The organism is Halobaculum rarum, assembly GCF_040025155.1.
Classification (GTDB): domain Archaea; phylum Halobacteriota; class Halobacteria; order Halobacteriales; family Haloferacaceae; genus Halobaculum; species Halobaculum rarum.
On sequence record NZ_CP157275.1, the window covers coordinates 613244 to 835684 of the forward strand.

Sequence of the window (222441 nt, forward strand, 5' to 3'; positions counted from 1 at the left end):
CCGACGCGGTCATGCTGTCGGGCGAGACGGCGATCGGTGACCATCCGGTTCGCGTCGTCGAGACGATGGACCGGATCGTCACCCGGATCGAGGCGAGCGACGAGTACGCCGAGACGCGCGAGGACCGGGTCCCGTTGGCGCAGACCGGATCGAGAACGGAGCCGCTGGCGCGCTCGGCGCGATTCCTCGCCCGTGATACCGATGCGGCCGCCATCGTCGCCGCCTCCGAGTCCGGCTACACCGCCCGCAAGACGGCGAAGTTCCGACCGGCGGTGCCCGTCGTCGCGACGACGCCCAGCGACCGCGTTCGCCGTCAGCTCGCGCTCTCGTGGGGCGTCCAACCGATGTACGCCGACTACCACGGCAGCATCGAGGAGGTGATGGACTCGGCCGTGTCCGCCGCCCTCGAGACCGGCGCCGCGGAGTCGGGGGACACGATCGTCGTCCTCTCGGGCATGATGACCGAGTTGGAGGGGACGAACACGACGAACACGCTGAAGCTCCACGTCGCGGCCGAGACGATCGCCACCGGTCGTCACGTGGTCGGCGGGCGTGTCTCCGGGCCCCTCCGCCGGCTCCCCGACGGCGACCTCACCGACGTGCCGGAGGGAACGATCGCCTACCTCCCGGCTTACTTTGACGCCGAGTTCACCGGCGACACCGGGAAGCTGGCGGGCATCATCGACGCCCGTGCGGGGATGACCGGCTATCCCGCGCTCGTCGCCCGCGAGATCGACATCCCGATGATCTCCGGTGCGCCGCTGGCCGACGACGTGACCGATGACACCACGGTGACGGTCGACGCCGAGCGCGGCGTCGTCTACGAGGGCGACGTGATCAGTCACGCACGGCGGCGCTGACCGCTTCCACCCGAGACCCCGACACCTCTTTACCACCGCGCCGGCTAGCCCGGTTCATGTCGGACGACCCCCGCACCGACGCCACCGCCGGATCGGACGTCGACTCGGACGACAACGAGTGGCGCTTCGGCATCGACGAGGTCGGCCCCGAGGCGGAGGCCGCGCGCGAGGCCGCACGCAACCCGCCGATCGAACCGGAGTCGATCGACGCCGAGAACGCGCTGTTCGTCGTCGCGGGCGTCCTCGGGACGCTCCTGTTGGTGTTCTCGGTGACGCTTTAACCCCGCCGGCCCCAAGACCAGTCCATGCTGCTTCAGTCGGGCCTCGTCGCCCCCGAGACCCTCCCGTTGTTGCTGGTCGCCGCCGGGCTCGTGCTCTCGATCGCCGAGGCGGTCGTCCCCGGCGCCCAGTTCATCGTCATCGGGGTGGCGCTCCTGGCGGCCGGGCTTGTGGGACTCGCGCTCGGTCCCCTCGCGGGTCCGTTCGTGCTCGGCCTACTGGTGCTCGTGTTCGGCGCACTGGCGTTCTACGGCTATCACGAGTTCGACCTGTACGGCGGCAAGGGACAGGCACAGACCTCCGACTCCCGGTCGCTTCGGCGGTCGAACGCCCGCGTTACTGAGACCGTCACGCCCACCGGAGGTGAGGTGAAGTTGGACGAGGGCGGATTCAGCCCGTACTACTCCGCGCGGTCGGTAGACGGTGAGATACCCGTCGGCACCGAGGTCATGGTCGTCGATCCCGGCGGCGGCAACGTCCTCACGGTCGAGTCGTTGGAGGGAGGCGTCGACGACATCGACCGAGAGCTGGCGAAGGGGCGGCGCGACGCGACGGCCCCGGACGGGAGCCTCGACGCTGAAGACAGGGAGCCCGGCGATGCGGGCAACGGGGAACGCGACGACGTGGTCGACGAGGAGCGCGCGGACGCCGACGCAGAGCTCGACTCGGAACGGGAGTGAGTCGCCGGCGGCAGCGTGACAGCGGGCGAACGCTTTAAGACTCGACGGCCGAAGCGCTAGCCATGGTCCTCCCACTGCAGATCCTCGGACTCGGCCCGGCGGTGATCGGACTGCTGTTCCTGATCGTCGCGATCGTCGCCGTCTATCAGGCGATCGTGATCGTCGACGCGTACGAGAAGAAGGCCCTCACCGTGTTCGGCGAGTACCGGAAGCTGCTCGAACCGGGTATCAACATCGTCCCGCCGTTCGTCTCCCGGACGTACACCTTCGATATGCGCACGCAGACGCTCGACGTGCCGCGTCAGGAGGCGATCACCCGGGACAACTCGCCGGTGACCGCCGACGCCGTCGTCTACATCAAGGTGATGGACGCGAAGAAGGCGTTCCTCGAGGTCGAGGACTACAAGGTCGCCGTCTCCAACCTCGCGCAGACGACGCTGCGCGCGGTGCTCGGCGACATGGAACTCGACGACACGCTGAACAAGCGACAGGAGATCAACGCGCGGATCCGCAAGGAGCTCGACGAGCCCACCGACGAGTGGGGGATCCGCGTCGAGTCCGTCGAGGTTCGGGAGGTCAACCCCTCGAAGGACGTCCAGCAGGCGATGGAGCAGCAGACCTCCGCCGAGCGCCGTCGCCGCGCCATGATCCTCGAGGCGCAGGGTGAACGGCGCTCCGCCGTCGAGTCCGCCGAGGGTGAAAAGCAGTCGAACATCATCCGCGCACAGGGTGAAAAGCAGAGCCAGATCCTCGAGGCGCAGGGTGACGCCATCTCCACCGTCCTCCGCGCGAAGTCCGCCGAGTCGATGGGCGAGCGCGCCATCATCGACAAGGGAATGGAGACGCTGGAGCGCATCGGCCAGGGCGACTCCACGACGTTCGTGCTCCCGCAGGAACTCACGAGCCTCGTCGGCCGCTACGGCAAGCAGCTGACCGGCTCGGACGTGCAGGACTCCGAGGGGCTCGACTCGCTCGACTTCGACGCGGAGACTCGCGAGATGCTCGGACTCGACGACATCGAGGACATCCTCGGCGAGATCGACGAGGCCGCCCAGATGGATACGGAGGCGCTCGAACAGGAGGCGGCCGCGGTGAAGGAGGGGGACATCGGCGGCTCCATCAAACCCGCCGACGAGGTCGTCGCCGAGGCCGACGACGACGCGGGCTCGGACGGCGAGTCGGCCGCCCCCGAAACCGAGGCGGAACCCGAAACGGAGTAGCCGACGCCGCCGAGGCCGACTCAGCTTCGCCGGCTATCCGCTTGTTGCAGACTTGCTACCGGTCGTTCGCCGCCTTGTCATCGTCTGACACAACGACACCCTTTTGCCCACAACCTCGCTACGGTTCGGTGTGACACGCGAGGTCGACGCGGACAAGCGCGCCACCCTCCGGCGCTTCGCCGCCCTGGGGGCCGCGACGCCGCTGGCTGCCAGCGCTCGCGCGAGCGCGGCCGGCGGCGACGCCGACGAGTCGGCTCCCCGCGACGCGATCCGCGGCTACCTCGCGACGACGCCCGGCGCCCACTTCTCGAAGCTCCGGGACGACCTCTCGCTGGCGACCGGCGAGACCCAACACCACCTCAAGCGGCTGGAGTCGGACGGCACGGTCGTCTCACAGAAGGACGGCGACTACCGCCGGTACTTCCTCGCGGGGCGGTTTTCGGCGTTCGAGCGCCGCGCACTCGGCTATCTCCGACGCGAGACGCCGCGGGGAATGATCCTCGGGTTGCTTCAGGAACCCGAGGCCTCCGGCGCGGACTTAGCGCGCGCGCTCGACGTGTCGCGGCCGACGATCTCGACGTACGCGGGCGAGCTCGCGGACGCCGGGCTGCTTCGGACCGACGACGGCTACCGCGTCGCCCGTCCGGAAGCCGTCATCGCGCTCGTCGTCCGGTATGCCGACTCCTTCGGGGCCGGCGCGGTCGCCTTCGCCGACGACGCCGCGAGCTACATCAGCTACGACGGCTGACCGGCGCTGCGTGTGTCGTCGGGTGCGACGCTCATTTCGCCGCCAACGACAGTTACTCCGTCGCCAGCGACGCCAACACCTCGTCAGTCGTCGAAAGCGTCGCGAACTCCCCCAGATCACACAGCGCCTGTCGATGGTCCTCGTTACTCCCTCGGAGATCACGGTGGAGAGCGGCCGCCCGTCGCGGCGGGCCGACCGACCGGTTCGTGCCCGAGGTCGGGACCGGGCGATACTGGCTCTTTCGCGGTCGGATCGGCACGAGGGTCAGTGACCGCTCGTCCGACTCGCGTCGTGTTCGGCGGGCGAACGTCCATGTTCTGTCGGATACGGTCGCCTGACGACAGGTATTTCCATCACCGCTCCCTTATATACGCATCGGCGGTTTCACCGCCGTGACATCACCATCACACCCCATGGAGGGGACATCACATGGACGATTCAGCCAAATATCTCATCCACGCCAGAATCACGGCCGACGGCGTCGTCGAACGGAGCGACGTCGTCGGTGCCGTGTTCGGACAGACGGAGGGATTGCTCGGCGACGAGCTCGACCTCCGCGATCTCCAACAGTCATCGAAGATCGGCCGAATAGACGTACAGATCGACAGCGAGAACGGCCAGAGCTTCGGCGAGATCACCATCGCGTCGGGGCTCGACAAGGTCGAGACCTCCATCCTCGCGGCCAGCCTCGAGGCGATCACGCGCGTCGGCCCCTGCGAGGCGCGCGTCGAGGTGGCCGAGATCGAGGACATGCGCTCGGCCAAGCGCCGGGAGGTCGTCGAGCGCGCGAAGGAACTGCTCACCTCCTCGTTCGACGAGTCGGTCATGGACTCCACCGAGATCCTCTCGGAGGTCCGCGAGGCCAATCGCGTCGAGCGCATCGACGAGTATCGAGACCTCCCAGCGGGGCCCCGCGTCCACGACTCCGACGCCATCGTCGTCGTCGAGGGGCGCGCGGACGTGCTCACGCTGTTGAAGTACGGCATCAAGAACGGCGTCGCCGTCGAGGGGACGAACGTCCCGGACGCCGTCGCCGACCTCACGGCCGAGCGCACGGTCACCGCGTTCCTCGACGGCGACCGCGGCGGCGAGCTCATCCTGAAGGAGCTCGCGCAGGTGGGCGACGTTGACTACGCCGCGTTTGCTCCGGAGGGACGCTCGGTCGAGGACCTCTCGCGCCACGAGCTGATGGCCGCGCTGCGCGAGAAGGCGCCGTTCGAGTCGCTCGATCTCGACGCGGCCGCGGCCGACCGCGACGACGCAGACGCGACCGGCCCCGGCGTCGCCGCCACCGACGGCAGCGCCACGCCCGCGCCGGACGCCGACCCGTCCGCCGGAAGCGAGTCGCCGGCGACCGCGACGACTCCCGAGACCCCGAGCACTCCCGGCACCCCCGTCGACAGCGATGAACTCGGCGACGAACCCGACGCCGACGCAGCCGGCGACGTTGACGCTACCGCTGGCGATGTCGACAGCGACGACGGCGCTTCGACGGACGTGTCCGGGAACGGCTCCGACACCGTGGAGACGGATGCCACGGAGACGGACGCTGCGGACACGGAGGCCGCGGAGGAGGCCGAATCCGCCGCCGACGGCGACCGAGACCGCCCGCGATCGTTACAAGACCACGTCGTCGCAGTCGTCGCCGAGGGCTCGAACCGTGCGCGCCTGCTGGACGCCGACTGCGGCATCGTCGAGGAGGTGCCCGCGGCGGACGTGTTCGACGCCGTCTCCGGCGCCGACGGGTCGCCGGTCGCGCTCGTGCTCGACGGGGAGTTGACCCAGCGCGTGCTCGACGTGGCCGCCCAGCGCGGGATCGATCAGATCGTCTCGGAATCGGAGGGCGAATACGTGAAGCGACCCGCGAGCGTCCGCGTCGTGACCGCCGACCGACTGCTGTCAGCGTAGGGAACGACGCCCCGACGCGCTCGCTGCTCGCTCGCCGACTACTCGTTGGCGTCGTCCACTTCGACCAGCAGCGACCCGCCCGTCATCGCCTCCGGCTGTTCGACACCCACGAGCGCCAACAGGGTCGGCGCGATGTCGATCAGCGAGCCGCCCTCCCGGACCGTCATCCCTCCGTCGTCGCCGGCGGGTGTGACCGAGACGAACGGTACCGGCGCGAACGTGTGCGCGGTGTGGGGATCCTCAGGGGTCCCCATGTCGTCGGCGTTGCCGTGGTCGGCCGTGACCAGCAGGTGTCCGCCAGCGGTACGGACGGCATCGGCGAGTCGCCCGAGTTCACGGTCGACCGCCTCGACGGCCGCGACGGCCGCGTCGAAGTCGCCGGTATGACCGACCATGTCGGGGTTCGCGTAGTTGAGTACGAGCACGTCCGGATCCTCTCTCCCGATCAGATCGATCGCGGTATCGGTGAGCTCTCCGGCGCTCATTTCGGGCGTCTCGTCGTAGGTGGGCACGTCGGGGCTCGCGACGATCCGGCGCGACTCGCCGGCGAACTCCACCTCGCGGCCGCCGTTGAGGAAGTAGGTGACGTGGGCGTACTTCTCGGACTCGGCCATCCGCAGTTGCGTCAGGCCGGCGTCCGACAACATCTCGCCGAGGGTGTCCTCGGGCTGGACCGGCGGGAACGCGGCCGGGAGGCCGAACTCCCTGTCGTACTCGGTCATCGTCACCAGTTCGATCGCGGGCGGGGTCGTCTCGATACCTTGCGCCTCCCAGTCCGCGGGACCGATGTCGGCGAGCATCCGGGTGAGCTGGCGGGCGCGGTCGGCGCGGAAGTTGAAGAAGACGACGCCGTCGCCGTCCTCGATCCCCGGCTCGCCGTCGATCACGGTCGCGTCGACGAACTCGTCGGTGACGCCGCGCTCGTAGCTTGCCTCGACAGCGTCGACGGCGGAGGCGGCGCTGTAACCGGCTTCCCGGTTCACGATCGCGTCGTACGCTCGCGCCGTGCGCTCCCAGTTGCGGTCGCGGTCCATCGCGTGGTAGCGCCCGCAGACGGTGGCGGCGTCGCCGGTGCCGCGGTCGGCGGCGTGCGCCTCCAACTCCGCGAGGAAGTCGCGGCCGGAGTTCGGCGCGGTGTCGCGGCCGTCGGTAAAGGCGTGGGTCACGGCCTCGATTCCGCGGTCGGCGGCGGCGTCGATCAGCGCGTGGAGGTGCGCCTGATCGCTGTGGACCCCGCCGTCGCTGACGAGCCCGAGGAAGTGGACGCGGCCGTCGGTCGCCTCGGCGTGGTCGAACGCCCGCTCGATGGCGGTGCCCTCGACGAACTCGCCGGCGTGGATCGCGTCGTTGATCCGGGTGTACTCCTGATAGACGGTGCGGCCGGCGCCGATGTTCATGTGGCCGACCTCGGAGTTGCCCATCTGGTCGTCCGGCAGGCCCACGTCGCGGCCCCAGGCGGTGAGCGTCCCGAACGCGCCCGCCTCGCGGAGCCGATCGAAGTTCGGGGTGTCGGCCGATTTCACTGCATCTCGTCTGTCGTGATCGCCGAGACCCCAGCCGTCGAGGATGACGAGCGCCGCTCTCATGGTCGTTGGGCGTAGGTTCTGCGGGCGGCCTGTTGACTGCGTCGGTTCCTGCGATCATCGGAGCGTGGTATCGTCGGAAACTCGGCCGGGATCGACTCGTCCCAGTTCCCGAAAGCCCCCGCGGCTGTGCGCGAAGGCGCGGACCGACAAGCACCGCAGGCGAGTGAACGAAGTGAACGAGCCGAGGAGCGCAGCGGCCGCACCGAGTTCACAGCCGTGGGGGCTTTCGCGGTCGATACCGCGGTCCCCGTGCTTGCAGTGGTCCCCTCAGCAGTGGCACCCGATCAAACGACACCGACCGATCCACACGATCGCCCGAAGGCAGATATACCCGGAGAGATAATCCGCCGCACGGCAATGATCCTCGTCCTCCCCGTCGACCTCGACGACGACCTCGGCCGCAAGACCGGCGTGCGCACGCCGGTCATCGGCCGAGATGCCGTCGAGGAGGCGGCGGTGCAGCTCGCCACCGCGGACCCGGAGGACTCCGACGTGAACGTCCTGTTTCAGGCGATCAACGCCTACGATGACCTCCGATCCGACCCCACCGTCGACGAGGAGGTCGCCGTCGCGGCCGTCACCGGCGTCAACGAGGGCGACGTGAAGGCGAACCGCGCCGTCGGCGAGGAGATCGACACCGTCCTCGCGGCGCTGTCGACCGGCGAGGAGGTCCGCGCCATCGTGATCACCGACGGCGCCCAGGACGAGTCGGTGCTCCCGGTGATCCGCTCGCGCGTCCCGCTGGACGGCGTCCGCCGCGTGGTCGTGCGACAGGCGCAGGACCTCGAGTCGATCTACTACACGATGAAGCAGGTGCTGTCGGACCCGGAGACCAGAGGGACGATCCTCATCCCCCTCGGTGTCCTGCTGCTCGTGTACCCCTTCTCCGTTATCGCCGGGATATTGGAGCTGCCCGGGGCGGTCGTGTTCGGTTCGATCTCCACGCTCTTGGGACTGTACTCGCTGTGGCGGGGACTCGGGCTGGAGGAGGCCGTCGACGGAGTCGCCGAGCGCGTCCGGACCAGCCTGTACGCCGGGCGCGTCACGATCGTTACCTACCTCGTCGCCGCGGCGCTGCTCGTCATCGGCGGGGTGCAGGGCCTCGATGCCTTGGAGGCCGCCGAGCCCGCCGGGGGAGCCGGGGCGGACGGCGTCTCGATCATCCAGCAGTTGGCGGTGTTCGTCCACGCGTCCGTCCAGTGGGCCGCGGCCGCCGGCATCACCTCCTCGTTGGGACAGGTGACCGACGAGTACCTCTCCGAGCAGTTCCGCTGGCGGTATCTGAACGCGCCGTTCTACGTCGTCGCGATCGCGATCGTGTTGTACGGGCTGTCGGGGTACTTCCTCCCGAGTCTCCCGTCCGCCGGGACGGCGCCGCTGTCGCTCACGAGGCTCGCGTTCGCGCTCACCGCCGGGACGCTGATCGGCGTCCTCTCGACGCTGACGTTCGCGGTCGCGGAGTCGTGGTTCCCGCAAGAGCCCGACGGCGACGGCGACCGCGAGGGCGAGACCGGCGCGATCTGACGACGGCGGGACTCGATATCGGCGCTATCCGGGCCGGTCCGGACGGACCGCGGTCGGATACGCGCCTTTTTTGAGGGCCGATTCGGTAGAAGGGGCTATGTCTGCGGCATCGGACTCGTACGATATCGTCGTCGTCGGCGCGGGCACGGCGGGAGCCTTCGCCGCCTCGACGGCCGCCAGCGAGGGGCTCGACGTCGTCATCCTCGAGCGAAAGCCCGAGGAGGAAGCCGGCCATATCGCCTGCGGCGACGCGATCAAGGGGAAGTCGACGTTCCCGGACGTCATCGACCTCGAGTATCTCCGCGAGGAGTCGTTCACCAACCAGAGCATCCAGCGTGCGGTGTTCGAGAACCCCAAGACCGGCGAGGAACTCGACGTCCCCTTCGGACAGGCGGGCGCGGTGATCGACCGCAAGCGCTACGGCGAAGTGATCCTCGAGGAGACCGAGCGCGCCGGCGCCGACATCCACTACGACACCGTCGTCCAGGACGTCCTGCAGGACGACGACGAGCGGGTGACGGGCGTGCGCGCCAAACGAAACGGCGACACCCTCACCTACGAGGCGGAGCTCACCGTGGACGCCGCCGGCGCGCTGTCCATCCTCCAGGACAAGGGCGACTTCGGCGACGCGAGCTTCGACACGAACGTCTCGTACTCGCAGTTCTGCTCGGCGTACCGCGAGGTCGTCGAGGTGCCCGAGCCCGTCGACTACGAGGACGCCATCGTGTTCAAGCCGACCGAGGAACTTGGCTATCTCTGGTACTTCCCGCGGACGGGAACCGAGATCAACGCCGGCCTCGGGTTCCAGATGACCGAGCCGCCGATGAAGCTCGTCGAGGTGCTCAAACGCGACATGAGCCGCCGCCCGGAGTTCGAGGGGGCGACCGTGAAGGACAAGCTCGGCGCCGCGCTTCCGACGCGCCGGCCGTACGACTCGGCGGTCGCGGACGGCTTCGTCGCCGTCGGCGACGCCGCGGGGCACGTCAACCCCACCACCGGCGGCGGCATTCCCGGCGCCGCGAAGTCGGCCCACTGGGCGGTCAAGCGCGCGATCGACGCCGTCGTCGAGGGCGACGTGACCGAGGAGCGGCTGTGGCGCTACAACCACGACGTGATGACCGACTTCGGGAAGCGCTTCGCCGCGATGGACGTGTACAACATCTGGGGGACGGCCCACGACGTCGACGAGCTCACCGACGTCATCACCGCGCTCCCGGCCCAGCAGCTGTTGAACGCGATGACGAAGGGGGAAACGTCGATGAGCTTGCGCCTGAAGCTGAAGACGGTGTTCGACACGTACGGCCACTGGGACACGCTGCGGGAGCTGTACAGGGTCCGCGGCATCGCCGGCGACCTGAAGGACCACTACGGCCGCTACCCGGAGCGACCGGGCGCGTTCGACGCCTGGCAGGAGCGTCGCGACTCGCTCATGGACGACCTGTACGCGGTCTCCGGCGCGGACCCGAAGTACTGACGCCGCGCAGGTTCTCCTCCCGCCGCTGTCCCGCTCTTGTTCCGCCGCTGTCTCGCCGTTATCTGTCGTCGCCGACGACTGTGGCCCGTTCACACGCGCGACAGCTCCGTACCGTATGGGTTTTAAGCGCCGACGCAGAAGCACGTAGCAAGAGGAGATCCCGCTATGGAGATGCCACGCCGGATGAACACGTACTGTCCGCACTGTAACGCCCACCACGAACACGAGGTCGAGAAGGTCCGAACCGGTCGCCAGACCGGCATGAAGTGGACCGACCGCCAGCAGGCCCGCGGCACGTCCGTCATCGGGAACTCCGGCAAGTTCTCGAAGGTGCCCGGCGGCGACAAGCCGACCAAGAAGACCCACCTCAAGTACCGCTGCGGCGACTGCGGCAAGGCCCACATGCGCGAGGGATGGCGCGCCGGTCGCCTCCGGTTCCAGGAGTAACGATGGCGGGAAGCTTCTTCCGCGTCACGTGCCCGGACTGCGAGAACGAGCAGGTCGTCTTCGGCAAGGCCTCCAGCGAGGTCAACTGCGCCGTCTGCGGGACGACGCTCGCGAGCCCCACCGGCGGGGACGCCGAATTCGCCGGCGAGGTCGTCGAGACCGTCGAAGCCCGTTAACGGCGTTCTCACCCCTCGCCGATCTCACCACTCACCGTTCTCACCGCTCCGGAGCGGCTGCTCCGTCGGTCAGGCGTTCGTCCGTCCGCGGGCGTGTCTCGGCCCCGTCGATTGACAAACGGTATTAGGCTCGGTCGGGTACACTCGCGTATGAAATTCACCGGCTGGCCCGAGCAGGGCGAACTCGTCGTGGGCGAGATCGACGAGATCGCGGACTTCGGCGTGTTCGTCGACCTCGACGAGTACGAGGACAAGCGCGGACTGTGTCACGTCTCGGAGGTCGCCTCCGGGTGGATCAAGAACATTCGCGACCACGTGAACGTCGGCGACCGCGTCGTCGCGAAGGTGCTCGACGTGGACACATCGAGCCAGCAGATCGACCTGTCGATCAAGGACGTCAACGACCACCAGCGCTCGGACAAGATCCAGGAGTGGAAAAACGAGCGCAAGGCCGACAACTGGATGGGCATCGCCTTCGGCGAGGACGTCGACGACGACACCTACACCGCCGTCGCCGAGGCGCTGTACGCCGAGTTCGAGTCGATGTACGACGGCTTCGAGGCCGCGGCGATCCACGGCGAGGAGGCGCTTGCGGACACCGACCTCACCGACGAGCAGGTCGCGGCCATCGCCGAGACCGCCCGCGAGAACGTCTCGGTGCCGTACGTGACCGTCACGGGCTACGTCGACCTGGAGTCGCCGGGCCACGACGGCGTCGACGACGTGCGCGGGGCGCTGGAGGCCGCCGAGGGCAACGGCGAGGTCCCCGAGGAGATCGAACTCGACGTGTCGTACGTCGGCTCCCCCGAGTACCGCATCCGCGTTCGCGCGCCCGACTACAAGACCGCCGAGACCGAGTTGGAGACGTCCGCCGAGCGCGCCCGCAAGAAGATCGAGGCGGCGGGCGGCACCGGTCGCTTCCACCGCGAGCGCGAGACCGAGGACGAGTAACCCCACGGCTCACGACACGTGAAATCCGACATCCGGGTGTGTTCGGCGTGGGAGACGGCCCACGACCGACCCGTCTACACCCTCGGCGGCGCCTGCCCCGAGTGCGGCGCCAACGCGGTCAACTCCGCGCCCGCGCCGTTCAACCCCGAGGACCCGTACGGGGAGTACCGACGGCGCGCGCGGGTACGGAGCCGCGACGGCGACGCCGACCGCGACGGCGACAGCAACGACGGATAACGGTACACGATTTTCCGCCGCGATAGCGATCCCAACCAGCCGCGGGCGTGCACACCGTACAGACAGGCACGGTGGCGCCCGTCCGAACCCCGGGTGGGACTGGAAGGGGCGGGGGCTTCCGCGGTCGTATCCACAGTCACCGTCTCCGAATCGACGGACACCTCGAGACCTGCGGATCCAATACCGGCTGATGGAACGGATCGAGCCGACGCGTCTTTACCTCCCCCGCCCGCCACCAACGAGCATGGACGACATCGACATCGAGGTCGTGAGCGATCCCGATCTCACCGACCCCGAGTTCATCGAGGGACTTCCGGGCGTCGGCCACGTGGGCAAGCTCGTCGCCGAACACCTCGTCGAGGAGTTCGACGGCGAGCTCGTCAGGCGCGTGTACACGACCGACTTCCCGCCGCAGGTGACCGTCGACGACGACGGCGTCGCCGAGCTGACGCACGCGGAGTTCCACCACGTCGACGCCGACGGTCAGGACCTCATCGTGCTGACCGGCGACCACCAGGCCGCCAGCAACAAGGGGCACTACACCCTGACGACGGCGTTTCTCGATATCGCCGAGGAGTTCGGCTGCGGGCGCGCGTTCGCGCTCGGCGGCGTTCCCACGGGCGAACTCATCGAGGACGACGAGTACGACGTGCTCGCCGCGCGTACCGACGACACCGACCGCGAGGAGTTGGAGGCCGCGGGCATCGAGTTCCGCGAGAACGAACCCGCCGGCGGCATCGTCGGCGTCTCCGGGCTGGTGCTCGGGCTGGGCGCCCGGCGCGGCCTCCCGGCGGCGTGCCTGATGGGCGAGACCTCCGGCTACCTCGTCGATCCCAAGAGCGCGCAGGCCGTGCTCGAAGTGCTCCAGAACCTCCTCGACATCGAGGTCGACTTCTCGGACCTGGAAGAGCGCGCCGAGGAGATGGAGGAGGTCGTCGGGAAGATCCAGGAGATGCAGGGCGGTGGCGGCGGGATGCCCAGCGAGGACGAACTGCGCTACATCGGCTGACTGCGCACGGGCCGACCGCGAACGAATTGGCCGCACACGAGTCGAACGCCGTCACGACGGCGGCGTGACGCACCCGCATACCGGCAGTCCGCGCGCCTGCCACAACGCCTTTTCGCGCGAGCCGCGTCCGATCGATCGATGACAGACCAGCAGTCGGTCGACCTCGACGACGTTCCGTCCGCAAACGGCATGCCCATGCTCGGACTCGGCACCTGGGAGAACACCGACCCCGAGGCGTGCCGCAACGCGGTCGCGACCGCCCTGGAGATGGGGTATCGCCACGTCGACACCGCACAGATCTACGGCAACGAGGCGGAGGTCGGCGACGGTATCGCTCGCGCCGATGTCGATCGCGAGGAGGTCTTCCTCGCGACCAAGGTGTGGATCGACAACCTCGCGCCCGAGGACGTGCGCCGAACGACCGAGGAGAGCCTCGACCGCCTCGGCGTCGACGCCGTCGACCTCATGTACGTTCACTGGCCGGCGCGCGAGTACGACGCCGAGGAGACGCTGAACGCGTTCAACGAGCTGTACGACGACGGCCTGATCGAGCGTATCGGGATCTCCAACTTCGAGCCCGAACAGGTCGCCGAGGCCGTCGAGATCAGCGACGCGCCGATCTTCGCCAACCAGGTGGAGCTACACCCGCTGCTCCAGCAGCCGGAGCTTCGCGAGGCGTGCGCCGAGCACGACGTGGAGGTCGTCGCGTACTCGCCGCTGGCGCGCGGGAACGTGTTCGACGTACCAGAGCTGACCGAGGTCGCCGAGAAGCACGGCGCCAGCGAGGCACAGGTGAGCCTCGCGTGGCTGCGCGAGAAGGGCGTCACCGCCATCCCCAAGGCGACGAGCGAGGCGCACATTCGCGACAACTGGGAGTCGCTCGGCGTGACGCTCGACGACGAGGACGTGGCAGCGATCGACGCGATCGGCCGCGAGGACCGCCGCGTCGACCCCGGATTCGCGCCCTGGAACTGAGGTCAGCGGCGAGGAACCCGCGGGCGGCTGCGCTCTCGATCGCGGACGGATCGCCCGACTGATACGAGAGGGGCGCGAGCGAAACCTTCAATCGGCGGCCGCCGGATCGCACGCTCGATGGAGCAACGTTCCACGGGGCTGTTGGGTGCCGTCCGGATCGACATCGCCAGGCTCCACGCCACGTGGATGGAGCTGGCGTTCCCCCGCCAGCTCGACCCCGGCAGGGTCGTCGGGAAGTGGACGCCCGAGACGACGCCGCAGACGATCACGTACTACCTCTGGGCGGCGATCGGTGCCCCGCTCGTCGCCATCGGCTATCCGCTGTTGCTGTTCGGCTTCGCCGCGCGCGTGTACGTGACCACGGTCGACTCGGCGGCCACGCGGCTGGGCGTCGTCGGCGTCGTACTCCTCTCGCTTATCGCGTGGGGAGCACTCACCGTCGCCGCCTGGGTTAGGGAGTTCTCGATCGGCGGCCTGCTCGCCGTCGGCGCCGCCGGCGTAGTCGCGACCGTCGCGGCCGCCGTCGCCGTCGGCGCCTCCCGCGTCGGCGGGCGGGGCACGAGCGTCCTGATCGCTTACCCCGCCGCAGTGACCGCGTTCCTGCTCCCGCCGGTCGTCGCGGCGCTGTACTCGCCCGCACTGGCGGACGTGGTCTTCCCGAACACCACGTCGCTTGCGGTGTGGCTTCTCGATGGGCCCCTCGCGGTCGGCGGCCTCAACGAGATCATCCGCGCGCGCTTCGATCTTCGCGGAACCGCCTACGTGCTCATGTGGGTCGGGATCTCCGTGCCGGTCGGCTGGCTGTTCGGGATACTCATCGCGCTCGCGGACGTGGTCCGACCCAAGCGCGATTCCGGAACGAGCGCACGGATCTGAGGCGACCGATCCCCTCGATTGGGGCCCGTCTCGGCAGTAGCTCTTACCGGCGGGTACTCCGTTGAACCCCCGGAAAGTAGCACGAAACAGACTGCTGCGTATAGAGAATCAATGCGGCTCTCGGTTACTGTTAATTTCGCACTGCTACTCGTCGGTTAGCTGTTCGGTAGGTCTACGCTGTTAACTGTTTTCTCTGCTCGGCCACAACGACACGTATGGAATACGATTTCGTGCGCTCGGTGATTCCACTCGCCCTGATCGTCGCCGTCGCAACAGTCGCACTCACGACCGTGATGACGTCCTCGACGGTCTTCATGATGGTCCTGCCCTCGATGATCGTCTTCTCGGTCATCGCGTTCTTCTTCGGGATCAAACACGGCGAGTACCGCGCGACCGGCCGGTAGGTCGGAACACGGCTGTCGGGTACGACGGCCGACAGGCTCCGGTCAGCGGCCGTCGCCGCGGTTCCCGCCGATGCTCGCGTCGCCGGTCGATCCCGACCCGGTCTCGTCGATGACCTCGTCGAGGGTTTCGTCGGAGACGCTGGCGGCGACCCGAACCCCGACGAGCGCGAGCGCGATGCCGCCGACGATGAACACCGCGAGCCGCTCGGTCGGCGACAGCGCGTACCCGAGGAGGACGAGTGGCTCCTTGCCCGCCTCCTGTTCGAGGAAGTAGCCCGCGAAGCCGCGAAACAGCAATCCGACCGCGAGCACGCCGAACGGGAGGTTCAGATACGGCGTCCGGACGCCCTCGTCGCGGATGAGCTCGTCGAGCAGCCGGCCGAACGACGCCGTCAGGGCCGCGAGTGCCAACCACGGCACCGCGGCGTACGTGAACTGGAGGCCGGCCACGAACTCCGCGCCCGCGACGGGCGACGCCGAGAGGAAGCCCAAGAAGACGCCGACGATCGAGAGCCCGAGTGCGGCGACGTACGTCACCACGGACACCTGCCCCGAGTACAGCGCCTCGCGAGCGTATTCGGGGGCCGACTCGATGGCCTCGTCCATCCCCATTCCGTAGTACAACAGCGTCGCACCGAGGAGCGTTGTCACCGCCGCAACCGCGATAGCCGGGGAGAAGTACACGAGCAACGCCGGGAGGATGAGCAGCCCGATCCCGATCGGGACGAGGACGGTCTCGCGGAGCTCCTCGTCGGCCATGAACTGCTTGAGGAGGTAGTACGTCGACTCCAGATCGCGCGCCTGCCGGACGACGACGCGGTCGACCGCGTCGACGGGAAGCCGCGACTCGACCATCGGGACCGCACGCTCGTCGGCGGCGGAGTCGATAACCACGATCGCGGAGTCGAACTCGTTCGTCGCGAGCACGTCGTCGAGTTGGCGCGCGAGCGCGCGGTCGGCGCGGACAGCGGAGTCCCCCGCGCCGGAGACGACCGCGACGACGACCTCCTCGCCCTCGTCGGAGAGGTCACGAGCGACCCGAAGCGACTCGAGTAACGAGTTGACGCCGGCGTCCTCGGGGTCCGCGAGGCCGAGGTCCGTCACGAGCGACCGGACCGCCTCCCAGCCCACGACGGGGGTGTCGACGCCGGCCTTCCGGCCGACGTCGTTCGAACGGTCCACACACAGGACCAGCGTCGTCACGTGCGTGGGGATGTCCCCCCGGGTGAAAAAGGCCACCATGGCGAACGTTCACGATCGGCGGGAGAGGCGCCGTACTGCTGGAACCGGTGTACCGGGTTACCGTCGGAAGCGCACGTCGCGCGCGCCGTTCCCACTCCCGTCCCCGGCGACGGCATCGGTGACACCGGCACCGAGGGCGTACGCCGTCGCGGTGGCGCCGCCGCGGAGGCGACCCATGAGGCCCGTACCGGGCGTGAACTCCTCGACGACGGCCTCGCCTCCGGTCAACTCCTCGATCCGGTCGAGCACGGCCTCGCGGTCGCCGAGGCCGTCGACGAGGTCCCGTTCGTGGGCCTCCGTCCCGAGGAACACCCGCGCTTCCGTCTCGCGGACCGCCTCCTCGTCCATATCGCGGCCCTCCGCGACCTGTTCGACGAACTGGTCGTAGTAGTCGTCGACGATGCCCTGGAGGTAGGCCCGTTCGTCCGGCGAGATCTCCTTCAGCGGGAGCCCGGCGTCCTTGTACTCGCCGGCGGTGAACTGCTCGTAGCTGACGCCGAGGCGGTCGGCCAGCTCGTGGACGTTCGGCCGCGACCCGATGACGCCGATCGATCCGACGATGCTCCCCTCGCGCGCCCACAGCTCGTCACAGCCGATCGCGATCGCGTAGCCGCCGCTGGCGCAGGTGTCGGTCGCGTAGCCGACGGTCGGTCCGTCGAAGCGCTCGGCGGCCAGCCGGATGTCCTCGCTGGGGACGATCTGCCCGCCCGGCGTGTTGAGCTTCACCAACAACGCCTCGGCGTTCGGGTCCTCGTCCGCGCGCTCGATCTGTTCGACGACCTCGTCGGCGCCGGGGGATCCGGGAGACGGCGGGAATCCACTCGCGTCGCCGTCGCGGGTGATCGGTCCCTCGACGGCGACCTCCGCGACGGTGTAGTCCGCGAACCGCGAGGCCAGCGTCGCGCCGGCGATCTTGAGCGCGACCGCGACGGCGAGGATCGTGAGCACGACGCCGATCAGTTCGGCGAGGTCTCCGGGAAGGATCACGAACAGGACGTACCCGACGATCGCCGCGAGTACGCCGGCGGCGACGAGAACCGCCACGCTGGCGACTGACCGCTTCGTGGACGATGTCATAGCTCCGCTTCGACCGGCACGGGAATAAGATCCGGTGACTCGTCGACGGCAGTGGCTACCGAGTATGGAGAAAACCGTAGATGCCTCAAACTGCGATACGGACCGTCGGAGCGTCGAATCCCGCGCTCAGAGAAGTCCAGTCTTCTGGAGCTTCATCAGGTCCTCGGTGTCGAGGGTTTCGCCTTCCTTGAACTTCTGGTAGATCTCCTCGGCCTCCTCGCGCTCCTCTTCCATCTTGGCCTCGCGCTCCTCCTTCTTCTCCTCCTCCTCCTCCTTGTCCAGCTCGCGCAGGCGCTTCTGGACGCGAACGAAGTCCTCGTGGTGCTGGTCGGCCGACTCCTGTGCCTCCACGAACAGCTCGTGCATGGCGTCCGCCTCGTCGCGGATCTCGTCGGCCTCGCGGTAGGCCTCGATCATCTGGTTGTGGTGCTCCTGGGCCTCGTCGGCCAGCTCGGTCACCTTCTGGTGGTGCGTCGACGCCTCCGAGCGGACCTCCTCGGCCTCCTCGATGAGCTCCTCCAGCTCGCCGCTCTGGTCGACCTTACCCTTCTTCTCGGCGAGCTTCTCGCGCTTGTTCTCGATCTTCTCGATGAGTTCGCGCTCCTCGTCGGTGCCGAGGACTTCGGTCTGCTGTTTGAACTCGAGGTCTTCGATCTCCTCTTTGAGCTCCTCGATGGACTTACCCGAGCCGAGTTCGAGGTCCTGTTTCATTTCCTCGACCTCGTCGAACAGCTCGTTCGCCTCGGCGTTGAGTTCGTTGCGCGACTCCTTGTGCTCCTGTACCTGTTCGTTGAGCTCGTCCCGCGATTCGCGGTGTTCCTGCGCCTCGTCGACCTTCTCGCGAGTCTTCGCGTTCAGGTCGTCGCGCTTGGACGCGCGCTCGGACGCCATCTGATTGAGCTCGTTACGTCGGTCACGGAGCTGACCGGCCTTCTTGATCAGTTGACCCTTCGAATCGTTCTCCAACTCCTCCTCGGAGAGGGAGACGTTTCGTGATTCATCTAACTGATCGAGACCGTATTCTTCGAGAACTTCCTCTTTCGTTACCATGGTTCGTTACCTCGACACCATACTGCTTCGGACTGAGCGGACGCTCCGCAGCTTCCTGCGTCCGTCTGGGGGTGAAAACACCGTGTCATTCAGCGATCGATGCCACCACGCCCGAAGGCGTTCTGGTACCTGTACATATACGGTTTCCGTATATAACTCCTTCGCTGTTTTCGTGCCGAAAACGCGTGATACGGACCCTCACACGGCCGGAAACGTGTGATCCGCTCACACAGCGATACTCGTTCGACCGATCCGGCAGTGACTGACCGGGTAGGTGCCGACTCGGCGGTAATCGAACAGGCGGTGACGGATCCGGCACCGAACGAGTGATCCAGTCAGATCTCGCGATACGAACCCAGTCGAGTGCCGTCGAGGAGGTACGCCTCCCCGTCGGCGAGTCCGCCGGGGAGAAACGGCGCGAGAAAGCCCTGCCCCTCGACGTTCACCCACGTGCCGCCGGAGCGGTCGTTGAACGCCGGGAACACCACCAGCTCCGGGTCACGCCACTCGACGCCCGCGGCCGCGAGGTCCACTTCGGCGTCGAACGCCTCCCGCGCGAGCGGCCCACGCAGCCACGCCTTCTCCGCGCGCGCGCCGCCGACAGCGTCCTCCAACCTGACGGCGACGTGCTCGTGCCCCATACAGATTACATCGGCCCCGAGCACCTCGGGCGCCGGCCACGTGTGTCCATGGAGCACGCCCACGTCGCCGAGGCGGGCGCCGCCGGCCGCGGTCACGTCGATGCGGTCGCCGAACGCTGCTTCGATCCCCGTGTCGTGGTTGCCGAGCGCGAGCGTCACGGGGACGCCGACCGCCGACAGCAGCGCCTCCAGCTCCTCGGTTTCGGCGTCGCCGGCCCCGCCGATCCGGTGGCTCAGGTCGCCGAGGACGACGAGTCGGTCGGCGCCGGTGCGCGCGAGCAGATCGAGCAGTCGCTCGCGTCGCTCGTCGCCGGCGCTGTCGAGTTCGACGCCGCGCTCGTAGCGGAGGCTCGCCTCGATGCCGGCGTGGTAGTCCGCGACGAGCAGCCCGGTCTCGTCGCCGAGGTCGGCGACGGCGGCGGGCGCGTCCGGCACCGGCTCGACGAGCGGGTGCGACCGGCGATCCGGTGCCTCGTCGCGGTCCGCGCCGCCGGCCATCAGATGGGCTTGAGCGTTCCGTCGCCCGGCTCGTAGCACTTCCCGCTCATCAGCGCCTCCTGGATGGCGTCCTCGGCGTCGCCCGGGCCGATCCCGTGGCGATCGACCGCGGCCGCGACGACCGACTCGCGGTCCACACCGTCGCCGTCGTCGAGGTCGCTCATGACCGCGACCACGGCGTCCTCGAGGTCGACGTCCGGGTCAGCGGCGTCGTCGGTGCCGTCGGACTCGGCGTCGGCATCGGCGACGCTGTCGGCGTCCCCCGCGTTCGTGTCCGGATCCACGCGTTCGTCCGGCTCCGGACGTTCGCCTGTCTCGGCGGGAGCGGCGTCGGTATCGGCGTCGGGATCCGGAGCCTCGATCTCGGATTCACCCGCGTCGGGGACCTCGCTCCCGGTTGAGAACTCGACGCCGTGTTCCTCCTCGACCTCGCGGCGCTCCTCCTCGGAGAGCGCGTCCTCGAAGTCCTCGGGGTCGACGTCCGTCTCCGCTGCGTCCTCGCCCGCGTCGTCCTCGCCCGCGTCGAACTCGCCGAGGTCGTCCGTCTCGTCGAGCGCGCCCCCGTCGTCGGTCGCGTCCTGCTCGCCGCCGGCGTCGAACTCCCCGAGGCCGTCGTCCGCGTCGTCGAAGTCGCCGAGATCGTCGCCGTCGGCGGATTCCACGGATTCCGGCTCCGCGTCAGCATCGGGATCGGTCTCCGCGACCGCGGCGTCGCCGTCGATGTCGCCGACCGCCTCCGCCGGTTCGGTGGCGCCGCCGTCGTCGGTCGCGTCCGTCAGCGACTCGCTCGATCCGGCCGCCGCAGTGTCGGCCGCGGCCGGGTCGTCGGTACCGTCCTCGTCCTTCTCGGCGGACTCGACGGGTTCGGACTCGGCGCCAGCCCCGGAGTCGGCCTCCGCGATGTCGACGTCGTCGGTGTCGCCCGCGTCCGCCGCCTCGGCCGTTGCCGGCTCGGGCGCGCTCGCACCTTCGAAGTCGTAGGGAACGTCGGGAAGCGGGCCGAGGTCGGCGCCGCCGCGGTCGCCGGGGTCGGCCGCGAGCGGGCGGACCTCCTCGCGCTCGTCGGCGACAACTTCGAGCGCGTCGACCGCGAGCGTCCGGGCAGCCTCCAGGTATCCGGTCCCCGTGTCGTAGTGGTCGATCGCGAGCGGGATCCCGGCGGCCAGCGCCGTCGGGACGCCCGCGTCCTCGAGACGGGCGCGGAGCCGGTCGCCGCGCTCGTCCATCGCGAGCGCCTCCGCGAACACCGCGACCCGACGGAGCGTCGCCTCCGCCGCGGAGACGACCCAGCGGTCGCGGGTGTCGGCGTCGACGGTCGCAAAGCTCTCCGGGCGCACGGAGGTGTACACCAGATCGGAGTCCTCCGGCTGGAACGTCCGGGCCTTCCCGGTGAGCGCGACGAACGCCGGCGGCGTCGTCCGGTCGAGGAACGCCGCCTCGTCGGGCTGATACTGGCCGGCGTAGGTGACGAACGCGCCCGTCGGGTCGACGACACGACCGCGCAGCGTCTGCTCGTTCACGGATTCGACCTCCGTGAGCACACCCACGGCGAACAGGCGGTTGACGCGCAGGCCCGTGGGGGTGACGACGTAGTTGGGCGCGCGCTCCTCGTCGCTCTCGGAGTGGTCGAGGTCGGCGTCGTCGAACTCGGCGGCGAAGACCCGGTGGGCGACCTCGCGGTTCCCCGGTCCCGGGTCGCTCCCGTCGTCCCCGCCGTCGCTGGAGCTCATGCCCCCACCTCCGAGAGGAGGTCGACCGCACGCGCGGCCGGGTCGTCGTCGTTCGGTTCGAACTCCGTCGCGTCGAGGTTCGCGCCGTACTCGTCCACCGAGAGGTGGCCGCGCACGCGGTACTCCCGGCCGACCAGCGTCTCGGCGATGTCGTCGGAGACCACCTCGCGGCTCATCGCGTCGCGGGCGGCCTCCAGCGCCTCCTCGAGGGTACCGCCGTAGATCTCTTCCGTGAGGTCGCGGTCGAGGATGGCGGTGACGGTCGCGGTGCCGTCGTCGAGGATCGCCTTGATCCGGAGGTCGTCCTCGGGGTCCACCTGCCCGTGGCTGCGGCACTGGCCGTTCTGGACGAGCCGGCCGCACTCGGGACAGCGCTCGATGAGCCCGGAGCCGTCGCGGACCTCCAGCACGTTGCCGAGCACCTCCACGTCGTACATCCCGCCGGAGGTGACGGCCTCGCCGATGCTGACGCGGGGAGCCGCGTCGCTCACCTCGACGCTCGCGGGCGACACCTCGGTGAACTCGGTGAGGTTCACCGACGGGACGCCGCGGAACTCCCGGACGTACACGTCCTGCATTCGGAGTTCGGCGCCCTCGGTGACCTCCGGACGGGCCTGCCAGTCGGTGAACGGGAGCCGGGCGGTCTCGTCGCCGATGACCCCGGAGTGGATCGTCGTCTCGCCGTCGCGACCGTCGATGGTGCGCTGTTCGAGTTCGAGCACCTTCGCCTCGACCGTGCGGCCGCGGTCGCCGGCCGAGAGGTCGACGAGGTCGCGGTCGCCGCCCACCTCGTACGGGACGTCGAGCGTCTCCCCTTCCATCGCGACCGACGAGGACTCTCCGAGGTTGAGTTCGGGCTCGCCCTCCCACTCGCGGACGCTCGCGTTGCCGATCGTGACGGTGTCGCCCGGATCGAAGCCGAAGTCCTGCCAGGCGGTGTAGCTGATCGTCCCGGTCTCGTCCGCGAGTTCGCCCTCTCGGATGACCGTGTCGTCGCCCTGGTACCGGATCGAACGTCTCCCGACAGTCAGCACACGCGCGGTGACGGTGACGTTGCCCGATTCGGGGCTCACGTCGGCGATGTCGACCGCCGACGGCGAGGCGTCGCCGCCGCCCCCGCCGCCGTACTTGCGGCGGACCGACTGCTTCGCCTCGTCGATGGGGACGCTGTACTCCAAGAGATTCTCCAAGTCGCGCTTGACCTCCTCTTTGTCTTCGCCGAGAGCGGAGGCGAGCTCCTCGGCGTGTGTGTCGATATCCATGTGTTCCGTCCCAGTGTACCTCCCGACTCCTGTTAAACTCTCCGCGCGCTCGCGTGCTGAATGGGGGTTCCCCTGGGGTACTCCAATCGCGTGTTCAGTACGAACATCGGTGTGTGAGGGCACGGGTCCTGCGTGAACACGGATCGTGCTCGTGGGAACCACAGCGATGATTAAGCTGTCACGGCGCGTCTATGTGGACAGATACCACGCGCTCGGAGGTAGCTCATGACCGATACCACCACACCCACCACAACCACGTCCCGCACTCCCCGAACACGCCGCTTCCTCGGCGGCCTCGTCGTCGCGCTGGGGCTCGTGCTCCTCATCGACACCACCGGTCTCGTCGCAGTCGACGGCTTCGAGGTGTTCCTCGCCGGAGCGCTCGTCGTCTACGGCGTCTACCGGCTGGTCACTGAACGGGCGGCCCACTTGTTCTGGCCGGGCACCTTCGTGCTCGTCGGAAGCGGGTGGCTGCTCGTCGAGTTCGGTGTCCTCACGGGCGCGCAGGCTGAGCAGTTCTGGCCCGTACTGGTCGTCCTGTTGGGCGTGTCGCTGCTGCGCGGACGCCGCCACGGCGGGCTCGTCGGCGCCGACGGTGCGGTGATCGACGCCATAGACGCGAGCGGCGAGGGCGGCGTCCGGGCCGTCTTCTCGGACGCTCGCCTCGACCTGCGCGGCCTCGACGTCCCGTCGCCCACCGCCGTCGAGGCAGTCGCGATCTTCGGCGACGCGGAGGTCGTCGTCCCCGAGGGCCGCGTCGTCACCGTCGAGGCGACGAGCGTCTTCGGGGAGATCCGCGACGTGCGGCGCGACCACCCGGAGGGAAAACCGGATCTGCTGATCGACGGGGTCGCGATATTCGGCGACGTGCGGATCAGCGACTGATCGCGGCCGCCTCGGTGGCGGCGACCCGTCCTCTGTCGGCTTTCTGAGGCCCGTCCTCGACCGGGCTCCTGTGGGCCGCCTTTACCGTCCTCCTCACTCTTCGTCCGCGTCCAATTGTTCTTGCCACTCCTGCACCCTCGCCATCAGTTCGACCGGCGGCGTCTCGTTCACGTTCGTCTCGCGCAGCGCCGCGAGCACGTCCTCGATCGCCGGGTCGATCCCGGCCTCCGTGGGTTCGGCGGCGGCGGCCGGTTCGGTTGCGGGTTCGGCGGCGTCGTCCGGAACCTCCCCGCCCGCCTCCGCCGTCGCGACGGCGGGTCCGTTGCCCGCGGGGGTGTCCGGTCGCTTCCCGTTCGATCCACCGACGTTCGCCGCGAACTCGCCCGCCGAGAGATCGAAAACGGCCTGCTTCGTCTCCGCCCCGTCGACGCTGTCGCCGCCGCCACCGCCTTTCGCCTCGATCGCCTTCTCCTCGCGCAGGCGGTCGAGCACCTCGTCGGCGCGGCTCACGACAGGGTCCGGGACGCCCGCCAAGTCGGCGACGTGGACGCCGTAGCTGCGGTCGGTCGGTCCCTCGCGCACGCGCCGGAGGAAGGTCACGTCGCCGTCGCGCTCCTCGGCCGCGACGTGGACGTTCGCGACCCGCGGGAGGTGCTCGGCGAGCGCGGTCAACTCGTGGTAGTGAGTCGCGAACAGCGTCTTCGCGCGTACCTCGTTGTGGAGGTACTCCGTGGCCGCCCACGCGATGGAGATGCCGTCGTACGTCGCCGTTCCCCGCCCCACCTCGTCGAGGATGACCAGCGAGTCCTCGGTGGCGGAGTGGAGGATGTTCGACAGCTCCTGCATCTCGACCATGAACGTCGAGCGCCCCTGCGCGAGTTCGTCGAGCGCGCCCACACGGGTGTAGACGCCGTCGACGAGCGGAAGCGTCGCGGCGTCGGCGGGGACGAAGCTCCCGGTCTGTGCGAGCAGCGAGATCAACGCGCACTGGCGCATGTACGTCGACTTCCCGCTCATGTTCGGCCCGGTGACGATGAGGAAGCCGCGCTCGCGGTCCATGTGTAGGTCGTTCGGGACGAAGTCGGTCGTCTGTTCGACCACCGGATGCCGCCCGGCCACGATCTGAAGCTCGTCGCCGTCGGTGAACTCCGGGCGCGTCCAGTCGTTCGTCGCGGCGTGATGCCCCAGTGCGGCGAGCACGTCCAACTCCGCGAGCGCGCGGCCCACGTCCTGCAGCAGTTCGGCCTCCGCAGCCACCCGGTCGCGGACTTCCTCGAAGATCCGGCGTTCGAGTTCCTCGCGGCGCTCCTCCATGCGGAGGACGGTGCGCTCGCGCTCCTCCAGCTCCTCGGTGACGAACCGCTTGGAGTTCTTCAGCGTCTTGATCTCGCGGTAGTGGTCGGGTACCTGCCCGGCGACGGACTTGCCGACCTGAATGTAGTAGCCGTCCGTCTTGTTGCGGTCGACCGACACGTGCGAGAGCCCGTGCTGGCGCTTCTCGCGCTCGGCGAGGGTGTCCAGCCACTCGACGGCCTCCTCGTACTCCGCCACTAACTCGTCCAGCTCCTCGTCGTAGCCGCGGGCGATGACGCCGCCGTCGCCGCCGATGCTCCCCGGCGGCTCCTCGGCGATAGCCTCGGCGAGTTCGTCGTGGAGGTCGCGGGCCGCGCCCTGGTCGGGCCGGGCGAGCACGTCCGGCACCGGCGAGTCGGCGAGGGCGGTGCCGTCGATGGCGGCGGCCAGTTCCGGGAGCCGTTCCAGCGCCGAACGGACGGCGACCAGATCGCGCGGCCCCGCGGAGCCGCTCGTCGCACGGGCCGCGAGCCGTTCGAGATCCGCCGTTCCGTCGAGCGTGTCGAGCAGCCGGTCCCTGGCGAGGGCGGCGCTCGCGAACGCCTCGACTGCTTTCCCCCGACGTTCCAGCTCCGCGCGGTCGCGCTGGGGCCGCGTGAGCCACTCCCGGAGCAGACGGGTGCCGGCCGCCGTCTCGGTGTGGTCGAGCGTGTCGAGCAGCGTCCCGGTCGACTCGCCCTGCATCGTCTCGACGAGTTCGAGGTTGCGCTGCGTCGTCGCGTCGAGCGCGACGCGGCCGCCCGCGTCCAGCCCGCCCAGCCTGGTCATCGACGCGAGGACGCCCGCGCCCGTCTCGTCGACGTAGTGGAGGACGGCGCCGGCGGCCGCGACCGCGGGGTCGGCGTCGAGTCCGACCGCCGCCAGCGCCTGCCCCCCGAACTGCTCGCCGAGGCGGTGGCGTGCGCGGCCGGGGGCGAACGCCTCCGCCTCGTGAAGGGTGAGGCGGGCGTCGGTCGACTCCCGGAGGTCGGCGAGCCGGGCGTCGTCCTCGCGAACGCCCGGCCCGGGGAGGAGTTCGACCGGGGCGAACCGGTGGAGTTCCGCGCGCACGTCGTCCAGCTCCGTGAACGCCGCGGCGTGGAACCGCCCCGTGGTCACCTCCGCGAACGCGACGCCCCAAGAGTCGTGGCCGTCGTCGCCGTCGTCGTGTTCGACGGCCGCGAGATAGCGCGCCTCGGCGCCGTCGGGGTCGACGACGGTACCCGGGGAGACGACGCGCTCGATCTCGCGGGCGTGGCCGTCGTCGGTCTCGTACTGCTCGGCGACGGCGACGCGGTAGCCGCGCTCGACGAGCGCCTTCAGGTACGGCGTCAGCTCCGACAGCGGGACGCCCGCCATCGGGTACGAGGAGCCGTGGCTCGACTTCTGGGAGACTTTGAGATCCAGCTCGTCGGCCACGAGCTCGGCGTCGTCCGCAAAGAACTCGTAGAAGTCGCCGCACTGCATCGCGAGCACGTCCGCGTCCGTGGACTCCTTCAGCGAGAGGAACTCGCCCACGATGCCGCCGGCGTCGGTCGTCATTGTCTGGTAGGAGGTGGTGCCGTGTCCGGGTAAAACGCTACGGGTCCGGTCCGACTAGTACGGTCCGGTCCGACCGGAGTACGAAGCCGCCGCGGCCCGGGGCGACGCCCCTACCCGACGCCCGCGGAGAAGCGGCGACGGTCCGTACTGCGTTGCGGCGGGCGCTTCTACGTTTCGCCTCCGGACACGGGTCGTTACCGCCGGCTCCGATCGCTCACACCCCGGGGATACCGAGCGCGGAGAAGCCGCCGAGGCCGATCATCGCCAGCAGCGACAACACGATCGAGGCCGCGAGCCACCCGATCAGCGCGATCCCGGCCGCGGTGATCCAGCCGCCCTTGTAGCGCCACTTGATCACCGCGAGGTACGCCAGATACGTGAGGACGGTTCCGAGCAGCGGCAGCCACCCGAACAGTACCGAGACGACGAGCCACGCCAGCGCGCCGATGACTGCAGTCCAGACGGCGTGCTCGTAGCTCCGGGCGTCTGACAGCAACAGCGCCCCGGCGTAGATACCGATCCCCCCCACCAGCGCACTGACGACGAACACGATGACCGAGTCGATGACTGCGACCATACCTCGCTTCCTTCGGCCACCGTGGAAAGTGTAGTGAAGTTTCCGGGCCGGCAGGCGCTACGGGTTCGACTCCTCGCGGTCGCCCGCGGCGTCGGCCGCGTCCCGTGACTCGGGGTCACTCCAGTCGAGCCGCGTCGTACACCACGGGCAGAAGTCGAGGTCGGCGTCGAGGTCCTTCCCGCAGTTGGGACACGCCGGCGCCTCGGCGGCGTCCGTCGGTTCGCGCCCCGGTGTTCCGGCGCCGCTTCCCCCGACGCCGGCTCGGGACGCGCCGCCCGACTCGGCCGTCCCCTCGACGTCGTCCGCGACGACAGCAGCCTCCGAGGGCCGCGCATCCGTATTCTCACGAGTCGCGCGCGCCAACAGGTACGCGTCGACCGCGCTGGCGGCGACGACGAGCACCGGCGGCAGCGCCTCGACCGGGTTCGCTATCGGAGCACCCGTGTTGAGCGCCTCGATGACGTCCGGCGGGACTAACAGCAGGACCGCCGCGAACGTCGCCGCGAACCACGCGAACCCGCGGAGCCATCGCCGGAGGTACGCGTGGCCCAGCCCGGTGACTGCGAGCGCGAGCAGGACCGCGAGCCACGGCCGCTTGCGACCCGTCGGGCCGCCGAGACGGGGGAGGTTCATACCAGGAATCGGGGGACGCACCCGTGAAAAACCCGCCGGTGGGCGCCCGAACTCACTGTCGGGGGCGACTCCGCCGAGAACCACGACCCTCCGGGAGCGACGAACACAAACCCGTGGCTGGCCTTGGTCGCTCCATGAGCACAGATGACGCCGCGCCGGCCGACGACGCGACCGACCGACGACCGGTCACGGTCTACTCCGATTTCGTCTGTCCGTTCTGCTACCTCGGACGGGCGTCGCTGCGGCAGTACCGCGACGACCGCGCCGAGCGCGACCTTCCCGAGGTCGACGTGGAGTGGCAGTTCTTCGACCTCCGCGGGCACAAACGCGCTCCCGACGGCGAGATCCGCGACGACGTCGACGACGGGAAGGACGAGGACTACTACGACCAAGTGCGCGAGAACGTCGTGCGCCTGCGCGAGGAGTACGACGCCGACGAGATGCTCGAGTTCGACGAGGTCCACGACGCGGACTCGTGGGACGCACAGCAGGCCGCGCTGTACGTGAAGGGATCGTACGACCTCGACACGTTCCGTGCGTTCTACGACGCCGTTCTCGAGGCCCACTGGGAGGACGGCCGCGAGATCGACGACCTCGACACGCTCGCCGAGTTGGCCGAGTCGGTCGGCGTCGACGGCGAGGAGATCCGCGACGCCGTCGACGACGGGACGCTGGCCGAGGAACTGGAGGCGCAGTTCGAGGCGGCCCGCGAGCGTGGCGTCACGGGCGTGCCGACGTTCGTCGCCGACGGCAACGCCGCCCGCGGGGCGGTGCCGCCGGCGCACCTCCGGCGGCTGCTGGAAGGGAACTGACGGCGCGAGCGCAAACGCAGTTGCGGTCGATCGGCTCACGGCCGCGATCTGCGGCGGTGGACCACAACCCTATTTGTGTTCGTCCCCGTCTACCGACCGTGAGCGATGACGGTACGGACGGCGGCGCCGACCTCGGCGTCCTCCGACACAAGCGCGACGCGACGCGGTATCGGATCCTCGTCGAGATCGCCGAGCGCCAGCCCGCGGTGAGCCAGCGCGAGATCGCCGACGCCATCGGGATCACCGCGCAGGCGGTCTCCGAACACCTCGGCGATCTGGCGGACGGCGGCTTCGTCGACCGCGAGGGCCGCGGCCGTTACCGGGTCACTAAGGAGGGCGTCGACTGGCTCATCTCCCGCACCGACGAACTCAGCGAGTACCTCGATCACGTCACCAGCGACGTGCTCGGTGCCGTGGAAGTCGAGACCGCCCTCGCCGACGGCCCCGTCGAGGAGGGCGACCGCGTGGGGCTGTCGATGCGTGACGGCGTCCTCCACGCCCGCAGCGTCGCGGAGGGAGACGGAGACGACGACGCGGGAGACGCCGTCCCCGATTCTGAAGGAACCGACCACACCGACGGCGCCACCGCGGTCGCGGTCACGGCAGCCGACACCGGGCAGGACGTCGGTGTCGCGGAGTTCGACGGCGTCGTCGACTACGAGTTGGGCGCCGTCACGGCCGTCGTCGTCCCGGCGGTCCGCGACGGCGGAAGCCGCACGGTCGACCCGTCTCGCCTGCGCGAGTTCGCGGCCGACGCCGACCTCGTCGTCGCCGCCGGGACGGAAGCGGCTGCCGCCGTCAGACGGCTCGATCGGGAGCCGGACGTGCGCTTCGGCACGGTCGACGCCGTCCGCGAGGCGGCCATGCGCGGGCTCGACGTGCTGCTCGTCGTCGTCGCCGGCCAGCTCTCCGCGCACGCCGACGGCCTTCGCGAGACCGCCGTCTCCTACGAGGTCGTCGACGCGTCCCGCGAGCGGTGAGCGGTTGTTTTCAGTTCTGATTCTCAGAGGCGTACGTTGAAGTAGCGAGTCCGGGAGGTCGATGTATGCGCACCGAGACTGTCGTCCGGGTTCGGCTGGGCCTCGCCACTGCGGCCGTGTTCGCGGTGACGGCGCTGGCCGCGCTCGGGCTGGCCAGCATCGCGCTGTGAGCCACGTGCCCGCCATCGACGTGATCGGCTACTGCTGGGGCAGTTCCTCGCCCTGCGGAACGCCCTGCGCCGCCACCGTCTCGCCGGTCATGTAGCTCGCCGCGTCGCTCGCGAGGAACCGAGCGATATCCGCGATCTCCTCGCTCGTGCCGATCCGGCGATCTACCTCGGCGCGGTCGACTTCGTCGGCGGACACGCCCATCTGTTGTTCGACGCCCGGTGTCGCCACGAACCCCGGAGCGATGCAGTTGATCCGCACGCCGCGCGTTGCCCACTCGAGCGCGAGCGTCTCGGTGAGGTTGATCACGCCCGCCTTCGCGGCGCCGTAGTGGCTCATGTACTGCGCGGCCCGTTGCCCGGCGACGCTCGCGAGGTTGACGACCGCGCCGCCGCCGTCGGCGAGGTGGTCGCCCGCCGCCTGCGTGCAGTGGAAGGTGCCGTGGAGGTTGATGTCGACGATGGTCTCCCAGCCGTTCGCGGAGATGTCCTCGAACGGCGCCATGAAGGAGGCCCCCGCGTTGTTCACGAGCACGTCAAGCCCGCCGAACTCCTCGACGGTCGCCTCGACGAGCGCGTCGACGGCGTCGCGGTCGGTCACGTCACACTCGACGGCGAGACAGCGGCCGTGGTCTGCCTCCGACTCCGCGGCCTCGTTGATCCCCTCGGCGACGGGGTCGACGTTCCCCTGCTCGCGCGAGCAGACGACCACGTCGGCGCCGTCGGCCGCGAACTCCTCGGCGATCGCCCGGCCGATGCCGCTGGAGGCGCCGGTGATCACCGCGGTGGAGTCGGCGAGCGAGAAGCGGTCGGCGAGGTGGGACGCGGCGTCGCTCACGCCGTCCACCCCGTGATCTGCGTCGGATTCGCGGGCGTCCGTGTGGCGTGCGTCGTCGAGCCGTCCCGAAGCTGTGAGTCGATCATCGGCGGTGGCTCGGGTGGCCGCTTACATGAATCCCGGGGGCGGTGGGGACCGCGACCCGGACAGGGTGCTTACAGCACCTGATCGGAGATGATGTTCTTCTGGATCTCGGAGGTGCCCTCGTAGATCTTCGTGATGCGCGCGTCACGGTAGAAGCGCTCGGCCGGATGGTCCGTGACGAAGCCGGCGCCTCCGTGGACCTGGATCCCCTCGTCGGCGACCTCGACGGCGCGCTCGGAGGCGAACAGCTTCGCCATCGACGCGAACTTCGCGGCCAGCTGGTCGTTGCCGCCCTCGTCGACGACCGACGCCGCGCGGTAGGTGAGCGACCGGGCCGCCTCGACGTTCGTCGCCATCTCGGCGATCTTGTGGGAGATCGCCTGGTACTCCTTGATCTTCTGGCCGCCCTGTTCGCGCTCCTCGGCGTACTCGATCGCCGCGTCGAGCGCGCCCTGCGCGGCGCCGACCGCCTGCGCCGCGACCGAGGTTCGCCCGCCCGCGAAGAAGGCCATCAGCTGGTAGAACCCCTGGTCGACCGCGCCGATCACGTTGTCCTCGGGGACGCGCACGTCGTCGAGGCGGATCTCCGCGAGGTCGGACGCGCGGATGCCGAGCTTGTTGTCGATCTTCGTCGGCTCGAACCCCTCGCGGTCGGCCTCCACGAGGAACGCGGTGATGCCCCGGTGGCGCTCGCCGGGCGAGGTCTTCGCCATCACGACCGCCACGTCGGCGATCGTCCCGTTGGTGATCCACATCTTGTCGCCGTTGAGCACCCACTCGCCGGCGTCCTCGTCGAGTTCCGCGCGGGTCTCGATACCCGCCACGTCGGAGCCGTGGGCGGGCTCGGAGATGCACGAACAGGTCGCGGCGTCGCCGGCGGCGACCTTCGGGAGCCACTCCGCTTTCATCCACTCGTCGCCGAACTCCTGGATCATCGTGGTGCCGAAGCCGCGCGAGCCGATGGCCGAGCCGATCCCGGGGTCGGCCCGCCACAGTTCCTCGGTGACGACGACCGAGGTCAGCAGATCCATCCCCGCGCCGCCGTACTCCTCGGGGATCGTCGGCGCCACGAGGTCGTACTGTGCCGCCTCCTCGACGAGGTCGTCCGGATACTCGCGCGTCTCGTCGTGCTCGCGCGCGACGGGCCGGATCTCGTTCTCGCCGAACTCCCGGACCACGTCGCGGATCGCCTCCTGCTCGCTCGAAAGCTGGAACGACATGGCGGGGGGTTCGGTTCCACTGGCAAATAGCCACCGCCGGTTCTCACCGCCGGGCCGTCGCCCCCGAATCAGTTCGTCAAGAACTCCCGCAGGTGGTCGCGATACGCCTCGGTCCGATCGTGGGTGACCCAGTGGAAGGCGTCGTCGAGGCCAACGACCCGCGCGTCGCCGGCGACGGCGTCGGCGAGTCGTTCGGCGTTGTCGATCGGCTGGAGCACGTCGTCACCGCCCCACAGACACAGCGTCTCGGCGGTGATCGCGCCGTAGTCGATGCCGGTCGTGTGGTTGGTGTTCGTCGCGACGGCCGCCCGCGCCAGCGCGGTCCGACCGCCCTCGCGAGCCCACGGCGCCCGCATCCCCGCGACGAACGCCGGGTCGGCCTCGCCGTGGGCGCCCTCGGCGAACAGGAACGACATCTTCTCCTCGAACTCCTCGTCGTCCCAGCCCTCGACGACGCCGGGGACGCCGAGCGAGTTGATGAACTCGACCGGCCACGAGTCGAAGCAGGCGGCGTTCGACACCACCAGCTTCCGCACCTCCTCGGAGCGCGCGGCGGCGTAGCGGAGCGCGACCCCCCCGCCGATGTCGTGGGCGACGAGGTCCACCTCGTCGTAGCCCGCCTCGGCGATCAGCTCGGAGAGCACCCCCGTCTGCGCGCGTATCGATCGGTCGAAGTCGTCGCTTCGCTGGGAGTTGCCGTAGCCGACGAGGTCGGGCGCGATCACGTGTCGGTCCTCCGCGATCGCGGGAGCGATCCCCCGCCACAGGAACGACCACGTCGGGATGCCGTGGAGGAAGATCGTCGGCGGGCCGTCGTTGTCGCGCCCGGCCTCGTAGTACGCCACGTCGAGTTCGCGCCCGTCGACGACCGCCGTCGTCTCCGACTGGGCGGCCGTCCACGCCTCGTGATCCGCGTCGAGTGCTACCATAGCAGTCCCGTCGCCCGCGGGGGACAAAAATCGGGGCGTCGGTCCACAGCCGTCGGCACAGCGGTTCCCGTGCGGCGGCGGGCCGCCGTCGCGTGTCTACTCGTTCGGCTCGCGGTATCGGGTGACGTTCGCCAGCTCCGACTCGTCCACGTCGGCGAAGGCGTCGCGGGCGATGACGCGCCGGTGGACCTCGTCGGCGCCGTCGATGATCCGGAACTGCCGGACCGACTCGTAGAAGTCCCCGATCGGGAGGTCCTTCCCGATCCCGTTGCCCCCACACAGCTGGAGCGCGGTGTCGACGATCTCCTGGACGGTGTTGGCGGCGAACGTCTTGCTCATCGCCACCTGCACGCGCGCCTCCTCGCCGCGGTCGATCCGGTCGGCGGCGTCGCGCACCATCGTCCGCACGGCGTGGAGTTCTGTCTCGGCGTCGGCCACGTCGTGGCGGACGGCCTGCTTGTCGGCGATCGGCCCGCCGAACGCCTCCCGCTCGCTCGTGTACGCCTTCGCCACGTCGAGCGCACGCTCGGCCATCCCGGCGAACCGCATGCAGTGGGTGAGCCGCGCGGGCCCGAGCCGCTGTTGGGCGTGGGCGAACCCCTCGTTGAGAGTTCCGAGCAGGTTCCCCTCGGGGACGCGAACACCGTCGTACTCGATCTCCGCGTGGCCGACGCCGGTCACCTCGCCGCCGACGTGGGGGATGTCGCGGACGACGTTCACGCCCGGCGCGTCGGCGGGGACGAGAAACAGCGACGTGCCCTCGTAGGGGTGTGCGTCGGGGTCGGTGCGGGCCATCACGATGAGCACGTCCGCCTCGGTGCCGCCGGTGGTCCACCACTTGTGGCCGTCGATGACCCACTCGTCGCCCTCCTTCTCCGCGCTCGTGCGGATCATCTTCGGGTCGGAGCCGCCGCCCTGCATCGGCTCGGTCATCGAGAACCCCGAGGAGATCTCGCCGGCGACGAGCGGGCGGAGCCACCGCTCCTGCTGCTCGTCGGTGCCCAGCAGCTCCAGCGTGTGCATGTTGCCCTCGTCGGGCGCGTCGACGCGGCAGGCCGCCGCGCCCAGCAGCGACCGCCCCGCCTGCTCGAACATGGGGAGCACGTCGCGGAAGGCCATTCCCATGCCGCCGAACTCCTCGCCGATCTGCGGGCAGAACACGTCGTACTCGTGAGCCGCCTCCCGGAGGTTCGCGAGCTGCTCGTCGCTCACGGGGCCGTCCCCGAGCACCTCCCGCTCGACCGGGATGACCTCCTCGTCGACGAACTCGCGCGTCCGCTCGGCGAGCGCGTCCGCCGCCTCGCTGTCGTCGTACTCCATACCGAGAAGACCGGCCGCCGGGGCAAAACAGTACCCCCCGAACGGTCGCTCAAACCGCACGGCTGGAACGCAGTCGGTCGGTCGCCGATCCCCGGCGTTTTTCGTTCGGGGTGTGCAACCGACCCGCATGTCAGACGACTCCGAGGCGTACTTCCGGCGCCTCGTCGACCCGCCCGCGCTGCGCGAGCGCCTGTCCGCCGAGTTGGGGCCGGTCGACGAGTTCGACGTGCGCCGCCATCCGGAGGGCCACTCCAACGAGACGCTGTTCGTCACCTACGGCGACCGCGAACTCGTGATTCGGCGGCCGCCGCCGGGTGCGACCGCCGAGACGGCCCACGACGTGCTCCGGGAGTACCGCGTGATGGACGCGCTACAGGACACCGCCGTGCCGCTGCCGGAGACGGTGCTCGCGTGCGACGATCACGACGTCCTCGGGTCGGACTTCTACGTGATGGGGCGGACCGCGGGCGACGTGCTCCGCGACGACGAGCCCGAGCGCTTCGCCGCGCCCGAGCACCGCCGCCGCGTCGGCGAGGAGCTCGTCGACACCCTCGCGGCGATCCACGCCGTCGACCCCGAGGCGGTCGGCCTCGGCGACTTCGGCCGCCCCGCCGGGTTCACCGAGCGCCAAGTGAATCGGTGGGCGAAGCAGTTCCAGTGGGCGTTCGAGGTGACCGCCGAGGACCGCGAGGTGCCCGAGATCGCGGCGGTGACCGAGTGGCTGCGTGACAACTGCCCCGCCGACCACGAGCACGCGCTCGTCCACGGCGACTACAAGCTCGACAACGTCATGTTCGCGCCGGGGACGCCCCCGGAGCTGGTCGCCGTCTTCGACTGGGAGCTGTCGGCGCTGGGCGACCCGCTCACGGATCTGGGCTGGATGCTCTCCTTCTGGCGCGACCCGGGCGACCCCGCGCCGGCGACGCCCGAGCTGACCTCGACGTTCATGGAGCGCGAGGGATACCCGAGCCGGCGCGATCTCGTCGCGCGCTACGAAGACGCGACCGGGATCGAGTACGAGCACGACCGCTTCTACCGGACGCTCGCGGTGTACAAGCTCGCCGCGCTGGGGGAGATGTTCTACCGGCGGTATCTGGAGGGCAACAGCGACGACCCGCTGTACCCGACGATGGAGACGCGGGTGCCGGCGCTCGCCGAGCGCTGTCTGCGGATCATCGACGGCGAGGAGCCGCTATGACATCCTCCCCGGCGTGAACAGTAGATGAGAATTATGCAGCACCCCCGAGCTAAACTGCCGGTATACCGACTAAGACGGGTCTTGCACTACCGACCGCTGTATAAATCTCATCTACTGTGAACGGCGGGACTCTCTCCTTGAATCAGGTAGCCCGACACCGCGACGCCGCCCGCTCCGGCTCGCCCGACGATCCGGCCGTGCCGAGATGGCACGCCGCTGCCACGCGAACTAAGTTCGCTCCCGTCAATTACACACGTATGAGCATCCGATCGAAGCTCGCCTCGACCGCGAAGTACGTCGCGCTCGGCGCGGGAGCCAGCGTCGCAGCGACGCGCGTGCTACGCGCGCAGGCGGGCGAACTCGAACCGCCGCTCGACGGCCGCCAGCGTAGCTACCGCTGGCGCGGGATGGACATCTCCTATACGGAGGCCGGCGACGAGGACGACGAGACGCTCGTCCTCCTCCACGGGATCAACGCCGCCGGCTCCGCGGGCGAGTGGCGCGAAGTGTTCGCCGACCTCTCGGCGGAGTACCACGTCGTCGCCCCCGATCTCCCCGGGTTCGGTCGATCGGATCGGCCGCCGCTGCGCTACTCGGCGGCACTGTACGAGGACTTCGTCCGCGACTTCCTCGCGGAGCGCGACGAGCCGCGCGTCGTCGCGTCGTCGCTGACGGCGGCGTACGTCGTCGGCGTCGCCGATGGCCTCGGTCTCGCCGAGCTCACGCTCGTGTGCCCGACCGCGATCGCCGGCCCCGAGCCGCCGAAGACTGCCGTCCGCGAGCTGATCCGGGCGCCGATCGTCGGCGACGCGGTCTTCGGGCTGCTGGCGTCGAAGCCCTCCATCGCCTACTTCAACGCCGACCACGGCTACTGGGACCCCGAGAAGGCCGGCGAGGAGTGGCAGGCCTACGAGTGGCGCACGACCCATCAGAGGAACGCCCGCTTCGCCCCCGCGTCGTTCGTCTCCGGCTTCCTGAACAGCGACGTGGACCTCGCGAGCGCGCTCGCGGCCCTCGACACCCCGACGACGATCGTGTGGGGCCGCGAGGCCGACCTCCCGCCGCTGTCGGCGGGGCGCGAGTTGGCCGATGCGGCCGGCTGCGAGCTGGTCGTGTTCGACGACGCGATGCTGCTCCCGCACGTGGAGTTCGGCAGCCAGTTCGTCGGGGTGGTCTCCGGCGAGCGTCCCGACGAGACGGTGACCATCGAGCAGGAGGAGTCCGACTGACGGGCTACATCGGTAATCGGACCCGCTGGAGGGTCATCCCCGCAGCCACGTCGGAACGTCGTCGATCTCCTGTGGGGAGTTGTGATACAGCTGTTCGAGACACTCCGTGATGAACTGGACGATGTCCCTGCCCGCCTCCGGCGAGAGCGTGATGATCGTCCCCACGTTCTCCCCCTGTGTGAAGTGAAACAGGATCGCCTCGTCGTATATCGAGACCGTACAGTGGTCGTTGCCCAGATCGAACGGACGATCTGGCTCCTGTTCCCGGCTCTTCTGGCGGTAGTACGCGACGAACTCGTCCATCCCCCCGCCGGTGTAGGCGGCGTCCACGTCGTCGCGAAGATACAGCGTCTCGTAGTCGGTGGCGGTGTAGTGAAGCGCCGTGCGCAAGTACTCGCCCGCCTCCGTGTGAAGGAACTGTACTAGTTCGTTCGGTGTGGCCCCAACCATACCGGACACTCCAGAGGGCGGGAGCTTGATTGTGTTCATCAAGGCTATCCGAGACGGATAATTCATGTCCGATCCCCGTCATAATCCTCGGACGAGAGCGGGACCGAAGCCGGGCCCCGTGGCGGCGTATCCCTTACGTCGGACGGAACACGATCAGGCGGTTCCCGGTGGCGTCGTTGCGCTCCACGTCGGGACGCACGACGGTTCCGATCTCGACCTCCTCGGCCGACAGATCGCGGACGATACCGGTGAGACGGACCGACCCGAACTCGACGACCGCGGTGACGTACGGCGGGTCCTCGCCGAAGCCGGAGGGCGCGACGTGGACCTCCGAGAACGTCGCGACCTCCCCCGTTTCCGGGAGCGGCTCCTCGGCGAGGTCGGTGCTCCCGCACTCGGGACACACGCGCCGCGGCGGGAGGCTGCCGTGCCCGTTCGCACACTCGATGAAGTACCCCCCGTCCGCGAGGGCGTCCGCCCACTCGTCGTATCCCGTGTTCGCGGGCGGATCGGGGTCCGATTCGCTCATTCGGCCACCTCCAGCACGTGGACGACGGCGCTGGCGACCGTCCCGCCGGCGTTGTGGGTGAGCCCGACCGTCGCGTCGGGGACGGCGTCGCTGTTCGGGTGATCGCCCCGGAGCAGGCGCGTCATCTCGGCGATCTGTGAGCCGCCGGTCGCGCCGACCGGGTGGCCCTTCGCCTTCAGGCCCCCCGAGAGGTTCACCGGGAGGTCGCCGTCGCGGGTGGTGTCGCCGCGGCGCGCGGCGCCGATCCCCTCGCCGGGGTCGAAGAAGTCCAGCGCCTCGAGCGCCATCACCTCCGCGATGGTGAAGCAGTCGTGCACCTCCGCGACGTCGACCTCGTCGCTGGCGACGCCGGCGTCGCCGTACGCCTCCGCGGCGGCGTCGGCGGCCGCGGGCGTGCGGGCCATGTCGGTGCGGTCCTGAAGCGCCGCGCGGTCGCCGCCCTGTCCGCTGCCGGTGATCGCGACCGGCGCGTCCAGGTCGTGCTCCTCGGCGTACTCCTCGGAGACGAGCACGAGCGCGCTCGCGCCGTCGGTGATCGGGCAGGCGTCGAACAGGTGGAGGGGGGACGCCACCGGCGGCGAGTCCATCGCCTGTTCGACGGTGATCTCGCGCTGGTACTGCGCGTACTCGTTGTTCACGGCGTTGGCGTGGTTCTTCGCCGCGACGTGGGCCAGATCCTCGCGGCCGCCGCCGTACTCGTCGAAGTAGGCGCGAGCCATCAGCGCGTACGCCCCGGGGAAGGTGACGCCCGCGCGCACCTCGAACAGTTCGTCGGCTGCGACCGCCAGCGACTCGGTCACCTCCGCCGTCGAGAGGTTCGTCATGCGCTCCATCCCGCCGGCGAGCATCACGTCGTTCTCGCCCGAGCGAACCGCGCGGACGGCCTCGCGGACGGCGACGCCCGCCGACGCGCACGCCTCCTCGTAGCGCGTGCCGGCACAGCGCAGGCCCGCGGCCTCGGTCACGATCGGCGCCTGGTGGCCCTGCCGCTCCGCGAGCGCGCCCATGAAGTTGCCGTAGTTGAGATGCTCCACGTCGTCGCCGGCGACGCCGGCGTCGTCGAGCGCCGCGAGCGCCGCCTCCGCGAACAGGTCCCGGCCGGTCCGCCCGGCGTGCTCGCCGAACGGCGTCAGCCCGACCCCCGCGACTCGTACTCCAGTCATGTGCGTGGATGCTCGCCCGCGGGCCAAAGACCTGCCGGAGTTTCGCGTCGCCGCCGTCGCTGTGCGGCAGTTTCACTCGAATCCGCGTTGTCGTTTTCGGCGGGAAGCGAGCGTCGCGGGCGACGTCGCCATGGCCACGGCTCACGGGCGTGAGAACGGTGAGAACGGAACGCCCCGACCGCGGGGTGTCCGCGTTACCGGACGAGCAGGTCCTCGCCCTTCTCCACGACGACGCGGAACGGCGGGGACATCTTGTTGTACGCGCGACGGAACGCCTCCTTCACGGCGTCGGCCTGGTCGACGTCGACGTACGCGGTGAAGACGATCTCGCCGGCGTTCATGCGCGCGGCGGTGCCCACGGGCTTGCCGAAGGCCTGACGCATCCCGTCGGAGACACGGTCCGCACCCGCGCCGGTCGCCTGCTTGTTCTCGCGCAGGATCTGGTGCGGGAACTTGCGCAGAACCATCTTGTAGTTCCCCTCGCCGAGTTCACGGATGAGGTGACGGTTTGCCGACAGACGCGCCGACTCCAGCGAGCCGTGACGGATCTGGACGTCCTCCTCGGTGACCAGCGAGATATGGACAGGGTAGTCCTCGGGGTCCTTGGTCAGGTCGCCCATGTTGTGCTGTGCGATCTTCGAGCCCGGAATACCGGTGACGTAGTCCCGCCGCGTGTACGACGGCTTGTCGATCTTCCGGTACATGGAGGCCGGCTTGTCGGACATGGTTACTTGTCCGAGACGACGGCGGTGGCGTGGTTAAACCCTACGTTTCGCCCGCCCGCCGTGCGGCCGGCCCGCACGGGCGGTCGAACCGGTCCGATGACGGGTCAGTTCGGGATCCGGAGGCAGTCCACGGGCTACGTGTCGTCACCGGCATCGCCGCCGCCGTCGGGAGGATCCGCGGCGACGTGTTCGAGCCCCTCGTCGGCGAGGAGGTCGCGTGCGCGGTCGGTGATCGACGGCGCGAGCAGAACTCCGCGGACCTCGGTTCCGTCGGGCTCCTCGCGTTCGATGGCGTTGACGTACCGCGCGAGTTGGCCCGCGGCGGCGGGACCGACCCGCCGCCGCTTCAGCTCGACGACGACCGGGCGTCCCGCGGCGTCGCGGCCGAACACGTCGATCGGGCCCGCGTCGGACTCGCGCTCGGTCGCCAGCGGCTCGAAGCCCGCCTCGACGAGTTCCGGGTCGGCGATCACGCGCTCCTTGAGGTCTGCCTCGCTACCGACCACCTCGACCGACCGGCCCCCGGTGACGCCGTAGGCGGTGAGCTGATCCACCGCGGAGAACCACACGTCGAGCGTCTCGTCGGGTGACGTGCGCACGCTCCGCACGCGCAGGCGCCCGTCCCGCACCGCCGCTCTGTGTTCGCTCCCCGGCGGCTGCCAGTTCACGGGGGTGCGCCCCTCGTCGGTGTGCACCAGCGCCGAGCCGTCCGGCTTGAGCACGAGCAGCCGCGCACCCGGCCCCAACGAGGAGGCGGCGCGGCCGTCGTACTCGACCGTACAGGTGCCGAACAGCGTGACCAGATCGCCGCGGTCGAACGCCGACTCCAGCTCCCACAGCGCCTCCCGGTGTGCCGGCTCGTGGAGCGTCGTCGCCGTCACGCCAACCACCACCGTCCCGTGTTCACGTCCGGAGATTCGACGCGGGCGAAAATAAACGACGCGCTGGGGTCGCCGGGTTCGCCGCCGGCGTCGTTGGTGTCACTCCCGCCGGCGCCGCCGCTGGCGGACGACCACGGCTCCGTCGCGTTCGGACGGACCGAACGGGACGGCGGTCGCTCGCTGTCGGGTGAAAAACGGTGAAAACTGCGGTACGGTCTCTCGACCGACTCGTCGGAACCTTACAGGCGCTGCAGGTTCTTCGCGCGGGGGCCCTTCTCGGCCTCCTCGATGTCGAACTCGACTTCCTGCCCTTCCTCAAGGTCAGGACCGCCAACGTCCTCCATGTGGAAGAACACGTCCTCGTCCGCGTCCTCAGTCTCGATGAATCCGTAGCCGCCGGTGTCGTTGAAGAAGTCGACCTTCCCAGTTGCCATACACGGTATGAACGGCGGGCAACAGTTAACCCTTCCGAGTCACCGGTGCGCGTGTGAAGGACCCACTCGCGGCGGTAGATTCGTGCTCGTACGGGACCCGAACCGGCCGTTTGTCGTGATCGGAGGGGCGTCGATGCCGCTGTCAGTCGACGATGACGTCTTCCTCGAGGACGACACGCTCGGCGGCGTCCATCTCCGCGAAGGTCTCGGCGTCGGCGGTGACCTCGCGGCCGTGTTCGGAATCGAACGCCGCCGCCATGGTCTCGCCGTCCGGGAAGTACAGCTCCGCGAGCGCGTCGTACGACGCCGACTCCGGATCCGACGGGAACGAGACGGTGTACCGCTCCAACCCCGAGAGATCCGCTGCAAGCGGCGCGTGCTCCTCTCGGTAGTACTCCTGGAACTCCTCGAACGAACGGTCCGCGTTCCGGCTGAGCGTGATCGCGAGCTTCGTCATAGTTCGATTCGGCTTCACCGAGCGGGGGCATAAGATCCGCGGAGAGACGACTGATCCCGCCGACTAGTCCGAGACTATCGGACGCCACGAGGGGAGTTCCTGCCGAGCGGCAGCGGAACCGGGCCGAAGTCGGTTCCGTTGCTGTCGAGCGGCAGCGGAACCGGTCCACGGCGATTAACGTGCCGTATACTAAAGTCGGATCCCCGAGTAGCGCCGACACATTGAGTCCCCGCGTCCGTCGTTCGTCTCCCGACAGCGCCGCACCGTCAGCAAGCGACCCGACCCGATCGAACCGTCGGGAGTCGAACCAGCGGGCCGCTTCCGGACCTGCCACCCTGACGCTGAGCATGGAGATCGAGCTCGGGTGGGGAGTTCACGATCTCCCGGATCACGACCACCTGTCGCCTGACGGCTCCGAGGAGCGGCGCTACCTCAGCAAGCTCCTCGAGAAAGCGGACGACTGTGGTGTTCCCATCTCCTTCAACATCGTCGGTCACCTCCTGCTCGAAGAGTGCGACGGGTCCCACGCCGGTCCGTACGATGACGGGTGGTTTGACGCTGACCCCGGCACCGACGTGGCGACCGACCCGCTGTTCTACGCGCCCGACATGGCCCGCGAGATCAGCGCCGCCGAAGTCGACCACGAGTTGTGCACCCACACCTTCTCGCATGTCCTGTGTGGAACCGAACCGCGCGAACTGGTGGAACACGAACTCGAGACATCGATCGCGCTCCACGAGCGCCTGGGGGAACCGGTTCGGTCTCTCGTCCCGCCGCGGCACTCGCGACCGCCGAACGACCTCCTCCGCGACCACGGGATCCGAGTCGCGCGGTACGCGATCCCGACCGACGACGGGGGTCGGGTGAGTCGCTTCCGAGAACTCACCGTCGGGCCCCACCCACTCTGGGACACCGCCGTGGTCGACGGCGTCGTCGAAACGTACTGTACGACGTACCCGTCGCTGACGGCGTCGTCGTTGCCGTCGGGCCAGACGCCCGCGCCGCGACTGTTTCGCGCGTTCCCGCTGGAGGTCAGAAAGCGCGTCCACCAGTACTATCTCCGACGAAGCACCGAGCGCGCTATCGCCACCGGCGGGTCGCTCCACCTCTGGTGTCACCTCTACGATCTGAGCAACGAACACCAGTGGGCGGTGGTGTCCGAGTATCTCGAGTACCTCGGGTCGCTGCCGAGTGACACCCTCGAGATCCGGCCGATGAACGCGCTCGCGGAACCGGCCGAGACCGCCGCGCGGGTCCCCTGAGGCTCGCGCTCCTCGCTCCGGGAGACACGCCGGTACGCCGGTATTACGTGCTGTCTTCGGAATCAGCCCGCGCGTACCACCACGCCCACGCGATCAGAAGCCCCTGCAGTGGAAGTCGAATCCACAACGCCGCGTCGTAGAGCCGCTCGGCGCGCTCGGGGAGCGGGTTCCCGCCCACGTCGCGGACGGCCATATTGACGTTCGCGGGGAACACGGCGAGCAGTAGCAGGACCAAGCCCTTCGCGGAGTGTCGGCGCGTCCGCGGGAACAGTACCCCGATACCGAGCGCGATCTCCGCCAGACCGGAGAGGTAGACGAGCGCCCGCGGAGCGGGCAGTTCTCGGGGAACGATCCGTTCGAACGGCTTCGGTACGAGGAGGTGCAGTACGCCGGCGGCGACGTAGAGAAGACTCATCAGGTACAGGAGCGGGCGTTTGAAACGAGCGAGTCCGGGTTCGGATGCGTCGGTCATTCGGATCGACGCTCGGGCACCAGTCCAATAGCGTTGGCCCTCGACACCGGCTGAGTTGCTGTGTGGAAGTCGCTACGCTCGCTCACGTCGTCGGCCGGAGGAAATGCCGCCTCCCCGATTTGAACGGGGGACAGCTCGATCTTCAGTCGAGTGCTCTCCCAATCTGAGCTAAGGCGGCGCATCTCAACGAACCCCGGCGGTATGAAAAAGCGTTTCGAATCGCCGCGCGGGCCGGCGGTCACAACACCTGACGGCGCTCCTTGAACGTGATCGTCACGTCGTCGGACTCGACGGTCGTGAGGATCGTGATCCACCCGTCCGCCTGCTGGACCTGATACCCCTCCGAGTACGAGAGCTCCACTCGACTCGTCTCCGTGGTCGAGGCCCCTGCCTCGAGGGTACCCACGTCGCGTTTCTCCTCCCACACCTTGTCGCCGGAGTCGGTGGTGTCGCCGGCAAAGATCCGCGTGTAGACGCTGATCCCCGTCGCCGTCTCGTTTCGGTTGTTATCGAGCCGAACGGTCACGTCCCGGCAGGTCTGCCCGCACTCCTCGATCGCTTCCACGACGAACGTGTACGGCGGCACCGAGTCTCCGCCGTCCGATCCGTCTGCTGTCGTGGCCTCGGTTCCGCCCCCGCTATCGCCGCCGGATGATCCGTCCCCGGACGCTCCCCCGGCGTCGCCGTATACGGTCCCGGTCGACTCCGGCGTTTCGGTCACAGCGTCGGACGAGCCGCCGATGTCCCCGAGCGGACCGATCCCGGCGATGAACGCCGCTACGCCGCCGACGGCGATGGCGAGAACGACGATGCCGACGACCGCAACCGCCTTCAAGTTCATCGTGGCTTCCCCCCGCGAGTGCGTTCGTACATCGACAGAACGTCTCGTCGCGATCAACAAAAGGAGGTGTGTCCATTTGCCCACCTCAACCCGGAGTACCCAGGATTTTGCGGCAGTAGTCCGATCGCGGGTCGAACGAGCGTTCCGAAGGGCGAGAACCGGCTACCCGAGGACGATGGGGGCCGCGAGGACCCCCGCCTTCACGAGCAGCGACTGGATTCCGAGCAGTAGCGTCCCCCCGATGGCGACCGGAATCACGATCCGGATCCACCACAGCCAGACCGTCGAAAAGCCGTTCCCGAACGAGCTTCCGAGGTTCAGCTCCGCGGCCAGCTGGTCGTCAGCAACCCAGCCGACGAACAAGGAAATGAACAGCACCGAAAGCGGCAGCAAGAGGTTGAACACGACGTCGTTGTACCAGCCGAGGACCCCGGTGTCGAGCGCGGTCGGTATGCCGACGAGCGCGACGAGCACGCCGAGGCCCACGGCCGTCGGGACCCGGTCGTATCCGGTTCGATCGGCAACGAACGACGTGGAAACCTCGAGGAGACTGATCGAACTGGAGAGCGCGGCCAGCAAGAGTACGATGAAGAAGCCGAGACCGATGGCCCGGCCACCGGGGATCTGGCTGAACGCCCCGGCGAGAGCGGTGAAGGCGGTGCCCGCACCACCGGACTCGGGGATCGACCCTTCGATGGCGAACAGCACCGGGAAGACGACGAAGCCCGCAAGAAGCGCGACAAGCGTGTTCACCACGACGATCGCCGACCCGTCGGCCGGGAGACTGTCGTCGCGTCCGAGATACGACGAGTAGGCGATCATCGCGCCGAACCCGAGCGAGAGGGTGAAGAACGCCTGGCCGACGGCCGGGGGAACGATCCCCGCGAGGTCGCCCGTGATCACGCCGACGTCCGGCGAAAGGTAGTACGCGTATCCCTCGCCCGCGCCGTCGAGGGTGCTCACCCAAACGGCGAGTCCCCCCATGAGGACGAAGATCGCGGGCACCATCAGCTTCGTCGCGCGCTCGATGCCGTCGGTGACGCCGAGCGCGACGATCGCGACCGTCAGCGCCATGAACACCGCGTGGGCGGCGACCGCGATCGGACCCGCGGAAACGGTACCGAAGTAGGCGCCCGCGTCGCCGAGGTACCCACCGGTGACGCTGCCGACGATGTAGCTCAACACCCATCCCCCGACGACGCTGTAGAACGCCAGCGTCACGAACGACGAGAGGACCCCAAGCCCTCCCACGATCGACCACTCGCCGAAACCGAGGGCCCGGAACGCCTCGACGGCGTTTCGTTCGCTTCGTCGCCCGATGACGAACTCGCCGAGCATCACGGGAAACCCGATCAGAAACACCGCCACCAGGTAGACGACGAGGAACGCGGCCCCACCGTTCGTGGCGGTCTGAAAGGGGAACGACCAGATGTTTCCGAGTCCCACCGCGCTGCCGACGGCGGCGAGAATAAAGCCGACTCGCGATGTCCACGTCTCTCGCTCACTCATGGTTCGTCCGGACGGATTCCGCTGACACAGATGACTCCTTCGGACCGTTGTACATCGTGTCGTAGGCGAGAGGTAACGGAACAGGTCGGCGCTCGTGCGCAACGATCGGGGAGCAATAACGGACGCAAAGAAGATGAGTTATTTGCCTCCGGTGTCGCAGTCGATATAGCACCTACCACAATGTCCGACACGTACGACCTCGTTATCGTCGGCGGAGGTATCAGCGGTGCCTCGCTGTTGTACACGACAGCGAAGTTCACCGATATCGAGTCGATCGCGCTGATCGAGAAGGAACCGGAGGTGGCCGCGATCAACTCCCACCACACGAACAACTCCCAGACCCTGCACTTCGGGGACATCGAGACCAACTACACCCTCGAGAAGGCCGAGGAGGTAAAGGAGGGTGCCGAGTTGCTCGCCGGCTACCTCGAGAACCAGGACGCGGACCGTGAGATGCACGCCAAGCGCAGCAAGATGGTGCTCGGCGTCGGCGACGAGGAAGTCGAGAAGCTGGAGCAGCGGTACCACGAGAACGGGTTCGGGGACCTCTTCCCGAAGCTCCGACCGATCGGCCGCGACGAGATCGGCGAGATCGAGCCGAAGGTCGTCGAGGGGCGCGATCCTGGCACGGAGATGCTCGCGCTGCAGACGCCCGACGGCTACGTCGTCGACTACGGCGAAACGACGAAATCGTTCGTCGAGCAGGCCCGCGAGGAGGCGACTGTTGACATCAAGGCCGGAACCGCGGTCACGTCGGTCGAGCCGACACCCGAGGGCTACACGTTCGAGACGACCGCCGGCGGGGTCGAGTCGCAGGCGGCCGTCGTCGCCGCCGGTTCGCACAGCCTTCAGATGGCGAAGGAACTGGGCTACGGTCAGAACAAGGTTCTGCTGCCGGTCGCTGGCAGCTTCTTCCTCGCCGACGATCTCCTGAACGGCAAGGTGTACACGCTGCAGATGAAGAAGCTCCCCTTCGCGGCCATCCACGGCGACGCGGACGTACACGACCGGAGCGTGACGCGGTTCGGCCCGACGGCGAAGCTCGTTCCCGCACTCGAACGCGGGCGTATCTCGACGGTGTCCGACTTCCTCGACGTGTTCGGCCTCAACGCGGCGTCGTTCCTCAGCTACGCCAACATCCTCGCGGACCGGATCCTCCTGCCGTACGTGCTCCGGAACCTCGTGTATGACCTCCCCGTGGTGGGACCGAAGCAGTTCCTCCCGCACGTCCAGAAGGTCGTCCCGAGCGTCGAACTCGACGACATCGAGCGCGCCAAGGGGTACGGCGGGGTCCGGCCGCAGATCGTCGACACCGAGAAGCGCTCGCTCGACATGGGCGAGGCGAAGATCGTCGGCAAGGACATCGTCTTCAACATCACGCCGTCGCCGGGCGCCTCGACGTGCCTGAAGAACGCGATGCGCGACACCCACACGCTGATGGACTTCTTCGACGGCGAGTACTCCTTCGACGAGGAGGCGTTCCGCGAGGAGACGATCGACAACTTCCCGTACGCGGAGGAGCCCGTTCCCGCGAAGTAACTTCGCGTCCGGTACCTCGTCGGCGACGGTCCTAGACTGAAAAACTGGGCTCGGGCGGTGTTGTACGCGGTCACTGTCGTTCCCTACTCACGAGTTCGCTTCGCTCACTCGTGAACCACGCCGAGACGTGCTCGCGTCCGCTGCGGGCGCCCCGTCTACTTCAACTCCTCACACCCCATTCATGCGGCCACGGCTCCTCGCTTCGCTCGTCGCAGTGTGGCCGCGAGAACTGGGCTCGGGCGGAGTTGAACCACCGATCTCTTCCTTGTAAGGGAAGCGTCATAACCACTAGACTACGAGCCCGTATCCGGTTACACCGGCCGCGCTCGAATAACGCTTACCTTTTGCCCGATACCCTTTCCTGATCTCCGCCCGACAGACCCACTATGGTCGCCTGCCGCCGCGTCGCCCCCGCGCTCCTCGTGCTGCTGGTCGTGCTCGCCGGCTGCACCGGCACCGTCGCGAACGTCGCGAACGACGGCGAGTACGAGCGCACGACCGTCACCGTCGTCGACGGGAGCGGCACCGAACTCGGCAGCGTGGACGCGCGCGTCGCCGACACCTTCGACAAGCGCTACACCGGACTCTCCGACACCGAGTCGCTCGGACCGAACGAGGGGATGCTGTTCGTCCACGACACCGAGGACCGGCACGCGTACGTGATGCGCGACATGGGGTTCCCGATCGACATCGTGTTCATCGCCGCCAACGGCACGATCACCCGGATCCACCACGCCGAACTCCCGCCCGAGGGGACCTCCGGGTCCGACCTCGCGCGCTACCGCGGAACCGGGAAGTACGTGCTCGAAGTGCCGTACGGCTGGACGAACGATCACAACGTGTGCGAGGGCGACACCGTCGAGATCGACGGCGACTACTGAGCGTCGTCGCGGCGGGTCGTGGCGGAGGCGACCGCGCCGACATCGGGGTGTTTCGATTCGAAGCGAACCGTTTAGGGCGTTGGTGTCGCTGTGAGTAGGTAATGAGCCATCCCTCCGACGAGGACGACCCGTTCGAGGACATCCGTGAGAAGACGGATAACCCGATGAAGCGGTTGTTCTCGGAGTACGGGTCCAGAAACCTCCGGTACTTCGGGCTGGGGTTCTTCGGTAGCGTCGCCGCGCGTGTGCTCGATCTGCTCCCGCCGCTTCTCCTCGGGATCGCGATCGACGCGGTGTTCGAACAGAACGTCCCGTTCGACCTCCCGTTGGTGCCCGCGAGCGTCATCCCGACGGGCCCCCGGGACCAACTGCTGTTCACCGTCGGCATCATCGCGTTCGCGTTCTTCGGCGGGTCGGTGTTCCACTGGATCCGCAACTACGGCTGGAACTCCTTCGCCCAGAACATCCAGCACGACATCCGGACGGACACCTACGACAAGATGCAGCGGCTGAACATGGACTTCTTCGCCGAGAAGCAGACCGGCGAGATGATGTCCGTGCTCTCGAACGACGTGAACCGACTGGAGCGGTTCCTCAACGACGGCATGAACTCCGCGTTCCGGCTGTCGGTGATGGTGCTCGGCATCGCGGCGATCATGTTCTGGCTCAACCCCCGGCTTGCGGTCATCTCGCTCCTTCCGGTACCCGTCATCGCCGTCGTGACCTGGAAGTTCATCGACGTGATCCAGCCGAAGTACGCCGACGTTCGCAAGACCGTCGGGCACCTCAACTCCCGGCTGGAGAACAACCTCGGGGGCATCAAGGTGATCAAGACGTTCAACACCGAGGGGTTCGAGTCCGAGCGCGTCGACGACGTCTCGTACGACTACTACGACGCCAACTGGGACGCGATCACCACCCGGATCAAGTTCTTCCCCGCGCTGCGCGTCATCGCCGGTGTCGGGTTCGTGATCACCTTCGCCGTCGGCGGTCTCTGGGTGCTCGGCGAGGCGCCGTTCTGGCTGACCGGCGGCAGCGAGTTGACCGTCGGTGTGTTCACCACGTTCATCCTCTACACCCAGCGGTTCATCTGGCCGATGGCACAGTTCGGCTCCATCATCAACATGTACCAGCGCGCCCGCGCGTCCAGCGCCCGCCTGTTCGGCCTGATGGACACGCCATCGCGCATCGTCGAGGACCCGGCCGCCGAGGACCTCGTCGTCGACGACGGCGAGGTCGTCTACGACGACGTGACGTTCGGCTACGACGAGGAGGAGACGATCGTCGACGACATCTCCTTCGAGGTCGACGGCGGCGACACCCTCGCGCTCGTCGGCCCGACCGGGGCCGGCAAGTCGACCGTCCTCAAGCTCCTCCTCCGGATGTACGACGTGAACGAGGGCTCGATCACGATCGACGGTCAAGACATCCGCGACGTGACGATCCCGAGCCTGCGGCAGTCGCTCGGCTACGTGAGTCAGGACACGTTCATGTTCTACGGGACGGTCCGCGACAACATCGCGTACGGCACCTTCGAGGCCGACGATGAGGCGATAATCGAGGCCGCGAAGGCGGCGGAGGCCCACAAGTTCATCACGAACCTCCCGGAGGGCTATGACACCGAGATCGGCGAGCGCGGCGTGAAGCTCTCGGGCGGACAGCGCCAGCGACTCTCCATCGCCCGTGCGATGTTGAAGGACCCGGAGATCCTCGTGCTCGACGAGGCGACCTCCGACGTGGACACGGAGACGGAGATGCTCATCCAGCGCTCCATCGACAAACTCACCGAGGACCGAACCACCTTCGCCATTGCCCACCGCCTCTCGACGATCAAGGACGCGGACACGATCATCGTGCTGGAGGACGGCCGGATCGCCGAGCGCGGCACCCACGAGGAGCTGTTGAGCGAGGACGGCCTCTACGGGCACCTGTGGGGCGTGCAGGCCGGCGAGATCGACGAACTCCCGCAGGAGTTCATCGACCGCGCGGCGAAGCGCGCCTCGCGGACGGAAGCGGAAGCCAGCGACGACTGAGGCGAGACGCGAACCGAGCGAAGCGAGGTGAGCGTCTCGGAGGAAGGGCGGCGAGGTGTGCACGGCGACGCCGCGCGGCCCGAGCCGCCCACGAACGAGACGAGACGTGAGCATAGAACCGGGCCCGGTCCGGCGGTCGCACGTACCTTCTTCACCGATACCGCACCAGCCACCCTGATGTGCTGACCTCGACGGCGCGCCGGGACGCGGTTGCGTGGCCCGACGGCGCGTTATGACGACGGATCCGGCGCCCACACCGGACCCGTCCTCGCCCCGAGCACGGCCACCTGTTCGCCACCATTTGAGCCACGGCGCTCGCGTCATCCGCGCCTTCTAAGTCGCTCACCGCCGACATCCCGGGTGATGAGTTCCTTCCGCACCCTCGACGAGCTGCCCGCCGAGCAGCGCGTCCTCGTCCGCCTCGATCTCAACTCCCCCGTCGAGGACGGCGTCGTACAGGACAACCGCCGCTTCTCGCGACACGCCGAGACCATCGCGGAACTCGCCGAAGCCGGCCACCGCGTCGCGCTCATGGCGCATCAGGGTCGCCCCGGGAGGGACACCTTCGTCTCGCTGGAGCAACACGCCGACATCCTCGCCGAGCACGCCGGCGTCGACGTGGACTTCGTCGCCGGCACCTTCGGCGACGACGCAGTCGCCGCCGTCCGGGATCTGGACGCCGGCGACGTGCTCCTGCTGGAGAACACCCGGATGACCGACGACGAGTTGCCGGAGAAGGATCCCGAAGAACACGCCGCGAGCGACTTCGTCGAGACACTCGCGCCGGAGTTCGACGCGTACGTGAACGATGCGTACTCGGCGGCGCACCGCAAGCACGCCTCGCTCGTCGGGTTTCCGCTGAAGCTCCCGAGCTACGCGGGTCGCGTCATGGAGACGGAGTACGAGGCCAACACCGCCATCGCCGAGCGCGAGTTCGACGGCGACGTGACGATGGTCGTCGGCGGGACGAAGGCGACCGACGTGATCGGCGTGATGGAGGCGCTCGACGAGAAAGTCGACCGGTTCCTGTTGGGCGGGGTCGCCGGCGAGTTGTTCCTCCGAGCGGCTGACTACCCCGTCGGCGAGGACGTGGACACCGAACTGTTCGACGAGCAGTGGGACGCCAACGAGGAGACGATCCGCTCGGTGCTCGAGGAGCGCAGCGAGCAGGTGGCGCTCGCGTCGGATCTGGCGTACGAGGACGCCGACGGCGAGCGCGCCGAGGTCGCAGTGGACGACGTCGTCGAGAAGACCCAGTCGTTCCTCGACATCGGCAGCGACACCGTCGCCGACTACGAGCCGATCGTCCGCGACTCCGAGGCCGTGTTCGTGAAAGGCGCACTGGGCGTCTTCGAGGACGAGCGCTTCAGCGTCGGCACGGTAGGCGTGCTTGAGGCGATCGCCGAGACCGACTGCTTCTCGGTCGTCGGCGGCGGCGACACCTCCCGGGCCATCACGATGTACGGGATGGACGAGGACGACTTCTCGCACGTGTCCATCGCCGGCGGCGCGTACATCCGCGCGCTGACGGGCGAGCCGCTGCCCGCCGTCGAGCTACTGATCCAGAGCGCGGAGACGGACGCGTAGCCACGCCGAACCCGCACTGCGGTCGCGCCGCTCCGGGCGGATTGTTGATTAGGCGGCGGCGCGATCCGGGGACCATGCTCGTCGGCGTCGTCTCCGACACCCACGACAACGCACGGTACGTCGAAGCAGCGATCGAGACGTTCGAGACCGCCGGCGTCGACACCGTGATCCACTGCGGCGACGTCGTCGCACCGTTCTCGGCGGCGCCGTTCGATCCCGACGCCGTCGACGACCCGGACGCGGACTGGGCGTTCCACGCTGTCCGCGGCAACAACGACGGTGAGTGGGCACTCGCGGGAACGATCGACGCGTTCGGCACCTACCACGGCGAGTTCGCGGAGCTGACGCTTGGGGGCGCCGACTTCGCCGTCTATCACGGCACGAGCGAGGGTATCGTGGACGCGCTGCTCGCGAGCGGCCGCTACGACTACGTCTGTCGCGGACATACCCACGAGCGAGCCCACGAGGAGCGCGACGGGACGACTCACCTCAACCCGGGCGGCGTTCCGATACCCGGCCGCGAGCAGGATCCGGCCGCGGTGATCGTCGACACGGATTCGGGTGAGGTCACCGCTCACGAGTTGGGGTGAGCGCTGTTTTCGGAGGCCTTCGCTCTCTCGACCTCGACTCAGTCGTCGCCGTTACTCTTGGGGACGACCCGCTGACGCTGTCCGTCGAACAGCGATTCGAGCCCGACGCCGAGCGTCTCGTCGGTCGTCGCCATGCTCGTCTCACGGTCCTCCCAGTCAAGCAGCGCCCGGATCGCGTCGATGTTCTCCGGGATCACGTCCGACTCCTGGTGAATGGACTGGAACAGGTACAGGTCGCGGCCCTCCATCGAGACGGAGTGCTCCCAGATGCAGTTCTCCCAGAGGTCGCCGCGGGGGCGACCGGTGTCCATCGCGAACTCCTTCAGCTTCCCCGTGCCGTCGATCCCCGTCTCCTCGGGGACGAGGAACAACCGCGACTCCGCCGAGAGCAGGTCGCGCACCTCATCGGCCGAGGGCGCTTCCTCGAGCGTGACGTTCACCGAGTGGAGGTGCATCAGTGTCGCCGGTACTTTCACGCCGAGCGTGTCGATGTCGACGTCGGGGATGATGGTGTTCACGTCCGGCCCGTGGTGTGACGGGATCGTCACCGGATCCGGGAGGATGTCGTTGATCGGGCCCCGGGACGTCTGGCCCGGGTCGCCGCCGCGGCGGACCAGCGTGACGCGGGACTTCTCGACGCCGTACGACTCGATCAGCGGCGTGAGCAGCCGCGAGAGTCCGGTCGTGTTACAGGAGACGACGCGGGCGGTGTCGACGTCGTCGTCGCGCGCGAGGTCGTAGTTCGACCGAGCGTTGAAGCTCACGTCGGCCACGTCGGCGTCTTCCCCGCCTTGAAAGATGGCGGGCGTGTCGTAGCGCTCGTAGAGTTCGCGGTTGTCGGCGCCGATGCCGGAGGGCGTCGTGTCGACGATCACGTCGGCGGTCATCACCATGTCCTCGACCTCGCCGGCGAGGTCGATGCCGGCCTCGTGGAACAGGTCCGCGCGCTCAGGTATCGCGGCGTACAACGGGTACCCCTTCCGGACTGCCGCCTCCGCCTCGTAGTTCGGGCGCGTCTTCGCGACACCCGTCAGCGCCATGTCGGGCTGTGCGGCCACCGCGTCGGCGACGCGCTTCCCGATCGTGCCGTAGCCGTTGACGCCCACCTGGATCATTATCGGATGGTCCTTCGTGCCCGAGGTTAATCGTTACGGGTCGAGTAACCAGAAAGCAACTACGGACCGAGTAAGCACCCCGAATTCGGCGGAATCGACCCTCCGATCTCGGCGGGCTCGGCGGCCGCGGACGACCGCGGTCGGATCGTCGCCGCCGCTCCGACAGGCCCAAATCGGGTCGGAGCGCAGCGTCGATATGGACGACGAACTCCGTGCCGCGGCCGAAACGGCGATCCATCAGTGTCTGGACCTCGGGAGCGATGAGTCGCTCGCGGTCGTCACCGACGACAAGCGCGAATCGATCGGCGAGGCGCTGTACGCGGTCGCGAGCGAGGTGACCGCCGCCGCGAGTATCGTCCGCTACCCGCCCGCGAGCCAGCACGGCGAGGAGCCCCCTGCACCCGTCGCCGCCGCGATGCGGGAGGCCGACGCCTTTCTCGCGCCGACCACCAAGAGCCTCAGCCACACCCGCGCCCGCGGCGACGCCTGCGACGCCGGCGCCCGCGGCGCGACGCTACCGGGGATCACCCGCGACGTGTTCGTCACCGGCCTCGACGCCGACTACGCGACGATCGCACAACACTGCGCCGACGTGCGCGCGCAGGTCGACGCCGCAGACGAGATCCGCGTCACGACCGAGCCGGGAACGGACATCACCTTCGAGCCCGGCGACCGCGAGTTCCTGTCGGACACTGGCGACGTGAGCGAGCCGGGGTCGTTCTCGAACCTCCCGGCGGGGGAGGTGTTCGTCAGTCCAGAGGACGCGAACGGCACCTACGTCGTCGACGGAACGATGATGCCCTACGGTCTGCTGGAGGGACGAGAACTCCGATTCGAGGTCGAGGACGGCTTCGTCACCGACATCTCCGACGACGAGGTTCGCGAGCAGGTCGAGGCGGCCGCCGAGGAGGTCGGCGAGGACGCGTACAACCTCGCGGAACTGGGTATCGGGACGAACGTCGGCGTCACGGATCTGGTGGGCTCGGTGTTGCTCGACGAGAAAGCTGCCGGCACGGTGCACATCGCCATCGGCGACGACGCGGGGATCGGCGGCGACACGGACGCGCCGCTGCATCTCGACGGGATCGTGACTGAGCCGACCGTGTACGCGGACGGGGAGGTCGTAGACCTCCCATCAGTCGAGCGGTGAAACCGCGAGACGGCACGGAAGTATTCCATCCCGAACCGTAGCGTCCTGAGTCAGCTTTCCGCGGTCGTTCCGACCCGCCACCGCCGTTCCAGCCCCCACACGAACGCCAGCTTCAGCGCCATCGACAGCGCTCCGGCGAGCGCGGCGCGGCCGGGGCGACGACGGTAGGCGGCGTACAGCGCGTACGCGGTGACCGGTCCGGAGACGGCGTTCAGTCGGTCCCACGCACCCGGCGTAACCTCGTCGCGGAGCCACGCGCGCTCGGCGTCGACGACGCGGGTCATCCACGCCGGATCGGCCCCGGGGTCGCGGTCGACCCGGGGGAAGGCGACCGGGTTGACGACGGTCCATCCGAGCGCGACCGTGAGCAGTCGCCGGTCCCGAGAGTAGGCGGCCGCGAGCAGCAGAGGTACCGAGAGGAGCCGCGACCACCCGCTCCTCGGATTGGCGTGGCGCTCCCAGAAGCCGTCGAGGTCGGCGAACCGTCGTCGGAGGTTCATATCCACCCGTACGCGGGGGTGAGAAATCAGCGTATCGCGACCGCCGGCGGGCCCTCTCAGCTGATCCGCCGGGCAGAATCGAACAGTCCCCGTACCGGCGAGACCGTTCGCTCGTCGTACCCCTTCGGATCGAGACAGTCTGTCCGCGGGCAACCGAACACGGGATTGATACCCCTCGCCCCCGAGCGTTGGAGCGATGACCGGGGAGATCCGCGCGCTCGACGACCGCACCGTCCGCGAGATCGCCGCGGGCGAGGTCGTCGAGCGACCCGCCTCCGTCGTGAAGGAACTCGTCGAGAACGCCCTCGACGCCGGCGCGTCCAGGGTCGCCGTCGCCGTCGACAACGGCGGCATCGACGGGATCCGCGTCCGCGACGACGGTGCAGGGATATCCCCCGAGGAGATACCGATGGCCGTGGCGAAACACGCCACCAGCAAACTCGACGGCATGGATGACCTCGATGCGGGCGTCGCCACGCTCGGCTTCCGCGGCGAGGCGCTCTACTCCGTCGGCGCGGTCGCGGAGCTGACCGTGCGCTCCCGTACACCCGACGCCGACACCGGCGCCGAGTTAGTCGTCGACCACGGCGACGAGGGCGAGGTGAAGCCGGCGGGCTGTCCCGTCGGCACGACCGTCGAGGTCCGCGACCTGTTCGGGCGCACGCCCGCCCGCCGGAAGTTCCTCAAGACGCCCGCCACGGAGTTCGACCGCGTCAGCGGCGTCGTCTCGGCGTACGCGCTCGCGAACCCGGACGTGGCCGTGTCGCTGGAGCACGACGGCCGCGAGGTGTTCGCCTCCCCCGGCGACGGGAACCGTCGCTCGGCGGTGCTGGCCGTCTACGGCCGCGAGGTCGCCGAGTCGATGGTCGACGTGGCCTACGAGTCCGACTCGGGCGAGGTCCGGATCTCGGGACTCGTCTCCCACCCCGAGACAACTCGCGCGGGCCGGGAGTACCTCACCACGTACGTGAACGACCGCTGGGTCCGCGACGGCGACCTCCGCGGCGCCGTCGTCGACGCCTACGGCGGCCAACTCGCCACCGATCGCTACCCGTTCGCCGTCCTGTTCGTCGACGTGCCCGCCGCCGCCGTCGACGTGAACGTCCACCCGCGCAAGACGGAGGTGCGCTTCGACGACGACGCGGACGTGGTCGAGACCGTCCGCGAGGCGGTCCGGGCCGCGCTGCTGGAGCACGGCCTCGTGCGCTCGTCGGCGCCGCGCGGCCGATCGGCGCCCGAGGAGGCAGCCGTCGACCCCGAAGTCGTCGGCGGCGCCGGGACCGATCACGAGCGCGCCGCGCGCGAACGACGAGGGACGGACAGCAACGCCGGCGACGACGACCGCGACGCCGCCGACTCCGTCAACAGCCACGACGACGGTGGACCCGCCGACGCGACGAGCGCGGGCGCGGAGACCACCTCCTCCGTGCTCGACGCCTGGGGCGGCTCCGATGCCGCGGACTCTGATGGTCCGGCCGACGCGCCGGCCGACGGCGTGACGCCGCCATCGACTTCAGAGTCGGGACCGGACACCGCCGGGGCCGCCGCGGGGGATCCGGCAGCCGACGACGCGGTCGAGGCGGATATCGACACCGCCGCCGCCGACACTGTCGCTGACACTGCCGCCGACGACGACGCGGCGTGGCAGGTCGACATCGGCGGGAGCCGCGACGCGACCGATCGACCGACGGACCATCCTGAGCGCGGTCGGACGGACGCGACCGCGGGCGGAGCGCCGTCGCCGCGCGCGTGGCAGTCCGGCGGCGACGAGTCGGATGACGGTGACGAGGCGAACGACAGCGAACGATCGGGCGGCGCAGCCGCCGACGCCGCCGACGACTCCGGCCCCTCCGCGGCAGCATCGGCGGACCGTGACCGGACGTGGGGAGCGCCCTCGCAGGCGACGCTCGCGGGCGGCACCACCGACGAGCGGACCGAACACGACCGGCTCCCGTCGATGCGCGTGCTCGGGCAGTACGACGACACCTACGTCGTCTGCGAGACCGACGCCGGCCTCGTCCTGGTCGACCAGCACGCGGCAGACGAGCGCGTCAATTACGAGCGACTCCGGCGCGCCGTCGGCGACGAGGCGCCGGCACAGACGCTCGCGACGCCCGTCGAGTTGGAGCTGACCGCCCGGGAGTCGGAGCTGTTCGAGACGTTCCGGGAGGCGCTGCGCGAGGTCGGGTTCCGCGCGGAGCGCGTGGAGCGGGAGATCGGCGGTCGGAGCGACGGAGACAGCGGCGACGACGGACCACCGAGCCACGCCGTCGCGGTGACGGCGGTCCCCGCGGTGTTCGACGCGACGCTGGACCCGGACCTCCTGCGGGACGTGCTCGCCGCGTTCGCCGACGAGGTCACCGCCGGCGACCGCCCCGTCTCGGAGGTGGCCGACGCGCTGCTTGCGGATCTGGCGTGTTACCCGTCCGTGACCGGCAACACCTCGCTCACCGAGGGCAGCGTGGCCGACCTGCTCGACGCGCTCGACGACTGCGAGAACCCCTACGCGTGCCCGCACGGCCGTCCGGTGATCGTGGAGTTCGGGCGCGAGGAGATAGAGGATCGCTTCGAGCGCGACTACCCCGGTCACGGCGGACGTCGCGCCGAGTAGGTCGGAGTGACGCGGCGGCGACGCCGTCGGCGACGACAGGGAACGGGGACGAACTACGCCGACGCGCTTCCAGACCCTTCTTGGTGGCTCCGGTCGTCGCTTCGCGCATGACCGATCTCGTCACGTTCGGGGAGACGATGCTTCGGCTCTCCCCGCCACAGGGAACCCGGCTGGAGACGACCGAGGAGTTCGACGTGCGCGCCGGCGGCGCCGAGAGCAACGTCGCCGTCGCGGGCGCGTCGCTGGGGCTCGACTCCGTGTGGCTGTCGAAACTGCCGCGCTCCCCGCTGGGGCGCCGCGTCGTCAGCGCGCTGCGGGCCCACGGCGTCCGCACGGGCGTCGCGTGGGACGACGACGCGCGCCTCGGCACGTACTACCTCGAACACGGCGGCGAGCCCCGCGGCACGAACGTCGTCTACGACCGCGCCGACTCGGCTGTGACGACAGTGGCGCCCGAGGAGCTTCCGCTGGGCGTGCTCGACGGCGCGGCCGCGTTCCACACCACCGGGATCACGCCGGCGCTGTCCGAGGCCGCCGCCGAGACGACGCGGGCGGTGCTCGAACGCGCGGTCGCGGCCGGGGCGACGACGAGCCTCGACCTGAACTACCGGAACAAGCTGTGGAGCCACGCGGAGGCCCGGTCGACGCTGACTACTCTCTTCGAGCACGTCGACGCGCTGTTCGTCGCGAAGCGGGACGCAGAGACGGTGCTCGACCGCGACGGCGAGGCCGTCGAGATCGCCCACGGACTGGCGACCGATTTCGGCTTCGAGACGGTCGTCGTCACCCGGGGAGACAGCGGCGCGCTCGCGCTCCACGGCGACCGAGTGTTCGAACAGCCCGTGTACGAGGCCGACACGCTCGACGCCATCGGCACCGGCGACGCGTTCGTCGGCGGCTTCCTCTCGAAGCGCTGCGCCGGCGGCGACATCGACGACGCCCTGGAGTGGGGTGCCGCGACCGCGTCGCTCAAGCGGACGATCGCCGGCGACCTCGCGGTCGTCACTCCCGAGGAAGTCGAGCGAGTGATCGACGAGGGAGACGGCGGTATTTCGCGCTGAATCCGGCAGCCTGACTTCGGAGGGCAGACGACCGGACGGGGACTCCGACGCTCACGGGCGTCGGGAGCCGCGGCCGCGCGTCGACCGACGCCGTGGTACGCGCTCGGTGTCGGTCGCGCCGTCCTCGCTCGCGTGCTCCAGCGCGGTCGCGTACGCCTCGCGGACCGCCGAGAACGCCTCGCGACTCCCGCCCTGATCCGGGTGGGTCTCCTTCACCTTCTCGCGGTAGGCCCGCTCGACGGACTCCTCGTCGGCAGTCGTCGGCAGCTCGAGCGTGTCGAACGCCGAGGCGACCGGGCTCGACGCCGCCGGATCGGGTCCGAGGTGGACATCGGGAACCTCGAACGGGAGGCGCCGGCCGAGATGTCGGCCGGGCATCTCGTGTTCACAGAGGATCACGCGATCGGCGCCGTCCTCGTCGTCCCGGATCGCGAAGTACGCGTGCACGTCGAAGGTGAGCGCCACGTTCCGCTCGGGGAGGTAGAAGGCGACACGGGTTCCGTCGAGGTCGACGTCCTCGACGAACCGCTCGTCGATCCGGCGGAGGTACTCGCGGATCTCGGCCTCGCGCCGGAGCGACCCCTGATCGGGGCCGCCCGAGCGCGCCGGCGGATCGGGGAACAGTCGATTCGCCGCGAGGAAGACGCTCGCGACGCCGGCGGAGGCGACCACGCCGGCGGCGACCCCCCAGACGAGCCACCCCGGCAGCGCCGCGAGCCACTCACCGAACACACCCGCGATTGGCGACGACCGCTATTGAACCCCTCGCCGCCGACGGGATGAACAGCCCGCCGCAACCCCGGATGGAGGGGACCTCGCGGATTCGGCCAGCTCTCGCTCAAGGGCGAACAGCGCGGTCGAGAACGGAGCGATCGGTCTCGGCGACGCGGCCGGCTTCAGATCATCCCGTTGTCCTTCAGCCCCTCGATGACGTCGTCGACGAGGGTCTCGACGTCCTCGTAGGGGAAGTCCTGACTGGAGCCCAGCTTCGCTGCCAGCTCCATCGCGGTGACCGAGAAGTCGCCGGACTCGAACTTCGTTCCCGGGCCCTGCGGCAGCGCGGGCACGAGGTCCATCTGGCTCGACACCGGGAAGTCGGCGTCGGAGAACGCGTCTGTGAACTGCTCTCGGAGGTCGGCCTCGACGTCGTCGGACATACGCCCACAGCGGGGCGATGGCCGCAAAAGCGTTCCGGAACCACGGAGAACTCCGGGAGAGTTTCTACAGCCGGCGGGCCGGGCCGGAACCCCGGCGATTAATCGTGGCCGCGCCGAACCGCCGGCCATGGCGTTCGATTTCGACTTCGACCTGCTTCGCGAGTTGACCGAGACCAGCGGCGTCCCCGGCTACGAGGACCGCGTCCGCGACCGCGTCCGCACGGTGTTCGATGGAGCCGTCGACGAGGTCCGCACCGACGCGATGGGCAACGTGATCGGCACCGTCGAGGGCAGCGGCGACTACGAGGTCGCCGTCGCCGCCCACATGGACGAGATCGGGTTCATGGTGAAACACGTTACCGACGACGGCTTCCTCAAGGTCGACGCGCTCGGCGGCTGGGACCCCCGCGTGCTGCGCGCCCAGCGCGTTCGCGTCCACACCCAGCAGGGCGACCTCACGGGCGTCATCGGCTCGGTTCCGCCGCACACGCTCTCGGAGGAGGAGCGCGAGAAGGACGACGCCGTCGAGGACATCGTCATCGACCTCGGGCGCGAGGCCGAGGTGGTCGAGGAGGTCGTCTCCGTCGGCGACCTCGTGACGATGGAGCAGTCGACGGTGAAGATGGGCGACACGGTCACCGGGAAGGCACTCGACGACCGCGTGTGTCTGTTCGCGATGCTGGAGTCCGCCCGCGAGCTGGAGGATCCGGAGGCGACGGTCCACTTCTGTGCGACGGTGCAGGAGGAGGTCGGTCTTCGCGGCGCCCAAGCGCTCGGCGTCGATGTGGACCCCGACCTCGCGGTCGCGCTCGACGTGACGATCGCCTCGGACACTGCCGGAGTCGCCGAGGACAAGCAGGTGACCCGCCTGGGCGATGGCGCGGCGGTGAAGCTGAAGGACGGCTCGGTGATCACGAATCCGAAGGTGACGCGACGCCTGCGCGACGTGGCCGAGGCCGAGGGGATCGAACACCAACTGGAGGTGCTTCCCTCGGGCGGCACCGACACCGCAGCCTTCCAGAAGGCCAACGGCGCGAAGCCGGTCGGCGCGCTGTCGATCCCGACGCGGTACCTCCACACCGTCACCGAGACGGCCCACGGGGACGACATCCGCGCGACGATCGACCTGCTGACGGCGTTCCTCACGAGCGAGGACGGCAGCCACGACTACTCGCTGTGAGTCGACGGCGAAGCTCCCGGTGAAACGGCTGTCGAAGGTACAGTCTGAGACCCGTCCGACCACAACGCGAGTTCGGAGCGGTCCCCCCTGACGGAACCGCTCCCGGTCGGAGAACCGACCGTCGTGTGCCCCCTCGTCCCCTCTCGCTCCCCGCCTCCGAATTCGGTGTTCCGAAGATGTATCTATCGAAACACCGACACTATATGCCAGATAGTTATTCGGGGGATCCCGGATACCGACACGGTTCGTATCGGACCGTCCGCCGTCTCGCGATGACACGTCGATAGTGTCGGTCCGTCGGCAGCGACGGCGAGACGCCGGTGAGAACACGGGAGAACCGTGGCAGTTGCTAGCAGTTGCTTTCGAGGTGGAGCGGAAAGCAACGGGGACCGAACCAAGCGCGAGCCCGAGGCGTTACTCTTCGGGCGGCTCGTAGTCGCCGCCGTACTTCGTGAAGAGGAACGCGAACCCGAGCGTCGACACCATCGCGATGAACGAGGCGATGCCGAGGCTCTTCGCGGAGTCGGGCACCTCTGGCGGGCCGGCGGCAGTCGGCTCGGGCGTCGGGAGTTCCTCGACGACTTCGATAGTGCCCTCCATGCCGACGGACGCGTGCGGTTCACAGACGTACTCGTACACGCCGACGGTCTCGAAGGTGAACTCCGTCGAGAATCCCTCGTCTTCGATGGGGGAGTGTCCCTCCCACCCGGCGCCTTCGGGCTGACTGTTGACGGCGATGTTGTGGCCGCCGGAGACCCAATCGAACGTCACCGTCGTCCCGGGCGTCACGTAGAACGGTTCGTCGGTTCCGGGCGTGTATTTCAGCCCGTCGCTGCCGGCGCCGACCTCGACGGTTCCCTCGCCGTCGGCGGTCGCCTGTGCGGCTGCGGTTCCGGCGCCGGCTGCGACCGCGCCCGCTGCGGCGGTCGCGCCCGCCGCCCCCCGGATGAAGCTCCGGCGGCTGAGCGTGTCGTCTTCCATGCTCGCGGCTAGGCGTGTCCCGAACCTATATCCGTCGATCGAATCCGTGCCGGCGGACCGCGGGGAGGCGGTGCGGACGCGGTCGCGGGGGTGCGGTCGCTGTCGCTGAAGCGGTGCGGAAGTCACTAGCAGTCGTACCGCGAGCGAGGCCGAAGGCCGAGCGAGCGGCCGTTTGGCATTACGGGAAATCGAAGATTTCCCGTCAGCAGTCGGAACGCTGCGCGTTCCGACAGCATGAACGGGTTTTCGCCGAGCGGTTCCCGCAGCGCTCGCCTCCGGCAAGCGCGAGGAAACCCGAGGCGAAAAGAGGTTCTTTAGAACCAGCCGTGTCCGTCGATCGCGGCCTCGTAGCAGTCCACCCACTCGGAGAGCACCTCGTCGTGGTCGAAGCCGGCGAACCCGTCGTTCGTCTCCCACTCCGGGAGGTCGCCGCAGGCGACGATCTCGTCGGCCAGTTCCTGCGGCGAGGTGACGAGCCGGCCGCGGTCGAGCCCCTCGACGAGTTCGTGCGCCGAGGAGCCCGCCTGGTACTCCACGATGCCGACGCAGCCGCACGCCAGCGCCCACAGCAGTTCGGTCGCGAACGGCTCGTACGTCGCCGTCTGCGCGAACACGTGCGAGCCCTTGAGCACCGGAACGAACTCCTCCGCGTCGAGGTCGCCGAGGAACCGCACGCGGTCGTCGATCCGCAGGTCCGCGGCCATCCGCTCGGCGTCGCCGCGGGCGGGGCCGTCGCCGACGATCGCCGCGCGCCAGTCGCGGTCGCGCAGCTCCGCCAGCGCGAGGAGGAACTCGCCGATGTTCGCGTCGTCATCGAGATCGCGGCCCCACACCATGTCGAAGCGGTCGTCCGCGTCGGCCGAGCGAACCAGATCGATGTCGATGCTCTCGGGGATCACCCGGACGTTCACGTCGTTGGCGCCGTGCTCGCGAACGGCCGTGCGGACCGTCTCGGAGGGCGCGATCACGCGATCGGCCCGCGTCGCCGCCTTTCGGTACCGGCGGCCGGAGCCGCGCTCGCGGTCGCGCTCCCACCAGTCGAGGACGAGCGGGACCCGCAGCATCGCGGCGGTCGTCTTCGCGGTCGTCGCGTGTCCCGGCGGGACGGAGACGGCGTGGACGGCGTCCGGGTCGACGCGGCGGAGGACGAACGGGAGCTTCGACCGGAAGCGTCCCGCCGAGGGGCGCTCGGTGACGGCGTGGTACTCGATCCCGTCCTGTTCGAAGTGGCCGATCTCGCCGCCCCACCACTGCGCGCACAGCCAGTGGACATCGTGGCCGCGGGCGGCGAGGTCGGCGGCGACGCGGCGCGTCCGACGGACCGCGGGGGCCTCCCGCGTTGCTATCGTGTCCATCGAAACCACCGCGACGCGCATGTGCGATCGGCTACCGGTGGGGGAATAAAAAGGGAGGCGATACTCCCCGGGGGTCACGGAACGCCCAGTGTCGGGCACGCCGTCGGCGCGTCGGAACCTGTTCGGCGACCAGAACGTTTTCGATGCGTGCCCGGGACTACTACGTCATGACCGACCCGACGTACGACATCGAGCGGTACCTGAACGTTCGCTCGGCCCACAGCGCGGCGTTCGCCCCGGACGGCACCCTCGCGTTCCTGATGGACACCACCGGCACGCCGCAGGTGTGGAGCCTCGACGAGCCGGGCGCCTGGCCCGAGCAGCACACCTTCGACGAGGAGCGCGTCACGTTCGTGGACTGGTCGCCCGAGCGCCGCGAACTCGCCTTCGGGATGGACGAGGGCGGCAACGAGCGAATGCAGCTGTTCCGGCTCGATCCCGACAGCGGGGTCGTCACCGGGCTGACCGGGATGCCCGAGGCGAAACACCGCTGGGGCGGCTGGTCCCACGACGGCGAACGGTTCGCGTTCGCCTCGAACCGCCGCGACGAGTCCGTCTTCGACGTGTACGTACAGGGACGCGACGAGACCGGCGAGGAGGCCGAGTCGGTGTACGAGGGCGACGGCTGGCTCTCGGTGGCGGGATGGTCGCCCGACGACACGCGGCTGCTCGTCCACGAGGCCCGGGGGAGCTTCGATCACGACCTGCACGTGCTCGACGTCGAGACCGGCGAACTCACCCACCTGACGCCCCACACGTCCGACGCGCGCTTCCAGAGCCCCGAGTGGGCGCCCGACGGCGACAGCGTGTACGTCTGCACGGATCACGCCTCCGACACCCTCCGGCTGGAGCGGATCGCCCTCGGCGGCGAGGGCGGCAGCGGGGGCGATGGCGACGGGGACGGCGCCGACGGTGATGCCGCGCTCGGCGACCTGTTCGTCGTCGAGGACGGCGAGGGCTGGAACGTCGACGGCGTCGTCGTCGACGAGGACACCAACCGCGTCGCCTACTCGCGCAACGTCGACGGCTACACGGAGATCACCGTCGGCGAGTTCACCGCGCCGGACCGGGTCGATCCGTTCGCCGAACCGGCCCTCCCGAAGTGCGTCGCCGGCGGCGTCTCGTTCGGCCCCGACGCCGACCGACTAGCCGTCACCGTCACCGGCAGCACCGTCAACACGAACACGTACGCCGTGGACGTGAAGTCCGGCGAGGCGACGCGATGGACCCACGCCGCGACCGCGGGTATTCCCGAGGAGACGTTCGTCGAACCGGAGTTGGTCCACTACCCCACCTTCGACGGCCGCGAGATCCCCGCGTTCTTCTCGACCCCTGACGACGCGCCCGAAGGTGAAACGCCCGTCATCGTCGACATCCACGGCGGCCCCGAGAGCCAGCGTCGCCCGTCGTTCAACGCCGTCAAGCAGTACTTCCTCAACAACGGCTACGCCGTGTTCGAGCCGAACGTCCGCGGTTCCTCGGGCTACGGGAAGGCGTACGCGCACCTGGACGACGTGGAAAACCGGATGGATTCGGTCGCCGATATCGAGGCGGCCGTCGAGTGGCTCCACGACCACCCCGCGGTCGACCCCGAGAAGATCGTCGCGATGGGCGGCAGCTACGGCGGCTTCATGGTGCTCTCGGCGATGACCGAGTACCCGGACCTGTGGGCTGCCGGGATCGACATCGTCGGCATCGCCAGCTTCGTGACGTTCCTCGAGAACACCGGCGACTGGCGTCGCGAACTGCGCGAGGCCGAGTACGGCAGCCTGGAGGACGACCGGGAGTTCCTCGAATCCGTCTCGCCGATCAACCACGCCCACGAGATCGCCGCGCCGCTGTTCGTCCTCCACGGCGCGAACGACCCGCGCGTCCCCGTCGGCGAGGCCGAGCAGATCGTCGAGGAGGCGAGCGAACACGTCCCCACGCGGAAGCTTATCTTCGAGGACGAGGGACACGGCTTCTCGAAGCTCGAGAACCGGATCGAGGCGTACCGCGCGATCATCGAGTTCCTCCACGAACACGTGTAATCACAAGGCTGCGAGTACGTGGGCGGATCTGAGGGTCGCTCAAAAACGGAGAGTATCTGCCGGATTCGGATCCCTTCGGACTGTCAAACCATAGCAGACATGCAGACGAATGAGTTATCTCTTTGCGATCCATCAGATCGGTTGAACGACCGATGTCCTCCTCCCACGACGCCCGCGTACTCGTCGCGGTGTCAGATCAGACGCCGAGCGACTACGGCGCGGACGTCGTCGAGGCGATCGAGTCGGCGCTGGACGCGACGGTTCTGCACAAACGCGGCGCCGTCGCCACGGAGTTCCTCCGCGAACTCGGACCGACGCTCGATTGCGTCGTCGTCGTGTCCAACCGATCGACGTGCGTGGAGAACCTCGTCTCCGAGGCGGGGCAGGTGCCGTTGATCGTCTACGGCGACGAGGTTCCGTCCGTCCCCGTCGACGAGGTCGTCGCCACCGACGGGGGGACGGACGTGCTCGCGCGCCGCGTCTCCGAGCTCATCGAGCGCGAACGCGAGCGCAACGCGCTCGCGGAGGCGAACGCGAAGCTGTCGGCGCTGAACACGTACACGGAGGAGCTGACCGGGTGTCAGTCCGTCGAGGAGGTGAGCGACACGGTGGTGTCGGCGGTGACGAACGCGCTCGGTCACGGCCGGTGCGCGCTCGTGCTGCGCGACGGCGACGTGTTCTATCCGCACGGTCACACGTACGACGGGGAGTTGAACGTCCGACTGGGCATCGACGAGGGCGTCGTCGGACGAACGTTCCAGACGGGCGAAACACAGATCGTCGAGAACTACCAGTCGGACCCGGATCACGCGCGGGACGTCGAGGGACTCCGGTCCGTGGTGAGCGTCCCGGTCGGCGACATGGGCGTGTTGCAGGTGACGACCGACAGGGAGGCGGCGTTCGACCGCCAGGACGCGGAGTTCCTCGAGATCGTCGGCTCGCACGCCGCCGAGGCGCTCGCGCGGCTCGAACGGGAGGCGGATCTCCGCGTCGAGCGCGACCGGCTGCACTACTTCTTCGACGGGATCCAGTCGCCGGCGGTGTACGTCGAGTCGAAGGACGGGTCAGAGCCGATACTCGCGGAGGTCAACACAGCCTACGAGGCGCTGTTCGGCGCCGACGGCCTCGGCGAACCGATATCGGACGCGTTTCCGACCGAGACCGAACGGGAGCTGTTCGGAGCCGATGGCCCCGATGAATCCGTCCATCGCGACATCACCCGCGAGACGCTGGACGGCTCGGTCGAGCTCGTCGTAGGTGTGGTCCCGATTCCGCTCTCCGGGGTCGAGACCGCTGCGTTCGGGCTGTATGCGCCCGATGTCGAGTTACCGTAGCGGGGTTTGGTCCGAACGCCGGCGAGTTCGCCGAGTCCGGGCGGACCCGGCGAGGCATCATGGACGTCCGTTAAAGTCAACACCGGCGGCGTCCAACCGGGAGCTATGAGTACACAAGAGCGCGAGGAGGGGCGGCAGATCCGCTGTCTCATCGCGAAGGTCGGTCTGGACGGTCACGATCGCGGCGCGCACGTCATCTCGCGGGCGTTTCGCGACGCGGGCTTCGAGGTCATCTACTCGGGACTGCACCGCGCGCCCGACGAGATCGTGCAGGCGGCCGTCCAGGAGGACGTTGACGTCCTCGGCATCTCGATCCTCTCGGGGGCGCACAACACGCTCGTCCCGAAGATCGTCAAGGGCCTGAAGGAGTACGACGCCTTCGAGGACACGCTGATCCTCGTCGGCGGGATCGTCCCCGACGACGACCGCGACGAGATGCTCGAGATGGGCGTCGGCGCCGTCTTCGGCCCGGGCACCCCGATGGAGGAGACGATCGAGTTCGTCCGCGAGAACGTTCACGACCGCGAGTGATGACGGCCACAGGGACGGAGTCGGCGCTGGTCGATGACCTGCTGGATGGGAAACACCGGGCGCTCGCGCGCGTCATCACGAAGATCGAGAACCGCTCGTCGGGGTACCGCGAGATCGTCTCCGCGCTCCACACGCACACCGGGACCGCGGACGTGATCGGGATCACGGGCAGCCCCGGCGCCGGCAAGTCGACGCTGGTCGACAAGCTGGCGAGGACGTACCGCGACCGCGGCGAGACGGTCGGCGTCATCGCGGTCGACCCCTCCTCGCCGTACACCGGCGGGGCAGTGCTGGGCGACCGTATCCGGATGGCCTCCAACGTCGGCGACATGGACGTGTTCTTCCGGTCGATGAGCGCGAGAGGAACGCTCGGCGGGCTCTCGACGGCCACGTCGGACGCGGTGAAGGCGCTCGACGCGTTCGGCAAGGACAAGGTGATCATCGAGACGGTCGGTGCCGGACAAAACGAGGTGGACATCGTGAAGACCGCGGACACGGTGTGCGTGCTCGTCCAGCCGGGCTCGGGCGACGACGTGCAGATGTTGAAGGCGGGAATCTTAGAGATCGGCGACGTGTTCGTCGTCAACAAGGCGGACATGGACGGCGCCGAGCGCACCGTCGCCGAGCTGGAGGAGATGATCCACATGCGCGAGAACCCCGCTGCGGGGCTGAACACCGGCCACCACGGCCCCGTCGACGACGAGGAGATGGAGCAGGTCGCCCTCGACGGCCCCGACGAGGAGGCGTGGGACCCGCGGGTCATCGAGACGATCGCCACCGACGCCACCGGCGTCGACGAGCTGATCGACACGCTCGACGAGCACGCCGCGTGGCTCAGCGAGACGGGGCAGATCGACGACCGGGCGCGCACGCGCTACGCCGAGGAGATCCGACAGTTGATCCGCGCCGACACCGCGCGGCTGCTGGAGGAGGTGATCGACGCTCGCGGCGGGATCGACGCGCTCGCCGACGACGTGCTCGCGAAGGAGACGGACCCGTACAGCGTGGCCGACGAGTTGGTCGGGCCGGTCCGGGAGTGCGTCGACGAGGAGTTGGAGCGGTGAGTGAGGGTCGACGGGGCGCAAAAGCTCCCCAGTTCGATCCCGATCGACGTGCCCCGATCGGCCCACGTAACGGCGCGTTACTCCGGTACCGCGGGCGTTCTTGTGGATGGCTGAGTCGAACAGTAACCACCGACAGTGTCGTGTGAACCGCCAAAAACCTCGGCATACCGCCGAAGTACGCGGTTTGTAGAAATGGAGTATGGGCGCGAACAAGCGGCCGCATGGCGAACCAACCAGACGGTACGGACGGGCGATCGGACGGATCGAACGAGCAGCGCTGGATCCCGGAGTCGTCGCGACGGCGGCTCCTGAAGCTCGGCGGAGTAGGCGCCCTCGCCGCCACGGTCGGCGGCGCGGGGATGGTGGCGGGACAACAGGAGGACGACGGAGGTGACGATGAGGGCGACGAAGCGGACGGAGCCGGAGACGAGTCCGGCGGCAGCGACGCGGTGTTGGACGACCTGGTGGATCCGACGTTCGGGTACCCGCTCGCCGCGGACGAGACCGGCAGCGTGACCCTCGAACACTCCGTCGTCGCGACCATCGAGGAGGGTGAGGGCGCCCACGAGGAGTTCCCCTCCGAACCGGACGAGAGCGCTCCGGGGTCGTTCGTCGAGATCCCGGCCGAGTTCCTCTTCGATCCGGTCGGACTTCAGGTCGAACCGGGTGACCTCGTCCACTTCCGGAACGGGATCGGCCTCCACACAGTCACCGCGTACACTGAGCTGGCCGATCCGAACCTGGAGGTCCCGAGGCGAGTGCCCGAGGGCGTCCAGCCGTTCACCTCGCCGCCGATGACGCCCGACCAGTCGTGGGTGTACGAGTTCTCGGAGAAGGGGGTGTACGACTACCTCTGTCTGCCGCACCTCGGGCTCGGGATGGTCGGTCGAATCGTCGTGTTCGACCCGGAGGAGGACGACATCTCGGACGAGCAGTTCTCCGCTCCGACGAGCGGTCCGCTGTTCCCCAACGACGCCCGTGTGCTCGAAGCCGAGGAACTAGCCCCGGCGAACATCGTGGAGGCGGGCGAGGTCGCCTGGGAGGACCTGTCGCTTGGAACGCCGACCGCGACGCCGAGCGGAACCGGTACACCCGACGGAACCGGTACGCCGGACGGGACCGGTACACCCGACGGGACCGCGACACCGGAGGGAACCGGTACGCCGAACGGAACCGAAGGCGCCGGCGAGTGAGGGACGTGGTCGTCCGGGCGGGGAGCCGAAGAGACGCACCCGCACCGGACGGCACGTGGGGGTAACTGACCGGGCCGCCTACCGGACCCGATCAGACGTATGTGAACCACTCCTCGTGGTCGTCCGTGCGACGCTCCACGAGGTCGAAGAACGCGGTCTGCAGTTCCTCGGTGATCGGCCCGCGCGAGCCGTTACCGATCTCGACGTTGTCGACCTGCCGGATCGGCGTGACCTCCGCCGCCGAGCCGGTGAAGAACAGCTCGTCGGCCGTGTTCAGCTCGCCCCGGGAGATGCTTACGTTGTCGTGGACGGTGTAGCCGCGCTCGCGAGCAAGCTCGATCACCGTGTTGCGGGTGATGCCGTCGAGGATCGACTCCGAGAGCCCGGGCGTGAAGATCTCGCCGTCGCGCACGAGGAAGATGTTCTCGCCGGGGCCCTCCGCGACGTTGCCCTCCTTGTTGAGGACGATCGCCTCCTTGTAGCCGTTGCGGCGGGCCTCCTCGCCCGCGAGCAGGGAGTTGACGTACAGCCCCGTCGTCTTCGCGTTCGTCGGGATCTGCGAGGAGGAGTGCTTGCGCCAGGAGGACACCATCGCCTTGATGCCGTTCTCCAGCGCGTCGTCGCCGAGGTAGGTCCCCCACGGCCACGCCGCGATCGCGACCTCGGTGGGACAGTCGCCCGGCGAGACGCCGAGGCTGTGGTAGCCGTAGTAGGCGATGGGGCGCACGTACGCCGAGTCGAGGTCGTTGCGGCGGATGACCTCCATCGTCGCCTCGGTCAGCTCCTCCCGGGAGTAGGGGATCTCCATGTCGTACGGCTTCGTCGACTCGAAGAAGCGCTCGAGGTGCTCCTCCCAGCGGAACACCGCCGTCCCCTCCCCGGTGTCGTACGCGCGCACGCCCTCGAAGACGCCCGTGCCGTAGTGCAGTCCATGTGTGAGGACGTGCGTCGTCGCGTCCTCCCAGTCGACGTACTCGCCGTCGTGCCAGATGGTGTCGACGTCCATCTCCGCGAAGCCAGCCATACCCGAGCGCAGGATTTGCCGGACAATAAATACCACAGAAACACCGGGCGCGCCTCCCCGTTCGCGACCACTATCGAGACTGGCGACCCCCATTTACGACCATGAATAATAAACTCGTGTGTTTTAATTACTTCAGAGAATTACGTGCCGGTGATGGATACGCAACCGCCACGCGTCGACGGAGCCGACGGCGACGCACGACGGCCGACGCTCGGGGAAGCGCTCGTGCCGCTGGCGGTCGTCGTCGCCTCGTTGGGCGTCGGCTCGGGGCTGCTCGGACTCGCCCCGCACGGACCGCTGCTGTGGAGCATCGCGTTCGCCGGGCTGTTCGCGCGCTACCGGCTCGGCTACGACTGGGACGGCGTGTACGACGCCGCCGAGGGGGGTCTGCGGATGGGGATGCAGGCGATACTGATCCTGTTCGTCATCTACGGGCTGATCGCGACGTGGACCAGCGCGGGAACGATCCCGGGGCTGATGTACTACGGGCTGGGGCTGCTGTCGCCGCAGGTGTTCCTCCCGGTGACCGCCGTCCTCGCGGCCGTCGTCGCCTTCGCGATCGGGTCGTCGTGGACGACCGTCGGGACGCTCGGCGTCGCCTTCATCGGCATCGGGAGCGGGCTGGGCGTGTCGGCGCCGATGACCGCCGGCGCCATCGTCTCCGGCGCGTACGCCGGCGACAAGCAGAGCCCGCTGTCGGACACTACCAACCTCGCGGCGGCGGTGACGAACACCGACCTGTACGACCACATCAACGCCATGCGGCTCGGAACCGCCGTCGCGCTCGGTCTCTCAGTCGTCGGCTACGCCGTCCTCGGCGCCTTCGCCGTGACCGGGTCCGGCGGCGACACCGCCGCCATCACTGAGCCGCTGGCGTCGACGTACGCGCTCGGCCCGCTGGTGTTCCTTCCCCTGCTCGTCACGTTCGGGCTCGCGATCCGAGGGTATCCGGCGCTGCCGGCGCTGGTCGCCGGCGTGTTCGCGGGCGCCGGGACGACCGTGCTCGCACAGGGTCGCTCGTTCACCGCCGCCTGGGACGCCTTCCTGAACGGCACCGCCCCCGAGACCGGGAGCGAACTCGTCAACGGGCTGCTGACGACGGGCGGGCTCGCGGGCTCGGGCTGGACCATCGCCGTCGTCGTCGCGGCGCTCGCGCTGGGCGGCCTACTGGAGGGAACTGACGTGCTTGCGGTCGTCGCCGACCGTCTCGCGGACGTGGTGTGGTCGCGCAACTCCCTCGTCGTCGGTACCGGCGCCGCCGCGCTCCTCACGAACGCGTTCACCGCCCAGCAGTACATGAGCATCGTCGTTCCCGGCGTGAGCCTCCGGGAACTGTACGACGAGTACGGCCTCGACTCGCGGGACCTCTCGCGGGCCGTCGAGGCCGCCGGCACCCCTACCGGGCCGCTGTTCCCGTGGCACGCGGGCGCCGTCTTCATGGCGGCGTCGCTCGGCTTCGAGTCGTCGTGGGCGTTCGTCCCGTACTACTTCTTCGGGCCGCTGTCGGTGCTGGCGCTCGTCGGGATGGCGCTGGCCGGCCGGGCGACGACGCCGACGGAGGCGCCGGCGGGGGCCGCACCCGCGGACGACTGAGACGAGACGCGAGCGAAGCGAGCGTCTCGGAAGAACCGCGGCGAGGTCTTCGGGCCGAGCCGCCCATGAGCGACACGAGGTCGACCGGCGGGAGAGCCCGGTACAGACGTGCGCGCCGACCGGCCGGGACCGTCCCTCGACCGTCACACTGGCGGTTTCGGGCCCGAAGGTTGATTCCCCGACGCCGAGACGGTGGAGTCGAACGATGGGACAGGGCGGACCGCTCCTTCAGATCGGGATCATCGTCGTGACGGTGCTCGGGTTGTGGGTCGGCGCGCGCCTCCTCGTGGACGCGGTGGTCCTGCTCGCCCGGAGATTCGGGCTCTCGGAACTCGCCATCGGCCTCACGGTCGTCGCGATGGGCACGTCGACGCCGGAGCTGTCGGTCTCCCTCGACGCCGCGGCGAACGGGCTCGGCGACCTCGCCGTCGCGAACGTCCTCGGGTCGAACGTCTACAACCTGGCGTTCATCCTCGGGGTGGTCGCGCTGATCCGGGTGATCCCGATCGCCGAGTCGCTGGTCCACAGGGACGGCCTCGCGCTGCTCGCGAGCACCGCGGTCGGCGGACTCGCGCTCGTCGACCTCGTCGTTACCCGCATGGAGGGCGCCGTGCTGGCGGGGCTGTTCGTCGCGTACACAGCCTCTCTACTCCGGGCTGAGCAGGGCTCCGCGCTGGCGAGCGGAGGGGCGGAGCCCGCGGACGGGGAGCGCGGATCCGATCCCGCGTCGCCGGGGGCCGGCGCCGGTCCCGCCACGACCCCCGGCGACGCGGCGACGACCGACATCACGGGGCGGGCGTCGTTCCGCGGCCGCGACGGGCTCCTGCTCCTCGGCGGGCTGGCGCTGGTGCTGGTGAGCGGCGACTACATGGTGGCCGCGGCGTCGACGCTCGCCCGCGGGGCCGGGATCTCCGAGTGGGTGATCGGCGGGACCATCGTCGCCGCCGGCACGTCGACCCCGGAGTTCGCCGTCTCGCTGGTGGCGCTCAGCCGGGGGAGCCTCGGCGTCTCCGTCGGCAACGTCGTGGGCAGCAACGTGTTCAACATCACGGGGATCATGGGTGCGGCGGCGCTCGTCCGGCCGCTGGCCGTGAGCCCTACCGCCCTAGAGACGCTGGCGTGGCTGGCCGGCGTCACGGTCCTGATGGTCGCTGCGCTGTGGACCGGTCGACGGCTCTCGCGGCCGGAGGGTACGCTGTTCGCCGGGTCGGAGGTCGGTCGGTGGGTGCTCGGGCTGATCGGGTGAGTCGTCCCGGTGAGAACGGGGAGCTACCGCAGCGCCTCGACCAGTTCCTCGCCCTCGACGTACGGGAAGCCGTGGCGCTCGGCGTACTCCCGGGCGGCCGCCGGCGACAGCGCCCGGCCGGTCTCGTCGTCGAGCATCTCACAGACGACGACCGCGGGCGGCTGGTTCGTCTCGGCGGCCATCGCGAGTCCCAGCTCCGTGTGCCCCAGACGGTCGGAGAGGCCGTCGGGCGCGCCGCGGAGCACATGGACGTGCCCGGGCGCGCGGAACTCCGCGGCGAACTCCTCGGGGCCGTAGTCGACGCCGGCGTCGACGGCCGAGGCCATCGAGGCCAGCTCCGTGATCGTCAGCGCCCGGTCGTCGTCGGTGATCCCGGTGAACGTGTCGCGGTGGTTCACCGGCAGCGAGAACGACGACCGGTCGTCGTACGCGAGGTCGTGGCTTCCGGCTGCCGGGTGGTCGATCTGGTCCTCGAGGAACGGGAGGCCCGCGGCGTCGGCGACCGGGTCGGAGACGGCGACGCAGATCAGCCCGCCGGCGTCGTTGCGCATGCGCGCCACGTCCGCCGGGGTGACAGCGCCGGCAGGATACACCAGATCGGTCTCTCCCTCCCGATCGTCGAAGTCGTGGACGAGCACCGGATCGCCGGCGCGAAACGCCGCGAGCGCGCGGTCCAGTCGCCCGGCCTGGCTGCTCACGTCGACCCCCCGAACTCCGCGGTCTCGGTCGGCGACGCCGGCTCGTCGGCCCGCTCGGCGTCGGTGACCCGCACGCGAACCTCGTCGCCGTCGTCGAGCCCCAGCTTCTCGCGCAGCTTGGCGGGCGCGATCAGCTCGAGCTGATCCTCGTCGTGGTGGGTGCGCTCGGGGACGATGACGTGGACCGGCTCGAACGTCTCGCCGTCGGCGACCACCTCGGCCGCGTAACACGTCGCCGGACCGAACGTCCGGTCCTCGTCCTCCCAGCCGTCGATGGGGACGCCCTCGACTGCGTCCAGCCCCGCACGGGCGCGGACGGCCGATTCGGACAGCGAGACGTTCAGCGTGCCCGGGAACGGCTCGTAGCCGAGGCGCTCGATGAACTGCTCGTGATAGCCCGACAGCTGGATGTAGTGGCGCCCTTCGCCCATCCCGGAAGTAACCGTCCCCGTGAGGGTGAGTCCCGCATCGCCCTCGAACAGCCGGCGGTAATCCGTGTACTCGGTGCGCAGTCGTCGCTCGCCCGCGTCGGTCACCGTCACCCACTGCCCGTCGCCGACGACGTCGCGATCGAGCAGCCCCGCGGCCTCGAGCCGCTGGAGCCGCCGGGAGGCCGTCTGACTGGAGGCGTCAAGCCGCTCGCCCAGCGTCGAACAGGAGACCTTCACCGGCTCGCGGAGTCCGCCCCGGAGCGCGACCGTCTTCAGCGCCGCCACCTCGTTGTGGCCGACGGTCGTCGTGGAAGCACTCATTACCCACACTTCGGTGGCCGCGACCCAAAAGTATACCGAATACGGTATGCATAACAGAACCGTTACGGTTCGTCACGCAACCGAGAGTCGTACCGGAGTTGTGGACCGGACACACCAAAAGGCGTCGGTGTCGGTGAGCCCGGTTGTCTCGGAGACGATCGCGGACGCCGTCGGCGACACCGTCGACGGTACGGTTCGGAAACCCATTTATCGGCGGCGGGGGAAGCCACGCGCATGTTCAGACAGTTCCGGTCGGCCGTGGCGGCGGCGCTGACGGACGCGCTCGCCGAGCTCGGCTATCCGACCGACGACCTCGGCATCGAGGACCCGCCCGACGGCGTCGACGCGACGCTGGCCTCCAGCGTCGCGTTCCGGCTGGCCAGCGAGGCGGGCGCCCCGCCGCCGCAGGTCGCCGCCGAGGTCGCCGAGGCGGTCGACGTGACGGCCACGGAGTACCTCGCGCGCGTCGACACCAACGGCCCGTACGTGAACTTCTTCGTCGACGAGGCGTACCTCGCTGACACGCTCGACGCCGCCCGCGACGCCGAGTACGGTCGGCTCCCGCCGAGAGACGAGTCGGTCGTCGTGGAACACACCTCCGCGAACCCGACCGGCCCCGTCCACGTCGGGCGCGCGCGCAACCCGATCATCGGCGACGCCGTCGCCAACGCCGTCGACTACGCCGGCTACGACGTGGACCGCCACTACTACGTCAACGACGCCGGCCGCCAGATGGCGATCTTCACGTGGGCCTACGAGACGTTCGACGAGTCGGAGCTGCCCGAACCGGCCCGCGAGAAGGACGACTACGACCTCGTGCGCTACTACCGCAAGGGTAACGAGGTGCTGGAGGAGGGGGAGGCGGCGGAAGTCGAGGCCGCCGAAGACGAGATCCAGTCGATCCTCCAGGGGCTCGAGTCCGGCAACGAGGAGACGTACGAGCGCGTCGGCGAGGTCGTCGACACCGTGCTCGCGGGCATGGAGGAGTCGCTCGCCCGCCTCCCGGCCGCGTTCGACGAGTTCGTCAAGGAGACGCGCTTCATCCGCGACGGCTCCAGTGACGACGTGGCGGAACGCCTGAAGGACCTCGACGAGTCCGTCCTCGAGGAGGGCGCCTGGCAGGTCGACCTCTCGGGGTACGGCTACGAGAAGAAGCTCGTGTTCCTTCGTTCGGACGGCACCTCGCTGTACACCACCCGCGACCTCGCACACCACGAGTGGAAGTTCGAGAACTACGACCGCGCGGTGACGGTGCTCGGCGAGGACCACAAGCTCCAGGCCGGCCAGCTGCAGGCCGCGCTCGAGCTCCTCGGCAACGACACCGACCGCCTGCAGTCGACGTTCTACTCGTACGTTAACCTCCCCGAAGGGAAGATGTCCACGCGCGCGGGCACGGCGGTCAACCTAGACGACCTGCTCGATGAGGCGATCGACCGCGCCCGCGAGGAGGTCGAGCGCCGCATGGACGACCGCATCCGCGACGACGACCTCGCCGACGAGGACGTCGACCGCATCGCCCGGCAGGTCGGCATCGGCGCCGTCCGCTACGACATCGTCAGCAAGCAGCCGACCAAGTCGATCACCTTCGAGTGGGACCGCGCGCTCGACTTCGAGGCGCAGTCGGCGCCGTACGTGCAGTACGTCCACGCGCGGTGTTGCGGGATCGTCGCGGAGGCGGGAGACGAGGGGCTGGCACCGGACGCCGCCGTCGATCCCGAGACGCTGTCGACGCCCGAGGAGCGCGACCTGCTGAAGGTCGTCGCGCACTTCCCCGCCGTCGTCGAGCGGGCGGCCGAGGATCTGGAGCCACACCGCGTCGCCACCTACACCCGCGAGTTCGCCGAGACGTTCAACGCCTTCTACCGGGAGTGCCCCGTGCTCACCGCCGACGACGAGGCGACCCGTGAGGCCCGCCTCGCGCTCGTCGCCGCCGCGCGACACACCGTCGCGAACGCGCTCGACGTGCTCGGAGTCGAGGCGCCCGAGTCGATGTGAGAAGGGAAGAACGCCGCAGCCGCCACTCTCGTTTCCGTTCTCAGATCACGGCTCGGCTACGCTGCCAGCGGCAGCAGCGCGCCCGGCGGCGTGATCAGGCTCCCGCCGACCGAGAGCACCGCGATAGCGCCCAGCCCGAGCGCGAGGACGATGAAGACGAGGATCCACCAGATCGGCACGGAGTCGTTGCCTGCTTCGCTCATACTCGTGAGAGGCGGGGGCGACGAAAAGAAACTCCCGATTCGAGTCCCACGGACCGCTACGACGACCGGAACAGCCGGCCGAAGAAGCCACCGCCGTTTCGGTCGTCGCGGTCGTCGTCCTCGTCGTCCGTGTCGTTTTCCGACTCTTGCTGTTTCGCCTGCTCGGTTCGCTCCTTGCTCTGTTGAGCGAACGGGATCACGTCCTCGCCGATCTCCGCGGACTCGCCCGACTCGGCGTCCTCGACCGTCGGCGTTTCCTCCTGATCGCCCCGCTCGGGACCGTATTCGTCGTCCTCGAGCACCGTACTTCGAGCCGCCGTCGCGGCGTCGTCCTCCGCGTCCTCGTCGCTGTCAGCGTCGTCGTCGTCCAGAATGACCGCGTCGTCGACGTCGGGGTCCGCGTCAGTCTCGACTTCGGTATCCGCGTCGACCTCGGTCTCGGCATCCGCGTCGACCCCGGATTCGGCGTCCGCGTCGGCGGCGTCCGTGTCCGTCTCGGTGTCCGTGCCCACCTCGGCCTCCGTCGCGGCCGCCTCCGCTGTCGCGTTCGCCGTGTCGGGTTCGGCGGTCGGGTCGTCCGGTTCCCCCGACTCGGCATCCGTCTCCTCCTCCCCTATCTCCGCCTCGGCGTCACCCGTTCCCGACTCGGCGACCGCCTCCGACTCGTCGTCCACTTCCGGCAGGTCGAGCGCGGCCTCGGGGTGTTCGTCCGCGGCGACCGCCGCGTCGTACTCGGGATCCTCGGGTGCCGTCTCGGCGTTGTCGGGAGTGACCGCCGGGCGGATCGGCTCGCCGATGAGCGAGGAGGCAAGCGACCGGTACGCCGCCGCGGCGTCGCTGTCGGGCGCGTACGCCGAGAGGGGGCTACCGGCCGCCTGCGCCTCGGCGACCAGCGGGTCGTCCGGGATCGCGCCGAGCACCGGCACGTCGATGTCGCCGGTGTCCTCGTCGCCCTCGGCCTCGTTGAGCGCGAGGCCGACGACCTCGCCGCCGAGCTTCTCGGTGAGGTCCTGCGTCTTGCGGGTGTTGGCGAGCCCGTCGCGCGTCGGCGTCGACACGAGGAGGACGCCGTCGGCGACCGACAGCGGAAGCGCCGTCTGGTGGGTCAAGCCGGCGCCCGTGTCGACGATCACGTAGTCCGCGCCCGTGATCGCTTCGAGCACGTCGACGATCTCCCCCGGCTCGGCCTTCCGGAAGTGTTCGAGGCTGTCGCCCCCCGGGAGCACCGCGAGGCCGTGCGGTCCCTTGCGGGTCGCCTCGGCGGGGTCGGCCTCGCCCGCGAGCACATCGTGAAGCGTCACCGCCCCCGGTTCGACCCCGAGCGACGGGCCGAGGCTGGCCGACCCGAGGTCGGCGTCGACGGCGACCGTCTCGTAGCCGGCGGCCGCGAGCGTGGCCGCGAGGTTGGCGGCCGTGGTCGTCTTGCCGACCCCCCCTTTGACGCTCGCGACGGCGTAGATCTTCGGCATTTACCGTGGCTACGGCGGTCACACGTGATAAATGTGGGTCTCCTCACCCGGGTATTCAACAGGTACTTACCCCGCGGAGGGCCTAGTAGCCCGTAATGAGCAGCGACGCCCAAGAGGGCCAACCGAGCGAGGACCGACGGAAGTACGAGTTCCGGAAGGTCCTCGACGAACTCGACGACTTCGAGGGCTCGGGGACCCAACTCGTCACGATCTACATCCCCGACGACAAGCAGATATCGGACGTCGTCGCCCACGTCACCCAGGAGCACAGCGAGGCGTCCAACATCAAGTCCAAACAGACGCGGACGGCCGTGCAGGACGCGCTCACCAGCATCAAGGACCGCCTCCGCTACTACGACGTGTACCCGCCCGACAACGGGATCGTCATCTTCTCGGGCGCAGTCGACTCCGGCGGCGGCCAGACCGACATGGTGACCAAGGTGCTGGAGTCGCCGCCCGAGCCCATTCAGTCGTTCCGGTACCACTGCGATTCGGACTTCCTCACCCAGCCGCTGGAGGACATGATGACCGACAAGGGCCTGTTCGGGCTCATCGTCCTCGACCGGCGGGAGGCGAACGTCGGCTGGCTCAAGGGCAAGCGCGTCGAGCCCGTCAAGTCGGCCTCCTCGCTGGTTCCCGGCAAGCAGCGGAAGGGTGGCCAGTCCGCACAGCGGTTCGCCCGCCTCCGCCTGGAGGCCATCGACAACTTCTACCAGGAGGTCGCGGGGATGGCGAACGACCTGATGGTGGACAAACGCCACGACATCGAGGGGATCCTCGTGGGCGGCCCGTCGCCGACGAAAGACGAGTTCCTCGACGGCGACTACCTCCACCACGAGCTGCAGGACCACGTGATCGGGAAGTTCGACGTGGCCTACACCGACGAGTCCGGCCTGTACGACCTGGTCGACTCCGCGAGCGAGGTGCTCGCCGACCAGGAGGTGATGAAGGACAAGCGGGAGATGGAGGAGTTCTTCGAGAACCTCCACAGCGGCGACAAGGCCACCTACGGCTTCGAGGAGACCCGCCGCAACCTGATCATGGGCTCGGTCGAGCGCCTGCTCCTGTCGGAGGACCTCCACGACGACGTCGTCACCTACACCTGCCCGAACGGCCACGAGGAGCGCGAGGTCGTCGAACGGCGCCACTCGACGCCCGAGCACGAGTGCGAGGAGTGCGGGGAGACGGTCCCCGCGAGCGACGCCGGCGAGCGCGAGGACGTCGTCGAGCACCTCATCGACATCGCCGAGCAGCGCGGCACCGAGACGAAGTTCATCTCCACCGACTTCGAGAAGGGCGACCAGCTCATGGACGCCTTCGGCGGCGTCGCCGGCATTCTCCGCTACTCGACGGGCGTGTAAGCCGACCCGTCGGTTCGATTTCCCCGCGGTCCCCCTTCCCGTCTCTTCTCCGGTCTCTCTCCTCTTCTCCGGTTTCTCTTTCTGTCTCCTTCCCTTCCCCCGCTCTCTTCCCGGGCCTCACTCGCCGGCGGTCTGGACCAGCACGACGCCGCCGACCACCAGCATGCCGCCCGCGACCATCGGCGGCGTCACCGACTCACCGAGGAACGCGGCGCCCAACGCGACCGCCACCGCCGGCTCCGTCGTCGAGAGCACGCCCGCCCGCCCGGCGCCGACGCGCGCCAGTCCCGCGAAGAACGCGAACATCGCGAACGCGGTCGCGACGACGCCGAGCGCGACGACCGCCCCCCAGCCGGCGGCCGTCGCCGGGAGCGTGATCGCGTCGGTGAGCGCTGCCACGAGCGTCAGTGAGGCGGCGGCCGCCGGGGCGACGTAGGCGGTAAGCACGCGCTCGTCGGTCGTCTCCAGTGTCACCCGCGAGACGACGATGTACGCCGCGTACAGCCCCGCGGCCGCGACCGTCGCGGCCGCGCCGACGGGGTCGAACGCGCTCGTCCCGGTCCCGGAGATGAGGACCACGCCCCCGAGGGTCAGTCCCGCGGCGATGACCGTTCTTCTCCCCACCCGCTCGTCGAGGAAGGCCGCCGCGAGCGCGACGACGAACAGCGGGTACGTGTACAGGAGTACGGCCGCGAGCCCGGCGCTCATTCGCTCCACGCCGACGAAGAAGCCGTAGCTGACGCCCGCGTAGCCGACCGCACCCAACACGATCGCGGTGAGCATCTCGCGGGTCGGCAACCCGAGCGCGGGAGCGGTGCCCCCGGTCGCCACCCGATAGCCGAGCAATCCGGCCCAGAGGACGAGCGACCCGACGGCGAATCGGAGCGCGAGCGTCGACGGCACGGACAGTCCCGCCCGGAACGCCACCTCGCCGAGCACGCCGAGCGTGCCGAAGGCGGCCGCCGACGCGAGTACGAGAAGGCTCCCGGTCGTGTCGCTGTCCATCGGTTCTCGTTCGGGTCGGAGGCCGACCTCCGGGATACGTCTTGCCGTTCAGCTCGCCCGGTCAGTGACCGTCCAACAGGGAGTCGAGCTGGTGAACCCGCCGTTCGAGATCGAAGCCGGGGACGAGTTCCGCCTCGCGAACCGCCTCGATCAACCGGTCGAACGCGAGGGCGGTGTCGACGCCCTCGCGCTCGGCGTGCTCGCGAAGCGCACGCGCGGACGCCTTGTTCAGCGCGATGGACGGCAGCGTGCCGATCAGCAGCGCGAACGCCACGCCGCCGTCGCCGCTAGGGAACGACTCGTGGACGCGATCGAACTCTGGGGCGGCGTCACCGGCGGTCGCCGCGTCCTCGTCGGTGTCAGCGACCCCGCCGCCGTCAACGGCGTCGACGGCGAGACAGTGGGGACAGATGCTCGCCGCTGCGGCTTGCTCGGGCGCGTGTGCACGGAGGGCCTCAAGAACGGGGAACGTGACGACGACGGTGTCGCAGCGGGGACAGGTCATACGCGGCGTCGCGGGCGAACCGATATAAAATCCGGGGCGTCGGCGAACGGTGGGGAGACGAGCGGCGCGACGTCAGTCGTCGCTCTCGGCGACGCCGGCCTCGATCGCCTCCGCCTCGGCCTTTGCGGCCGCCTCCTCGGCAGCTTCCTCGGCCTTCTCTTCTTCTTCCTTCTTCGCTTTGATCTTCTTGAGGCGGAAGATCTCTTCGCGTTCCTGCTCCTCGAGCTTCTGCTCGATGTACTCCTTGTTCTCGTTGAGGTCGGGCAGGAGCTTGAACTCCAGCGCGTTCACGCGGCGCTTGGTGGTCTCGATCTCCTTGAGCATCTTCTTCATCGCCGTCTCGACCTCCGCCGCGAGGATGATCGACTCCAGCAGCTCCTCGTAGGCGTCGGCCGCCTCGTCGATGCGGGCGGAGGAGCCGAGCACGCCGTAGCCGCGCTCGTCGAGGTCCTTCCGCACCTTCGAGGACTCGATCTGCGGGACGACCACGCCCATGATGTTCTTCGACTGGGTCGTGATCTCGGGGTGCTCCTTCAGCGCCGCGGCGGCGCCGCGGACGGCCACGTCGCCCTCCATCGCGCGCGCCTTGTTGATCTTCTCCTGGGCCGTGTCGTAGTCGGTCTCCAGTTTGTCACGGACGTCCTGTGCCTGATCGAGGATGTCCATGAACTCCATGATGAGCCCGTCGCGCTTCTGTTCGAGCGTGTCGTGGCCCCGCTCGGAGAGGTCGATCCGGTCCTCGATCTCCATGAGGTTCTTCCGGGTCGGTTTGACGTCGTTCGCCATAGTCTTACACGAGCGTTGCGCGGCGAGGGTGTTAATCCTTGTTAGTCGCCGTGCACGCGCGAGGGCGCAGGTGGGTCACTCATCCAACCCGCGATCCCGGTCACTGTGTAGCGGCTATCCGTCGCAAGCGGTCGATCGTACGGTCGGAAAAACGAGCGAGCAGCGGTGCGCTCAGTCCGCGGAGACTTCCTCGGCCTCTGCGTCTGTCGCGGCCACGTCCTCGCGGTAGTGCTCCTCGATGAGGTCCTCGTCGACGCGGTTGAGCTCCGTCTTCGGCAGCGTCGACAGCAGGTCCCAGCCGAGTTCGATCGTCTCGTCGATCGTCCGATTGGTGTCGAAGCCCTGCTGGACGAATCGCTCCTCGAAGGCGTCCGCGAAGTCGAGGTACTTGTTGTCGCGCTCGGAGAGCGCCTCGCGGCCGACGATGTTCACGAGGTCACGGAGGTCCTCACCTTCCGCGTACGCCGCGTACATCTGGTCGGACACGTCGGCGTGGTCGGCGCGGGTGAGGCCCTCGCCGATACCGTCGTCCATCAGTCGCGAGAGACTCGGCAGCACGTTCACCGGCGGCTCGATGCCCTGACTGTGCAGCGGGCGGTCCATCATGATCTGCCCCTCGGTGATGTACCCCGTCAGGTCGGGGATCGGGTGCGTGTCGTCGTCGCCCGGCATCGTGAGGATCGGGATCTGGGTAACCGAGCCCTCGCGGTCCTTGAGACGACCCGCGCGCTCGTACAGCTGCGCCAGGTCGGTGTACATGTACCCGGGGTAGCCACGGCGACCGGGCACCTCCTCGCGGGCCGCACCGATCTCTCGCAGCGCCTCACAGTAGTTCGTCATGTCCGTCAGGACGACGAGCACGTGGTACCCCTTGTCGAACGCGAGGTACTCCGCGGTCGTCAGCGCGAGCCGCGGCGTGACCGTCCGCTCGACTGCGGGGTCGTCCGCGAGGTTCATGAAGACGACCGAGCGCTCCAGCGCGCCTGTCCGCTCGAAGTCCTGCATGAACTCGTTGGCCTCCTCCTGCGTGATGCCCATCGCGCCGAAGATCACCGCGAACTCCGACTCGTCGTCGTCGCCCTCGCCCGCTTCCTCCGGAACGGTCGCCTGGCGGGCGATCTGGAGCGCGAGGTCGTTGTGTGGCAGACCCGAGCCCGAGAAGATCGGGAGCTTCTGGCCGCGCACGAGCGTGTTCATCCCGTCGATCGCCGAGACGCCCGTCTGAATGAAGTCCTCGGGGTACTCCCGACTGTACGGGTTGATCGCGGCGCCGACGATGTCGCGTCGTTCGTCCGGCACGATCTCCGGGCCGCCGTCGATCGGGTTGCCGGAGCCGTCCATCACCCGACCGAGGAGGTCCTCGGTGACGGGCATCTTCAGCGTCTCGCCCAGGAACCGGACCGAGGCGTTGCGGTCGATACCGGTCGTTCCCTCGAACACCTGGATCGCGACGATGCCGTCCTCGCTTTCGAGGACCTGGCCGCGCTTCGTCTCGCCGCTCGGCGTCTCGATCTCGACCATCTCGTCGTAGCCGATGGGCTCGTCGACCTCGGCGAACACCAGCGGGCCGCTGACTTCCGTGATTGTCTGATACTCTTTCATTGTTCAGTAGAGCGAACGGATCTGCTCGGTGATCTCCGCTTTCAGTTCCTCGACGAACGCCTCCCAGTCCTCCTGGGTGGCGATCCGGTTGAGCTTCGGCGCCGCGTCGATGGCGGTTATGTCCTCGATGGGGACGCCCGCGTCGAGCGCGTCGAACGCCTCGTCGTTGTACGTCTGGATCGTCGTGAGGATCGCGTACGTCTTCTCGGGCGGACAGTACATGTCCACGTCGATGAAGGCGTTCTGCTGGAGGTAGCCCTCACGCAGGTACCGCGCCACGTCGAGGATGAGCCGCTGGTCCTCCGGCAGGGCGTCCTTCCCGACGAGCTGGACGATCTCCTGGAGTTCGCCCTCCTCGTCGAGCGTGTCGACGGCCCACTGCCGCCGCTCGGCCCAGTCCTCCGCGACGTTCTCCTTGAACCACGGGTCGAGCTGGTCCTGGTACAGCGAGTACGACTCGTTCCAGTTGATCGCCGGGAAGTGCCGGCGCTCGGCGAGGTCGGCGTCCAGCGCCCAGAACGTCTTCACGATGCGCAGCGTGTTCTGGGTGACCGGCTCGGAGAAGTCGCCCCCGGGCGGGCTGACCGCGCCGATCGCGGAGACCGATCCCTCGGTGCCGTTGAGGTTCTCGAAGTAGCCGGCGCGCTCGTAGAACTCCGCCAGGCGGGCGGCGAGGTACGCGGGGTACCCCTCCTCGCCGGGCATCTCCTCCAGCCGGGAGGAGATCTCGCGCATGGCCTCCGCCCACCGCGAGGTGGAGTCGGCCATCAGCGCCACGTCGTACCCCATGTCGCGGTAGTACTCGGCGATGGTGATGCCGGTGTACACGCACGACTCGCGGGCGGCGACGGGCATGTTCGAGGTGTTCGCGATGAGCGAGGTGCGGGCCATCAGGGAGTTCCCGTTCTTCGGGTCCTCCAGTTCGGGGAAGTCCTCGATGACCTCGGTCATCTCGTTGCCGCGCTCGCCGCAGCCGACGTAGACGACGATGTCGGCGTCGGCGAACTTGGCGAGGCTGTGCTGAGTAACCGTCTTCCCGGAGCCGAACGGCCCGGGAATCGCCGCGGTACCGCCCTTGGCGATCGGGAAGAGGCCGTCGAGGATGCGCTGGCCCGACACGAGCGGCTCGCGGGGCGTTCGCTTCTCGACGGTCGGTCGCTTCTCGCGGACCGGCCACTCCTGGTGCATCGTGACCTCCTCGCCGTTCTCGAGCGTGACGATCGGCTCGTCCACGGTGAACTCGCCCTCCTCGACGCTCTCGACGACGCCGCCCTCGTAGCCCGGCGGCACCATGACCTTGTGGTCGATGGTGACCGTCTCGGGCACGACGCCGACGATGTCGCCGGCCTCGACGCTGTCGCCGGCCTCGACCTCGGGAGTGAACTCCCACTTCTTCTCCAGGTCGATGCCGGGCGCGTCGACCCCGCGGTCGAGGAACGCGCTGTCCATCTTCTCTTCCAGCACGTCGAGCGGGCGCTGCACGCCGTCGTAGATGGCGTCCAGCATACCCGGGCCCAGGTCCACGGAGAGCGGTTCGCCCGTGTTCTCGACGGGCTCCCGGGGGGCGACCCCGGAGGTCTCCTCGTACACCTGAATGGTCGTGACGTCGCCCTCGATCTCGATTACCTCGCCCATCAGTCCTTCGTCGCCGACGTAGACGACGTCGTTCATCCGGGCGTCGAGGTCGACAGCTTTCACGACCGGGCCGCTCACGCTCTTGATGCGTCCGGTTCCTTCGGTCGTCTCGGTTTCGCTTGCCTGACTCATGTGTTCACTCGTCCTCGTCCATCAGGTCGATCCCGATGGCTCGCTTGATCTGTTCGCGTAGGCCGCTCCCGGCGCCGCCGCCGAGGGTGACCAACACCGGTTCCACGCTGCCCTCCACGTCCCGACGGACGGTCCGCGAGAGGTGCTCGAGGTCCTCGTCGAGCATCACGACGATCCCGACGCCGTCGTCCGCGAGCGTCTCCTCGACCACCTCGTCGAGGCGGTCGTCCTTCCGGTCGTCGGGGACGTTCTCGCACTTGCGGACCCCGGCGAGCCGGAATCCGGTGGTGAACTCGGGACTGCCGATTACCGCGATCTCCTGACTCATATAATCACCAACTCGGATTCGATCTCCTCGGGGCCGAGGCCGGCCTCCTTGCCCCGCGCGATGGCGCGGATGTTGTCGACCTCGCGCTCCTTCGCGAGCACGTACGACACGACGGGCGTCACCGACAGCGGGTGGATCAGCCCGAGCGAGTCCGCGTACTCGAGCAGTGCCGCCTCCAGCGCGTGCTCGAACGCGATGAGGCTATCGGCCCCCTCGAGTTCGGTGAGCGCGTCGGAGAGCCGGTCGCCGTACCGCGACTCGCGGATGTTAGCGACCAGTTCGTCGGTGTTGGACACCAACTGCTGGAGTTCGGCCGCCGAGAACAGGACGCCGCCCTCGATGAAGTACTCCGACGGGTCGAGGTCGGCCCCCGAGCGCGCCAGCCGCAGCGCGTTGATCGCGTTGCGGAAGTCGATCTCAGCCTCCAGGAACTCGCGATACTCCGACAGGGCCTCGCCGGAGAGGTCGTCGGTTCGCAGCAGGTCGTAGTACGCGCGGTCGACTGCGTTCTCAAGCGGCACCAGTACGCCCTCCGACTCGTAGTCGTCGAGGGCGTCCGCGAGCGCGTCGCCGAACACCGTCGACGACAGCGCCTCGACGGCCTCCTCGATGCTGCCCGCGTCGAGCAGCCGATCGAGCAGCCGGTCGTCGAACTCGCCGGCGCGGATGAGGTCGTCGGCGACGGCCTCGCGCTCGGTGTCCGAGTAGATGCCCCGCAGAACGGTTTTCACGTTCCACACGTCGAACTTCCGGAGGTAGCGGGCGACGTGCCCGTACAGCTCACCCTCACACCAACGGAGGATGTCCTCGAAGTCCTCGGCGAGGCTCGCGTTCAGCGCGTACTCGATGAGGTCGACGCCCGAGAACCGCGACCCGAGCGCGTTGATCTCCTCCTCGTACGCCGGCGATTCCTCCATGAACCGAGCGATCTCCGCCGGGCTCATCCTGACCAGCTTCCGGTAGTCGTCCTCCTCGAACAGCGACGCCCGCCGCGATCGGACGCGGGCGTTCACGTACTCGGGGTTCGACGTGCCGGCGTAACTACTCATCGTCGAACAGTCGGTCGCTCAGCTCCTTGAGGTTGTCCTCCCAGACCGCCTCGAGGACCGAGTCGAACGTGTTGTTCACACGGACGCGCGACTCCTCGCTCTCAACGACGACGCCGCCGAGACAGTCGCGCTCGCCGACGAACGACCAACCGTCGTAGTCGGTGAGGATATCGGCCAGCAGCTCCTCGTCGTCCGCCCGCCCGCGGACCGCGACCGACTCGTCGTCCTCGAACTCGACGGCTGCGGCGTCGAGCAGCGTACGGGTCAGCTCCTCGCGCTCGTCTCCCTCCAGATCGACGATGGCCGCTTCGGTCTGCTCACGCACGTCGGCGAGCACGTCGCGGCGTGCCTCGAGCCGCTCCTGTTTCGCCTCGAGCTTCGCTGCCGAGAGCGTCTGCTCGCGCTCCTGTTCGATCTGCCGCTCGACCTGCTGTTCTCGTTCCTGAACGATTCGTTCGGCCTCCTCCTCGGCCTCCGAGACGATCCCCCCGGCGCGCTCCTCGCCCTCTTCGCGGATGTCCTCCGCACGCGCGCGGGCTTCGTCACGGATGTCTTCGACGACAGTCTCCAAACTCATGATGAAAGGGAGGAAGCGGTTTAGACCAGGAAGATGGTGACCAGTGCGAGAATGACGAGGGTCTCCGGGAGGACCGTGAAGATCAGCCCGGACACGAACAGGTCCTCGTCCTCGGCGACGGCCCCGATCGCGGCCGAACCGATGCCGCGCTCCGCGTAGCCCGCACCGAACGCGGCGAGGCCCACCGCGAGCGCCGCCGCCGCGTTGGCGGTAAGGGCGGGGGAACTGGATCCATCCTGCAGTACAACGTTGCCGACTTCGGGTGCGATTTCGAGCATGGTATTCGGTAGGCGGATTGCCTAACTCCGGACAAGTCGTTGTTGCACCTGTGGAGTGCATAAAGGTTCCCAAAACGAGCGACGAGAGGCCGGAATACGGGGGTGTGACGCGTCGCTGGGCGTGTGAACGACCCACACTATCCCGCGACGGTCGCGGCCGAAAACGAGCCGGAATCGGACCGACGGATCGGTCCGTTTACTCGTCGGCAGTGAACCGACGGACGCGGCCGAACGGCTCGTACTCCGTGCCGCCGCCGTCGAAGAACTTCGAGAAGAACTCGTAGTACTCCAGGCGGACGGCCTGCAGGCCGGCGGAGGTCACGCCCAGCGCGAGCACGAGGACGTGCCCGATCACCAGGATGAGCAGCCCGCCGACGAGCGCCGCCACGCCGCCGTGGGCGAGCCCGGGGAACAGGATCGCCTCGGCGCCGTACTCGGCGGCGTAGTACTCGGGCCCGTGCGAGAGCATGTAGTGGTACTCGCCCTCGGTCTCGTACACGCCGAAGAACAGGAGGTTGACGACGAACGCCATCCCCGCCTTGGCGAGCAGCACCGCGGCGATCCGGGTGTAGCTCAGCACGTTCACGAGCACGTCGAAGATCTCGAGGATCTCCGCCGGCGCGCCCACCACGAGCAGGGCGGCGCCGAGGAGGAACATCGCGAACCCGAGGTACCCGACGACGGCCGGGAAGCCGCTGAAGCCGAGCGCGAACGCCGCGGGGGCGTCCGAGCTGACGCCGTCGAACACCGTGTAGATGAACTCGGGCGCGGTACCGGCCGCGGCCTCGCTGAACACGAGCAGCCAGAGGCCGTTCATGCCCAACATCCACGAGGCCTTCTCAGTGATCGCCGCCTTCGCCCCGTGGAACTCGAGTTCCTCGAGGAAGCCGAAGACGTAGCCGACGTTGAGGTGAACGAGCGCGACGAGCGTCGAGATGACGAGCCACGCCTGCGCCCAGTAGAGGTCCGCCGGCTGGAGTCCCTTGTGCATCGGCGCGCTGTGGAGGCCGACCACGCCCTCCCAGAAGTACGTGGAGATGAGGTGGAGCCCGAAGAACTCGCCGTACAGGATGCCGAACACCGCGGTGAAGATCCCGGCCGCGATGGTGACGCCGCCCATGGACTTGAACGCCTGCGAGTCGAAGTTCGAGTACAGGTAGTAGCCGATGAGCCCGTAGAGGATCCCGTACCCGAGGTCGCCGATCATGAACCCGAAGAACGCCGGGAACGTGAGGAACAGCACGACCGTCGGGTCGAACTCGCGGTAGTTCGGGCGCCCGACCGCCTGCACGAGCACCTCGAACGGCGAGACGAGCCCGGGGTTGTCCTGCACGACCGGCGGCTCGTCGTCACGCATGACGACGTTGCCGCCGCCGTCGGCGACGGCGCGTCGCTGCTCGGCCTCGGCTTCGTCGTTCGCCTCGACGCCCTCGTCGGGGCCCGCCTCCTCCACCGACGGCGGCACGTCCTCGCGGACCTGCACCTCGCCGTCGGCGCCGAAGGAGGCCCGCTCGATCTCCTCGACCTCGACGTGGCTGCCGACAGCCTCCTGCACCGCCGACTTGAACTCCGTGTAACTGTCGGTGGGGATCCATCCCTCGGAGACGAACGCGTTGCGCGTCGTCGCGTACGACAGCGGAGCCTCCGACTTCTGGACCTCGATGGCGAGCTTCTCCTCGGCGGCCAGCAGGAAGCCGGCCGCGTCCGCCCGCATCGAGTCGAGTTCGCCCTCGGCCGACTCGAGGTCCGACTCCAGCGACTGTCGCTCGCGTTCGAGGTCGCCGACGTACGCCTCCGGCGAGACGTTCTCGCCCTCGACGTCGGGCACTTCGAGGGCGGTGAACTCGGCGTTCACCAGCGCGTCGGCGAGCGCGTTCTCGTCGGCGTCGCGCTCGGGGTGTGCGAGGACAGCGAGCACATCGTCACCGAATATCTGGTATTCGGTGAGCGCGGACGCGTCGAGAATGGCGCGCTCGATGCTGTCGCGGTCACCTTCGCCGACTGCGACCTGCATGGAGTCGTACCCCTGCAGCAGGTCGAGGTCGATGCCCAGCTTCGCGAACGGCTCGATCGCCTCGATGCGCTCCTCGACGGAGCGGAGCTGCGAGCGGATCTCGTCGCGCCGGTCGTCGAGGGCGTTGACCTCCTCGCGAAGCTCCTCGAGTTCGGCCGCCAGCTCGTCGTCGTCGAGCACGCGGGTCGGCCCCGCGTCGTCGTCCTCGACGCCGAGCATGGATTTCAGCGAGCGAACGGTGACCAGCTTCTCGGCCGCGCCCTCCGCGCCCGACTGGGGATTACCCTGAACGAACCCCTCCCAGCCGCCGCCGTACTCGGTGACGTGCAGGAGGTTCAACTCGTGAACCGCCTCGACGACCGACTCCATGTACGCCTTGGAGCCGGTCACCGAGACCTTGCTCATCCGCTCAGGCCTGAGCATGTACCGCCTCCTCGAACCGTTCCACCGCGAACTCGACGACCTCGTCTATCCGGTCGCTCGCCTCGTCGACGAGTTCGTTCCGCTCGCGGCGGCCCGCCGCGATAGTCTCCTCTCGCTTCTCCTCGATCTGTTCGCGTGCTTCGTCGAGGCGCTCCTGCTCGATGCGGTCGGCCTCGGCTTCGGCCTCGGCGACGATCTCGTCGGCCTCCGACCGGGCCTCCGAGATCCGCGCCTCGCGGTCGGCCTCAGCCTCGGCGACGATCTCCTCGGCATCGGCTTCGGCCTCCTTCACGCGTTCGAGAACTTCGGGTCTCGGCATGGATACTCGTCGTCTGTGGGTTTGCCCACGTCGATATAAGGTGTTTGCGGAACGCAGGCGTCGGAGGCGTTGTCGAGGGAGCGAGCGACAGAGCCAACGGACCACGACGGCGAGGTCCCTGTGCCGAGCCGTCCAGCACCGAGGTCGTCGAGCGAGTGAGCGGAGCGAACGCAGCGAGACGACGGAGCACGGCGGGGCGGTCTCCGTGCCGCTCCGCCGACTGAGCGTGCCATCGAGGGAGCGAGCGAAGCGAACGCGGCGAGCCGGCGGTCGGGACGGCTCCGGTCGACGGCTATTCAGCGAGCGCGAACGTTTCGGGCCGCCCTGCGCACGCCGCGTCCGATCGCCTCGCGCGCGGCGAAGACCTCACCGAACGCCCAGCCGAGGAGAACGACCAGCCCGGCCACGGCGCCCGCGAACTGCCACGAACCCATCCAGACGGGACGGATCCACGGCGTCACGCCCGACCAGGTGTCCGCGAACGCGACCGCGGGACCGGCGAGGACCGTTCCGGCGAAGGTGTTCTGGACGGCGGCGGCGAACGTGAGCGAATCTCCCGTTCCCTCGATGAGTCCCGCGGACCCGTAGATCTGGTAGCTCCCGGTTACGCCCTGGTCGGCCATCGTCGGGCCGTTCGACTCGTCGCCGGTGCCGATCCGCTCGGCCTCGTACGGACCCCACGTGGCGTAGTACTCCCAGACGATCTCGCCGCGCGGCGTCACTTCGATGACCCGGTGGTTCAGCGAGTCGGTGATGAGCGTGTTCCCGTTCGGCAGCCGATCGGCGTCGCGAGGCCAATCCAGTTGGCCGGTGCCGACCTCCCAGGTCTTGACCCACTCGCCGTCGCGGCGCTCGTACTCGACGACCCGGTCGTTTTCGGAATCGGCGACGAGGACCGTGGGATTACCGTCCTCGCTGACGAGCCAGTCCGGGTTGTGCTGCTCGTGCATCACGTCGTAGTTGTCGTCGCTGCCGAGGCGGTAGTCGATCTCGTTGGTCGAGCGGTTCACCACGATCGCCTGATCGAAGTTACGGGGGGACACGAGGTACTGCCCCTCGGCGACGCGGTCGACGTCGTTGACGTGTGTCCAGTCCTCGTTGAACCCGCCGTCCGTGGAGTTCGGGTAGTGCTCGCGGAACGTCCACTCCCAGACGATCTCCTCGGTCGACCGGTTGTACACGAGGATTCGGTCGTCCGAGCGCTGCTCCTCCTCGTTCCAGTTGCGCATGTTCGCGATGAGGAGGTTTCCGTTCGGCAGCATGTCCACGTCGTGGGTGTCTTTGAAGTCGAAGCGCTCGGTCCACACCGGCTCGCGCGTCTCGCGGTTGATCTCCGCGACGACCGTACCGTCGGGGTTCGTCCCGACGACGAGCAGGTTCCCGTTCGGAAGCGGGTCGACGTCGTAGAACCACCGTGCGTTCTGGTTCGACCCGTTGTACACCCAGTCGGTCGAGCCGTTGGGCGTCACTTGCACGAGGCGGGCGGGCTTCTTCTGATTGCCCTGGCCCTGGAAGTGAAAGCCCTGGATCGCGACGACGGTGGAGCCGTTCGCCTCCGAGGAGATCGTGCCGGCTTCGAGCCCGACAGTGCCTGGCGTCCCGGTGTCGCTCGGCGAGATCGCCTGCACGGCGGCGGGCGCGAACAGCCCCAGCACGACCAGCGCGACGAGCGCCCGGGCGGCCGTCCGCTTAGAGACGGGGAGGGAGGAAGCCATACTCCGGAAGGAGTGGTGCGAGGTGGAAACTCTTGTGCTCTATCACAGCGACGTGGGAAGGTTCGAGCCCGAACGACCGGCTCCGCCGTCGGGCCGAAGCGTCCCGGTCGAGTCAGATCGCGCCGGTGAGGACGCCGCTCGTCCGGACGAAGAAGTACACGACGAACGCGCCCGCGAGCACCCAGTGCCCCGGCCGTGTCTCGTCGACGCGGCCGGCGGCGAGCTTGACGAGCGGGTAGGTGATGATGCCGGCGGCGATACCGTACGCGATCGAGTAGGTGAACGGCATGACGAGCACCGTCATACCGGCGGGGATGGCGGCGGTCAGGTCGTCCCACGCGACCTCGACGACGTTGCGCAGCATCACGACGCCGATGACGACCAGCGCGATGTGGCTGGCGTACAGCGGGATGGCCGCCGCGAGGGGGACGACCGCCAGCGCCGCGAGGAACAACAGCGCGACGACGAGCGCGGTCATCCCGGAGCGACCGCCCTCCTCGACGCCGACCGCGGACTCGATGTACGTCGTCACCGTCGAGGTGCCGAGCATCCCGCCGACGGTGGTGCCGACGGCGTCGGCCATCAGCGGCTTGTCGATGTCGGGCAGGTCTCCCTCCTCGTCCAGGAAGCCGGCGACCTGTGAGACGCCGACGAGCGTGCCGGCGGTGTCGAAGAAGTCGACGAAGAAGAACGTGAACACGATCAGCGAGAAGACGAACGCGTCGACGTCCTGCAGGCCGGTGACGAACGCCCCCGCCAGCGGCGAGATGTCGTACGTCGCCTGCGCCGTGAGGTTGCCGACGAGCGCGTCGGGCGAACCGAAGCCGAACTGCGCCGCGAGGTATCCGAGCACGGTCGTGAACAGGATGCCGACGACGACCGAGCCCGTGACGCCGCGGGCGTACAGCCCGAACGTGAGGAACAGTCCGAGGACCGAGACGATCGCGACGGGGTCGGAGGCGATCGCCCCGAGCGTCACGAGCGTCGCGGGGTCGTCCACGACGATGCGCATCGCGTCCAGTCCGATGATGGCGAGGAACAGGCCGATCCCGGTCCCGACCGCGAGCTTCACCGGCGTCGGGAAGACGTTGATGACGTACTCGCGGGCGCCGACGGCGGTGAGGGCGATGAAGAGGAGCCCCTCGACGACGACGGCCGCCAGCGCCGTCTCCCACGGTACGCCGAGCGCGCCGACGACGGTGAACGCGAAGAAGGCATTGAGCCCGAGCCCGGGCGCCTGCCCGAAGGGGCGTTTCGCGTACAACGCCATGATCAGTGTCGCCACCGCGGCCGCGATGAGCGTCACCACCGCGACCATCTGAATCGTCTGCGCGTACGAGACGCCGTCGACAATGATTCCCGGTTTCTCGCCCTCGATGCCGACGAGAATGCTCGGGTTCACGAAGACGATGTAACTCATCGTCAGGAACGTGGATATCCCGGCCACGACCTCGGTCCGGAGGTCCGTTCCGAGCTCGTCGAACTCGAAGTACTCCGCCAACTGCTGTTGCAGCCCCATGCCGCCACACTTGTGCATACTTTACTTAACCATTCGGCTTTACCTCGCCAATATATACATATATCTGGATACTTTTTTGAGAAGAACGCATCACAATTTCGACGGGTCAGTCGCGACCGCGGCTCGGTTGCGACGGCGGTTCGATCGAGACAGCGGTCCGACCGCGACGCCGATCGGACGCTCGCGGGCGGTCCCCCCTACTCGAACTGCGTCAACGCCCCGACCGGAGCATCGGTGATCTCGGCGGCCCGCTCGGTTCCCTCATCGCCGACGGCGATGAGCGTGAACACGCCCGCCACCTCGGCGTCGGCCTGCAGGGCGATGTCGAGCAGGAGTTCCTGCGTCTCGCCCGACCGGATGAGGTCGTCGACGACGAGCACGGACTCGCCGGCGTCGATGGCGCCCGCGGGGAGGTAGTACGTGAGTTCGATGCCGCTGGCGAGACGCTGACGCGACTCGATGAACTCCTCGACGGCCGTCTCCTTCGACTTCTTCGCGTAGGCGACGCGGGCGTCGAAGTGACTCGCCATGGCGGCACCCAGCGTGATCCCGTCGGTCGCGGCCGTGAGCACCACGTCGGGCGTCTCGAACTCGAACGACTCGGCGGCGACGGGCGCCACCAAGTCGAGGAACGGCTGGTCGAACACGACGCCGGAGTTGTCGACGTAGCCCTCGTCGTCGAAGCGGATGCGCGCCTCCAGTTCAGCCGCGAGCGTTTCACGACCGATGCCGCCGACGACTTCCTGGGCGCGCTCGGCCCCGGGAAGAACGTGCCCGTTGACGTAGCGGTTCAGATCGCCCGCCGGCAGCCCGGTCACCTCCGCAAGCTCGTCGTATGTTCGCGTCTCCTTCAGCGTCCGCAACACGGCGACCGCCTGCAACTGCAGGGCGGCCTTCTCGGCCCTGTTCATAGATCTATGCTCGTTCGTGCAAGTATGAACACTTCGGATTCAATCACGAAGGGATCTACCAGACTTGCGTATGTGTGGCTACCTCATTTCGCGTCCGCGGACGCCCGCGGGCTACCGCGATGAAGAAGCGGAATCCCGCAGAGAAGGTCAGCAGAAACGGCACAGCAGGACCGAATCCGGAGAGACGACGCTCGATGAGCCGCTATCTGTCTTCGAGGAGCCGCGTCGCCGTCAGCAGCGACTCCAGTTCGACGTCGTGGTCGGCGAGCAGTTCCGCGGCCCCCTCCTCACGGTCGACGACGACGAGCACCTTGTTCACGGTTGCACCCGCCTCGCGCAGCGCCTCGACGGCGTCGAGCGCGGACTGCCCGGTCGTGGCGATGTCCTCGAGGACGACGACCTCCTCGCCCTCGTCGAACGTCCCCTCGATGCGGTTTCCGGTCCCGTACTCCTTGGCGGCCTTCCGGACGATGACGTACGGCGAGCCGGTCTCGACGGCGGTCGCGGCCACCAGCGGGACAGCGCCGAGGGCGACGCCCGCGAGCGTCGCGTCGCCGACGCGCTCGGCGTACGCCTCGGCGACGAGTCCCAAGCACGTGGGGTCCGTCTCGAAGCGGTACTTGTCGACGTAGTAGTCGCTCGTCCCGCCGTGGGAGAGCTCGAACTCGCCGAACAGGACGGCCTCCGCGTCCCGAAGCGCGGCGATCAGCTCCGCGTCGGCGACGGCGTCGTCGGTGGAGTCGCTCATACCCGAGGGAGGCGCGCGACGCCGCGAAAGGCTATCGGTCCGCGGCCGACGCGAGTGCCCGCCCCGGTGGGGGACGGACTTCCTCCCCGCGGTGTCGGCGTCGCCGCCGTATTCGGTCAGTTGGCGGCCTCACACCGCTCGACGACGCTCGCGGGGATCGGCGCGTCGACCTCGTAGGCGCCGACGGTGTGGTCGGCCGCGCGCCCCTCGAAAACGACGCGATACGTCGCCCCCTGTGTCGGACACGCGAGCGCGCTGCGCCCGGTGATCCGCGCCTCGCCCTCGTCGGTCCGGAGGTCCGTCCACGGCACCTTCGTTCCGGCCTCGTCGACGACGACGACGCGCTCCTCGGAGGGCACGACGCCGTCACGATGGGAGACCACGATGGCCGTGTCGTCGCCGTCGGCGTCGACCCTGAACGAGAACCCCTCGGGTCGGTCGATCGGTTCGCCGCCGAGCCCGGTCGCGACGACGCCGCCGATCCCGGCGACGCTGGCGGCCGCGAGCAGCATGAACGCCATCGCGATACTCGGAAACATGACCCGGACGTGCTCGCGTGGCGACAGCTCGTCCTCCTCTTCGACACCCTCGGGAGGATCGCTCAACTCAGCCGCGTCCGGTTCGCTCACGTCCGGACCGCCGCGGGGATCCCTCAAAACCGCACCGCCCCGATTCTCACGCGTGAGTTCGGGGTGGGCGTCGCGTGTCGTCGCTCACCGCATCGTCACCACGGCTCGTTCTTCACGCCGATCACGTAGGCGATGACGTTCGTGACGACGTGCAACAGCGGCGTCGCGACGAGCACGACCGCGAGGCGTTCCAGCGTAAACGTCGCGAGCGTCCACGCGGGGGCGAGCGCGAGCGCGAGCGCGAGCGCGCCGACGACGAAGTCGAGTTGGTCGAGCCCGGGGAAGGAAGCTCCCCGCTCGCGACCCGACCGGCGCTTGAGGAACGAGGCGCCGATGTCGCCGAGCATCGCGCCCAGCGCGAGCCCGAGCGCCGCCAGCGGCGGGAACGTCGGCAGGTCGACCCCGGCGGCGGCGCCGACGGGGCCGGCGACCGCGTTGAGCGCGAGCGCGAGCGCGACGCCCACGACCGTGCCGACGGCGGTGCCGCGCCACGTCTTTCCGTCGCCGAGCACGCGTCGGCCGTCCCACGTCCGTCCGCCGTCGATCGGCGCGCCCCCGCCCGCGAGTACGGCGGCGTTGTTCGGGACGTACGCCGGCAACATCGCCCACAGCGCGCCCGCGACGAGTCCGACCAGTGCGGTCATCGGATGCGGCTGGTTCGCGTTCGATGTTAAGTGGGCGGGGTTCCGGGACGCCGGCGTGGGGCGAACGACGGCGGTCCCTCCGCGCCGTCAACCCGCCAGCGGCCCGGTTCGGGAGCCGCGCCGGATCCGCGAAACTCAAGACACGCGACCGGCAAGCGTTGCCATCGACATGATCCCGCCCATCGCCAGCCGCTTCGTCGCGGGCGAAACGCCGGCGGCGGCGTTCGACCACGTCCGCCGCGCCAACGAGGACGGCGTGCAGGTGATCCTCAACCTCCTCGGCGAGCACTACCACGACCGCGCGAACGCCGACGGCGACGTCGAGGCGTACGCCTCCGTGATCCGAGATATCGGCGGAACGAACCTGGACGCCTGTGTCTCGGTGAAGCCCTCCCAGCTCGGCATCGACATTGGCGACGGGGTGTTCCGCGAGAACTTCCGACGGGTCGTCGAGGTCGCCGACGAACACGACGTGTTCGTCTGGTGTGACATGGAGGACGCCGACACGACCGACGCGACGCTCGACGGGTTCGAGACGCTGGCCCGCGAGTTCGACGGCGGCGTCGGGCAGTGCGTGCAGGCGAACCTCCGTCGCACTCGGTCGGATCTCGACCGGCTGGCGGACGTGCCCGGGAAGATCCGGCTCGTGAAGGGTGCGTACGACGAGCCCGAATCGATCGCGTACACCGACAAGGCCGACGTGAACGAGGCGTACCGGGAAGATCTCGAGTTCCTGTTCAAGGAGCGCGACGACGGCATCGCCGTCGGCAGCCACGACCCGGCGATGATCGCGCTCGCGGCGGAACTGTCGGCCGAGCACGGCGCCGACTACGAGGTTCAGATGCTCATGGGGGTCCGCGAGGACGAACAGCGGCGGCTCGCGAGCGAGGGGGTCGAGACGTGGCAGTACGCACCCTACGGGGACAAGTGGCTCTCGTACTTCTATCGTCGCGTGCGCGAACGCAAGGGGAACGCCCTGTTCGCCCTCCGGGCAGTCCTCGGCGTGTGAGCGGCCGCGGTCGACGCTGCAGCAGCGACCTCCGGGCACAACGACCCCCAGCACGCGCGTCGAAGCCGTGTAGAAGGGCTGATATGCCCCCGTCCCCGAACGACGAACGAACTCCGAATGTCCACGTGGAAGCGCGATTTCGCGAGCGGGCTGGTCGTGGTCACGCCGCTTCTCGTCATCCTCTTCGTCGCGAACTGGTTGTACACCCTCCTGTCGGCGCTCCCGTTCGTCCCGACGATCACACCGGAGAACCCGGACCCCCAGTACCTCGCCGTGTACGAGTTCGCCGAGGTGCTCACCGCACTCGTGGTGTTCATCCTGTTGGTGTTCTCCGCGGGGTACCTCATGCGGACGACCGCCGGGCGGTTCGCCGAGGGGATCCTCGACGACACGATCAACCGCGTTCCGGGGCTGCGCGTCATCTACAACGCCTCGAAGCTGGCCGTCGAAACGGCGCTCACGGGAACCGAGGACCTCCAGACGCCCGTGAAGCTGGAGCCGTGGAACGGGATGCGGATGACGGCGTTCAAGACCGGGAAGACGACGAACGACGGCCGCGAGGTCGTGTTCCTGCCGACGGCGCCGAACATCACCACCGGCTACGTGATCGAGGTCGCTCCCGACGACATCCAGGAGACCGACGAGAAGGTCGAGGAGGCGCTCACCCGCATCCTCTCGGCCGGCTTCGGCGAGGGCGGCAACGAGAACGGGAACGCGCCGCCCGCCGAGACCAGGGTGGGCGATATCGACGGCGCCGCCGGCGAGGACTGAGCGCCCGCGGACGATCGAGCCGCCGGAGACCGAATCGGGGCGGACCGAACCGAACCGTGAAGTACGCCGCCGGCAGTGCTCCGGATATGCACGAGGGCCCGACCGACGGATCCGACCCGATCGACGCCGACCACGTCGACCTGCTGCAGGCGTTCATCGAGAGCCACGGCTTCCTCTCGTGGCTCGATCTGACCGTCGAGGAGCTCGACCGCGGTCGGATCGTCATGTCCGTTCCGTACGACGAGAAGCTGGTCAACCCCGGATCGCCGGTTAGCTCGATCCACGGCGGTATCGCGGCGACGCTGGTGGACACCGCCTCCGGGTTCGCCCTGCGGTCGACGTTCGACGACCCGACGACCGGGTCCCTGGCGACGACCGACCTCAACGTCACGTACCTCCGGCCCGCCACCAACGACCTCCGCGTCGAGGCGGAGGTGTTGCGCACCGGCGGTTCGATGGGGTTCACCGACACGCTGGTTTCCAGCGTCGCTCCCGACGGCGATCAGAAGGACGTCGCCGTCGGCCGCACCTCCTACCGACTGTTCCGGGACGCCGACCGGGAGTAGTCGCCCGAGCAATCCTTTTCCGCCGGCCCGTCGAACCGCCACACGATCGGATGCACCGAGACGAGCCCGTCAAGTACGAGCCGGTGAGCGTGAAGGCCGTATTGGCCGAGATGAAAGACACCGCGGAGCTGCTCATCGACCTGTCGTACTCGGCGGTGCTCCACGGGAGTCCCGACCTCGCCGCGGAGGTGTTGACGCTCGAATCGCGGATGGACGTGCTCCAGTTGCAGGCGCGCATGAGCGTGATGATGGCCGCGCGCTCGCCGGAGGACGTCGAGGACCTGGCGCCCGTGTTGGGCGTCATCGGCGCCGCGGAGAAGATCAGCGACGCCGCGGGCGACATCGCGAAGGTCGTGCTCGAGGAGGTGGGCCTACCCGACGCGATGCGCGCCGCGCTGCCGGAGGCCGTCGAGACGCTCGTGCGCGTCCCTGTGGCCGACGACTCATCGTACGTCGGGCGGACGCTCGTCCGCATCAACATGGAGACCGAGACGGGCGTCCGCGTCATCGCCGTCCGCCGCGAGCAGGCGACCGGCAAGGCCCGCTGGATCACCAATCCCGACCGAGACACGGACCTCCGGGCGGGCGATACGCTGATCCTCCGGGGGTTCGAAGAGGGGCTTCGGGAGGTGTACGAGGCGGCCTCCGGGGAGGCGTACGAGCCGCTCGAGGCGCCGGATCCCGCAGTCGAGGACCTCGAACGCGCCGTCGACTCCATCGTCCTGATGAAGAACATGAGCGAGCTCGCGGTCGATCTGGCCTACGGCGCCGTGCTGTTCGACAGCCGCGGCGTCGCCGAGGAGGTCGCCGAGTTGGAGGCGGAGGTGGACGCCCTGCAGTCCCGCTTCGAGGCGTGGACGCTCCAGGCGGCCGCCCGCGTCGACGACCCGGTGTCGCTGCGGGGACTGGTGCACCTCGCGTCGGCGACCGAGGTGATCAGCGACGCCGCCCTCGATATCAGCGAGGGCGTCCTTCGCGGGCTGAAAGCGCACCCGGTCGTCGCGGAGGCCGTCGAGGAGTCCGACGAGGTCATCGTTCGCACGGTCGTCGTCGCGGGCTCGGAGCTCGCGGGCGCGACGCTCGGCGACCGGGAAGTGAAGACCGAGACGGGTATGCGCGTTATCGCCGTCCGTCGCGGTCACGGGAACGGGGGCGACGGCGACGACGTGGACGGAGACGACGGCGACGGCGAATCAGCCGACGACGAGGACGGCGAGTGGATCGTCTCGCCGGGCGCGGGGACGCAGCTGCGCGCCGGCGACGTGCTCATCGCGAAAGGCACCCGCGCGGGCGCCGAGCGGTTCACGGCAATGGCCGGCTCCCCCCAGAAGTTCGAGGCGGACTAACCTCGGGTCACGAGTCGCGGGGGCCGCCGTCTACGACGGAGTTATCGGCGGCCTCGTCGAGCGACGCTCCGCACGTCGGACACGCCCCCGGGCGAGGCGAGCGGAGCGTCGCGCAGGCGGAACACAGCACGAGTCTAGGGGTCCGGCGTGGGTCGTCCCAGTCGCGCTCGTCCGCCGTAGGTGCGCGCGTCGGCGAGCCGCTCGCTCGCGATCGGCCGGCGTCGACCGTGGCGGCCGGGTCCATCCGCAGCACTGCGTCCTCCGCGGTCGCGCCCTCCTCCGCGGCCATCCGCATCGTGTGCTCGATGAGCACGTCGTTTCGGAGCCGGTCGAGGAGGCGAAGCAACCCGAGAAACGCGAGCGTCGGGACGAGACACAGCACCCCCGTGAGGAGGAGCCGGACGACCGGCTCGGCCGCGATCCCAGCCATGCGGATCGATCACGTTCCGCACGGCCTTGGCGGTTCCGCCGCCGAACCGGCGCGCCGCTCAGGAGGAGTCGGCAGCGCGGAGCGTGCGAACCGCGGAGACGACGGTCAGCACGGAGGCGACGAACAGCGTCGTCGCCGACGCGAGCACGAACGCGAGCAGCAGGAAGTAGCCGTCCGGACCGAGCACGGGGTACTCGCGGGTGCCGCCCGCCGGGCCGAGCAGTTCGAGCGCCCGCACCGCGTACACGGCGACGGCGAGCGCGACGCCGACGACCGCCCCGACCGCCGCGTTGCGTTTCACCGACAGCGTCTCGATCAGCCCGGCTATCGGGGGACGATCCGGACGCGACTCGGCGGGTTCGGATCGGTCACCGGCCTCGCGTGACTCCTCGCTCACGGTCAGCGTTGGAGCCCCCACCTCAAATCCCCATCGCCCCGCGCCGCGAGTAGCGAGCGCCGTGCCCTGAATGCGAGCACCGAGTGCCGAGCGCAGGGGGCCTCACGCGCTCGCGTACGCCGCGAACTCCCGGCCGCGCAGGAGGAAGAACGCGACGCCGACGAGGCCGACGACCGTCGCGAGCGCGAACGCCACCTCCGGGGAGCGGCCGTAGATCCAGCCGCCGAAGAGGGCGCTCGGGATGGTGACCACGTTGCGGACGAGGTAGTACGTCCCCGTGACGCGTCCGCCGGCGTCGGCCTCGGCGGGGCCGACGATGAGCGCCTTGTGCGCGGGAAGCCCCGCGAACCGGAGCCCGGAGAACGCGAACAGCACCGCCAGCACCGTCGCGTCAGGCGGCGCGAAGATCAGCATCGCGGGGAACACGGCGTAGACCGCGAACCCGATCGTGACCACCGGCTTGAGGCCGACCGACCGCGCGAGGCGCGCGACGGGCACCATCGTCAGGAGAGCGACGGCCATTTCCACGCCCAACAGGACGCCGAAGTACGCCTCCGGGGAGAGGTCGCCGACGACCGGGAGCGTCGCGCCGACCGCGAGCACGTCGACGACGACGCGCACGAAGAACACGTACACCATCCCGTTGGCGAAGCGAACCAGGGTGTCGCCGACGAGCAACGGGCGCAGCGTGTCGGGGAGCGACCGGAGGTCCTCGACGACCATGCCGACACCCTCGAACGATGTTCCGATGGAGTCGTTAGCGGCATCATACAGCACGAACTGCGCGACCGTGGCGAGTCCCCCGACGACTGCCGCCCCCAGCAACACGAGCCGGAAGCCCTCGGTGAACGCGTACACCGAAAGGACGGCGGCGACGAGCAGCGGACCGAGCAGGAACGCCGTCCGCCGGAACGTCTCGGTGGCGGCGAATCCGGACGCGAGCCGGTCCGGCGGCACCGACTGCTTCACGATCGCGAAGGTCGCGCCGAGACCGAACGACTTCCACGCCTGCGAGAGAAACAGCCCCAGAAACACCATGACGACCGCGAGGTTCGTCGGCCCGAGCGCCACAGTCCGGAACGGGTCCGCCGCCCACCACACGAGGAAGCCGAGCGTCGAGGCGAAGCCGAACAGCGTGAGCGACGTGCGCGAGCCGAGGCGGTCCGAGAGCGCGCCGCCGGGGTACGGGAACACCGCCGAGACGAGGTTGCCGACGGAGCCGTACGCCCCGAGCGCGAGGCTGGAGGCGCCCAGCACAGCGAGATACTGCGGGAGGTACCGACCGGTCGCCTGAAAGCCGAGGCTGAACGCGAACATCGCCAGCGACAACACGAGCACGTCGCCGGGGAGCGCCCGGAGCTGCCGGAACGCGTCGAACGGGTCGGGGCCGGCGTCGTCGCCGGGGCTATCGGACTTCCCGTCGGCGCGACCGGTGTCAGCTCCCTCGCGGCCGTCGTCCGGCATCCACGGTGCGTGCGAGCGGCGCCGGCAAAACGATACCGACGGGCGCACGCCACCCCCGACCGCCTGTCGCGCCGCCCGATCGGCAGCCGTCGCTGCCGTCGCGGACAGTCACCATCGACCGACAGAACCTGAATTACTTTACCCGCCCCCGAGGAAGGGGTGTCCATGGGACTATTCGATCGGCTCCGCGGGGACGACGACCCCCGAGTCGCGTTCATCGGTATCGACGGGGTGCCGCACTCGCTGCTTGCGGACCACCCCGACCGGTTCCCGAACTTCGCCACGCTCGCCGACGAGGGGACAGCCGCCGCCATCGACTCGATCGTTCCGCCGGAGTCGTCGGCCTGCTGGCCGGCCCTCACGACGGGCGTGAATCCGGGGGAGACGGGAGTGTACGGCTTCCAGGACCGGGAGATCGGGAGCTACGACACGTACGTTCCGATGGGCCGTGACGTACAGGCGACCCGTCTCTGGGACCGGATCGCCGAAGACGGTCGCGACGCGACCGTGTTGAACGTCCCGGTGACGTTCCCGCCCCAGCGCAACGTCCAGCGGATGGTCTCCGGGTTCCTCTCGCCCGGCGTCGACAAGGCCGCCTACCCCGACGACCTGCGCGACTACCTGGACTCGATCGACTACCGCATCGACACGAACGCGAAGCTCGGGCACAAGGACGACAAATCGGAGTTCCTCGACGTCTCCCACGAGACCCTCGATAAGCGGTTCGAGGCGTTCTCCCACTACCTCAAGCAGGACGACTGGGACCTGTTCTTCGGCGTCTTCATGACGACCGACCGGGTGAACCACTTCCTGTTCGAGGACTACGCCCGCGACGGCGAGAACTACGAGGAGTTCATGGAGTTCTACGAGAAGGTCGACGACTACGTCGGCCGGATCCGCGACATGCTCCCGGATGACGTCACCCTGGTCGTCGCCTCCGACCACGGCTTCACCGTCCAGGACTACGAGGTCGAGATCAACCAGTGGCTCCAGGACGAGGGGTGGCTCTCCTTCGAGGACGACGACCACGAGGAGCTGGGCGATATCGACGACGACGCGCGCGCGTACTCGCTCATCCCCGGCCGTCTCTACCTCAACCTCGAGGGACGCGAGCCCCGCGGCTCGGTGCCGAAGAAGGACTACGACGCCGTCCGCGACGAACTGAAAGCCGAGATCGAAGCGCTCGAAGGTCCCGACGGCACGCCGGTCGCCAAGCGCGTCGTCGAGAAGGAGGAGGCGTTCCGCGGCGACCACGACGACATCGCGCCGGACCTGACGATCATCCCGAACCACGGGTTCGACCTGAAGGCGAAGTTCAAGCCGCACGACGACGGCGTCTTCTCGACGGGCCCGCGCAACGGCATGCACAGCTTCGAGAACGCGACCCTGTTCGTCGACGACCCCGATGCGACCATCGCCGACGCCGACCTGTTCGACATCGCCCCCACGATCCTCGACCTGATGGACGTGAAGCACGCCCGCGCCGACTTCGACGGCGCCAGCCTCGTCTGACTCGCCCGCACAAGCGCCTACCCGAAGTTCTCGACTTTCGCGTCGCCCGCGTACCCCGCCGCCTCCAGCGCCGCGGACGCCTCGTCGACGAAGTCGGCGAAGCCGTAGACGAACGCCTGCTCGCCGTCGCGGCCCGTCACCGCCGTCGCGACCGCGCTGTCGATGGCGCCGCCGGTGACAACGACGGTCGCGCCCCGCTCGCGCAGTTCGTCGAGGCGTTCCCCGTGAGCCGGCTCGTCGTCGCGGTAGACGACGGCGGCCTCGTTTCCCGCCGCAAGCGCGGCCTCCGCGATGGCGACCGCGGGACCCACGCCGGGACCGCCCGCGAGGACGAGCGCCCGCGCCTCGCCCTCGTAGTAGTCGTCGCCGAACGGGCCGGCCATCTCGATCTCGTCGCCCTCGGACAGCGCCGCGAGGTGCGCGGAGAAGTCGCCGCCGTCGAGGCCGACGGTCGTCTCGAACGAGCCCTCGGTGTCCGGCGAGGAGATCGTGTAAAACCGCGACTCCTCCTCGTCGCCGACGACGGCGGTGAGCTTCACGAACTGCCCGGGCTTGCCGTCGAACCCCGCGGGCGAGTCGAGCGTCACCGCGACCGTGTCGGGACCGACTTCCGTGACCGACCGCACCGCGACTGTGGCGTCCATAGGGGAACTTCCCGCGCCGGGTACCCGAAGTTGTCGCTTCGCGACGCCGATAATCGTCGCCCGTCGAACCCAGATCGTACGCCTGTCGTGCCGGATCCGCGCGGCGACGGCGGTCGGTGCAATTCCTGCCGTGAGGGGAAGAGAATCGATCGATCGTCGGCCGAGTAGCCGAGAGACGGTCGTTCGAATCGACGTCCGTGGTATGATACGTCGGTTTACCAATCGAATAGTCGTAAATTCGTACTCACCCCATTCAGAAGGCTTTTCCACCGACCGTGGGAAGGTGTGACCAGTATGCCAGCGGACTTCAACTGGGCCATCGGCGGGGAAGCCGGCGATGGCATCGACTCCACCGGGAAAGTCTTCGCGCAGGCGCTCTCCCGGGCGGGTCGGCACGTCTTCACGTCGAAGGACTTCGCCTCTCGGATCCGGGGCGGCTACACCGCGTACAAGGTTCGTACGTCCACGGACAAGGTCCGGTCGGTCGTGGATCGACTGGACGTCCTCGTCGCGCTCACGCCCCGAACGATCGAGGAGAACCTCGACGAGCTCCACGAGGGCTCGGTCATCATCTACGACGGCGAGCGGACCACGATGGCCGACGTCGAGATCCCCGAGGGGATGATCGGACTCGACGTCCCACTCAAGCGCCTCGCCGAGGACGCCGGCGGCGCGGTCATGCGCAACGTCGTCGCGCTGGGCGCCGCCTGCGAGGCGACGAGCTTCGACATCGAGCACCTCGACTCCTCGCTGAAGAAGCACTTCGGCGACAAGGGACAGTCCATCGTCGACAACAACAAGCAGGCGGCCCGACTCGGTCAGGAGTACGTCCGGGACAACTACCCCGACGCCGACCTCGACTACGATCTGGAGACGACCGACAACGACTACGTCCTGCTCAACGGCGACGAGGCGATCGGCATGGGCGCCATCGCCGCCGGCTGTAAGTACTACGCCGGCTACCCGATCACGCCCGCGACGGACGTGATGACGTACCTGAAGGGGCGCATCGAGCACTTCGGCGGCCACGTCGTCCAGGCGGAGGACGAGCTCGCCGCGATCAACCTCGCGCTCGGCGCCGCGCGCGCCGGCGCGCGCTCGATGACCGCGACCTCCGGCCCCGGAATCGACCTGATGGCCGAGACGTTCGGGCTGGTGGCGACCTCCGAGACCCCGCTGGTCGTCGTCGACGTGATGCGCTCGGGCCCCTCGACGGGGATGCCGACCAAACAGGAGCAGGGCGACCTCAACATGATGTTGTACGGCGGACACGGCGAGATCCCGCGGTTCGTCCTCGCGCCCACCACCGTCAACGAGTGCTTCTGGAAGACCGTCGAGGCGTTCAACCTCGCCGAGAAGTACCAGACGCCGGTCTATCTCGCGGCCGACCTCGCGATGGCGGTCACCGAGCAGACGTTCGAACCGGACGCGTTCGACATGGACGCCGTCGAGATCGACCGCGGAAAGGTCGTCGACGAGGAGACCATCGAGGATCACCAGACGGAGACGGGCGGGTTCAAGCCCCACGAGATCACCGAGGACGGGATCTCGCCGCGTGCGTTCCCCGGAACCGAGGGCGGCGCGCACATGTCCACCGGGCTGGAGCACGACGAACAGGGCCGCCGGACGGAGGACACCGAGATGCGCGTCAAGCAAGTCGACAAGCGCAATCGCAAGGTCGAGACCGCCCGCGAGCGGGAGGACCTCTCCCCACGCGAGTTCGGCGACCCCGACTCCGACAACCTCGTCGTCACGTGGGGCTCCAACGAGGGGACGCTCGTGGAGGCGCTGGAGTTCCTCGAGGAGGAGAACGTCGACGTGCGCATCCTCTCGGTGCCGTACCTCTTCCCGCGTCCCGACCTCACGGAGGAGTTCGAGGCGGCCGACGAGGTCGTCGTCGTCGAGTGTAACGCGACGGGGCAGTTCGCGGACGTCGTCGAGCACGACACGCTCCAGCGCGTGAAGCGGGTCAACAAGTACAACGGCGTGCAGTTCAAGGCGGACGAGCTCGCCGAGGACATCAAAGCGACTCTGGCGGAGAGCCAGGAGGTAGAAGCATGAGTTCCCAGGTCAGGTTCACCGACTTCAAATCCGACAAGCAGCCCACGTGGTGTCCCGGGTGCGGCGACTTCGGGACGATGAACGGCATGATGAAGGCGCTCGCGGAGACGGGCAACGACCCCGACAACACCTTCGTGGTCGCCGGCATCGGCTGTTCGGGCAAGATCGGCACGTACATGCACAGCTACGCGATCCACGGCGTCCACGGCCGCGCGCTCCCGGTCGGCGCGGGCGTGAAGATGGCCAATCCCGACCTGGAAGTGATGGTCGCGGGCGGCGACGGCGACGGCTACTCCATCGGCGCGGGCCACTTCGTCCACGCCGTCCGCCGCAACGTCGACATGAGCTACATCGTGATGGACAACCGCATCTACGGGCTGACGAAGGGGCAGGCCTCCCCGACCTCGCGTGAGGACTTCGAGACCTCCACGACGCCGGAGGGCCCTCAGCAGCCCCCCGTCAACCCGCTCGCGCTCGCGCTCGCCTCGGGCGCGACGTTCATCGCGCAGTCGTTCTCCAGCGACGCCCTGCGTCACCAGGAGATCGTCCAGAAGGCGATCGAACACGACGGCTTCGGCTTCGTGAACGTGTTCTCGCCGTGCGTGACGTTCAACGACGTGGACACCTACGACTACTTCCGCGACTCGCTGGTCGACCTCGCCGAGACGGACTACGACCCGACCGACCGCGACGCGGCCAAGGAGAAGGTCCTCGACGCCGACAAGGAGTACATGGGCGTGCTCTATCAGGACGAGGACAGCCGGTCGTACGAGCAGACCCACGGCCTCGACTCCAACATGAGCGAGATCGACCACGAGGGCGCGCCCGAGGACGCGACGGACCTCGTCAGGGAATTCTACTGAACCTCGTTTAACGGGGTCCTCCTCGCTCGCGGTACGACACGTTGTGCGACCGCTTTCGCCCCCGGTCGCGGCTCCCGCATCCGGTACCCTCTTTTCCGCCCGGGCCCGAACACGCGTCAATGGAGTATCTGGAGCGTCGGGTCGCGATGGCGAACGAGCGCCTCGCCGAGGTGACGGGGGCGGTCGACCCGCCGCAGCTTTCCGACGAGATCGAACACGTCGTGCTGGCGGGCGGCAAGCGGGTCCGTCCCACCGTGACGCTCCTGGCGTGTGAGGCCGCCGGCGGCGCCCCCGAGGACGCCGTCGACTTCGCGGTCGGCGTCGAACTCGTCCACAACGCCTCGCTGGTCATCGACGATATCATCGACCGCTCGGACGTGCGCCGCGGCACCCCCTCCGCGTGGGCGGAGTTCGGCTACGGTCCGGCGATCGTCGGCTCGGACGGCATGCTCGGCGAGGCGTTCGCGCTGTTTTCCGCCGATGAGCAGGCGATGCAGATCGTCGCCGAGGCGATGGTCGAGTTGGGCGAGGGCGAGGCAACCGAGTTGGTCGCGAAGCCGACCAACGAGGAGGAGTACATGATGCTCGCTCGACGCAAGACGGGCGCGCTGTTTCGCGCCGCTGCCGAACTCGGCGCCGTCGCTGCCGGTGCCGACGGCTTCACGATCGAGGCGTTCGGCGACTATGCCGAGCGCGTCGGCGTCGCCTTCCAGATCCGCGACGACGTGCTCGACGCGACCGCCGACGCCGACGAACTCGGCAAGCCGACCGGCGTCGACGAGGCCGTCGACCGCCCGTCGCTCCTGCAGGTGACCGACCTCACACCGGAGGAGGCCGACCAGCGCGCCCGTGACCAGGCCGACGCCGCGCTGGAGGCCCTCGAAACCGCCGGGATCGGCGAGTCAGACGCCCGCGGCTACCTCCGCGATCTGGCGGAGTTCGTGGTCGTGCGGGAGCGGTAGTCGGAGCGGAGGCGCGACGACAGGTGGACTTCTCTCAGGTGTTGGAGAACGGTACTCGAATCTGCAGTACGGAGAATCACCTAGGGACAACTACAGGTTGTCGAACTCGTGAAATACCTCGACGGCGAAAAGTGAGCTACACTCCTATGCAGCGGTTTATACGGGCGATTCCGGTCGCTCACCGAGGGTGACGGTCACCTGCTGGCGCTCTCCGTCTCTAATAATCGTCAGTGTCACCTCATCGCCCGGTCGGGTTTCTGTGAGTAGGTAGGATGAGAGGTCTTCACCGGAGCTGACGGACCGACCGTCGATGCTCACGATAACGTCCCCGCCGACGGGAATCCGACTCCCGTTCCGGGCGACGGTATCGGTCGTCCCCTGGAGGACGTCGCTCGCGGGGCCGCCCTCGACGGCCTTGTGGACGTAGAGGCCGCTGGTGACGGTGAGGTCGTTCGCCGCGATCAGTCCGGGGGTGAGCGGGGCGCTACTGACCCCTAAGAACGAGTGGTTGTACTCGCCGCTGTCGATCAGCTCTGGCACGACCCGATTGACGAGGTTCGGGGAGATAGCGAAGCCGATGTTATCCGCACGTTCCGCGGCGATGCCAGCGCTATTTACACCGACGACGGTCCCGTCACACCCGACGAGCGGGCCACCGCTGTTGCCGGGGTTGATCGGTGCATCGGTCTGAACCACGTTCGGGATCGAAAACCCGTTCTTCGTCGGCATGGAGCGGTTGAGCCCGCTCACGATCCCGTGCGTGATGGTCTCCTCTAATCCGAAGGGGTTGCCGATCGCGGCCACTTTGCTACCCTGTTCGGGCGGCGTGTCCGCCACGGAGAGCGCTTCGACGTAGCCGGGGGTTTCGTTCACCCGAACGACCGCCAGATCGGTGGAGCGATCTCGCCCGATGACTGTCCCGAGTTTTGATTCGTCCCGGGCGAACCCAACGATGACCGACTCGGCCGACCCGACGACGTGTGCGTTGGTGACGATATAACTCGCCGAGTTGGTTTCACCGGTCTGATAAACGAATCCCGACCCCTGGCCGGTGTCCGTCCTGATGGCGACGACGGAATCGATCGTCTGGTCGTACAGGCTACTGTAGTTACACGCAGCAGCCCCGTCCGTCTGTTGCGACTGAGCGATCCCTGTGCCGTCTGCCGTCGACGCGAGTACGCCTCCGGTCGCCGGGGCGACGACCATGATGAGTACGATGGCGCCGAGAACCCAGTATCTTGTTGACATCATCTGCAGTTCCGCCGCGACGTCTATAGTCTATCTTCCCGGATACTGGCCGGTTCACCGACATAGTATATCTTGGGAACTTGTGTCATAGACAGGTGATGAATGTGCTTTGTATCAGTACCTGCTGAACGAATAATCGACAGAGGATCTTCGTCGGTCAACAAGCAGACGGACGGAGCAGACCGTCCAGTCTCCTATGAACCGAGGAATTCGATATTCGTTATCTCGAACCGGGCGCCGCCCTCTGTGCTGTCGGTGACGTGTATCTCCCAGCCGTGGGCTGTCACGATCTCATAGACGATTTTGAGCCCGAACCCCGTGCCCTCGGCTGTCGTTGAGTAGCCAGCCTGGAACACGTCCTCGCGTTCGGCGTCGGGGATGCCGTCGCCGTCATCCGCCACAAAGAACCCCGACCCATCAGCGAGGTCACCCACCGTAATAGTCACGTCCGGGCCCCCATGTTCGATCGCGTTGCGGAACAGGTTCTCGAACACCTGTTGTAACCGACTCTCGTCGGCCAACACCGTTCCGCCGGTCGTCACGGTAAGACTCGCATCACCCGTCGAGACGGTGGCCCAGCAGTCCTCAACCAGAGACGGGAGATGGATCGCATCACGGCTGCCGACGACCTCGCCCTGACGGGCGAGCGCGAGCAGGTCTTCGATGAGCTGCTCCATCCGGGTCAGTGCCCGGGCAGCGATATCGAGGTGATCCCACTCGCCATCCTCTCGGGCAAGTTCGAGACGACCACTCGCGACGTTGAGCGGGTTCCTGAGATCGTGGGAGACCAAACTCGCGAACTCCTCCAGCCGGTCGCGCTCCCGGAGTAACTCCTGTTCCCGCTCGCTGAGTTGTGCTTCACGGTCAAGCCGGGCGAGCACCTGCGTGACGGTACCGGCCCAGATCTCGGCCAGCGTGACGTCCGTCTCGTCGAACGCGTTGGGTTCGGTCGCCGCGATGTTGAGCACGCCATACTCGCCCAGCGGGAGGACGAGTTCGCTTCGGAGCGACGTCTCAGGATTGTACCGCTCCGGGAGTGCCGTCAGGTCATCGATCACGCGAGATTCCTTCGTGGTGAACACCTCCCACGAGAGACTGTCCTCCCCCTGATAGGTGGGGATCGTATCGAGGATGTCCTCACTCTGCTCGGAGACCGCCGCGGGCGCCAGGACATTGCGGACGTCATCGTAGAGCCAGAGCCCGACGATGGGAAAGTCGAGGATGCGGTCGAGATACAGGACAGCACGGTCAGCGGCCTCGTCCTGTGTGTCGGTTTGTAGCAGGTCTTGGACAGCCCTGTGGAGTCCCTCGAGGTACGTGTTCTGCTCGTGAACTTCGAGTTCGGCGAGTTTACGGGTCGTGATATTGAGATGGCCCATCACGGCGAAGCGGGAATCCTGATGCTCGAATCCCTGCACCATCATCAGGAACCACCGCCGTTCAGCGGGGGAGTGACACGGGTACTCCAGGGTGAACTGGGCCTGCTCGCCTGCGAGCACCGCGTCCACCCCCTCGGCAGCCCTTTGGGCAGCCGCATCGTCCGCAGCGGTCGTCACCGCGAGATAGTTTTCACCGATCGTGGCGGCGTCCGTACCGACGAGGCCGTTCTCCAGGCCGAACGCACGCCACTGGTCGTTCGTGTAGAGAATCGTCCCATCGGCAGCCAAGACGGCAGCCTCTGCCGGGAACACGTCCAATGCGGCGGTCAGGAGATCGGCACTTGGAGAAGCGACCATCCCAGTACTACACAGTGGAAGTATAAGGCCACTCAGTTAACTGAACCTCAAAGATTCGAGTCAGGGCAGCCCGCAATAGTGCACATACTGTGCCTGTCGTCAAGGGTTCAGTATTCAACGCCCCGGGTGGACCGACCGCCGTGTTTTCCGGTCCCGCCTTCCGAAGGGCGTCCTGAACTGGCGAAGGTACGTACTAACCTGTGAGATACTGGTAATAACGGGTTTCCTATTGACAGCCCACGCCCTGTGCATGGATGATACACACGCGTTCTTCTACGAGCCGGACGAGGACGAAATGCTCAGCACAGAAGTCGTAACAGCGATCGCAGAGGCTCACGACGAGGACGTGATCGAGCAAAAATGGATCATCAGTGATGACATCAACACGGACGCACTCGACGGGCTCTTCGATAAAGGGAATCTCAAGACGACTCTCCAGTTTGAGGCGGATACGACGACGGTTACTATCACTGCCGACGAGAAGGGACACCCGATCATCAGAATCGAATCACACCGCTAACTTCGCACATGAGCCCGTCGAATACGCCGGTTTCCGGGTCGACGACTGCGCCGTCGGTTTGACCCTCACCGAACGCCGGCAGCGGTCCATCGAGCGAAGCTTCGACCGCTCCAACCAAAGCGACTTGCCGACGATACGGTTGTATCACAACTTACACGGCCGCTCGAGTGCTCCCTCCGTATTCTCAGTAGCTCTGGCTCCGTGTGACAACTGCTAGTGAGGTCACATATTGTATCCGAATTGAACATTCTCGTCCGTATCGAATATATTAATGGGATATCTGAATAGGTATTACTCGGGATTACGAAATGGGATCGACTGACGAAGAGATCCGTGTTCTTCATATCGATGACGAGCCGGGACTGGCGGACCTCGCCGCAACGTTTCTGGAACGGGAGGATGAGCGGTTTGTTGTCAAGTCTGTAACCGACCCGGGTACGGGGTTGGATCGACTCGTCGAGGGGGAGTTCGACTGCGTCATTTCGGATTACGATATGCCTGGCCGGAACGGGATCGAGTTTCTCAAAGCGGTCCGCGAGCGGTATCCGGATCTGCCGTTTATTCTCTATACCGGCAAAGGAAGTGAAGAGGTCGCCAGCGAGGCGATTTCCGCCGGTGTTACGGACTACTTGCAAAAGGAGTCCGGAACGGACCATTACAAACTGCTCGCCAACCGAGTGATGAATGCGGTTGTCCAAAGCCGAGCTCAACAGCAGGCAATGGTGGTTGAACAGCAGTTACAAGACTTGAGCGAGGTCAGTAACGATGTCCTTTGGATGTTCACTCACGATTGGAAGGAGCTTCTCTACATTAACCCGACATACGAAGATATCTGGGGTCGCTCTACGGAAACACTCGCAGAAGACCCTCTGGATCTCCTGAACGGCGTTCATCCGGATGACCGAGACGCTGTCCGGACAGCGATGGAACAACTTTCGAACGGGACGTCTATCGATATCGAATCCCGGGTGAACGCCGATGAGGAGTATCAGCGGTGGGTCTGGGTTCAGGGCTTCCCACTTACTGACGAGACGGGGACCGTTACCCGTATCGCTGGGTTCGTTCGTGACATTACTGATCGGAAACAACGCACTCAGGAACTCGAACTGAAAACGCGGGCGATGGACGAGGCACCAGTCGGGATTACCATCAGCGACCCCTCCCAAGAGGACAACCCGATAATCTACGCGAACGAGGGGTTCACGCAGGTCACCGGATATCCGACGCCAGAACTCATCGGTCGAAACTGTCGGTTCCTACAGGGTGGAGAGACAGATCCGGAGCGCGTTGCGGAAATGCGTCGGACGATCAACGCTGAGGAGCCGGTTACAGTCGAACTCCAAAACTACCGAAAGGGCGGGGAGAAGTTCTGGAACCGCATAACGATCGCTCCTGTGAAAGACGAAGCTGGGGAACTGAAGAACTTCGTCGGCTTCCAAGAAGATGTCACCGACCGGAAAGAGCAGCAACAAGAACGTGAGACGTTAGTCGAATCGCTGCAGGGACTCTACGATATCGCCACCAATACCGAAGTAGAACCCGACGACAAGATCACGCAACTATTGGGTCTGGGCCCGAGGAAACTTGATCTCCCGTACAGCTTTCTCACTCGGATAGAGACCGGAGAGTTGGATCAGGGGCAGGGGGTACAACGAGTCGTCGAAGCGAGTGGAAACCACGATCTCCTACAGCCGAGAAGTTCATGCCCGCTCTCGGAGTCGTACTGTCGAAAGACTATCCAGGCAGGCGGGATCTTAGAGATTCAAGACGCCGTAGAAGCGGGCTGGGAAGACGATCCAGCGTATGAACGATTCGATCTCGGGAGTTATATCGGCACGTCTGTCACGGTCGGGGATGACATCTACGGGACAGTCTTTTTCGCATCGACTCACCCTCGTGAGGAGCCGTTCAGCGAGGCCGAGCGAACCTTTGTACAACTCGCGAGTCAGTTGGTGAGTTACGAACTCGAACGGAAGGTGGTGACTAGTGAACTAACGCATCGGAATCGGCGACTCGAGGAGTTTACTAGGATTGTGAGCCACGACTTGGAGGGTCCACTAACTGCCGCTCAGCGTACTATTGAACTGGCCGCTGAAGAGTGTGACAGTAGCTATCTCGAGACGGCTGGAGACGCAGTCGAACGCAGTCAGGCCCAGATCGATGAGTTGGTGGCGTTAGCACGGGAAGGCGATCAGGCAAACGACAGCGAAGCTGTCGATCTCGAAACGATACTTGAACACTGCTGGCAGAACGTCCACACTGGAACTGCAACACTCGTAACAGCGACCGATAGCTCAATTCGAGCGAACCCGAATCGACTCGAGCAACTGGTCGAGAACCTCCTCGGCAACGCGGTTGCGCATGGAGGTGAGGACGTTACGATTACGGTGGGTGATCTCGCCGGCGGATTCTATATCGAGGACGACGGTCACGGAATTCCAGAAGAGGACCGAAGTGGGATCTTCGAAGTCGGATATTCTACAGCACCGGACGGGACTGGATTCGGGTTGAGTGTCGTCACGCAGATCGTTGACGATCACGGCTGGGAGATCGAGGTAACAGAGAGCTCGACTGGCGGCGCACGGTTCGAGATCACGGACGTCGAATTCGTTGAGGCGTAGCGTTAGACTCCGATAAATACGCAGACCTACCGCGCGGTTGTTTCGCTCGGGGTCCTCGAAATCGGGGGTCACCCATACTCCTGTGCATGAATCGAGCGACCCCCTGCAGTTGTGGTTCGCACTCGGGGGTGTACCACGAGCGAGCGGCCTTTTGACCATCAGCAGATCGCGGAGCGATTCTGATTAGCAGTCGGATTCGAAGAATCCGACCGCATGAACGGGGTTTGTTTGGCGGGGGTCGACGAGCGAGCGCGGCGAAGCCGCGCGAGCGAGGAGGACCCCGTTAAAGAGGTTCAGTCGAACTGTTCGATCAGCGCCGGCACCACGTCGAACAGATCGCCGACGATCCCGTAGTCGGCGATGTCAAAGATCGGGGCGTTCGGGTCGGTGTTGATCGCGATGATCGTCTCGGCGCCCTTCATCCCCGCGACGTGTTGGACGGCCCCCGAGATACCGATCGCGAGGTACACGTCCGGCGTGACCTGCTTGCCCGACTGGCCGACCTGTCGGTTCTTCGGCAGCCAGCCGCTGTCGACGATGGGTCGCGAGGACGACATCGTCGCGCCGGTGACCTCGGCGAGCTCCTCGATGAGTTCGAGGTTCTCCTCCTCCTCGATGCCGCGACCGATCGAGACGAGGAACTCCGCGTCGGCGATGTCCACGTCGCCGGCGCCGACCTCCTGGAAGCCCTGAACGCGGGCCCCGGACGCCGACTCGTCGAAGTCGTACTCGAACGCCTCCACGGGCACGTCGACCCGGTCCTCGACGGCCTCCCACTCGCCGGCGCGAACGGTGACGGCGAACGGCTCCTCGCTCAACTCGAGGGTCGTCTCGACCTTCGAGCCGTACATCTCGCGGGTCGCCACCAGCCCGTCGTCGTACGCGAGGTCGACCGCGTCCGTGACCAGCGGTACGTCGAGGCGGTTCGCCACCGCCGGCGCGTAGTCGAGCCCGTTGACGGAGTTGGGCATGAGGACGGCCGTCGGTGCGAGTTGCTCGAACAGCGCGGCGGTCGCGCCGGCGTACAGGTCATGGTTGAACTCCTCGCCGGCTTCGACCGTGTGGATCGTGTCGACTCCCTCGAGCGACAGGTCGGCGGCGAACCCCTCGACATCGCCGGCGATCACCGCGAGGTGGAGGTCGCCGCCGAGGTCGTCGGCCAGTTCGTGCCCGGCACGGACCATCTCGAAGCTCACGTCGCGCACGGTGCCGCGACGGTGGTCGGCGACCGCGAGCACGTCGCTCATTCCGAGACCACCCCCTTCTCGCGGAGCACGTCAGCCAACTCCGCGGCCTGCTCGTCGGCCGCGCCGTCGAAGTACGTCGCGTCCGACTCCGTCTCCGGTTCGTACATCCCGGTGCGCGAGATGGGCGAGGCGACCGCGTCGGCGTCGAGCCCTAACTCGGCGAGCCCGAACTCGGCGATCTCCTTGCTCTGTGCCTGGCGGATACCGCGGAGGCTGGCGTACCGCGGCTCGTTCAGCCCCGTCTGGATAGTGAGCACCGCGGGCAAGTCCACGTCGGTCAGCTCCTCGATGCCGCCCTCCAGTTCGCGGTGGACGTGGGCCATCGAGAGGTCGTCCTCGGTCTCCAGGTGGTTGACGACCGCCGCCCAGTCGAAGCCGATCTCGTCGGCCAGCGAGACGCCGGTGGCGCCGAACCCGTCGTCGGCCGCCTGCACGCCTGTGAGTACGAGGTCCGGCTCCTCCTCGTCGACGACGGCCGCGAACAGCCGCGTCTTGGCCGCCACGTCGAGGTCCGCGGCCGCGACGTCGTCGTCCCACACGCGGATCGCGCGGTCGACGCCCTTCGCGAGCGCCATTCGGATCGTCTCCTCCGCGCGCTCGGGACCGATCGTCGCGGAGACGACCTCCACGTCGTCGTACGTCTCTGAGAGCTGGACGGCCGCCTCGACGGCGTAGTCGTCCCACTCGTTGAGGTCGTATTCGAGGAACTGTTCCCCGATGTCTGTCCCCTCGATCTCGAAGTCGTCGGCCGCTTCCGCGACCTCCTTGACCGTGACGAGGATCTTCATCGCGCAATCGTTGCCACGGTCGGAGGTAAACAGTTTCGGAACCGCTGGCAACGGGCGACGCGTCGGTCCGGGTCGAGCGGTCCCCGAAGCTACGACTGGCCGTCGGAGCCGGTATCGGTGTTGGCACCGTTGCCGTCGGCCTCATCGCCGGTAGCTTCGTCTCCATCGGCCAGCGAAATGAGGTTCTCGCGGCCGAGCCGTAACTTCTCGACGCGCCCGTCGTCGGCCATCGCCGACAGCAACTGGGACACCTTCGCGTCCGACCAGCCGGTCTTCTCCACGATCGTTCCCTGACGCATCCGGCCGCCATGCTCATCGAGGAGTCGCTCGACGCGTTCCTCGTCCGAGAGCAGTTCCAGGTCCTCCTGTGGTTTGGAAGCGCTGTCGTCGGCGTCAACGCCGGGCTCATCGGTCCCATCGACCGTCGTCCCATCGTTCCCGGCGACCGTGCCGGCAGCGTCGTCTACCGACCCTTCGCCGTCTTCCGGTCGGCCGGACGCAGCGACGGCGGATCCGCCATCGCCGTTGTATCCGCCGTTATCGGCGGGTGCAGTGTCTGTTTCGGCCGTCGAACGGCTGGATTTGCCGGATATCGATTCTACACTGGAATCGGCGTCCCCGGTTCCCGCGTTGGCGACGTTCCCGCGCCGGTACGCCAACACCGCGACGGCGAACAGCAGCACGACGCCGGCGCCCGCGAGCAGTTCGAGCAGATACGACGAGTTGGGGGGCGGCGAGTCACCGGGCTCGTATCGGACCGCGATGTCGCCGGCCTCGAACTGCTGGGGGCCCTGGGCGACGATCCGGCGGTCGCTGATCGAGTAGCTGAACCCCTGGGATACGTCGCTCACCTCGTAGTCGGCCGGCGGCTCGATGACGAGTCGCTGGTCGGCCGACAGCGAGCCGAACCAGGTCCCGTTGTTCGGGGTCCGGAACGCGTCGCCGAGCGCGAGGACGCCGTCGTTGCCCGGTTCGAGGAATCCCGTCCAGGTGAACCGAAGCCGGAGAGCGCCCGAGCCATTCGCCAGCGTCGCCGTGCGGTTCACCCGGTCGATCGACATCTCTCGTCCGGTGGCCTCGGAGGCGGCGACCGCGGCGTTTCTGAAGGGTTCGACCGTCGGTCCGCCCTCCGCGTCACCTGTTTCGTACGAGCGGGCGTACTCGCGGAAGGCGTCGCGGGCGGCCTCGTCTTCAAGCGAGACCCGCGTTTCGACGGTCCACCGGGCGGAGCCGTCCTCGCGGAGGGAGACGGTGAAGTTCGTTCGTGGCGTGCCGACCGACGACGCGACCTGCGGGGACGCACTGCCGGTCGGGGGGGCGATCGCCTGTGGAACGGCGTCGACCGAGCCGCTCATCCGGTCCGCAGTAGGGAGTTGGTCGGCCGGCTGGACGGCCGCCGCGGCCGTCGCGCCCGTGGCGACCGGGACGAGAACGACGAGCACGGCGAGGAGGGCGACGTACCGCATGCTGTGTATGCGACTCTTGGCGTTTTGGCAAAACCCTTTCCATCGGGGGTCGCGATCGCGGCGCCAGCACCCAGTTCCGGACCAGTTGCCGGCGCGTCCGTGGCCGATTCCTCGGACCGGTCGGGGCCAGTATGAACTCGGTCACGTTCCGTCCATCGGTCCATCGGGCTCGGTTCGTCGGTGGCGGGCTCCGACAGTCTGTGTGCCCCTGCTGTACACCTCTCCGTGTGGACCGGTTTTTTATCGGATGACTCGGTACTCACCTCCCATGCGAGCTATCCCCGTCCTCGTTGCGGTCCTCCTCGTGTCCGTCGCCGTCGGCGGTGCGCTCTCGGTTCCCGATGGGGGCGAACCGCGGGTCACGGCAGCCGGCGGACCCTCCACGCCGGCACCGATCGGTCCGGCCGCTGCCCACGGTTCGACCTCCGCGACCACCGTGGCCGCGATCAACGGCTCGGCGCCGATCCGTGTCCTTTCGCTGGAGGGCAACGGCAGCGTCGCCTCCGGCATCGACGTGGTGAGCGTCGACGCGGGCACGGCGACCTCCTTCGGCGCGAACGCGTCCGCCGCCCGCATTGAGACCATCGCGCTCCGCGAGCGCATCACGAACGCGAGCACCAGCGACGAACGCCAGATCCGTATCCTCGACGGGTTGAACGAGGTCGACAAGGACGTCATCACGCTCCACAGCCGGCACCGCGAGGCGATCGCCGCCTACCACGCAGGGGAGATCTCCGCGAAGGAGTTCCTCGTCGAACTGGCGCAGATGCGCGCGAGCGCGGCGGTACTCGAGGAGCGAGTCCTCATGCTCGAGCGGCTCGCCGAGGAGACGGAGGACTTCACGCTGGACGACAGCCGTGTGTACCCCGTAGTGTACGACCTTCGCACGTTCGATGGGCCGGTCAGATCGCGGGCCGCCGCCGCACTCGACGGCGAGCCCGGGGCGTCGACGCGGGTGTACGTCGCGACGACGGAGTCGGGGATCGTCCTCTCGACGGTCGCGGACGGCCAGTTCGTCCGGGAGGCGTTCCGCGGCGACCTTCGCGAGCGCGACGGCACGGGGATCGACGAGGAGACCGCCCAGAACGTCACGGCGCGGAGCTACCCCGAGGTGTGGGCCGCCACCGGCGGCTCGGTCGCGGGACAGGGCTCGGGCGGAACGTTCCTGTTCGATCTCGCGTACCCGAACGGGACGCTGACCGCGTTCGTCGGCGGCGGGACCGAGCGCGTGTTCATGGAGCACCAGCGCGTCGACCTCGACGCCGTCTCCGCGGGCGAGGCCACCACGAGGACGCTCGATCTCACCCTGACGGTGAACCGAACGTTCCCGGGCGGCCCGCTTCGTGTCGCCGTCACCGACCCGCGGACGGGCGACCCCGTCGACGCGGTCGTGAAGATCGGCCGCGAGGGCGGCGAGAGCGTGGACGTCGGGACGACGGGCGACGACGGCACCCTCTGGACCGTCTCTCCGCGCGGCGGGTTCGTCGTCACCGTCGTCGAGGTCGGCTCGACGGAGGTCTCCACGGTCAGCGTCACGCCGACCGACCCGGTGACGGTCGAGGAGGCGCTCGGCGCGGCGGGCGAGCGCGACTCGTCGAACGCCAGCGGGTGACAGTCCACATCCGATAGTTCGCTTCGAGGTCTCCGCGGCGAGTGTTTATCACTGATGACGGGACCACCTCCCGTCGTCGATGGATCGAGACACGTCGGGGGACCCGATCGTACACCGTCCGGCGACGGGGCGTGAGCAACGAGCCGTCGCCGCTCCCGTCGGCGTCGCCCTGTTGGTGCTCGCGACGGTCGCGCTCTCGGCGACGGTCGGAGCGGCGACGCTGTCGGCGACAGGCGTGACGCACTCGGAGAGCGAAGCGCAGGGATCGGTCGCATCGGCGCCGGGTTCGGGACCGACCACAGCCGTGGTCGGTCTCGCGGTCACGGACGGGACGCTCACTCTCACGCACCGCGGCGGCGACACGCTCGACGTTCGCCGGGTGCGCATCGTGATCCGCGTCGATGGAGACCGCCTCCGCCATCAGCCGCCGGTCCCGTTCTTCGCCGCGCGGGGGTTCGAGAGCGGACCGACCGGGCCGTTCAACCTCGCGAGCGATCACGCGTGGTCGGCCGGCGAGTCCACGACCGTGACGCCCGCCGGGACGAACCGCCCGCAGATCCGACCGGGGGCCAGTGTCGAGGTGTCGGTGTTCGTCGGCTCGCAGCGACTGGCCGCGCCGACCACGGTCGCCGGATGACGGCGGACGGACGCTCCGTCGCGTCAGTCGCCGCCCGCGTCGCCGTCCCCGTCGTCAGCTGTGTCCTCGGCTTCGGGCACGGTCGCAACGGTCGTGATCGCTCGCGGCGATCCGCGGTGGCGCTGCTGGATGAAGTGGCGCGTCTCCTCGAAGCCGGCCTCGCGGAACATCTCCTCGGCCTCCTCGGCGTCGTAGAACAGCATGATCGCGTCCGCGAGTTTCTGGAACACGCGGAGCTTCGGATAGTCGGGACCGACGACGAGCACGGTGCCGCCGGGCTTGACGACGCGCCGGAACTCCCGGAGCGCGGCGACGGGATCGGGCCAGTACTCGATGGAGCCCGACGACCAGAGCTTGTCGAAGCTGTCGTCCTTGAACGGGAGGCGCTCGGCGTCGCCCCTGTGGAAGTGGACCTTCCCGTGCTTGCCGAACTTGCGGAACGCCTGCTCGAACTGGCCGCGCGACTGGTCGAGCGCGTACACCTCGTCGACGTGATTGAGCAGCCCCTCGGTGGCGAATCCGGTGCCGGCGCCGACGTCGAGCACGCGGTCGTCGCGGTCGGCGTCGAACCACTCCAGCGCCTGGTTTCGCATCCGGTCGTCCCAGATATAGGGGTTGATCGTATCGTAAACGCGCGAGAAGTACCGATAGAACAGCCGCGCGTTGTCCTTGTCCTCGAGGATACCCATTGTGCTCGCGTTGGGCCGCGCCGGTCATAACCCCCACGGAACCGAGGAGGCCGGCCTCCTCGCCGGCGACTCCGCGGCGTCGGCATAGCCGACTACAAGTCCACCCGGAACGGATCGACCCGCATGAACCTCTCGGAGGCGACGTGGACGGAGGTCCGCGACGCCGACGTCGACGCCGCGGTGCTCCCCGTCGGGAGCACCGAACAGCACGGCCCGCACGCCCCGCTGGGGACCGACGCGATGACGGCCGAGGCCGTCGCCGAGGCGGCCGCCGATCGGTGGACGGACGCCGACGCGAGCGACACGAACGACTCCGTCGCCGCTGGCGACCTCCTCGTGGCGCCGCCGGTCCACGTCGGCGTCGCCGAGGAGCACCGCGCGTTCGACGGCACGCTGTGGGTGTCGCCGGATACGTTCCGCGCGTACGTCCGCGAGACCGTCGAGAGTCTCGCACACCACGGTATCGACCGCGTCGTCCTCGTCAACGGGCACGGCGGCAACGTGGAGGCGATCGCGGAGGTCGCCCGACGCGTCTCGCGCGACGACGCGACCGACGCCTACGCGGTCTCGTTCACGTGGTTCGAGGCGGTCGGCGAGCACGCGAGCAGGATGGGCCACGGCGGCCCGCTGGAGACCGCGATGCTGCGCCACGTCGCGCCCGGACTCGTTCGCGATGACCGCATCGAGGAGGGGAGAGACGGCGGGAGCCCGCGCTGGGGGGAATGGGTTCGCGGGGTGAACCTCGCACACGACAGCGACGAGTTCACCGAGAACGGGGTCGTCGGCGATCCCACGAAGGGGACCGCCGAACTCGGGGAAGCGCTGCTCGACCGGGCGAGCGAGGCGCTGTGTGACGTGGCTCGCGCGGTCGTCGAACGCGAGCGGTGAGGCCGCCGAAAACGAACGGGCCGGGATGGACCGTCAGGGACGGGCGGCCGGAGCCGGGCGACCGGGGGAGCGGCCGACTACGCCTCCGCTTCCTCGGCGTCGTCCGCGTCGGCATCGACGCCCTCCGCGTGGGCGTCCTCGAGGTCGCTTTTGATCTGGGGGAGGACGCTCGTGAGATCGCCGACTTGATCGTGGGTCTCCTCCAGCGTCTCGACCAGTTCCTGAAGCTCCTCGATCTCCGCGGCGAGGTCCTCGTCCTCCTCGAACGCGCCGGCGCGCTCGCCCAGCACGTACTGTTTCTTCGCCTGCCGTAGCTCCTCGACCGCGTCGCCGGTGTCCAGCGCCGAGCGGAGGCCGTTGAGCGCGCCGAGAACGTTGTCGGCGTCCGTCTCCCAGACCGCGTCCGCATCCGGAAGCGTCGCCTTCGCCGCGCGGAGGTGCGCCTCCACGTCGGTGCGCATCTCGTCGGCCGCTTCCCCGAACAGGTCGTCGTCGTCGAAGGTAGACTGGGCCATGGTCGCGCGTTCGCCGGGGACCTTCTTAAGCGGTCGCCCGAAAGTGAAAGTGAAATCGGCGGCGGCGGGAACCGAACCGCTCGAATCCGGTCGTCGCCGTCGGCACCGAGACTGAGAACCGAGGGAGCGGATCACTCGTCCCGATCGACGACCCCCACGAGCTTCATCAGCGGGTAGCCGTCCTCCATCTCCATGCGCGTGCGGACGGTGACCGCCTCGTACGCGACGCGCATGTCCACCTCCATCAGGTGTCCCGACAGCTCGGTGTAGCCGTTCTCGTGGTCGATATCGGCGGCGACCGCCTCGTCGTCGATGTCGACGGTCACCGACTCGCAGTACGGCTGGTTCTCGATCGACTCGGCGATCGCCGTCTCCAGCGAGCGCGTGCTCCGCGGGGAGACGGGCGTTCCCGCGAACTGATGGTACAGCGAGCCGAACTTGATGCCGGCCTCGAAACACGCCTGCTGGGCGTCGGTGGTCATGGTCGCCCGTCGGCGCGGTCGGGCAAAGACGTACCGAGTGCCGACGTTCGGACGTGCGGGAGCACCGCCCGAACGACCTGTCAACGGCGGTGAGAACGCCGATCGAACCGCACCTTACTTACCCGCGCTCACCGGACACACGACCGAATGGACGAACCGGTACTGCTCACTGGAGCGGGCGGGCGCGTCGGCCGCGCCATCCTGACCGGCATCGACGAGGCGTACGACTGGCGCCTCCTCGACCGCGAACCGGTCGCCGCCGACGCGCTACCCGACGGCGTCAGCGACCACGACGTGGTCGTCGCCGACGTGACCGACGACGCGGCGGTCCGCGAGGCCGTCGAGGGCGTCGGCGCGGTCGTCCACCTCGCCGGCGACCCGCGCCCGAACGCACCGTGGGACTCCGTCCTCTCGAACAACATCGACGGCACGCAGACGATGCTCGAGGCCGCCGTCGACGCCGGCGTCGACCGGTTCGTCTTCGCCTCCTCCAACCACGCGGTCGGGGCGTACGAGACCGACGACCGGACCCCCCACATGTACCGCAAGGACGACGAGTTCCGCCTGAACGGCTCGGAACTCCCGCGCCCGTCGAATCTCTACGGCGTCTCGAAGGCCGCCGGCGAGACGCTCGGGCGCTACTACCACGACCACCACGACCTCTCGGTCGCGTGCGTCCGCATCGGTAACCTCACGAAGGATCACCCGCCCAAGGAGTACGAGCGCGGGCAGGCGATGTGGCTCTCCCATCGCGACTGCGCGCACCTGTTCGACCGCTGTCTCGCCGCCGACTACGACTACGAGATCGTCTACGGCATCTCGGACAACGACCGGAAGTACTACTCTATCGAGCGCGCCCGTGAGGTACTCGGCTACGAGCCCGAGGACAACTCCGCTGAGTACACCTTCAGCGGGGAACCGAAGGAGCAAGTCGAGCCGGACTCGGCCTAGGACCTCGTCCGGGTCCCGGTTCCGCCCGCCGCATCTCTCGCGTTCGCGTTCAGAACAGTCCCTCTACGTCCGCTTCCTTTCGCCGCTCCTGCTCGACCAATCCCGATAGCCGGTCGTACACCAGTCGCCGCTCCTGCGGCGTATCAACACGGATGAGGTCGAACAGCAGCGCCGCGAACTGCGAGCGCCCAGCCCGCTCCTCCTCGCGCGCGAACCGCGCCGCGTCCGCGACCGCGTCGGCGTCGAGGCCGTGCTCCTCCGCGAGCGCCTCGGCCGCGAGCCCGGCGGCCGCCAGCGACAGCGACTCGGGCGCGATGCGGCCGCCCTCGTATCGCAGCGGCGGGGCCGGCCCGCGCTCGACGCCCTCGGGGTCCGCCCGGAGTCGAACGAGCGCGTCGCGTGCGCCCGCAACGTCGACGCCGCGGTGGTCGTCCGGCACCTCGGCGAGATACTCCCGGCCGCTCTCCGCGAGGCCGACCGCGCCCGACCAGTTGCGGTCGCGGGCGTGGTGCTGTGCGGCGGTGAACTGGATCAGCCCGTGGAACAGTGCCTCGTCGCGGACGGCGGTGTCGGCGGCGTCGCCGGCGGCGACCGCGTCCTTCAGATCGAGCCAGACGGCTTCCCAAGGGTCGTGGGCGGCGTGGAACTCGCCGGCCGTGTAGAGGGCCATGCCGGCGCGAAGCGCCGCGACGCGTGCGGACTCGTCCGGGGCGTCGCTGGTGGTCACAGCTGAACTCGGGCGGGCGAGCGTTTCAGTCTGTCCGTGGCGGCGGCTCGTTCATCGCTCAAATCTCCGTGTGTAGACTCGAAGTCGGCGCGGACGACTCGCTTCGCTCACGGCTCACTCCGTTCGCCGTTCGCGTCGAGGCGTTCGCTCCGCTCACGCCTCGCACCGCTCGTCGTCGTTGCGCCTTGAAAACGTCCGGACGGAGTTCACGTGAGCGGAGCGAACGTGAACCGGCCGGTCGTGACTGAGTGAAACGAAGGAACGTCCGGACGGAGATTTGAACTCCGGTCCCTGGCTCCGCAAGCCAAGAGGATAGTCCACTACCCTACCCGGACTCAATTCAACCGACGCCGGGACCACGTAAAGGAATTCCGATCCGATCGACCCATGCGACCGACCACCGTGACACAAACGTCGCCTTGTGCCTACATCGACCTTTTGGACTCTGCCGGCGTCGCGTGAACCATGGACAGACGAACCGTCCTCTCGCTCGCGGCCGGCGTCGGCTCGGCCGCGCTGGCGGGTTGTACCGGCGGCGCCGGCGGCGGATCGGGTGGCGGCGGCGAGCCGAACGAGTCGCCGGACCCGACCGAGACACCGAACGAGCAGGACGAGTTTCCGCGGATCACGGACCGTTCGTTCACCCGCACCGGCGACGCCGACGATCAGGGGGAGTCCGCGAGCGTCGCGTTCGACACTGACCTCGTGACCGTCACGGGGGTCATCCAGGGGAAGAACGGCTGCATGCGGGCGTCGCTTGCGGCCGCCGAGTACGACCCCGACACCGACGAACTCCGCGTCCGCGTGGAGACCGTCCGGGAGGGCGGCGACAGTTGCACCCAACAGATCGTCTACCGCGGCTACGAGGCCGCAGTCGAGTTCGCCGGCGGCTTCCCCGCGTCCGTCGTCGTCGTCGAGCACGAGTCGATGGGCGAGGTGCGGATCGCGACCGACGTGACGCGGTGAGCGGATTCCGGCGAAGCCTCAAATACGATCCCGACACAGCCCGCGTGTGACGGGTGACACGCCGGCAATCGAGGACGTGACGGACGAGGCGACAGGCGAAGCGACTCGGGGACGATCCGGCGAGGAGCCGGGCGATGGGGGCGGAGGACGACCGGCGGGATCCGGACGAACGAGAACCCTTATGCGCGGGAGTTGCCTGAGTCCGGATACGACTATGGGCGCTATCGAGGACGTCTACGACGACCTGGACGCCGACGTCCCCTTCGAGGAGTTCGAGGCCGCCGTCGAGCAGAAGGTCGAGGACATGGGCGGGCTGGCCGACGAGGAGACCGCGGCGATGCTCATCGCCCACGAACTGCGCGACGAGGAGGTCAACAGCGTCGCCGACATCGAGCCCGGGATGGACGACGTGAAGTTCCTCGCGAAGGTGATGACCGTCGGCGAAGTGCGCACCTTCGAGCGCGACGGCGAGGACGAGGACGGCCACGTCCTCAACGTCGAGGTCGCCGACGAGTCCGGCCGCGTCACGATCTCGCTGTGGGATGGGGTCGCCGTCGACGCGAAGGAAAACGTCCAGACGGGCGACGTGCTTCGGATCATGGGCCGCCCGAAGGAGGGATACAGCGGCCTGGAGGTCGCCGTCGACAAGGTGGAGCCCGACCCGGACGCCGAGGTCGACGTGGACGCCGTCGAGGAGTACCGCGTCGAGGACCTCACCATGGGCGCCTCCGACGTGGATCTGCTCGGTGTGATTCTCGACACGGACACCGTCCGCACGTTCGACCGCGACGACGGCTCCGAGGGGAAGGTGTCGAACCTGACCGTCGGCGACGAGACCGGCCGCGTGCGCGTCACCATGTGGGACGACACGGCCGATCGCGTCGAGGAACTGGAGGCGGGCGAGACCGTCGAGGTCGTCGACGGGTACGTCCGCGAGCGCGACGGCGACCTCGAACTTCACATCGGGTCGCGCGGCGCCATCGAGACGGTCGACGCCGACGTGGAGTACGTCCCCGAAACGACTGACATCGCGGACCTGGAGCTCGACGACGTGGTCGACATCGCCGGCGGCGTCATCGAGACGAGCGAGAAGCGGACGTTCGACCGCGACGACGGCTCGCAGGGGCAGGTCCGGAACGTCCGCATCAAGGACGACACCGGCGAGATCCGCGTGGCGCTGTGGGGCGACAAGGCCGACCGCGACATCGACCTCGCCGACCGGGTCGCGTTCACCGACGTGGAGATACAGGACGGCTGGCAGGACGACCTCGAAGCCTCCGCCGGCTGGCGATCCTCCGTCTCCGTGCTCGAGCGGGCGAACGGGAGCGGGGGCGGCGGTCGCTCCGCCGGGTCGGCCGATCGCGACGTCGGCCAGGGCGGCCTCGACTCCTTCGACTCGGGTGGCTCGTCCTCCGACGGCTCGGCCGGAGCGGCCGCCGCGGCAACCGCCGAGGTCGACGGCGACGAGGCGGCCGACGCCGACGCGAACGCCGATAGCGACGCCGACGGCGGCGTCGTGGAGTTCACCGGAACCGTCGTGCAGGCGGGCGACCCGGTGGTCCTCGACGACGGCACGCAGACGCGGTCGGTCGAGACCTCGGCGAATCTCCGCCTCGGCGAGGAAGTCACCGTCCGCGGCATCGAGCAGGACGGCAGCATCGACGCCGAGGACGTGTTCTAACGGAGGTCCGTCCCTCACCGCGCGGTCCGCGAACTGCGTGGGACCGCGAACCACGCCAACGGAAAGCGTTATACACGACACACACCGGCGTATGTGTATGACTGTCGAGTTGCCGTTCGCACCCGTCGACGACGTCATCCGACGGAACGCGGGCGACCTCCGGGTCAGCGCCGGCGCGGCCGAGGAGTTGGCCGGGCGCGTGCAACGGCACGGCGCGTCGCTGGCTGCTGACGCGGCCGAGCGGGCGGCCGCGGACGGGCGAAAGACGCTGATGCCGGCCGATTTCGGGGTCGAGCAGGTGGTCGAGCGCTCGACGCTGATGCTCCCCATCGCGCCCGTCGACCGGATCGCGCGCCTCGACATCGACGACGCCTACCGCGTTTCGATGGATGCCCGCGTCGCGCTCGCGGACATCCTCGAAGATTACGCCGATAACGTCGCGCGTGCTGCCGCCCTCCTCGCGCGCCACGCCGACCGCCGAACTGTCCAGGCCGACGATATCGAGACGTACTTCGCGCTCTTCGAGGGATAGCGATGCGGTTCGGCTACAGCGAGGCGTGTCTCGACCACGATACCGGCGACCGACATCCCGAGAATCCGGACCGCCTCCGCGCGATCAAGGAGGGACTCAAGCGCAAACACGGCGTCGAGTACATCGAGGCCGACCCCGCATCGCGCGCCGCCATCGATGCGGTCCACGACTCCGACTACGTCGACGAGATCGTCGACTTCTGTGCGTCCGGCGGCGGCAACTGGGACCCCGACACCGTGGCGTCCGACGGCACCTGGGACGCCGCGCGCGCGGCAGCCGGTCAGGCGCAGTGGGCCGCCGAGGAGGCGCTCGCGGGCACCCCCGGCCGCGACACGCCGTTCGCACTCGGTCGACCCCCGGGCCACCACGCCGTCTACGACGACGCCATGGGCTTTTGCTTCGTCAACAACGTCGCGGTCGCCGCCCAGTCGGTCCTCGACGACGGCGACGCCGACCGCGTCGTGATCTTCGACTGGGACGTCCACCACGGAAACGGGACGCAGGACATCTTCTCCGACCGCGGCGACGTACTCTACGCGTCGATCCACGAGGACGGCCTCTACCCCGGCACCGGCGACGAGACCGAGACCGGCGAGGGCGACGGGGAAGGGGCGACGCTGAACGTTCCGCTGCCGGCGGGCGCGGGCGACGCGGACTTCCTGCTCGCCATCGACGACCTGCTCGCCCCCGTGGTCGACCGCTTCGATCCCGATCTCCTGCTCATCTCCGCGGGCTTCGATGCCCACCGCCACGACCCCATCTCACGGATGCGGGTCTCCTCGGAGGGGTACGCGCTGATGGCCGACCGCGTTCGTACACTCGCCGAGGACATCGACGCCGGCCTCGGCTTCGTGCTGGAGGGCGGATACGGGCTCGACACGCTCTCGGAGGGCGTCGCGATGGTCCACGAGACGTTCGACGGTCGGCCGCCGATCGAACCCGACAAAGACCCCGAGGAGAAGAGCGTCCCGCTGGTCGAGGAACTCCGCGAGCGGTTCGACCTGGACTGAGGGCCGGCCGCCACTCTCGCTGGAGGATTCTACACCGGGAACTACACCGAGGGCTCGAAGTACTCGCGAAGGTCAGCGCCGAACTCGTCTACCAGCGTCGCGATCGCCTCGCCGGCGAGCACGTCGTAGCCCCGTTCGAGCGCGGACTCGACGCGCGCACCGAGCGCCGCATCGAAGATCCGGTCGGATTCGAGGACGGCGACAGCGTCGCGTTCGGCGGGCTCGCGTTCGCGCTCGACGACGTAGCGACCGCCGGCGACGAACGGTCCGTACGCGTCGGGATCGTCGGCGTACTTCCCGTAGAAGCCGGCCGCGTGATCGCGGACGTGGACCGGCGGTCCCTCGTGGCGCTCGACAGCCGGGAGTTCGCGGTCGGCGAGTTCGACCAGTAACACCGCGCGCCGGTCGCTCCCCTCGTCGTCTCGCTCGGCCGCGAACGTCGTGGTGCGGAGCGCGTCGAATCCCATCCCGTCGAGTTCGCGTTCGACGCCGGCCAGCGAGCGGCGCAGCTGCGGGTACAGTTGGTCGTCGACGATGTCGGGCGCGTCGAAGACGACCGCGAGCGGGTCGGTCCCGCGGCGGTCGACGTGCTCGCGGACGCCCGAGGCGTCGAGCGGCGTCGGGTCCGCCGGGAAGAACGGGTCCGTCCGCGGGTCCGCGAGCAGGTCGCGCGTGTGATGCTGGAGCCGCGCGAGGTTATCGCCCGAGAGCACGGCCGCGACGTTGCGTTCGGGGTCGGTCGGATCGATGACGACGAGCGGGTCGTCGAACTCCGCGGTCCCGTGGTCCTCGGGGTCGAACCGGACCGGCGGGTGCCAGTCGGCGACCGCCGCCAGCGTCTCGCGCGCGCCGCCGTGTTCGAGCACGAGCAGCTCGGTGAGATATCCCGAGAACCCCTCCGTGCGGAGGTTGCTGCCGTAGACGCCGACGCCCTTCAGGAACGCCTTGAGGACGCGAACGTCGCCCGCGAGGTCGTCGGTCAGCCGGTCGAGGAGGTACTCGTTGTGAAACGGCGTGCGGTCGACGGCCGAGCGGATCTCGGTCGCGGCGTCGACGCCGTAGCAGGGAACCAGATCCACGTCGAAGCCGTCGACCGTGCCGACGACGTACGGGTGTTCGGCGTATTCCTCCTCGCCGTCGGGGAGCACGGCGTGGCCGACGCGCAGCCCGAACCGCTCCAGCTCCTCACGGGACAGGTCCGTCGGGAATCGGACGAAGAGGTCGATGTCGCGGTCGCCCGCGAGCCACGTGCCGCGGGCCGTCGATCCGACGGTGAGCACGTCGGCCCCGTCGGCTGGCGACGGAAGGTCCGCGACGGCGTCGCGGGCGCGGTCGGCGAGGTCGGCGGCGGCCGCATCCAGTCGCTCGTGTTCGTCAGGGTCGGGAGTTACCCGCTCGCGGACCGCCGAAAGCACCGCGTCGAGGTCGTCGCCGGCGACGGTCGCGCGGTCGGACTCGCCGGCGTTCGCGTCACCGTCGGTGTCGGCGTCCGGGTCGGTCATACGACGGGGTTCCGCCGGGCGGGTAACGAGCGTGTCGGTCCCGAACGAGGACGACGACGGCGGGCGGATCCTGGAGACGGTCGGTGTGTGCGAACCACCCGCTTGCGCCGGGTCGAAACGAAAGCACTTTCAAATCCACTCCAGTACATGCAGGTGCGAGCCGAAGTAGCTCAGCTGGTAGAGCGCCTCGCTGTTACGGGATTCAGGTCCCCTGTCTCCCGCAGAGACGAGGTGGTCCCAGGTTCGAGTCCTGGCTTCGGCGCTTCTTCGACTCCGTTTCGCCCCGTAGCTTCGACTCCCTTCGGCACCCGCACGTCACCGGAAAGGAAACTACTTGACTGCGGCCCGACAACGACGGCGACGAGGGCCCATAGCTTAGTCTGGTATAGCACCCGGCTCATACTCCGGCCGGTTTCGGCCGCCGGATGGGACACCGGGCGGTCGAGGGTTCGAATCCCTCTGGGCCCAGTTCTCACGCGGTCGGTGCTGCGTCGGCGCAGCCAGCGACGTTCACAGATACGTGTCGCGAACAGTTCGCGCGAGCAGGCCGTCCTTCTCGAAGGCGATGTAGACGACGACGAACGCGCCGTCCGGCGGGCGGAGGACGAACACCTCGCGTGGGGCGTCGTCCAGGTCGTCGTTGACGCGCTCGACCAGTGGCTCCAGCGGCGTCGTCCCCGATCGGAACTCCCCGAACAGGTCGCGCGCGCCGGCCTCGCTGAACACGTACAGCGCGCCGTTCGGCTCGCCGTCGGTGTCGCGCGTGACGCGCGAGCCCATGCCGTCGCCGGCGGCGCTGGCGTCGCGCCACGCGTCGCGGGCGGCCTCGAACATCGGCTCGGCGTCGTCGATGAAGCGGTAGCGGCTCTCGCGCTCGACCGTCAGCGACTCGACGCGCGCGAGCGGGGTGTCGCCGTCGCCGCCCCCATCGCCCCCGGCTGCCGTGTCGGGCCACCGCAGCGTCGCGGTGACGACGTATCCAGGCTCCAGCGCCGCGGCCGCGTCGGCGACGCCGTCGTCGGAGTCATCGGCCGCGACCCGGACCGGCTCGAACCCCTCGTCGGGTTCCGGTCCGGGACCGGGCTCGGGGGTGTCGAGGTCGACGAACACCAGCGTCCCCTCGGTCCGGTCGAGCACGCGGTACCGACGGGACCCCAGCCCGTCCACGCCGGTCGAATCGGTCGATCCGGCAGCGGTGTCAGTCGGGTTTCCGTCGTCCGCGTCCCCGGCGGGCCCCGTCTCGTCACCCTCGGAGACGGATGCCCCGGAGTCCGGTGTCGAACCGGCTGCCGTCGCGTCGCTCGCGGCCTCGACCCAGTCGTCGTCGCCGTCGCCGTCGTCGGCCCACGGGTCGACGGCGTCCCCCTCGTCACGCTCGTCCATGTCCGACCCAGCGCCCCGAGCGGGAAGCGCGTGTCGCTTCGGCCAGCGAACCCGTTCGTCAGCGCCGCCCGCGGACGGGGAGACACCAACGCTAACCGCCCGCGTTCCGTACGGTCGGCCGTGTTGAACGTCGAGTTCCGCGACCGCGGCGCGTACATCCGAGATGCGGACGCGCTCGTCGTCGCGGACCTCCACGTCGGCCGCGCGGCGGCCTCCGACGTGGCGTACCCGCTCGGCGAGGCGTCGGACCTGTCCGAGCGCCTCCGGGTGCTGCTCGATCGGTTCGATCCGAGCGAAGTCGTGATCGCCGGCGACGCGGTTCACCGGTTCGACCGCGTCTCGACCGCCGACGAGCGGGCGCTCTCCGATCTGGTCGAGGCATGCCGAGACGCCGGCGCCCGCCCCGTGTTCGTCCGCGGTAACCATGACACGGCCCTCGACAATACAGCCCTCGGCGATACGGCCCTCGGCGATACGGCCCTCGGCGATACGGCCTTCGACGGCACAGCTCTCGACGATACCCGCCTCGGCGACACGGTGCCGTCGAACGCGTGGGACGGCCGCATCCACGAGGCGTACGAACTCGACGCGAGCGTTCGGGACGCGCCGGTCGTCGTCCGGCACGGCCACGACGCGCCGCCGGCCGAGGAGCCGGCCGGGCTGTACGTCGTCGGCCACGATCACCCGACGATCGAGATCGAGGGCAAGCGCAAACCCTGCTGGCTCTACGCCGAGCGCGGGTTCCGCGGCGCCGACGTGCTCATGCTGCCGGCGTTCACTCGGCTCGCCGGCGGCGTCGAGGTGAACGACATGTCCGCCCGGGAGTTCCAGTCGCCGTTCGTCACCGACGCCGACGCGCTCCGCCCGGTCGTCGCCCGTGCGGACGGCGACGCCGTGGAGTTCCCGCCGCTCGGCGAGTTTCGTCGACTGCTGTGAGTGTCCGATCCGGACCGTCGCGGGCCACATCTCTCGGGGGCCGGATCGTCACCGTTCCTGTCGGACGAGCATGACTTTTGGTCACGTGCCGCGATACCACAGGTGATGCGCGCAGCCAGACTCCACGAGTACACCGACGACATGGAGAACGCCCTCAGCATCGACGAGGTCGATCGTCCGACCGCCGAGGCGTCCGACGACGTGATCGTCGAGGTCGAAGGCGCCGGCTGGTGCCAGACGGACAACCACGTGATCGAGGGCATGTGGCAGGAGCACGTCCCGCAGGAACTCCCGCTCACGCTCGGCCACGAGAACGCCGGGACCGTCGTCGAGGTCGGCTCGGAGGTGAACACGGTCGAGGTGGGCGACAGCGTCATCTGTCACCCGGTGATGACCTGCGGGACGTGCCGCCCGTGCCGACAGGGCGAGGACATGTACTGCGAGAACGTCCGCTTCCCGGGGCTCACCCACGACGGCGGGTTCGCGGAGTTCCTCCACACCAACGAGCGCGCGGTCATCCAGCTGCCGGGCGACGTGGACACGACCGACATCGCCCCCCATGCCGACGCGGGGATCACGGCGTACCACGCGACCAAGAAGGCGGTCCGGGAGCTGAACCCCGGCGACACCGCGGTCGTCATCGGCGTCGGGGGGCTCGGCCACATCGGCCTCCAGTGTCTCGACGCGATGAGCGCGGCCGACATCGTCGCGCTCGATCTGAAGGAGTCGGCACGCGACATGGCAGCGGATCTGGGCGCACGCCACACCGTCGACCCCGCGAGCGAGGACGTGGCGAGCGTGATCGCCGACCTCACCGACGACGTGGGCGCCCGGCAGGTGCTCGACTTCGTCGGCGCCGACCAGACCACGGCACTGGCGCCCGTCATCGTCGCCGCCGGCGGCGACCACCACGTGATCGGCTACGGCGGCCACATTCACGAACCGGCACAGTCGCTGGTCGACGGCGAGTTCAGCTACAAGGGGACCCTTGTCGGCCGCTACACCGAACTGCAGGAGCTGGTCGCGCTCGTCGACCGCGGCGAGGTCGACCTGCACACGAGTCGCTACCCGCTGTCGGAGATAAACACCGTCGCCGAACGACTCGAGCACGGCGAGATCGACGGACGGGCAGTCATCACTCCCTGAGACGGACGGGTCCGCCCCGACCGGCGTCGCTGCCGCTGCCGAAACGGCTACCCTGTTGCACCCAGACACGCCCGTATGAGCGACGCCGACGCCGGACCCGATGCGGGCGAGACGACGGACGCCGACGCGCCGGCGGACCCGATGGGCGACGTGTATCGCGTGCTCGGCCCGAACGGCGAGGTCGTCGGGACGGTCCCGGACCTCCCCGACGAGACGCTGGTCGACATCTACCGCGACATGGTGACCGCCCGGCGCTTCGACGAGCGGGCGATCAGCCTCCAGCGGCAGGGGCGGATCGGCACCTACGCCGCCATCGAGGGGCAGGAGGCGAGTTCCGTCGCCGCCACACACGCCCTCGGCGACGACGACCCGATCTTCTACCAGTACCGCGAGCACGGCGCGGTGATCGCCCGGGGATTCCCCGCCGAGTACCTCGCCTACTGGATGGGTCACGAGTCGGGCACCGCCGGCCTCGCGGACATCGACGTGTTCCCGCTCAACATCGGCATCGGGGCGCACCTCCCGCACGCCGTCGGCGCGGCGATGGCGTTTGACTACCGTGGCGACGACCGCGTTGCGTGCGCCCACTTCGGCGACGGCGCCACCTCGGAGGGCGACTTCCACGAGGCGATGAACTTCGCGGGCGTGTTCGACGCGCCCGGCGTGTTCGTCTGTCACAACAACCAGTGGGCTATCTCGATCCCCCGGGAAGACCAGACCGCGAGCCCGACATTAGCGGAGAAGGCCGAGGCGTACGGCTTCGAGGGCGTCCGCGTCGACGGGATGGATCCCCTCGCCGTGTACGCGGTCGTCGCGGAGGCGGCCCGGAAGGCGCGAGCCGCCGGCGACGGTGTTGGTGACGCGGACGCCGAGGACGCGGACAACGATCCGGGCTACGACCACCGTCCCACGCTGATCGAGACCCTCGAGTACCGGTTCGGTGCCCACACCACCGCCGACGACCCGAGCGTCTACCGCGACGACGAGGAGGGTGACGCCTGGCGCGCGTGGGACCCACTCCCCCGAATGGAGGGGTTCCTCCGGCGGGAGGGCATCGCCGACGACGACCTGATCGAGTCGGTGCGCGAGGAGGCCGACGACCGGGTCGCCGAGGTCATCGACGCGGCCGAGCGCTTCGAGGCGGACCCGGCGAGCATGTTCGACGACGTGTACGCCGAGACGACGCCCGAGTTGGAACGCCAGAAGGAGGGGTTGCTGGCGGCGATCGAGCGCCACGGCGAGGACGCGTTCCTGCGCGAGGAGTAGATCGCGGGCATCGGCCCGGGCCCGGCCTCAGCGTCGACCGAGGATCCGTTCCCTGAGGGTCCGTGAGGACGGTCGCTCGGTCAACAACACCGGCACGTCGAGGGCCGCGATCGAGTCGAACGTCAGGGAGCCGCGGACGATACGCGACAGGAGCCCCCGCTCGGTCGCCCCGACGATCACCATGCTGTACTCGGGGGCGACCCGTCCGATCACGGTCTCGACGTCGCCGGGTTCGACGAGGAGTTCGGCGTCCTCCAGCTGATGGCCCCCTGCCCAGTCGGACAGGAACTCCCGGCCGTCCGCCTCCCCGCCCGGGTCCACCACGTGCAGGAGCGAGACGTCCACGTCGACGGTCTCGCGGAGCGCGCGCGCGACCTCCGCGGAGAGGTCAGAGGACGGTCCTCCGGCGGTCGGAACGAGCACGTCGGAGAGGGTCATCTCCTGCCCGTCGAGGACGAGGAAGTCGCAGGGGAGGTCGTGGGTGAGCTCGTCCAGCGTCCCCTCGACGCGTCCCCCGGCGAACCTGGCCCCGCCGTACCCCATCACGACGGTGTCGGCGTCGTTCGTCCGCGCGGCGTCGAACACCTCCTCGATCCCGCGGTGTGAGAGGATCGTCCTCGTCTCGATGGGCACGTCGAACGCCTCCGCGTCCACCTTCGCGGCATCGAGCAGCTCCTCCGATGAGGCGTCGATCCGTTCGCGGTTCTCGGCCGCGGTCGCGAGCGAGGTCTGATCGGGAACGGTCACGATGTGCGTCGCGAGGACTCGTCCGCCCTCGTGCTCGGCGAGCGCGCCCGCGAGCGTGATCAGCGCGCTCTCGGTGCGCGGGTTCGCCAACGCGACCATGATCGTCGGTCCGTCGCCCCCGTTGGGTGCGACCGCGTCGGCCGCATCGACGACTCGATCAGGGAACTCCCCCTCCCGGCGCCGGACGTACCGCGACAGGACGCCCTGCTGGGTGGTCTTGTTCCGGGCGTACACGAAGTACCACACCACGGCGGCGAGGACGAATCCGCCGGACAGCGCGATCTCGACCGCGTCCATGAACGCGACGAGGCCCAGCGACAGCAGCGCGCCGAGGATCGGTGTGATCGGGTACAGCGGCACCGTGAAGTCCGGATCGTACTCCGGAACGTCGGCCTCACGGAAGACGATCAGTCCCACGTTCATCAGCGCGTACACGATGAGGTGGAGCACGCTGGCCGCCTTCGCGAGCACCTCGATGTCACGGCCCAGCAGTCCGATGAACACGACGATGAGCGCGCCCGTGACGAGGATCGAGCGGTACGGCGTCGCGTAGTTGGGATGGATCTCGTTGAGCCAGTTGGTGACGATCTTGTCGCGCCCCATCGCGAAGTTGATCCGCGCCGAGGCGAGGATCGACGCGTTCGCCGACGACGCCGTCGCCAGCAGCGCGCCGAGCGTCATCACGGCCGCGGCGGCGGCGGCGACGCCGCCGATCGGGCCGATCGAGGACGGGAACGAGACCTGCGCCGCCTGCGCGACCGGCGCGTCCTGGCTGAGTTCGGGCCACGGAACGACGCCGAGCATCGTCGTCACGAGGACCGCGTAGATGACGGTGACGATGGCGACGCTCCCGATGATCGCGATCGGGAGGTTTCGGCCGGGGTTCTTCAGCTCCTCGGCGACGGTCGCGATCTTCGCGTAGCCGAGGAACGAGACGAACACGAGCGCGGTCGCGGGGAGGATCGCGCCGGTGCCGAACGGCGCGAGGCCGCCCTCGCCCGCGAGCGTCGCGTAGTCGAACGAGAGGAAGCCCGCGATCGCGAACGCGGTGAGGATCGCAAGGAGGACGAACACGATGACGGTCTGGACGCCGCCGGTCTCCTTCGCGCCGATGTAGTTGACGCCGACGAAGACGGCTCCCGCCAGCAGCGCGCCCACCTGGATCGGGTTGAGGAACGCGATCGTTGGTAACCCGACGAACACCGCGAGGTACTGGCCGAACCCGATACAGTAGAACGCGGAGGCGAACGCCAGCCCCATCCAGTCGCCCATCCCCGCGATCGACCCGAACATGGGTCCGAGCGACTTGTTGATGTAGTAGTACCCGCCGCCGGCCTTGGGCATCGCCGTCCCGAGTTCCGAGACGGACAGGGCGTTCACCATCGCGATCACGCCCCCGACGACGAACGAGACGACGACGATCGGCCCGGCCGCGTTCGCGGCGACCCCCGGCAGCACGAAGATCCCGGCGCCGATCATCGTCCCGATCCCGATCGTCATCGCCGAGACGAGTCCGAGGTCCTTCGCCAGTTCCTCGTCGCTCATGCGACGATCCCCCGGGCGGCGCGCGTGGTCGGCTCCTGGTTCATTCGGATCTCTCCGTCGGTTCCGGCAGCGAGACGACCGGGAGGACCGGATCGGTCACGAGCTTGTTCGCGGTGTCGCCGGCGAGGAACTGGACGATCCGACTGCCCCCTCGAGGACGGAACGCGACCGCGGTCGCGTCGACGGCCCTCGCCTCCTCGAAGATCGTCTCGACGACATCAGTGCCGAACGCGATCCGCGTGTCGACGGCGACATCGTCGCGAAGCGACGACTCGACGATGCCGAGGAACTCCTCGGCGTCGCTCCGGCGTTTCGCCAGCGGCGCCTTGTCGACGGCCCCGCCGCCCTTCTCGATGACGTGGACGGCAGTGACGCGGTCGACACTCCCCAGATACGGTCGCAGCGCCGCACACGTCTTCTCTGCGTCGTCGTCGCTCGCGACCGGGAGAACCGTATGCCGCAGGAGAGACATCGGTCTACGCACCCCCGGTGGTCGTCGACCCGACAGTCGCGGCGGCTCGGAATCGCGTTCTGCGGCGTTCTGTGGCGGGGGCGGGACGGACCGGTTCGAAGCTCGGTCCGGCGCGGCCTCCCTGTTCTCGGTCGTTCATAGGGACGTGCAATCCGGAGAGCGCATAATAATACCGATCGAATTCAGCTTCCATCATTTTCAGGGCGTGTTTTTTGCTGGAGCAGTAATCTCGCGTGGGTCGGCGGGAGCGCGCGAATGCCGGGGCGTATAATATTCAGGCGGGCGAGCGGGCGGTATGGGCTATCGGCTCGATCAGATCGACCGGCGCATCATCTACGAGCTGATGCGCGACGCACGAAACACGTCCGCGCCGGCGATCGCCGACCACGTGAACGTCTCCCCCGGGACGATCCGGAACCGGATCAAGCAGCTCGAGGAGCACGGTATCATCCGCAACTACACCGTCGGAGTCGACTTCGAGCGGGCCGACGGATACCTGACGAACCTCTACATCTGTACCGCACCCGTGTCCGAGCGCAAGCCGCTCGCCCGGGATGCCGGAGCCGTCCCCGGCGTGATCAACGTCCGCGAACTGATGACCGGGCGGCGGAACCTCCACGTGATGGCCGTCGGCGAGGACACCGAGGCGCTCCGACGCATCACCCGGGCGTTGTCGAAACTGGGTCTCGAAGTCGAGGACGAGACGCTCGTCGAGGCCGAGACCACCGGCCCGTTCGGGCCGTTCGGCCCCGACGACGGCGTCGCCGTCGACGACGCGACGGACTTCATCAGCCTCGCTGGCGACGCCAACGTCGTCGACGTGACCGCACAGGAGGGTGCCCCCATCGTCGGGCTCACGCTGGCCGAGGCGGTCCGCGGCGGGGTCCTCGATGACGACTCACTCGTCGTGGCTATCGAACGCGACGACCGGATCTTGACTCCGCACGGGACGACCGAGATCCGGCCGGACGACATCGTCACGGTGTTGTCGCGAAGCGGCGACACGAACGGGATCATCGAGGCGTTCGTGGCGGGAGCCGAGCCGGAGAACTGACCCACGCGTCGAAGTCGGACCGCGCGTTGGGACGGGAGCCGTCGCGATCGGTCGAGCCGACCCGAAACGACCATCTGTCATCCGTCGTTCGATACAGTCATTCGATGGTTCGTCTGCCGACCACCCACGTCAACTACCGGGTAAGCGTCGCGTACGTCGGGACGGTCCTCAAGTACATCGGCGTCACGCCGCTGTTCCCGCTCGTGCTCGCCCTCTATTACGGGGAAGACCCGCTGCCGTTCGTGGCGACGACCGTGGTCATGGTCGGGGCGGGGATCGTCATGGAACGGGTGCGTGATGACGGCGAACTCGGGAACCGGGAGGGCTTTCTTCTGGTCAGCCTCGCGTGGCTGCTCGTGCCGGTAGCGGGGACGGTGCCGTACCTGGTCGCCGGAACGGGGACCGTCGCGACCCCGGTCAACGCCCTCTTCGAGAGCATGAGCGGGTTCACGACGACGGGCGCGACCGTCCTCGGGGCGATATCGGTCGAGCGCCACGGGCGTGCGATGCTCATGTGGCGCCAGCTCACTCAGTGGCTCGGCGGGATGGGGATCCTCGTGTTGATGGTCGCTATCCTCCCGCAGCTGTCGGTCGGCGGGGCGCAGGTCATGCGTCAGGAGGCGCCGGGGCCGTCGCTGGAGAAATTGACGCCGCGGATCCAAGAGACGGCGCGCGCGCTGTGGGGCATCTACGCCGGCTTCACGCTCCTTGCGGCGCTCGTCTACTACGTCCTGCACCTGACCGGAGTAGCGCCGAACATGGACCTGTACAACGCGGTCGCCCACGCGCTCACGACGCTTCCCACCGGCGGCTTCTCGCCTGAGGCCCGCAGCGCCGAGGCGTTCGTGCCGGCGATCCAGTGGGCGATGATGCCGTTCATGGTCGTCGCGGGGACGAACTTCGCGCTGTTCTGGTACGTGCTGCGAGGGGAGCCCCGCCGGCTGATCGACAACGCCGAGTTCCGCGGATACCTGTTGGCGATGACCGCGGTCGGGGCGGTCGTCTCGGCGGTGCTGTTCCTCGGCGTCGGTCTCGCCGAGACGCCCGTGAACGTCGACCTCATCCCCGGAAACCTCGAGAACGCGCTCCGACAGGGGCTGTTTCAGGTGATCGCGATCGTCACGACGACCGGATACGCGAGCATGGACTTCAACACATGGGACGCCTCCGCACAGACGATCCTGCTGTTCGCGTATTTCTTCGGGGGCTCGGCGGGGTCGGCAGCCGGCTCGATCAAGATCGTCCGCTGGGTACTCATTCGGAAAGACATCGGGCGAACGCTGTTCACCTCCGTTCACCCCGAGGCCGTCAGACCGATCCGACTCGGCGAGGAGGTCGTCGACGACGACACGATCCGTGACGTGTTCGTGTTCGTCGTGCTGTTCCTGGCGCTGTTCGCGGTCTCGACGGTGCTGCTGTTCCTCGACAGTCTCCGGACCCCGGATGTCTCGCTGACCGGGTTGGAGGCGATGAGCGTCGCCATCGCGACGCTGGGAAACGTCGGGCCCGGCTTCGGTCCCGTCGGCCCGATGAACAGCTTCCTGCCGTTCTCGATCCCGGCAAAGCTCTACATGGTGTTCCTGATGTGGATCGGCCGGCTGGAGGTGCTCTCGGTTTTGGTCGTGTTCACGCCGGCGTTCTGGAGTCGGTGAGTGTCGGCGCTCGCGGCTCCACCGGCGACACGTCCGCGGTCGGCGGCCGGACCTCCGTCTCCCCCGGAGGTTCAGCAGAAACTGATTCGTAGGAGGCCCCGTAAGCCCTGGACAGTCCTTATGCCCTGGACCCCGTGGTCGTCGCGACTCGACGGCCTCTCGCGTCGGAATCGGCTCATCATCTACTACCTGGTCGGACTAACCGCGCTCGTGTTGACGTACGCAGTCATCTACAACACGGGGATGCGGGTGTTGGAGGGACGCGAACAGTCGATCTTCCGGTCGTTCCAGACGGTCACCGAGACGATGACGACCACCGGCTACGGCGCCGACTCGCCGTGGGAGTCCCCGTGGATGAACCTCTTCATGGTGTTCATGCAGTTGAGCGGCATCGGCGTCGGCTTCTTCACCCTCCGAGTGATCGTCATCCCGCTGTTCACCGGCGCGGAGGTCGACCTCGACAGCCGGCTGTCCCGGAAGAACGACCACGTCGTCATCTGCGAGTACGACCGCGACTCTGCCGTCCTGCTCGAGGAGCTCGAACACCTCGGGATCGACTACGTCCTCATCTCCTCGGACGAGGAGGAGGCGATCGACCTCTCCGACGAGGGGTACTCGTCGATCCACGGCTCCCCGCAGGAGACGAGCGCGTTCGAGCGCGCGAGCATTGGGAACGCCCGGGCGGTCATCACCGACGCGGGGGAAGCGAACGTGGACACCATCCTCACGGTCCGGTCCGTCCGCCCCGACGTCGAGGTCATCGCCCTGACCGACGACAGCTCCCTGAGGGACGTGCTGCTGGCGACCGGCGCCGACAGCGTCCTCTCCCCGCGTGCCGTCCTCGGTGGGCGCCTCGCGCGGAAGGCCATGTCGCTGTACACCTCGGAGCTCCACGACACGGTCGGCCTCGCCGAGGGGCTGGAGGTGACGGAGATCTCCGTCAGCCACGGCAGTCCGCTGGAGGGCGTCAGCATCCGGAACTCTCGCATCCGCGAGCGGACGGGCGCCAACGTCGTGGGCGCCTGGATCGACGGCGATCTCCAGCTCCCGCCGGATCCCGACGCGGTCATCGGCGCGAACACGGTGTTGCTGGTGTCCGGCGACCACGACGCGCTGGAGGAACTCGGCGAGACCGCCCGGCCGGTGCGTCAGCGCGGCCGCGAGGAGGGGGTCGTCGTCGCGGGGCTCGGCGAGGTCGGAGGGGCGGCGCTGTCGGTCGTCGAGGAGGAGGACGCGAACGTACCGATAACGACCGTCGACGTGACCGACGCCCCGGGCGTCGACGTCGTCGGCGACGTGAGCTCCCGCGACACGCTCCGGGAGGCGGGCGTCGAGGACGCCGGGGCTATCCTGGTGTGTGTTCCCGACGACTCGACGGCGCTGTTGACGACGGTCCTCGCGCGGTCGTTGAACCCCGACATCGAGATACTCGTTCGGATGAGCGACGCGAAGGCGACGACGAAGGCGCTCCGCGCCGGCGCCGACTACGTGCTCTCGGTCCCCCGGATCAGCGCCCGGATGGTCGCCCGGGAGCTCCGTGGCGAGGAGGTGTTGGGCGCCGGCAGCCAGATCCGGATAGACCGGGTGCCCGCGGAGCCGTTCGCGGGGAAGACGCTCGCCGAGAGCGGGATCTACGAGCGAACCGGCTGTCGCGTCATCGCGCTCGAACACGAGGGCGAACTCACCGTGTCGCTCGATCCGGACCGGACGATCGCGGCCGAGGACCGGCTGGTGATCGTCGGGACCGACGAGTCGGTCCAGCGCTTCCTCACGACGTTCGACGTCTCCCCGAGGCCGATCGAGGAGTAACACCCTTCGACCGCGGGTCCTCGCTCACCGCAGATCGTCGGAGACGGCGTCGGCGGCGACTCGGCCGCTCTTCATCGCCCCCTGAATCGACGACCACTCGGTGTAGTCGCCGGCGAGATACACCGGACCCTCGGGGTCGCCAACGTCCGGCAACTCCTCGTGGACGCCCGGGGGTTGCGAGAACTGTGCGAACTCGATGCGGTCGGTGTGGATCGCCTCCAGCCCGCCGAAGCTGCGCTCGGGGTACCACGCCGACAGCGCCGGGCGCGTGTCCGCAGCCAGGTCGTCGGCGTCACGGAAGCGCGCGTCGTCGCCGAGGAACGTGGCACAGAGCAGTTGCTCGCCGTCGGGGGCGTACTCGGGTGCCACGTCGGTGAGCGGGACGACGACGTTCGGCGACGGGTCGTCGCTGTTGAGGAGGATCTTCTTCCCCGTCGAGACCGGCGTCGCGTCCGACAGCCGGTAGTACTGGGTCGTCGACGGGACGCCCTCCGTCGGCACGGCCTCGATATCGGACAGGTCGCGCGCCGTCTTCGGATCGGTGGCGACGACGACCGCGTCGGCGTCGACGGCGCGGTCGATCGTCTCGACGGTGACGCCGTCGCTTGTGCCGCCGGCGCCGTTGTCCGTGCGGGTCGCCCCGTCGCGGTCGATCCCCTCGACACCCTCGCCGGTGACGACGGTCGCGCCGGCCGCCTCCGCGGACGTTCGGAGTTGCTCCGCGATCGCACCCATCCCTGCCGCGGGGACCCCGATCCGGCCGTCCGAGAGCGCGCGGAAGGTGTACGCGAACACGTGCTTCGAGGTCGACAGCGAGCGATCGAGCGTGATACCGCCGTAGAAGGGCGCCACGAAGTTCTCGACGTACTTCTCGGAGAAGCCCCAGTCGCGGAGGTACTCGCGGATGCTCGCGTCCGGCCCGGCGAAGAACCACGACTCCGCGCGCTTCGAGAGGTCCTGCCGGAGCGCGAGCGTCCGGAGCTTGTCGGTCGTCGTGACCCGGCGGTTGAACGCCGACTCGACCAGCGATCGGGGGTCACGAAGCGGGTCCGAGAGCACGCTTCGGGTGCCCTCGTCGGTCGAGCAGATGACGGCACCGGGGCGGAACGCCCGGAGATCGAGCGCGTCCACGTCGAGTTCGCGTCGTACCGCGGGGTAGCCGGTGAACAGCACCTGAAACCCGCGATCGAGGGTGAACCCGTCCTCGTGGCGCGTGCGAACGCGGCCGCCGACCTCGGGGCGACGCTCGTAGACGGTGACGTCCGCGCCCGCGTCGGCGAGGTGCCGCGCGGCGACCAGCCCCGCGAGCCCCGCGCCCGCGACGACGACGTTCGGGGAATCCGACATACCCGCGCTTGGACCGCGCGGCACAAAGGCGTACCCGGTTGTGTCGCCGGATCGCCCGCAGTCGCGTCGACACCGCATCACCGATCGCGCCGAACCCGGCCCCGAACCAGCACATCCATGCGGCGGCGGCTCCAATCGCGGGTGAATGCAGACGACGGACGCGTTCGACGGCCTGTCGTGCACCGACTGCGGGGAGTCGTTCGGCGTCGACGAGCACGGCCGCTGTCCCGACTGCGGGGCGCCGCTGTCGCCGACGTACGACCTCGACGCGGTCGACGCCGGGACCTTCGGCAACCCGGACGACCATGCACCGGGACAGTACCGCTTCGGCGACCTCCTTCCGTTCCCGGTGGAGACCGCGATCACCGCCGGCGAGGGCGAGACGCCGCTCGTGCGGACGGACCGCCTCGCCGATGAGCTCGGCGTCGCCGCCGCGTACGTGAAAGACGAGGGTCGCAATCCCACCGGAACCTTCGTCGACCGCGGAATGAGCCCCGCCATGACTGCGGCCGCCGAGCGGGGGCTGGAACCGCTCGCGCTCGCGGCCGCCGGCAACGCCGGCCAGTCGGCCGCCGCCTACGCCGGCCGTACCGACCTGCGCTCGTACGCGTTCGTCCCCTCCAGAACCGCGTTCTCGAACAAGGCGATGGTGAACGTCCACGGCGGCGAGATGCGCGTCGTCGGCGGGCGCTACGGCGACGCCGCCGCCGCGGTCGACGAGCAGTTGGCCGCCGAATACCACTCGCTGCAGGAGTTCACGACGCCGTACCGCCACGACGGGGCGAAGACGATCGCCTACGAGTTGCTCGACGCTGTCGCCGGCGAGGACGCGACCGCTTCCCTCCCCGACGCGGTCGTCCTCCCCGCGAGCACCGGCGAACTCGTCGTCGGGATCGTACGGGGATTCGAGAACCTCGTCGACCTCGGGCTCGCCGAGGAGGTCCCGGACGTGTACGCCGTGCAATCCGCCGGCTGCGCGCCGATCGCGACCGCGTTCGAGTCCGGCGCCGACGCGGTCGAGGCGTGGGCCGTTCCCGACACCATCGTCGGCGAGGGAGAGATCGAAGACCCCGCCGGCGGCGACCTCGCGCTCGCGGCGCTGCGCGACGTGGACGGCGACGCGCTCATCGTCGAGGACGACGACGCGCTGGAGAGCGCCGTCACCGTCGCGCAAACGGAGGTCATCGAGGTCGGCGGCGCCGGCGGCGTCGCCCTCGCGGGGGCGTGGCGCCTCGCCGAATCCGGCTCCCTCGGGGGCGACGACGAGGTCGTGATCGTGAACCCGGACGCGGGCGTGAAGACGCCCGACGTGCTCCGGAGCCACCTGATGGGCAAGGGGATCTGAGCGGGGCGTCGGGCACCCGACCGACGCCGCTCTCGTAGTGTTCGAGCCGGGAAGTATATCCGTTAGACTCGTCTAATTCTCCCCAACCGATGCTGAGCGACGTGATGGAGGACTACCTGAAGGCCATCTACGTGCTCCAAACGGAGAACGGGCCGCCGGTGTCGACCTCGGCTATCGCCGAGCGCGTCGGGAAGACGCCGCCGACGGTGACGAGCATGCTGGAGACGCTCGAAGAACACGGATTCGTCGAGCGCGAGAAGTACAAGGGAACGGAGCTGACCGATGAGGGACGAACCGTCGCACTGGAGGTGATCCGGCACCACCGCCTGCTGGAGGCGTACCTCGCCGAGCACCTCGACTACTCGTGGAGCGAGGTCCACGACGAGGCGGACGCGCTCGAACACCACATCAGCGAGGAGTTCGAGCGCCGCGTGGCCGCGGCGCTGGGTGACCCCGCCGTCGATCCGCACGGCGACCCGATTCCGGGGGAGGATCTCGAACCGCCGGCCGACGACGACGACGCCCGCCCGCTCACCGACGTCGCCGTCGGCGACCGGGTCGTCATCGCGCGCGTCAGCGACCGCGACGACGAGGAACTGGAGTATCTCGACCGCGCGGGCATCATGCCCGGAACGGCTATCGAAGTGCTGGACGTCGCGCCGTTCGGGATGGTGACCGTCCAGATAGGGCCGGATGCCGAGGGATCCGACGCTGACGCCACCGAGGACGCTGACACCGACGACGCCGACTCCGGCCGCCAACAGAGCCTTCCGGAGGCGATCGCCGCATCCGTCCGGGTCCGACCGGCCGACGGCGCGGCCGACGCCGTCGCGACTGACGCCGGGGTGGGAGGTGCGTGAGCTTCTGGGAGATCGTCGTCGTCGCGGCGGTCGCACAGTTGGCGGTGCTTCCCGGCGAGAAGGTCCAGTTCATCATCGCCGGGCTGTCGACGCGGTACCGGCCGACGGTCGTCGTCGCCGCCGCGGGAACGGCGTTCGCCGGGTGGACGGCGCTGGAGATCTGGTTCGGCGCCGCGCTTCAGTCGGTGCTGTCGCCGACGCTCCTGGACGCGTTCACCGCCGTGATGTTCCTCGCGTTCGCCGTGCTGCTCCTCCGGTCGGCGCCCGATGGCGGCGACGTGGTGGCCCCGGCGGAGCCGGACGGGGGGCAGGTGCTCCCCGGGATCGACGGGACGGTGAACGTCTTCGGCCACGAGATCTCCGGTCGGCTCGGGAGCTTCCTCTCCATCTTCTCGCTGATGGCCGCCGGCGAGTTCGGCGACAAGACTCAGCTAGTGACGATCAGCCTCGCCGCGCAGTACGGGGCGACCTCGGCCATCTGGCTCGGCGAGATGGCGGTCATCCTCCCGGTGAGCCTCGCGAACGCCTATCTATTCCACCGGTTCAGCCACCGCTTCGATGTCCGAAAGGCGCACCTCGCCGGCGCAGTGCTGTTCGCGTTCTTCGGACTCGACACGGTGCTGGCGCTGGCGACCGGGTTCTCGATCTGGGAGACGGTCGTCGGCGCCGTGTCGGCGGCCGTGCTGGCGCTGGTGTGACGGCGGCGGCGACAGTGCGGGACGGGCCGAACGCGAACCGCGGCGTTATTCACGGCAGCGCCCCTCGGTACCGCACGTGTCAGTCGCCGCCTCGCTGGTCGCCGGAGTCGTGTTCGGCCTCGCGCTGGCCGCGCCGCCGGGACCGATGAACGCCGTCATCGCCGAAGAGAGTGTCCTCCGCGGGTGGACCGCCGGCGTCCGCGCCGGCCTCGGCGCGGCGACCGCCGACGCGATCTTCTTCGTCCTCTCGCTCGTGGGCGTCGTCGGATTCCTGAACGACGCGCCGCTCGTCAAGGGTCTCATGGTCGGCGTCGGCGGCGTACTCATGCTGTACTACGCGTACGGCGCGGCCCGAGAGATCCGCGGCTCCTTCCTCGCGGTCGACGCTGATCTGGTCGACGAGGAGTCGGCGGGGTTCCGGAAGGCGCTGGCGCTGGCGCTGGCGAACCCCTATCAGGTGCTGTTCTGGCTCACCGTCGGCGTCGGACTGCTCGAACCGGGGGAGATCGACGTGTTCGGCGCGGCCGACGTGACGGAGCTCGCGGGAACGCTCGTCGTCGAGACCGGGAGCCCGGCGCTGGTGATCGGCTTCTTCGGCGGTATCGGCCTGTGGGTGACCGGCTTCCCGGGCGCGCTCGTCGCCGCCAAGCGGCGAGTCGAGGCGCTCGCGCCGGTCGTCGCCGCGCTGTCGGCGCTGTTGCTCGGCGGCTTCGGCGTCGCCTTCCTGTTCGATGCGGCGCGAACCCTCGGTCCGTTGGTGTGAGCCGTCGAGATCGGTTCCATCACCGGAGCCGACACCGGCGCCGTCGCTGGACGGTGTTCGGGGCGAACAGGCGACCGGTTCCGTCCCGACGCGTGTGGTCGCACACCCGCTGACGCGCCGGGTTCGTTGTCACCGCATCGGCGACGATGGGCCCGTCACCCTATATGAACGCTCGCCTCGGTAATCGTTCGCGCCGGCCGTTCGTGCTGGCCGTTCACGCAGTCGGTCCGAGCGGTTCGGCGACACGGCAACCCCTTTACATCCCCACGCGGAACCAGCGGCTATGTTCGCGAAGTCGACTTGGATCAAGCTCCCGCGGAACGTCCTCGTCGGGCACGGCGTGCTCGACGACGTGGGGACGGCCGTCTCGGAGCTGTCGCTCGCCGGCACGCCCCTGCTCGTCACCTCGCCGACGCCGAACGACCTCGCCGGCGACCGCCTGCGCGCGCAGTTCGACGGCGTCGAGACCGTCACGGTCGACTCGGCGAGCTTCGGCGCCGTCGCGGAGATCGTCGAGGCGGCCGAGGCCGCCGGCGCGACGTTCCTCGTCGCGCTCGGCGGCGGCAAGCCGATCGACCTCGCGAAGATGGCCGCCGACGAGCTCGGGGTCGGGTTCGTCTCGGTGCCGACGGCCGCCAGCCACGACGGCATCGTCTCCGGCCGGTCGTCGATCCCCGAGGGCGACACGCGCCACTCCGTCGCGGCCGACCCGCCGCTCGCGGTCATCGCCGACACGGAGATCATGGCGAACGCGCCGTGGGAGCTCACCACCGCCGGCTGCGCCGACATCATCTCGAACTACACCGCGGTCAAGGACTGGCGGCTCGCGCGCCGGCTGAAGAACGTCGAGTACAGCGAGTACGCGGGCGCGCTCTCGGAGATGACCGCCGAGATGCTCGTCGACAGCGCCGACTCGATCAAACAGGGGCTCGAGGAGTCCTCGTGGATCGTCTCGAAGGCGCTCGTCTCCTCGGGCGTCGCCATGTCGATCGCCGGCTCCTCGAGGCCGGCCTCCGGCGCCGAACATCTGTTCTCCCACCAGCTCGACCGGATCGCCGAGTCACCGGGGCTCCACGGCCACCAAGTCGGCGTCGGGTCCATTCTCACGGAGTACCTCCACACGGGCGAGAACGGCCAGTGGCGCGCCATCCGTGACGCCCTCAAGGCGATCGGCGCCCCCACGACCGCGACCGAACTCGGCATCGACGACGAGACCGCGATCGAGGCGCTCACGACCGCACACACCATCCGCGACCGCTACACCATCCTCGGCGACGGTGTCAACGAGGACGCGGCGGTCGAAGTCGCCACGTTCACCGGCGTCATCTGAGGTCGGCGGTCGATCGCCGGGGACTGCGGTTCTCGAACCTCAATCGTCTCCGCGAGCCGTGCGCGTCGACGGCCCATCGGATACTCGAGCGTCCCTCGCACCGTCCGGTCGCTCGTCGAGGCGCCGCAGCCGCTCTCCGAGCGGCGGGTGCATCGACAGCGACGCGAGCAGTCGACGGAGGCGACCGCCCGCGGGGGTCGTCCGGCCGAGGTGACCCCCGGCCGCGAGTCGGGCGAGCGCGTCGCGAAAGTCGTCGCCCGCGCCGCCGGCGGCGACCGCGTCGGCGTCGTACTCGGTCCAACGTGCGACCCGCACCGAGAGGTACGCCAGCGGGATCACGAGCACCGCGCCGACGACGAGCCCCGCGCGCCCGAACAGCGTCGCGTCGACGGCCCACGCGACGGCGTACGCGCAGGGGATGCCGACCCGGAGGGGAACGTGCCCTCTGGCGAGGTGGGCGTGCTCGTGCCGTACGACCGCCGCGACGCCCTCAGGGTCGAGTTCGCGCAACAGCCCGGTCGAGACGAACACTCGACCGTGGCCGGCCGTCAGCCCCGCGGCGTACGCGACCACCCGTCCGTCACGTCGGAGAACGCCGACGCGGTCGGCGGGGACGCCGGCGCGCTCGACCGCGCGAGCGACCCCCTCGGGAAGCGCAGTCGGGCGCTCCGCTCGGGAGACGAGCGCCGGGGCGAGGCGAACCCCGAGGAAGCCGGCCGCGATGAGCGCCCACAGCTCCCACCAGTCGCCCGCCCACGACAGCGCGGTCGACAGCGAGGAGGGGAACGCCGGCGACGACACCGGAGGGTAGGGGGACACAGCAGTCGAGTCCGCGTCCGCGCGTGTAGGCTTTTCCCCGGAGTCGAGTCGACGCCGGAGCCCGAACCCGAAGACGCAAGTCGCTCCCGCCCCAATCGCGTGCAATGGCAACAGCGGACGCGAGCGGCCCGCTCGGCACCGTGAAAGAGTACCCGCGCGCCACGGTCGCCGTGGTGTCGGTCGTCGGCTACGCGCTCGTCATCGGGACGTTCGCGGGCGTCGTCCCCGACTCGGTGTTCCCGTCGCTCACGCAAGGCGAGGTGAATCTCCTGAGCCACGCCATCGCCGCGGTCAACACCGTGACGACCGTGCTGCTCGTGCTCGGGTGGCGCTGGATCCGCGCGGGCGAGGTGCGCAAGCACGCCGCCGCCATGAGCGCCTCGTTCGGCCTGATCATGGTGTTCCTCGTCATGTACCTCACCAGGGTCGGCGGCGGCCCGGGCGAGAAACACATCGTCATCCGGGAGACCGCGTTTCTCGGCGCGTACGCGGGCGCCGTCGAGATCGGCTACTTCGCGATGCTCGCGATCCACATCGTGCTGTCGGTGGTGACGGTGCCGGTCGTGCTGTACGCGATCGTTCTCGGGTGGACGCACACGCCGGAGGAGTTGCGGACGGAGACGCCCCACAAGCGCGTCGGCCGGATCGCCGCCGGCACGTGGATCGTCTCGCTCACCCTGGGCGTCGTCACCTACCTACTGCTCAACTGGGTGTACGCCTACGAGTTCGTCCGCGTCGCCCGATAGCACGGGCGGCGACACCGCCACGCGCCGCCGACACCGCCACGCGGCGCTGACGGTCCCACCGAACGCCGCCGGGATGCTGACGCACACCGCCGTCGAACGCCGCCGTCGACTTCCGGCCCCGGCGGCCGGCTCCCGAACCTCTTTGTTCGAACCCGCGTACCGGGCGAGCGTGACAGATATCTCCGAGCGAACCGACTGGATCGGCGACGTGTTCACGAGCGACGTCGGGTGGACCCTCCTGGAGGACCTCGTGGACGTCGGCACCCGCATGGCGGGCCAGCCCGGCGAGCGCGAGGGGCTCGAACTCGTCCGCGACGCCCTCGCCGAGGCGGGCTGTCGCGACGCCCGGATCGACGAGTTCGACCTACAGGGGTGGGTGCGGGGCGAGGCCGCTATCGACGCCGACGGCCGACCCGAACACTGCATCGCGCTGCCGCGCTCGCCCGCCGGCGAGGTGTCGGGCGAGTTCGTCGACTTGGGGTACGGCGTCCCCGCTGATTTCGAGGAGGGCGACATCGAGGGCAACGTGGTGATGGTGTCCTCCGACACGCCCGACGACGTCGACCGCTTCATCCACCGCACGGAGAAGTACTACTACGCCGTCGACCACGGCGCAGCGGCGTTCGTCTTCCGCAACCACGTCGAGGGACAGCTCCCGCCGACGGGCTCGGTCGGCACCGACGACGACCCCATCGGCGACATCCCCGCCGTCGGCGTGAGCGCGGAGGTCGGCGCCCGGCTCGCCCGCCGCTCGACTGGTGAGGAGGTGACCGTCGACGTCGACTGTGAGACACCGGAGACGACGAGCGGCAACGCGATGGCCGAGCTCGGTCCCGAGACGGACGAGGAGGTCCTCGTCTCCTCGCACGTCGACGCCCACGACATCGCGGAGGGCGCGATGGATAACGGCGCCGGCACCGCCACGATCGTCGAGGTCGCGAACGCGCTCGCCGGAATGGAGGACGAACTCGACACTCGCGTCCGCTTCGTCGCCTACGGCGCCGAGGAGGTCGGCCTCGTCGGCTCCGGCGTCGAGGCCGATCGCGCCGACCGCGACGCGATCGACGCGATCGTCAACGTCGACTCCAACGTCTTCGGCCGGACCCTGTCGCTGTCGACGCACGGGTTCGACGACCTGACCGCGGCGGCCGATCGCCTCGCGGACCGCTTCGATCACCCCGTGTCGACCAGCGAGGAGCAGGTCCCCCACAGCGACCACTGGCCGTTCGTGATCCACGGCGTTCCCGGCTACATGGTCTCCGGCGAGACCGAGGGGCGCGGTCGCGGCTGGGGACACACCGAGGCCGACACGCTGGAGAAGTTGGAGTCGCGCAACCTCCGCGAGCAGGCGGTCCTCCTGACCGCGCTCGTCACGGACCTGGCCGACGCCGACACCGACGTGGCCCGCCGCGAGCCGAGCGAGATCGCCGCCGCGCTGGAGGCGGAGGACAAGGCGACCGGCATGAAGGTGATCGACGACTGGCCGTACGACGACGACGGAACCGTCCTCGAGTAGGGACACGCGACCGCGGAGACCGGTAGCCGGGGGCACCGTTCCCGCGGGCGATACCCCGTTGGTTAAGTCGGGGCCCGGTCAACCTCCGGCACCATGACCGAGTTCCGCGCGGCGCTGGCGGGCGACGACGGCATCCTCCGCGAGGCGGTCGAGGCCGCCGGCGGGGCGATCGTCGCCGCCGACGCCGACCCGGACGCGGTCGTCACCCTCGGCGAGCGCGCGCTCGTCGAGACCGTCCTCGGGGACCCGTCCGCGCCGGTCCTCCCGGTCAACGCCGGCGACGGACGACACGCCGTTCGGCGAGTCGACGCGGAGGCCGCACTGGCCGCGCTCGCGGGCGGGCACGGGCGGACGGAGTCGCGGGCGACGCTCTCGGTGGCCGTCGACGGCGACCGTCGGGCGCGGGCTGCGTTGGACGCGACCCTGATGACGGTCGAGCCGGCGCGCATCTCGGAGTACACTGTCAGCGAAAGCGACGACGACGAGCCGATCGCTCGGGTCCGATCGGACGGCGTCGTCGTCGCGACGCCCGCCGGGTCGAGCGGATACGCGCGCGCCGCCGGCGGCTCCGTGCTCGCGCCGGGGACCGGCCTGTCCGTGGTCCCCGTCTCGCCGTTCGCGACGACCGCCGACACGTGGGTGCTCGCCGACGAGGCGGTGGTGCGCGTCGAGCGCGACGACTGCGACGTGCAGTTGATCGTCGACGGCGAGACCGCCGGCGTCGTCCCGCCGAAGGCCGACATCCAGATCGAAGTCGACGGCCACGTTCCGTTCGTTCGGGTGCCGCTGCCGGCCGGGTCAGCGTCGCGACGCTGACCCGGCCGGCAGTCCCCGATGTTCCGGCCGGTTCTCGGGTCGACCCCTCCCCCATCTCGTTCCCTTCACCTCGGTTCGTCCCGCCTCACCCCCGCACGGGATTGGAAAGCTTCTAATGAGTCGTGGACCGATTTCCCCCTATGTTACCGTCACCGCTGGAATTCCTCGTCCCCCTCGGGGCGCTGGAGTCCGTGGCGGGGGTGTTGCCGTACGTCATCCTCGTGGTCGTGCTCGTGAACGTGGTCACTCGGCTGCTCGCACAGCGGAGCTTCGAGCGCGCGGCCGACGAGGGAGACGACGACGATGCCCTGAGCCGGTATCTCCCCCACGAGATCGTGAACGTCCTGCTCATCGTGCTGTCGTTCGCGTTCATGGTCGTCGAACCGCACGGCGGGATGGTGCTGTCCGTGCTCGTCGTCGGGATGGTCATCTCGGACTTCTTCGAGTACGAGTCCCGCCGCGTCGAGGCCCGAAACAACATGGAGATCGAGCGGCCCAACAGCGCCCTCGTCGCCTCGGTCCTCGTGATCGCGTACGCCGGCTACCAGGCGCTGTTCTTCCTCATCGAGCCGATCTGGAGCTCGATCATCTGAGCTCTCGACCGGCCGCGCGGGACGCCCTCGCGGCTGATACCGAGTACTGACCCCGCTCGCTCGCCCTCGAACCGCCGGGAGGCGAACGGCTTTCACCCTTCTCCCGAACGCGATCGCATGCCCAGCTACGACACCGCGCTGTTCGTCGGCGGCACTCGCTTCATCGGCCGACACACCGTCGAGGCGTTCCTCGACGCGGGATACGACGTCACGACCGTCACACGTGGCGAACACGCCGACCCCTTCGCGGATCGAGCGGGCGTGACCAACCGGACCGGCGACCGGACCGTCCGCGAGCACCTAGAGGCCGCCCGCGACGCGGTCGATCCGGACGTCGTCGTCGACTTCGTCGGGCTCCATCCCGGCGAGGTGCGCGAGGCGACCGACGTGTTCGCCGACGCGCGGTACGTGTACGTCTCCTCCGGCTCCGCCTACCTCTCGGGGGACGTGCCGATGCGCGAGGACGAGACGGAACTGCACCCCTGTGAGCCCGAGCAGGAGGACGTCGACGACGCCGAGAGCTACGGTCCGCGCAAGGCCGAGTGCGACCGCGCCGTCTTCGCCGCCGCCGAGGCGGGCGTCGACGCGATGGCCGTCCGACCGATGCTCGTCCAGGGCCCCCACGACTACACCGAGCGCTTCGGCTACTGGGTCGACCGTGTCGCCGAACACGACGAGGTGCTCGTCCCCGGTGACGGGGGCTCGCTGCTCCACCGCGTGTACGTGGAAGACCTCGCCCGGGCGCTCCTGCTCGTCGCCGAGGAGGGCGAGCCCGGCGAGGCGTACAACGCCGCCGACCGGTCGGCGTACTCCCTCGACCGCTCGCTGGAACTGATCGCGGACGGCCTCGACACGGACGTGACGCCGGTGCACGCGAGCGAACGGGAGCTCGCCGCCCACGACGTGGAGCCGAGCGCGTTCCCGTTGTACATGCCCGAGCCGATGCTCGTGTCGACCGGGAAGCTCGCGGCGCTCGGATGGGAGTCGACGCCGCCGGCGGAGTCCGTCGCCGAGACGGCGCGGGCGCACGTCGAGGCGGGCGTCACCGGCCCCGAGGAGTCGCTGGAGCGGGAGACGGAGGAAGCGGTGATCGCGGCCCTGCGCGACGAGGACGACGAATAGCGTCGTTCGTTCACCCGCACCCACGCGACCACGACGAGCCGGCGAGGCCGCCGGGGACCGCGAGGTTTTCGGCCGCCGCCCGCGAGGCCCCGCGTATGGCAGACACCGCGCTCGTCATCGGCGGCACCCGGTTCATCGGGCAACACGTCGTCGAGGACCTGCTCGACAACGGCTACGAGGTCACGATCGTCAACCGCGGGAACCACGAGAACCCCTTCTCGGACGTCGACGGCGTCGACCACGTCGAGGGCGACCGCCGGAACGACACCGACCTGAAGGCGGCAGCCCTCTCCGTGAAACCCGACGTCGTGATCGACTGCGTCGCCTACTACCCCGAGGACGTCCGCGTCGCCACCGACGTGTTCGCCGACGTGGACGGCTACGTGTACATCTCCTCGGGGTCGGCCTACGGCGTCGAGGAGATCCCCAAACGCGAGGGCGAGACCGAGCTGTGTGCGTGCACCGACGAGCAGGCGACCGACGACTCCCACGAGTCGTACGGCCCGCGCAAGGCCGAGGGCGACCGCGCGATCGTCGCGGCCGCCGAGGACGACGTCAACGCGATGAGCGTCCGCCCGTGCATCGTCTACGGCCCTCACGACTACACCGAGCGGCTCGACTACTGGGTCGACCGCGTGCTGAATCACGACCGCGTGGTCGTCCCCGGCGACGGCCAGAACCTCTGGCACCGCGCGTACGCCGAGGACGTGGCGAGCGCCCTGCGGACCGTCGCCGAGGAGGGAGAGCCCGGCGAGGCGTACAACGTCGGCGACCGCACGCTGGTCACGATGGAGGAGATGGTCGACCTGATCGCCGACGCGGCCGACACCGACGTGGAGGTCGTCCACGCGGGCGAGCGCGAACTCGCGGCCGCCGATCTCGCGGCGGACGACTTCATCCTCTACCGCGACTACCCGCACGTCCTCGACACGAACAAGCTGGCCGCGCTCGGGTGGGAGTCGACGCCGCTCGCGGAGGCGATGGAGCGCACCGTTTCCGAGCACCGCGAGAGCGACCGCGACGGGAGCGAACACGATCCCGGCCGAGAGGCCGAAGAGCGCGTGATCGGCGTGCTCGACACGCTGTAAGTCGGCGTCGGCGACGCCGCCCGTGACCGGGACGCGACCGCTGCTCGCCGCGGACGCGGCGGCGACGCGGGTGCCCGGGCGTCCCTCCCGGCGTCAGATCTCGTCGAACTCGCGGTCGTGGCTCATCTCGCGTACCTCGTCCTCCAGCCACTCGCGGAACCACTTCACGCGCTTGATGCGCTCGTGGGCGATGGACTCGGCGGCGTCGCTCTCGACGCGCGAGGCGTGCTCGCGGCCGCGCTCCAACACGCGCTGGACCATCTCGGCGGTGTCCATGTGGGTTCGCGCCTCGTAGCCCATTCGGAGGATCATGAGCGTGGTGCCGTTGGCGCCGACCTTGTCGAGCAGGTCCGCCTCGATGAGACACTGCGTCTCCAGCGAGAGATCCGTCACCGGCCCCTGGAAGGAGTGGTCCTCGATGGCCGAGCACACCTCGGCGACGAACGACTCGGGGTAGTCGCCGTGCGTTTCGAGGTACTGCCGGGCGACGCGGGCGCCCTCCTCGGCGTGGACGTCCTGTTCGGCCTCCAGCTTCGACACGTCGTGAAACAGCGCGGACACCCGCACCACGTCGGTGTCGGCGCCCTCCTTGGCGGCGATCGTCTCGGCGATCTCGACGACGTTCAGGATGTGGTTGAAGCGGTACTCCGCGGAGTGCCACGGGTACCACCGCATCCGGCCGCCGTCGTCCTCGCTTTCGACGGACGCGGCGAGGTACTCGCGGACGAAATGCTCCATGTCCGCGAACTCCTCGGCGGAGACGCGCGAGCCCTTTATTTCGACGCCCACTGCGGCCACCCCCTGTACAGATCGAGTTGGGAAGAAACGAATGTCGTTCTCATTACGGAACGATACGGCCTGTTCCGTCCTTAGTCGTTACGACAGGTCGGACCCGACGAACCGGGGGGATCGCCCCGGACCGCGGAGATCAGCGGTCCGCCAGTCCGGCCCGCCGCGTCGCGAACCGCTAAGTGCGCCCGGCGCTCACGTCCGGGCGTGACCGATCAGCTGTATCTCGCGGACAGCACCGTCGGCGAGTTCGAGGCGACCGTGGAGCGGTCGCTCGACGAGCGCGTCGTCCTCGACCGGACCCACTTCTACCCGACCGGCGGCGGCCAACCAAACGACACGGGAACGCTCCGGGTCGTCGACGCCGGCGGCGGTGCTGTCGGCGCGGACGGGGACGGCGACACCGGCGGCGACGCGGACGGTGACGACGCGGTCGGCGCCGCGTTCGCCGTCACCGACGTGGAGAAGACGGACACGGTGTACCACCACCTCGACGGCGCGGCGCCGCCCGAGGGCGCGCGCGTCCGCGGCGTCCTCGACTGGGACCGCCGACACGCCCACATGCGCTATCACACCGCCCAACACCTCCTCTCGGCGGTCCTGCTCGACGACTTCGACGCCCGAACGGTCGGGAACCAACTGTACGCCGACCGCGCGCGCCTCGACGCCGAGCATCCGAAGTTCTCCGAAGCCGACCTGGCCGACATCGAGGCACGCATGAACGCCCTCGTCGACGACGCGCTCCCCGTGCGCCACTACACGATGGACCGCGAGGTCGCCGAGGCGGAACTGGACACCGAGCGCACGCGGATCGACCTGCTCCCGAGTTCGATCACGGAGCTTCGGATCGTGGAGATCGACGGGGCAGAGACTGACGGAGAGCCGTTCGACCGCACCGCCTGTGCGGGCACCCACGTCGGGAACACCGACGCGATCGGCGAGGTGACCGTCGAGGGGCGGACGACGCAGGGCGGCGAGAAGGAGCGCGTCGAGTTCACGCTCGCGGGCACCTAAGGACCGGCCGAAGTGCCGACTGCGGCCGCTTCCCGTTCGTCCGGTTTCAGCCGTGATATTCGGGAGCGTACATATTTAGGCCGTTTCCGGATAGGGGAGAGTAGCGGCACAGGGAGTGCGGACGAACCAGGACATGCTCAGACCGAGCGATTACGACCCCAAGGAGTTGCGAGCGTTGACGGGAGCGGCGGCGCCGACGCACGCCGACGAGGAACCCGCCCGGTGGACACAGCCGGACGACTTCCTCGGTCGAGCGGACGCGCGCGTGCGGGCGGCGCAGGTGGAAGACGCCTTCCTCCTTCAGGCGGCGGCCGGCGGCGCGAGCAGGCCCTACCTGCCGAGTCTTCCGGACTCGGTGCTCGGGACCCGGCTCGTGCTCGACTGGTTACGCTACCTCGTCGGCGTCGGCGGGCGCGAACGTGCCCGCGAGGCGCTCGCCTTCTACCGGGACGTGGAGTGGCTCGACGAGTCCGTCGAGGACGCCCTCGCGGCGTACCTCGAGGCCTTCGACGACACCGAGGGCTCGCGGCTCTCCGTCGGCCACCACCGCACGAGCCTGCTGTTCGTCGCCCGCCTCGCCGCGCTCCGATAACCATGGCAGCAGAATCCGAATCCGCAGACGACGACAGTTTCGAGTCCAGTAACCCGACCCCCATCGGCGTGAAGCTCGGCTCCACGCGAACCGTGCTTCGGTACCCGGAGGACGCCGACAGCGACGAGCTCACGACGGTGCGAACGCTCACCTGCCTCGCGCTGTACGAGGACGCGATCACGGGGGAGGAGAAGGCCCTGTTCGGGGAGCAGGCCGCCGCCGAGTACCCCGACCGCGTTCAGTACATGCTCCGATCCGGGCTCCCGGAGGACGACGAGCGCGCGGAGCTGGCGAGCCGGTTCTTCCGAGAGCTGCTCGCGGCCAACGGCGTCCCCGCCGATTCGGCGGTCGTGTACGCCATCCCGACGATGGACAACGACGCCGGGCTGGAGAACCTCACCGAGGTCATCGAGTCCTCGGACATCGGCGCACACACGATGCGCGCGTACCCCGAGTCGCTGTGCGGCGCCATCCCCGCGATGGGCGCCGGTGTCGAGGCCGTCGACGACGTGTTCATCTCCGTGAACATGGGGTCGACCAACCTCGAGGCGTGCGCGTACCGCCGCGGCGACCAGCTCGTCCCGTTCTCGACGGGCTCGGTGACGGGCAACGACGTGGACCGCCGGATCGTCGCCAACGTCGAGGAGGAGACACAGGGGCGCGTCCACGTCGACCTGACGACCGCCCGCGAGTACAAGGAGGAGCACGGCAACGTCGGGAACTTCGATCCGTTCTCCGACGTGATCCAGCAGCCCGGCGGCGGCTCCCACGAGTTCACCATCGAGGACAGCGTCGTCGACGCGCTCGACTGGTACCTCGACGCCGCCGTCGACGAGGTCGCCAACGAGTTCCTCCCCGAGCTCGCCAACGACTACATGAAGGTGTACCAGCTCTCGCTGAACAACGACATCGCCGTCACCGGCGGCATGGCGTGCATCCCCGGGCTCGCCGAGGAGTTCGAGCGCCGACTCTGCGAGGAGCTCGACCGCGACGTGAACGTGGTCGTTCCCGACGAGCCAGACCTCGCGGCCGCCGAGGGCGCCCGGCGCATCGCCGAGAAGCTCGCCGGGCAGTAGGGAGCCGATGGGCGGCTTCGATCTCGGACGCGACGCGGACGACCGCGACAGCGACCGACCGGACGGCGGCGTTCAGTTCGGCGTCGATGACGCCGACGGCGCCGACACGGTCGTCTCGCCCGCCGATCCGTCGCCGCTCGACGATCCCGGTTGTCTCGGGTCGACACGTGACTCCGCCAGCGGCGGCGACGGGGGCGACGGCCGCCCCGACGACGGTACCGGCGCCGGCGCGGACGCGGGCACCGCGGCGGCCAACGGCGCAGTCGCCGGTACGGCGGCGGACGAGGGTGTAGACGCGACCACGGGCACGGCCCGGATCGAGTCACACCTCTACGCCGGCGAGGAGGTCGGTGCGAGCCTTCCCGTCGCAGACGGTCATCTCGTCGTGACTACCCACCGCGTGATCGCGCACACTCCCGCGACCGACGAGCGCGCGACCCTCCGCGCGGTCCACCGCGTCAACGTGACCGACGTGTCGCCCGCCTCGACCGCGACCGACTGGCTCGTCCGTCCCATCGCGTACACCGTCATCGGCGGCCTCGCGATGGTGCTCGGCGGGTCGATGGTGTCGCTCGACTCGATGGGCGCGTCGATGCCCGACTCCGCCGGTGCGACCGGCGTCGGCGGGCTCCTCTCGATGATCGGCGGCGTGCTCTCGGTGCTCTCGCTCGTCGACGACGCTCTCCGCGTCGCCGGCGCGCTCTCGCTGTTGCTCGGGGCGGCGCTTTTGGGCGTCTATGCGGCCACCCGCGGCCGGGAAGTCGTGGTCGAGACCGAGGGCGAAGCCGACACGCTCCGCCTCGACGCCGGCGGCGTCGACGACGACGCGATCGCGCGGTTCCGTGCGGAAGTCGGGGTCGACGACGAGCGAGCGAGTGGGACGCTGGCGGGGCTGTTCGGTCGGTAGCACGCGAGCGCACGGGCTGTCGGAGAACCGAGAGTACGAGAACACGAGACGGCGGCGATCACGCCGCCGTGCGTTCGCCGTGCTGGTTCAGCGTGTCGGGAGCGCTCCCGGCTTACAGCTCGCCGAGCTTCCGGAGGAGCTGGCCGCGGTAGCGCTCGTCGGCGGTGACGCCTTTCACTTCGAGGACGTTGCGCTCCAGTTTGTCGAGCGCGACGTGGAAGGCGTGCTCGGCGCCGTACCCCTCGCCCGAGCCGGCGACCTGGCCGTGCGTGGTACGAAGGCGGATCTGCGCCTGGATGAGCGGCGTGCCGCGGAGCTTCTCTTTGTGCTCGTGGAAGCGGACGTGCGCGTGGAGGACGCGCATCTCCTGGTACTTGTCCGCGACCTTCCCGATCGAGTTGCGGATGTCCTCACGCGAGAGCGTATCGAGCAGGGCGACGTTCGTCACCTGCACGTCCATCGCGTCCTCCTCGGTGAAGGTGAGCGCGCGGAGCACGTCGGTCTTCGTGAGCACGCCCGCGACCAGGTCGTCGCGCTCCTCGGGCGTGATAACGAGGCCGCTGATGTCGTTGTCCATCATCAGCTCGACCGCCTCGCGAACCGACTTGCCGGCGGTGACGGTGAGCACCGGCGAGGACATCATGTCGTACACCGGCAGATCGAGCATCCGGTCGATATCGCCGCTGCGGTCGCCGCGCGTCTGCCGGTCGTCGTCGCGGACGACGAAGTCCACGATGTCGTGGGTCGTGAGGATACCCCCCAGGCGGCCGTTATCGTTGACGACCGGGAGCCGCGAGATGCCGTTCTCGCGCAGGCGGTTGATCGCCTGACCGACGTGGGCGTCCTCGGGGACGGTGACGACGTCGGCGGTGTAGATGTCCTCGACCGTCAGCGCGTCGAGGTTGTCGAGGACCGCAGCGAGGATGGCGTCGACGGTGACGATGCCGTACAGCTGCTCACCCTCGTAGACGGGCGCGATCTTGACGTTGCCCTCCACAAGCACGCGCGCGACCTCGCGTACGTCCTCGGTGCGGGCCACCTCCGGGGCCGACGTCATCAGCGCCGCCGCTCTCGTGTCGTCGTCGACGCGCGAGTTGATCAACTCGCGCTCGCCGATGACGCCCGCGTACTCGCCGTCCTCCATCACGATGATACCCTTCGGGTTCTCGCGGTCGAAGATGGAGCGGATCTTTCCGAGTCGTTTGCCCGCGTCCACCTCTACGAACTCCGGCACGGCGATGTTTGAGATATCCATAACTCCATTACGTGGGTACGATCCCCCATGTATTGAAGCTTGGTTCGGATCCCAGCGACTGGTGGTATGTGGGTAGGTATCAATACACTCGGTACGATCGGCCGACGGCGGCCTGTTCATGACAGGATACCATACAAGAAGCGTTCACCAGTAAGCCAGCATCGCGTCCGGGTCCACTCTGCGATGATCGCCGAGCCGCGCCGCCGCCGGCAACAGTTGTTCACTTGGTCCGCAATCGTCCGCCGCGCTGTCGGCCCGCTCGATCAAACGATTCCCTCGGCGTCGCCGATGGGCGTGACCGAGTAGTCGACCGTCTTGGTGTCGGTCGTCGCACGTATCTTCCCGACGAACGTCGAGATCTGCTCCAAGTTCCCCTCGAGGATGAACAGCTCCATGCAGTTGTGGTCGCCGACGTGACTGTGAAAGTTCGAGGCGACGATGTTCTCGTGCTCGTGGCGCAGTTGCATCATGCGCTCTTCCACGTTGGTCCCCTCGTAGTCGAACACGACGGTGACGATACCCATCAGTTCGCGGTCCTCGAGCTTACGGTCCTCGAACTCCCCGAGGAGATCCCTGGCGGCCTCCCTGAGGAATTCGCTGCGGCCGGTGTAGCCGTGTTCCTCGGTGAACTCGTCGATCCGGTCGACGAGGCTGTCCGGCATCGAGACGCTGACGACGCCCATGTAATAACACAGGCCGGTTGAGTTACTAAGCTTTCCGTATCAGCGGTCGGATTCGTCCGTGAGTCGGCCGACGGAGTCGCTGACGCGGTCGAGGCGGACGTGCTGGGCGTCGGCGGCCCGGTCGAAACTACTGTGACCCCGGTTGCCGAGCCTCGCCTTCGACACGTCGAGGGAGCGTGAACGCCCCGATTATCACGCCCGGATCCGTCGGGTGAACGCTTATTTGGGGGACAACGGAGTGTCCGTCATGGCGAGACGGATCCTCATCGTGGACGACTCCGGGTTCCAGCGCACGCTCATCCGGGGGATCCTCGAGGACGACTTCGAGGTCGTGGGCGAGGCCGAGAACGGCTCGGAGGCGGTCGACCTGTTCGAGGAGACCCGACCGGATCTGGTTACGATGGACATCATGATGCCGGACGTGAACGGCATCGAGGCGACCAGCGACATCAAGGAGCGCGACCCCGGAACCTGCGTCGTGATGTGCACCAGCGTCGAACAGCGCGATCAGATGCGGCAGGCGGTGAAGGCCGGCGCCGACGGCTACGTCACGAAGCCGGTCGAGGAGGACACGTTGCGGTCGGAAGTCGAGAGCGCGCTCGCGTCATAACCTCGCGGGTGGTTCGTTCGCGCCTCGCACCGCTCGTTGGAAGGACACCGCGAAGGAGTGGGTTGGGGCGGATTCGAACCGCGGTCGTTCCGCTCGCGTTCGCTCACTTCATTCTCTGATTCGAATCCGCCGGACACCATCCGGCGGCACGGCTCGTCGCTTCGCTCCTCACGAGGTGCCGCCTCAGAACTGGGTTGGGGCGGATTCGAACCGCCGACCTGCTCCGTGTGAAGGAGCCGTCATAACCGGACTAGACCACCAACCCGCACGGGAACGTACCCCGGTCGCACGCTTAAGGCTTACCGTCCGTCGCGGGACCGCCGGGACCGACCCGAGGATTAATCCCGCCCGACAACCGACCAGCGGGCGTGACGAAGATCGAAGTCGACCTGCCCGACCGAATCGACAGCGAGATATCTCGCCTCGCCGAGCAGGGGGAGTTCCTCAACCGCAAGGAAGCCATCGAGGACTTCCTCACCCGCGGCCTGCAGGCGTACGACGTAGAGAGCGACGAGGCAACCGAAGGGGAGGCCGACGGCGACCTCTTCACCGACGCCGTCGACGAACAACAGGATCCCGCCGCCCTCGACGACGACATGGGCGACGAACCGACGTTCTGATCCGGGCGCCGCCGCCGAGGCGAGCGGTTCAGTTCGACGCTTCGGCGCACGCTCGATCCCTCACGCTCTGTGCGTGTTCCTCCCGCCGAGCAGCCGCGTTACCCCTCGCTACGTCCGGACCGGTACTCGTCGAGGCGCTCGCGCGCCTGCTGGACAGCCTCCTTCGCTTCCCCCTCCGCCTTCTTCGACAGCTCCGTCAGGTCGGCCTCCAGGCGGTCGAGCCGCGAGGGCTCCGGTTCCTTCTCGCGACCCACGATCTCGCGGACCCGCTCTTCGACCGGTTCGAGCTCCTCTTTGACCCCCTCCTTCGCGTGGTCCGCCGCACGACCGAGGTAGTATCGTGCGTCCTCGAAGTGCTTGGACATATCTGTTCGTTGCCGGACGACGAATAAATCGTTTGTGGGGAGATCGACGTCGAAGAGAACTAGGGATCCCGGGGAACCGAGGTCCTCGTGCTCGGTGTAGCCCACGTGACTGGGACGCCCGGCGACTGCTCAACTCCGGTCCGTTGTCGGAGATCGTCGTGTCACGGGCGTTCTCACCTACAAGTAGAACAGACGGAGCGGCGCAGGCGGACGAGAATTGCGAACCTTCGAAGTGATCGAGTGGATCCGGCGTTCGATCGTTGCCGGCCCAGTTGTTCCGGGAGGACGAACCGTTCGTCGGCGGCGGACACAACCCCGGTATAGACGACCAAACAGTCGATGTCGTCAGCCGATCCGTATATACGGCTTTCGTATTCAAGGATCGAATCTAACATCACCGGCACGTTTCAACACACATATGCCAACCAGATTGGACAAGATTCTGTCATTCGTCGATGAGGACACCCGACGGTCATTCATGCGGAAGAGCGCCGGCGCACTGGCCGCGGGAGGCGGCGTGGCCGGACTCTCCGAAACGGCCGCCGCGACGCCCCACGAGAGCGGCGAGGGTAGTGGACGGAGAGACTCGTTCTACTTCCCGGATATCACCCTGCGGGTCCAGCAGACGCCGAACCGGAGCGTCCACTGGATCCGGCCAGGGACGCGTCGGCTCAGCGAGTACACGTTCGGGACGCCGAACAACCCCTACATGTTGCCCGATCACTGGATCGATATCGCCGACGGAGATATCGCGGACCTGCTCGAGGAGAACCAGGAAGAACTCCCCGTCGCGGGTGTCCCCCTGGAAAGCCGTGACGAGGACGGAGACGAGTTCGTCGAGACGGACTTCGACACGCCGTTCAGCGACGATGCAGAGGAGGTCGACGGCCGACTCCGGGTCGTGTATCAGGACCGCCAGCCGTACGACCTGGATCAGGATCCGGGTGATTCGGACGACGAGTCCGATATCGCCGTCGAGTTCGAGGACCCGGACGGCACCGAGTACGAGATCGACTTCAAGTCGGTCTATGAGCCACCGTACCCCAACTACGAGACCGGAAGCGGCGTCCTGCTCGGTAACTACATCAACGGGATAACCGGAACGGGGACGCCCCTCGAGCCGCGCCAGCTCGCCCTCGGCGCGGTTTGGGGGATCTGTGACCTACTGATCGAGGGCGACGTGGAAGACGAGGACCGGCTGGTCCGAATCAAGACCAGTCAGAGCGTGCGCAACGAAGACTACGAACTCGCGATCACGCCCGACCTCCCACTGTCGGAAGACGACGCGTACCTCGGACGTGACCACCAAACCGACCTGCTCTTGCCGCCCGTGAAGCTCGACGATGACGGCAACCCGACCTTCGATCCGGTTTCGACCGAGTACAGCGATCAGAACTTCATCCACGTCGTGTTCGACGAGGACAGGATCACTTCGGTCACCGGGAAGAGGGGACGGCCGGACGACGTGCCGGGGGACGACTGACTCCCCTCGCCCGGGCGCCCGCTACTCGTAGCCGGGGGCGTCCTCGGGGACGCCGTCGCGGGCGTTGACGGCGCGCGCGAAGGTGAACAGCGCATCCGACAGGCGATTGAGATACGCCACCGCCTCGGCGTTCACCGGCTCGTCGTCCGCGAGGTCGACCGCGCGGCGCTCCGCCCGGCGCACGACCGTCCGCGCGTGGTGGAGTTTCGCTCCGGCCTCGCTTCCGGAGGGGAGCACGAAGCTCCTGAGCGGCTCCAGCTCCTCGTCCAGTTCGTCGATCCAGTCTTCGAGCCGCTCAGTGTGGTCCTCACGGACGACGGGGTCGCCCTCGTCGGGGTCGGGGTTGGCGAAATCCGCCTGAAGGACGTGGAGGTGGTCCTGTACGGTCCGCAGCATCTCGTCGATATCGTCGTATCCCGTCGGACGGATCGTCCCGATGAGCGCGTTCGCCTCGTCGACGGTGCCGTACGCCTCGATGCGGGGGGAGGTCTTCGACACCCGCGACATGTCGCGGAGGTCGGTCTTCCCCTCGTCGCCGCGGCCGGTGTAGATGGGCATCGGATCGGGGCTCAGGCGAGCGTTCGCTCGACGTACTCGAGGATGTTCGCGGACTCGTTCATCGTCACGCCGCGCTCGTCGTCGACGAGCACGGGAACGCCTCGTTGCCCGCTGACGCGGGCGACCTCGTCGCGCTTCGAGTGGAGCGCTTCCGTCCAGACGGTCTCGTACTCGACGTCGGCCTCCCCGAGCGCGTCGTGGACCTTCTCGCACCACGGACAGCCGTCCAGCGCGTACAGCGTTACGGACATGCTCCGACAGAGGGTCGCCGGCGGCAAGTAGCTTGCCACGGCGGCGGCCACGCTTCCCGGCGCGGTCGTCGAAGCGGACGACTGCCACCGAACCCGCTGGTTCCCGAACGGTCAAGTGCCCGTCACCACACCGGCGCGTATGCAGCACGGAGTCGATATCGAGTCGTACTACGACCTGCGACTGCTCGCGGAGGTGTCGGTGTCCCCCGACGGCGAGCGCGTCGCGTTCACCGCCCAGGAGTCCGACCCCGCAGCCGACGAACACCGGACGGGCCTGTACGTCGCGCCGACTGACGGGAGCCGCGAGCCGCACCGCCTCACCCGCGCGTCCACGGCGTCGTCGCCGACGTGGGGACCCGACGGCGACACGCTCACGTTTCTCGCCGCCCGCGACACCGACCTCGACCGCACGCGCGGCCGCGTCGACGAGGAAGACGACGAGACGGACGGGCCAGAAGCCGACGGAGACGACGAGAAGGAGGAGGACGACAGCAACGGCGAGAACGGCGACGGGAAGCCGACCCAGCAGGTGTGGGCGTTCGACCTCGCGCGCGGCGGCGACGCCCGCCAGCTGACCGCCTTCGAGCGCGGCGTCACGGAGTTCGACCTCGCGCCCGACGGCGACCGCCTCGTCGTCGCCGCCCGCGACCCGACCGACGAGGAGGAGGACTACCTCGATCAGCGCGAGGACGACGGCCCCATCGAGGTGACGCGGCTCCAACACAAGCGCGACGGCGCCGGCTGGCTCGACGACGTGACCACGTATCTGTTCGTCGGCGACGTGGACGCCGAGGACGCGGACGCCGGGGCGTTCGACCGCCTCGACGACGCCTACGGCGCCGGCTCGGCCGAGCCGCTCGCCGGCCTCCAGCCCGCGTGGGGGCCGACCGGCCGCATCGCCTTTACCACCTGCGTCGACGACGACCCCGACGACTCCGGCGCCTACGACGTGTGCACGATCGCGCCCGACGGCTCGGACTGCCGGGTCGTCACCGACGGGAGTCTTCGATGCGCCTCGCCGACGTGGTCGCCGGAGGGCGACCGCCTCGCGTTCGACGGCAGCAACTACGACAACTGGTACGAGCCCAACGAGGCGTACGTCGCGCGCGACGAGGCCGACGCCGCGTTCGAGTCCGTCTCCGCGGAGTTGGACCGCACGCTCGCGCGCGAGGGCGCGCCCCGCTGGCTGGACGGCGAAACGGTCGTCGTCCCGATCGCCGACGAGGCGTGGACCCGCCTCGCGGTGTGTCCGGTCGACGGCGAGCCGCGGCGGGCGTTCACCCGACAGGGCCGCGACCGGACGATCGCGGCGTTCGATCTCGCGGGCGACACGGTCGCGCTCGGCCTCACGGGCGCCGACCAGCCGCCGGACGTGTACGCGGTTCCCGGCGCCGAGCTTCGCGAGGACGACGCCGGCGGCCCGACGAAGCGCCTCTCGACGCTCAACGACGAGTGGCTCGACGAGCGCGTCGACGCGCTGCCGGACTGCGAGGTCGTCGCCTACGAGAACGCGGACGGGGAGGAGGTCGAGGCGGTCGTCTACTACCCGAGCGACTTCGACGCCGACGCGGACGGCCCGGCGCCAGCGATCTGCTCGATCCACGGCGGGCCGATGAGCTACGACGCGCCCGCCTACCGCTTCACGCTGAACTACTGGACGAGCAGGGGATACGTCGTCGCGAAGCCGAACTACCGCGGATCGACGTCCTACGGCCGCGCGTTCTCGGAGTCGCTGAAGGGGAGCCGCGGGGAGTTGGAGTCCGACGACGTGATCGCGGCGATGGAGCACCTCGTCGACGAGGGCGTCGCCGACGCCGACCGGCTGTTCTGCACGGGCTTCAGCTACGGCGGGATCACGACCGCGCACGTCGTCACCCGGACGGACATGTTCGCCGCCGCCGCGCCCGAGCACGGCATCTATGACTTCTACAGCAACTTCGGGACCGACGACAACCACAACTGGCATCAGTGGGAGTTCGGGATGCCGTGGGAGAACCAGGCGTTGTACCGCGACATCTCGTCGATCACTCGCGTCGGCGAGATCGACACGCCGCTGCTCATCACCGCGGGCGAGGAGGACTGGCGGTGTCCGCCGACACAGGCCGAGCAGCTGTACGTCAGCGTCCGCAAGCGGGGCGTCGACGCGAAGCTCGTGATCTACCCGAACGAGCACCACAACATCGGGAGCCCCGAGCGGGCGACCCATCGCATCGAGGAGTTGACGGAGTGGTTCGAGACGCACGATCCGGGCGTGGACGAAGGAACGAGCGAAGCGAGCGGCTGAGTCCATGAAGAGCGCTGCCTCACTCACTAACACTGTTCGTTCGCGTCGGCAACGGTCACAGCGGGGCGGTCTCCGTGCCACCCACATCCAGTGACGGATCGCGGGAACGGGGCACAGCCGTACGGCTCGTCGGTGTGAAAGAATTGAAAAGCGCACCCGAGGGTGCGGTGGTTCGCTGTAAGTGCCTTACAGGCGGGTGACGTTCGTCGCGCGCGGGCCCTTCTCGGCCGTCTCGATGTCGAACTCGAGCTCCTCGCCCTCCTCCAGATCGCCGCCCTCGATGTCGTCCATGTGGACGAAGACGTCGTCGTCGGAGTCGTCAGTCGCGATGAAACCGTAGCCGCCAGTGTCGTTGAAGAAATCGACCTTCCCTTTCGCCATACCCGTTCGAGACGAGGATCACCCATAACCCTTCCGTCATGCAGGGGGCCGCGACAACGGCTCTCGCGCGTGAATTAGTCACACGATCACAGGTCGAGCCCGAGCGCCCGGTTCGCGCCCAGCAGCGCGAGACACGTCGCCAGCAGCGCGACGACGAGGCCGTAGGCCGCGGGCCACCCGGCCGCGCTCGCGACGGCGCCGGTGACGACCGACCCCGATGCAGCGAGAAACATGTACACGGTGCGAAGCAGGCCGAAGGCGTATCCGCGCTCGGCGTCCGTCAGCCGGTCCATGAACCGCGCCTGGATCGGTCCGGGCCAGGAGATCCCGGCGCCCAGCACCGCGACACCGGCGACGGTGCCGACGACTCCGGGCGCGAGCACCAGCGTCGCGACGCCGGCGCCCGCGAGCGTGACGCTGATCGCGACGGCAGCGTCGCGGGAGAACGCGTCCGACACCCGGCCGTTCACCGGCTGGGCGACCGCGCTGATCGCGAACACCGCGCCGAAGGCGGTCGCCGCCGTCGACGGCGCGAGGCCGCGGTGGGCGACGAGAAACGTCGCCAGAAACGACGACACCGCCTGAAACGTGAACCCGCACAGCACGGCGATCGCGGTCGTGTACGTCAGCGGCGGACGGGACAGCACGTCGACGATGCGTCCCGGGTCGACGGCCGCCCGGAGGTCGCGCTCGGGGTTGGCCGGCGCGAGCGACGGTACGAACAGCAGCGTCGCGACGGCTGCGGGGACCGCGACGCCGGCGCCCGCGCCGACGGCGACCTCCCAGCCGTAGCGGTCGGCGAGCACACCCCCGACCGCGGGGAACGCCGCGCCGGCGACGGCGCCCGCGCCCGTGAGCACGCTCAAGGCGCCGCCGCGCTCGTCGTACAGTCGCGTCAGCAGCGAGGTCCCGGGCGAGAAGAACAGCCCGGCGCCCGCGCCAAGCACCAGTGTCGCCGCCCCGAACGCGAGCATCGACGACGACAGCGCCACCAACGCGGTCCCGACGCCGGCCCCGACGATCCCGGCGAGGACGACCGGCCGTTCGCCGAGGCGGTCGGCGAGCACGCCGCTGGGGAACTGCAACAGCGCGTACGTCGCCCACATTCCGGTGAGCGCCAGCCCGACCGTCGCCTCGGTCGTCCCGAAATCGACGAGGACGAACGGAACGACCGCGCCGAGAAGCACCCGCGCACCCAGTTGACTGAAGTTTCCTGCGCTCACTGCCGCGAGCGCGAGGCGGCGGCGACCGCCGCTCATTCGGCCGCGTGCCGTTCGGCGGCCGCGCGGACAGCGTCCGGCAGGGGCTCGGGGCCGTCCTCGCCGATCGCGACCTGAACGGTTTCACCCTCGGCGACGAGATGTCCGTCGTAGTGCAGTTCGTAGCCGAAGGTGAGGCTGGTCGTCCCGATGTCGGCTACGTCGAGCACCGCGCGAACGGCGCCGGTTCCCTCGATCGACGCCCGGAACTCGATCGACAGCGACGCCAGCGCCGCCCGCGAGTCGGCCAGATCCACGCCGACCTCGTCACGGAAGAAGGCGGTGCGCACCTCCTCCAAGTAGGTGGCGTAGACAGCGTTGTTCACGTGGCCCATCGGGTCGAGGTCGCGGTAGCGGACCGGAACCGTCGTTTCGAAGGTCATACGCGGTGGTCGACCGCCGGGGGTTTCGGGCTATCGTTTATCGCTCCGCGCGTTCGGCGTCCGCCTCCGTCAGGGGCGCACGCGAGGCCAGATCGGTCGCCCGCGACGCGAGCCACAGCGTGACCACGCCGACGACGATGACCGCGGCGTCCGCCACCGAGGGGAGCAGCCCCAACGAGACGATGAGCGTCGTCGCGCACGCCGGGGCGTGACGCGTCTCGGTCAGCGCCATCCCGAAGGTGGTGAGGCCGACCGAGACGACGCCGCTGACCGCGAGACGCGCACCGGCAAGTTCTCCGGCCGTCAGCGCGCCGGTGATAGCCGCGCCGTCGGCGAGGCCGTGATACGCCGCCAGCCCGGCGAGGACCCCGACAGCGTGCCCGCCGAGCAGCGCCCGCCCGCTCGGCCGATCGGAGCCGGCGGCGATCAGGTACGCCGACGGGCCGAGGCTCGGGAACACGAGCGGGCGACCTGTCGCCCACGCGAGCGCGCCGGCGACTGCGAGGAGGCCCGCGGCGTGCAGCGCGTCCACGACGGCGTCGGGGAGCGGTCGCACGGCAACAACTGGGCGACGCGACGCGCATGAACGCGGCGGTTCGGGGCGAGTCAGCGACCGCCTGCGAGCAGCCGTGAGCGTCGGCGACCGACGGCGACCGGTGTCTTGAAAGTCTCCGCCCACACAACGGGAGGTATGAGCCTCGAAATGGAGTTCTCCTGCCCCCGCTGCGGCGAGGACCGGGACTTCTGGCGCGTCGCCGCGATGACGATCCATCTGGGCGAGAAGACGAAGTGGCGCTGCAACGAGTGCGACTACGGCCTCACGCGCATCAACGGCGGCCGCGCCGACCCGATCCAAGCGTAATCGGGCGACAACGGGCGCTCCGGCTCGGATCCGAGGTAGGTTCGGTCGCGGCCGCGGTCGGTCCCGGAAACCGCGATCCGTGCGCGCGACTATCCCGGCAACAGATCCCCGAGCGCCGCCCCGACCGCCATCGGGAGGGCTGCCACGACCGTACTCCCGAGCGCGACCGCCGGGTCGGCCCAGTCGATCTGCCCCCACGCGGTCAGCCCGACGACGGAGGTGAACGCGGCGACACCGAGCACGCCGACAAGCCGTCTGGGGACGACGCCGAGGATCGGCCGGTAGACGCGCACGTCCTGAAAGTCGGCGACGTAGATGATCCCGACGACCAGCAGGACCGTCACCAGCGCGGTCCCGACGAGGAACGCGGGGTTGCCGCCCAAGTACGCCCCGATCTCCGTCGTGCCACCCTCGACGAGCATCGGGACGCCGAACAGCACGCTCCCGAGGAACGCCTCCGCGATGTCGCCGCGATCGAAGCCGCGGACGACCTTCCCGAACACCGATGGCTTCGGGGTCGCCAGGTCGCGGGCGGTCCGCATCGCCTCGCGCACCTTCCGGCGCTCGTCCGTGTCGTCGACCACGCCCTCCAACGTCTCCAGCTCCTCGATCAGGTCCTCGACGGTCGGTTCCGTCGATCCCGTCGGGTCGGCCTGGTCCGGGACGGCTCTCTCGCGGTCCCGGCGGTCCCGGCGGTCCGGTGCGTCGCTGTCGGTCATCGGTCGGGTCTGACCGCGGGCTCACGTAGTTCCGGCGGTGCGGGCGATACTCGGAGTGTGGACGGAACCGGCGGAAAAAACGGTGACGGAGAGACGGCGCGCCGCGATCAGTCGTCGTCGTTCGAGGTGATCGGCTCCGAGCGGTCCTCGGCGAAGCCCTCGGAGTCCTCGATGCGTTCCTCGGCCTCGGGATCGAACTGCGTCTCGATCTCCTGGTAGCGGTCGACGAACGACAGCGCGTGGTGGCTCTCGGTCTCGTGGCCGATGTAGCGCTCCTCGAGGTCGAACTGCGCCTCCTCGTCGTTCTCGGCGATGTTCTTCATGTCCTCGTAGACGGCGTGCGCGCCCGAGTGCAGCGCATAGAGGGTGATGAACTGGTACTTGTAGCCCAGGTCGCCCAGCTCCTCGAACGTGAGCGGGTCCTCCTCGGCGCCCCACTCGAACGAGGACGAGTAGTTGAACGCCAGATCCAGGTCGGGGTGCGTCTCGTGGATCGTCTCGGCGTATTCGACGGCGTCCTCGCGGCTCGGGTCGGGCATCTCCGGCCAGACGAGGTCGACGCCGGCGTCGGCGTAGATGCGGCCACGCTCGAGATGCTCCTCCCAGTCGCCGTTGGCCGAACCGTACGCGTCGGTGCGGGCGATGACGACCGTGTCCTCGCTTTGCTTGGCGTCGACGGCGGCCTCGAAGCGCGAGCGGGCCTGATCGCGGGAGACGATCTTCTTGCCCGCGATGTGGCCGCAGCGCTTGGGCGTCGTCTGGTCCTCGATGTGGACGGCGGCGACGCCGGCCTTCTCGTACTCGCGGACGGCGCGCCGGACGTTGTGGGTGCCGCCGTAGCCGGTGTCACAGTCGGCGATGACGGGGAGGTTCGTCGCCTCGACCATCCGCTTGGCGTTCTCGACCATCTCGGTCATCGTCACCATCTCCAGGTCCGGGAAGCCGAACTGCCCGAGGACCGTCGAGTAGCCTGACATGTACGCGGCGTCGAGGTCGGCCATCTCCGCGAGGCGGGCGTCGAGCGCGTGGTACACTCCGGGAGCGAAGACGTAGTCCTGCTCGTCGAGCATCTCGCGCAGCTTCGCGCCCTGCGGGTTGTCGATATCCTTCGTGAAGACGTCCTGGTCGAGTTCTGAGGGGTGCATTATTCGGAGTCCTCCATGAGCGCGATCTCGAACGGGTCGCGGCGACGGCGGCGCTCGGCGCGGTCGCGTCGGGTGTCTGCGGCTTGGGGGGTGTCGGTCGTCGTGACGGTGCGGCCCGTTCGCGTCCCCAGATCCGGGACCAGCGGCGCGTCCGTCTCCGCGGACGGTCGGGTGCCGGCGGTGGGGCGGGTAGCGCGACGGCTCATCGGTCGTCGCCCTCCGTGGAGAACAGGCTCAGTTCGCGGTCGTCGATCTCGTCGAGGTCGGTCGTGGGGTTCGGGTTGAACGTCATGGTGTGGGTCGTTCGGGTGGTGTGGGTGGCGTCGGCGGGTCGCGGTCGGTCGGCGTAGCCTGTGCATGTCCTGCGGCGGATTTGCGGTCGTGTACACCCATGCTGTGTCGCCTCACCTGTGTCCACCCGGGAGGACACAATAAATGTAACGAACTATAATGATAATATTCTATAACGGGTTTCTACCCATGGGGATCCCTTAATTGGTATTAGTTGACACGGGCGTCGCGCGGCGATCGACAGTCGGATACGACCCACGCGAGAGGCCTCGCGTATGTCGGGGGATTCTCGGGCGCTCGCCGTGACGGTCGCGCTCGTCGCCGTCGGCGGTGCCGTCGGCGCGTCGGCGCGTCACGCGGTCGGGACGGCGCTTCCCGGGCTGTGGGGGACGCTCGCGGCGAACGTCTCGGGCAGCCTGCTGCTCGGGTTCCTGCTGTACGAGGCGCTTCGTACCGACCGGCTGGGCGATCGCACGCGGACGTTGCTCGCGACAGGGGTGCTCTCCTCGTACACCACCTACAGCACCTTCGTCGTCGAAACGGCTCGGGCGGAGCCGCTCGTCGCCGTCGCGTACCTCCTCGCCAGCTATGGGCTCGGCTTCGCGGCCGCGCTCGGCGGCCGCGCGGGCGCCGCGTGGATCGATCCCCGACCGGATCGGGAGGTCGAGGTGTGATGGGGGCGTTCGCGGTCGCGGCGGTGTTCAGGTCCGCGCTCGGCGTGGTCGTGGCGGTCGCCGGTCCCGCGCTCGCCGCGGTCCCGGATCCCGCGCTCGTCGCCGGCGGCGGCGCCGTCGGGGCCGTCGCGCGCCACCTGCTCGGGTCGGCGGTCGACCGCGAGCGGTTCCCGCTGGGGACGCTGACGGTGAACGTCCTCGGGAGTTTCCTGCTCGGGCTGCTCGTCTTCTGGCCCGTCGGCGGCGACGCGCTGCTGCTGGCGGGAACCGGCGCCTGCGGCGCGTTTACCACCTTCTCGTCGTTCTCGGTGTCGACGGTGCGGCTGTGGGAACGGGGCGACCGCGGTCGGGCCGCGCTGTTCGTCGCCGGCAACACCCTGCTCGCGGGCGGCGGAGTCGGGCTCGCCGCCGCCGTGGCCGCCGTCGCCGGCGCGGCGTGACCGATCGGCACGGGGAGTCCCGGGCCGGCGAGCCCCCTGGGACCGAAACGCCCGAGTCCCCGCGCCGTGTGGTCGCGACCGTGTCACGACGCGTACTCGTTCCGCTCGACCAGTCGGAGCAGTCCACGAAGGCCCTCGATCACGCCCTGGAGGTTCACGAGGGGGCGACCCTCGTCCTCGTCAACGTCGTCGACCCCACTCGGTGGGTGTCCGCCGGCGACGGCGAGGGGATGGACCCGTACTACTCGAAGGAGTTGGAGGAGTCGGCGAAGGAAGCGAGCGACGAACTGCTGGAGTCGGCTGCCGAGCGCGCCCGCGAGCGCGGCGTCGACGTGGAGACGGTCCGACTCGTCGGCGGACCCGCGAAGTCCATCCTCGAGTACCTCGAGGACGAGGGCGACGATATCGACCAAGTGGTGATGGGAAGCCACGGCCGGAGGGGGATCTCCCGCATGCTCATGGGCAGCGTCGCCGAGAAGGTGACGCGGCGGTCGCCGGTTCCGGTAACGGTCGTCCGGTTCCGGTGACGGTCATCCGGTGAGGCGACGGCCTAACGGAGTGATCGGATCGAACCGAACCCCCGTGGTATCACGACCCTCGGAAGGGTTATCCCGCGGACGGCCATACGTTTGTTTGCAATGGCAAACGGAAAGGTTGATTTCTTCAACGACACTGGCGGCTACGGTTTCATTTCTACCGAGGACGAGGACGACGACGTGTTCTTCCACATGGAGGACGTTGGCGGTCCGGATCTGACGGAGGGTGAGGAGATAGAGTTCGACATCGAACAGGCCCCGAAGGGCCCGCGCGCGACGAACGTCGTCCGCAACTAAGCCGGTTTCTCTCGTCGCCCTCGGGCGACGGTGAACGGTTACTTCGATTTTAGGTACTACTGGCCGACGAGCGGTGCGACCGTCCGGCGACACGGTGACGGTTTCGGACTTCGACCGATGTCGACGGAGGGGACCCGAACGACCCGACAGAAACAGCCAGCGGTGCGACCAGTACTATTCGTCCGTGCCCAACGCGTGCCACGACAGCCGCGGGTTCCGCGCCGCGGAGGTCTGGTCGACCCGTCGCGACGCGGTCTTGGTCGGCGCCGCGTGCAGTTCCTCGTCGCTGTCGGCGAACGCCTCGTTGAAGGCGTTCGCCAGGTCCTCCAGCGAGCGCTTGTTCTCGACCTCCGTCGGCTCGGTCAGCATCGCCTCGGGCACCATCTCGGGCCACTTCGTCGTCGGTGGGTGAACGCCGTAATCGAGCATCCCCTTCGCCACGTCGGCGGCGTCGCGGTCGCCCGCGGTCGCGGCGAACTCGTGGTGGAACGGACCGTACGGCACCTCCAGATCGAGCAGACTGGCGAGGTAGTTCGCGTTCAGCGTCGCCTTCGCGGAGGCGTCGAGCAATCCCTCGTCGCCCAGCCGGCGGATGTACGCGTACGCCCGGATCAACACGAGCCAGTTGCCCGAGAAGCCGTGGACCTTGCCGATCGAGTGCTCGGGGTCGAACAGTTCGTACTCGTCGTCCGCCGCCGCGTCGTCCGCGTGGCCGTGATCGTGGCCCGCCAGCGCGCCGCCGTCGGCGGCGGTTGCGGCGTCGCCGGCGGGTCCCGTCTCGCCGACTGTCCGGACCCGCGGCCGCGGCAGGAACGGTGCCAGCTCCTCGACGACGCCGACCGGCCCCGCGCCGGGACCGCCGCCACCGTGGGGCGTGGCGAACGTCTTGTGCACGTTGTAGTGCATGATGTCGAACCCCATGTCGCCGGGGCGGGCGCGGCCGAGCAGGGCGTTGAGGTTCGCGCCGTCGTAGTACAGCAGGCCGCCGGCGTCGTGGACGAGCTCGGCGATCTCGGTGATGTCGCGCTCGAACAGTCCCACCGTGTTGGGATTAGTGAGCATCAGCGCGGCGGTGTCCTCGGAGACGGCCGCCTCCAGCGCCTCCACGTCGACGCGACCGTCCTCGCCCGAGGGGAGTTCGACCACGTCGTAGCCGGCCATCGCCGCGGTGGCGAAGTTGGTTCCGTGCGCGGAGGCCGGGATGATCACCTCGCTGCGGTCGTTGCCGTTGCGCTCGTGGTACGCCTTCGCGACGGCGATACCGGTGAACTCGCCGGCGGCGCCGGCGGGCGGCTGGAGCGTCACCGCGTCCATCCCGCCGATGGTCGCGAGGTACTCCTGGAGGCCGTGGAGGAGTTCGAGGTTCCCCTGCACGGTCTCGGGGTCGCGATCGGGGTGGACCGCCGCGTTGGGGTCGGCGGCGACGGCGTCCGCGAACGAGGGGTTGTACTTCATCGTGCACGACCCCAGCGGGTACGGCCCCGCCTCGACGCTCCAGTTCATCTGCGACAGGCGGGTGTAGTGGCGCGCCAGCTCCGGCTCCGACAGCCCCGGCAGCCCCAGCGAGTCCCGTGTCAGGTCGTCCGGGAGCGCCGAGTCCTCTCCGGGGTCGATCTCCGTGAAGTCCTTCTCCGAGAGGAGCGATTCGTTGTGCGTCTCGTCGCCGTAGCGGGCCTGATCGTGATTCATCGTACCACCTCCGCGAACGCGGCGACCAGATCGTCGGCCGCGTCGACGTTCAGGTCGGTCACGCACACCTGCAGCGTCTCGTCGTCGAGGACGTGAACCGCGAAGCCGCGCTCCTCCAGCCCGCCGGCGACGCCGGGCGCGTCGTCGACACCGACGGTGAACTCGCGGAAGTGATGCCGGTCGTCGAGGGGAGCCTCGACGCCGTCGAGCGCGTCAAGGGAGGCGGCCTCCGACGCCGCGTCGCGGACGCAGTCCTCGGCGAGGTCGACGAGCCCCTCGGGGCCGAGGTACGCCGCGTGCATCGCCGCCCGCAGCGCCACCCACGCCTGGTTCGTGCAGATGTTCGAGGTGGCGCGCTCCTTGCGGATGTGCTGCTCGCGCGTCTGCAGCGTCAGCGTGAACGCCCGGCGGTCCTCGGCGTCCTCGCTCTTGCCGACGAGGCGACCGGGAACCTGCCGGAGGAACTCCTCCGAGCAGGCGAACAGCCCGAGCCCCATCCCGTAGCTCGCGGGGAGCCCGAGGGCGCCGGCCTCGCCGACGACCACGTCGGCGCCGACCGCCGCCGGCTCCTCCAGCAGGGAGAGGGCCACCGGATCCGAGCCGACACAGAACAGCGCGTCGTGCTCGTCGGCGAGGTCGCCGATCGCCGCCAACTCGGGCTCGATGGCGCCCGTCACGGTCGGCGTCTCCGCGTATACGAACGCGGTGTCCTCGTCGACCGAGTCCGCGAGCGCGTCGAGGTCCGCCGTGTTGTCGGCGTAGGGGTACGTCTCGACGGTCAGCTCCGAGCCGTCGACGTAGTTGTCGAGCGTCCCGCGCTTCCCGTCGCGCAGGTCCTCGGGGACGAGCACGGTCGACCCGGAGGTCGAACGAACGCGGTCGGCCAGCAGCGCCGCCTCCGCGAGCGCGGTCGCGGCGTCGTACATCGAGCAGTTGGCGATCGGCAGCCCCGTCAACTCGACGAGGATCGACTGGTACTCGAACAGCGCCTGCAGGAACCCCTGCGTGATCTCCGGCTGGTACTGCGTGTAGCTGGTGAGAAACTCCGAGCGCGACGAGAGATCGTCGACGACCGCCGGGACGTAATGCGAGTAGTGCCCGCGGCCGAGGAACTCGACGAGGTCGTCGTTGCGCGCGAACGTCTCCCGGAGGTCGGCCCTGACAGTGCGCTCGTCACGCTGTGGAATGCCGAACTCCCCGTCGAAGGCGACCGCCTCGGGGATGTCGAACAGCTCGGCCTCGTCGTCGACGCCGAGCTTCTCGAGCATCCCCGCCGTCTCGTCTGCAGTGTGGGGCGCGAACGGGGAGCCGCTCGTTCCCGCGGATCGTCCGCTCATCGGGGGACCACCCTGACACGTCCGTGTGGGTTGACCGCCGCCGCGTGTCCACGTCTGTCCATAGATGTGCCTACGGCGCACCCACCAAGAGTCGTTCGTTCCCGGGCGGTGCAGCCGGCTGTCGGCGCGGGCGTGAGACGTATCCGTCGGCGGTGCCGAGCGACGGCGTGACCGATCCGGTCGACCCGCCGAAGGCCGATCCGCTCGACGTCGACGACGAGGCGACGGTCTCACCGCGGCCGTACGCGGACCTCGTCACGGGCGTGATGGAGGCGCGCGACTGTGCGAAGCCCGTCGCCGAGGACTGGGTGGACGAGCACGGTCGCGACGTCGCAGAGCGGTTCCTGCTCGCGCGGTGGAGCTAACGCTTCGTCGGCGTCTCGGTGAACACGGACTCGTCCACGTCCAGCCGGGTCCAGTAGGTCGTTCCCTCGTAGGCGACGACGTACTCGCCGCTCGCCTCCCACTCCTCGTACGACTCCTCCTGCCAGTCGTGGACGACGACCCGGCGGTGGGCGCGGAACCGCTCCACCAGCGACCGGAACCCGTCGCTCGGCTCCTCGTCGTGGGCGACGTGGTAGTCCGTGCCCGCGCGAGGATGGGGGCCACCATCGGGCTCGGCTGTGCCCGTCGTGGTGGCCGTGTCGACGATCTCGCGTTCCCCGGCGGGGAGCCCGTCGAGCTCGAAGCCGAACCGCTCGCGCACGTCGGCGCCGAACGCGGTCGCCGAGGAGACGCGCTCGGCCGTCAGCTCGTAGGTGTATACCGTGTACGTGTTGTCGCTGTCAACCTCGAAGCGCGCCGGACCGTCCGGCCACACGATCACGGGGTACTCCGGCTCGGGAACCAGCACCGAGTCGGGAACGGTCTCGGGGCGGTACGACAGGCTCGTCCCGATCCCGACGGGGCGACCGTCGTCGTAACCGCGGCCCGCCAGCACCCCCCGGTCGACCTCGGGGAGGTCGCCGTATCGGATCCGCTCGCTCGGTCCGGGCGTCTCCTCGCCCTCCGCGACCCGGATCGGGTTGATCGTCACGCCGAACGAGCGCAGCTCGCGGGAGTCGACCCGTTCGGCGTCGAACCGGTAGACGCCGTCGCCGACGACGACCGGCTCGTCGGTCGGGAGGGGTTCGTGGGTGTCCTCGACGGTCGCCGCGCCGGTCTCGACGACCTCGCGGGCGAGCGCGTCCGGGTTCTCGGGGTCGTCGTCGGCACCGTCGCCCGCGCCGAACGTGTGGAGTGCGGCGCGCGCGATCCCACTGTCGTCGGCTGCGGCCATGCGGAGCGAGGCGGTCGGGGAGGGCGCACAGCCGGTACAGCCGCCGGTGGCGGTCACGGCCAGCGTCGCCGTCGTCGCGAGGAACGACCGGCGGTCGAGTGGCATGGTCCCCGGTACACGAGGGCCGGGCAAGAAGTGTCCGGAGGCGAAAACGACCGTTTCAGGGACGGGTATCGCGTCGCTACGCGATCTGGTCGCGGTACTCGTCGGCCGAGAGGAGGTCGTCGAGGTCGCCCTCGTCGATCTCCAGTTCGAGCATCCAGCCGTCGCCGAAGGGGTCCTCGTTGACGAGTTCGGGCGCGTCGAACAGCGCCTCGTTGACCGCGACCACGTCGCCGGAGACCGGCGCGTACAGGTCGGAGACGGCCTTGATCGACTCGACGACGCCGAACTCGGCGCCCGCCGCAACGGCGTCGCCCTCGCTCGGGAGTTCGACGAAGACCACGTCGCCGAGTTCGTCCTGTGCGAACTCGGAGATGCCGACGCGGCCCGTTTCCGGGTCGATCCACTCGTGTGACTCGCGGTAGCGCAGGTCGTCGGGAACGTCGAAGCTCATCGTCTATCGGAGTTGCCGGGGCGGGGGTACTTGGGTGTATCCGAACCGGCGCGCTACTCGAACGGGACCGAGACGACCTTCGCGCGCTTCTCGCGCCCGCGGACCACCACGTTGACCTCGGTACCGGGATCGGTGAGGTCGACCGGGAGATACCCGAGCGCGATCGGCTTGCCGAGACTCGGGCTCATCGTCCCCGAGGTGACGGCCCCCACGACGTGCCCGTCCTCGTTGGTCACGTCGTAGCCGTGGCGGGGGACGCCGCGGTCGAGCAGTTCGATGCCGACGAACGTCTCCTCGACGCCAGCCTCCGCCTGCGCGGCGAGCGCGTCGCGCCCGACGAACTCGGTGTCCAGATCGACCGCGAAGCCGATATCGGCCTCGTAGGGCGTCCGCGGTTCGTCCTCGGGATCGAAGTCCTGCCCCGAGAGGAGGAAGCCCTCCTCGATGCGCAGCGTGTCGCGCGCGCCGAGGCCGCACGGCGTCGCGTCGTCGGCGAACAGCGCCCACACCGCCTCGGCATCCGTCCACGGACACAGCACCTCGAAGCCGTCCTCGCCGGTGTAGCCCGTGCGGGCGACCCAACAGTCCGCGCCGGCGACGGGCGCGAACGTCGCCGAGAACCGCGAGAGGTCGCGCACGTCGGGACCGCCGTCGTCGACCGCGTCGGCGACGAGGTCGGGCGCGTCGGGGCCCTGCACGGCGAACATCGCCCAGTCCTCGGTGACGTTTCGGACCTCGCAGTCGAGGTCCCATTCGTCGCGGTGGTCGACCCACCGCTCGTGCATCTGTGCGTCGTGGCCCGCGTTCGGGATGAACAGGTACGCGGGGACCGTCTCGACGTCGTCGCGTTCGCCGGCGTCGTCCCCGTTCGGGTTGACGGGGGCGCCCTCCGTGTCGACGGCGCCGTCGTTCCTGTCGTCATCCATCCGCTCTTCGTCGGGGAGCCGGTAGACGACGGTGTCGTCGAGCATCACGCCGTCCTCGCGGGTGATCGCGGCGTACTGGGCGTCGCCCGGCGAGAGCGCCGTCACGTCGTTGGTCGTGAGGCGGTTCAGGAGGGTCACCGCGTCGGGGCCTGCGACCTCGATCTCGCCCATGTGCGAGACGTCGAAGACGCCGGCGGCCTCGCGCACTGCCGCGTGCTCGGCGCGGATCGACTCGAACTCCACGGGCATGTCCCACCCGCCGAACTCGGTGAACTTCGCGTCGCGCTCGGCGTGGGCCTCGCGCAACGGCGGGTTCCGGAGCGTCATACCCGCGAGGTCGGTCGGGGGGCGAGTAATGGTTTGGTATTCCGGCGTGCGGGACGCCCCCGCCGCCGCGGGTTGCCACCCTGAACCGCAGTCTGCCCCACGGACCGAGCAGACGGCTCAGTAGGCGTCGACGTACGCCGCCACGTCGAGCATCCGGCTCGAGAAGCCGTACTCGTTGTCGTACCACGTGAGGATCTTCGCGATGCCCTCGTCGTCGTCGCCGACGACGTTCGTCGAGCGCAGGTCGACGTACGAGGAGAACGGCAGCCCGAGGATGTCGCGGCTGACGACCTCGTCGTCGGTGTAGCCGAGCACGCCCGCGAGCGGACCGGAGTCGGCCGCGTCGCGGAACGCCTCGTTGATCTCGTCGGCCGAGGGCGACGCCTCCAGGTCGACGACCAGTTCGGTGAGCGAGCCGTTGGGGACCGGCACGCGCATCGCCATCCCGTCGAGCTTGCCCTCCAACTGGGGCAGGATCTCCGTCGCCGCCTGCGCGGCGCCCGTCGACGTGGGCACGATGTTCTCGGCGGCCGCGCGGCCGCGCCGGGTCTTCGCTTTCGGGCCGTCAACGAGGTTCTGGCTCCCCGTGTAGGCGTGGACCGTCGTCAGCGTCCCGGAGGCGATGCCGAACTCCTCGTCGAGCACCTTCGCGACCGGCGTGACGGAGTTGGTCGTACAGGAGGCGTTCGAGACGACCGACTCGCCCTCGTACTCGTCCTCGTGGTTGACGCCGTAGACGAGCTGCTTGACCGGCTCCTCGCCCTTCGGCGGCGCGGAGATGACGGCCACGTCCGCGCCCGCCTCGACGTGTCGCTCGGCGTCGCTTTTCGTGCGGAAGACGCCCGTGCACTCCAGCGCGACGTCCACGTCGAGGTCGTCCCACGGGAGGTCCGCCGGGTCCTGCTCGTCGAGGATCGGAACGGCGGTGTCGCCGATAGACAGTTCGTTCGCGTCGGCGTCGTACTCGACGCCGTCGAGCCGGCCCATCACGGAGTCGTAGGAGGCCAGATACCGCATCTCCTCGCCCTCCATGACGTCGTTGATGCCCACGAGCTCGATCCGCGGGTCCTCCAGCACCGCGCGGAAGACGTTGCGGCCGATCCGACCGAACCCGTTCAACCCCACCCGGACCGGCTCGTCGACGTCGTCGCCCGCTTCGAGGTACGATTTACTCATATCCGAATAACCGATGTCCGGGACCTTATCGCTTGTGGGTGCATCGGACCGAACCGAGCGGTACGCTGTCGCAGCGGCGGGAGCATCGTCGCGGCGGCACACTCGCCGTCGTCGCCGACAGCGTCGGGTCGCTTCCGGGGAGAAGGCTTATTCGGGGGAGCGAACTACCTCGGGTAAGTATGCGCGACGACCGCGACGATCCGTTCGGCGATATCTTCGATGAGATCGAGCGGATGATGAGCGAGATGGCCGGCGAGCCCGGCGGCGACGCCGGCTTCGGCGACGAGACCCACGTGTCGGTGTACGAGGAGGGCGAGACCCTCCGCCTCGTGGCCGACCTGCCGGGAGTCGACAAGGACGGGATCGACCTCCAGTGCGACGGCCGAACGCTCACGATCTCCGCGGAGGGCGCCGACCGACGTTTCGACGAACGGGTTCGGCTCCCCGTCCGTGTCGACGAGCACTCCGCGTCGGCGGCGTTCAACAACGGCGTGCTCGAGGTCACCTTCGACGCGCTGGAGCCCTCCGCCGACATCGACGTGGAGTAACGGCGACGGTCGCCGACGGCACCGGATCCGACCGCTATCGTTTCGCTGTCCGCCGTACGAGCGCCGCCAGATCCGCGTCGAACCCCTCGCGGTACTTCTCGGCGGCGTCGATCGTCGGCCGGGCGTTCGTCTCCGAGACGACGAGCCGGTCGTCCGACTCCAGCAGGTCGACCCCGAGCAGCGGGATCCCGAGTGTTTCCGCCGCGCGCTCGGCGAGCCGCCGTGCCGCTTCCGGGAGGTCGACGCCCTCGGCGACGGCGCCGCGGTGGACGTTGTGTTTCCACTTCCCCTCGGTCAGCGCCGCCTCGGAGAGTCGGCGCTCCACGGCGCCGGCGTAGGCGCCGTCCAGCACCATGACCCGGTAGTCGGTCGCGGCGGGGAGGAACTCCTGCAGCAGGTACGACTTGTCGCCGGTCGCGCGGTAGTCGTGGACGAGGTCGAGATAGTCCGTCACGCCGAGCAGCGAGTCCGGGTCGGTCACCTTCGCGACGCCGGCGCCGCGCGTCGTCGAGTTGGGCTTCACGACCAGCGGGTAGCCGATCGCGGCGGCCGCGGCCAGCACCGCTTCGTCGTCGGCGGGATTCGAGACGAGTCGCGTCCGCGGCACCGGGAGGCCGGCGTCGGCGAGGCGCGCGAGCGTGCCCGCCTTGTTGCGCGAGGCGAGGACCGCCTCGCGGCCGTTCACCCACGGCACGCCGAGGCGGGCGTCGATCACGGCGCCCTCCATCAGCCGTGACGGATACACCCAGCCGGCGTCGAAGCCATCGAACTCGGCCGGCCCGTCTCCGGTTTCGCCGTCGTCAGCGCGGTCGACATCGCCGTCGCGGTCGGCGTCGCCACCGCGGTCACCGTCGCAGTCGCCGTCGGCGCCGGCGACCCGGAGCACGCGCTCGTCCGGCTGGACGTGGTCGACGGCGATTCCGTGGGGAGCGAGGCGCTCGCGGAGGCGCTCGAACGTCTCCGCGCGTGTGGTGACCGCGAGCCGGAGGTCGGGGTCGGTTGGCGCCGTCGGCATCGGTCTGTCCGAGTCGACGGTCGCCCGGCGTATAGCGGTTCGGCTCTCGACACGGGTGATCGACACGACGGTGACATCTGTGTGGGCCGTGTCAAATTCCAAGGAATCGAGTTCCATCTCGGAGTTCTGTCCACTCTTTCAACTACCTGTGTGGACATCCGAAAGATAGTCACTTGCTTAGTGGATACAGTTATACAGAAGTTATCAGGATCACCATTCTGAATGGGCTGGTTTTCGATCCTTCCGTAGTGTCGGAGGGGGAAAGAGCACTGAAATGAGCGTGTTCTGGAGCCGTCGCGGACTACTACGCACTACCGTGTCCCGAATCACGGGGATTTTGCGCGATCTTGCAGAGATCACTGTCAGTGATCCATCCGAGTTAGCCACCCGAAATCTACGGAGACGGTCGCCAAGAACGGACAAGCCTTGATGGCGATCTTCACGCCGGAATGGGGCGATACGACGGTTCACCCCGGTACTGGTGGTCCATGGATCGAACGAGCGCAGTGACAGAGCGCCTGACTGGCGACGACATTGTAGTTAATTAGTATCCGCGTGCACGACCGGTCAAGACGGCCCAAATGGAATTTAGCACGCACGTTCGCGAACGCCGATGGATAACGGTGGCCGGATATGGGCTCTTCGTCGCGCTGATGGTCGCCGGCTACTACTACAACCTCACGTTCGTCCAGTTGGGACTCATCGACCTTGGGACGCGCCTCGTCAGGATGTCCGAGACGGCCGTCTCGATGTGGATGGCGGCGCTGGCGCTCGTGACCCTCGTTGTGGCGGCCGTGACCGGCGTGACGATGGACCGCCGAGGCTGGAGCACGCACTTCCGAACGAAGCTCCGACTCCTGTTTGGCGTCGTCTGTGTTCAGTTCGCGCTCACGCTCGTCGCCCCGATGATTCGGACCGTTCCCGCGTTCGGTGCGTGGATCGTCCTCGCGTCGATCGGGCTCGGGGTCGGATTTCCCGTTTCGTTCTCACTCGCCATCGACCTCGTTCCGGTGCCGGACCGAGGGTACGTCGCCGCAGCGATCACGGCGATCGCGTATTTCCTGGCGAACGCGATTCCGCTCAGCTGGTCGGTCGACGTCTTTAGTCGGCTGATGGTTGCCGCGATGGCGCCGGGCATACTCGTGCTGGCCGTCCTGTCGTTCGTCCGCGTCGATCGTCTCGATGCGCTCCTCGATGTCCTCGGGGCACAACACGAGACGTATGGTACCGGACGGTTCTGTCACGGGGCTCCGGTTCAGGCGCGGAGTCTGGCCTTCGTCGTTCCGGTCGTTCTGATGTTCGGCGTGTTCTTCATCGACAGCCTGGGGTTCCTTCGGATCATCGACACGCCATCGCTCCTGCTGAGTTCTTGGCAGTCGCCCGACCTCACGATACGGCTATTTATTGCCGTTGCACACGTTGCCGGTGCGGTAATGGCCGGCGTCATCTACGCGAACTATTCGCTTTCGCGGGTCTTCCTCTGGACGTTCGCGCTGTTCGCCCTGACGCACGTCATGTACACGTCCGACCTGCGATTCGCCGCGGTGTTCCCCACGATCGCGGGGGACGGAACGTCCGTCCTGAATCCCGCCCTGTACGCGATCGCCGTGAGCTTCTACACGACACTGAACTTCGCACTCTGGCCCGACCTCTCGACGCCGGAGACGATCGGTACTCACTCAGCGATCGGTATCGGCGTCGCCGGGTGGCTTGCCACGTTCTCGAGCACGGCACTTGCGCTGTACTTCCAGGCAGCCGACCTCACACTCCTCTCCCACCTGAACGTGGTGCAGGCGCTCTCTCTGCTCCTCCTGTTCGGACTCGCGGTCGGCCTGTACGCCAGACGGATGGTCGAACTCGCTCGCGAGAGCGGAGGTATGAATCCATGAGTCCGACGGAAGCCATCCCGCTCCTCATCGTCGTCCTCCTCATGGTCTCCATCGGAGGCGGCGATGTCCAGGAGATGTCCGTGACGTTCCAGGGCGACAACGATATCGACTCACTTGCGGACGTTCACGTCGTCGCCGGCGGAACCACCACTGTCCCCGGGGAAGCGACCGTTGAGGGTGACGTGTACGTGATCGGTGGCACCGCAGCCATCGACGGCACCGTTGAGGGGGACGTGACGCTCCTCAACGGGAATCTTTCCGTACGTGACGACGCGACCGTGACCGGAACCCTCCGGACGTATTCGGGATCCCCTACGGTCGGCTCCGACGCGTCGGTCGGTCACGTCTCGCAATTCGAGCCGCCAACCCCGTCGAGTTCGCCCGCCCAGCGGGTGGGGGGATTCCTCCTACAGTTCCTCGTCCTCGGCGCGTTCGGCTGGTGGCTCGTTGAGCGGCATCCACTCGTCATCGAGAACGTCAGCGCGGCTATCACCGAGCACGCGCTCGTCAGCGGCGTCGTCGGCAGCCTCGGTGCAACGAGCCTCCTCGTCCTCTTCGTCTACATGGCCTTCACCCTCATCCTGCTCCCGGTCGCCATCATCGGGCTCTTCGCGGAGTTCCTGGTCATCCTCTACGGTCAAGTCGTATTCGGATACCTCATCGGGACGCGCCTCCCGATCGAACGCGATGGCGTCGCGACGCTCGCAGGGATCGCCGTGTTCCTGCTCGCCCTCGAGCTCCTCGGGTTCGTGCCGTACCTCGGTGGGATCGCACAACTGGGCGTCGCTGTCGTCGGCTTCGGGGCCGTCTTGAACACGTACTTTGGCCTCCAGCGGTTCGAACCCATCACGATCCCGGGAGAAACGTAACCATGCCCACGGCACTCCATGGCCCGAGTTCCCGAATCGAGGTGTACCAGCGGTGATACCATCACTCCACATGGCCTGGCGTCATGTACTGTTCGCGAACTGGCACTACCCCGTCTGGGGTGTCGTAGGTGCGACGACGACCCTCGGGCTCGGACTGCTCGTCACGATGCTCACCGTCGCCGTCGGTGCCCTTGTCGTTGCCTTTGGGGTGTCGCTTGGCGCCGGCCGTCCAGTTCGCTAATATATTTGTCCGCGGCCAACGACGACGGTCCGTATGGCAGCGTCGAACGCGATCGGGTCCGCCCGTGGGTTATCGAAGCGGGTCGGACGGTACGTCAACCACGGCGACGCCCTCGTACGGTTCGTCGCCCTGTGGGCCGTCATCGCGAGCGTGTTCACGGCGGCGTGGATCCTCAGCTACCTCTTCTTCCCTCAAGGGCTGCTACGCGGCGGGAACCCGGGTGCGACCACGGGGTATGCGGGGAGCGTCATGTGGGAGTTCCTGTGGCTGTTCGGGTGGAACGTCGGCGTCTCCCTGATTGCCGTCGGCGCGAACACGCTCCGGTCGGTGAACACCCCGATGGGGTACGTTATTGAGGTCGTCCAGGCGCCCTGGTACGGAGCGGTCTGGGGGACCGGGTCACTCGCCATCGGGACGGGTGAGCGAATCGCACCGTCACTGACCGTGCTCGTCGAACGGAGCGGCCCGATGGAGATCACGGCGTTCGTCGCGATCGTGGTCGCGACGCGGGGCGTGATGCTTTGGCATCAGAAGTCCGGCCCTCGGTGGCGAGAAGAGTTCGATCGCGTTCGATCGCCCAGCGACTGGTCGCTGACACAACGCGAGTGGGCGCTGTTGGTCGGCGGGTATCTGCTGCTGGCAGTCGCGTGCTATCGCGAAGCCGTCGCGATAGCACAGGTTGCCGGGTGAAGAGGGCGTGATCGCGTTCCCTCCGTTCCAGACGGGGTCGGTTAGTCGTCTGTGGGGAATCCAGTATAACTGACAAAATGGGCCTACTGAATAGAGAGGATGTATGAAGGCTCTTGTCCGCCTAGGCTGGACTCGAAGGCGGGTGTACCGACTGATCCAGTGGCTCCCTCAGGGCCGATCGCTGGTCGCCGATCTGCACAGTGCAGATAGCATCCATCCAAAAGCCGTCAGAGCAGTGCGACCTGAACGAGCGAAAGCACCACCAGCGGGACGTGGAACGTGGCGTGGCCCACCATCGCTGCCTCGAGGCTCCGCTGCCAGTACAGCCACCCGAAGATGACGCCTGCAATCGCATTCAGGAGGACCGTTCGAGCGACTAGTGCCGGGGTTAAGCTGACGGACTGAGCGAGCGCCGGGAGATGACCGATACCGAATAGCACAGCAGCGATCACGATCGCGGCCCACATGACCCCCGGACCGGGACCGTCCGATCGACGGCCCGTGACGTACCAGCCGACGAACGCGAGCGTCGACATGAGCCCGAACCGGAGCAGTAGCTCCTCCGTGATGCCACCGTAGAGGAAGCGGACCGGGGCGTACGCGAGGACGTTCGCCACGGTCGGATCGGTCGCCCCGATCGCGGACTGGGGTAGGTCCTGAGCGACGAACGGTGCCAAGGCGACGTCGAGAAGCAGAACCAGTATGCCTCCGAGGGCGCCGAAGCTAACGGCGAGGCTGACCTCGGGACGGAGACGTGGCCAGATTCCGTCACCTGTTCCCGCCCGATCGTTGAGGTACGATCGCAACCCCACCGTTGGGGCCGCGTATGTGCCGAGCAGACACGCGACGACGAGTATGAGAAGCGAATTGAGACCGGAGGACACAGCAAGGAGAGGGAGCGACAGTCCGGCAGGGACTGCCGTCGATGGCGTCGTGAGATAGATGTACCCCATGAGAGCGAGGATTCCGGGAATTCCGGCTAGCAGCATCACGCCGAACCGCTTTGCGAAGGAGGAGATCCTCTCAGTTGAAGACACACCGATGTCGAATATTGGTGCCGAGAAAAACGTTGTGTCACCGCCGTCTCTCCTGTGATCTGCGCCGAGGGGTTCACTGAGTGTCTGTCGTCCGTTCGGTGGAAGACCCCATGCTTGAATCGATAAACGACTCGTCGAACGTCGTCTGTCGATCGATGGGGCCCGAGCGTCGCCGGGTTCGGAACGAGTCCCGGAGTTCCAACGCGAGTGCACCCAGTCCCAGCAGGAGCGCACCGAATACGAGGAATCCGCCCAAGACCGGGACCGCACCCAGAATGGCGAATCCGACGATGCCGACCACGAGCGCCAGCCACCGGCCGTCCCGTCCGGCCCGCCGAATGGCCCACGCACCGACGGCGTACTGGCCGTAGACGGCTCCAGCCCAGATTGTAAGTCCGAACGCAATTGCACCGAGGATGGCCAAGGGGATACCGATGATCGTGATGGCGACCAGCGCCAAGAGAATCGGGCCTCCGACAAGCGTCAGCAATCCAACCCCGCCGGTTTTTGCAGGCTCTTCAGAGACACGCCCTGCGAGCCTCGTCGAGAAGGTGGGAAAGAGAGCGAGTAGGATCGCTCCGAGCAGGAGGTTTGCGAGGAGCCCGTATCCCCATGTTACCCAGTTGGGTAGCGTGAAGGCACCGACGTTGCCTCGGAGGTTCGAATCCTCCACGACGCCGCCTGCGACCGTCGCCTCGGGATCTTGTCTGAACTGGGCGGCGTCATAGCGGAACTCGCCACCGATCTCTGCGTTCGGTCCAAGCACGATCGTCTCAGCGCCGACACGGACGTCGCCGTCGATCCGGCCGTCAATGCGGACGTATTCCGCGCCGACATTGACGTCGCCGCCGATCGTGGCGGTCTCAGTGATCTGGACGTTTCCGCTGCCGGCACTGACGTCGCCGCCGACCACGCCGTCAATGCGAACGTCCCCGGCGGCGCCCGAGATCGATCCCTCAACGCGCCCACCCTCGGCGACGTGAATCGTCCCGGCGGCGCCGGAGACGTCACCCGTGACAGTTCCTCGGACTACAATGCTCCCCGTGAGCGCGTTGACGCTGGAGACTGTCTGTCCTTCTTCGACGACAATCGTCCCCGTGGCTCCCTGAACGGACTGTGCTGCCGCGACACCAGTCACTGTCGAAAGGAGGAGTATCGCGACAAGGACGACCGCGACGCCCCGATGCCCCGCTGTCCCGAATGATAGACGCATACCACTCATATCAAATCAATTGCTTAAAAGTTTGATGTGATTTGCGCGGTACAAGACGTACCAGTCTTCACTCCAAATTCTATCAGCGGGGGAGACGCCCTGTTCTCCCCCAACAATAACCAACGTCGCTGCTCAGGCACTCTCAGGCCACCGACGACCAAACGTCCGTACTCACGGGACGACGTTGACGAACCTATAAAACGCAAGGAGAATATCCGCGTCTTTAGGCGCGAGAGGATATCAATTGAAGGCGCCCTTCGTCATCGGTCACACATGAGCATGTCTGTCGCAGGCGAGGCTCGTCACGTTGACGAGGAAGATAGCCAGTTCCCGGCGTACGGACCGATAGAGGCAATCCTCGGCTACCTCCTGTTCTACGTCCTCGTAGATCGCGTGACCCCGGCCGTCGTCACAGTGTTCAGCGATACGGTTCTCGATCTGTCACCCTCGTTCGTTCGATTCGGGCTCGCGACCGCGCTGTGGTTCATACTTGTGGTGACCGCGATCGACCAGACACGGCGTCAACTCGCGGAGCTTGGCGTCGGTACGTACAACGACTACCAACTACGCGTGTGGTCACGCGTCACCTCGCCGCCGTTCCGAACAGCCGGGTACCTCTTGGCGGTGATCGCCGGCACTGTCGTCGCCGTGATAACGTTCGACCGTGCGGTCGAGGCCCTGCTGTCGCTTATCCCCGTCATCGCCACCGTCGACGTCGTCGCGTTTGACCTCGTCGAACTGTTCGTGATGGTCGTGTTCTTTCTCTCCTACAGTGTCGCAGCTCACACCCTCGACAGGCTGGTGATCGGCGGAATTCGAGTACTGATATCCGAGTGGTTTCGATAGCGACTCTCCGGCTCTTGCTATCCACACCCAGTCAGGGATAGATCCGACCCGCTCAGATCGCTCCCAACTGCTCGATACCTATCCTCAACAGATCCGGTCCGTGTCAGGCTCCGAGAGGACACTGAGGACGTGTTCGCGGAGCCGATCGGTCGCAAGCGACCCGGTGACGTGCCCCTTATCGAGTACGGACAGCGACATCCCCGCGTAAGCCGGACGCTGTCGGTCGTACTCGATGATGCGGTCGTAGCGGGCAAGAAGCGGGGCACAGTTGGTCGCGTCGACGGCCCTGAACTCCTCCTCGAAGTCGAGCACCTCACGGAGGTGGTCCGGCCGTCTCCGGGCTGCCCCGGCAGTCATTTTCCGATAGACGGACGAAACGAACAGCTCGCCCAGCGCGGCCCCGGCGAAGATCGGGGCGTACCGATCGACGGTGTCGAAGCAGGCCCGGTGGAGGTTGACAGCCCAGCCTCCGAGGCTGATACCCGATGCGAGAACCGGGCTATTGGTTCGATCGCTCGCCTGTGTCGCGAGTGCGTCGATGAGGGCGGCCGAGGCGGCGAGCATCCCGACGAAGTTCTCGAGGTCGCCCATCGCCCGGGCGTACTCCATGTTCGACCCGTCGTGGAACGGTGCCCTGACGGCTACGAGATTAGCTGGAATCTCTTCATCGGTTTCGACGAACAATCGCCGAAACGAGTTCGAACTGAACCGCCCGAAGTCGAACGGTCGCTCGCCACTCCCGTGGTGATAGATGAGCGTCGGATAGTCCGGGCCACGCCATTGCCAGGGCATGTACGCCGCCTCGAACGCCCCGATCGGTGTGTCGACGGGGACAGTCTGCTCACCAGCACGATCGAGATCGTCGACACTGGCCTCCGACTCACTCGCCACCTCGATGAGCGGTCGTGAGTCGAACGACCGGGCGAAGAACTTCGCATCGCGCAGAAAGCGTGCACTGACCTGGATGGTCCCGACATCGATGAGTTCGTGGATGTTCGTCATCTGACTCGGAAGTCGGTTCAAACACTCTTAGAGGTCCGCTCGGTTGAACCGGTAGTATCCAACGCCGAACGGAACGATGAACCACAACACGAGAGCGACAAGGCCGACCTCGGGAACGAGGTAGAATGGATCGGCCGGAGATGCTTCGACGCCGGCCTGTCCGGCACCGCCGGCAGCGTCAGCCAGCCCCGGCAGTAGTGCGACAATAGACGAGAGGTACGCGGACGACGGCGATAACTGACTGACGAGGAATACCCAGTCGGGCATCGATGCCGGGAGTCGGAACCCGGAGGCAACGTAGACGAGCGCCATCGGGACGACGTCCCAGAACAGTTCGAAGACGACGAAGAAGCCGAGCGCGAGCGTCGTTGCTCGGGAGGTCGAACCTGTCGTCGCCGAGAGACCGACCACGATGCTTGCGTACACGACTGCAAAGCTAAGCGTGGCTACCAGGAATATCAACGCGGCAACGACATCGAACCCACCGAGCAGGAACCATCCGAATCCGAGTCCGACCACGAGACCGACGCTGAGGCCGAATGCCAGGACGGCCGCCCGTCCGGCGACCTTGCCCGCGAAGACGGCAAGCCGATTAGTGGGCAGCGAGAGTAGCAACTTGATGCTCCCGAGTTCGCGCTCGCCGGCCAGTGACTTGTAGGAGACAACGATGGCGGCCAGCGGGACGAACAAACCGGTCAGTCCGACAGTGAAGAAGAGCAAGCCGGCGAAGGTCGCCCCACCTGAGCTGCCAAACATTTCGGGGACTTCGACGTAGGCGTACGTCGAGAAGAGCGACAGGACGACGAACACCGCGACCAGCGCCCAGAGGGCCTGCGACTGGACCGCGTCGCGGAAATCCTTCTTCGCAACGACGAACCAGGTCATTTCCGAACCTCCCGATTCTCGTTCGTGTAGCGGACAAAGAGGTCCTCGAGGGACGACTCAACGACCGAGAAATCGTGGACGGACGTGACTTCGTCGATATCGCAGAGTACGGCGAACTTCGAGCCATCGTTCACGGCTACGCGAAGCCGGTCAGTGTCGATCGACGCAGTTCCGACTCCCTCGATCCGTGCGATCTGCTCGACGATGGTGTCACTGAGATCTTGCACGGATACGTAGAGAACCTCGCCGGCCTCGGTGGCATCCCGAAGTCCGTCGATCGAATTGACGGCGACTAGTTGACCCTGGTTGAGTATCGCCACCCGATCACAGACAGCTTCCACCTGCTCCATCACGTGACTCGAGAAGAAGACGGTCGTCCCGCGCTCGTTCTCCTCGCGGATGATATCCCGCATCTCGCGGGCGCCGTTCGGATCCAGGCCCGTCGAGGGCTCGTCGAGGACGAGCAACTCGGGGTCGCCGACCAGCGCCATCGCCAGCACGAGCCGCTGGCGCATCCCCTTCGAGTAGCCGCCGGCCTTCCGGTCGGCAGCGTCGGCGATCCGAACCCGCTCCAGCAGGTCGTCTGGGTCCTCGTCGGCGCCCTTCATCTCGAGAACGAATTCGAGGTGCTGACGCCCGGTGAGGCGGTCGTAGACGTGGTAGGCGTCGGGCAGTACGCCGGTCCGCCGTCGGACCGCTTCACCCTCCGCCTGGGCGTCGTGGCCCAAGACGCGGACAGTCCCCGACGTCGGGCGGACGAAGTCAAGCAGGATATCGATCGTCGTCGACTTCCCGGCGCCGTTCGGTCCGAGGAACCCGAATATCTCGCCCTCCTCGACCTCGAGGTCGAGATCGTTAACTGCCAGTACATCGCCGAATTGTTTCGTCAATCCGTTGATCTCGATCGCAGTCATCTCATATCCTCCGGCGGTTCTGCCCGCTCGCCACCCACGTCGGCCGCTCCGGATATCGAGCTCAGCGCGAGTTTCTCTCGTCCATAGACGGCCACGATATCGACGAACCTGCGCACGGAGATGACGACGTGCGTCGCGACGGGATGGCCCCCGACAAAGGGGACGCGTACAGTGGACATATTCCGAGCGAACACGACCGATGGCGATAAAAGTATCTATTATATTACATTTATCAGAGAAGTCACGTGTATCGATTATAGATAGATTTCTGATGCGAACACGGGAGTCGTGGCGGCGGTCCCCCAGGGATCGGCCGGTCGAAACGGACTTGCCGTCCGGTATCGTCTCCGGATTCACCCGTGAACTCCAGCACTGCGGACGCCAAGGACGCTTTCGGCGTACTGGCGAGCCGGCTCCGGCTCCGGATACTCGAGGCGCTCCGCGACACCGACGCTGACCGGCGATACACCTTCACCGAACTGTACGAGGCCGTCGATGGTCCGAACACCTCCCAGTTTGCCTACCACCTTGACCGCCTAACCCCACGATACGTCCAGCAGTCGAATAGGGGGTACGTCATCACCGATACGGGCCGCCGCATCGTCCAGTCGGTGACCGCCGGCGAGTACACCATCGAACCGGAGTTCGAATCAGTCTCTGTCTCGACGCACTGCCCGGAGTGCGGGGACACCACCGGGGAAACCACCTACGACGGTCGGCTCGCGAACGTCGACTGCGGGTCCTGTGGGAGAAACCTGCTCCGGTACGATCTGCGCCCCGCCCACGTCGCCGACCAGGACTGCCGAGCCGCGTTGCGTGCCGCCGACCGGCAGATGCGAGCGGAGTTCGACACGGCGCTCGACGGCGTCTGCCAGCGTTGTGGGGGTGCAATCGAGGAGACACTCCAGACCGGACCGAACGTCGACCCGGCCACCGCGATCGTCTCCTGCGTCTGCTCGCAGTGTGGTGCGACCTACTCCGGGCCAGTCGAGATGGCGCTGCTCAGTCACCCTGCGGTCGTTGGACGGTACTGGGCAAAGGGACTGGACACGCTCCGGACACCGCTCTGGGAGCTGTTCGAGCACCTCTCGGCGTTCGACGTCGCAGTCGTCGACGACACGACGGTGCTCGTCGAGCTACCGACCGGGGACTCCTTCCGGATCGCCGCTGCGGACGGACTTGAGATCCAACAGCGAGACTGAATCAACCGTTTCCTGGGCGAACAGAACGACCCAGAGACGACGATGGAGTCGGCCGGGATGCAGTCACCCGGAGTTGGTCGACTATCCATTTATTGCGGGCCCCCGACTATTCTTATCATCACATGACGCCCGGCACCGGCGATCCTGACGGCTTGGCGGACAACCGTGAGGATGACGGGAACGACGCCACCAGTGACTGGTCGTCCGGTATGCTCCCGGTTCCGGACATCGACCGGCGTCACGTCCTACGGATCCTCGGTGGCACGGCCACGGCGGCCGCCCTGGGAATGGCAGGCTGGGCGGGCCGTGCCGCATACCTTACGTCAGGCCTCGACCGGACTGACCTCGCGACGGCGCCGACCGAGCGGAGCCGAGCGACCGGCCCTGGGGCGGACGCCGTCCCCGGTGAGGCACTCTTGGCGGAACTTGACGCTCACAGCGAGCGACGCGACGCCGTCGGCTTACAGGCGACTGTCCGGTTCAACGGCGGAACTTCTTGGCGTGGCGTCGCTGGCAACGCCGATCACGACGACGGCGCGCCGCTCTCCTTCGACTCACAGCTCTACGTCGGTAGCGTGACGAAGCTTTTCACCGCCGCTCTGACACTCCGCCACGTCGACCTCGGGGTAATCGGGCTGGACGACAGCCTCGAGGAGTGGGTCGACCTCGCGTACGCCGACGAGGTGACGGTGCGGATGCTCCTGAACCACACCAGCGGCGTGCCGAGCTACACCGAGGACGCCTGGTTCATCGCCCGGTACTTCGGTCAGCCCACGAGGCGCTGGCAGCCTGCGGAGCTGATCGACCCGGTCCGGGACACACCGCCGAAGTTCGACCCCGGATCGCGCCACGAGTACTCGAACACGAACTATGCGCTGCTCGGGCTGATACTGGAACGGGCAACTGGCACTTCCTACGGCGATCTCCTCGCTGCACTCGTCCGGGAGGAACTCGGCTACGACCGGACGTACTACCTCGATTACTCCGACGACGCGGTGATTGCCAACGCCTACGATGAGTCGATATTCGGGCTCGGCCGCCGGAACCTCACCGGGTTCCGGACGTCGCTTGAATCCGGTGGGTACGCCGCGGGGGGCGTCCTCTCGACGGCCCCCGACGTCGCCGGCTTCCTCCGATCGCTGATCGACGGACGCGTCCTCACGAAGGAGGCCCTCGAGGCGATGCGGACGTTCGTCGATGCGCCGGACGAAGACGTCCCCACCCAGCGGGGCTACGGACTTGGTCTCCGCCGGGTCGATATCGACGGTGAGGAACTCATCGGCCACACCGGCACGATCCCTGGCTACTCGGCGGTGGCCCTCCACCACGACGATCCCCCGTACACGATGGCCGTCCTGAGTAACGTCTCGACGATCGACCAGTCTGGGATCGCCGGGGCCCTCCAGTCGGTCATCCTCGACCGATACTACTGACGAGACGGAGCGGTCCACCGGGACGCTACTATAGAGCGGCGTCTCGATCGTGGTCGGTGTCGCTGCACACGACGCGACCCCCAGAGCAACACTTACACTCCCGTCTCGGGACTCCCACGGTAGAATTCACCATGACGGACCCGGGGACCGATGGGAGTGGGTATCGGAGTTCTAGCTGGCGTTCGAGAATTCGGGAAACGGACCGGCGGCATCCGATCGCCGTTCCACTGCTGTTGTTCGGGCTGGCAGCGATATTCCGATTCATCGATATTTTCGTCCTCCAGCTCGACGAACTCCTCGGCGAGATCATCCTCTCGAAGTTCCTGGGGTTCCTCCTCGTCCTCGGGTACGTCTGGGCCCTCGGACGGACCGTCACCTCCATCGGCCTGCACAGAAGAGCCATCGGAAAAGTCGTCCTCGTCGGTGGCGTCGGGACCGCCGTCGTCTTCGTCGCGGCGTTCGGGTTCCAGTACCTGGCCCTCGCCGGCACGGAGCAGTCACCTGGACTGGTCTTCGTCGCCATCGATCCGAAGACGGGTCTGGAGGGCGGCGTCTGGTTCACGGCGTTTCTCCTCCTGGGGAACGTGGTGAACTCGTTCATGGAGGAGGGGCTGTTCCGGGGCGTCATGCTCCCGCACTTCATGGGCGAGCTGTCCTTCCATCGGGCGAACCTCCTCCAGGCCCTCCTGTTCGGGCTCTGGCACGCCGTCTGGCCGATGAAGGACGCGGTTACGGGCGATCTTACGGTGGGAGCGGCCCTGACCGAGGCTGTCGGCCTTGTCCTGGTCACGATGGCCGCGGGCCTCGTCTTCGGCTACCTGTTCTACAGGACGGGGAGCCTCTGGGCACCCTGGCTCGCCCACACGATCCACAACTCGGCGTTCAACGTCGTCCACATCCGGACGGTCGACGGGCTCGACGCCGATATGGGAGTGTTGCTCCCCGTACTGGTAGTCGGGTACGTCCTCCTGGTCGTCTGGACGAAACTACTGGCGCAGCGGTTCGACCTCTCCAGCGTCGAGCCGTGGTCGTGACGTTCAGGAGAACTCAGCCCTGTGGAACCCGGGACCCGACGCGGTCCGCGTCCCGTTCACTCATCAATTAGTTAGTAAGTTCCCGACAGGTTGAATCGCTCATTCACTCATCACGGGGCCACTCTTCCGGAGCCATCCTTCTGTCCATCTCGTCACAGATCGGCGGGATACCTGGTGCAAACCACTCCCCGTTATGTCAATGATTTATCTTTAACACAGAAACGTGATCTGTCCGACCAATTATTAGATATCCAACACATTTATCGGCAGAGTCTACACTACCCACGCTATGATGAGCAATCAGACCTCCTGGATCGAAGAGCATCCAGTCGCAGCGTTCTTCGTGGGCACATTCACGTTCACGTGGATCGTCTCGGCCCCGGCCGCGTTTATGCAAGAGAGCTGGACCGCGTGGATCCTCATCTACATCGGCAGCTTCGGCCCGCCAGTGAGTGCAGCCGTGGTGACGTGGGTACGCGGCGACGACGTCCGAGCGTGGGCCCGCCAGATCGTCCGGTGGCGGGTCGGCTGGCCCTGGTGGGTGGCCGCCTTCGGAATCCCGATCGGTATCGTTGCGGTCACCACTGTCGTGCTCGCGGCTATCGGTGGCCCGGTTGATATCGACCAATCCTTGCAGTCACCCGTTCTGATCGCCATTGTATTCGTATTCGGACTCACAGTCAGCGGTGGGTTGAACGAGGAACCGGGGTGGCGAGGGTTTGCACAGCCCTACCTGAACGAGCGATACAGTGCCCTCTCAGCGAGTCTAATCCTCGGCGTGGTCTGGGCGCTGTGGCACCTCCCGTACTTCCTCATCCCGATCACCCCTCACTCCGGTTTCACGCTCGCTAATCAACTCGGATGGTTCGCCGGGATCGTCCTATTGTCGGTGATTCTCGCGTGGGCCTACAACAACACAGGTAGCGTGCTCATCGTGATGGTCCTCCACGCGATGGTGAACACCGCCGACATCCTGCTCCCGCTGGCGCCGGATCTACTCATCGTCGACGGTGTCATCAACGAAACCGCCGTCGCAACGGTCACGGCAACTCAATTACTGGTCACACTGCTCGTCGTCCTCGCCATTGTCGCGTACTTCGGCCGAGAGTCCCTCGCTCACGGAGAGATACCGGGGACAGCCTACATCAGAGGGAAAAACCACTGAGCCAGAACCCACCGCACCGACAGCGCGGCCACAAGCAACCGGTTGCGGTGCGGACTGCGGCGTCGTATACGATACGGTGGTGAACGTAGTTGCAAGCGGCGCGTCGCAGTAGGGAGTCAATCGTTGGACGGGAGACCGTCGCCAGAGCATGATCGGGATAGCCACTGAAAACACCATATTAGTATCATAACATCTCGGTGACCTAGTTCTCACACTCCAACCGCCACGTACAGCGGATGTGCGTATCGGTTAGCGGCGTCTAGAGGCCAACCAATACGAAAGCGGGTAGGTCACAAATAAGATTTCCAGTGTCGCTACTACCAGACTGTAAACGTCTGGAGGAGACACCTGTGCGGCAATAGCGAACCCGAGTATGATCAGGCCGGATTCAAAGACCACAAACTGTGTTCGATTTGACGGACCCACTACCCAAATATTGGTCACTTAGGGAACAGCTCCATCGGTGAGGTCGCGGACTGTACGTACCGAAGCGACTCACCACGTCGAGGCAAGTTCTCATAATCGGGTTCGGAGTCGAACTGCCGCTCAGTAGGTGTACGAAGTTAACGAATGAGGGCTAATACCACTTCGACGTCAGTCGATGACAAGGTCCGCCAGCGGAACCAGCGGCTCACTGCCCACAGATTGGCAGGTATCATCGGAGGCGGCCTGATGGTTCGATACAACTGATCTGAATCTGCGGCAAACAGCGGATATCCTATGCAGAAGAGATTTGATCTCTCGTTCAGACTTGTGAATGATGCCCTCCAGACGCGCAGTACTTGCAGGTATTTCCACCGGAGCCCTCACCTCTCTCACGGGGTGTGTGAGCACCAAGAGAACCGGTGCGACCCCGGGGACCGACTCGAACACGGACTGGCCGATGTTCGGCGCTGACCGTATGAGGTCAGGATATGCTCCCTCAGCAGCCGCCCCACGATCGTCACCTACTGAGCGCTTTACCGCCTCGCTTGAGGGAACTCCGATCGGACAACCGATCATCGCAGACGGGACTGTGCTACAGTCGACGTGGTACGGGATCGAAGCGTTTGATGCAGTTAGCGGAGAGTTGTTGTGGCGATTTCGTGACGAGGAGCCGGGAGACACAGCCGTCCAGTATCAACCACCAGCCGTTCACGATGGGGTCGCATACGTCGGGACGGAATCCGGGCTCGTCGCGCTCGATGTGGAATCAGGCGACGAACAATGGCGTATCGAAACAGCCAGCCGAGTATCTGCACCTCCTGTGGCGGGATACGACTGGCACCACCTCTACATCGGGACCATCGAAGGAGAACTCCTCGAGGTATCGCTGGAAGACCGTGCCTCCAGCTCGCCGGGCACTGTTCGATGGAAGAGATCTGTGTATGGCGAGATCGTTCGGCTCGTTGCTCCGAACATCGCTGGTGTGACAGCGGGGACGACAGGTGGAGAAGTATATATGGTCTATGACGGGCGCGGGCTCTGGCGAACGAAGGTCCCTGGTGGCGTCACTGCAATGACGGCCGAGCAGGGCAACTCGCTGTATGTTGCGACCTTCGGTGGGGGTGTCCTCAAACTGCGAACCGCCGCACACGCCGGGCGCGTAAGCTGGCACACAGAAGTTGGACCGGTCGCTCAGGGGCTACTCGTTCGCGCCGCTGGCGCGGTGTACGGCGCCGATGGTGGCGGGCTCACGAAGTTGGGTACTGATGGCGGACGCGAGCGCTGGACGTTTGCTGAAGCAGCAAGCACTATTCCCGCCGCAGCCGGTGATACGCTGTATATCGGTGGTACCGATAGTATCCTCGCGTACAAACTCTCTGGCGGGACAGGTGTCGCCGGAGCACGAATCGACCCACAGCGATGGCAGTATACCCACGATGGCGGGTACGCCTCGGGTGTGAGTATCGCCGATGGGGCCGTCTTCGCAGCCGTTGGCGACGAGCCACGTCTTCTCGCAGTAGAGTGACTACACTGGCACTGTTGAAACACAATTAATTCGGGACTATATGGGGAGAAATAACCGTTCAATAGGCAAAACCCACCAAACGGCTATTTCAGCGGGAAAGTTGTCGAGACAATAGGATATCAACAAAGCCTATAGAAGCTATACAGTCCAACCGTGACTCGACCAGTTCGCTAGGTGCTCGCGAGAATTTAAATGATTCAAACCAAGCGACCGAGACATTCTCCAGTTACGTCCGCTTCGACGATATCGCAGCGTTGCTATCGGGACAGACATTGGAACAGTTCTCCAGAAAGGTCCAACTGGAGACAGTCGATCCGCTCAAGACGTTACTAATTCCGCATTTTCGCGGTATTGTTCGAACAGGTCCGACGCCCACGCATAGAATTCTGGCTCTCGTGACTCGACGAGTGCTCGGAGTTGTCCGACGTCGTCGTAAGCAGCCATCAGGAGTTCATCGTCGCCGAGGGTGAGGCCGACGTTGAATCCCCCAGGCAAAGAATACAGTTCGAAGAGGTCTAGTCTGATTATCGCCTCGAACTCCAGGGCGTTGCGTTCGCGTGCCTCCCCGACCATCGGCGCCGGCATAATTAATTCCGTGTGGACCTTGCGGAGTGCCAGCTTGGCGTGTGCCTCGTGGAAGAGACGGCTTAAGACAGGCGAGAGCATCTGTATCCGATCGGTCTCTAACTGCTTGACGCTCGTGACGTACCTGTGAACGGGTGCCTGGGGGTCCTCTTCGGTCGCGACGGTGATCGTGGAATCGTTTAGCCACGCTGTCTCCGGCGCGTGTTCGATATCGGGAAGATAGCGAAAGAATAGCGCGAATTCGTCGATAAGATCGAGTGTCTCTATGTACGCACCGTGTTTTTCAGCGACAAGTTCGCCGGTTACTGTCAGGGAGTACGTCCCACCATCACTTTCGACCCACTCCCTCTCGACGAACTCCGCGAGGTTCCGTTGGATGCTCCGTCTGGAGGCTTCGTGTTCGGTCCCGAGTTCGCTTGGCGAGGTCGACCCCTGGGACAGACTCGCGAGTAACGCCAGACGCTCCGGCGAGTTCGCAAGGAACTGGGCGATGTCGTCGGAAGGCATAGGGATGGCTACTGGGACCCATGAGAAAAACCCCGGTTTTAATGCGTGACCCCGGGGCAGGTGCGATCACTCGTCCCTCCGAGATTCGAACGACAGAGCTGTCGCCGCAACTGCGAATAGTACTGTTGGTCCCAGGAAGAACCATCCGATACTGAAGACGCCGACGACGGACACGGCCGTCCCCGCGAGGACGACGCCCCATGTGAGATACCGCCGTCCGGTCCACACACCGTAGCCGCCGAGGACGATGAGTGCAAGCAGGACGAGTGACCATGAGAACAGCACCTGGGCGTTACCGCTCGTCACACCTTGGAGAAGATAGTCGATACCTGACTCGCACTCGCGGGTGACAGTCGGTGTCGACATCGTCTCAGTTCCGTTGCTAGAGGTGGTGCCGCTCACACTAACAGATCGCCAGCACCCAACTGGGCCAAATGCACCCAGCAGGTAGAGAACGTTGTATGCGCCAACGAGGGCAGCCAGGGTGCCCGCACCACGCGCGATCAACCGGAGGGATTGTCTGGAGGGGACCATACTGGATAGTCCACCTACCGGGACTTTACGATACGCGGTGGCACTTGTGACAGCACCTATCCCTCTCGCGGGGATTCGCCAGGAATCGCTCTCTACGTCGAAGTCGTGGATGGCCTGCTCACGATGCCGCTAGCTCCCCACAGATCACCCTTGAAGACGGGATTCATCGTTGCGTCTACTGTGAGATTAGCGGTATCGAGTAGACCTACACCTTCTGTCCCAACGCGGGGCGATCGCCTGTAGTGTCATAGAACAGTCGAAAACTCACATTAGGATTCTAAGATTCGCTAAGAACAGGTGAACCACTAGTCAGTTGAATGGGATGAATTCATTACGCATGGCGATAGTCCGATCACATACGCCGACATTATGGCCCTCCTCGAAATTCTGCTCGGAGCTGGACTTGTTGCCGGGGGAGGTGTAGCCGGACTCGTGTATCTGGACTGTGTACGGCAAGGAATGCCAGTAGCAAGTCGCCTTGTACGGGCATTCGCCTGTGCAGGGGCCAGTTTCGGTAGTTTCCTCGTCCCACACGAGTTTTCGCAAGAACTGCAGTACTTGTACTTTCAGGTGCTGAAACCCCGGCCAATCGCTGCTTCCCCCCGTGAGTGGCTTTCGGTTAGTCTCACGACTGGGTTCGTAATCGGAGTCGTATTCATGAGCCTGTATTTCGCTGGGAGTCGATTCCAGATCAGAAAGCAGGCCGAAACGCAGTAGATGTGAAATCGCTCAGTTCAGGGGATTCATTTTATCGGCGAAGGCAGTATATTTCACAGGAGTCCTGCTCAGGAGTAGGATACTGTAATCGCTCCTTGGGACTGTCCAGAACCGTTTAACAGGGATTGAAGGCAACTAGCCTTATGGTGTGTCTATGGACTTCACTGACAGGTCACCGAATGCTACGTTTCTTCTCTATACCGCCCTCACATACGGGTTTTCGTGGTCGATCTGGGGTCTTTGGGCGATCGTTCCAGACGCTTCCTCCTTTATTCAGACGGCGTTACTCGTCCTCGGGACACTAGGCCCTTTCCTCGCTGGTCTCGTTCTGATACAAGCCTCGGATCGATCCCTGAAAGCATGGCTAGCGGGGATTTTCCGAATTAGGGTCCCGGCACGATACTATGTCTTTGCGCTGGTATTGCCAGTTGTAGTAGTACTCTTCGCTGCGTCTTTTCAACTCGTATTATTCGATGGGGAGGTCGCTCTTGAAACCGTGCCGCGGGCGATCGAGTATCCACTCTATCTTGGTTTCGTTCTCCTCTTCGGAGGCGGCCTCGAGGAACCCGGTTGGCGAGGCTACTTGTTACCTCGTCTCCAACAACGCTATAGCGCACTTACGGCGGCACTTCTAATCGGAACGGTCTGGGCTATATGGCACCTTCCGCTATTCATGATACCAAATGCGGTTCAGAGTGGGCTATCACCGTTGCTGTATATCCCTCAAGTTCTCGCTCTCTCGATAATCCTAACCTGGATAACTAATGCAACGGACTCGAGCGTCTTGCCGGCTATACTTCTGCATTCCGGTGGGAACGCCATCTTGAACTATTATCCAATTGGAGGGGCTGCTGGTGTGTCATCCACTATCGGTTTGGGCCTACTCGTCGCTACTCTCGTGGTATTCGCAGGAGTATTAGTTGTCCTATATGGACCCAAAAACCTCTCTCCGAGTGATAAAAAGTCCACTTTTTAGCCTTCCCAATAGGTGATTCTGGGTATTGATATGAGAGACACAGTATTTGTCAAATATTTATCAATAGTTCGCAGTCAGTTATATGCGCCACCGACTGATAGACTATACTGCTATGTTTCAAGGTCCTGAGTCCCCGAAATGGTATATTTTCGCCACATGTGAGCCACATTTTATCCAGCTGAACAAGCGGATGCAGTCACAGTCAAATCCGGCTCCGAGTCCGTGACAATGGAACCTCCAGTACGCTCGACGTTTGAGGTCAAAGCCGAGTGCGAGTGCAACGGACGGGCCCGATGAATTGAGTATCGAGTTCGAACTCGAATGGGCGAGAACGACAATAAGAGAGACGGCTGGAGCGGCCAGTTAGAAATCGAGTGATAAATTCGCAGTCCGACGTACCGGTTATTCACCGAGAATCGTGTCTACTCGATAGGCCCCGGTTCGACCGTCGAACGGGTCGATCTTTCAGGCGTGAGGCGGTCGAATTGGGGGGTTTGAATACCGGCACAGTTGGATATTTTTGATGAATTCGTAGGCCCGTACTGAATACACGGCGCAAGTCGGTCACTACGAATCAACTGAGAGACCGACGGAATTGCTAGCCGGAGATGCGAATCAGATCCGCTCATCACTGAGCAAATTCGAGGTGTTCTTGCTGTGCGGCGTCTTCCTCTAACCCGAGAAGACAATTCATGCAGATACGACCCTTTACCGCTGATGATGCCGATGCCGTCTTCGAGGTGCATCGGCGTGCCTTCGACGGACAAACCGAAGAGTCACGCATTGTACAGCGAATACACGACGCTGAGAAGGCTGTGGTCTCGCTGGTCGCAGTCGAAAACGATCGAGTTGTGGGACACGTCCTGTGTTCTCCAACGGCAGTGGATGATCACGGAGGAAACGTTGAACTGGTTGGACTAGGACCAGTTGGCGTCCTGCCGGAAAACCAACACGAGGGGGTCGGTTCATCGTTGATTCAGCGAGGGATAGCGAAATGTCGTGAGGCCGGCACCGACGCGGTGGTCGTGTTGGGCGATCCCGAATACTATTCTCGCTTTGGCTTCGAACGGGCGAGCGAGTATGGGCTTGGTAACGAGTACGGCGCTGACGAAGAATTCATGGTCGCCCCGTTACGCGAAGGGTCAGTAGACAACGTGGACGGAATCGTCACGTTCCCGCCAGAATTTCCATCGGTAGAAACGTAGCGACTGTCTTATCCGGACGTACCGATCCGCACCGAACCCACCACCGGCCGAGGGTTTCGACAGAGTCATTCGGTCCCGCCCTGGCTGCGACGCGCGCTGTGCTCCTCAGTTCGCTCGCTCCGCTCGCCTACGACACGACCCCACACGCGGAGTCGCGGAAACGAGGCTTCTTACGGCGCGACGCGGTATCGAGGGTATGAGCGATTCCGACGTTCCCTCGCAGGTGCCCGTGGACTGTCCGGGCTGCGGCGAGGAGACGCCTCACGAGGTGCTGAAGCCCGGCGGCCACGCCACGGTGCAGTGTACGGCCTGCGGCCACACCCACAAGGTCGAGGTCCCCGAACCGACGACCGTCGATGTGGACGTCGTCGTCTCCCAGGACGGCGAGTCGTACACCGCGACGCTCGATGGGGAGCCCGATCAGCAGGTCGAGGTCGGCGACGAGTTCATCGTGGAGACCGAGGAGGCGATCCAGCAGGTGCGCGTCACCTCCATCGAGCTAACGGGTGACCGCCGCGTCGAGGAGTCCGACCTCGATCACGCCGCGACCGTCTGGACGCGCGTCGTCGACAACGTCGCCGTCAACATCACCGTCCACCCCAAGGACGGCCGCCGCGACGAGACCCGCAGCCTGAAGGTGTACGTCCCCGGCGACTACGAGTTCACGGTCGGCGAGACGGTCTCGTTCGGCGACGACGAGATCGAGATCGAGGGCGTGCAGGTGCGCGACGAGTCCGCCGACACCTACCGCCACGAGAAGTTCGACCACGAGGGCGACATGGTGTACGCGAAGGACGTGAAGCGCGTGTACGCCCGCGACACGAAGACGGCCGCCTGGTCGGCCTGGTAGAGTCGGGTCCACCTGGGAGCGTCGGCTGGTCGAACGGCGGGACGGCGGACGGGGACGGTACCGTAGTTTGACAATCCGCAAGCGCGACGCGTCACCCGATGGTCGTACCCACTGCCGATCCGGTCGTCGAGGTGCTCGTTTCCCTGCTCCTCGCGCTGGGTCTGGGGGGGCTCATCGGCCTCGAACGCGAGCAAAGCGAGTCCGGCGGGTCGTTCGCGGGGAGTCGGACGTTTCCGCTGTTCGCGCTGTACGGCGCGCTCGTTCAGGCCTTCTTCCCGAGCGCGCTCCCGCTCGCGGTCGGGGTGATCGTCGTCCCGCTCACCGTCGCGTACGTCGGGAAGGTCTGGTACGAGCGCGACATCGGCCTGACGACGCTCGTGGCCGCCCTCCTCACGGTCCTCCTCGGCGCGATGACGACCCACTCCGACCGCGGTGCGGTCGTCGCCATCGTCGTCGCCGGCGCGGTCACCGTGCTGCTGTCGGTGAAAGATCCCGTCCACGAGTTCGCCGACCGGATCGACGCACACGAGCGGCGGGCGTCCGCGAAGTTCGTCCTCGTCGTCCTCGTCGTCTTTCCGGCGTTGCCCGACCGCCCGGTCGACGCGCTCTACGGGCTCAACCCCCGGCTCGTCTGGCTGATGGTCGTCTTCGTCACCGGCCTCGGGTTCGTCGCGTACCTGCTGGGGCGCGTCCTCGGGACCGAACGCGGCATCGCCGTCACCGGGGTCGTCGGCGGGTTCGTCTCCTCGACCGCGACGACGGTGTCGATGGCGGAGAAGACGGTCCAGAACGCGACCCTGTATCACGTCTGCGGGTTCGCGGTCGTCACCGCCTCCATCGTGATGTTCCCGCGGGCGCTCATCGAGGTCACGGTCGTCAACCCCGCGTTGCTCCCGAGCGTCGCGCCGCCGCTCGGCGCGATGACCGCGGTGGGCGTGGTCGCCGCCGGGGTGCTCTACTGGCGGACCGCCGCCGAGGAGACGGTCGAACCGGAGGAGCTCAAGAACCCGTTTCGCCTCCGACCGGCGCTCCTGTTCGGAGCCGTGTTCGCGGTCGTGTTGCTCGTCTCCGAGTCCGCCAACGAGTGGTTCGGCTCCTCCGGCGTGTACGCGACGGCGTTCCTCTCCGGACTGGCGGACGTCGACGCGATGACGATCACCCTGAGTCGGCTCGCGGCGGACGGAACGGTCTCATCCGAGGTCGCCACGACGGGAATCGTCATCGCGGCCATCGCGAACACCCTCGTCAAGGTCGCGCTGGCGTGGCTCATCGGTACCCGCGAGCTGGGGAAGCTCGTGACCGTCGTGCTCGGCGTCGTCGTCGTAAGCGGAGTCGTCATCCTCGGGGTCTGATTCCAGCGTTCCGGAGCGATCGCGGTCGCGACCGTCGATTCCCATCGGTTCGGAATAGCGCGGTGGAGTTTGTACCTCGGGTCGAAACAGGCCGATATGTACTCGACGATCCTGATCCCGACCGACGGAAGCGAGGGGGCCGACGGCGCTATCGACCACGCTATCGACATCGCCACCACGTACGACGCGGCGCTCCACACGCTCTACGTGGTCGATACCGACATCGGCGTCGACGCGTCGATCACCGGGATGTTCGACGCCCTCGAGGACGTCGGGCAGAACGCCATCGACGAGGTTGTCAGCCGGGCGGAGACCGCCGGCGTCGATCAGATCGAAGGCGCGATCGGCCAAGGGAAACCCCACCGCGTGATCCTCGAATACATCGACGAGCACGACGTCGACCTCGTCGTGATGGGCACCCACGGCCGCACGGGGCTGGACCGATACCTGATCGGGAGCGTCACCGAGCGGGTCGTCAGGCTCTCCGACACGCCGGTGTTGACGGTTCCGATGCGTCCCGACGACGCCGAGGAACCGTCGTGATCGGCCGAGTCAGGCGGCCCGAAGCGCGTCATCGTCGAGGTCGCCGACGAGGGGGACGCCGACCACGTCGTCCTCGGTGCACACGGGCGGACGGAGGAGGAACGGCCGGTGGACGGGAGCACCGCGGAGATCGTCGCCCGGCGGGCAAGCGTTCCCGTGCCGCTCGTCCGGTGACCGGACCGCCGCCCGGTACCCCCGGGGGCCGCAAGTACCGGTCGGTGCTTACTGACAAATGAGAATGGCTGGCGGGGTATTTAGATCGCGTCGGCAATACACCGACCGAGGCGGCGCAGTACGGCGGTCGACGGCACCCCACCCATGACATACACACTGGAGATCAGCGACGAACTCAGGGACCGACTGGACGAACACCTCGAGGAGGACGAATCGTACGAGGAGTTCATCGCGGAGTTGGTCGCCATGTACGAGACCGAGGGGACGTTCCTCCAGGAGGGGTACTCGGAGTGATCCGGCGCGGCACGTGAGGATGCCGAGAGACGAACGCGTGAGGACGAACGGGTGACGCCGATCCCGCGTCGCACGAGAGACGGGTCCGGCTGGCCGGCACCAGTGAAAGCTCAGTCAGCCTCCTCGAGCAGCCAGCCGAAGCGCTTCTCCCAGAACTCCTCGTCGGGGTGTTTCTTGCTCCGGCCGTGAGTCTTCTTGTCGCGGATCTGCCGCTCCAGCACGTTTCCGGCCTCCTTGACCGCGTGGCTGGCGCCGTACCCCTCGCCGGAGGCGATGTAGAGTCCCCGGTCGGTGTGGAGGCGGATGCGGGCGAGCAACAGCGGCGTGCCGCGGAGCTTCTCGCTGTGTTCGTGGAGGTGGACCTTCGCGTCGAGGACGTTCATGCCGTGATCGCGGTCGTCGAAGGTGTCGACCATCGCCACGATGTCGTCGTAGTCCATGTCGTCGATCAGGTCGGTGCCGTAGACCTGGACGCCCCGGTTGCCGCCCGCCTCCCACGTGAGCGAGTCGAGGACGTCGGTCTTCGTGACGATCCCGTGGGGCGACCCGTCCGTGGTGACGACGAGCGAGGACCCGTCGATGTCGAACATCGCCTCGACGGCCGCCTCCAGCGTCGCCTCCGGGTGGATCGTGTGGACGGGATCGGCCATCACGTCCCGGACCGGAAGGTCCAGGAACCGTGAGAGTTCGCCCTCCCGGGCCCCGAATCCCCCCCGACGCGAGCGGCCGGCGCTGGCGGAGATCTCCCCGCCGAAGGAGTCGGTTCCGCTCGCGTCGCCGCCCTGGCTCTGCTGCTCGGGCCGGACGGTCAGGTCGATCACGTCGTAGAGGCTGAGGATGCCGACCGCCGTGTCGTCGTCGACGACCGGGAGGTGGGTGATGCGGTGTGCTCGGAAGAGGTGCAGCGCGTTGCCGAGCGTCGAGGTGGGGTCGACCGTGACGAGGTCGGTGCTCGCGGCCTCCGCCACGGTCGCCGCGTCGAGGAACGACCGAACCGCCTCGAGGATCCCGTCGACGGTGACCACGCCGATCTGGTTTCGCCCCTCGAACACGGGGAGGACCTGCGAGTCGCTGTCGATCATGAGCTGGGCGACCTTGCGGATGTCCTCCTCGGGGGCGAGTCGGGGGACATGCCACACCAGCGACCCGACCTTCTCGTTCGGTTGATGGTGGGACGTGGCGAGCTGGCGACGGGTGACGATCCCCTCGAACTCGTCGTCGGAGACCACGACCCCCTTGACGGTGTGGTCCTCGAACGCGCTGACGAGCTTCGAGACGGTGGTGTCCGGGGAGTACTCCGTGTAGTCCGTTGAAACGATCTCGGTGATATCCATGAGTGAGGTGGGCGTCTGCTCCGGTTGGCGCGCGTCGCGTTCGCCGGAACCAGACCGCTAGCAGGTGATACTCTACCGCTTACTCGCAAGTACCCGCTGGCGTTTCTCACGCTCCGGAAACAGATCCGCCCGAACTCGCGGCCGGCGCCGTCCCCGAGGGCCACCACTCCCCATCGGGGGACGCCATCGCCTCCTCGTCGGCGACCGGGTCGAACCGATCGGAGAACCCGCATGGCCTCGGCAATCAACTAACCGACAGAAACGCGCTTCAGCGAGCGCTTTTGGGGTCGCCTGGGGAACCTCCGGACCATGCGATCCACGCTCAGGCGCCGAGATCGCCGATCGAGCAGTCGAGTCCGGCCCCGCCGCGGAGGCCGACGATGAGCGAGTGGCGCGTCGCGGATCCGAGCGCCCGGCTCACCGATCCCGATGCAGTCGAGGTGCCCCGAGAGACGACGTTCGCCGACGCGGCGGGTCACGCGAACTTCGTCGTCCACGAGCCGACCGCGCTCCCCGACGACTGCGCGGTCGAGACGGTGACGTACCGGCCCGAACAGCCCCCGGGCAGACCGGAGGGCGTCGACGCGGCCGACATCGGGCAAACCCCGTGGAGCGACGGCAACCCGTCCAGCGTCCGGGCGGTCGTCCGCGGCGACGGGCGGGCGCTGCGGGTCAAGCAGTTCCTGTACGACTGGGCGCCGCCGGCGGCCGGCGTCGCGCCGCTGTGGCGGACCCCCGACCTGACGCCCGTCGACTGCGACGACGTCGTCGGCTGGCTCGGGACGGACTACGAGGACAGGCGTGGCGCGTGTCTCCAGCGTGAGCGCGCCCAGATCGAGGTTTCGGTCACCGACGGCGCGTTCGACGACGACGAACTCGCGGCGGTGCTGCGCGGGGTCGCCCCGGCCGACGCGGCCGCGAGCCGCGGCGTCCGTGCGGCGCCGTTTCACGCGCTGAACTACTGGGTCAGGTACGGCTGTCGGCCGCCCGCCGTTCCCCACGGGCTGTGGGACTACTCGGGACCTCGCCCGTACGACGGGAGCCGACCCGTTTCCATGGCCGCGCTCGCGCGCGACCCGCCCGTCCGACCGCTGGTGCCCGCGAGCGACGACGCGTTCCTCCTCGACTCGGCGCTGGCGTTCCCCGACGCGGACGCGGTCGAGGTCGTCCTCCGAAGCCGGGCGAACGGAAGCGACCATCTCTGGATCACCGCCGCAGCCGAGGGAAGTCCGCTCGCGCCCGCCATCCCCCCGGAACCGGCCGATCAGTCCTGCGAGCGTCGCGAGCGGATCGACCGCCGCGGCACGGACGTACACTACGCCGCCCTCGACGAGGAGTACGGCGCGTGGGAGGCGCTGTGGCGCGAGGAGGGAACCCGGTACGCCGCGTGGGCCGGTCCCTCGCTCGCGCTCGACGGCGCCGCGTTCCGCGACGTGATCGACGGGCTGGTCGTGCCCTGAGTCCTGATGGTCCCGTGAGAGGGATGCCCTTTTATCCGCTCCGGCGAAGCGTCGTGGACGAGCCATGCCGAGTGACGAGCGGAGGGGGCCGGATGTCCACGAGTTGTTCCTGCTGTGGGCGGCCCGACGAACCGGGATACTCGAGGCGTTGCTGTCGACGGCGGGGACGCCGGCGGAGGTCGCCGCGGCGACGGACGTCGCCGAGCCGTCCGCCGAGCGCGTCGTCCGGGCGCTCGCGCGGATCGGGTTCCTCGAGCGCGTCGGCGACGAGTACGAGCCGACGAACCGGGCGCTCGGGCTGCTCGCCAAGCGCGACGTGCGCTCGATCGGGTCGATCCCGCACGAGCTCGACCGCCTCGACGACCTGGTCGATCTGCCCGAGACGCTGGAGACCGGCGTGGCGCCCGAGCGGCGCGGCGACCGGGGGGCGAACGCGCTGGGGGCCCACTACGCCACCGACGAGACGACCGTTCGCGCGTGCGTCACCGTGGCGACACGGGTCGCTCCCGACGCCGGGTCCGTCGTCGACCTGAGCGGCGGATCCGGCGTGTACGCCCGCGAGTTCGCCGCCCGCGGCCACGACGCGACGCTGGTCACGTCGCCGGCGACGGCGGAGCGGCTCGGCCGGGTCCACGGCGACCGTGTCCGGCTCCACGCGGACGCCCCCGCGACGCTCGACTCCGGCTTCGACGTGGCGTTTCTCGGCGACGCCCTCTCCGCGATGGACCCCGCGGAGGCGCGCGTGGCCTGCTCGGTCGCCGCCGACCTCCTCGGCGGCGACGGCGCCGTCGTCGCGACGGACGTGTTCGCCGACGGCGACGGGGACGCCCTGGCGGCGGTCACGGCGGAGGTCCGCGGGCTCGCCGCCGGCCACGGCGGCGCCCACGCGCCCGAAGCCGTCCGCGACTGGTTGATCGACGCCGGGCTCGCCGACGTGCGGGTGGCGGCGATCCCCGGAACGGATCGCAGCGCCGCGGTCGGTATCGCTGACTGACGGGGGGACAGTCTCCGGAAACTGTCTCCGCCCCGGCGGTCGGTCACTCCGACCCGGAACGGGGATCGATAGCGACGGTCACCACGTCCTCGACGAGCGTGCTGAGCACCCCGAGCAGCGTCGTGATCAGCGTGGCCGCGAGTATGACGGCGATGTCGCGGTCGCGGATCGCCGTCAGCGTTACCTCGCCGAACCCGGGGATGCCCAGCGCCGTCTCGACGAGGTAGACGCCCAGCAGGAGGACCGCGAGCACGCGGATCGAGAACAGCGCGACGAGCGGCGGGGCCGCGTTCCGGAGCACGTGCGCGGCGATCCGTCGCGGCGGGGCGCCGTTGGCCCGAAGCCGTTTCACGAACGACGCCCCCGCCACGGCAGCCGCCTCGACCGCCGAATACCGCAGGAGCGTCGCGCCCAGCGTCGTCGCGACGACCGCGACGGCGACGGCGAGGACGGTCGGATTCGACCCGGCGAACGGCCCCACCTCGGGGTTCCACTGTGCGACGACGTCCGCCTCCCCGACCGCGAGCAGCGCGAGCGCCTCCGCGAGGAGGAACGCCGGGAACGCGGCGCCGAGGTGACCGAACGCGTCCGCGGCGCGGCCGACGAGCCCGCGCCACAGCGAGGCCGCCAGCCCGCCGAGAACGCCCAGAAGCACCGCGAGGACGACCCCCGGAGCGAGGTACACGAGGGTGAGCCGCAGTGCCGGCGCGAGGATCGCGTTCACCGACCGGCCCCGCACGTACGACCGGCCGAACTGGAGCGTCCCCAGTTCCCACATCCAGTGGGCGTACCGACTGAGCAGCGGCTCGTCGTAGTGCATCCGCTCGCGGTACTGCTCGGCGACCCGGCGCGCCTCGTCCGGCGGAAGCCCGTACTGGAGCATGCTGAGGTTGTGGTCCGGCGCGGCGACGAACGCGAGGAACGCCCCGGAGAGCACGACCCAGACGACGAACACCGCCCAGCCGACCCGGCGGGCGAGGAACGCGCGACGGCTCACGGCCGACCACCTCCGTCGCGGCCGACGGCCGGCGAACGCCCGCTCCGTCGCCCGCGGGGGTCGTGATGTAAACGACGGGCCGGCCACGACCGGGAACGCGCCGGGGGGGCGAGCGAGAGATGCGAACGCGAACGGGGGTGGGCTCGAGATGCCTCGTTGGAGGGCGGCTGCACACCGGGCGCATGTCGGTGACAACGACATAACTGTTCCGTGGCTAATCCGGCGGTTTTACCCTCCGCTACGTATTTGTCGCCGCACTCTGTCGCCCCGACGTGTCGATGGTCTCCGTTCGACGACGTCCCGCAATGGCCTCCCGCAGGTGCGACGTGCGACCCGACTCGGAGGAACCGCCGTGAGCCGTGCGCACGACTCCCCCGACGACCGATTCGCCGTCGATCCCGGCGACCGCGGTATCGTGGAGCGACTCCGGGTCACCCCGCGGACCCTCGCGCTGTTCGTCGCCTGGGCCGTGCTCGCGGCCGCCGCCCTGTGGGAGACGTTCGTCGCGACGACGGGAGTCGTCCCGTTCTGGGGCGTCTCGACCGGAGTCATCGAGTACCTCTACTACGCGTCGCTGGCGGTCGTGGGGTGGGCGCTGGCGCCGCTGGCCCGCCGCCCCGACCTGCGCCGGCGCTACTGGCGGCGACTCCGCCGGAAGCCCGCGGCGCTCGCGTCGGCCGCGTATCTTCTAGTGTTGTGGTACACGGCGACGTTCGGCGGGCGGACCCTGTCGCTGCTCGGGATCGAGTCGGCCGAGGACCTCCGCTACGGGGTGCCGGCGGCGCAGCCGCCCGCCTGGACGAGCATCGAGATGTCGCCGACGATCCCGTACTGCCAGGCGTCGCTCGACGGGGGCACCTGTCCGGGCACGTGGCACTTCCCGCTCGGGACGACCGTCGACGGCCACGGGATGATCCACCTGGTCGTCGAGGGCGCCCGCGTCGCCGTGCAGGTGTCGCTGGTCACGGCCGCGCTCGTCGTCCCGACGGCGGTCCTCGTCGGCACGGTCGCGGCCTACTACGGCGGTCGGATCGACGCCCTCCTGATGCGGTACGTCGACCTCCAGCGAGTCGTCCCCGCGGTGTTCCTCGTCCTGCTGGTGCAGGAGACGTTCAGCCGGAGTCTGGTGACGATCGTCGTCGTGTTCGGCCTGTTCGACTGGGACGGCACCGCCCGGCTCGTCCGGAGCGCGGCCGCCTCGCGGGTGGACACTGGGTACGTTCGCGCCGCCCGCGACGCCGGCATGAGCGACGCGCAGATCGTTCGCCGGCACGTCGTGCCGAACGTCTCCGACACCGTCGTCGCCGCCGTCGCGAACCGAATGCCGACGCTCGTGCTCGTCGAGGCGGGGATCGCGTATCTCGGGTTCACCAACCCGCTCGCGCGGTCGTGGGGATCGACCATCGCGATCGGCTTCTCGCGGTTCCCGGAGCTGTGGTGGACGGTCGCATTCGCCGCGATCCCGCTCGTGTGTACCGTCGCCGCGATGTCCGTGCTCGGCGACGCGCTCCGCGACGTACTCGACCCGCGGACGGAGGTGCGACGGTGAGCCGCGGCGGGCCGCCGGCGTCCGAGCGCGGCGACGGCCGACCGGCGCCCGACCGCGACGGCGACGCAACTCCGCTGTTGTCGGTGCGGGACCTCCGGACGCGGTTCCCGACCGTCGAGGGGACCGTCCGCGCGGTCGACGGCGTCTCCTTCGACGTGTACCCGGGCGAGACGGTGTGTCTCGTCGGGGAATCGGGGTCGGGCAAGACCGTCGCCTGCGAGTCGATCGCGCGGCTGGTCGACCCGCCCGGCGAGGTCGTCGACGGCGAGGTCCGCTTCGACGACCGTGACCTGCTCGCGTGTTCCGAGCGCGACCTCCGCGCGGTCCGCGGCGACCGCATCGCGTACGTGTTCCAGGACCCGCAGCGGTCGCTTGACCCCGTCTACACCGTCGGGGAACAGGTCGCCGAGGCGGTCGGATATCACCACGACGTCGACGGCACCGCGGCGCGCGAGCGCGCCGTCGACCTGCTCGACCGGGTCGGGCTGGCGAACCCCGCGGCGCGCGCCGACGAGTACCCCCACCAGCTCTCGGGCGGGATGAAACAGCGCGTCGCCATCGCGACGGCGCTGGCGGGCGATCCCGACCTCCTGATCGCCGACGAGCCCACGACCGCCCTCGACGTGACGATCCAGGCGCAGATCCTCGATCTGTTCGCCGACCTCGGCGCCGAGGAGGGGCTCGCGACGCTGTTCGTCACCCACGACCTCGGCGTCGTCGCCGGCATCGCCGACCGCGTCGTCGTCATGTACGCCGGCCGAGTGATGGAGCGCGGACCCGTGACGCGAGTGTTCGAGCGCCCGGCTCACCCCTACACCCGCGGGCTGCTCGACTCGCTGCCCGGCCGTGGCGGCGAGCGGATCGGGGGCGAGCCGCCGGATCCGCTCGACCCCTCCAACGGATGCCCGTTTCACCCTCGGTGCTCCCACGCCGTCGGGGAGTGCCGGAGCGGCGACGGACCCCCGTTACACGGCGTCGACGGCGGCGGCGAGGCCGCCTGCGTGTTCCACGACGGCGTGCGGGACCCGACCGTCGTGGAAGCGGATCCCGAACCGGACCCGACGACCGATGACGGTGGGGGACCGCAATGAGCCGGCCGGATCCCTCCGCGGACTCGGAACCGACCGCCGCGGATCCGGAACCCAGCGCCGCAGACTCGGTACCCATCGCCGACAGCGTCGACGACGCCGACCGGGAACCACTGGTGGTCGTCGACGGACTGGAGAAGCACTACCCGGTCCGGTCGGGACTGTTGCGGCGGCGGACCGGGGCGGTGCGCGCGGTCGACGGCGTCTCCTTCGAGATCGGACGCGGAGAGGCGCTCGGACTCATCGGCGAGTCGGGAAGCGGCAAGTCCACCGTCGCCGAGACGCTGCTCCACCTGGAGGAGCCCACGGGCGGGACCGTCCGGTTCGACGGCGCGCCCGTCGGCGACGGGGCCGGCGGGGTCGACGACCTCCGCCGACGAACCGCGATGGTGTTTCAGGACCCGTCGTCGAGCCTCGATCCCCGGATGACGGTCGGCGAGTCGGCCGCCGAGCCGCTTCGGGTCCGCGGGGTCGCCCGCCGGCGGCGACGCGAGCGCGTGACGACGCTGTTCGAGCGCGTCGGCCTGACCGCCGACCACCGCGACCGATACCCCCACGAGCTCTCGGGCGGACAGAAGCGCCGCGTCGGCATCGCTCGCGCGCTCGCGCTCGACCCGGCGTTCGTCGTCCTCGACGAGCCCACCGCCGCGCTCGACGTGTCCGTGCAGGCGGAGATACTCGATCTGCTGGCGGACCTCAGGGACGAGTTCGACCTCTCGATGCTGTTCATCAGCCACGACGTGAGCGTCGTCCGCCGGGCGTGCGACCGCGTCGCGGTAATGTACGCCGGGGAGGTGGTCGAGACCGGACCGACGGGGGCGGTGTTGAACGACCCCGCCCACCCGTACTCGCGCGCGCTCGCCGCGGCCGTCCCGACCCCGGACCCCCGCGCCGACCGCCCCCGCCACTCTCTCTCGGGAGCCGTGCCCGATCCCGCCGACCCGCCCGAGGGCTGCCGGTTCCACACGAGATGTCCGGAGGTGATCCCACCGGATGACGGCGACCTCACGAGCGCCGAGTACGGCGCGGTGATCGACCTCCGCGTCGACCTTGCCGGCGGGGAGGTCGACCTCGATCGGCTCCGCGCACGTGCCGACGGCGACGACGTGGACTCGCTCGCGCGGGCGCTCCGGGCGGAGTACGACCTCCCCGATCTCGACGGCGACGCCGGGCGTGCGCTCTCGGCCGCCGTCGACGACGCCGTCGCCGGCGACGACGCGGCCGCAGTCCGCCGGATCCGCGAGTCGTTCGGATCGCCGTGCGTCCGCGAGAACCCCGAGCGCGGGGAAGGCGACCACGACTCCGCGTGTCACCTGCCGACCAAGTGAGCCACGAGTCACTCCGGCGTGGTTGGCTGGCCGACCGCCGCAGCTCGGCAGTCTCACGGTTTCCCGGCGGTTCCAGGGGTCTCCCGGCACTGCTTTGTCCGTGCAGACACACGTCAGATCGATGCCCCGTTCCCTCCACACGGCCCTCCGCGCGACAGCGACCGCCCGCGCCACGCTCGGCGTCACCGGCGCGTTGCTAACTGTCCTCGCGCTCGCTCAACTCACCCCGCTCCCCGCGGAGGCGACGGTCGTCGCGTGGCCGGCGCTCGCGGCGGCGTTCCTGGTCGACACGGCGTTGTACAACGAGGCGGGGATCGTCGTCGGCGACGCGGGATTCTGGGCGCTGGCGGTCGTCGGGTGCTACGTCGAGGCGGTCGTGGCCGTGTCCATTGTGCGGTGGATACGGCGCCGCGTCGGAGCGTCCCGGCACGCCGAGCCGTCGTCCTGATCCGGATCCGTCCGGTTCAGCGGGCCTGCGCCGAGGACTCGGAGGCGATCCCGACCGCCGTGTCGTCCGTCGGCTCCTCGGCGTCGGCGAGCGAGTAGAAGCGTTGGCGGGCGTCCATGATGTTCAACTCCTCGCGCAACACGTCGGCGTCGCGGAGTTCCTCCAGCGCGTACCGCACCGTGCGCTGGGGGAGCAGCGTCTCCTCGGCGAGCGCCGCCTGCGTCAGGCGTTCGTGGTTCTCCAGTACGACGAACACGAGCTTCGCGCTCGGGGGGAGATCGGCGACTGCCTCGCGGCGATCTGCATTCATCGTCTCGATTCACAGGCGGCACCGCAAAGACGCTCGCCGTAGAGTGCGCGAGTCGCGCACAACCGTTCCGGGTCGGTCCCGCACGCGGTCGTCCGGCTCCGAGCGTGCGGTTCATATTCCGCGGGCGCCTTCGCCCGGTAATGGACGGACCCGACCCGGCGCGGTTACGCGAGGACATGCTCGACTCGGCCGAGCATAGCCTCGGGGAGTCAATCGCGCCGGCGGTTCGCGAGGCGATGGCGACGGTTCCCCGCGAGGAGTTCGTCGCGGAGGCGCCGTACGCGAACCGCGCGGGCGAACAGGGGGGAACGCGCGTACTCTCGCCGGCGACAGTCGCGCGGCTACTGTCGACACTCGACCCGGCCGCGGGAGAGGAGGCGCTCGTCGTCGGCGCCGGCATCGGCTACACCGCGGCGGTGCTCGCGGAGGTCGTGGGAGCACGACACGTGCACGCCGTCGACATCTCGCGGCGGCTGGTGTACGACGCGCGCCAGAACCTCTCGGCGGCCGGCTACGACGCCGTGCTTGTCGACTGCGCCGACGGCGCGCGCGGGCTGCCGGCGTACGCGCCCTTCGACCGGATCGTCGTGGAGGCGGCCGCCGTCGAGCCGCCGCGCGACCTCGTCGACCAACTCGGGTCCGACGGCCGCCTGGTGCTCCCGCGCGGCCGCGGCGCCGACCAGTCGGTCGTCGCCTACGAGCCCGACGACTCGGGGAAGCTCCGCGAAGCCGAGACGGCCGGACCGGTGTCGCTGTCGCCGCTGCTCGTCGAGGGCGAGCAGGCCGGCGCCGGCGTCCGGAACCGCACCCGCCGCGAGGACGCCGAGTTCTCCGAACAGGGCTACTTCGCGAAGACCGGCTGGGAACACGAGTGGATCGACTGGGACGACCGGCTCACCGGAACCGACCGTTGAGTCGGAGGGCCGCTGATCACTCCGAATTACGGTCGCCGTCGACGATCGGGAACCGAGCGGTGACGACCGCGCCGCCGTCGACACCTTCCTTGTAGCTCACCGTTCCGCCGACCGCGTCGACAGTCCAGCGGACGAGCCACAGTCCCACTCCCTGTCCGTGCTCGGTCGCGGTCTCGGCGCCCGACTCCAGGGGAACGCGGCTGTCGGGCGTGATCCCCTGGCCGTCGTCAGCGATCCGAAGCACCGCGTCGTCGCCCTCGACTGCCAGCGAAACACGGACCGTCGGATCCGCCACGTGTTCGAGACTGTTCGAGAGCAGTTCCTCGACCACCAGCGACAGCGGGGCGGCACCGGCGACGGTAACCGGCCCATCCGGCGTCGACACGAGGATGTCGGCCCCGTCGGCGTCGGCCGCGAGCGTGCTCGCGACGTCGACCACGACCGCCGCAGCGTCGACCGGGTCCGCGTCACCGTCGACGGCGATGTTCTCGCGGAACCGACGGGCGCTGTCGGACAGATCGAGGATGTCTGTGGCCGCAGCGCGGATCCGGTCGATATCCGCCCGCACCGAATCGATGTCGACGGCATTCGACAGCACGTCGGAGTCGCCCCAGTCATCCGCCGTCGCGGCCTCCGACTTCGTCTCAGCCGCAGCGAACGCGTCGTCGACCCGGTCGGCGTAGCCGAGCACGACGTTCAGGCGGTTTCGGATGTTGTGTCTGAGGACGCGGTCGAGGACCGTGAGCCGCTGCTCGCGGGACATCCACTCGGTCACGTCGCGCTGGAACCCGAGGTAGTGCGTCACCTCCCCGCCGGGACCACGGATGGGCGAGATATCGAGCGAGTTGTGCCACTTCCGGCCGTCGCTGCGCTTGTTCAGCAACACGACCGACGCCTGCTTGCCGGCGTCGATGGCGCGTCGGAGCCGCGCGACCGGCTCCGAGTCGGTCGCGCCTGTCTGGAGTATTCGGGGGTTGCGTCCGAGGAGGCCGTCGTCGTCGAGCCCGGTGAGGCGCTTGAACTCGTTGTTGGCGTAGATGAGCCCCTCGGCGTCGGTAGAGTGGTCCGCGATGGTGATGCCGACGGTCGCCTCGTCCATCGCGCGCCGGTACAGTGCCAATCGCTCCTCGCGCTCGCGCCGCTGGCGGAGGTCGTGGGCGACCACCTGCACGTCGCCGGTGCCGGCATCGATCGCGGTCAGTTCGATCGGAACCGGAGCCGCTGGTTCCCGAGAGGAGTCGGCCGACGGTACCGTGTCGGACCCGGCCCCGCCGTTCTCGCCACTCGACCCGACAGCGGGTTCGGACGCCGCAGAATCCGGTTCGGACACGGACACCGACCCGTCGCCCCCGTCCGTGTTTCGGGTGCCGCCGTCCGCGTTACGGACCACCGTGCGACACAGCACGGTCTCGACCGGGTCGCTTCGTCCGTTCCGCATGGCTGTCTTCAGTGCGCGCGCGACGCTGTCGCGGTCGACCGAGGGAACGAGATCGACGAAGGCGCGGCCCCGGACCGCGTCGGAGTCGATACCCAGCATCGAGGTAGCCGCGGGGTTTGCATACGTTACCTGCCCGTCGGTGCAGACGAAGACGGCGTCCGGGAGCCGGCGGACGAGCCGCTGGTGACGATCGCGGCTCTCCTCGAGCCTGGTCGAGAACCGCCTCGCGCGAGCGAGCGTTCGGAGTCGGCGTACCAGGTTCGCGCGTCGAACCGGCGCATCGATCACCTCATCGATGTGCTCGCCCGCGTCGCCGAGGCGGGCGAGAACCGACTCGACGTCGCCGTAGCGCTCGGGGACGAACAGCAGCGTCGGGGTGTACGTCCCGGTCGACTCGCGGTGGGTGGCGAGCGCGTCGGCGACCCCCCGAAACCCGTCCACGTCGAACAGGCAGACGTCGAAGGCGGCATCGAACGGGGCCGGGGCGTCGGGGTTGACGATTCGCGGCTCGAACTCGTCGTGTTCGGCGAGCCACTCGCGGAGCAGACCGCGGTCGGTGTCGTCGTCGACGAGGAGCAGCACCGTCGTCACAGAGGGATCAGCCGGCGGGGCCAAGTCGGCGACCGGATCGTCAGTCATCGACCAACTCTGGGGATCCCGAGAGGATCCCGCGGAGTCGAGTCATCGGGTCGCCGAGGACGATGCCGTCGTCGGTGATCTGGAACTCCCGGAGCGTGCGCTCGAAGTCGGAGGTCCGCTTCTTCAGTACGCCGATCGCCTTCCGGAGTTCGCCGGTGAGCTCCATGTACCGGAAGAACACGATGGTGTCCGCGAGGTAGCTGATCCGGTCGCTCGTCACCTCGAAGTCGCCGGTGACCGACCCCACGTCGTCGACGAGGATCACCGCGACGCCCATGTTCCGGAGGTACCGACACAGCGCGTGCAGTTCGCGGACGAGGTCATCGTCCTCGCCGCGAAGCGAGAGCCGGTAGCCCGAGACGCCGTCGATCAGGACCGTCCGCGCGCCGTCCTCCTCGACGGCCTCGCGGACGTCCGCGGCGAACTCGTCAGGGGAGACGCCGAGCGGTTCGACATCACGGACGTCGAGCACGTCGCGCTCGCGCAGTTCGTTCACGGGGAGCCCGATCGCCTCCGAGCGGTGCGTGAACGTCGCCGCGCTCTCCTCGAACAGATACGCGACCGAATGCTCCCCGCGGGTGGCCGCCTCGACGAGGAAGTGTGCCGCGGTCGTCGTCTTCCCGACGCCGCTGGGACCCGAGAGAACCGAGACGGTGCCGCGATCGATCCCGCCGTGGAGGAGGTCGTCGAGCGCGTCGACGCCGGAAGAGACGGATTCGGGGGTGAAGCCGGTGGTGTGGTCGCCGGGGACGAGCTGGGGATACACGCGCACGCCTCCCTCCCGAACTCGGGCGGTGTGGGTGCCGGCGGCGAACGACGATCCGCGGAACTTCGTCACCTCCAGCGTCCGGCCCTTCTCGGCGTGCGAGAGGGTGAGCGTGCCGTCACAGATGAACTCCAAGTCCTCGTCGGAGACCGCCCCTGTCGGCTGCGTCGAGAAGAGGACGGTCACTCCGCGGTCGGTGAGATAGCGGATGAACGACGACACCTGGCGCCGGAACTGGTAGTCGTCGCGCACGTAGTGGCGAAGCTGCGTCATCGGGTCGACGAACACCCGGTCGGGGTCGTGGGTCTCGACCGCCTCGCGGATCCGCGCGGTGACGGCGTCGCCCTCGACCTCGTCGGCGCCGAACACGTCGTAGCCCGCGTCGGCCGCGAACGCGTCGCCGTCGGGACTCAGATCGAGAAACGACAGATCGTCGGTGTCGATGCCGAGCGTCGCCGCGTTCTGCCGGACGTTCTCGGTCGGCTCCTCGAACCCGACGAACAGGGAGGACCCCTCGCCGGTCGTGAGGAACTGCAGCCCGAACACCGTCTTCCCGGTGCCGGCGCCGCCCCTGAGCATGTACGCACGCTCGGGGACGAATCCGCCGTCGAGGACCGTGGAGAGGCCCGGGACGCCGGGATCGAGCCGCGGAGGGCGGGTCATGCAACCTACACGGGGAGTTGCGTACTTAATCATGGGGTTATCAGTCAGAACACGGATATAACGGCCGAAGCGGCGTTGCTACGCCGAACAGTCGACGGCCTCGCCCGCGGAGTCGAACACGGCGTCGACGACCCGCTGAACGGCCGTCGCCTCCGCAAACGAGACGAGGTCCCCGTCCCCGCCCTCCAGTTCGGTCACGAACTCGTCGACGAGCAGCAGCGTCGTCGACTCCCGCTGCGCGCACAGTTCCTCCTCGGCGTCGGTGCCGGGATTCGCGGTGAGTCGGAACCACTCCGTGAGCGTCAGCTCGCCCCCCGTTCCGGTTACGGTGATCGCGTTCTCTTCGGGCTGCTCGTGGTCGGTGAGCAGGTCGATAGTGCCGTGAACCGGGGTGTCGCCTCCGAGGTCGACCGCGCCCGCGTCGGAACCCTCATCGCCGCCGTCGGCGCCACCGGCTTCGAACCACCCGACCACCGACTCCTCGCAGGCGTCGGGTCCGGCGTACTGCACCTCGGCGCTCAGACGGTCGATGCCGCCGAACAGCTCCCGCACGCCGAACAGGAAGTGCGTGCCGACCTCGCGGATCGGGCCGCCCTGCTCGCGCGACCGGAGCCAGTCCACGTCCTGCCACTCCCGGGGCCATTGCGGAAACCGGAAGTCCAGCGAGACGCGGCGCGGGTCGCCGATGTCCCCGGCGGCGACGCGCTCGCGGAGCTCCACAAATCCCGGCGTGTACCGGAACGGGAGGTTCACCGCGGTGACGAGGTCGCCCTCGGCCTCCATCGCGGCGAGTTCCGCGCCCGCGTC

Annotated in this window: 220 protein-coding genes, 6 tRNA genes and 1 pseudogene (2 of these 227 only partly in view); 117 read left to right on the forward strand and 110 right to left on the reverse strand. The window is 68.2% G+C overall.

Annotated features, from left to right (window positions below; all coding sequences use genetic code 11):
• From pyk to dnaG, 6 genes are all read left to right on the forward strand, one after another.
• Positions 1-860, forward strand: the 3' portion of a protein-coding gene (gene pyk / locus ABJD39_RS03230) for a pyruvate kinase (RefSeq protein ID WP_348612095.1). The gene continues 898 nt to the left of window position 1, outside the view; 860 of the gene's 1758 nt are visible here — the last part of the coding sequence; the start codon falls outside the window, past its left edge; the stop codon is at positions 858-860.
• Positions 861-916: 56 nt separating this feature from the next.
• Positions 917-1141, forward strand: a complete 225-nt coding sequence (locus ABJD39_RS03235) for a DUF7312 domain-containing protein (RefSeq protein WP_348612097.1) — start codon at positions 917-919, stop codon at positions 1139-1141.
• 24 nt (positions 1142-1165) lie between these two features.
• Positions 1166-1819, forward strand: coding sequence for an NfeD family protein (locus tag ABJD39_RS03240; RefSeq protein WP_348612099.1), 654 nt, complete (start codon positions 1166-1168; stop codon positions 1817-1819).
• Positions 1820-1881: 62 nt separating this feature from the next.
• The gene (locus ABJD39_RS03245; protein WP_348612101.1) at positions 1882-3039 is read left to right on the forward strand and encodes an SPFH domain-containing protein; all 1158 of its coding nucleotides are present in this window, start codon (positions 1882-1884) and stop codon (positions 3037-3039) included.
• A gap of 130 nt (positions 3040-3169) precedes the next feature.
• Entirely contained in the window at positions 3170-3787 is a 618-nt protein-coding gene (locus ABJD39_RS03250; RefSeq protein ID WP_348612103.1) for a winged helix-turn-helix transcriptional regulator, read from the forward strand.
• A gap of 429 nt (positions 3788-4216) precedes the next feature.
• A complete protein-coding gene (dnaG, locus tag ABJD39_RS03255) occupies positions 4217-5695 on the forward strand; it encodes a DNA primase DnaG (protein ID WP_348612105.1) in 1479 nt (492 codons plus the stop codon).
• 38 nt (positions 5696-5733) lie between these two features.
• Here dnaG and gpmI read toward each other — a convergent pair whose 3' ends face one another.
• Positions 5734-7281, reverse strand: a complete 1548-nt coding sequence (gene gpmI, locus ABJD39_RS03260; protein WP_348612107.1) for a 2,3-bisphosphoglycerate-independent phosphoglycerate mutase — start codon at positions 7279-7281, stop codon at positions 5734-5736.
• 357 nt (positions 7282-7638) lie between these two features.
• On the opposite strand from gpmI, the gene ABJD39_RS03265 reads away from it, so the two are divergent.
• The 10 genes from ABJD39_RS03265 (at position 7639) to ABJD39_RS03310 (ending at position 15354) form a co-directional block, all read left to right on the forward strand.
• A complete protein-coding gene (locus ABJD39_RS03265; RefSeq protein ID WP_348612109.1) occupies positions 7639-8805 on the forward strand; it encodes a DUF373 family protein in 1167 nt (388 codons plus the stop codon).
• A gap of 97 nt (positions 8806-8902) precedes the next feature.
• Complete coding sequence (locus tag ABJD39_RS03270; RefSeq protein ID WP_348612111.1) at positions 8903-10279, forward strand: geranylgeranyl reductase family protein; 1377 nt, start codon at positions 8903-8905, stop codon at positions 10277-10279.
• Between the two features lie 165 nt (positions 10280-10444).
• Positions 10445-10726, forward strand: a complete 282-nt coding sequence (locus ABJD39_RS03275; RefSeq protein ID WP_348612112.1) for a 50S ribosomal protein L44e — start codon at positions 10445-10447, stop codon at positions 10724-10726.
• A 2-nt stretch (positions 10727-10728) separates the two neighbouring features.
• On the forward strand, positions 10729-10902 hold the full coding sequence (locus ABJD39_RS03280) for a 30S ribosomal protein S27e (RefSeq protein ID WP_348612114.1): 174 nt from the start codon (positions 10729-10731) through the stop codon (positions 10900-10902).
• Positions 10903-11052: 150 nt separating this feature from the next.
• Positions 11053-11853, forward strand: coding sequence for a translation initiation factor IF-2 subunit alpha (locus tag ABJD39_RS03285; protein WP_348612116.1), 801 nt, complete (start codon positions 11053-11055; stop codon positions 11851-11853).
• A gap of 18 nt (positions 11854-11871) precedes the next feature.
• Positions 11872-12090: an RNA-protein complex protein Nop10 gene (locus ABJD39_RS03290; RefSeq protein WP_348612118.1), complete on the forward strand. Its 219-nt coding sequence runs from the start codon at positions 11872-11874 to the stop codon at positions 12088-12090.
• Between the two features lie 244 nt (positions 12091-12334).
• The gene (locus ABJD39_RS03295) at positions 12335-13099 is read left to right on the forward strand and encodes a proteasome assembly chaperone family protein (protein ID WP_348612120.1); all 765 of its coding nucleotides are present in this window, start codon (positions 12335-12337) and stop codon (positions 13097-13099) included.
• A gap of 189 nt (positions 13100-13288) precedes the next feature.
• Positions 13289-14074: an aldo/keto reductase gene (locus tag ABJD39_RS03300; RefSeq protein ID WP_348613688.1), complete on the forward strand. Its 786-nt coding sequence runs from the start codon at positions 13289-13291 to the stop codon at positions 14072-14074.
• A gap of 117 nt (positions 14075-14191) precedes the next feature.
• On the forward strand, positions 14192-14950 hold the full coding sequence (locus ABJD39_RS03305) for a hypothetical protein (RefSeq protein ID WP_431357863.1): 759 nt from the start codon (positions 14192-14194) through the stop codon (positions 14948-14950).
• 215 nt (positions 14951-15165) lie between these two features.
• Positions 15166-15354 (forward strand): DUF7333 family protein, encoded by a 189-nt coding sequence (locus tag ABJD39_RS03310; protein ID WP_348612122.1) that lies wholly within the window; start codon positions 15166-15168, stop codon positions 15352-15354.
• A gap of 42 nt (positions 15355-15396) precedes the next feature.
• Here the strand turns inward: ABJD39_RS03310 and ABJD39_RS03315 are convergent, their stop codons facing one another.
• The 6 genes from ABJD39_RS03315 to ABJD39_RS03340 form a co-directional block, all read right to left on the reverse strand.
• Positions 15397-16557: a DUF373 family protein gene (locus tag ABJD39_RS03315; RefSeq protein WP_348612124.1), complete on the reverse strand. Its 1161-nt coding sequence runs from the start codon at positions 16555-16557 to the stop codon at positions 15397-15399.
• A gap of 96 nt (positions 16558-16653) precedes the next feature.
• A complete protein-coding gene (gene sppA / locus ABJD39_RS03320) occupies positions 16654-17673 on the reverse strand; it encodes a signal peptide peptidase SppA (protein ID WP_348612126.1) in 1020 nt (339 codons plus the stop codon).
• A 126-nt stretch (positions 17674-17799) separates the two neighbouring features.
• The gene (locus tag ABJD39_RS03325; protein ID WP_348612128.1) at positions 17800-18723 is read right to left on the reverse strand and encodes a coiled-coil protein; all 924 of its coding nucleotides are present in this window, start codon (positions 18721-18723) and stop codon (positions 17800-17802) included.
• Positions 18724-19058: 335 nt separating this feature from the next.
• Positions 19059-19862 carry a metallophosphoesterase gene (locus ABJD39_RS03330; protein WP_348612130.1) on the reverse strand — a complete coding sequence of 268 codons (804 nt, stop codon included), beginning with the start codon at positions 19860-19862 and terminating at the stop codon, positions 19059-19061.
• Positions 19862-21592: a hypothetical protein gene (locus ABJD39_RS03335; RefSeq protein WP_348612132.1), complete on the reverse strand. Its 1731-nt coding sequence runs from the start codon at positions 21590-21592 to the stop codon at positions 19862-19864. Before ABJD39_RS03335 ends, ABJD39_RS03330 begins: the two co-directional genes overlap by 1 nt.
• Positions 21589-22854, reverse strand: a complete 1266-nt coding sequence (locus ABJD39_RS03340; RefSeq protein WP_348612134.1) for a Single-stranded DNA binding protein — start codon at positions 22852-22854, stop codon at positions 21589-21591. Before ABJD39_RS03340 ends, ABJD39_RS03335 begins: the two co-directional genes overlap by 4 nt.
• A gap of 225 nt (positions 22855-23079) precedes the next feature.
• Here ABJD39_RS03340 and ABJD39_RS03345 point away from each other — a divergent pair, with 225 nt between their 5' ends.
• Complete coding sequence (locus tag ABJD39_RS03345) at positions 23080-23739, forward strand: LiaF transmembrane domain-containing protein (RefSeq protein ID WP_348612136.1); 660 nt, start codon at positions 23080-23082, stop codon at positions 23737-23739.
• Between the two features lie 93 nt (positions 23740-23832).
• On the opposite strand, the gene mutS is transcribed toward ABJD39_RS03345, so the two are convergent.
• The 3 genes from mutS to ABJD39_RS03360 form a co-directional block, all read right to left on the reverse strand.
• Positions 23833-26613 (reverse strand): DNA mismatch repair protein MutS, encoded by a 2781-nt coding sequence (mutS, locus tag ABJD39_RS03350; protein WP_348612138.1) that lies wholly within the window; start codon positions 26611-26613, stop codon positions 23833-23835.
• Between the two features lie 214 nt (positions 26614-26827).
• Positions 26828-27190 carry a hypothetical protein gene (locus ABJD39_RS03355; protein ID WP_348612140.1) on the reverse strand — a complete coding sequence of 121 codons (363 nt, stop codon included), beginning with the start codon at positions 27188-27190 and terminating at the stop codon, positions 26828-26830.
• A 57-nt stretch (positions 27191-27247) separates the two neighbouring features.
• Complete coding sequence (locus ABJD39_RS03360; RefSeq protein ID WP_348612142.1) at positions 27248-27823, reverse strand: zinc ribbon domain-containing protein; 576 nt, start codon at positions 27821-27823, stop codon at positions 27248-27250.
• Between the two features lie 134 nt (positions 27824-27957).
• Here ABJD39_RS03360 and ABJD39_RS03365 point away from each other — a divergent pair, with 134 nt between their 5' ends.
• Both ABJD39_RS03365 and ABJD39_RS03370 read left to right on the forward strand, forming a co-directional pair.
• Positions 27958-28635: a DsbA family oxidoreductase gene (locus ABJD39_RS03365; RefSeq protein WP_348612144.1), complete on the forward strand. Its 678-nt coding sequence runs from the start codon at positions 27958-27960 to the stop codon at positions 28633-28635.
• A 98-nt stretch (positions 28636-28733) separates the two neighbouring features.
• A complete protein-coding gene (locus ABJD39_RS03370) occupies positions 28734-29615 on the forward strand; it encodes a MarR family transcriptional regulator (RefSeq protein ID WP_348612146.1) in 882 nt (293 codons plus the stop codon).
• A 198-nt stretch (positions 29616-29813) separates the two neighbouring features.
• Here ABJD39_RS03370 and ABJD39_RS03375 read toward each other — a convergent pair whose 3' ends face one another.
• From ABJD39_RS03375 to ABJD39_RS03390, 4 genes are all read right to left on the reverse strand, one after another.
• Positions 29814-30620 (reverse strand): SDR family NAD(P)-dependent oxidoreductase, encoded by an 807-nt coding sequence (locus ABJD39_RS03375; RefSeq protein WP_431357864.1) that lies wholly within the window; start codon positions 30618-30620, stop codon positions 29814-29816.
• A 155-nt stretch (positions 30621-30775) separates the two neighbouring features.
• Positions 30776-31924, reverse strand: a complete 1149-nt coding sequence (locus ABJD39_RS03380) for an acyl-CoA dehydrogenase family protein (protein ID WP_348612150.1) — start codon at positions 31922-31924, stop codon at positions 30776-30778.
• A 68-nt stretch (positions 31925-31992) separates the two neighbouring features.
• A complete protein-coding gene (locus ABJD39_RS03385) occupies positions 31993-32853 on the reverse strand; it encodes an alpha/beta fold hydrolase (protein ID WP_348612152.1) in 861 nt (286 codons plus the stop codon).
• A gap of 96 nt (positions 32854-32949) precedes the next feature.
• Positions 32950-34173 carry an acyl-CoA dehydrogenase family protein gene (locus ABJD39_RS03390; RefSeq protein ID WP_348612154.1) on the reverse strand — a complete coding sequence of 408 codons (1224 nt, stop codon included), beginning with the start codon at positions 34171-34173 and terminating at the stop codon, positions 32950-32952.
• A gap of 127 nt (positions 34174-34300) precedes the next feature.
• On the opposite strand from ABJD39_RS03390, the gene ABJD39_RS03395 reads away from it, so the two are divergent.
• Complete coding sequence (locus tag ABJD39_RS03395; protein ID WP_348612156.1) at positions 34301-35371, forward strand: phosphotransferase family protein; 1071 nt, start codon at positions 34301-34303, stop codon at positions 35369-35371.
• A 257-nt stretch (positions 35372-35628) separates the two neighbouring features.
• Entirely contained in the window at positions 35629-36600 is a 972-nt protein-coding gene (locus ABJD39_RS03400) for an alpha/beta fold hydrolase (protein ID WP_348612158.1), read from the forward strand.
• Between the two features lie 33 nt (positions 36601-36633).
• Here ABJD39_RS03400 and ABJD39_RS03405 read toward each other — a convergent pair whose 3' ends face one another.
• The 7 genes from ABJD39_RS03405 to ABJD39_RS03435 form a co-directional block, all read right to left on the reverse strand.
• A complete protein-coding gene (locus tag ABJD39_RS03405) occupies positions 36634-37050 on the reverse strand; it encodes a DUF7522 family protein (protein WP_348612160.1) in 417 nt (138 codons plus the stop codon).
• Between the two features lie 133 nt (positions 37051-37183).
• Positions 37184-37579 (reverse strand): Zn-ribbon domain-containing OB-fold protein, encoded by a 396-nt coding sequence (locus ABJD39_RS03410; RefSeq protein WP_348612161.1) that lies wholly within the window; start codon positions 37577-37579, stop codon positions 37184-37186.
• Entirely contained in the window at positions 37576-38742 is a 1167-nt protein-coding gene (locus ABJD39_RS03415; RefSeq protein ID WP_348612163.1) for a thiolase domain-containing protein, read from the reverse strand. The genes ABJD39_RS03410 and ABJD39_RS03415 overlap by 4 nt, the downstream gene beginning before the upstream one ends.
• Before the next feature lie 194 nt (positions 38743-38936).
• Entirely contained in the window at positions 38937-39467 is a 531-nt protein-coding gene (locus ABJD39_RS03420) for a 50S ribosomal protein L16 (RefSeq protein ID WP_348612164.1), read from the reverse strand.
• Between the two features lie 134 nt (positions 39468-39601).
• On the reverse strand, positions 39602-40348 hold the full coding sequence (gene nucS / locus ABJD39_RS03425) for an endonuclease NucS (protein ID WP_348613690.1): 747 nt from the start codon (positions 40346-40348) through the stop codon (positions 39602-39604).
• A 239-nt stretch (positions 40349-40587) separates the two neighbouring features.
• Positions 40588-40782 carry a cold-shock protein gene (locus tag ABJD39_RS03430; protein ID WP_073307057.1) on the reverse strand — a complete coding sequence of 65 codons (195 nt, stop codon included), beginning with the start codon at positions 40780-40782 and terminating at the stop codon, positions 40588-40590.
• A 142-nt stretch (positions 40783-40924) separates the two neighbouring features.
• Positions 40925-41239, reverse strand: a complete 315-nt coding sequence (locus ABJD39_RS03435; RefSeq protein ID WP_348612166.1) for an EthD family reductase — start codon at positions 41237-41239, stop codon at positions 40925-40927.
• 347 nt (positions 41240-41586) lie between these two features.
• Between ABJD39_RS03435 and ABJD39_RS03440 the strand changes: the two genes are divergently transcribed.
• Complete coding sequence (locus ABJD39_RS03440) at positions 41587-42501, forward strand: polysaccharide deacetylase (protein ID WP_348612168.1); 915 nt, start codon at positions 41587-41589, stop codon at positions 42499-42501.
• Between the two features lie 43 nt (positions 42502-42544).
• Here ABJD39_RS03440 and ABJD39_RS03445 read toward each other — a convergent pair whose 3' ends face one another.
• The 4 genes from ABJD39_RS03445 to ABJD39_RS03460 all read right to left on the reverse strand — a co-directional run bounded on the left by ABJD39_RS03445 (position 42545) and on the right by ABJD39_RS03460 (position 45323).
• Positions 42545-42973 (reverse strand): DoxX family protein, encoded by a 429-nt coding sequence (locus tag ABJD39_RS03445; RefSeq protein WP_348612170.1) that lies wholly within the window; start codon positions 42971-42973, stop codon positions 42545-42547.
• 104 nt (positions 42974-43077) lie between these two features.
• A tRNA-Phe gene (locus ABJD39_RS03450) sits at positions 43078-43151 on the reverse strand.
• Positions 43152-43211: 60 nt separating this feature from the next.
• Positions 43212-43814 carry a hypothetical protein gene (locus ABJD39_RS03455; protein ID WP_348612172.1) on the reverse strand — a complete coding sequence of 201 codons (603 nt, stop codon included), beginning with the start codon at positions 43812-43814 and terminating at the stop codon, positions 43212-43214.
• A 162-nt stretch (positions 43815-43976) separates the two neighbouring features.
• Positions 43977-45323: a sodium-dependent transporter gene (locus tag ABJD39_RS03460; RefSeq protein WP_348612174.1), complete on the reverse strand. Its 1347-nt coding sequence runs from the start codon at positions 45321-45323 to the stop codon at positions 43977-43979.
• A gap of 180 nt (positions 45324-45503) precedes the next feature.
• On the opposite strand from ABJD39_RS03460, the gene ABJD39_RS03465 reads away from it, so the two are divergent.
• Complete coding sequence (locus ABJD39_RS03465) at positions 45504-46862, forward strand: FAD-dependent oxidoreductase (RefSeq protein ID WP_348612176.1); 1359 nt, start codon at positions 45504-45506, stop codon at positions 46860-46862.
• A 230-nt stretch (positions 46863-47092) separates the two neighbouring features.
• Here ABJD39_RS03465 and ABJD39_RS03470 read toward each other — a convergent pair.
• Positions 47093-47165: transfer RNA gene (locus ABJD39_RS03470), tRNA-Val, on the reverse strand.
• Between the two features lie 83 nt (positions 47166-47248).
• Here ABJD39_RS03470 and ABJD39_RS03475 point away from each other — a divergent pair.
• The 4 genes from ABJD39_RS03475 (at position 47249) to ABJD39_RS03490 (ending at position 51953) form a co-directional block, all read left to right on the forward strand.
• Positions 47249-47743, forward strand: coding sequence for a DUF192 domain-containing protein (locus tag ABJD39_RS03475; RefSeq protein WP_348612178.1), 495 nt, complete (start codon positions 47249-47251; stop codon positions 47741-47743).
• 101 nt (positions 47744-47844) lie between these two features.
• Positions 47845-49776: an ABC transporter ATP-binding protein gene (locus ABJD39_RS03480; protein ID WP_348612180.1), complete on the forward strand. Its 1932-nt coding sequence runs from the start codon at positions 47845-47847 to the stop codon at positions 49774-49776.
• A 363-nt stretch (positions 49777-50139) separates the two neighbouring features.
• A complete protein-coding gene (locus ABJD39_RS03485; RefSeq protein WP_348612182.1) occupies positions 50140-51363 on the forward strand; it encodes a phosphoglycerate kinase in 1224 nt (407 codons plus the stop codon).
• A 74-nt stretch (positions 51364-51437) separates the two neighbouring features.
• On the forward strand, positions 51438-51953 hold the full coding sequence (locus tag ABJD39_RS03490; protein WP_348612184.1) for a metallophosphoesterase: 516 nt from the start codon (positions 51438-51440) through the stop codon (positions 51951-51953).
• Positions 51954-51991: 38 nt separating this feature from the next.
• Here the strand turns inward: ABJD39_RS03490 and ABJD39_RS03495 are convergent, their stop codons facing one another.
• Positions 51992-53068, reverse strand: coding sequence for a type II glyceraldehyde-3-phosphate dehydrogenase (locus ABJD39_RS03495; RefSeq protein ID WP_348612186.1), 1077 nt, complete (start codon positions 53066-53068; stop codon positions 51992-51994).
• Positions 53069-53264: 196 nt separating this feature from the next.
• Here ABJD39_RS03495 and ABJD39_RS03500 point away from each other — a divergent pair, with 196 nt between their 5' ends.
• Positions 53265-54218, forward strand: coding sequence for an aminopeptidase (locus ABJD39_RS03500; protein WP_348612187.1), 954 nt, complete (start codon positions 53265-53267; stop codon positions 54216-54218).
• A 50-nt stretch (positions 54219-54268) separates the two neighbouring features.
• On the opposite strand, the gene ABJD39_RS03505 is transcribed toward ABJD39_RS03500, so the two are convergent.
• On the reverse strand, positions 54269-54718 hold the full coding sequence (locus ABJD39_RS03505; RefSeq protein WP_348612188.1) for a DUF6653 family protein: 450 nt from the start codon (positions 54716-54718) through the stop codon (positions 54269-54271).
• A gap of 196 nt (positions 54719-54914) precedes the next feature.
• Here ABJD39_RS03505 and mutL point away from each other — a divergent pair, with 196 nt between their 5' ends.
• Together mutL and kdgK1 are read left to right on the forward strand one after the other, a co-directional pair.
• Positions 54915-57329 (forward strand): DNA mismatch repair endonuclease MutL, encoded by a 2415-nt coding sequence (gene mutL / locus ABJD39_RS03510; RefSeq protein ID WP_348612190.1) that lies wholly within the window; start codon positions 54915-54917, stop codon positions 57327-57329.
• Positions 57330-57436: 107 nt separating this feature from the next.
• Positions 57437-58390, forward strand: a complete 954-nt coding sequence (gene kdgK1, locus ABJD39_RS03515; RefSeq protein WP_348612192.1) for a bifunctional 2-dehydro-3-deoxygluconokinase/2-dehydro-3-deoxygalactonokinase — start codon at positions 57437-57439, stop codon at positions 58388-58390.
• A gap of 51 nt (positions 58391-58441) precedes the next feature.
• Here the strand turns inward: kdgK1 and ABJD39_RS03520 are convergent, their stop codons facing one another.
• Both ABJD39_RS03520 and ABJD39_RS03525 read right to left on the reverse strand, forming a co-directional pair.
• Positions 58442-59122, reverse strand: coding sequence for a J domain-containing protein (locus tag ABJD39_RS03520; protein ID WP_348612193.1), 681 nt, complete (start codon positions 59120-59122; stop codon positions 58442-58444).
• Between the two features lie 164 nt (positions 59123-59286).
• A complete protein-coding gene (locus ABJD39_RS03525) occupies positions 59287-59547 on the reverse strand; it encodes an MTH865 family protein (protein ID WP_348612195.1) in 261 nt (86 codons plus the stop codon).
• Between the two features lie 127 nt (positions 59548-59674).
• Between ABJD39_RS03525 and ABJD39_RS03530 the strand changes: the two genes are divergently transcribed.
• Positions 59675-60727: a M42 family metallopeptidase gene (locus ABJD39_RS03530; RefSeq protein ID WP_348612197.1), complete on the forward strand. Its 1053-nt coding sequence runs from the start codon at positions 59675-59677 to the stop codon at positions 60725-60727.
• 414 nt (positions 60728-61141) lie between these two features.
• Here the strand turns inward: ABJD39_RS03530 and ABJD39_RS03535 are convergent, their stop codons facing one another.
• Positions 61142-61708 carry a plastocyanin/azurin family copper-binding protein gene (locus ABJD39_RS03535; RefSeq protein WP_348612199.1) on the reverse strand — a complete coding sequence of 189 codons (567 nt, stop codon included), beginning with the start codon at positions 61706-61708 and terminating at the stop codon, positions 61142-61144.
• A 314-nt stretch (positions 61709-62022) separates the two neighbouring features.
• On the reverse strand, positions 62023-63084 hold the full coding sequence (locus ABJD39_RS03540; RefSeq protein ID WP_348612201.1) for a glycosyltransferase family 4 protein: 1062 nt from the start codon (positions 63082-63084) through the stop codon (positions 62023-62025).
• Positions 63085-63230: 146 nt separating this feature from the next.
• Between ABJD39_RS03540 and ABJD39_RS03545 the strand changes: the two genes are divergently transcribed.
• The 5 genes from ABJD39_RS03545 to ABJD39_RS03565 all read left to right on the forward strand — a co-directional run bounded on the left by ABJD39_RS03545 (position 63231) and on the right by ABJD39_RS03565 (position 69215).
• Entirely contained in the window at positions 63231-65093 is a 1863-nt protein-coding gene (locus ABJD39_RS03545) for a S9 family peptidase (RefSeq protein ID WP_348612203.1), read from the forward strand.
• 152 nt (positions 65094-65245) lie between these two features.
• On the forward strand, positions 65246-66427 hold the full coding sequence (locus ABJD39_RS03550; RefSeq protein WP_348612205.1) for a GAF domain-containing protein: 1182 nt from the start codon (positions 65246-65248) through the stop codon (positions 66425-66427).
• A 105-nt stretch (positions 66428-66532) separates the two neighbouring features.
• Positions 66533-66958, forward strand: coding sequence for a cobalamin B12-binding domain-containing protein (locus ABJD39_RS03555; protein WP_348612207.1), 426 nt, complete (start codon positions 66533-66535; stop codon positions 66956-66958).
• On the forward strand, positions 66958-68022 hold the full coding sequence (gene meaB, locus ABJD39_RS03560; protein ID WP_348612209.1) for a methylmalonyl Co-A mutase-associated GTPase MeaB: 1065 nt from the start codon (positions 66958-66960) through the stop codon (positions 68020-68022). The genes ABJD39_RS03555 and meaB overlap by 1 nt, the downstream gene beginning before the upstream one ends.
• A gap of 221 nt (positions 68023-68243) precedes the next feature.
• Positions 68244-69215, forward strand: coding sequence for a cupredoxin domain-containing protein (locus tag ABJD39_RS03565; RefSeq protein ID WP_348612211.1), 972 nt, complete (start codon positions 68244-68246; stop codon positions 69213-69215).
• A gap of 91 nt (positions 69216-69306) precedes the next feature.
• Here the strand turns inward: ABJD39_RS03565 and ABJD39_RS03570 are convergent, their stop codons facing one another.
• Positions 69307-70239, reverse strand: coding sequence for a branched-chain amino acid transaminase (locus tag ABJD39_RS03570; RefSeq protein WP_348612213.1), 933 nt, complete (start codon positions 70237-70239; stop codon positions 69307-69309).
• A gap of 153 nt (positions 70240-70392) precedes the next feature.
• Between ABJD39_RS03570 and ABJD39_RS03575 the strand changes: the two genes are divergently transcribed.
• Positions 70393-71832: a Na+/H+ antiporter NhaC family protein gene (locus ABJD39_RS03575; protein ID WP_348612215.1), complete on the forward strand. Its 1440-nt coding sequence runs from the start codon at positions 70393-70395 to the stop codon at positions 71830-71832.
• Positions 71833-72037: 205 nt separating this feature from the next.
• On the forward strand, positions 72038-73078 hold the full coding sequence (locus tag ABJD39_RS03580) for a calcium/sodium antiporter (protein ID WP_348612217.1): 1041 nt from the start codon (positions 72038-72040) through the stop codon (positions 73076-73078).
• 23 nt (positions 73079-73101) lie between these two features.
• On the opposite strand, the gene ribB is transcribed toward ABJD39_RS03580, so the two are convergent.
• Complete coding sequence (gene ribB / locus ABJD39_RS03585) at positions 73102-73776, reverse strand: 3,4-dihydroxy-2-butanone-4-phosphate synthase (RefSeq protein WP_348612219.1); 675 nt, start codon at positions 73774-73776, stop codon at positions 73102-73104.
• Positions 73773-74528, reverse strand: a complete 756-nt coding sequence (locus ABJD39_RS03590; protein ID WP_348612221.1) for a DUF120 domain-containing protein — start codon at positions 74526-74528, stop codon at positions 73773-73775. Before ABJD39_RS03590 ends, ribB begins: the two co-directional genes overlap by 4 nt.
• Before the next feature lie 234 nt (positions 74529-74762).
• Between ABJD39_RS03590 and argS the strand changes: the two genes are divergently transcribed.
• Positions 74763-76523: an arginine--tRNA ligase gene (gene argS / locus ABJD39_RS03595; RefSeq protein WP_348612223.1), complete on the forward strand. Its 1761-nt coding sequence runs from the start codon at positions 74763-74765 to the stop codon at positions 76521-76523.
• Positions 76524-76579: 56 nt separating this feature from the next.
• On the opposite strand, the gene ABJD39_RS03600 is transcribed toward argS, so the two are convergent.
• Together ABJD39_RS03600 and ABJD39_RS03605 are read right to left on the reverse strand one after the other, a co-directional pair.
• On the reverse strand, positions 76580-76726 hold the full coding sequence (locus ABJD39_RS03600) for a hypothetical protein (RefSeq protein WP_348612225.1): 147 nt from the start codon (positions 76724-76726) through the stop codon (positions 76580-76582).
• A 56-nt stretch (positions 76727-76782) separates the two neighbouring features.
• Positions 76783-78195, reverse strand: coding sequence for a MinD/ParA family ATP-binding protein (locus ABJD39_RS03605; RefSeq protein ID WP_348612227.1), 1413 nt, complete (start codon positions 78193-78195; stop codon positions 76783-76785).
• 95 nt (positions 78196-78290) lie between these two features.
• Here ABJD39_RS03605 and prf1 point away from each other — a divergent pair, with 95 nt between their 5' ends.
• Complete coding sequence (gene prf1 / locus ABJD39_RS03610; protein WP_348612229.1) at positions 78291-79556, forward strand: peptide chain release factor aRF-1; 1266 nt, start codon at positions 78291-78293, stop codon at positions 79554-79556.
• A gap of 117 nt (positions 79557-79673) precedes the next feature.
• Here the strand turns inward: prf1 and ABJD39_RS03615 are convergent, their stop codons facing one another.
• From ABJD39_RS03615 to ABJD39_RS03695, 17 genes are all read right to left on the reverse strand, one after another.
• Positions 79674-80561, reverse strand: coding sequence for a DMT family transporter (locus tag ABJD39_RS03615; protein WP_348612231.1), 888 nt, complete (start codon positions 80559-80561; stop codon positions 79674-79676).
• A 61-nt stretch (positions 80562-80622) separates the two neighbouring features.
• Positions 80623-81066: a DUF6276 family protein gene (locus tag ABJD39_RS03620; RefSeq protein WP_348612233.1), complete on the reverse strand. Its 444-nt coding sequence runs from the start codon at positions 81064-81066 to the stop codon at positions 80623-80625.
• 72 nt (positions 81067-81138) lie between these two features.
• A complete protein-coding gene (locus ABJD39_RS03625) occupies positions 81139-81852 on the reverse strand; it encodes a V-type ATP synthase subunit D (protein ID WP_348612235.1) in 714 nt (237 codons plus the stop codon).
• A gap of 171 nt (positions 81853-82023) precedes the next feature.
• Positions 82024-83454, reverse strand: a complete 1431-nt coding sequence (locus tag ABJD39_RS03630) for an ATP synthase subunit B (protein ID WP_348612237.1) — start codon at positions 83452-83454, stop codon at positions 82024-82026.
• Positions 83455-83457: 3 nt separating this feature from the next.
• Positions 83458-85221 (reverse strand): ATP synthase subunit A, encoded by a 1764-nt coding sequence (locus ABJD39_RS03635; protein ID WP_348612239.1) that lies wholly within the window; start codon positions 85219-85221, stop codon positions 83458-83460.
• Positions 85222-85225: 4 nt separating this feature from the next.
• Complete coding sequence (locus ABJD39_RS03640; RefSeq protein WP_348612241.1) at positions 85226-85549, reverse strand: V-type ATP synthase subunit F; 324 nt, start codon at positions 85547-85549, stop codon at positions 85226-85228.
• Entirely contained in the window at positions 85546-86598 is a 1053-nt protein-coding gene (locus ABJD39_RS03645; protein WP_348612243.1) for a V-type ATP synthase subunit C, read from the reverse strand. Before ABJD39_RS03645 ends, ABJD39_RS03640 begins: the two co-directional genes overlap by 4 nt.
• Positions 86591-87175 (reverse strand): V-type ATP synthase subunit E, encoded by a 585-nt coding sequence (locus ABJD39_RS03650; RefSeq protein ID WP_348612245.1) that lies wholly within the window; start codon positions 87173-87175, stop codon positions 86591-86593. Before ABJD39_RS03650 ends, ABJD39_RS03645 begins: the two co-directional genes overlap by 8 nt.
• A gap of 20 nt (positions 87176-87195) precedes the next feature.
• On the reverse strand, positions 87196-87453 hold the full coding sequence (locus ABJD39_RS03655; RefSeq protein ID WP_284061700.1) for a hypothetical protein: 258 nt from the start codon (positions 87451-87453) through the stop codon (positions 87196-87198).
• A gap of 196 nt (positions 87454-87649) precedes the next feature.
• A complete protein-coding gene (locus ABJD39_RS03660) occupies positions 87650-89890 on the reverse strand; it encodes a V-type ATP synthase subunit I (protein ID WP_348612247.1) in 2241 nt (746 codons plus the stop codon).
• Positions 89877-90209, reverse strand: a complete 333-nt coding sequence (gene ahaH / locus ABJD39_RS03665; protein WP_222607050.1) for an ATP synthase archaeal subunit H — start codon at positions 90207-90209, stop codon at positions 89877-89879. Before ahaH ends, ABJD39_RS03660 begins: the two co-directional genes overlap by 14 nt.
• A gap of 296 nt (positions 90210-90505) precedes the next feature.
• Complete coding sequence (locus ABJD39_RS03670) at positions 90506-91924, reverse strand: aryl-sulfate sulfotransferase (protein ID WP_348612249.1); 1419 nt, start codon at positions 91922-91924, stop codon at positions 90506-90508.
• 112 nt (positions 91925-92036) lie between these two features.
• Complete coding sequence (locus ABJD39_RS03675) at positions 92037-93443, reverse strand: NCS2 family permease (protein WP_348612251.1); 1407 nt, start codon at positions 93441-93443, stop codon at positions 92037-92039.
• A 197-nt stretch (positions 93444-93640) separates the two neighbouring features.
• Positions 93641-94354, reverse strand: a complete 714-nt coding sequence (locus ABJD39_RS03680; RefSeq protein ID WP_348612253.1) for a phosphoribosyltransferase family protein — start codon at positions 94352-94354, stop codon at positions 93641-93643.
• Between the two features lie 202 nt (positions 94355-94556).
• Positions 94557-95102, reverse strand: a complete 546-nt coding sequence (gene pyrE, locus ABJD39_RS03685; RefSeq protein WP_348612255.1) for an orotate phosphoribosyltransferase — start codon at positions 95100-95102, stop codon at positions 94557-94559.
• Positions 95103-95218: 116 nt separating this feature from the next.
• Positions 95219-95731 (reverse strand): hypothetical protein, encoded by a 513-nt coding sequence (locus tag ABJD39_RS03690; protein ID WP_348612257.1) that lies wholly within the window; start codon positions 95729-95731, stop codon positions 95219-95221.
• Between the two features lie 95 nt (positions 95732-95826).
• Entirely contained in the window at positions 95827-96375 is a 549-nt protein-coding gene (locus tag ABJD39_RS03695) for a CDP-2,3-bis-(O-geranylgeranyl)-sn-glycerol synthase (protein WP_348612259.1), read from the reverse strand.
• Between the two features lie 169 nt (positions 96376-96544).
• Here ABJD39_RS03695 and ABJD39_RS03700 point away from each other — a divergent pair, with 169 nt between their 5' ends.
• The 4 genes from ABJD39_RS03700 to ABJD39_RS03715 all read left to right on the forward strand — a co-directional run bounded on the left by ABJD39_RS03700 (position 96545) and on the right by ABJD39_RS03715 (position 100067).
• Entirely contained in the window at positions 96545-97384 is an 840-nt protein-coding gene (locus tag ABJD39_RS03700; protein ID WP_348612261.1) for a proline dehydrogenase family protein, read from the forward strand.
• Positions 97385-97501: 117 nt separating this feature from the next.
• A complete protein-coding gene (locus ABJD39_RS03705; protein ID WP_348612263.1) occupies positions 97502-98155 on the forward strand; it encodes a DUF502 domain-containing protein in 654 nt (217 codons plus the stop codon).
• An 86-nt stretch (positions 98156-98241) separates the two neighbouring features.
• On the forward strand, positions 98242-98721 hold the full coding sequence (locus ABJD39_RS03710; RefSeq protein WP_348612265.1) for a PaaI family thioesterase: 480 nt from the start codon (positions 98242-98244) through the stop codon (positions 98719-98721).
• Positions 98722-98771: 50 nt separating this feature from the next.
• Positions 98772-100067 (forward strand): potassium channel family protein, encoded by a 1296-nt coding sequence (locus tag ABJD39_RS03715; protein ID WP_348612267.1) that lies wholly within the window; start codon positions 98772-98774, stop codon positions 100065-100067.
• Between the two features lie 7 nt (positions 100068-100074).
• Here ABJD39_RS03715 and ABJD39_RS03720 read toward each other — a convergent pair whose 3' ends face one another.
• The 3 genes from ABJD39_RS03720 to ABJD39_RS03730 form a co-directional block, all read right to left on the reverse strand.
• Complete coding sequence (locus ABJD39_RS03720) at positions 100075-100497, reverse strand: hypothetical protein (RefSeq protein WP_348612269.1); 423 nt, start codon at positions 100495-100497, stop codon at positions 100075-100077.
• A gap of 58 nt (positions 100498-100555) precedes the next feature.
• Entirely contained in the window at positions 100556-100894 is a 339-nt protein-coding gene (locus tag ABJD39_RS03725; RefSeq protein WP_348612271.1) for a DUF7536 family protein, read from the reverse strand.
• Between the two features lie 102 nt (positions 100895-100996).
• On the reverse strand, positions 100997-102358 hold the full coding sequence (locus tag ABJD39_RS03730) for an MFS transporter (protein WP_348612273.1): 1362 nt from the start codon (positions 102356-102358) through the stop codon (positions 100997-100999).
• A gap of 165 nt (positions 102359-102523) precedes the next feature.
• Here ABJD39_RS03730 and ABJD39_RS03735 point away from each other — a divergent pair, with 165 nt between their 5' ends.
• Positions 102524-103870, forward strand: a complete 1347-nt coding sequence (locus ABJD39_RS03735; RefSeq protein WP_348612275.1) for an alkaline phosphatase family protein — start codon at positions 102524-102526, stop codon at positions 103868-103870.
• A 17-nt stretch (positions 103871-103887) separates the two neighbouring features.
• Here the strand turns inward: ABJD39_RS03735 and ABJD39_RS03740 are convergent, their stop codons facing one another.
• On the reverse strand, positions 103888-104514 hold the full coding sequence (locus ABJD39_RS03740) for an FAD-dependent oxidoreductase (RefSeq protein ID WP_348612277.1): 627 nt from the start codon (positions 104512-104514) through the stop codon (positions 103888-103890).
• Positions 104515-104808: 294 nt separating this feature from the next.
• Between ABJD39_RS03740 and ABJD39_RS03745 the strand changes: the two genes are divergently transcribed.
• The 3 genes from ABJD39_RS03745 (at position 104809) to ABJD39_RS03755 (ending at position 108400) form a co-directional block, all read left to right on the forward strand.
• Positions 104809-106575: a 2-oxoacid:acceptor oxidoreductase subunit alpha gene (locus tag ABJD39_RS03745; protein ID WP_348612279.1), complete on the forward strand. Its 1767-nt coding sequence runs from the start codon at positions 104809-104811 to the stop codon at positions 106573-106575.
• Positions 106572-107438, forward strand: coding sequence for a 2-oxoacid:ferredoxin oxidoreductase subunit beta (locus ABJD39_RS03750; protein ID WP_348612281.1), 867 nt, complete (start codon positions 106572-106574; stop codon positions 107436-107438). Before ABJD39_RS03745 ends, ABJD39_RS03750 begins: the two co-directional genes overlap by 4 nt.
• Positions 107439-107557: 119 nt before the next feature.
• Positions 107558-108400, forward strand: a complete 843-nt coding sequence (locus ABJD39_RS03755; RefSeq protein ID WP_348612283.1) for a polyprenyl synthetase family protein — start codon at positions 107558-107560, stop codon at positions 108398-108400.
• Positions 108401-108556: 156 nt separating this feature from the next.
• Here the strand turns inward: ABJD39_RS03755 and ABJD39_RS03760 are convergent, their stop codons facing one another.
• Together ABJD39_RS03760 and ABJD39_RS03765 are read right to left on the reverse strand one after the other, a co-directional pair.
• The gene (locus tag ABJD39_RS03760; RefSeq protein WP_348612285.1) at positions 108557-109648 is read right to left on the reverse strand and encodes a S1C family serine protease; all 1092 of its coding nucleotides are present in this window, start codon (positions 109646-109648) and stop codon (positions 108557-108559) included.
• A 194-nt stretch (positions 109649-109842) separates the two neighbouring features.
• Positions 109843-111384 carry a sensor histidine kinase gene (locus tag ABJD39_RS03765; protein ID WP_348612287.1) on the reverse strand — a complete coding sequence of 514 codons (1542 nt, stop codon included), beginning with the start codon at positions 111382-111384 and terminating at the stop codon, positions 109843-109845.
• A gap of 250 nt (positions 111385-111634) precedes the next feature.
• Here ABJD39_RS03765 and ABJD39_RS03770 point away from each other — a divergent pair, with 250 nt between their 5' ends.
• Together ABJD39_RS03770 and ABJD39_RS03775 are read left to right on the forward strand one after the other, a co-directional pair.
• Positions 111635-111904: a HalOD1 output domain-containing protein gene (locus ABJD39_RS03770; RefSeq protein ID WP_348612289.1), complete on the forward strand. Its 270-nt coding sequence runs from the start codon at positions 111635-111637 to the stop codon at positions 111902-111904.
• 308 nt (positions 111905-112212) lie between these two features.
• Complete coding sequence (locus ABJD39_RS03775; protein ID WP_348612291.1) at positions 112213-114525, forward strand: PAS domain-containing protein; 2313 nt, start codon at positions 112213-112215, stop codon at positions 114523-114525.
• Positions 114526-114818: 293 nt separating this feature from the next.
• Here ABJD39_RS03775 and ABJD39_RS03780 read toward each other — a convergent pair whose 3' ends face one another.
• From ABJD39_RS03780 to ABJD39_RS03790, 3 genes are all read right to left on the reverse strand, one after another.
• Positions 114819-115772 (reverse strand): electron transfer flavoprotein subunit alpha/FixB family protein, encoded by a 954-nt coding sequence (locus ABJD39_RS03780; protein WP_348612293.1) that lies wholly within the window; start codon positions 115770-115772, stop codon positions 114819-114821.
• A complete protein-coding gene (locus ABJD39_RS03785; protein ID WP_348612295.1) occupies positions 115769-116560 on the reverse strand; it encodes an electron transfer flavoprotein subunit beta/FixA family protein in 792 nt (263 codons plus the stop codon). The genes ABJD39_RS03780 and ABJD39_RS03785 overlap by 4 nt, the downstream gene beginning before the upstream one ends.
• An 89-nt stretch (positions 116561-116649) precedes the next feature.
• The gene (locus ABJD39_RS03790; RefSeq protein ID WP_348612297.1) at positions 116650-118026 is read right to left on the reverse strand and encodes a helix-turn-helix transcriptional regulator; all 1377 of its coding nucleotides are present in this window, start codon (positions 118024-118026) and stop codon (positions 116650-116652) included.
• Between the two features lie 268 nt (positions 118027-118294).
• On the opposite strand from ABJD39_RS03790, the gene ABJD39_RS03795 reads away from it, so the two are divergent.
• Positions 118295-119638 carry a DUF7096 domain-containing protein gene (locus ABJD39_RS03795; RefSeq protein WP_348612299.1) on the forward strand — a complete coding sequence of 448 codons (1344 nt, stop codon included), beginning with the start codon at positions 118295-118297 and terminating at the stop codon, positions 119636-119638.
• 79 nt (positions 119639-119717) lie between these two features.
• A complete protein-coding gene (locus ABJD39_RS03800; protein ID WP_348612301.1) occupies positions 119718-120275 on the forward strand; it encodes a type IV pilin in 558 nt (185 codons plus the stop codon).
• A 23-nt stretch (positions 120276-120298) separates the two neighbouring features.
• On the opposite strand, the gene ABJD39_RS03805 is transcribed toward ABJD39_RS03800, so the two are convergent.
• The gene (locus ABJD39_RS03805; RefSeq protein WP_348612303.1) at positions 120299-120964 is read right to left on the reverse strand and encodes a methyltransferase domain-containing protein; all 666 of its coding nucleotides are present in this window, start codon (positions 120962-120964) and stop codon (positions 120299-120301) included.
• A 123-nt stretch (positions 120965-121087) separates the two neighbouring features.
• On the opposite strand from ABJD39_RS03805, the gene ABJD39_RS03810 reads away from it, so the two are divergent.
• Positions 121088-121852 (forward strand): creatininase family protein, encoded by a 765-nt coding sequence (locus ABJD39_RS03810; protein ID WP_348612305.1) that lies wholly within the window; start codon positions 121088-121090, stop codon positions 121850-121852.
• A gap of 77 nt (positions 121853-121929) precedes the next feature.
• On the opposite strand, the gene ABJD39_RS03815 is transcribed toward ABJD39_RS03810, so the two are convergent.
• Complete coding sequence (locus ABJD39_RS03815; protein ID WP_348612307.1) at positions 121930-122367, reverse strand: DUF5790 family protein; 438 nt, start codon at positions 122365-122367, stop codon at positions 121930-121932.
• Positions 122368-122498: 131 nt separating this feature from the next.
• Positions 122499-122849, reverse strand: coding sequence for a dihydroneopterin aldolase family protein (locus ABJD39_RS03820; protein ID WP_348612308.1), 351 nt, complete (start codon positions 122847-122849; stop codon positions 122499-122501).
• Between the two features lie 147 nt (positions 122850-122996).
• Here ABJD39_RS03820 and azf point away from each other — a divergent pair, with 147 nt between their 5' ends.
• Positions 122997-123800 carry an NAD-dependent glucose-6-phosphate dehydrogenase Azf gene (azf, locus tag ABJD39_RS03825; protein WP_348612310.1) on the forward strand — a complete coding sequence of 268 codons (804 nt, stop codon included), beginning with the start codon at positions 122997-122999 and terminating at the stop codon, positions 123798-123800.
• A gap of 49 nt (positions 123801-123849) precedes the next feature.
• Here azf and ABJD39_RS03830 read toward each other — a convergent pair whose 3' ends face one another.
• Positions 123850-124470 carry a DUF309 domain-containing protein gene (locus ABJD39_RS03830; RefSeq protein WP_431357893.1) on the reverse strand — a complete coding sequence of 207 codons (621 nt, stop codon included), beginning with the start codon at positions 124468-124470 and terminating at the stop codon, positions 123850-123852.
• A 319-nt stretch (positions 124471-124789) separates the two neighbouring features.
• A tRNA-Arg gene (locus ABJD39_RS03835) sits at positions 124790-124862 on the reverse strand.
• A gap of 130 nt (positions 124863-124992) precedes the next feature.
• On the opposite strand from ABJD39_RS03835, the gene ABJD39_RS03840 reads away from it, so the two are divergent.
• The 4 genes from ABJD39_RS03840 (at position 124993) to ABJD39_RS03855 (ending at position 128716) form a co-directional block, all read left to right on the forward strand.
• The gene (locus ABJD39_RS03840; RefSeq protein WP_348612314.1) at positions 124993-125493 is read left to right on the forward strand and encodes a hypothetical protein; all 501 of its coding nucleotides are present in this window, start codon (positions 124993-124995) and stop codon (positions 125491-125493) included.
• A gap of 214 nt (positions 125494-125707) precedes the next feature.
• Positions 125708-127174, forward strand: a complete 1467-nt coding sequence (locus ABJD39_RS03845; protein WP_348612316.1) for a single-stranded DNA binding protein — start codon at positions 125708-125710, stop codon at positions 127172-127174.
• 97 nt (positions 127175-127271) lie between these two features.
• Positions 127272-127706 carry a histone family protein gene (locus ABJD39_RS03850; protein ID WP_348612318.1) on the forward strand — a complete coding sequence of 145 codons (435 nt, stop codon included), beginning with the start codon at positions 127272-127274 and terminating at the stop codon, positions 127704-127706.
• Between the two features lie 2 nt (positions 127707-127708).
• Positions 127709-128716 carry a histone deacetylase family protein gene (locus tag ABJD39_RS03855; RefSeq protein ID WP_348612320.1) on the forward strand — a complete coding sequence of 336 codons (1008 nt, stop codon included), beginning with the start codon at positions 127709-127711 and terminating at the stop codon, positions 128714-128716.
• Positions 128717-128757: 41 nt separating this feature from the next.
• Here the strand turns inward: ABJD39_RS03855 and cca are convergent, their stop codons facing one another.
• Entirely contained in the window at positions 128758-130218 is a 1461-nt protein-coding gene (gene cca, locus ABJD39_RS03860) for a CCA tRNA nucleotidyltransferase (RefSeq protein ID WP_348612322.1), read from the reverse strand.
• Positions 130219-130377: 159 nt separating this feature from the next.
• Here cca and ABJD39_RS03865 point away from each other — a divergent pair.
• Both ABJD39_RS03865 and ABJD39_RS03870 read left to right on the forward strand, forming a co-directional pair.
• Positions 130378-130480: transfer RNA gene (locus ABJD39_RS03865), tRNA-Asn, on the forward strand.
• A 102-nt stretch (positions 130481-130582) separates the two neighbouring features.
• Positions 130583-130686: transfer RNA gene (locus ABJD39_RS03870), tRNA-Ile, on the forward strand.
• A gap of 42 nt (positions 130687-130728) precedes the next feature.
• On the opposite strand, the gene ABJD39_RS03875 is transcribed toward ABJD39_RS03870, so the two are convergent.
• Positions 130729-131601, reverse strand: a complete 873-nt coding sequence (locus ABJD39_RS03875; RefSeq protein ID WP_348612324.1) for a DUF6663 family protein — start codon at positions 131599-131601, stop codon at positions 130729-130731.
• 120 nt (positions 131602-131721) lie between these two features.
• On the opposite strand from ABJD39_RS03875, the gene ABJD39_RS03880 reads away from it, so the two are divergent.
• From ABJD39_RS03880 to ABJD39_RS03890, 3 genes are all read left to right on the forward strand, one after another.
• A complete protein-coding gene (locus tag ABJD39_RS03880) occupies positions 131722-132537 on the forward strand; it encodes a metallophosphoesterase (RefSeq protein ID WP_348612326.1) in 816 nt (271 codons plus the stop codon).
• A 105-nt stretch (positions 132538-132642) separates the two neighbouring features.
• Positions 132643-133683, forward strand: a complete 1041-nt coding sequence (locus tag ABJD39_RS03885; RefSeq protein ID WP_348612328.1) for an NAD(P)-dependent alcohol dehydrogenase — start codon at positions 132643-132645, stop codon at positions 133681-133683.
• A gap of 75 nt (positions 133684-133758) precedes the next feature.
• Positions 133759-134949 (forward strand): thiamine pyrophosphate-dependent enzyme, encoded by a 1191-nt coding sequence (locus ABJD39_RS03890; RefSeq protein ID WP_348612330.1) that lies wholly within the window; start codon positions 133759-133761, stop codon positions 134947-134949.
• 27 nt (positions 134950-134976) lie between these two features.
• Here the strand turns inward: ABJD39_RS03890 and ABJD39_RS03895 are convergent, their stop codons facing one another.
• Both ABJD39_RS03895 and ABJD39_RS03900 read right to left on the reverse strand, forming a co-directional pair.
• The gene (locus ABJD39_RS03895) at positions 134977-137241 is read right to left on the reverse strand and encodes an amino acid permease (RefSeq protein WP_348612332.1); all 2265 of its coding nucleotides are present in this window, start codon (positions 137239-137241) and stop codon (positions 134977-134979) included.
• A 40-nt stretch (positions 137242-137281) separates the two neighbouring features.
• Positions 137282-137713: a universal stress protein gene (locus ABJD39_RS03900; protein ID WP_348612334.1), complete on the reverse strand. Its 432-nt coding sequence runs from the start codon at positions 137711-137713 to the stop codon at positions 137282-137284.
• Between the two features lie 295 nt (positions 137714-138008).
• On the opposite strand from ABJD39_RS03900, the gene ABJD39_RS03905 reads away from it, so the two are divergent.
• From ABJD39_RS03905 to ABJD39_RS03915, 3 genes are all read left to right on the forward strand, one after another.
• Positions 138009-138767 carry an Lrp/AsnC family transcriptional regulator gene (locus ABJD39_RS03905; protein WP_348612336.1) on the forward strand — a complete coding sequence of 253 codons (759 nt, stop codon included), beginning with the start codon at positions 138009-138011 and terminating at the stop codon, positions 138765-138767.
• Between the two features lie 104 nt (positions 138768-138871).
• Positions 138872-140419 (forward strand): TrkH family potassium uptake protein, encoded by a 1548-nt coding sequence (locus ABJD39_RS03910; protein ID WP_348612338.1) that lies wholly within the window; start codon positions 138872-138874, stop codon positions 140417-140419.
• Between the two features lie 120 nt (positions 140420-140539).
• Entirely contained in the window at positions 140540-142228 is a 1689-nt protein-coding gene (locus ABJD39_RS03915; protein WP_348612340.1) for a potassium channel family protein, read from the forward strand.
• A 24-nt stretch (positions 142229-142252) separates the two neighbouring features.
• Here the strand turns inward: ABJD39_RS03915 and ABJD39_RS03920 are convergent, their stop codons facing one another.
• Positions 142253-143575 carry an NAD(P)/FAD-dependent oxidoreductase gene (locus ABJD39_RS03920; protein ID WP_348612342.1) on the reverse strand — a complete coding sequence of 441 codons (1323 nt, stop codon included), beginning with the start codon at positions 143573-143575 and terminating at the stop codon, positions 142253-142255.
• Positions 143576-143720: 145 nt separating this feature from the next.
• On the opposite strand from ABJD39_RS03920, the gene ABJD39_RS03925 reads away from it, so the two are divergent.
• From ABJD39_RS03925 to ABJD39_RS03945, 5 genes are all read left to right on the forward strand, one after another.
• Positions 143721-144920, forward strand: coding sequence for a threonine synthase (locus ABJD39_RS03925; RefSeq protein ID WP_348612344.1), 1200 nt, complete (start codon positions 143721-143723; stop codon positions 144918-144920).
• Positions 144921-145009: 89 nt separating this feature from the next.
• A complete protein-coding gene (locus ABJD39_RS03930; RefSeq protein WP_348612346.1) occupies positions 145010-145780 on the forward strand; it encodes a metal-dependent transcriptional regulator in 771 nt (256 codons plus the stop codon).
• The gene (locus tag ABJD39_RS03935; protein WP_348612348.1) at positions 145777-146478 is read left to right on the forward strand and encodes a TMEM165/GDT1 family protein; all 702 of its coding nucleotides are present in this window, start codon (positions 145777-145779) and stop codon (positions 146476-146478) included. The genes ABJD39_RS03930 and ABJD39_RS03935 overlap by 4 nt, the downstream gene beginning before the upstream one ends.
• 76 nt (positions 146479-146554) lie before the next feature.
• The gene (locus tag ABJD39_RS03940) at positions 146555-147241 is read left to right on the forward strand and encodes a LysE family transporter (protein ID WP_348612350.1); all 687 of its coding nucleotides are present in this window, start codon (positions 146555-146557) and stop codon (positions 147239-147241) included.
• A 283-nt stretch (positions 147242-147524) separates the two neighbouring features.
• The gene (locus ABJD39_RS03945; RefSeq protein WP_348612352.1) at positions 147525-148571 is read left to right on the forward strand and encodes an NAD(P)-dependent glycerol-1-phosphate dehydrogenase; all 1047 of its coding nucleotides are present in this window, start codon (positions 147525-147527) and stop codon (positions 148569-148571) included.
• 39 nt (positions 148572-148610) lie between these two features.
• Here the strand turns inward: ABJD39_RS03945 and ABJD39_RS03950 are convergent, their stop codons facing one another.
• On the reverse strand, positions 148611-149390 hold the full coding sequence (locus ABJD39_RS03950) for a M48 family metallopeptidase (RefSeq protein WP_348612354.1): 780 nt from the start codon (positions 149388-149390) through the stop codon (positions 148611-148613).
• A gap of 104 nt (positions 149391-149494) precedes the next feature.
• Between ABJD39_RS03950 and ABJD39_RS03955 the strand changes: the two genes are divergently transcribed.
• From ABJD39_RS03955 to ABJD39_RS03980, 6 genes are all read left to right on the forward strand, one after another.
• On the forward strand, positions 149495-150136 hold the full coding sequence (locus tag ABJD39_RS03955; protein ID WP_348612356.1) for a DUF420 domain-containing protein: 642 nt from the start codon (positions 149495-149497) through the stop codon (positions 150134-150136).
• Between the two features lie 178 nt (positions 150137-150314).
• Entirely contained in the window at positions 150315-151652 is a 1338-nt protein-coding gene (locus ABJD39_RS03960) for a M28 family peptidase (protein ID WP_348613691.1), read from the forward strand.
• A gap of 93 nt (positions 151653-151745) precedes the next feature.
• A complete protein-coding gene (locus ABJD39_RS03965; protein WP_348612358.1) occupies positions 151746-152468 on the forward strand; it encodes an ATP-NAD kinase in 723 nt (240 codons plus the stop codon).
• Positions 152469-152608: 140 nt separating this feature from the next.
• Positions 152609-153061: a DUF7313 family protein gene (locus ABJD39_RS03970; RefSeq protein WP_348612360.1), complete on the forward strand. Its 453-nt coding sequence runs from the start codon at positions 152609-152611 to the stop codon at positions 153059-153061.
• A 117-nt stretch (positions 153062-153178) separates the two neighbouring features.
• Positions 153179-154183 carry an NAD-dependent epimerase/dehydratase family protein gene (locus ABJD39_RS03975; protein WP_348612362.1) on the forward strand — a complete coding sequence of 335 codons (1005 nt, stop codon included), beginning with the start codon at positions 153179-153181 and terminating at the stop codon, positions 154181-154183.
• A 95-nt stretch (positions 154184-154278) separates the two neighbouring features.
• Positions 154279-155271, forward strand: coding sequence for an NAD-dependent epimerase/dehydratase family protein (locus tag ABJD39_RS03980; RefSeq protein ID WP_348612364.1), 993 nt, complete (start codon positions 154279-154281; stop codon positions 155269-155271).
• Between the two features lie 93 nt (positions 155272-155364).
• Here ABJD39_RS03980 and ABJD39_RS03985 read toward each other — a convergent pair whose 3' ends face one another.
• The gene (locus ABJD39_RS03985; RefSeq protein ID WP_348612366.1) at positions 155365-156060 is read right to left on the reverse strand and encodes an HD domain-containing protein; all 696 of its coding nucleotides are present in this window, start codon (positions 156058-156060) and stop codon (positions 155365-155367) included.
• A gap of 207 nt (positions 156061-156267) precedes the next feature.
• On the opposite strand from ABJD39_RS03985, the gene ABJD39_RS03990 reads away from it, so the two are divergent.
• The 4 genes from ABJD39_RS03990 (at position 156268) to ABJD39_RS04005 (ending at position 159649) form a co-directional block, all read left to right on the forward strand.
• A complete protein-coding gene (locus tag ABJD39_RS03990; RefSeq protein WP_348612368.1) occupies positions 156268-157074 on the forward strand; it encodes an alanyl-tRNA editing protein in 807 nt (268 codons plus the stop codon).
• Positions 157075-157207: 133 nt separating this feature from the next.
• Positions 157208-157666 carry a FlaD/FlaE family flagellar protein gene (locus tag ABJD39_RS03995; RefSeq protein WP_348612370.1) on the forward strand — a complete coding sequence of 153 codons (459 nt, stop codon included), beginning with the start codon at positions 157208-157210 and terminating at the stop codon, positions 157664-157666.
• Between the two features lie 2 nt (positions 157667-157668).
• Complete coding sequence (locus tag ABJD39_RS04000; protein WP_348612372.1) at positions 157669-158742, forward strand: hypothetical protein; 1074 nt, start codon at positions 157669-157671, stop codon at positions 158740-158742.
• 7 nt (positions 158743-158749) lie between these two features.
• Positions 158750-159649 (forward strand): hypothetical protein, encoded by a 900-nt coding sequence (locus tag ABJD39_RS04005; protein WP_348612374.1) that lies wholly within the window; start codon positions 158750-158752, stop codon positions 159647-159649.
• A 112-nt stretch (positions 159650-159761) separates the two neighbouring features.
• On the opposite strand, the gene ABJD39_RS04010 is transcribed toward ABJD39_RS04005, so the two are convergent.
• The 3 genes from ABJD39_RS04010 to ABJD39_RS04020 all read right to left on the reverse strand — a co-directional run bounded on the left by ABJD39_RS04010 (position 159762) and on the right by ABJD39_RS04020 (position 161752).
• Complete coding sequence (locus tag ABJD39_RS04010; protein WP_348612376.1) at positions 159762-160904, reverse strand: CBS domain-containing protein; 1143 nt, start codon at positions 160902-160904, stop codon at positions 159762-159764.
• Positions 160905-161167: 263 nt separating this feature from the next.
• A complete protein-coding gene (gene nikR, locus ABJD39_RS04015) occupies positions 161168-161587 on the reverse strand; it encodes a nickel-responsive transcriptional regulator NikR (protein ID WP_348612378.1) in 420 nt (139 codons plus the stop codon).
• Positions 161588-161626: 39 nt separating this feature from the next.
• Positions 161627-161752 carry a hypothetical protein gene (locus tag ABJD39_RS04020; RefSeq protein WP_348612380.1) on the reverse strand — a complete coding sequence of 42 codons (126 nt, stop codon included), beginning with the start codon at positions 161750-161752 and terminating at the stop codon, positions 161627-161629.
• 82 nt (positions 161753-161834) lie between these two features.
• On the opposite strand from ABJD39_RS04020, the gene ABJD39_RS04025 reads away from it, so the two are divergent.
• The gene (locus ABJD39_RS04025; RefSeq protein WP_348612382.1) at positions 161835-162197 is read left to right on the forward strand and encodes a response regulator; all 363 of its coding nucleotides are present in this window, start codon (positions 161835-161837) and stop codon (positions 162195-162197) included.
• Positions 162198-162387: 190 nt separating this feature from the next.
• On the opposite strand, the gene ABJD39_RS04030 is transcribed toward ABJD39_RS04025, so the two are convergent.
• A tRNA-Val gene (locus tag ABJD39_RS04030) sits at positions 162388-162462 on the reverse strand.
• A 103-nt stretch (positions 162463-162565) separates the two neighbouring features.
• On the opposite strand from ABJD39_RS04030, the gene ABJD39_RS04035 reads away from it, so the two are divergent.
• Positions 162566-162817 (forward strand): DUF7120 family protein, encoded by a 252-nt coding sequence (locus ABJD39_RS04035; protein ID WP_222916638.1) that lies wholly within the window; start codon positions 162566-162568, stop codon positions 162815-162817.
• A 98-nt stretch (positions 162818-162915) separates the two neighbouring features.
• On the opposite strand, the gene ABJD39_RS04040 is transcribed toward ABJD39_RS04035, so the two are convergent.
• Positions 162916-163182 (reverse strand): DUF7553 family protein, encoded by a 267-nt coding sequence (locus ABJD39_RS04040; RefSeq protein ID WP_348612384.1) that lies wholly within the window; start codon positions 163180-163182, stop codon positions 162916-162918.
• A 217-nt stretch (positions 163183-163399) separates the two neighbouring features.
• Here ABJD39_RS04040 and ABJD39_RS04045 point away from each other — a divergent pair, with 217 nt between their 5' ends.
• Entirely contained in the window at positions 163400-164665 is a 1266-nt protein-coding gene (locus ABJD39_RS04045; RefSeq protein WP_348612386.1) for a hypothetical protein, read from the forward strand.
• A gap of 21 nt (positions 164666-164686) precedes the next feature.
• Here the strand turns inward: ABJD39_RS04045 and ABJD39_RS04050 are convergent, their stop codons facing one another.
• Positions 164687-165223: a cob(I)yrinic acid a,c-diamide adenosyltransferase gene (locus ABJD39_RS04050; RefSeq protein WP_348612388.1), complete on the reverse strand. Its 537-nt coding sequence runs from the start codon at positions 165221-165223 to the stop codon at positions 164687-164689.
• 11 nt (positions 165224-165234) lie between these two features.
• On the reverse strand, positions 165235-165474 hold the full coding sequence (locus ABJD39_RS04055) for a glutaredoxin family protein (RefSeq protein WP_348612390.1): 240 nt from the start codon (positions 165472-165474) through the stop codon (positions 165235-165237).
• Positions 165475-165613: 139 nt separating this feature from the next.
• On the opposite strand from ABJD39_RS04055, the gene ABJD39_RS04060 reads away from it, so the two are divergent.
• Complete coding sequence (locus ABJD39_RS04060) at positions 165614-167758, forward strand: S9 family peptidase (protein WP_348612392.1); 2145 nt, start codon at positions 165614-165616, stop codon at positions 167756-167758.
• 186 nt (positions 167759-167944) lie between these two features.
• Here ABJD39_RS04060 and ABJD39_RS04065 read toward each other — a convergent pair whose 3' ends face one another.
• The 4 genes from ABJD39_RS04065 to ABJD39_RS04080 form a co-directional block, all read right to left on the reverse strand.
• Positions 167945-168139 (reverse strand): cold-shock protein, encoded by a 195-nt coding sequence (locus ABJD39_RS04065; protein WP_222606984.1) that lies wholly within the window; start codon positions 168137-168139, stop codon positions 167945-167947.
• An 86-nt stretch (positions 168140-168225) separates the two neighbouring features.
• Positions 168226-169398, reverse strand: a complete 1173-nt coding sequence (locus ABJD39_RS04070; RefSeq protein ID WP_348612394.1) for an MFS transporter — start codon at positions 169396-169398, stop codon at positions 168226-168228.
• A complete protein-coding gene (locus ABJD39_RS04075; RefSeq protein ID WP_348612396.1) occupies positions 169395-169781 on the reverse strand; it encodes an acyl-CoA thioesterase in 387 nt (128 codons plus the stop codon). The genes ABJD39_RS04070 and ABJD39_RS04075 overlap by 4 nt, the downstream gene beginning before the upstream one ends.
• Positions 169782-169818: 37 nt before the next feature.
• Positions 169819-170337, reverse strand: coding sequence for an HPP family protein (locus ABJD39_RS04080; protein ID WP_348612398.1), 519 nt, complete (start codon positions 170335-170337; stop codon positions 169819-169821).
• A gap of 135 nt (positions 170338-170472) precedes the next feature.
• Between ABJD39_RS04080 and ABJD39_RS04085 the strand changes: the two genes are divergently transcribed.
• Complete coding sequence (locus tag ABJD39_RS04085; protein WP_348612400.1) at positions 170473-170643, forward strand: transposase; 171 nt, start codon at positions 170473-170475, stop codon at positions 170641-170643.
• An 89-nt stretch (positions 170644-170732) separates the two neighbouring features.
• Here ABJD39_RS04085 and ABJD39_RS04090 read toward each other — a convergent pair whose 3' ends face one another.
• From ABJD39_RS04090 to ABJD39_RS04100, 3 genes are all read right to left on the reverse strand, one after another.
• The gene (locus ABJD39_RS04090) at positions 170733-171362 is read right to left on the reverse strand and encodes a DUF2391 family protein (RefSeq protein ID WP_348612402.1); all 630 of its coding nucleotides are present in this window, start codon (positions 171360-171362) and stop codon (positions 170733-170735) included.
• Between the two features lie 107 nt (positions 171363-171469).
• On the reverse strand, positions 171470-172507 hold the full coding sequence (gene aceA, locus ABJD39_RS04095; protein WP_348612404.1) for an isocitrate lyase: 1038 nt from the start codon (positions 172505-172507) through the stop codon (positions 171470-171472).
• Complete coding sequence (locus ABJD39_RS04100) at positions 172507-172713, reverse strand: hypothetical protein (RefSeq protein WP_348612406.1); 207 nt, start codon at positions 172711-172713, stop codon at positions 172507-172509. Before ABJD39_RS04100 ends, aceA begins: the two co-directional genes overlap by 1 nt.
• Positions 172714-173073: 360 nt before the next feature.
• Here ABJD39_RS04100 and ABJD39_RS04105 point away from each other — a divergent pair, with 360 nt between their 5' ends.
• The 4 genes from ABJD39_RS04105 (at position 173074) to ABJD39_RS04120 (ending at position 174745) form a co-directional block, all read left to right on the forward strand.
• The gene (locus tag ABJD39_RS04105) at positions 173074-173472 is read left to right on the forward strand and encodes a fluoride efflux transporter FluC (RefSeq protein WP_348612408.1); all 399 of its coding nucleotides are present in this window, start codon (positions 173074-173076) and stop codon (positions 173470-173472) included.
• Positions 173472-173912, forward strand: a complete 441-nt coding sequence (locus ABJD39_RS04110) for a fluoride efflux transporter FluC (RefSeq protein ID WP_348613692.1) — start codon at positions 173472-173474, stop codon at positions 173910-173912. The genes ABJD39_RS04105 and ABJD39_RS04110 overlap by 1 nt, the downstream gene beginning before the upstream one ends.
• Before the next feature lie 80 nt (positions 173913-173992).
• On the forward strand, positions 173993-174439 hold the full coding sequence (locus tag ABJD39_RS04115; protein ID WP_348612410.1) for a universal stress protein: 447 nt from the start codon (positions 173993-173995) through the stop codon (positions 174437-174439).
• Positions 174440-174550: 111 nt separating this feature from the next.
• Entirely contained in the window at positions 174551-174745 is a 195-nt protein-coding gene (locus tag ABJD39_RS04120; protein ID WP_073306691.1) for a cold-shock protein, read from the forward strand.
• A 174-nt stretch (positions 174746-174919) separates the two neighbouring features.
• Here ABJD39_RS04120 and gcvPB read toward each other — a convergent pair whose 3' ends face one another.
• On the reverse strand, positions 174920-176434 hold the full coding sequence (gene gcvPB, locus ABJD39_RS04125) for an aminomethyl-transferring glycine dehydrogenase subunit GcvPB (protein ID WP_348612412.1): 1515 nt from the start codon (positions 176432-176434) through the stop codon (positions 174920-174922).
• Positions 176431-177771, reverse strand: coding sequence for an aminomethyl-transferring glycine dehydrogenase subunit GcvPA (gene gcvPA / locus ABJD39_RS04130; protein WP_348612414.1), 1341 nt, complete (start codon positions 177769-177771; stop codon positions 176431-176433). The genes gcvPB and gcvPA overlap by 4 nt, the downstream gene beginning before the upstream one ends.
• Positions 177772-177938: 167 nt before the next feature.
• Between gcvPA and ABJD39_RS04135 the strand changes: the two genes are divergently transcribed.
• Positions 177939-178136 carry a hypothetical protein gene (locus ABJD39_RS04135; protein WP_348612416.1) on the forward strand — a complete coding sequence of 66 codons (198 nt, stop codon included), beginning with the start codon at positions 177939-177941 and terminating at the stop codon, positions 178134-178136.
• Here the strand turns inward: ABJD39_RS04135 and ABJD39_RS04140 are convergent.
• The 4 genes from ABJD39_RS04140 to gap all read right to left on the reverse strand — a co-directional run bounded on the left by ABJD39_RS04140 (position 178133) and on the right by gap (position 182035).
• Positions 178133-179155 (reverse strand): hypothetical protein, encoded by a 1023-nt coding sequence (locus tag ABJD39_RS04140; protein ID WP_348612418.1) that lies wholly within the window; start codon positions 179153-179155, stop codon positions 178133-178135. The two genes, ABJD39_RS04135 and ABJD39_RS04140, sit on opposite strands and share 4 nt — an antisense overlap.
• Before the next feature lie 76 nt (positions 179156-179231).
• Positions 179232-179606 (reverse strand): glycine cleavage system protein GcvH, encoded by a 375-nt coding sequence (gene gcvH / locus ABJD39_RS04145; protein WP_348612420.1) that lies wholly within the window; start codon positions 179604-179606, stop codon positions 179232-179234.
• A gap of 53 nt (positions 179607-179659) precedes the next feature.
• On the reverse strand, positions 179660-180859 hold the full coding sequence (locus ABJD39_RS04150; RefSeq protein WP_348612422.1) for a glycine cleavage system aminomethyltransferase GcvT: 1200 nt from the start codon (positions 180857-180859) through the stop codon (positions 179660-179662).
• A gap of 117 nt (positions 180860-180976) precedes the next feature.
• Positions 180977-182035, reverse strand: coding sequence for a type I glyceraldehyde-3-phosphate dehydrogenase (gene gap, locus ABJD39_RS04155; protein WP_348612424.1), 1059 nt, complete (start codon positions 182033-182035; stop codon positions 180977-180979).
• A gap of 179 nt (positions 182036-182214) precedes the next feature.
• Here gap and ABJD39_RS04160 point away from each other — a divergent pair, with 179 nt between their 5' ends.
• Complete coding sequence (locus ABJD39_RS04160) at positions 182215-182583, forward strand: Hsp20/alpha crystallin family protein (protein ID WP_348612426.1); 369 nt, start codon at positions 182215-182217, stop codon at positions 182581-182583.
• 34 nt (positions 182584-182617) lie between these two features.
• On the opposite strand, the gene ABJD39_RS04165 is transcribed toward ABJD39_RS04160, so the two are convergent.
• Positions 182618-183598 (reverse strand): ATP-grasp domain-containing protein, encoded by a 981-nt coding sequence (locus ABJD39_RS04165; RefSeq protein WP_348612428.1) that lies wholly within the window; start codon positions 183596-183598, stop codon positions 182618-182620.
• 581 nt (positions 183599-184179) lie between these two features.
• Between ABJD39_RS04165 and ABJD39_RS04170 the strand changes: the two genes are divergently transcribed.
• Genes ABJD39_RS04170 through ABJD39_RS04185 form a run of 4 tightly spaced genes read left to right on the forward strand, consistent with a single transcriptional unit; the run spans position 184180 to position 187287 of the window.
• Positions 184180-185487 carry an MFS transporter gene (locus ABJD39_RS04170; protein WP_348612430.1) on the forward strand — a complete coding sequence of 436 codons (1308 nt, stop codon included), beginning with the start codon at positions 184180-184182 and terminating at the stop codon, positions 185485-185487.
• Positions 185484-186356 carry a polymer-forming cytoskeletal protein gene (locus ABJD39_RS04175; RefSeq protein WP_348612432.1) on the forward strand — a complete coding sequence of 291 codons (873 nt, stop codon included), beginning with the start codon at positions 185484-185486 and terminating at the stop codon, positions 186354-186356. Before ABJD39_RS04170 ends, ABJD39_RS04175 begins: the two co-directional genes overlap by 4 nt.
• Before the next feature lie 52 nt (positions 186357-186408).
• On the forward strand, positions 186409-186597 hold the full coding sequence (locus ABJD39_RS04180; RefSeq protein ID WP_348612433.1) for a hypothetical protein: 189 nt from the start codon (positions 186409-186411) through the stop codon (positions 186595-186597).
• A 33-nt stretch (positions 186598-186630) separates the two neighbouring features.
• A complete protein-coding gene (locus tag ABJD39_RS04185; RefSeq protein WP_348612435.1) occupies positions 186631-187287 on the forward strand; it encodes a hypothetical protein in 657 nt (218 codons plus the stop codon).
• A gap of 227 nt (positions 187288-187514) precedes the next feature.
• On the opposite strand, the gene ABJD39_RS04190 is transcribed toward ABJD39_RS04185, so the two are convergent.
• Positions 187515-188324, reverse strand: a complete 810-nt coding sequence (locus ABJD39_RS04190; RefSeq protein WP_348612437.1) for a CPBP family intramembrane glutamic endopeptidase — start codon at positions 188322-188324, stop codon at positions 187515-187517.
• 73 nt (positions 188325-188397) lie between these two features.
• Positions 188398-189537, reverse strand: a complete 1140-nt coding sequence (locus ABJD39_RS04195; protein ID WP_348612439.1) for a bactofilin family protein — start codon at positions 189535-189537, stop codon at positions 188398-188400.
• Positions 189538-189810: 273 nt separating this feature from the next.
• Between ABJD39_RS04195 and ABJD39_RS04200 the strand changes: the two genes are divergently transcribed.
• Positions 189811-190383, forward strand: a complete 573-nt coding sequence (locus ABJD39_RS04200; protein ID WP_348612441.1) for a hypothetical protein — start codon at positions 189811-189813, stop codon at positions 190381-190383.
• An 84-nt stretch (positions 190384-190467) separates the two neighbouring features.
• Here the strand turns inward: ABJD39_RS04200 and ABJD39_RS04205 are convergent, their stop codons facing one another.
• The 4 genes from ABJD39_RS04205 to ABJD39_RS04220 are packed head-to-tail and all read right to left on the reverse strand — an operon-like array spanning position 190468 to position 193363.
• Positions 190468-191385 (reverse strand): hypothetical protein, encoded by a 918-nt coding sequence (locus ABJD39_RS04205; protein ID WP_348612443.1) that lies wholly within the window; start codon positions 191383-191385, stop codon positions 190468-190470.
• A 27-nt stretch (positions 191386-191412) separates the two neighbouring features.
• Entirely contained in the window at positions 191413-192270 is an 858-nt protein-coding gene (locus ABJD39_RS04210; RefSeq protein ID WP_348612445.1) for an ABC transporter permease subunit, read from the reverse strand.
• Positions 192267-193184, reverse strand: coding sequence for an ABC transporter ATP-binding protein (locus ABJD39_RS04215; RefSeq protein ID WP_348612447.1), 918 nt, complete (start codon positions 193182-193184; stop codon positions 192267-192269). Before ABJD39_RS04215 ends, ABJD39_RS04210 begins: the two co-directional genes overlap by 4 nt.
• Positions 193181-193363, reverse strand: coding sequence for a hypothetical protein (locus ABJD39_RS04220; protein ID WP_348612449.1), 183 nt, complete (start codon positions 193361-193363; stop codon positions 193181-193183). The genes ABJD39_RS04215 and ABJD39_RS04220 overlap by 4 nt, the downstream gene beginning before the upstream one ends.
• Positions 193364-193543: 180 nt before the next feature.
• On the opposite strand from ABJD39_RS04220, the gene ABJD39_RS04225 reads away from it, so the two are divergent.
• From ABJD39_RS04225 to ABJD39_RS04245, 5 genes are all read left to right on the forward strand, one after another.
• On the forward strand, positions 193544-194386 hold the full coding sequence (locus ABJD39_RS04225) for a DUF7351 domain-containing protein (protein WP_348612451.1): 843 nt from the start codon (positions 193544-193546) through the stop codon (positions 194384-194386).
• A 122-nt stretch (positions 194387-194508) separates the two neighbouring features.
• Positions 194509-195819: a serine hydrolase domain-containing protein gene (locus ABJD39_RS04230; RefSeq protein WP_348612452.1), complete on the forward strand. Its 1311-nt coding sequence runs from the start codon at positions 194509-194511 to the stop codon at positions 195817-195819.
• 56 nt (positions 195820-195875) lie between these two features.
• On the forward strand, positions 195876-196853 hold the full coding sequence (locus ABJD39_RS04235) for a CPBP family intramembrane glutamic endopeptidase (protein WP_348612453.1): 978 nt from the start codon (positions 195876-195878) through the stop codon (positions 196851-196853).
• Positions 196854-197142: 289 nt separating this feature from the next.
• Entirely contained in the window at positions 197143-198018 is an 876-nt protein-coding gene (locus ABJD39_RS04240; RefSeq protein WP_348612454.1) for a CPBP family intramembrane glutamic endopeptidase, read from the forward strand.
• A gap of 760 nt (positions 198019-198778) precedes the next feature.
• A complete protein-coding gene (locus tag ABJD39_RS04245; RefSeq protein ID WP_348612455.1) occupies positions 198779-199969 on the forward strand; it encodes a PQQ-binding-like beta-propeller repeat protein in 1191 nt (396 codons plus the stop codon).
• Positions 199970-200287: 318 nt separating this feature from the next.
• Here ABJD39_RS04245 and ABJD39_RS04250 read toward each other — a convergent pair whose 3' ends face one another.
• On the reverse strand, positions 200288-201061 hold the full coding sequence (locus ABJD39_RS04250; protein ID WP_348612457.1) for a helix-turn-helix transcriptional regulator: 774 nt from the start codon (positions 201059-201061) through the stop codon (positions 200288-200290).
• A 66-nt stretch (positions 201062-201127) separates the two neighbouring features.
• Entirely contained in the window at positions 201128-201463 is a 336-nt protein-coding gene (locus ABJD39_RS04255; protein WP_348612459.1) for a hypothetical protein, read from the reverse strand.
• Positions 201464-202466: 1003 nt separating this feature from the next.
• Here ABJD39_RS04255 and ABJD39_RS04265 point away from each other — a divergent pair.
• The 8 genes and pseudogenes from ABJD39_RS04265 to ABJD39_RS04295 all read left to right on the forward strand — a co-directional run bounded on the left by ABJD39_RS04265 (position 202467) and on the right by ABJD39_RS04295 (position 207706).
• Positions 202467-203288 (forward strand): CPBP family intramembrane glutamic endopeptidase, encoded by an 822-nt coding sequence (locus ABJD39_RS04265; RefSeq protein WP_348613693.1) that lies wholly within the window; start codon positions 202467-202469, stop codon positions 203286-203288.
• Positions 203289-203468: 180 nt separating this feature from the next.
• Positions 203469-203666 (forward strand): annotated as a pseudogene (locus tag ABJD39_RS04270) (amphi-Trp domain-containing protein); the annotation flags it as partial.
• Between the two features lie 314 nt (positions 203667-203980).
• Positions 203981-204493 carry a GNAT family N-acetyltransferase gene (locus tag ABJD39_RS04275; protein WP_348612461.1) on the forward strand — a complete coding sequence of 171 codons (513 nt, stop codon included), beginning with the start codon at positions 203981-203983 and terminating at the stop codon, positions 204491-204493.
• 196 nt (positions 204494-204689) lie between these two features.
• Positions 204690-205343, forward strand: a complete 654-nt coding sequence (locus ABJD39_RS04280; RefSeq protein ID WP_348612463.1) for an HVO_0476 family zinc finger protein — start codon at positions 204690-204692, stop codon at positions 205341-205343.
• A gap of 98 nt (positions 205344-205441) precedes the next feature.
• Positions 205442-206695 carry an MgtC/SapB family protein gene (locus tag ABJD39_RS04285; protein WP_348612465.1) on the forward strand — a complete coding sequence of 418 codons (1254 nt, stop codon included), beginning with the start codon at positions 205442-205444 and terminating at the stop codon, positions 206693-206695.
• Between the two features lie 96 nt (positions 206696-206791).
• Positions 206792-207238: a universal stress protein gene (locus ABJD39_RS04290; RefSeq protein ID WP_348612467.1), complete on the forward strand. Its 447-nt coding sequence runs from the start codon at positions 206792-206794 to the stop codon at positions 207236-207238.
• A gap of 30 nt (positions 207239-207268) precedes the next feature.
• Entirely contained in the window at positions 207269-207412 is a 144-nt protein-coding gene (locus tag ABJD39_RS15000) for a universal stress protein (protein WP_431357894.1), read from the forward strand.
• A 144-nt stretch (positions 207413-207556) separates the two neighbouring features.
• Entirely contained in the window at positions 207557-207706 is a 150-nt protein-coding gene (locus ABJD39_RS04295; RefSeq protein WP_348612469.1) for a DUF7557 family protein, read from the forward strand.
• Between the two features lie 110 nt (positions 207707-207816).
• On the opposite strand, the gene ABJD39_RS04300 is transcribed toward ABJD39_RS04295, so the two are convergent.
• Positions 207817-209040 carry a CBS domain-containing protein gene (locus tag ABJD39_RS04300; protein ID WP_348612471.1) on the reverse strand — a complete coding sequence of 408 codons (1224 nt, stop codon included), beginning with the start codon at positions 209038-209040 and terminating at the stop codon, positions 207817-207819.
• Between the two features lie 380 nt (positions 209041-209420).
• Between ABJD39_RS04300 and ABJD39_RS04305 the strand changes: the two genes are divergently transcribed.
• Together ABJD39_RS04305 and ABJD39_RS04310 are read left to right on the forward strand one after the other, a co-directional pair.
• Positions 209421-210500: a hypothetical protein gene (locus ABJD39_RS04305; RefSeq protein WP_348612473.1), complete on the forward strand. Its 1080-nt coding sequence runs from the start codon at positions 209421-209423 to the stop codon at positions 210498-210500.
• Between the two features lie 64 nt (positions 210501-210564).
• The gene (locus ABJD39_RS04310; protein ID WP_348612475.1) at positions 210565-211494 is read left to right on the forward strand and encodes a class I SAM-dependent methyltransferase; all 930 of its coding nucleotides are present in this window, start codon (positions 210565-210567) and stop codon (positions 211492-211494) included.
• 43 nt (positions 211495-211537) lie between these two features.
• On the opposite strand, the gene ABJD39_RS04315 is transcribed toward ABJD39_RS04310, so the two are convergent.
• On the reverse strand, positions 211538-212491 hold the full coding sequence (locus tag ABJD39_RS04315) for an ABC transporter permease (protein ID WP_348612477.1): 954 nt from the start codon (positions 212489-212491) through the stop codon (positions 211538-211540).
• Between the two features lie 352 nt (positions 212492-212843).
• Here ABJD39_RS04315 and ABJD39_RS04320 point away from each other — a divergent pair, with 352 nt between their 5' ends.
• The 4 genes from ABJD39_RS04320 (at position 212844) to ABJD39_RS04335 (ending at position 216904) form a co-directional block, all read left to right on the forward strand.
• The gene (locus ABJD39_RS04320) at positions 212844-214040 is read left to right on the forward strand and encodes an ABC transporter permease (RefSeq protein ID WP_348612479.1); all 1197 of its coding nucleotides are present in this window, start codon (positions 212844-212846) and stop codon (positions 214038-214040) included.
• Positions 214041-214114: 74 nt separating this feature from the next.
• The gene (locus tag ABJD39_RS04325; RefSeq protein WP_348613694.1) at positions 214115-215131 is read left to right on the forward strand and encodes an ABC transporter ATP-binding protein; all 1017 of its coding nucleotides are present in this window, start codon (positions 214115-214117) and stop codon (positions 215129-215131) included.
• Positions 215128-216456, forward strand: coding sequence for an ABC transporter ATP-binding protein (locus ABJD39_RS04330; protein WP_348612481.1), 1329 nt, complete (start codon positions 215128-215130; stop codon positions 216454-216456). The genes ABJD39_RS04325 and ABJD39_RS04330 overlap by 4 nt, the downstream gene beginning before the upstream one ends.
• Before the next feature lie 121 nt (positions 216457-216577).
• Positions 216578-216904, forward strand: a complete 327-nt coding sequence (locus tag ABJD39_RS04335; protein ID WP_348612483.1) for a hypothetical protein — start codon at positions 216578-216580, stop codon at positions 216902-216904.
• 16 nt (positions 216905-216920) lie between these two features.
• On the opposite strand, the gene ABJD39_RS04340 is transcribed toward ABJD39_RS04335, so the two are convergent.
• Positions 216921-217214 carry a MarR family transcriptional regulator gene (locus ABJD39_RS04340; protein ID WP_348612484.1) on the reverse strand — a complete coding sequence of 98 codons (294 nt, stop codon included), beginning with the start codon at positions 217212-217214 and terminating at the stop codon, positions 216921-216923.
• A gap of 140 nt (positions 217215-217354) precedes the next feature.
• Here ABJD39_RS04340 and ABJD39_RS04345 point away from each other — a divergent pair, with 140 nt between their 5' ends.
• On the forward strand, positions 217355-218128 hold the full coding sequence (locus ABJD39_RS04345) for a protein-L-isoaspartate O-methyltransferase family protein (protein WP_348612485.1): 774 nt from the start codon (positions 217355-217357) through the stop codon (positions 218126-218128).
• 16 nt (positions 218129-218144) lie between these two features.
• Here ABJD39_RS04345 and ABJD39_RS04350 read toward each other — a convergent pair whose 3' ends face one another.
• The 3 genes from ABJD39_RS04350 to ABJD39_RS04360 form a co-directional block, all read right to left on the reverse strand.
• Positions 218145-220205 (reverse strand): PAS domain-containing protein, encoded by a 2061-nt coding sequence (locus ABJD39_RS04350; RefSeq protein ID WP_348612487.1) that lies wholly within the window; start codon positions 220203-220205, stop codon positions 218145-218147.
• A complete protein-coding gene (locus tag ABJD39_RS04355) occupies positions 220198-221634 on the reverse strand; it encodes an ATPase domain-containing protein (RefSeq protein WP_348612489.1) in 1437 nt (478 codons plus the stop codon). Before ABJD39_RS04355 ends, ABJD39_RS04350 begins: the two co-directional genes overlap by 8 nt.
• A gap of 78 nt (positions 221635-221712) precedes the next feature.
• Positions 221713-222441 carry the 3' portion of a Gfo/Idh/MocA family protein gene (locus ABJD39_RS04360; protein WP_348612491.1) on the reverse strand. 297 nt of this gene lie beyond the right edge of the window, so only the last 729 of its 1026 coding nucleotides appear in the window; its start codon lies beyond the right edge, outside the window — the gene reads right to left on this strand; its stop codon occupies positions 221713-221715.

Bases quoted from the DNA above. Each gene is read 5' to 3' on its own strand.
- ABJD39_RS03890 (WP_348612330.1), top strand. From the start codon at position 133,759: ATGAGCGACGCCGACGCCGGACCCGATGCGGGCGAGACGACGGACGCC.
- ABJD39_RS03405 (WP_348612160.1), bottom strand. From the start codon at position 37,050: ATGGTTGGGGCCACACCGAACGAACTAGTACAGTTCCTTCACACGGAG.
- ABJD39_RS03925 (WP_348612344.1), top strand. From the start codon at position 143,721: ATGCAGACGACGGACGCGTTCGACGGCCTGTCGTGCACCGACTGCGGG.
- ABJD39_RS03810 (WP_348612305.1), top strand. From the start codon at position 121,088: ATGAACCTCTCGGAGGCGACGTGGACGGAGGTCCGCGACGCCGACGTC.
- ABJD39_RS03565 (WP_348612211.1), top strand. From the start codon at position 68,244: ATGGCGAACCAACCAGACGGTACGGACGGGCGATCGGACGGATCGAAC.
- mutL (WP_348612190.1), top strand. From the start codon at position 54,915: ATGACCGGGGAGATCCGCGCGCTCGACGACCGCACCGTCCGCGAGATC.
- ABJD39_RS04280 (WP_348612463.1), top strand. From the start codon at position 204,690: ATGAGCGATTCCGACGTTCCCTCGCAGGTGCCCGTGGACTGTCCGGGC.
- ABJD39_RS03745 (WP_348612279.1), top strand. From the start codon at position 104,809: ATGCCAGCGGACTTCAACTGGGCCATCGGCGGGGAAGCCGGCGATGGC.
- ABJD39_RS03805 (WP_348612303.1), bottom strand. From the start codon at position 120,964: ATGGGTATCCTCGAGGACAAGGACAACGCGCGGCTGTTCTATCGGTAC.
- ABJD39_RS03245 (WP_348612101.1), top strand. From the start codon at position 1,882: ATGGTCCTCCCACTGCAGATCCTCGGACTCGGCCCGGCGGTGATCGGA.
- ABJD39_RS03740 (WP_348612277.1), bottom strand. From the start codon at position 104,514: ATGGACGCCACAGTCGCGGTGCGGTCGGTCACGGAAGTCGGTCCCGAC.
- ABJD39_RS03505 (WP_348612188.1), bottom strand. From the start codon at position 54,718: ATGAACCTCCGACGACGGTTCGCCGACCTCGACGGCTTCTGGGAGCGC.
- pyrE (WP_348612255.1), bottom strand. From the start codon at position 95,102: ATGAGCGACTCCACCGACGACGCCGTCGCCGACGCGGAGCTGATCGCC.
- ABJD39_RS03380 (WP_348612150.1), bottom strand. From the start codon at position 31,924: ATGTCGTTCCAGCTTTCGAGCGAGCAGGAGGCGATCCGCGACGTGGTC.
- ABJD39_RS03875 (WP_348612324.1), bottom strand. From the start codon at position 131,601: ATGGACGAGCGTGACGAGGGGGACGCCGTCGACCCGTGGGCCGACGAC.
- ABJD39_RS04210 (WP_348612445.1), bottom strand. From the start codon at position 192,270: ATGACCTGGTTCGTCGTTGCGAAGAAGGATTTCCGCGACGCGGTCCAG.
- mutS (WP_348612138.1), bottom strand. From the start codon at position 26,613: ATGACGACCGACGCCGGCGGCATCGTGGGCGAGTTCCTCTCGCTGAAG.
- ABJD39_RS03770 (WP_348612289.1), top strand. From the start codon at position 111,635: ATGGATGATACACACGCGTTCTTCTACGAGCCGGACGAGGACGAAATG.
- ABJD39_RS04090 (WP_348612402.1), bottom strand. From the start codon at position 171,362: ATGACCGACAGCGACGCACCGGACCGCCGGGACCGCCGGGACCGCGAG.
- ABJD39_RS03970 (WP_348612360.1), top strand. From the start codon at position 152,609: ATGTTACCGTCACCGCTGGAATTCCTCGTCCCCCTCGGGGCGCTGGAG.
- ABJD39_RS04215 (WP_348612447.1), bottom strand. From the start codon at position 193,184: ATGACTGCGATCGAGATCAACGGATTGACGAAACAATTCGGCGATGTA.
- ABJD39_RS03360 (WP_348612142.1), bottom strand. From the start codon at position 27,823: ATGAACCTCCCCCGTCTCGGCGGCCCGACGGGTCGCAAGCGGCCGTGG.
- ABJD39_RS03760 (WP_348612285.1), bottom strand. From the start codon at position 109,648: ATGTCAACAAGATACTGGGTTCTCGGCGCCATCGTACTCATCATGGTC.
- ABJD39_RS03545 (WP_348612203.1), top strand. From the start codon at position 63,231: ATGACCGACCCGACGTACGACATCGAGCGGTACCTGAACGTTCGCTCG.
- ABJD39_RS03280 (WP_348612114.1), top strand. From the start codon at position 10,729: ATGGCGGGAAGCTTCTTCCGCGTCACGTGCCCGGACTGCGAGAACGAG.
- ABJD39_RS03295 (WP_348612120.1), top strand. From the start codon at position 12,335: ATGGACGACATCGACATCGAGGTCGTGAGCGATCCCGATCTCACCGAC.
- ABJD39_RS03240 (WP_348612099.1), top strand. From the start codon at position 1,166: ATGCTGCTTCAGTCGGGCCTCGTCGCCCCCGAGACCCTCCCGTTGTTG.
- ABJD39_RS03325 (WP_348612128.1), bottom strand. From the start codon at position 18,723: ATGGTAACGAAAGAGGAAGTTCTCGAAGAATACGGTCTCGATCAGTTA.
- ABJD39_RS03300 (WP_348613688.1), top strand. From the start codon at position 13,289: ATGCCCATGCTCGGACTCGGCACCTGGGAGAACACCGACCCCGAGGCG.
- ABJD39_RS03480 (WP_348612180.1), top strand. From the start codon at position 47,845: ATGAGCCATCCCTCCGACGAGGACGACCCGTTCGAGGACATCCGTGAG.
- ABJD39_RS03710 (WP_348612265.1), top strand. From the start codon at position 98,242: ATGCACGAGGGCCCGACCGACGGATCCGACCCGATCGACGCCGACCAC.
- ABJD39_RS04065 (WP_222606984.1), bottom strand. From the start codon at position 168,139: ATGGCGAAAGGGAAGGTCGATTTCTTCAACGACACTGGCGGCTACGGT.
- ABJD39_RS04040 (WP_348612384.1), bottom strand. From the start codon at position 163,182: ATGTCCAAGCACTTCGAGGACGCACGATACTACCTCGGTCGTGCGGCG.
- ABJD39_RS03900 (WP_348612334.1), bottom strand. From the start codon at position 137,713: ATGTCTCTCCTGCGGCATACGGTTCTCCCGGTCGCGAGCGACGACGAC.
- ABJD39_RS03715 (WP_348612267.1), top strand. From the start codon at position 98,772: ATGCACCGAGACGAGCCCGTCAAGTACGAGCCGGTGAGCGTGAAGGCC.
- azf (WP_348612310.1), top strand. From the start codon at position 122,997: ATGGACGAACCGGTACTGCTCACTGGAGCGGGCGGGCGCGTCGGCCGC.
- ABJD39_RS04185 (WP_348612435.1), top strand. From the start codon at position 186,631: ATGGCAGCGTCGAACGCGATCGGGTCCGCCCGTGGGTTATCGAAGCGG.
- ABJD39_RS03235 (WP_348612097.1), top strand. From the start codon at position 917: ATGTCGGACGACCCCCGCACCGACGCCACCGCCGGATCGGACGTCGAC.
- ABJD39_RS03615 (WP_348612231.1), bottom strand. From the start codon at position 80,561: ATGGACAGCGACACGACCGGGAGCCTTCTCGTACTCGCGTCGGCGGCC.
- ABJD39_RS03540 (WP_348612201.1), bottom strand. From the start codon at position 63,084: ATGCGCGTCGCGGTGGTTTCGATGGACACGATAGCAACGCGGGAGGCC.
- ABJD39_RS04150 (WP_348612422.1), bottom strand. From the start codon at position 180,859: ATGACGCTCCGGAACCCGCCGTTGCGCGAGGCCCACGCCGAGCGCGAC.
- ABJD39_RS03915 (WP_348612340.1), top strand. From the start codon at position 140,540: ATGCCCTGGACCCCGTGGTCGTCGCGACTCGACGGCCTCTCGCGTCGG.
- ABJD39_RS03475 (WP_348612178.1), top strand. From the start codon at position 47,249: ATGGTCGCCTGCCGCCGCGTCGCCCCCGCGCTCCTCGTGCTGCTGGTC.
- ABJD39_RS04220 (WP_348612449.1), bottom strand. From the start codon at position 193,363: ATGTCCACTGTACGCGTCCCCTTTGTCGGGGGCCATCCCGTCGCGACG.
- ABJD39_RS03850 (WP_348612318.1), top strand. From the start codon at position 127,272: ATGACTGTCGAGTTGCCGTTCGCACCCGTCGACGACGTCATCCGACGG.
- ABJD39_RS03800 (WP_348612301.1), top strand. From the start codon at position 119,718: ATGGATCGAGACACGTCGGGGGACCCGATCGTACACCGTCCGGCGACG.
- ABJD39_RS03695 (WP_348612259.1), bottom strand. From the start codon at position 96,375: ATGACCGCACTGGTCGGACTCGTCGCGGGCGCGCTGTGGGCGATGTTG.
- ABJD39_RS03920 (WP_348612342.1), bottom strand. From the start codon at position 143,575: ATGTCGGATTCCCCGAACGTCGTCGTCGCGGGCGCGGGGCTCGCGGGG.
- ABJD39_RS03995 (WP_348612370.1), top strand. From the start codon at position 157,208: ATGCTCAGACCGAGCGATTACGACCCCAAGGAGTTGCGAGCGTTGACG.
- ABJD39_RS03930 (WP_348612346.1), top strand. From the start codon at position 145,010: ATGCTGAGCGACGTGATGGAGGACTACCTGAAGGCCATCTACGTGCTC.
- ABJD39_RS04350 (WP_348612487.1), bottom strand. From the start codon at position 220,205: ATGACTGACGATCCGGTCGCCGACTTGGCCCCGCCGGCTGATCCCTCT.
- ABJD39_RS04120 (WP_073306691.1), top strand. From the start codon at position 174,551: ATGGCAAACGGAAAGGTTGATTTCTTCAACGACACTGGCGGCTACGGT.
- ABJD39_RS03830 (WP_431357893.1), bottom strand. From the start codon at position 124,470: ATGGCCCTCTACACGGCCGGCGAGTTCCACGCCGCCCACGACCCTTGG.
- ABJD39_RS03625 (WP_348612235.1), bottom strand. From the start codon at position 81,852: ATGGCGAACGACGTCAAACCGACCCGGAAGAACCTCATGGAGATCGAG.
- ABJD39_RS03530 (WP_348612197.1), top strand. From the start codon at position 59,675: ATGGCGTTCGATTTCGACTTCGACCTGCTTCGCGAGTTGACCGAGACC.
- argS (WP_348612223.1), top strand. From the start codon at position 74,763: ATGTTCAGACAGTTCCGGTCGGCCGTGGCGGCGGCGCTGACGGACGCG.
- ABJD39_RS03965 (WP_348612358.1), top strand. From the start codon at position 151,746: ATGACCGAGTTCCGCGCGGCGCTGGCGGGCGACGACGGCATCCTCCGC.
- ABJD39_RS03460 (WP_348612174.1), bottom strand. From the start codon at position 45,323: ATGAGTGAGCGAGAGACGTGGACATCGCGAGTCGGCTTTATTCTCGCC.
- ABJD39_RS03385 (WP_348612152.1), bottom strand. From the start codon at position 32,853: ATGGTAGCACTCGACGCGGATCACGAGGCGTGGACGGCCGCCCAGTCG.
- ABJD39_RS04195 (WP_348612439.1), bottom strand. From the start codon at position 189,537: ATGCGTCTATCATTCGGGACAGCGGGGCATCGGGGCGTCGCGGTCGTC.
- ABJD39_RS04310 (WP_348612475.1), top strand. From the start codon at position 210,565: ATGCCGAGTGACGAGCGGAGGGGGCCGGATGTCCACGAGTTGTTCCTG.
- ABJD39_RS04140 (WP_348612418.1), bottom strand. From the start codon at position 179,155: ATGCCACTCGACCGCCGGTCGTTCCTCGCGACGACGGCGACGCTGGCC.
- ABJD39_RS03775 (WP_348612291.1), top strand. From the start codon at position 112,213: ATGGGATCGACTGACGAAGAGATCCGTGTTCTTCATATCGATGACGAG.
- ABJD39_RS03590 (WP_348612221.1), bottom strand. From the start codon at position 74,528: ATGAGTGCTTCCACGACGACCGTCGGCCACAACGAGGTGGCGGCGCTG.
- ABJD39_RS03310 (WP_348612122.1), top strand. From the start codon at position 15,166: ATGGAATACGATTTCGTGCGCTCGGTGATTCCACTCGCCCTGATCGTC.
- ABJD39_RS03600 (WP_348612225.1), bottom strand. From the start codon at position 76,726: ATGAGCGAAGCAGGCAACGACTCCGTGCCGATCTGGTGGATCCTCGTC.
- ABJD39_RS03815 (WP_348612307.1), bottom strand. From the start codon at position 122,367: ATGGCCCAGTCTACCTTCGACGACGACGACCTGTTCGGGGAAGCGGCC.
- ABJD39_RS04355 (WP_348612489.1), bottom strand. From the start codon at position 221,634: ATGACCCGCCCTCCGCGGCTCGATCCCGGCGTCCCGGGCCTCTCCACG.
- ABJD39_RS03440 (WP_348612168.1), top strand. From the start codon at position 41,587: ATGGAGATCGAGCTCGGGTGGGGAGTTCACGATCTCCCGGATCACGAC.
- ABJD39_RS03650 (WP_348612245.1), bottom strand. From the start codon at position 87,175: ATGAGTTTGGAGACTGTCGTCGAAGACATCCGTGACGAAGCCCGCGCG.
- ABJD39_RS03640 (WP_348612241.1), bottom strand. From the start codon at position 85,549: ATGAGTCAGGAGATCGCGGTAATCGGCAGTCCCGAGTTCACCACCGGA.
- ABJD39_RS03670 (WP_348612249.1), bottom strand. From the start codon at position 91,924: ATGGCTTCCTCCCTCCCCGTCTCTAAGCGGACGGCCGCCCGGGCGCTC.
- meaB (WP_348612209.1), top strand. From the start codon at position 66,958: ATGACGGCCACAGGGACGGAGTCGGCGCTGGTCGATGACCTGCTGGAT.
- ABJD39_RS03445 (WP_348612170.1), bottom strand. From the start codon at position 42,973: ATGACCGACGCATCCGAACCCGGACTCGCTCGTTTCAAACGCCCGCTC.
- ABJD39_RS03580 (WP_348612217.1), top strand. From the start codon at position 72,038: ATGGGACAGGGCGGACCGCTCCTTCAGATCGGGATCATCGTCGTGACG.
- ABJD39_RS03660 (WP_348612247.1), bottom strand. From the start codon at position 89,890: ATGCTCAGGCCTGAGCGGATGAGCAAGGTCTCGGTGACCGGCTCCAAG.
- ahaH (WP_222607050.1), bottom strand. From the start codon at position 90,209: ATGCCGAGACCCGAAGTTCTCGAACGCGTGAAGGAGGCCGAAGCCGAT.
- ABJD39_RS03855 (WP_348612320.1), top strand. From the start codon at position 127,709: ATGCGGTTCGGCTACAGCGAGGCGTGTCTCGACCACGATACCGGCGAC.
- nikR (WP_348612378.1), bottom strand. From the start codon at position 161,587: ATGGGCGTCGTCAGCGTCTCGATGCCGGACAGCCTCGTCGACCGGATC.
- ABJD39_RS03635 (WP_348612239.1), bottom strand. From the start codon at position 85,221: ATGAGTCAGGCAAGCGAAACCGAGACGACCGAAGGAACCGGACGCATC.
- gap (WP_348612424.1), bottom strand. From the start codon at position 182,035: ATGAGTAAATCGTACCTCGAAGCGGGCGACGACGTCGACGAGCCGGTC.
- ABJD39_RS03655 (WP_284061700.1), bottom strand. From the start codon at position 87,453: ATGCTCGAAATCGCACCCGAAGTCGGCAACGTTGTACTGCAGGATGGA.
- ABJD39_RS03275 (WP_348612112.1), top strand. From the start codon at position 10,445: ATGGAGATGCCACGCCGGATGAACACGTACTGTCCGCACTGTAACGCC.
- ABJD39_RS03485 (WP_348612182.1), top strand. From the start codon at position 50,140: ATGAGTTCCTTCCGCACCCTCGACGAGCTGCCCGCCGAGCAGCGCGTC.
- ABJD39_RS03335 (WP_348612132.1), bottom strand. From the start codon at position 21,592: ATGAGCTCCAGCGACGGCGGGGACGACGGGAGCGACCCGGGACCGGGG.
- ABJD39_RS03345 (WP_348612136.1), top strand. From the start codon at position 23,080: ATGACCGATACCACCACACCCACCACAACCACGTCCCGCACTCCCCGA.
- ABJD39_RS03420 (WP_348612164.1), bottom strand. From the start codon at position 39,467: ATGTCCGACAAGCCGGCCTCCATGTACCGGAAGATCGACAAGCCGTCG.
- sppA (WP_348612126.1), bottom strand. From the start codon at position 17,673: ATGACATCGTCCACGAAGCGGTCAGTCGCCAGCGTGGCGGTTCTCGTC.
- gpmI (WP_348612107.1), bottom strand. From the start codon at position 7,281: ATGAGAGCGGCGCTCGTCATCCTCGACGGCTGGGGTCTCGGCGATCAC.
- ABJD39_RS03395 (WP_348612156.1), top strand. From the start codon at position 34,301: ATGTCAGACGACTCCGAGGCGTACTTCCGGCGCCTCGTCGACCCGCCC.
- ABJD39_RS04290 (WP_348612467.1), top strand. From the start codon at position 206,792: ATGTACTCGACGATCCTGATCCCGACCGACGGAAGCGAGGGGGCCGAC.
- ABJD39_RS03820 (WP_348612308.1), bottom strand. From the start codon at position 122,849: ATGACCACCGACGCCCAGCAGGCGTGTTTCGAGGCCGGCATCAAGTTC.
- ABJD39_RS04250 (WP_348612457.1), bottom strand. From the start codon at position 201,061: ATGCCTTCCGACGACATCGCCCAGTTCCTTGCGAACTCGCCGGAGCGT.
- ABJD39_RS03455 (WP_348612172.1), bottom strand. From the start codon at position 43,814: ATGAACTTGAAGGCGGTTGCGGTCGTCGGCATCGTCGTTCTCGCCATC.
- ABJD39_RS04335 (WP_348612483.1), top strand. From the start codon at position 216,578: ATGCCCCGTTCCCTCCACACGGCCCTCCGCGCGACAGCGACCGCCCGC.
- ABJD39_RS04205 (WP_348612443.1), bottom strand. From the start codon at position 191,385: ATGACGAACATCCACGAACTCATCGATGTCGGGACCATCCAGGTCAGT.
- cca (WP_348612322.1), bottom strand. From the start codon at position 130,218: ATGACCGACCCGGACGCCGACACCGACGGTGACGCGAACGCCGGCGAG.
- ABJD39_RS03465 (WP_348612176.1), top strand. From the start codon at position 45,504: ATGTCCGACACGTACGACCTCGTTATCGTCGGCGGAGGTATCAGCGGT.
- ABJD39_RS03905 (WP_348612336.1), top strand. From the start codon at position 138,009: ATGGGCTATCGGCTCGATCAGATCGACCGGCGCATCATCTACGAGCTG.
- ABJD39_RS03845 (WP_348612316.1), top strand. From the start codon at position 125,708: ATGGGCGCTATCGAGGACGTCTACGACGACCTGGACGCCGACGTCCCC.
- ABJD39_RS04305 (WP_348612473.1), top strand. From the start codon at position 209,421: ATGAGCGAGTGGCGCGTCGCGGATCCGAGCGCCCGGCTCACCGATCCC.
- gcvH (WP_348612420.1), bottom strand. From the start codon at position 179,606: ATGAGCTTCGACGTTCCCGACGACCTGCGCTACCGCGAGTCACACGAG.
- ABJD39_RS03430 (WP_073307057.1), bottom strand. From the start codon at position 40,782: ATGGCAACTGGGAAGGTCGACTTCTTCAACGACACCGGCGGCTACGGA.
- ABJD39_RS03525 (WP_348612195.1), bottom strand. From the start codon at position 59,547: ATGTCCGACGACGTCGAGGCCGACCTCCGAGAGCAGTTCACAGACGCG.
- ABJD39_RS04345 (WP_348612485.1), top strand. From the start codon at position 217,355: ATGGACGGACCCGACCCGGCGCGGTTACGCGAGGACATGCTCGACTCG.
- ABJD39_RS03355 (WP_348612140.1), bottom strand. From the start codon at position 27,190: ATGGTCGCAGTCATCGACTCGGTCATCGTGTTCGTCGTCAGTGCGCTG.
- ABJD39_RS03780 (WP_348612293.1), bottom strand. From the start codon at position 115,772: ATGAGCGACGTGCTCGCGGTCGCCGACCACCGTCGCGGCACCGTGCGC.
- dnaG (WP_348612105.1), top strand. From the start codon at position 4,217: ATGGACGATTCAGCCAAATATCTCATCCACGCCAGAATCACGGCCGAC.
- ABJD39_RS03410 (WP_348612161.1), bottom strand. From the start codon at position 37,579: ATGAGCGAATCGGACCCCGATCCGCCCGCGAACACGGGATACGACGAG.
- ABJD39_RS03285 (WP_348612116.1), top strand. From the start codon at position 11,053: ATGAAATTCACCGGCTGGCCCGAGCAGGGCGAACTCGTCGTGGGCGAG.
- ABJD39_RS04050 (WP_348612388.1), bottom strand. From the start codon at position 165,223: ATGCCCATCTACACCGGCCGCGGCGACGAGGGGAAGACCGACCTCCGC.
- ABJD39_RS03840 (WP_348612314.1), top strand. From the start codon at position 124,993: ATGGACAGACGAACCGTCCTCTCGCTCGCGGCCGGCGTCGGCTCGGCC.
- ABJD39_RS04170 (WP_348612430.1), top strand. From the start codon at position 184,180: ATGGAATTTAGCACGCACGTTCGCGAACGCCGATGGATAACGGTGGCC.
- ABJD39_RS04330 (WP_348612481.1), top strand. From the start codon at position 215,128: ATGAGCCGGCCGGATCCCTCCGCGGACTCGGAACCGACCGCCGCGGAT.
- ABJD39_RS04300 (WP_348612471.1), bottom strand. From the start codon at position 209,040: ATGGATATCACCGAGATCGTTTCAACGGACTACACGGAGTACTCCCCG.
- ABJD39_RS03630 (WP_348612237.1), bottom strand. From the start codon at position 83,454: ATGAAAGAGTATCAGACAATCACGGAAGTCAGCGGCCCGCTGGTGTTC.
- ABJD39_RS04055 (WP_348612390.1), bottom strand. From the start codon at position 165,474: ATGTCCGTAACGCTGTACGCGCTGGACGGCTGTCCGTGGTGCGAGAAG.
- ABJD39_RS03270 (WP_348612111.1), top strand. From the start codon at position 8,903: ATGTCTGCGGCATCGGACTCGTACGATATCGTCGTCGTCGGCGCGGGC.
- ABJD39_RS03735 (WP_348612275.1), top strand. From the start codon at position 102,524: ATGGGACTATTCGATCGGCTCCGCGGGGACGACGACCCCCGAGTCGCG.
- ABJD39_RS04175 (WP_348612432.1), top strand. From the start codon at position 185,484: ATGAGTCCGACGGAAGCCATCCCGCTCCTCATCGTCGTCCTCCTCATG.
- ABJD39_RS03790 (WP_348612297.1), bottom strand. From the start codon at position 118,026: ATGCGGTACGTCGCCCTCCTCGCCGTGCTCGTCGTTCTCGTCCCGGTC.
- ABJD39_RS03705 (WP_348612263.1), top strand. From the start codon at position 97,502: ATGTCCACGTGGAAGCGCGATTTCGCGAGCGGGCTGGTCGTGGTCACG.
- ABJD39_RS03720 (WP_348612269.1), bottom strand. From the start codon at position 100,497: ATGGCTGGGATCGCGGCCGAGCCGGTCGTCCGGCTCCTCCTCACGGGG.
- ABJD39_RS04265 (WP_348613693.1), top strand. From the start codon at position 202,467: ATGGACTTCACTGACAGGTCACCGAATGCTACGTTTCTTCTCTATACC.
- ABJD39_RS03700 (WP_348612261.1), top strand. From the start codon at position 96,545: ATGATCCCGCCCATCGCCAGCCGCTTCGTCGCGGGCGAAACGCCGGCG.
- ABJD39_RS03910 (WP_348612338.1), top strand. From the start codon at position 138,872: ATGGTTCGTCTGCCGACCACCCACGTCAACTACCGGGTAAGCGTCGCG.
- kdgK1 (WP_348612192.1), top strand. From the start codon at position 57,437: ATGACCGATCTCGTCACGTTCGGGGAGACGATGCTTCGGCTCTCCCCG.
- ABJD39_RS03730 (WP_348612273.1), bottom strand. From the start codon at position 102,358: ATGCCGGACGACGGCCGCGAGGGAGCTGACACCGGTCGCGCCGACGGG.
- ABJD39_RS03795 (WP_348612299.1), top strand. From the start codon at position 118,295: ATGCGAGCTATCCCCGTCCTCGTTGCGGTCCTCCTCGTGTCCGTCGCC.
- ABJD39_RS03975 (WP_348612362.1), top strand. From the start codon at position 153,179: ATGCCCAGCTACGACACCGCGCTGTTCGTCGGCGGCACTCGCTTCATC.
- ABJD39_RS03945 (WP_348612352.1), top strand. From the start codon at position 147,525: ATGTTCGCGAAGTCGACTTGGATCAAGCTCCCGCGGAACGTCCTCGTC.
- ABJD39_RS04340 (WP_348612484.1), bottom strand. From the start codon at position 217,214: ATGAATGCAGATCGCCGCGAGGCAGTCGCCGATCTCCCCCCGAGCGCG.
- ABJD39_RS03675 (WP_348612251.1), bottom strand. From the start codon at position 93,443: ATGGGGCTGCAACAGCAGTTGGCGGAGTACTTCGAGTTCGACGAGCTC.
- ABJD39_RS04285 (WP_348612465.1), top strand. From the start codon at position 205,442: ATGGTCGTACCCACTGCCGATCCGGTCGTCGAGGTGCTCGTTTCCCTG.
- ABJD39_RS03645 (WP_348612243.1), bottom strand. From the start codon at position 86,598: ATGAGTAGTTACGCCGGCACGTCGAACCCCGAGTACGTGAACGCCCGC.
- ABJD39_RS03765 (WP_348612287.1), bottom strand. From the start codon at position 111,384: ATGGTCGCTTCTCCAAGTGCCGATCTCCTGACCGCCGCATTGGACGTG.
- ABJD39_RS03495 (WP_348612186.1), bottom strand. From the start codon at position 53,068: ATGATCCAGGTGGGCGTCAACGGCTACGGCACGATCGGGAAGCGCGTC.
- ABJD39_RS04275 (WP_348612461.1), top strand. From the start codon at position 203,981: ATGCAGATACGACCCTTTACCGCTGATGATGCCGATGCCGTCTTCGAG.
- ABJD39_RS03550 (WP_348612205.1), top strand. From the start codon at position 65,246: ATGTCCTCCTCCCACGACGCCCGCGTACTCGTCGCGGTGTCAGATCAG.
- ABJD39_RS03575 (WP_348612215.1), top strand. From the start codon at position 70,393: ATGGATACGCAACCGCCACGCGTCGACGGAGCCGACGGCGACGCACGA.
- ABJD39_RS04165 (WP_348612428.1), bottom strand. From the start codon at position 183,598: ATGCCGACGGCGCCAACCGACCCCGACCTCCGGCTCGCGGTCACCACA.
- ABJD39_RS03980 (WP_348612364.1), top strand. From the start codon at position 154,279: ATGGCAGACACCGCGCTCGTCATCGGCGGCACCCGGTTCATCGGGCAA.
- ABJD39_RS03570 (WP_348612213.1), bottom strand. From the start codon at position 70,239: ATGGCTGGCTTCGCGGAGATGGACGTCGACACCATCTGGCACGACGGC.
- ABJD39_RS03755 (WP_348612283.1), top strand. From the start codon at position 107,558: ATGGAGTATCTGGAGCGTCGGGTCGCGATGGCGAACGAGCGCCTCGCC.
- ABJD39_RS03620 (WP_348612233.1), bottom strand. From the start codon at position 81,066: ATGACCTGTCCCCGCTGCGACACCGTCGTCGTCACGTTCCCCGTTCTT.
- aceA (WP_348612404.1), bottom strand. From the start codon at position 172,507: ATGCACCCCTCAGAACTCGACCAGGACGTCTTCACGAAGGATATCGAC.
- ABJD39_RS04070 (WP_348612394.1), bottom strand. From the start codon at position 169,398: ATGAGCGGCGGTCGCCGCCGCCTCGCGCTCGCGGCAGTGAGCGCAGGA.
- ABJD39_RS03680 (WP_348612253.1), bottom strand. From the start codon at position 94,354: ATGAACAGGGCCGAGAAGGCCGCCCTGCAGTTGCAGGCGGTCGCCGTG.
- ABJD39_RS03605 (WP_348612227.1), bottom strand. From the start codon at position 78,195: ATGCCGAAGATCTACGCCGTCGCGAGCGTCAAAGGGGGGGTCGGCAAG.
- ABJD39_RS03400 (WP_348612158.1), top strand. From the start codon at position 35,629: ATGAGCATCCGATCGAAGCTCGCCTCGACCGCGAAGTACGTCGCGCTC.
- ABJD39_RS03555 (WP_348612207.1), top strand. From the start codon at position 66,533: ATGAGTACACAAGAGCGCGAGGAGGGGCGGCAGATCCGCTGTCTCATC.
- ABJD39_RS04010 (WP_348612376.1), bottom strand. From the start codon at position 160,904: ATGGATATCTCAAACATCGCCGTGCCGGAGTTCGTAGAGGTGGACGCG.
- ABJD39_RS03265 (WP_348612109.1), top strand. From the start codon at position 7,639: ATGATCCTCGTCCTCCCCGTCGACCTCGACGACGACCTCGGCCGCAAG.
- ABJD39_RS04240 (WP_348612454.1), top strand. From the start codon at position 197,143: ATGATGAGCAATCAGACCTCCTGGATCGAAGAGCATCCAGTCGCAGCG.
- ABJD39_RS04100 (WP_348612406.1), bottom strand. From the start codon at position 172,713: ATGAGCCGTCGCGCTACCCGCCCCACCGCCGGCACCCGACCGTCCGCG.
- ABJD39_RS04295 (WP_348612469.1), top strand. From the start codon at position 207,557: ATGACATACACACTGGAGATCAGCGACGAACTCAGGGACCGACTGGAC.
- ABJD39_RS04075 (WP_348612396.1), bottom strand. From the start codon at position 169,781: ATGACCTTCGAAACGACGGTTCCGGTCCGCTACCGCGACCTCGACCCG.
- ABJD39_RS03885 (WP_348612328.1), top strand. From the start codon at position 132,643: ATGCGCGCAGCCAGACTCCACGAGTACACCGACGACATGGAGAACGCC.
- gcvPB (WP_348612412.1), bottom strand. From the start codon at position 176,434: ATGAATCACGATCAGGCCCGCTACGGCGACGAGACGCACAACGAATCG.
- ABJD39_RS04110 (WP_348613692.1), top strand. From the start codon at position 173,472: ATGGGGGCGTTCGCGGTCGCGGCGGTGTTCAGGTCCGCGCTCGGCGTG.
- ABJD39_RS03340 (WP_348612134.1), bottom strand. From the start codon at position 22,854: ATGGATATCGACACACACGCCGAGGAGCTCGCCTCCGCTCTCGGCGAA.
- ABJD39_RS04160 (WP_348612426.1), top strand. From the start codon at position 182,215: ATGCGCGACGACCGCGACGATCCGTTCGGCGATATCTTCGATGAGATC.
- ABJD39_RS03435 (WP_348612166.1), bottom strand. From the start codon at position 41,239: ATGACGAAGCTCGCGATCACGCTCAGCCGGAACGCGGACCGTTCGTTC.
- ABJD39_RS03895 (WP_348612332.1), bottom strand. From the start codon at position 137,241: ATGAGCGACGAGGAACTGGCGAAGGACCTCGGACTCGTCTCGGCGATG.
- ABJD39_RS04230 (WP_348612452.1), top strand. From the start codon at position 194,509: ATGACGCCCGGCACCGGCGATCCTGACGGCTTGGCGGACAACCGTGAG.
- gcvPA (WP_348612414.1), bottom strand. From the start codon at position 177,771: ATGAGCGGACGATCCGCGGGAACGAGCGGCTCCCCGTTCGCGCCCCAC.
- ABJD39_RS04200 (WP_348612441.1), top strand. From the start codon at position 189,811: ATGAGCATGTCTGTCGCAGGCGAGGCTCGTCACGTTGACGAGGAAGAT.
- ABJD39_RS04025 (WP_348612382.1), top strand. From the start codon at position 161,835: ATGGCGAGACGGATCCTCATCGTGGACGACTCCGGGTTCCAGCGCACG.
- ABJD39_RS03750 (WP_348612281.1), top strand. From the start codon at position 106,572: ATGAGTTCCCAGGTCAGGTTCACCGACTTCAAATCCGACAAGCAGCCC.
- ABJD39_RS03330 (WP_348612130.1), bottom strand. From the start codon at position 19,862: ATGGCCGGCGGCGCGGACCGCGACGAGGCACCGGATCGCCGGTCGCAC.
- ABJD39_RS04245 (WP_348612455.1), top strand. From the start codon at position 198,779: ATGCCCTCCAGACGCGCAGTACTTGCAGGTATTTCCACCGGAGCCCTC.
- ABJD39_RS03785 (WP_348612295.1), bottom strand. From the start codon at position 116,560: ATGAAGATCCTCGTCACGGTCAAGGAGGTCGCGGAAGCGGCCGACGAC.
- ABJD39_RS03535 (WP_348612199.1), bottom strand. From the start codon at position 61,708: ATGGAAGACGACACGCTCAGCCGCCGGAGCTTCATCCGGGGGGCGGCG.
- ABJD39_RS03305 (WP_431357863.1), top strand. From the start codon at position 14,192: ATGGAGCAACGTTCCACGGGGCTGTTGGGTGCCGTCCGGATCGACATC.
- ABJD39_RS04005 (WP_348612374.1), top strand. From the start codon at position 158,750: ATGGGCGGCTTCGATCTCGGACGCGACGCGGACGACCGCGACAGCGAC.
- ABJD39_RS04085 (WP_348612400.1), top strand. From the start codon at position 170,473: ATGAGCCTCGAAATGGAGTTCTCCTGCCCCCGCTGCGGCGAGGACCGG.
- prf1 (WP_348612229.1), top strand. From the start codon at position 78,291: ATGAGCAGCGACGCCCAAGAGGGCCAACCGAGCGAGGACCGACGGAAG.
- ABJD39_RS03415 (WP_348612163.1), bottom strand. From the start codon at position 38,742: ATGACTGGAGTACGAGTCGCGGGGGTCGGGCTGACGCCGTTCGGCGAG.
- ABJD39_RS03365 (WP_348612144.1), top strand. From the start codon at position 27,958: ATGAGCACAGATGACGCCGCGCCGGCCGACGACGCGACCGACCGACGA.
- ABJD39_RS03490 (WP_348612184.1), top strand. From the start codon at position 51,438: ATGCTCGTCGGCGTCGTCTCCGACACCCACGACAACGCACGGTACGTC.
- ABJD39_RS03390 (WP_348612154.1), bottom strand. From the start codon at position 34,173: ATGGAGTACGACGACAGCGAGGCGGCGGACGCGCTCGCCGAGCGGACG.
- ABJD39_RS03500 (WP_348612187.1), top strand. From the start codon at position 53,265: ATGGACGACGAACTCCGTGCCGCGGCCGAAACGGCGATCCATCAGTGT.
- ABJD39_RS04060 (WP_348612392.1), top strand. From the start codon at position 165,614: ATGCAGCACGGAGTCGATATCGAGTCGTACTACGACCTGCGACTGCTC.
- ABJD39_RS03955 (WP_348612356.1), top strand. From the start codon at position 149,495: ATGGCAACAGCGGACGCGAGCGGCCCGCTCGGCACCGTGAAAGAGTAC.
- ABJD39_RS04000 (WP_348612372.1), top strand. From the start codon at position 157,669: ATGGCAGCAGAATCCGAATCCGCAGACGACGACAGTTTCGAGTCCAGT.
- ABJD39_RS04105 (WP_348612408.1), top strand. From the start codon at position 173,074: ATGTCGGGGGATTCTCGGGCGCTCGCCGTGACGGTCGCGCTCGTCGCC.